Below are 221,353 nucleotides of genomic sequence, written 5' to 3'. Positions count from 1 at the left end.
CTATCCGAACCAGGGCTATCCGAATCAGGGTCAGGGCTGGCAGCAGCCGCCGCAGCAGCCCGGTTGGGGCCAGCAGAACCCGGGCGATCAGGGCTGGGGTCAGCCGCCGTACCGGGGCTGAGCCGGCTCAGTTGCAGGTGACGCCGGTGGCGTGCACCGGGCAGTAACCGTTCGGGTTCGCGTCCAGGTACTGCTGGTGGTAGTCCTCGGCGTAGAAGAACTCCGGGGCCTCGACGATCTCGGTGGTGATCTCGCTGAATCCCTTGTCGGCAAAGGCTTTGGCGTAGCGGTCCCGCACCTCGGTGGCGATCTTGGTCTGCTCCGGCGAGGTGGTGTAGATCGCCGAACGGTACTGGGTGCCGACGTCGTTGCCCTGCCGCATCCCCTGGGTCGGGTCGTGGTTCTCGAAGAACACCTTGAGCAGGTCGGCGTAGGAGACCACCTGCGGGTCGAAGACCACCCGCACGGTCTCGGCGTGCCCGGTCCGCCCGGCGAAGCAGACCTCCTCATAGCTCGGGTTCGGGGTGAACCCGCCCTGGTAACCGGCCGCGGTCACCTCGACCCCGTCGAGCTGCCAGAACAGTTTCTCCGCACCCCAGAAGCAACCCAGCGCGAAGAACGCCTCCTCGGTGCCCTCGGGCGTGGAATGCACCTCGGTGCCCAGCACCCGGTGCATCGTCGGGGTCGCCAGCACCGGCTCGGCGCGACCCGGGAAGGCGCGCTCGGGGGTGACCATGGCCTGCTTGGAAGAGAGTCCGAACATGTCTTCCATTATGCTCCCCGGCTCCCAGCGCCTCCCTCCGGGCCGGGCCGTTCGAGCGCCCGGGAGAGCTGGGTCAACAGCAACCCGAGCACCGCCAGCCCGACTCCGATCACCACCGGGGCGCGCAGCCCGAGGCCGGCCGCGATCGTGAGCCCGCCCAGCCAGGGACCGACCGCGTTGCCGAGGTTGAACGCCCCGACATTCATCCCCGAGGCGAGCGTGGGGGCGGTGCCGGCCACCTGGAAGATCCGGCCGTTGATCGCCGGTACCAGCAGACCGGTGGCCACCCCGAGCAGCACCTCGGCGACGATCACCGCGACCGGATGCCAGCTGGCGGCGAGCACCAGCAGCAGCGCGCCGGCGAGCACCAGCAGGCAGCGGCGTACCGTCACCAGCAGGCCGGCGGTGACCAGCCGGTTGCCGATCCGGATCCCGACCAGCATCCCGACGCCGTTGCCCAGCAGGACCAGAGGCACGATCGCGGCCGGTACGCCGGCCACCTCGGTGAGCAGCGGGCTGAGGTAGGAGAAGGCGCAGAACACCGCACCCTGGAAGGCCGCGGTGGTGCCCAGGGTGACCAGGGCGGCCGGTCGGGTCAGCACCCGCAACTCGCGGCGGGCCAACCGCCGCAGCGGTTCCCTCGGCACCGACGACCGGTCGCGGATCGCGACCGCCTGCAGCACGAACAGCAGCAGGCTGGCCAGCGCCACGGCGACGAAGGCCGCCTTCCAGCCGGCCCGCTGGCCGAGCCAGGTGCCGGCCGGTACCCCGACGATGTTGGCCAGCGACAACCCGGTCACCAGCGCCGCCAGCACCCGCGGTACCCGGCTCTCGTCGACGGTGCCGATCGCGATCAGCGAGGCCACCGCCCAGTAGGTCGCGCAGGCCACCGCGGCGATCCCGCGGGAGACCAGCAGGACGCCGTAGCCGCCGACCAGCACCGGCAGCAGATGCGCCGCGCCGAAGACGGCCAGTGCGGCGAGCAGGGTGAGCCGGCGCGGCAGCCGCAGGGTGAGCAGGGCCATCACCGGGGCGCCGACCAGCATCCCGATGGCGAACATGCTGATCAGCGTGCCGACCGCCGGCAGCGGTACCCGCAGGTCGGCGGCGATCAGCGGCAACAGGCCGGCGGGCAGGAACTCGGAGGTACCGACGACGAAGACGCCGGCGGCGAGCAGCGGCACCGTGCCGCGGCGGGTCTGGGAGGCGGGTCGGGTATCGGTGGTCATCTGGGGAGGACTCCTGGTCCGTGGTTGGGGTGTGCCCGGTGGGTCACACTGGATGGATGCGGATGCGACGCGATGAGTTGGCTGATTTCCTGCGGCGGCGCCGGGAGGCGCTCGACCCCCGCGATGTGGGCCTGCGCAGCCACGGGCGGCGGCGTACGCCGGGTCTGCGGCGTGAGGAGGTCGCGATGCTGGCGACGATGTCGACCGACTACTACGTGCGCCTGGAGCAGGGCCGCAGTCCGCAGCCCTCGCCGCAGCTGCTGGGTGCGCTGGGTCGGGCGCTGCGGCTGAGCTGCGACGAGCTGCACCACCTCTACCTGCTGGCCGGGCAGACACCGCCGCTCGGCCCGGATGCGGTGAGCCGGCACGTCACCCCGGCGGTGCTGCACATCATGGACCGGCTGGTCGACACCCCGGTCCAGGTGATCGACGACCTGGGCAACCTGATCACCCAGAACCCGGTGGCCGAAGCCCTGTTCGGCTGCGTCTGCACGGCTGACGGGGAGCAGCGCAACATCATCCGCCGCTGGTTCACCGACCCGCTGGTGCGGGCGCCGTTCACCGCCGACGAGGTCGCCTGCATCAGCCGGGCCCATGCGGCGGATCTGCGGGCGGCGTACACCCGGCGACTGGCGCTCGGCGCGGACGCCGAGGCGAGCGAACTGGTCGAGACGCTGATCGCGGAGAGCGCCGAGTTCGCCGAGCTGTGGGAGCAGCACGAGGTCGAGGTCCGGCTGACCGGCACCATGAAGGTCGATCACCCCGACGTCGGTCGGATCGAGCTGGACGTGCAGACCCTCACCTCGCCGGCCAGCGACGGTCAACGGATCATGATCTTCACCCCGCCGCCGTGCACCGACGCCCGCTCGTTGCTGGAGGTGCTCAGCGTGATCGGCAGCCAGCGGTTCGGGATCGCGCACGATCCGGTGCGGACCGAGCAGGTGCCGGCGCCGGTCACTCGGCCACCCACGCCCTGACACCTCGACGATCGTCTGACTGGTCATGCCTTCAGCCTGCGCGGCGCCCGATCGGGCTACCAGAGAGCGTTCAGCCGAGGATCGCCGGTCCCACCCTGCGGCCCGATCGGGCCCATCGGGCGTACGCTCACCGGATGCCAGCAACCCGTGTGCCGAACCGGCTCCCACCGGTCGCCCGGCCCCGGGCGCTGATCGTGGCGCTGATCCTTCTCGAGGTCGGGGCGATCAGCCTGCTCGCCTGGGGCGTCGCCGAGACCTACGAGGCCGTGATCCGGCACAGCGGGCTGGCCCGATTCGACCAGCCGATGCTGGACTGGATGATCGCGCACCGCACCCCGGAGCGGAACCAGCTGATCACGCTGTTCACCACCTTCGGCGGGCCGATCATCACCCCGATCGTCGCCGCCGCGGTGATGATCGTGCTGGCGTGGAAGTGGCGCTCCTGGACACCGGTGGTGATGGTGCTGGTGGCCGGCGCCGGATCGCTGGCGATGACCGTGATCGGCAAGGACTACGTCGAGCGGGTCCGCCCGCCGCACGAGCTGGCCGTGCCGCCGTACGAGTTCTCGCCGTCCTTCCCCAGCGGCCATGCGCTGAACTCGATGGCGCTCGGCGGATTGATCGCCTACCTGATCTGCCTCCATCTCACCCGCCGGCTCTCCCAGGTGCTGGTGATCGTCCTCGCCCTGGCGTACTCGCTGGCGATGGGCACCAGCCGGATCTATCTCGGCCACCACTGGCTCACCGATGTGGTCACCGGCTGGCTGCTCGGCCTGCTCTGGTTGCTGATGGTGATCGCCGGGCATCGGATCGGCCACCGGATCGTGCATCACGGTCCGGCGCCCGCCGACCCGGAATCCTCAGCTCCGCCGCAGGGCCAGCTCGACGAAGGCCGCCGCGGCGGGGGAGGGATTGAAGTCGCTCCAGGCGAGGTACTCGATCCGGGTCGGGGCCCCGGTGACCGGGAGCGTGCGTAACGCGGGATCGGCCGGGACCACTGCCGGCGGCAACATCGCGACCCCCAACCGCTGACGCACCAGCTCGAGCATCAGCTCGGTGCCGGACACCTCGAAGGCCACCTGGCGGGTGATCCCGGCGGCGGTGAAGGCGAGTTCGGACTGGGTACGCCCGGGTGAGCCGGCCGGGAAGTCGGCGAAGGTCTCCTCGGCCAACTCGGTCAGCCGGACCCGCCGGCGCCCGGCCAGCGGATGCGCCGCCGACACCACCGCAACCAGCCGTTCCCGGGCCAGCACCCGGGTGCGGACACCGGTCGGCGGGGCCGAATCGGCCAGGCCGAGCACCGCCACATCGAGCCTGCCGGCCGCGATCGCGGCGATGAACTCGTCGCTGGCGCCGCCCCGCAGCCCGACCCGGACGGCCGCGTGGGCGCGGTGGAAGGCGCCGATCGCGGCGGGGATGTCGATCGCGGTGACCGTGGGGATCACGCCGATCCGGAGCGCGCCGCGGATCTCACCCTCGGCGGCGGCCGCCTCGGCGGCGGCCCGGTCGGTCGCCGAGAGGGCCTCGCGGGCCGCGGGCAGGAAGGCCTCCCCGGCGGCGGTGAGCTGCACCCGGCGGCTGGTCCGGGCGAACAGGCGTACGCCGAGCTCGGTCTCCAGGGCCTTGATCTGGTGGCTCAGTGCCGACTGCACGACGAAACAGCGTTCGGCCGCCCGGGTGAAGCTGCGTTCCTCGGCCACCGCCAGCACATAGCGCAACTGCTGCAGTTCCATCACCCGAGTGTGCCCCAGAACGATCGATCCAACTCATTGAAGCGATGAAAAACATGTGTTGGACTCATCAGTGAATCGGTCTGACGATGGATCCATGACCACCGCCACCGCCACTCCGAACCAACCGGCGACCGCCCCGAGCGCATCCTCGGGCAGCGTCGGGCGCACCCTGATCACCGCACTCGCCCCGGCGGTCTGGGGCAGCACCTACATCGTCACCACCCAGCTGCTGCCACCCGGCCATCCCCTGTTCGCCGCCCTGCTCCGCTCCCTGCCGGCCGGGCTGATCGCGCTGCTCATCGCGCGGCAGCTGCCACGTGGTTCGTGGTGGTGGAAGAGCCTGGTGCTCGGCACCCTCAACATGGGTGCGTTCTTCCCGCTGCTCTTCGTGGCCGCCCAGCACCTGCCCGGCGGTGTCGCCGCCACCCTCGGCGCCACCCAGCCGATCATGGTCGCCTTTCTGGCCGTGGCGATCCTGCGGGAGCGGTTGTCCCGGTGGCGGGTCGGTTGGGGTGTGGTCGGGGTGCTCGGGGTCGGCCTGGTGGTCCTCGGGCCGGGTGCCGGACTGGATCTGACCGGGGTGCTCGCGGGGATCGCCGGGGCGCTGTCGATGGGGGTCGGGGTGGTGCTCACCAAGCGCTGGGGACGCCCGCCGGGGGTCGGTGCGGTCGGGCTGTGCGGCTGGCTGCTCACCGCGGCCGGTCTGGTGCTGCTGGTACCAGCGCTGCTGATCGACGGGATCCCCGCCGGTATCGACTCGTACGCCGTCGGCGGTTACCTGTGGCTGGGGCTGGCCGGCGGGCTGCTCAGCTACACGATCTGGTTCGCCGGCATCGGCAGGCTGCCGGTCACCGCGACGGCGCTGCTCGGCCTGCTCTCCCCGCTGATGGCCGCGACCCTGGGTGTCCTGCTCGCCGGCGAGGCGCTGAGCGCGCTGCAGCTCCTCGGTTTCGCCGTCGCCCTCACCGCGATGGTCGTCGGCCAGCTCTCCCCGAAACGCCGCGAACCCTGTCTCAGTTGAGATCCCAGTCGATCGGGTCGGCGCCCTGACGCTCCAGCAGGGCGTTCACCTTGGAGAACGGCCGGGAGCCGAAGAAGCCGTTGTGCGCCGACAGCGGGGAGGGGTGCGGGGACTTCACGTGCGGCATCCCGCCCAGCATCGGGATCAGCGACTGGGCGTCGCGGCCCCACAGGATCGCCACCAGCGGGCCGCGGCGCTCCACCAGCGCCTCGATGGCGCGCTGGGTCACCTTCTCCCAGCCCTTGTTGCGGTGCGAGGCCGACTTGCCGGGTTGCACGGTGAGACACCGGTTCAGCAGCAGCACCCCCTGGTCGAACCAGGGTGTCAGGTCCCCGGTCTGCGCCGGCGGTACGCCCAGATCGTCGTGCAACTCGCGATAGATGTTGACCAGCGATTTGGGCAGCGGGCGCACGTCCGGGGCCACCGAGAACGACAGCCCGACCGGATGGCCGGGGGTGGGATAGGGGTCCTGGCCGACGATCAGCACCCGGACCTCGGCCAGCGGCAGTGTGAACGCGCGCAGCACGTTCTCCCCGGCGGGCAGATAACCGCGCCCGGCGGCGATCTCGGCGCGCAGGAACTCACCCATCGCGGAGATCTCGCCGGCGACCGGGGCCAGTGCCTCCGCCCAGTCGGGTGCGATCAGTTCGGTCAGCGGTTTCGCGGTCATCGGCGTTCTCCCACATCGGATTCGGTGACTGGTTCGGCGGCCGGTACGCCCGGTGGCATCCGCAGGCTGACCGCGGCACCGGCCAGCAGCAGCACCGCGCCGGTCGCGAACGCGGCCGGCATCCCGACCTGATCGGCGATCGCGCCGGCGACGATCGGGCCCAGGATCGCGCCGATGTCGGAACACATCGAGAAGACCGCGACCGGGGTACCGCCGCGGGCACCGGCCGCGTCGCCGACCGCCGCCGGGGGAGCGGTGCCGAGCGCGGCCGCCGCCAGCCCATAGACCGCCAGCACCCCGATCAGCGCCCAGATGTTCGGCACCCAGGGCAGCGCCAGCATCCCGGCCGCGCCGATCAACCCGGCGGCGATCAGGGCGGGCCGACGCCCGACGGTGTCGACGAAGCGGCTCACCGGTCCCAGCGCCAGGGTCTGCACGACCGCGGCGACGGCGAAGGCGATCCCGGTCCAGGAGGTGTCGCGGTGCAGCACCTCGACGACCAGCACCGGGGTGAGCGCGGTCCGGGTGCCCATCGAGTTCCAGCCCTGCCCGAGGTTGGCCAGGCAGGCGGCCTGGTAGCGCGGGTCGCGCAGCACCTCGCGCATCGGGCGTACCGGGGCCGCCGTGGTCGACGCCGCGGGCGCCTCGCCGGTGTTGCGCAGCATCAGCAACCCGACGGTGCCGGCGATCGCCAGCGTCACCGCGTAGTAGAAGAAGGGTGCGGCCAGCGAGATCTGCGAGATCAGCCCGCCGATCGCCGGCCCGGTCATCCCGCCGAGCAGGAAGCCGCTCTGGAAGAACCCGGCGGCTCGACCGCGCAGCCGGGGCGGCACCGAGTCCAGCAGCAGCGTCATCGCCGAGACGGTGAACATCGCCGAGCCGACGCCGCCGAGCCCGCGCGTCACCAGCAGCCACGGATAACTCGTCGCCAATCCGGACAGCGCACTGGAGACCGCGACGATCCAGATCCCCACCGCCAGCGTGGTCCGCCCGCCGAGCACCGCGGCGATCCGGCCACAGAACGGGCTGGTCACCAGGCGTACCAATGCGAACGCCGACACCACCATGCCGACCTGCAGGTTGTTGACCCCGAACGATTTGGTGAACACCGGCAGCACCGGGATCAGCACCCCGAAGCCGACCGCCACGCAGAAGGCGATCAGGCCCAGCACGATGACATCGCGGGGGAGGTCGGTACGCCGCCGCACCCACTGCCGCAGCGCCACACCTCTACCCACCCGCGCGAGGATACTCGCCCGCCGCGCTGTGGGTACTACAGTGCTCGGAACATCGACACCACCCATCACGACGACACCAGGAGGGGCATGTTCTTCAGCAGCCGGGGTGACCGTGCTGAACGGGAGAACCGGGCGCTGCGCTCGGAACTGGCCAGGGTTCAGGGCGCACAGGATCTGGAGCGGCGAGCCGAGGTCGGCGAACAGCAGCGCCAGCGGGACTTCGACCGGATGGTGCCGCGCGGGGTGCAGATCGGTGCCGCCTGGGCGTGGCGGCTGCTGCTGCTCGCGGCGCTGGCCGGTGGCATCGGCTGGCTGATCGCCACCTTGAGTGCGGTGACCATTCCGCTGGCCATCGGCATCATGCTCACCGCCGGCCTGTCACCGATCGCGAAGCTGCTGAACAAGACCGGCATGCCCCGGGTGCTGGCCGCGCTGATCACCCTGGTCGGCGGCCTGCTGGTGGTCAGCGGTGTGCTCACCTACATCGGGATCACCATCGCCGGCCAGTCCGCGGAGTTGGGTGAGCGGGTCACCCAGGGCTGGGGGCAGCTGACCCAGTGGCTCGACCAGGGGCCCCTGCACATCAACGCCGACCAGCTGAACTCCTACTACAGCCAGGCCTTCGAATACCTGCGCCAGCAGCAGAGCCGGATCGCCACCTATGCCGCAACCGCCGGTGGTGCGGTCGGCAACTTCCTCACCGGGCTGGTGCTCGCGCTGCTGGCGATGTTCTTCATGCTCTACGACGGCCGGCGGATCTGGAACTTCCTGCTCAAGCTGGTGCCGGCCGCGGCCCGGCAGAAGACCGATGGTGCCGGCCAGGTGGGGTGGACCTCGCTGGTCGCCTACGTCCGGACCACGGTGATCGTGGCCGCGGTGGACGCGGTCGGCCCGCTGATCGCCGCGATCGTGATGGGCGTACCGATGGCGCCGGCGCTGGGTGCGCTGCTGTTCCTCTCCGCCTTCGTGCCGATCGTCGGTCTGCTGGTCTCCGGCTTCGTCGTGGTGCTGGTCACCCTGGTCACGGTGGGCTGGGTGCAGGCGCTGATCATGCTCGGCGTGATCATCCTGGTGAACCAGCTCGAGGGCAACGTGCTGCAGCCGCTGCTGATGGGCAAGGCCGTCGCCCTGCACCCGATGGCGGTGATGTTCGGCATCACCCTGGGCATCTCGGTCGCCGGCATCATCGGAGCGCTGCTGGTGGTGCCGATCATGGCGTTCGGCAAGACCTTCATCGAATACTGCGCGAGCGGGCGTACGCCCGAGGGCGTCGACGACCCGCTGGCTGGCGCCGATCAGAAGGGACAGGCCCCCGCCGGTGACGAACCGGCGAGGGCCTGAGCGGGAACGATCGACCCAGGCTCAGTCCGCGGCGTGCCGCGGGCTGGGCTCGGGGTTGCGGATGTCGACCATGTACGCCGCGGCGAGGTCGCTGCCGGCCTCGTGCAGCTTGCCGATGTCGACGGCCTGGTAGCGCTGCTCGACCGGTTCCTCGATCCGCGCCAGCACGATCGCCCGATCCTGTTCGGCGGCGAGCACGGCCAGGTCCTTGCGCAGCTCGGGGCTGAGCACGCCGCCGGGCTTCTGGGCCCGGGCGGCGACCTCGGCGGCCTGCCCCTCGGCGCGGGCCACCTCCGCCTCGTCCTCGGAGCAGAGCATCGCGGCGGTGCAGCGCAACAGCGCGATCCCACGCTCCAGATCCCCGTCGCCCAGGCCGGTCACGCCCTCGCGGAGCAGCTCCCGGCCCGGCTTGGCCGCCTCCTCGGCGAGCAGCGCGTACTGAAGGCCGAGGATCCGCTCCCGGGTCCGGCCATGGCCGCTCAGGGTCGGTACCAGCTCGTTCGGTGAGCCGCTGGTCTGGTTCATCGAGTCGAGCACCTCCCGGCCGGCCTCGGTCGGGGTGTGCACGGTGTCCCGCAGCGGTACCGCCTTGATGAACAGGGTCGCCAGCAGCGCCAGCGCACCGACCGGCAGGCCGATCAGGAAGGTGTTGTGCAGCGCATCGGCCAGCCCCTGCCGGACGGCGTCGGCGATCGCCGGCGGCAGCTGGGCGAGCACGCTCGGGTCGAGCACCGCGGAGGCGTTCATCGCGCCACCGGCCTGGGCCGCCGCACCGGCGGGCAGGTACTTACCGATCGCGGTGTGCATGGTGGTGGTCATCACCGTGCCGTAGATCGCGATCCCGACGGTGGAGCCGACGTTGCGGAAGAACTGGCTGGAGGCGGTCGAGACGCCGAGATCCTGGCGGCGGGAGTTGTTCTGGATGACCAGGGTGTAGAGCTGCATGCAGGTGCCCAGGCCGACGCCGATGACGACCATCGCCAGGGTCAGGTCGAGCTGGGTGGACCCCCAGTGCAGCCGGGACAGCAGCCAGTAGCCGATCAGCATCACGATGTTGCCGAGCAGCAGGAATTCCTTGTAGCGGCCGGTCTTGGTGACCAGCTGTCCGACGACGATGCCGAGGATGATCAGGCCGAGCATCATCGGCATCAGGATCAGCCCGGAGTTGGTGGCGTTCACCCCGATCACACCCTGGGCGTACACCGGGATGTAGATGATCGCGCCGAACATCATGATCGCCACGGCGAAGCTGGCGATGCAGCTGAGGGTGAAGATCGAGCTGCGGAACAGGCGCAGCGGCAGCACCGGATCGATGGCGCGCGTCTCGGCGAAGATGAAGATGCCGGTGAAGACCAGGCCCACGGCGTACAGGGTGATGATCTGCCAGGACGACCAGGCCCAGGTGGTGCCGCCGAAGGAGGTGGCGAGCAGCAGGCAGATCAGCGCGATCGCCATCGTGAAGATGCCGAACAGGTCGATCTTCACCTTGCGCGGTTCGTGAGCCAGGTGCAGGAAGCGGCCGATCGCGACCAGTGCGACCAGGCCGATCGGCAGGGTGACGAAGAACAGCCAGCGCCAGCCCCAGTGGTCGGTGATGAAGCCACCGGCGAGCGGGCCGGCGACCGAGGTGAGGCCGAAGACCGCACCCATCACCCCTTGGTACTTGCCGCGGAAGCGGGGCGGTACCAGGTCGCCGATGATCGTCTGGGACAGCGGCATCAGGGTGCCCATGCCCAGGCCCTGGATCGCGCGGGCGCCGACCAGCATCCAGAAGTTCTGCGCGAAGCCGGAAATCACCGAGCCGAGCATGAACACGACCAGACCGGCCAGATAGAAGGGCCGGCGACCATAGAGGTCGGAGAGCTTGCCGACGATCGGCACCGTGATCGCCGAGACCAGCATGGCCGCGGTGGCCAGCCAGGAGTAGTGCTCCATGCCGCCGAGTTCGGCGACGATCCGGGGCAGTGCGGGGCCGACGATGGTCTGGCTGATGGAGGCGACCAGCATGCCCAGCATCAGGCCGATGAAGACGCGCTTGCCGGCCGCGTCCAGGTGGAACTCCTCCTTGGCCACGGGAGCGTCGGCGGTCGGCGCGGTGGACTCAGCCACGGGTTTCCTTCCGGTGCTGCGGGTTGTCATTGTCATTCGGGGTCAGGGGATCCTTGTCTTCGGTTTCGGGGTCTTCGGTTTCGGGGTCTTCGGGTTCGGGGCACTTGGCGGGGTTGGACTGGAGCACCTCATCGGCCAGTCGGGTCATCAGGCGCTCCAGGGTGGTCACATCGTCGGTCGACCAGGTGGACAGCCGTTCGCTGAGCAGCGCCCGGCGTTCGGTGCGGGCCCGCTCCAGCAGCGCCTCGCCACCGGCGGTGAGCGTGAAGTGCTTCGCCCGCCGGTCACCCGGGTCGGGTTTGCTGGAGACCAGGTCCGAATCCTCGAGCTGGCGCAGGTGCCGGGAGACGGTGGAGGTGTCCAACTCGGCGGCCGCCGCGAGCTCGGTCAGCCGGAGCTCACCGCGCAGTTCGAGCAGATGCAGCATGAAGTAGCTGCCCTGATCGACCGCGAACCGCTGGGACCGCTTGGCGGCCCTGGCCATTCCGACCATCGCGTCGATGAGCCGGTCGGCGACATCCGCCGGTGTTTCTGATGCTTGCACCAAACAAGCATAAATCCATTACTTGCACTATGCAAATACTCCGATGCACTTTGTCAGCAGTTATGGCCGGTGTTGCGGCGCCGGACCGGCCGTTTGGCCCCAAGAGTTTGGTAGGGATGCGGGGTGCGCGCGATCGAACTTCCCCCGACGGCCGACTGGAGCATCTGCGTCCGGGACGCGAGCGATGATCGGGTGCTGTACGCCCACCATCCGGAGCGATTGCTGCGGACCGCCAGCGTCGGCAAGGTGTTCCTGCTGGCCGAGGTGTCTGCCCGGTTGGCGGCGGGGGAGCTCGATCCGGACGAGCCGTTGCGCTGGGACGATGACGAGTGGGTCGCCGACTCCGGGCTCTGGTACCAGCTGCGCAGCCGCTCCCTGCCGCTGGCCGATCTCTGCCTGCTGATCGGTGCGGTCAGCGACAACCTGGCGACCAACGTGCTGCTGCGCCGGGTCGGCATCGAGCCGGTCCGCCGGATGGCCCGGCGGCTCGGCTGCGCGGAGTCGGCACTGCTGGACCGGGTACGCGAGGGACGCCGCCCGACCGATCCACCCACCCTCTCGGTGGGTCGGGCCGACGAGTTGTCCGCGCTGCTGGGTCGGTTGCATCGCGGTGAGGTGCTCGGTCGGGAGGCCGCCGACCGGGTGCTCGGCTGGCTGGCCACCGATACCGACCTGTCGATGGTGGCCGGCGCCTTCGGGCTCGACCCGCTCGCGCACACCGGACCGGACCGCGGCGTACGGCTGGTGAACAAGACCGGCACCATCGAGACCGCCCGGATCGACATCGGCCTGGTGAGTGCCGGCGGCCGCACCCTGGCGTACGCCGCAGCGGCCAACTGGGCGGACGGGCGCCCCGAGGTGCGCGACCGGGTGCTGGCGGCGATGCGGGAGATCGGTCGCGCGGTCGCCGATGAGCTGGCTGGCTGAGTCTGGTCATCTCGACACGCTGCCCCGGCTCCGCTTCGCTGCGCCGGGGCAGCTACTCGATGACCGTGAGGGCGGCTTCGCTGCGCCGGGGCAGCTACTCGATGACCGTCGGGTCAGACGGTTTCGAGGAAGCGGCGCAGCATCTGCTGGCCGGTGACCAGGGAGGTGACCGGTACCCGCTCGTCCACGCCGTGCTGACCCTCGGAGCGTCGACCGTCGGGGTCGGGGCCGAGCGGGGTGAATCCGTAACCCGGGATCCCGATCCGGGCGAACGCCTTCGCATCGGTACCACCGCCCAGGCAGCCGGGGATCACCGTCCCGAGCGGGTCGAACTCACCGATCACCCGACGGATCGCGGCCAGCCAGGGACCGTCCAGGGGAGCGGCCACCGGTGGCTGATAGGTGCTGTGCTCCCACTCGACCGCTTCGCCCTGCCGCGGCCCGAGCAGCTCGGCCAGGGTGGCGTCGAGCTGGTCGACGAAACCGGGTGGGCAGCGGACGTCGAACTCCGCGGTCGCCGCCCCGGGGATCACGTTCACCTTGTAGCCGGCGTTCAGCATCGTCAGCGTCGCCGACGCCCGGATCGTCCACGGCAGCGGACCGGCATCATCGCCGAGGGCGGCGATCACCGCCCGCACGGCCACCTCGGCCGTCGCTTCGTCGGTGGCCGCCAGGTCGGTGACGACCTCGGCGGGCAACTCGAGAGCGCACGCCGATTCGGTCAGCTGAGCTCGTACCACCGGGGCCAGGTGCAGCGGCCAGCGGTACTCGCGCAGCCGGGTCACCGCCGCCAGCAACCGGCTGATCGCATCCGCACCGGTCGGCCGCGACCCGTGGCCGGAGGCGCCGTGGGCGGTCAGCCGCAGATGCATCGAACCCCGCTCCGCACAGGCCACCGGATAGAGGTGCACCGCCTCGCCGGTCGTGGTCCGCAGCGCCTCGCAGTGACCGCCGGATTCGCCAATGGTGCAACCGATTCCGGCGAACCGATCCGGATATCTGTCGACCAGCCACTCGGCCCCGTGGGCCCCGGTGTCCTCCTCATCGGCGACGAAGGCGAACAGCACGTCGCGGCGTGGGCGGACGCCGTCGCGGGCCCACTGCAGCAGGGTGCTCAGTGACATCGCGCAGGCGTCCTTCATGTCCTGCGCGCCCCGTCCGTAGAGGTACCCGTCGGCCACCTCGCCGGCGAACGGATCGTGTGTCCACTGCTCGGCCTCCGCCGGCACCACGTCCAGATGGCCCTGGACCAGCACCCCCGGCAGCTCGGGCTCGGAGCCCGCGACCCGGAGCAGCAGGTTGGTCCGCTCGGGTGCGTCCGGGCGGGCCAGGATCTCCGGTTGCCAGCCGGCGGTGCGCAGGGTGTCGGCGACGAACTCGGTGCAGGCGCGTTCGCCGCGGGCGCGGCCGCCGCCCCAGTTCGTGGTGTCGAAGCGGATCAGCTCACCGCACAGGCGTACGACATCGGTCTCGGTGTCACCGTCGGTCTCGGTAGGACTCACCCCTCCCACTCTGCCAAACCGTCGTCAACATTTCACGCACCTACGTTTCAGGAAGGAAACAATTGACGCATACCTCTTGACCGCGGCCTCACCGCTCCGGTTGTCTGGCGCGCAACTCGCACCAGGAGGTCGCATGTCCAGTCGTCGCACATCGTCATGGTCCAGGTTGCTGGCTGCCCTCGGGGTGCTGCTCGTCGCCCTGCTGCCCTGGGTCGGTACGCCGACCGCGCGGGCGGCCGACGCGCCGGTGCTGAAGGTGGCCGTGACCGCCGACATCGACAACTTCAACCCGTTCAAGACGGTGCTGCTGACCTCCACCCAGATCAACCGGATGCAGTATGAGCCGCTGGTGCAGTGGGGGCCGGACAACAAGCTCACCGAGGGTTTGGCGAACAAGTGGGAGGCCAGCCCGGACGCGAAGACCTGGACCTTCACCATCCCGGCCGGCCGCAGCTGGTCCGACGGCCAGCCGATCACCGCCGAGGACGCGGCCTGGACCTTCCAGCAGATGCAGCAGAAGGAGGAGCTGCAGACCGCGAACGGTTCCCTGGTGGAGAATGTGACCTCGGTGGAGGCGAAGGACCCGCAGACCGTGGTGATCACCATGAAGGAACCGCAGGCCTCCAACCCCGGCAACGAACTGCCGATCGTGCCCAAGCACATCTGGGAGAAGCTCGATGCCGCCAAGACCAACAACGACCTCTCCGACGGTCAACCGATCGTCGGCTCGGGGCCGTTCCTGATGACCAAGTACGTCAAGGGCCAGTCGATCGAGCTCACCGCCAACCCGAAGTTCTTCCGCGGTGCACCGAAGATCGGCGGAATCACCTTCGTCTACTACAAGAACCTGGACGCCGCGGTGCAGGGTCTGCGCGCCGGTGAGATCGACCTGGTCAACGGGCTCACCCCGGCCCAGTTCAACTCGCTGAAGAACCAGCAGGGCATCACCGCGAACAACGGTGAGGGCCGGCGCTACCAGGGTCTGGCGATCAACCCCGGTGCCGTCGATGCGGCTGGAAAGCCTTTGGGTGATGGGAATCCCGCCCTGCAGAACCCGCAGGTCCGCGAGGCGATCCTGACCGCGATCGATAAGAAGGTGCTGCTGGAGCGGGTGCTCGGTGGCCTGGGCAAGCCGGGCATCACCCAGGAGCCCACCGTCTATCCCGACTACTTCGGCCTCGCCGCCGGTGCCAGCGAGCGCACCTTCGACCCGGCGAAAGCCAACCAGCTGCTCGACCAGGCCGGCTACCGCAGGGGCGCCGACGGGGTCCGCGTCGACCCGTCGGGCAAGCCGCTCAAGCTGCGGCTGATGGGCCGCAGCTCCGATGCCACCCATGCCCAGCTGGCCGACTTCGTGAAGCAGTGGCTGAGCGATGTCGGGATCCCGGTCGAGACCTCGATGGTCAGCAACACCCAGGTCAACAACGACTCGACCCTCGGCAAGTACGACCTGTACTTCACCGGCTGGAGCATCGGGCCCGACCCCGACTACCAGCTGTCGATCAACCTGTGCTCCTCGCGGCCGAACGCCGACGGGTCGGGTGCGACCAGCGAGAACAACTGGTGTGACCCGAAGTTCGACCAGCTCTATGCCCAGCAGCATTCCGAGCTCGATCCGGCCAAGCGGGCCGACCTGGTCAAGCAGGCCTGGACCATCGCCTACCAGGCCAACGTGATCGACATCGTCTACTACGCCGACTACCTGGAGGCGTACCGCAGCGACCGGTTCGCGAACTTCACCAAGCAGCCGGAGAACACCGGCACGATCACCAACCAGAACGGCTACTGGGGCTACTACGGCGCCACCCCGGTGCAGGCCGGTGACACCCAGGCACAGACCGCCGGCGGCGGCAGCTCGAACACCGGGCTGTGGATCGGTGTCGGTGTCGTCGCCGTGCTGGCCCTGGCCGGTGGATTCTTCGCCATGCGTCGCCGCAAGCCCGCCGAGGATCGTGAATGAGCCTGGCGGAGACCAGCGACCCGAGCGCGCTCGAGGACGTCCCGGCACCCGCCGGACTGGGTCGCTATGTGCTCAATCGGGCGATCGGTGCCGCGATCAGCCTGATCCTCATCGTGGTGGTCGGATTCTTCGTTTTCCGAATCCTGCCTGGCGATCCGGCGATCACGATGACCCGCGGCCGCCGGGTCAGTGCCGCGGACGTGGACCGGCTGCGCGAGCAGTTCGGGCTGGACCAGCCGTTGCCGGTGCAGTTCTGGAAGTACCTGACCGGGCTGGTCACCGGTGACCTGGGCACCTCCTACACCTACGACGCCCCGGTCACCCAGCTGATCGGGGAACGGGTGGGGTCCACCCTGCTGCTCACCGGCACCGCGGCCGCGATCTCGGTGGTGCTCGGCCTGTGGCTGGGTCAGCGGGTGGCCTGGCGGCGCGGTTCCACCTTCGACAAGGCGCAGACCGGGATCGCGCTGGTGTTCTGGTCGGTGCCCACCTTCTGGCTGGGTCTGCTGCTGCTGATGCTCTTCGGCGGCACCCTGCAGTGGTTCCCGACCGGCGGCATGACCACCCCGGGCAGCACCGCCACCGGGTTGGCGTACGCCCTGGACGTGGCCAGACATCTGGTGCTGCCGGTGCTCACCATGGTGGCGGTGGTCTATGCCCAGTATCTGATGGTGATGCGCGCCTCGGTGCTGGAGGAGATGAACGCCGACTATCTGACCACCGCCCGCGCCAAGGGCCTGCGGGAGGACCTGGTCCGCACCAGGCATGCGGTCCCGAACGCCCTGCTGCCGACGGTGACGCTGATCTTCCTCACCCTCGGCCACCTGATCGGCGGTGCGATCACCGTGGAGACGGTGTTCTCCTGGCCGGGGCTGGGTTATCTCACCTTCCAGGCGCTCGACGGCCCGGATCTGCCACTGCTGCAGGGAACCTTCGTGGTCTTCTCCAGCATCGTGGTGCTGATGAACTTCGTCGCCGACCTGCTCTATCGGGTGCTGGACCCGAGATTGAAGGTCGCCTGATGAGCTCCGAACCGACGACCGGACCGGCCACCTCCGCGACCGCCATCGCCAGCCGCCGGCGGCGGCAACGGGTCGCCGCGAACTGGGCCCTCTTCGCCGCCAACCGGGCCGGCCTGGTCGGGCTGATCGGGTTGCTGTGCGTGCTGGCGCTCGCCCTGCTGGCGCCGCTGCTGGTGCCCTTCGACAGTTTCGATGTCACCCGGTTGACCGCCTCGGCCAACCAGCCACCCTCGGCGGCCCATCTGCTCGGCACCGATCCGGTGGGCCGCGATGTGCTCGGCATGCTGCTGTGGGGATCGCGGATCTCCTTGGTGGTCGGGTTCTCCGCGACCTTGATGTCGATGCTGATCGGCACCCTGATGGGGATGCTGGCCGGTCACTTCACCGGTGTGACCCAGCTCGTGCTGCTCCGCATCATCGACTTCTTCCTGGTCATCCCCAGCCTGGTGCTGGCCATCGTGCTCTCCACGATGCTGACCCGCGGCGTCCTCACCATCGTGATCGCCATCGGGTTGACCAGCTGGGCCGCGACCGCGCGGATCGTTCGCTCGCAGACCCTCACCATCGAGGCCCGGCCCTACATCGAACGGGCCCAGGCCCTCGGCGGCGGGCACGGCCATCTGCTGCTCCGGCACGTGCTGCCGGCGGTGATCCCGCTGGTGCTGGCGAACACCACGCTGATGGTCGGCTCGGCGATCATCTCGGAGTCCACGCTGTCCTTCCTCGGCCTCGGTGATCCGACGCAGATCTCCTGGGGGTCGATGCTGAAGAGCGCCCTCGACACCGGTGCGGCGACCGCCGGCTACTGGTGGTTCGTGCTGCCCCCGGGGATCGCGATCGTGATCGTCGTGCTCTGTTTCACCCTGGTCGGCCGGGCCTTGGAGGCCGTGGTCAACCCCACCCTGCGGGAGCGCCGATGACCACCCTGGAATGGCGCGGGGTGAGCGTACGCTACCGATCCCGCGCGGACGACCCGCCGGCCGTCGACGATGTCAGCCTGCGGATCGGCTCCGGTGAATCGGTGGGGCTGGCCGGTGAATCCGGCTGCGGCAAGTCCACCCTCGCCGCGACCGCGCTGCGGCTGCTGCCACGCAGCGCCGCCGTCAGCGGTGAGATCCTGGTCGACGGTGAGGACGTGACCACGATGAACTGGGGGCGGGTCCGCGCGGTCCGCTGGACCGCCGCGGCGATCGTCTTCCAGGGCGCGATGCACTCGCTCAATCCGGTCCGCCGGATCCGCTGGCAGATCGCCGAGGCGCTCAGCCTGCACGCCGACGAACGCTGGGCCGACCAGGCGGCCCGCGACCGCCGGGTGACCGAGCTGCTGGCCCGGGTCGAGTTGCCCGCCGATCGCGCGGATGCCTATCCACACGAGCTTTCCGGCGGCCAGAAGCAGCGGGTGATGATCGCGATGGCGCTCGCCTGCGACCCCGACATCATCATCGCCGACGAGCCGACGACCGCCCTCGATGTGGTGGTCCAGGCCCAGGTGCTGCAGGTGCTCTCCGAGTTGGTCAGCGAACGCGGGTTGACGCTGATCATGATCAGCCACGACCTGTCGGTGCTCGCCCAGGTCTGCCAGCGGCTGGTGGTGATGCAGTCCGGGCGGATCGTCGAACAGGGGGAGACGGCTGCGGTGGTGGCCGACCCGCAACATCCGCACACCCGGGAGCTGGCGGCCGCGTTCCCGACGATCGGTGACGAACGGTCCCGGTTGCGTGTCGGTCGCGCCGCGCGGGAGGAGGAGTTCGATCCCGACGCCGTCGCCCGGGACCGTGACCGGGAGCTCGGTGCCGAACTGCTCCAGGTGCGCGATCTGGTGGTCGACTTCCGGGCCCGGGGCAAGCGGCTGCGGGCGGTCGACCACGTCTCGCTGGGGTGCCGCCAGGGGGAGGTGGTGGCGCTGGTCGGTCAGTCCGGGTCGGGCAAGACCACCCTGGCCCGGACGGTGCTCGGGCTGCAGCGACCCACCTCCGGTGAGGTGCTGTTCGACGGCCGGCCGATGCCGCGCGGGGGAGCCGCGCTGAAGGCGTACCGGCGGAAGGTCCAGTTCGTCCTGCAGGACCCGAGTGGGGCACTCAACCCCAAGCACACCGTCCTCGACGCGGTCGCCGAGGGGCCCCGGGTGCACGGGCTGGGTGGCGACGAGGTGGAACGGGTCTCCCGGGCGCTGCGTGCCGCCGAGTTGACCCCGCCCGAGCGGTTCCTCGCCGCACTGCCGCAGGAGCTCTCCGGCGGGCAGCGGCAGCGGGTGGTGATCGCCGGGGCGCTCGCGCTGGACCCGGAATATCTGGTCGCCGACGAACCGGTCGCCTCCCTGGACGCCTCGGTGCGCGGTGAGATCCTCGGCCTGCTGCTGAATCTGCGCCGCACCCTGGGGCTCGGCGCGCTGGTGATCACCCACGATCTCGGACTGGCCTGGAACATCGCCGACCGGGTGCTGGTGATGCGCAACGGGCAGATCGTCGAGGATGGGCCCGTGGAACAGGTACTGCTGGATCCCCAGCACGACTACACCAAGACCCTGCTCGCCGCCGCGCCGCGCGGCCTGGGGGTGCCCCGGTGACCGACCCCCTGGGGCCGTTGGTGCCGGGTGACCGGGTGGCGCTGCTCGGCCCGGCCGGCCCGCCGCCGCCGGAGAAGTTGGCGGCGGCGGAGGAGCTGCTCACCGGTTGGGGGCTGGTTCCGGTACGCCTGCCCTCGGCCCGGGCGGCCCATCGGTGGGCGAGTTATCTCTCCGGTGCCGACGAGCTGCGGGCCGCGGATTTCCAGCGGGCCTGGTGCGATCCGCAGTTCCGCGGCATCATCGCGGTCCGCGGTGGCTATGGCACCGCCCGGATGCTGGACCACCTCGACCTGGCGGCGCTGCGGTCCTGCCCGCCCAAACCGGTCTACGGCAGCTCCGACATCACCGCCCTGCACGAGCTGCTGCGCGAACAGCTCGGCGTACCCAGCTGGTTCACCCCGATGCCCGCAACCGCTGACCTGCTTGACGATCCGGCAGCCACCGAGTCATTCCGGCAGGCACTGTTCGGCGATCCGGCCGAGCTCGATCACGCCGGCTCGGACGCCTTGGTCGACGGCACCGCGACCGGGACGCTGATCGGCGGCAACCTGTCGCTGCTGGCGATGACGCTGGCCGCCCGCAGCCGGCCGCCGGTCGACAACACCGGTGCCCTGGTCCTGCTCGAGGACATCAACGAGGAGACCTATCACCTGGACGGCTATCTCACCGCGCTGTTGCGGGCCGGTTGGTTCGACGGTGTCGCCGGCATCGTGCTGGGCAGCTGGCGCGGCTGCGTCGTCGACGAGGTACGCCTGCTGGTCGGCGAACTGCTCGGCGGGCTCGGGGTGCCGATCGGTGCGGGCTTCAGCTTCGGGCACGGCCCGGGTGCGGAGAGCGTGCCGCTCGGCGTACCCGCCCGGCTGCAGGTCGCCGCAGGCACGAGCACGTTGATCGTCACCCCGGGTCTTCCCCCAACCACACCCGATAGTGGAAAGTGACCCTTTAGATAGTCGCAAGTCCGTTTTACATTTGGGTCATGAGCACTCCAGACCTCACACCGATCCTCGAGGATCTTGCCGCCGGGCGGATCGATTCCGCCGAGGCCTCGCGCCGCATCGAGGCGCTCACCGGCGCTCCTGCCGGCGCCAGCGCCGGATCGAGTGCCGGGTCCACCACCGGCAGCACCGGTACCTCGGCCGGTGCCGGGGCGGACTCCTCGGCTGCGGGGGAGCGCCCCCGGCCGCGCTGGCAGCAGTACGCCCGGGACACCTTCAGCCGGGTCGTCGGCGACCAGCCCGACACCGAGGCCGACCCGCGAACCGCGCCGCCGACTGCGGAGACCCCGCGTACCGAGGGTGCCGAGCCGCCCGCCGGTGACGACGAGGTCCCCACCGCCGACCGCCGCACCGCCAACACCAAGGGCGTCGACCGGGTCTCGATCCGAGCCGTCGGCCGCCGGGTCCGGGTGGTCGGTGAACCGCGGGTGGCCACCGCCTCCGTCGACGGCGCCCATGTGCTGCGCCGCAATGGATCGGTGCTGGAGATCTCCTCCGACGGTGAGATCGGCGCCTCGATCGACGGCTTCACCCTGCTCCGCCCGCCGCGCAGTCTCGACGACGTGCGCAATCTCGGTCTGGGCAAGGAACTGTTCATCCGGGTCAACCCGAACCTGATCGTCGATGTGGAGCTGACCGCCGGGTCGCTGACCTGTGAGGACGTCCGCTACCTGGGCAAGGTCCGGGTCACCGCCGGTGGCGCCAAGCTCACCGGATTGAGCGAGGCGCACGACGTGCTGGTGCAGGCCGGTCAGGCCACCGTCAAGGGCCGGATCGCGACCGGCCGCTCCCGGATCCGCTGTGAATCCGGTTCGCTGAACGTCCAGCTGGACGACGACTCGAATGTCACCGTGCGCGCGGAATCCCAACTGGGCAAGGTGGTCTGGGCCGGTGGGCACACCGGCGCCGGTGACGAAGTGGTGATGGGCAACGGGGCCGCCCGGCTGGATGTCGGTGTGGTGATGGGCCACGCGGTGGTCCGGGTCGGTACCGAGAACGGAGGCGATCGATGAGCACGCATTCCCACGGTGAGCGGACCCTGGACGAACCGCACCGCCCGCCGAGCGACTGCCCGGTCTGCGGCGACCAGCTGCACGTCACCCGGCTCGGCTGCACCACCTGCGGATCGGAGTTGGCGGGGGTGTTCACCTCGTGCGAGTTCTGCGCACTGAACCCCGCCGAGATCGAGACCCTGCGGGTCTTCCTGGCCTCCCGCGGCAACCTGCGGGAGGTGGAGAAGCATCTCGGGGTGTCCTATCCGACCGCGCGACTGCGGCTCACCCAGCTGCTGATGAAGCTCGGCCTCTCCGGCGAGGAGGGCGAGGGCGAGCAGCCGACGAGCGCCCCGACCGAGACGACCGCCGACACCGCGGGCGGGGTGGACCGGGACACGATCCTGGCCCAGGTCGCCAGCGGTGAACTCAGCCCGGCCGAGGCCCAGCGGCTGCTGGCCGGCTGACGCCCGACGTCCGGGGCGGCGTACGCCCCGGAGACCCCGCACAACCAACGAGCCGCCCCGGATCACCCGGGGCGGCTCGTTGCTGGCGGAAATCGATGTTCAGCCGGTGAAAGCCTCCACCTTGGTGATCTTCACGGAGATGGACTTCCCGTTGGGCGTCTCGTAGGAGACGGTGTCGCCCACCTTCTTGTCCAGGATCGCCGCGCCGAGCGGGGACTGCGGGCTGTAGACGTTGACCTCGTCGGCGGCATCGTCCAGTCCGAGCAGCTCGCGGGAGCCGAGCAGGAAGGTGTCGGTGTCGTCGGGGTCGCCGTCGAAGGCGATGGTGATCTTGGTGCCCGGGACCGCCTGGTCGGTATTGGTGGGGGCATCGCCGACCTCGGCACGACGCAGCATGTCCTGCAGCTGCGCGATCCGGGCCTCCTGCTTGCCCTGCTCCTCGCGGGCGGCATGGTAGCCACCGTTCTCGCGCAGGTCCCCCTCGTCACGGGCCGCGGCGATCCGGTTGGCGATCTCGGTGCGCCCCTCACCCTCGAGGTACGCGAGCTCGTCGGCGAGCTTGTCGTAGGCCTCCTGGGTGAGCCAGATGGTGTTGGTCTCGGTGATTTCTGCCATCGCACAAGATTACCAACACCCCCGGCCCAGGCAATCGTGGCGCGCTGTTCAGCCGCCCTGGCACTTGCTGATGGTGGCGCTCACCGGCGGCCGGAAGGTGCGCAGCGAGACCTGCTCCTGGGTGACCTCGCGATCCGCGGCGGCGACGGCGTACCAGACCTCACCGACCTGCTCACCGCCCTGCGCGGTCGCCTGCACCAGACAGCGCCCGGTGACGTCGGCGGAGGAGCGGTCGATCATCAGCGTGATGTTGATGGTGTTGTTGCCGGTCACGGTGAAGCTGACCACCTGGGCGGTCACCGGCGGGTTCGACTGATCGACCGAGATCCACAACCAGACCCCCAGCAGCGGGAGCACGATGAGTGCCACCACCCACTTCAACCAGGGGCGTCGGGCGTCGGGGTATCGGGCGGCGATCCGCTCCGCGGGGGACAGGCTCACGAGAACAGGTTAGTGACCGGCGGGAATCTCTCGGGCCGATCTGGTGTTTGCTTGGGTTGGCTGACCGTTCGACACCCATGGAGTCCGACCTTGACGAGCACGACCACCACCCGCCCCCGGCGTACCGCTGACGGCGACCAGCTCCGCCTGCTGCACGTGCACGCGCACCCCGACGACGAGTCGAGCAAGGGCGCGGCGGTGACCGCGAAATACGTCGATGAGGGCGTCCGGGTGATGGTCGCGACCTGCACCGGGGGCGAGCGGGGGTCGATCCTCAACCCGGCGATGGACCGCCCCGACATCATCAACCACCTCGCCGAGGTGCGCCGCCGCGAGATGGATCGGGCGCGGGCGATCCTGGGCATCGAGCAGACCTGGCTCGGCTTCGTCGACTCCGGGCTGCCCGAGGGCGACCCGCTGCCGCCGCTGCCGGACGGCTGCTTCGCGCTGCAGGATCCGGAGCAGGCGGCCGGGGAACTGGTCCGGGTGATCCGGCAGTTCCGGCCGCAGGTGCTGACCACCTACGACGAGCTGGGTGGCTACCCGCACCCCGATCACATCCAGACCAACCGGATCAGCCTGATCGCCGTCGAACAGGCCGCCGATCCGACGAAGTGGCCGGAGCACGGCGAGCCCTGGCAGGTGAGCAAGGTCTACTACCAGCACACCTTCAACCGGCAGCGCACGATCGCCCTGCACGAGGCGATGCTGGATCGCGGCTTCGAGTCGCCGTACGCCGAGCGGCTCGCCAACTGGGACGACTCGAACCGGGTGCCGGACTCGCGGATCACCACCGCGGTCGAGTGCGCCGACTACTTCTCGGTCCGCGACCGGGCGCTGCTCGCGCATGGTACGCAGGTCGACCCGAACGGGGCCTGGTTCCACGTGCCGCTCGAGGTGCAGCGCGAGGTCTGGCCGACCGAGGAGTTCGAACTCGTCATCGACCAGACCGGCTCGGAGACGCCCGAGGAGGATCTGTTCGCCGGGATCGCGGTCCAGGCGTAGAGTCCTCCTCGTGGAGGGAGGGCTCATGCTGCCGTTGGACATCGACCCCAATTCGGTGGTCGCAGGCTGGATCCCGCTGGTGCTGATCCTGGTGCTGGGCGGCGCCTCGGCGCTGCTCTTCCGCAGCATGCGCCGGCAGATGCGCAAGATCGACATCCCCGAGGAGGGCGTCGACACCCGCCCCGACCAGGACCCGGAGCACGTCGAGCAGCGCTGAACCCACGCTCATCGCCCGGCCCGCCGTGCGCAGCCACGGCCGCCAGAAATCGAGCGATCAGTCGAACACCCCCACCCGGGCGGCTGCGATGGCCGCGTCGGCTGCCCGGTCGGCCAACTCCTCGGTGAGTGGCTCGCCGCTGGCCAGGAAGGCGTAGTAGAGCGGCGCGGACACCGCCTGGATCACCTGGCGGGCGTCGGTGCCCTCGGCCAGCTCGCCGCGCGCGACGGCGTCGGTGACGCAGGGTGCCCACTCATCGATCCGGGTCGCATAGAACCGGTGCAGCGCCTCGGCGGCCGCCTCGTCGCCGGCCCCGGCCATGATCAGCGCGCGGAACAGTCGGCCCTGGCGGGGGTCGCTCAGCGTCGTGCGGACCAGGCGCGCGTTGGCTCGCAGGTCCCCGGTCAGCGACCCGGTGTCGACCCGCGGCAGGGAGTCCTCGGCCATCGACTCCAGCAGATCGCGGATCAGTTCGGTGGCCGACCCCCAGCGTCGATAGACGGTGGTCCGCCCGACTCCGGCGCGTTCGGCGAGCTCGGTCAGATCGAGACCTGCGAACCCCCGCTCGGCGAGCAGATCCCCGGTCGCACGCAGCACCGCCTGGCGTACCCGCGCGGTCCGGCCACCCGGCCGCGTTCCCACCGACTCAGTCATAACGGGACCACAGTACCGTTAATCACGGATCCGTGCTAGCGTCCACTAACGGAACTAAAATACCGTTAGGAGTTGGATCATGGAGTATCGCAGGGTCGGGGATTCGGGGCTGATCGTGCCCGAGCTGTCGTTCGGGGCCGGGACCTTCGGCGGCAGCGGGCCGCTGTTCGGTAACTGGGGGACCACCGATGTCACGGAGGCCTCCCGACTGATCGACATCTGCCTGGACGCGGGACTCACCATGTTCGACACCGCCGATGTCTATTCCGATGGCGCCTCGGAGGAGGTGCTCGGTGCGGCACTGAAGGGCCGCCGCGACGAGGTGCTGATCTCGACCAAGGCCGGTCTGCCGATGGGGGAGGGTCCGCAGGACGCCGGCACCTCCCGGGCCCGGCTGATCCGGGTCTGCGAGGACGCCCTGCGGCGACTGCAGACCGACCATCTCGACCTGTTCCAGCTGCACGCCTTCGATGCCGGCACCCCGATCGAGGAGGTGGTCTCGACCATCGACGACCTCGTCACCGCCGGCAAGATCCGGTACGCCGGGGTGTCCAACTTCGCCGGCTGGCAGCTGATGCGATCCCTCGCCGTCGCCGATCGGCACGGCTGGAGTCGCTATGTGGCCCATCAGGTCTACTACTCCCTGGTCGGCCGGGACTACGAGCACGACCTGCTGCCGCTCGGGCTGGACCAGGGGGTCGGCGCGCTGGTCTGGAGCCCGCTCGGCTGGGGCCGGCTGACCGGGAAGATCCGCCGCGGCCAGCCGCTGCCGGCGGACAGTCGGCTGCACGCGACCGCCCAGTTCGGGCCACCGGTGCCCGACGAGCGGTTGTACGACGTGGTCGAGATGCTCACCGAGATCGCCGCGGAGACCGGCCGGAGCGTGCCGCAGGTGGCGATCAACTGGCTGCTCCGCCGACCGAGTGTCGCCTCGGTCATCATCGGCGCCCGGACCGAGGCCCAACTCCGCGACAACCTCGGTGCCGTCGGCTGGGCCCTCACCGCGGATCAGGTGAGCCGCCTCGATGCGGTCAGCGCGGTCCCAGCGCCCTACCCGCACTTCCCCTACGAACGCCAGGAGGGGTTCGCCCGGCTCAACCCGCCGGTGGTCGCGGCGGGGTCCTGATCTGGCGACTCGTTACAGTGCCTGCGTGCAGACCAGCGAGCAGCCCGACGCCGAGGCCGACGCCTCCGGGCGTACGCCTGCTCGCTGGGTCGGCCTGCGGAGCAGGGCCCGGCCCTGGCTGGTCACCGTGCTGGTGCTGGCGGTGCTGGCCACGGTGATCGGGTTGGCCGGGGGCTGGCGCCCGGCGACCGCCGACACAGGCCGGGGCCGTGCGCTGCCCGCCGGCAAGGAGATCCGGCTGGCGCGCTGGAAGATCACCGTGCTCGATGCCGAACTGAGCAACGTCGACCCCGACGGCGGTTACCAGACCCCCGACACGATCCGATTGCGGTTCGCCCTGGAGAATCGCGGCGACAAGACCAGCAACGAGTTTCCGATCACGGTGCTCGGTCAGGACCCGGGCGCGACCCCCGGCGTACTCACCATCGATCCGCAGACCCCCGAACGGCCGGACTCGGTGAGCGACGGTGGGGCCCTCGGCCAGCTCGGCGTCGACCCGCAGATCACCCAGCCGTGGACCGTCGAGATCGCTTACCAGCAAGGAATCACGGTCACCGCGCCAACCCGGATCGCGGTGGTCGTGCGCGATGAGAAGAAGACCAAGAGCCTCGCGTCGAGCTCACCGGACGACTATGAGGTCGCGGACGCGCCGGTCGGGCATCTGCTGGTACCGCTGGTCGATCGGCGGACCCGGTGAGACGCCGGGTGCCGGGCGGTGCGGTGCTCGGGCTGGCGGTCTGCCTGATCGCGGTGGTGGCGCTGATCTGGACCATGCCGAAGGACGAGGCGGACCGGCGTACCTATGCGATCGCCGAAGGTGACGCCTGGTTCACCTGGCGCGACCTGCAGGTACGCCAGGTGCGGACCCAGGTCGTCACTTCGGTCGCCGGCCGGTATGGGGATCCGGTGACGGCCGAACCCGACGCCGCCTTCGTCGTCGTCGACTACCAGGTGCGGTCGCTGCGCGAACCCGTGGCCCTGACCCATCAACTGGTGCTGGGCGACCTGCGGGTGGATGCCTTCACCCGGCTCAGTCAGCTCCCCGCCGAGCAGGCCCAACCGGGTTTCACCCAGACCGGAACGGTGGTCTATCAGGTGCCGCGCGCGAAGTTGCCCGCCCGCGCGCTGAGTGCCCTCCAGCGGCCCACTCGCGGTCTGGTCTCCTACAGCGAACTGCCCGCCCTGCGGCTGGAGTTGGGCCAGCCGGTGAACGCCCTGGCCGAGCCCGCGGAGGCGACCACCGAGGTGACCCGATGAGGCGCTGGGTCGGATTCGGGGTGGCGCTGCTGCTCGCGGTGGCGACCGCTGTCTGGGTCGGGATGGACAACCGCGCCGCCCGGCCGAGCGTGACCCGCGAGAACACCCCGATCCGCGCCGCCGGGATGGGCGAGTGGGTGCGGACCGACGGCATCGCGCTGCGCGTCGTCCGGGCCGATATCGCACCATCCTTCCCGGACGCCGACCGTCCCGAGAAACTGGTGGAGCCGACGGCCGCGGGGGCGGTGATCGTCCGGGTCGCCTACGAGGTCGATCGCGGTGCGGAACAGTCGGTGCTCTGCAGCACGGGTCTGTACGCCGGCCTCGGCGGCCCGGACCAGCGCGAGTGGAGCAAGAGTTCGCTGATCGGGCTGACCAGTTTCGACGACCCCTCGCACTGCGGCTGGAAACCCAGCGACGGGTCGCCGCGGCCGCCGGTGATCACTCTGGTCGAAGGGTTCGAGGTGCCGCCGGGGACCAGCGACCTGACCTTTCAGCTCGGCCGCGATGCCGGTACCCGGGTGCGGGTGCCGCTACCCGGCTGACGTCCGCGTACCGCAGCCCTCGACGGCTCCCGTACCCGCCGGGCGGTGAGCAGGCAGCGGTCGAACGCGGCGGCGTACAGGGCGATCGCCAGGGTGCTGAACACCAGCCCGGTGAGCAACTCGGTGAGCGGGCCGAGGAACAACATCTGCTCGGCCGGTACGGGGCCGATCACGGTGGTGGTGAGCATCTCGAAGCCACCCCGCAGCCAGCTGAGTGCGGTCGCGGCCAGCAGGTAGCAGCCGATGAACCGTGGGCCGGCGGCCGCGATCAGGCGCAGCGCGCGCCAGACCGGCAGGTACTTCTCCCGGACATCGAGGGTGGCCAGGTCGACGACCCGCCCCAGCGGCTCCCAGGTCTTCCTCAACCGACCGGTGAGGCGCCCGAGCCGGCTGCCGGCGTCGATCTCGTGCACGGTCCGCCAGCCGAAGACGACCGCGGTCAGCGCGAGCCAGACCAGCGGCAGCAGCAGATATTGACCCAGTGCGGGCAGGCCGGTGGCGGTGAGCCAGCGGCCGGTGTCGGCGACCGCCTCGGGCAGGGTCAGGTCGAACGGCAGCCTGAGGTTCGGCAGCGCTTCCAGGAATCCCCGCCAGGCCCGGCTGACCCACTGCCAGACCACCCGGCCGGTCAGCCAGTCGACGAGCTGGGTGGTCGCCCGGTAGAGGCCGAGGAAGGAGGCGAAGACGAAGACCCCGTCGGCGAGCACCGCCAGGCCGGCGAGCGCGGGTCTGCCGAAGCGCCGATGCAGGGCGCCGGCCGCCAACTTGATCAGCCAGGCGATCAGCGCCAGCAGCAGATAGCCCTGCCAGCGGCGCAGGTCGATCGACCACGCGTCGGGGTTCAGGCTGTAGCGGATCTGGTTGGCCACGAACAATTCTCGGATCCGGTCATCGACGAGCCCCCACAGGGCGTACACCGCCAGGAAGGGGCCGAGCGCGAGCGCCAGGGTCACCCCGCGCGAGGTGTCGGGGTCGAGGGTGGCGGTCTCCGGCAGCTTCGGGTCGTTGGCCGTTCGCTCGCGGAGCAGGGCCAGCCTGGTGAGTTGCGGTTCCAGTGCGCCGATCATCAGCACGGTCGCGGCGACCGAGGCCAGCACGCCGAGAATGAACAGCAGCAGCGCGAGGTACGCGTGCCCGCCGCCGACGGTGATCGCGGCCTGGAACAACCCCCGGTCGAGCACGAACCCCAGGCAGAACCACATGCCCAGCGCCGGGAAGGCGGTCAGCCACATCCGGGCGGCATCGGCCACCAGCTCGGCGAAGGTGGCGAGCGTACGCATGGGGGGAATCTAGCGGGCGACGGGTCCCCGCCCGGAGCTCGCATCCCGCGTACGGGTCCGCACCCGGTAGAGGCTGGTGGTCGCGACGATGTAGAGCGTGCGGCCGTCCTCGCCGCCGAAACAGAGGTTGCCGACCTTCTCCGGCACCGGCAGATCCAGCACCCGCTCACCGTCGGGGGTGAACACCTGCACCCCGGATTCGCTGGAGCTCCAGATGTTGCCGTCGACATCGACCCGGATCCCGTCGGGCAGACCGGGGGAGACCTCGGTGAGGATCCGCCCGTTCTTCGCGTGCCGGCCCTCGATGACGTCGTAGACGTGGATCGCGTGACCGCGCGGGCGGTCCGGTGCCGGGTTGTCGCGGTCGGCGGGTTCGATCGAGGAATTGCTGACATAGAGCAACTTCTCGTCGGGGGAGAAGGCCAACCCGTTCGGCGCCTCGATGTCGATCACCACCGGCAGCAGCGACCCGGTCGTCGGATCGAAGCGGAACACGTACCGGTCGCCGTACTCCTCGACTCCGGGATGTCCCTCCTCGGCGCGCTTGATGCCATAGGCGGGGTCGCTGAACCAGATCGCCCCGTCCGAGGCGACGACCAGGTCGTTGGGGGAGTTCAGTCGGTGCTCACCGAAGCGGTCGACGAGCACCTCGGGGGCGTACGCCTCCCCGGGACCGACGGCGGTGTCGCGTTGCACCGCCCGCCGCCCGTGCGAGCACTCCACCACCCGACCGTCGAGATCCAGGGTGCGGCCATTGGTGAACTCGACATCATCGGCGAAGACGGCGAGTTCACCGGTCTCCTCGGAGAACTCCAGGATCCGGTTGTTCGGGATGTCGCTGAAGCGCACGGCCCGCCGACGGGGCACCCAGACCGGGCCCTCGGCCCAGATCGCGCCGGTGGCGACCCTGGTCAGTTCGGCATCCTCGGCCAACAGGGGTGACTGCTGCGGTGCTGTCATCGGGTGCTCCTTCGCGGGGTGTGGGGTGGTCAGGAATGGTGCTGGGCGACCGCGACGGTTTCGGTGATCCGGGCCAGCGGGATCAATCCCAGCAGACAGACCGCGGCGAGCAGCACGTAGTGCCAGGTGAAGCCGAAGGCGTCGATGACGATGCCGGCGACCAGGGAGGCGAAGATGCCGGACACCCCGAGCGCCACGCCGATCATGATGCCCATCGCCGTGCCGGCGGCCCGCGGGACCGAGTCGATCAGCAGCGCGTACACCACCGGGAACGGGGCGTTGCGGAACAGGCCCCAGGCCAGCAGCACGATCCAGGCGCTGGTCGGCCCGGAGATGAAGATCATCGCCAGCAGCGTGCCCGCCCAGCCGAGGATCAGGAAGACGATCGCGAACTTGCGGCCGATCCGGTCCGAGGCGGTGCCCCAGACCACCTGGCCGATCCAACCGGTGATGCCGGAGGCGCCGGAGATCAGCGCGGCCTGCGCGTTCGACATGCCCAAGCCGGTGAACTGCACGGTGAGGAAGGTCACCGCCCCCGCTTCGCCCCACAGGAAGAGGAAGACCAGCACCACCGACCAGCGCACGTTGGCGTGCCGCAGTGCTTCCTTGACCGGTGCGAGCAGGCTTCCGCTGTTGCGTACCGACAGCTCCGGCAGCGGGCGGGTGAGCCGATGGTCGTCGATCCAGTCATAGACGCGTTGCTGGTTGCGGCGGGTGCCGATGATCGTCTGGGCGATGATGATCGGGATACCCAGCAGCGGGATCACCAGAAAGGCCTCCTGCCAGCCGGCCGCGCCGAGGACGACCGCGATCAGCGCACCGGTGAGGAACTGGCCGATCGGGAAGCCGGTGTGATGCACGCCGATGGCGAACCCGCGGTGCTCTTTGGGCCACCATTCGGAGACCAGGGCCACGTTGACCGGTTCGGAGCCCCCGCGGCTGAGCCCCATCGGGATGCGCAGCAGCAGGAAGGCGAGGTAGCTCCCGGCCAGGCCATAGGTCAGCGCACCACCGACGATCCCGATCAGCATCGCCACGTTCCAGGTCCAGGTGCGGCGATATCCGGTGCCGATCCGGTCGGCGACGTAGCCGAAGATCAGACCGCCCGCGACGAGGCCGGCGAAATAGACCGAGTTGATCAGACCGGCCTCGGCGTTGCCGATCCCGTACTGCTGCTGGATCGCCGGCAGCACGGCGGGCAGGATGCCGTGATCGACCGAGATCATCAGGATCGCCAGGGTGGTGATCAGCAGCGTCCACCAGGACAGGGCGGGCGCGCGGGGCAGCAATCTGGTGGTACCGGGATTGAGCTCAGTCATGTCACACCTCTCCATCGAGGGTGGGCCGCGGGACCCGGATCCGGCGATGACGGATCGCAGCCGAGTATCGCAGAATGATATGACGAATGGCGATACCCCTGCCCGCACCCTTGCGGTCAGCGGCGTTCGAGCGCTGTGCGACAGTGGAGAGATGCCGAATCGTCTTGCGGCTTCCACGAGCCCCTATCTGCTGCAGCACGCCGACAATCCGGTCGATTGGTGGCCGTGGACTGCCCAGGCGCTGGCCGAGGCGGTACGCCGGGAGGTGCCGATCTTCTTGTCGGTGGGGTACGCCGCCTGCCACTGGTGCCATGTGATGGCGCACGAGTCGTTCGAGGACCCGGCGGTCGCGGAGCTGCTCAACGGCAACTTCGTGAACATCAAGGTGGATCGCGAGGAACGCCCCGATATCGACGCGATCTACATGAACGCGACCACCGCGATGACCGGGCAGGGCGGTTGGCCGATGTCGGTTTTCCTCACCCCACAAGGAAAACCGTTCTATGCCGGCACCTACTTCCCGCCGCGCCCCGCGCACGGCCGGCCGTCGTTCACCCAGCTGGTGACCGCGATCGCCGACGCCTGGCGGGACCGACGGGAGGAGGTCACCGCCTCCGGAGACCACATCGCCGGGGAGCTCGCCCGGTTGACGAACCGGCAGCCGGCACAGACGTCGGTCGACCTGCTCGATGTGGAGGAGAAGGCGCTCGCCGACTTCGACGAGGTGCACGGCGGGTTCGGCGGAGCGCCCAAGTTCCCGCCGACGTTGCTGCTCGACGGCCTGCTCGCCCATGACATCGATGAGGCGCACGACGCCGCCATCCAGACCTTGGATGCGATGACCCGTGGTGGGATCCACGACCAGCTGGGCGGCGGATTCGCCCGCTACAGCGTGGATTCCGGCTGGGTGGTGCCGCACTTCGAGAAGATGCTCTACGACAACGCGCTGCTGCTCGGCACCCTGGCCCGGACCTGGGGGAGCGACCAGCGCCCACGCCATGCCCGCACCGTCCGCCGGTTGGTCGAGTGGCTGTTCCGCGAGATGCGTACGCCCCAGGGGGCCTTCGCCGCCTCGCTGGACGCCGACAGTCTGGACGCCAGCGGCAGGCCGACCGAGGGCGCCTTCTATGTCTGGAACCGCGACCAGCTCGTCGAGGTGCTCGGGCCCGAGGACGCCGAGGTGGCCGCTGCGGCGTACACGGTCACCGACGAGGGCACCTTCGACGAGGGATTCTCAACCCTGCAGGACATCGCGGGCGCCGACCCCGATCGGCTGGAGCCGATCCGACAGCGTCTGCTCGCCGCCCGCGACCGGCGACCGCGCCCGGCACGCGATGACAAGGTGGTGGCGGCCTGGAACGGTTGGCTGATCGATTCGCTGACCACCGCCGCGATGATCTTCGCCGAACCGGAGTGGCTGGCCGCGGCCGAGACGGCCGCCCAGCACCTCTGGGACACCCACCTGGTCGATGGCCGGCTGCGGCGTACCTCCCGCGACGGACGGGTCGGTGACGCCCCCGCGGTGCTGGAGGACCACGCCGCGCTCGCCCTCGGCTTCCTGCGGCTGGCAGCCGCCACCGGGTCGGGGGAGTGGCTGGGTCGCGGGGAATTCCTGCTGGGGTTGATCGAGGAGCACTTCACCGCCGGCGACGGTGGCTGGTACGACACCGCTGACGATGCCGAGGAGTTGTTCGCCCGGCCCCGCGAACTCACCGACAATGTCACGCCCTCCGGCACCAGCACCGCGGTCATCGCGCTGCGGGTGCTCGGCCGACTGACCGGTGAGGGGAAGTACGCCGAACGCGCCGACCGGGCGCGGGCCACCCTCGACCCGATCCTCACCGCCGCACCCCGATTCGCCGGCTGGGCGTTGCTGGATCACACCTCGCAGGAACACGGTGCGCCGGCGGAGATCGCCGTCATCGGTGACCTGCCCGAGCTGCTGCAACAGGCCTGGCAGGTCGCCCCGCCCGGTTCGGTCGTGGTCGCCGGAAACCCCGGGGACACACAGATTCCGCTGCTCGCCGACCGCTCGACCGAGGGTGCCTATGTGTGCCGCGACTTCATCTGCCAGCGGCCGGTGACGGAGTTCTCGGACCTGATGCTGGCCCTGCGGCCACCGACCCGGCGCGAGTGATCGCTACCGGAACGTCGCCAGCGCGATCGCCGCGTAATGGCACGCCGAACCCAGGATGGTGAACGAGTGGAAGATCTCGTGGAAGCCGAACCAGCGCGGTGAGGGATCGGGACGCTTGCGGCCGTAGACCAGCGCGCCCAGCGAATAGCACAACCCGCCCGCGACGATCAGGCTGAAGATCAGCGGCCCGCCGTTGGCCCAGAACTGGTTCAGCCACCCGACCGCGGCCCAGCCCATCACCAGATAGAGCACGGTGTAGAGCCAGCGCGGCGCCGAGAGCCAGAGCACCCGGAACAGCAGCCCCAGCACCCCGGCCACCCAGACCACGGTGAGCAGCAGCACCCGGGAGCGGCCCTGCAGCAGCAACAGCGCCAGCGGGGTGTAGGTGGCGGCGATGAAGACGAAGATGTTGGAGTGGTCCATCCGGCGCAGCACCGCGTTCGCGCGATCGCTCCAGGTGAAGCGGTGATAGATCGCGGAGGTGCCGAACAGCAGCAGCGATCCGGCCAGGAACACCGCGCCGCCGATCTTGCCGTTCGTCGTCGGTGCGCCGATCACCAGGATCAGGCCGCCGATCAGGGCGAGTGGCGTCCAACCGGCGTGCAGCCAGCCCCGCAGCTTGGGTTTGAGGGGGCGTACCGCGTCGGCGACCTGGTCGGGCAGTGATTCAGTCGGCATGGTGTCGACCTCCCTCCGGCAGTGATTCGAACCTACCTACGAAGCCGTAAGTTACTGCTCCGTAGGTAGCGTAGCTCATTGTCCGTACCGGCGCTCCCGCTGGGCGTACGCCCGCAGGGCCCGCATGAAGTCGACCCGCCGGAAATCCGGCCAGAGCGCCTCATGGAAATAGAACTCGCTGTGCGCGGACTGCCAGATCAAGAAGCCCGAGATGCGTTGTTCCCCGGAGGTGCGGATCACCAGATCCGGGTCGGGCTGACCGGCGGTGTAGAGGTGCCGGGCGATGTCCTCGACGTCGACGGTCTCGGCCAGTTCCGCCAGCGTGGTACCGCGCTCGGCCTCGGCCGCCAGCAATGAGCGGACCGCGTCGCGCAGCTCGTGCCGGCCGCCGTAGGAGACGGCGACGTTGACGTGCATCCCGGTCCTGTCCCGGGTCTGCTCCTCGACCTCGCGCAACCGGGCCGCGGTGGGCTCGGGCAGCAGATCGAGGGCGCCGACGGGTTTGATCGGCCAGCGGCCGGTGGCGGCGAGATCGTCCACCATCTGCTCGATCACACCGAGCAGGGGAGCCACCTCGTCACCGTCGGCGCGCTTGAAGTTGTCGGTGGAGAGCACCCACAGGGTGACCACCTCGATCCCGGCGTCATCGCACCAGCGAACGAATTCCTCCAGCTTCGCCGCACCCGCCCGATAGCCCACCACCAATGGCTGATCGGGGGCGTTCAACCGGGCCCAACGCCGGTTCCCGTCCGCCATCACCGCCACATGTTTGGGCAGTTGGTCGGGTGACAACTCCGCCATCAACCGCTGCTCATAGGACCTGTAGAGGAGCCCCGAAGGGTGCAGCCGGTCCAGCAGCTCGCGCAGCCGGTCGGTTCGTGCCATGAGAGGCAGACTATCCAGATCATCCGGTTCGCGGATCGGACCCGGGTCGCCGGTCACCACCCGGGGAACTGCCGCCCAGGTGGTATGCCGGGTGTTCGGTGAACGCGATCCGAACTCTTGATGACGCCGACACGCTCACCATCGCGCCTGCCGGGAAACGGGGTGAGCATCAACTACTTTCGAGACAACGGACGGTGGGGAAGCCGTTCGCGACCGGAGGACTCGTCCATGCATGGTCCTGCTCGATCGAGCGTGACCCGCGGGCCCGCACCAGGCCCTGAGGCCCCCCGGCCAGCCACCTGACACACGGTGGGGCCGGGCGAAGGTGACGCGCGGTCCCACGGGAAGAAGCGATCGTGCCCCAGACCGAACGCCGCACCTACGTCATCGACACCTCCGTCCTGCTCAGCGATCCGCATGCGATGCGCCGTTTCGCCGAACACGATGTGGTGCTCCCGGTCGTGGTGATCACCGAGCTCGAGGCGAAACGGCACCACCCCGAACTCGGCTACTTCGCCCGGACCGCACTGCGCCACCTCGACGATCTGCGGGTCACCCACGGCCGGCTGGACGCCCCGGTACCGGCCAATGACGAGGGCGGCACCATCCATGTCGAGCTCAACCACAGCGATCCCACCGTGCTGCCCTCGGGGTTCCGGCTCGGCGACAACGACAGCCGGATCCTCGCCGTCGCGCTGAACTTCCGCACCGAGGGGCGCGAGGTGGTGCTGGTCTCCAAGGATCTGCCGATGCGGGTCAAGGCGTCGGCGGTCGGACTGACCGCCGAGGAGTACCGCGCCGACGGGGTGATCGAGACCGGTTACACCGGGATGGTCGAGCTCGATGTCGCGCCCACCGTGCTGGACCAGCTCTACGAGTCGGGGGTGGTCGACATCGACGAGGCCCGCGACCTGCCCTGCAACACCGGGGTGGTGCTGCTGGGTGCCGGTTCGTCGGCGCTGGGTCGGGTCACCGACGGCAAGCAGGTACGCCTGGTGCGCGGCGATCGCGAGGTGTTCGGGCTGCACGGCCGATCCGCGGAGCAGCGGATCGCGCTGGATCTGCTGATGGACCAGTCGGTGGGGGTGGTTTCGCTCGGCGGCCGGGCCGGTACCGGCAAGTCCGCGCTCGCGCTCTGCGCCGGTCTCGAGGCGGTACTGGAACGCCGCCAGCACTCCAAGGTCGTCGTCTTCCGGCCTCTGTTCGCGGTCGGCGGGCAGGAGCTCGGATACCTGCCCGGCACCGAGAACGAGAAGATGATGCCGTGGGCCCAGGCCGTCTTCGACACCCTCGGCGCGGTGACCAACAAGAACGTGATCGACGAGGTGATCGACCGCGGACTGCTCGAGGTGTTGCCGCTGACCCACATCCGCGGCCGCTCCCTGCACGACGCCTTCGTCATCGTCGATGAGGCGCAATCGCTGGAACGGGGTGTCCTGTTGACAGTGCTGAGCCGGATTGGGCAGGATTCCCGCGTTGTCCTCACCCACGACGTCGCCCAGCGCGACAACCTGCGGGTCGGTCGGCACGACGGCGTCGTCGCGGTGGTTGAGAAACTCAAAGGTCACCCCCTCTTTGGTCACGTCACCCTGAACCGCTCCGAGCGGTCGCCGATCGCTGCGCTCGTGACCGAGATGCTGGAGGACCAGGCCGTCTAGGCCCCCGTGTCGTGGCGGGGAGGGGTGAAAAACATGATCCCCCTCCCCGCCGCTCTGACTCTTCTGAACTGTCGGCTCGCGCCCGCGCGACGTTCGCCGACCTGGTCGGCGCGCGCGTACAGCTCATCTCTTGGGGCCGAATGCCCAGTTGTCGCGCGAAACACTGGGCATAGTCCCTGACAAGTTTGGTTACCGGGGGTCAGTCGGTCGGTCGAGGGCGGTGCGGTGGCGGAGGGCGTTCTCGGCGTAATCGGTGGCGCCGTGGGGGAGGGCGGCGCGTTCGGCGTCGGTGAGCGGGCGGCGTGCCTTGGCCGGGACGCCGGCGACCAGCGAACCCGCCGGGATCTCGGCACCCTCCAGGACCACCGCGCCGCCGGCGACCAGGCACTCCTCGCCGATCACCGCGCCGTTCATGATCACCGCGCCCATCCCGATGACGCAGCGGTCACCGACGGTGCAGCCGTGCACCACCGCATTGTGGCCGATCGTCACCTCGGCACCGACGGTGCAGGGGTACGCCGGATCGGCGTGCATGGTGGCATTGTCCTGCAGGTTGCTGCGCCGGCCCAGGGCGATCGGGGCCCGGTCCGCGCGGATCGTCGCGCCGTACCAGACCGAGGACTCCGGTCCCAGCTCGGCCGCACCGATCACCCGGGCACCGGGCGCGACGAAGGCGCTGGGGTCGATCTGCGGGGTGTCACCGGCCAGGGTGAGGATCAGCGGTTCGTGGCTCATGGCGTCAGCATGCCAGCCGCCGAACCGCCGCCGATTTCGTGCCCTTGCCCGGCTGGGCGAGAATGGGGCGGTGGCGAACAACCAGGCACGGGCGACGGCGGGGGACATGGTCCGCTCGCTGGCGGTGATCATGATCCCGATCCTGCTGATCACCTGGCTGCTCACCTCCGAGCCCAAGGACTACGAGGTCAAGCCGGTCGACTGGAAACCCCTGCTCGCCACCGCCCGCGCCGAGGCCGGCTGGCCGGTCCTCGCCCCGAGCGGGCTCCCCGATTCCGGCGCCAACGCCTGGATCGCCAACACCGCGAGCTGGACGCGTACCGGGCAGGCCACCGACGGCGGGCCCTCACCGCGCAACCAGTGGGAACTCGGCCTGCTCAGCCCGGACAAGGTGCACTACGCGCTGACCCAGGCCGACGGTGTCACCACCGACCTGGTCGCGCAGAAGTCCCGCGACGGCAAGCAGCTGGGTGGTGACGCGACGATCAACGGACGGCCCTGGCAGCAGCTGGAATCGCCCGACGGGCGGACCCGGACGCTGGTCCAGCGTGGCGAGAAGTCCACCGCGATCGTCTCCGCGGACACCGATTTCCTCACCCTGCAACAGTTTGCGCAGACCCTCAGCGACCGCTGAGCAACTCCTCCAGCTCCGCCACATCCTCGGCGACCGGCACCCCCACGCGCTCGGCCGGGCTGCCGTAACCCCAGCCCACCAGGATCGTCGGCATCCGGTGCACCGCGGCGCCCTCCACGTCATGGCTGCGATCACCGACCAGCACCGGATGCCGGGCCGCCACACCGGCGGCCCGCAGGTCGGCCAGCGCCCGGGTGATCACCGTCGACTTCGCCGCGCTCGCGGCGTCGTCCCCAGCGCCCTGCACCGCGGTGAACAGGTCGGTCATCCCGTGCAGTTCCAGCAGCCGCTGGGCGGCCGTCCGCTGCTTGGAGGTCGCCAGCGCCAGCGGTACGCCCCGGCGGTGCAGGCGGCGGACCAGGCCGACCACCGGCTCGAACACCGGGGTCGCCGGCATCAGCTCGGCGTACCGGGCCCGATAGTCACGAACGATCGCATCGATCACCTCGGGCGACTCGCCGGTGACCTCGGCGAAGGTGAACCACAGCGGCGGCCCGACATAGGGCCGCAGCGACTCCTCGGTGCGCGGATATCCGTAATGGGCAAGGGTTTCCGCCATCGCCCGGCAGATGATCGGTGCGGAGTCGATCAGCGTGCCGTCCAGATCGAACAGCACCGCGTCATAACCCTCGCTCACTCGGTCTCCCCGGCCGCCTCGCCACCGCTGTCCCGGTCGGCGCGGGCCTGCTCGATCCGCTCCCGGGCGCCGTCCAGCCACCGCTGGCAGGTGTCCGCGAGCCGCTCCCCGCGCTCCCACAGCTGCAGTGATTCGGCCAACGAGACCCCGCCGGCCTCCAGCTTCTGCACCACCTGGACCAGTTCCTCACGGGCCGCCTCGTAACTCAGCTCGCCCTCGGACCTGCCGCCCTCGTCCGTGCCCATCTCACTCATCGCCACTCATCCGTTCCTCATTGGTCTGCACCTCGCGCACCTCGACGATCAACTGCCCATCGGCCAGATAGACCTGCAGATCGTCACCCTCGTCCACCTCGGTCGCCGAGGTGACCCCGTCGCCCGCACCGTCGGCCAGGATCGCGTACCCCCGCTCCAGGGTGCGCCGCGGGGACATCGCCACCGCCCGCTCCCGGGCGTGCTGGATCGCGGTGCGTTCCCGGCTGAGCAGCTGATCCACCGCCCGGTCCAACCGCCAGCGCTGCTGGGTCAGCTGGTCGCGCTCCCGGTCGAAGGCATAGAGCGGGTTGGCCAGCGCGGGCCGGCTGCGGTACTGATCCAGATGCCGCTGCTCCGCCTGCACCTGCGCGATCACCGCCCGCTCGATCCGCTGCCGCGCCTGGCCGATCCGGTCCAGTTCCTCACGGACATCGGGCACCACGCGCTTGGCCGCGTCGGTCGGGGTGGAGGCGCGCAGGTCGGCCACCAGGTCGAGGATCGGGGTGTCGGTCTCGTGGCCGATCGCGGAGACCACCGGGGTCCGCGCCGCGAACACCGTGCGGATCAGGTGCTCATCGGAGAACGGCAGCAGATCCTCCAGCGAACCCCCGCCGCGGGCCACGATGATCACCTGCACGTGGGCCAGGCCGTCCAGCTCGACGACCGCGGCCGCGACCTGCTCGGCGGCCCGGTCACCCTGGACCAGGGCGTGCCGGACCTCGATCACCGCCGCCGGCCAGCGATTGCGGACGTTCTCGAAGACATCCCGCTCGGCCGCCGAGTCGGCGCCGGTGACCAGCCCGATCGCGCGCGGCAGGAACGGCAACCGGGCCTTGCGGGCCGGGTCGAAGAGACCCTCGGCGGCGAGCAGCTGCTTGCGCTGCTCGAGCTGGGCCAGCAACCGGCCGGCGCCACTGGGTCGCAACTCGCGGCAGCCGAAACTCAGCGAACCGTTGCGTGGGTTGAGAAAGGGCCGCACCAGCGCGACCACGGTCATCCCCTCGCTGACCGGGCCGGCCTCGGTCAGCACGTCATCGGGGATCGCCACGGTCGCTGACATCTCGGCGAGTCGATCGCGCAGTGTCAGATAGTGCCATTTGGCACCGGTGCGCCGTTTCAGCTCGATCAACTGTCCCTCGACCCACTGCTCACCCAGTCGCTCCACCCACTGCTTGGTGGCGGCGACGATCCGGCCCAGCGGCAGCGGCTCGGTCGGGGATGAGGTCATCGGCACGCTGCCACCCTATGGGGAACCGCCGACAACACCGCGGATCTCCTCGCCCGCAACCCTCGACCGGGCTAGAGTCCCGCCGAACGGCCCGGGGTGCGAGGGGAGAGCAATGACGACCTGCCCACGATGTGGTGCGGTGAAACCGGCAGGCGTCGATGTCTGCATCTGGTGCGCGGCCGAGCTGGGTCGCAATGTGCGGCCGGGCAGCGCGTACGCCGAAGGCTTCAGCTATTCCGGGCCGGGACTGGGCCCCCGCTGGTACCCCGACGGCAGCACCGGTCCCGGTGTCCGACCCGCGGGGCCGAACGGGGAACCGCCGCTGCCGCCGCCCGCACCGGGGCGGTCCAGCGGGCCCGCACCGGGGCGGTCCGGCGGCACACCGCCGCCACCCGGGCGTACCGGTCGCACGGCGTGGCCGTGGGTGCTCGCCGCGGTGCTGGCCGTGGTCGTCACGCTCGCAGTGCTCTTCGCCTTCGGGGTCCTGCGGCTGCCCCCGCGTGCCGATCCGGGTCCCGCACCCGCACCGACCGCACCCACTGCGCCCGCCGGCACACCGACCCCGGTCGCCGATACGGCCGGTGCCGACATCAACCCCGCCGACCCGGCTTCGCTGCGGGAGGGCAGTACCCTGCGGCTGGCCGGGGTGCCGATGCCCGCCGACACCCTCGATCCCTTCGATCCAGAGGGTTATGTCGTACCCAGCACCCGCGATTTCGACCTGGTCCGCGCCACCTTCCCGGTCTTCGTGCGGTTCGACCCGCGGGGCCGACCGTCCTGGGATCCCGCCTATGTCACCGGGGCGGAGGTGCTCTCCACCGAGCCCACCCGGATCCGGCTGACCCTCAACCCGGCGGCCGTCTGGGGTGACGGGACCCCGTTGCAGGCGGCGGACGTGGCGGCTGTCTGGCGTCGCTGCAGTTCGGCGGATCGCTGCGGAGTCAGCCACGTCTGGTCGGGGGTCGCCGACGTCCGGCAGGGAGCGGACCCGCAGATCGTCGAGGTCGACTACCGGGCCGCCGACGGTGAATGGCAACGGCCCTTCGCCTACGTGTCGGCGATGCCGGAGGCGGCGATGGCGGCCGACGCCGATTGGTCGAAGCCAGCGGAGGCCTGGCAGGCCGGCCCGTATCGGGTGCAGGAGGCCGCGCTGTCCGGCAGCCGGCGCAATGTCACCCTGGTGGCCAACGACCGGTGGTGGGGGACCCCGCCCCGCTCGACCAGGATCCTGGTCACCTCTGACGACGATGCCGGTGAGGTGATGGCCACCGGACGGGCCGATGTGGCGCTGTTCGACTCCGCGTCCGGCTATCAGACCGCCCGCCGCGGCGGCGGCGAGACCCGGCTCGCGCCATCGAGCGTACGCCGTCAGCTGCTGCAGAATCCGCGGATCGAACCATCGGTACGCCGCGCCGTCCAACTCGCCCTGGATCGGCCGGCCCTGACCCGGATGGCCACCAGCGGACTGCCCGAACCGGTGCCGCTGGACAATACGGTGCTGCTCACCAACCAGCCCGGTTACCTCGCGCAGAGCCCCGCCCGCGATCTCGACGCCGCCCGCCGGATGCTGGACGAGGCCGGCTGGGTGAGTCAGGACAACAGCATTCGCCGACGCGGCACCGATCAGCTCCGATTGACGATGATCACCACCGACAGCCGTGCGCCCTTCAGCGCCGAGATGCCCGTGGAACTGAGGAAGCAGCTCCTCGAGATCGGGATCGATGTCCGGGTGGAGCGGATCCCGTTCGCCGAGACCACCAAGCGGCTGCAGACGGGCGATTACGACCTCTTCGCGCACGGCTGGTTCGACGACCAGTTCCCCGCCGCGACCGCCCAGGGCCTCTACGGCAGCACCGGCTATGACAAGACCGCCGTCGCCGACCCGTCGGTGGCCACACTGCTGGATCGGGCCCGCGCCACACCGGACGAGGCCACCCGTGCGCAGCTGCTCAACGAGGCGGACGTCCTGCTGCAGCGGGACGCGAGCATCGTGCCGCTCTATCAGGAGCAGCAGATCGTCATCGCGAAACCGGCCGTGGCCAACTACGGGGCCTTCGGGCTGGGTTCGGTCGACTGGGTCCGCGTCGGGCTGCGATCCTGACGCTCAGCTGCGGGCCGTGGTCTCCAGTTCACGGGTGAACGCGCGCCGGTCGGTGGCGGCGTAATAGGCCTCCTCGATCGCGGGATCGACCCCGCGCCGGGTCTGCCAGCGGACCACCGCGGTGACCACGAAGGGCGCCAGCAGGGCGGTTGTCACCGTGGCGGCGGCGACCTGGGCGGTGGCCACCGCCTCGATCGCCTTGTACGCCGGATCGACCAGCGCGATTGCTGCTGGGGTGGCGATCGCATTGCCTGCGGTGGTGCCTTCGGCCGCTCCGGCGACCACGTTGCGTACCGGTTTCGGACGCCGGTGCGCCAGATGCACCAGCCAGAGCACCAGCATCGCCGCCGGGCCGGAGAGCACGACGGTGGCGACGCCGAGCAGGATGCCCTGCAGGCCGCTGCTCACCAGCGAGGAGAAATCGATCCCTCGGCCGACGGCGAACCCCATGAAGGGGATCAGCAGGGTCTCACCACCCCGCAGGAATTCCCTTGCTGACTTGGAAAGATTGCCCAGGATCATGCCCAGGATGATCGGCAGCACCGAACCGAGCAGTTCCTTGGCGGGGAACTGTGCCAGACCCGCCGCGCCGAGTGCGATCATCGTGATGAACGGGCCGTCGTTGACCGAGATCACCGACACCGCACCGCGGTCGGTGTGGTTGCCGAACTGCTGGGTCAGGGCGGCGTAGAGGGCGCCGTTGGAGTTCGTCATCGCCGCGATGATGGCCAGCGGGGTGAGGCCGAGCAGGACACCGCCGGGGACCCAGAAGGCGACCAGCAGGCCGATCAGGATGCCGATCCCGGCCTTGCCGACCAGGATCGCGAACCCCTTCTCGAGGGTCGGCCCGGTGGTTCGCAGATTCAGTTGGGCACCCATGCAGAAGAACCAGAGCCCGAGCAGGGTCGCGGTGCCGTTCTTGAACAGGCCGGTGGTGAAGCCGCCCAGGTTCAAGAAGGCGGGGAACCAGGTGTTCACGATCGCGCCCAGGAACAGCGGCACGATCATCAGGGCCCCGGGGATGATGCCGATCCGGGTGATCCAGTCGCCGCGGGGCTTCTCGGTGGTCTCCATGGCCGGTCCTCTCCGCGGGCGACACTGCCCGCTGCTGGCACGACGGTCTGACCAGATCGGTCAGATCATGTGTGACCAGCGTCACCTCCCGCCCCGAGTCCGTGTCAATACCTGGATCGCGCATTTGGCACGTGACAACAAAACTCTTGACACGATCGGACCATCCGGGTTTCGCTGAGTGCGCAGCGCCACGTCGCTGTCCCAACCGAATCTGTCCCCGGTCGGTCTGACCAGAACACCTCGATGAGGAGGAGTCGCCGTGAGCCTGAGCCAACTGATGTCACGCCGAGTCGAGCGTGAGGGGCCGATCCGGGTCGGGGTGATCGGGGCCGGCAAGTTCGCCTCGATGTTCCTGGCTCAGATCCCCACCAGCCCCGGTCTGCACGTGGTGGCGATCTGCGACCTGGATGTGCCCAAAGCTCGACAGGCCCTCGAGCGGGTCGGCTGGACCGCCGAGGCGTACGCCGCGGACTCACTCGACCAGGCTCGCCGCGACGGCACCACCGTCGTCACCGACGACGTCACCCAGCTCCTCACCGGCGACGCGGTGGAGGTGATCGTGGAAGCCACCGGGCACCCGGTGGCCGGGTGCGAACACGCCATCCGCGCCATCGACGCCGGCCGGCACGTGGTGATGGTCAACGTGGAGGCCGATGTGCTCGTCGGCCCGCTGCTGCAGCGCCGCGCGGCCGCCGCCGGGGTCGTCTACACGATGGCCTACGGCGACCAGCCCGCGCTGATCGCCGAGCTGGTCGACTGGGCCCGCACCATCGGCATGGAGGTCGTGTGCGCCGGCAAGGGCACCAAATACCTCCCCGAATACCGTGCCTCCACCCCCGAGACCGTCTGGTCCCACTACGGCTTCACCGACGAGCAGCTCGCCGGCGGGGACTTCAATCCGAAGATGTTCAACTCCTTCCTGGACGGCACCAAGTCGTCGATCGAGATGGCCGCGGTCGCCAACGCCACCGGCCTGCTGCCGCCCGAGCGCGGTCTGGAGTTCCCACCGGTCGGTGCGCCGGACCTGCCGCAGGCGCTGAAACCTCGCACCGCTGGTGGCGTACTCGCCCGCAGCGGCACCGTCGAGGTGGTCTCCAGTCTGGACCGGGACGGTTCCGAGGTGCCGCAGGACCTGCGCTGGGGTGTCTACGTGACATTCCGCGCCCCCACCGAGTACGCCGCCCGCTGCTTCGCCGAATACGGGATGGTCACCGACGACACCGGTGAGTTCGCCGCCCTCTACCGGCCCTACCACCTGATCGGGCTGGAGCTCGGTGTCAGCGTCGCCCAGGCCGTGCTGCGCGGTGAGTCGACCGGGCACGTGGACCACTTCGCCGCCGATGTGGTCAGCGTCGCCAAGCGGGACCTGCGCGCCGGTGAGCTGCTCGACGGGGAGGGTGGCGCGACTGTCACCGGTGACGTGGTTCCGGCGGCCAGTTCGCTGGCCGCCCGCGCACTGCCGCTCGGCCTGTCCGGCGGATTGAAGCTGGAGCGGGATGTGGCCGCCGGGGCCGTGGTGAGCGCCGAGGACGTCCGACTCGACCCGGCCGATCCGACGGTGCGGCTGCGCCGCGAACTGGAGACCAGCTTCGGATGACCAGTTGGAGCGAGGCTGCCGACCGGTTGCGGGCCCAGATCCTCTCCGGTGAGCTGCGCGCCGGTCAGCAGCTGCCGGGGGAGCGCGAGCTCGCCGCCCGGCTGGGTTGCTCCCGCCCCAGCCTGCGGGAGGCGCTGCGGGTGCTCGAGGCACAGGGTCTGCTGCGGGTCAACGATCGGGGCTCCGGCACCCTGGTCCGCGACGAGGCGTTCAGCACCTTCGCCAGCACCCTGGAGCTGCAGACCGTGCTCGGCCACTACCGGGAGGCCGACATCGTGCGGACGCGGATCGCGATCGAGGCGTGGAGCTGCCGCGAGGCGGCCCGGGTCGCGGATGCGGAGGCGGTCGCCGCACTGGCCGAGCTGATCACCGCGATGGACGAGGCGCGCGCACACCGCGAGTTCAACGACCTGGACGCCCAGTTCCATCTGGACATCTGCCGGATGACCGACAATCCGATCGCCGCCGAACTGATGCAGGGACTGCGCGGCGCGATCACCCGGCAGATGGTGGCGATCTACAGCCGACTGCCCGACTGGCGCCGGGTCGCCGACGGGGTGCAGGTCGAACACCGTCAGATCTGGCAGGCGATCCGCGACCGGGACGGCGAGTTCGCCGAGGCCGGCGTGCGCAGCCATCTGGACCGCTTCTTCGCCGACCTGCTGCACAGTCACCCGAGTGCGGCCCCCGGTACCGGCCGGCACCTAGACTGGGCGCCATGACTGAGCAGCAGACGGACCCCACCCGCCGCGTCGTGGTGGCCGCCCCGCGGGGTTATTGCGCGGGCGTCGACCGCGCCGTGATCACCGTGGAGAAGGCGCTGGACCACTACGGGCCGCCGGTCTATGTGCGCAAGCAGATCGTGCACAACAAGCATGTCGTGGAGACGCTGACCGAGCGCGGTGCGATCTTCGTCGACGAACTCGCCGAGGTTCCCGAGGGGTCGATCACGGTCTTCTCCGCACACGGGGTCTCGCCGATGGTGCACGCGGAGGCGCGGACCCGGCACCTGCAGACCATCGACGCGACCTGCCCGCTGGTCACCAAGGTGCACCACGAGGCGAAGCGGTTCGCCCGCGACGACCTGCAGATCCTGCTGATCGGCCATGCCGGTCACGAGGAGGTCGAGGGCACCTCCGGTGAGGCACCGGAGAACATCATCCTGGTCGAGTCGCCCGAGGACGTGGACGGTGTCGAGGTCCGCGATCCCGACAAGGTCGCCTGGCTCTCCCAGACCACGCTCAGTGTCGACGAGACGATGGCGACGGTACGCCGGCTGCGGGAGAAGTTCCCCAATCTGATCGACCCGCCGAGCGATGACATCTGCTACGCCACCAGCAACCGGCAGGCGGCGGTCAAGCAGATCGCCGCGCACTCGGATCTGGTGATCGTGGTCGGCTCGGCGAACTCCTCGAATTCGGTACGTCTGGTCGAGGTCGCCCTGGAGGCCGGTGCGAAGGCCGCCCACCGGGTCGACACCGCCGCCGAGGTCGACGAGGCCTGGCTCGAGGGGGTGTCCTCGGTCGGCGTCACCTCCGGCGCCTCGGTACCGGATGTGCTGGTGCAGGGAGTGCTGGAACTGCTGGAGAGCAAGGGATTCCCGAAGGCGGAGGAGGAGCGGCTGACCGAGGAGAGCCTGGTCTTCGCCCTGCCGCCGGAACTGCGCAAGGCCGTCGGCGCGAAGTCGCGGGCCTGAGATGACCGAGCGGGTCGTCGTCGTCACCGGGGCGGGCTCCGGGATCGGGCGGACCGTCGCGGCGGACCTGCTGGGTCGGGGCCATACCGTGGTGCTGGCCGGCCGACGCGCCGAAGCGCTCAACGAGACCGTCGCCGGAGTGGAGAGCGCCGCGGAGCGCGCGCTCGCCGTGCCGACCGATGTCACCGACCCGAGCCAGGTCGCCCGGTTGTTCGCCAGCGTCGAGGAGGCCTTCGGCCGCTGCGACGTGTTGTTCAACAATGCCGGCAGCTTCGGCCCGCCCGGTGCGGTCGATGAGATCTCGGCGGCCGACTGGGACGAGATCTGGAAGGTCAACGTGTCCGGTCCGGTGTTCTGCGCGGGGGCCGCGGTACGCCTGATGCGGCGCACCGGCGGCGGCCGGATCATCAACAATGCTTCGATCTCCGCCCATGTGCCGAGGCCGCAGTCGGTGGCCTACACCACCACTAAACACGCGATCACCGGGCTCACCCGCTCGATCACGCTGGACGGGCGGGCCGACAACATCTCCGCCACTCGGCTCGACATCGGCAACGCCGCGACCGCGATGACCAGTGGCATGGTGCAGGCGCTGCAACCCGACGGCAGCCGGCGCGCCGAGCCCACCTTCGACCCCGCCCACGTCGCCACCCTGATCGCCGATCTCGTCGCCCTGCCCTTCGAGGTCGCGGTACCCGAGTTGATGGTGATGGCCAACGGCATGCCCTTCGCCGGCCGCGGCTGAGCGTTCATCGAGTAGGTCGCGCAGCGACCGGTACGCACGTTCGTCGAGTAGGTCGCGCAGCGACCGTGTCGAGATGAACCCGAAAAGATCCCCTCAAACCTCTTGAATTATTCGAACACAATGACTAATATTGGATGTAGCAGTCGAGAGGGGGTGACCAAAGATGTCCGCCGAACGAGTCCAAGTGTTCGCAGCGATCCGCGCCGAAAGCGACACCATCGCCCAGGCCGAAGCCCGCCGCCTGGTCGCGATCGCCGCCGCCTGTGACACCTACTCCGGTCTCAACACCCACACCGACGAGTTGACCGCCCGCGTCCTCCACGGGGAGCAGCTCGTGTTCCCCGGTGCGGACGGTACGCCGGGGATCACCGAGTTCTTCCATCTCGAGTTGGCGATGTCGCTGGGGTGTTCACCGGAGACTGCGCAGGTGTGGACCGCCGATGTGCTCAACCTGCGTCATCGGCATCCGATCCTGTGGCAGGCCACCTTGGACTGTGACATTCCCGTCTGGGTCGCCCGCGATGTCTCCCGGGCCGCGTTGCAGCTGTCCTTCACCCAGGCGCGCGAGTTCGACTCCCTGTGGGCGTTGCGGCTGGTGCCCCTGACGCCGAAGCGAGCGGTCGCGACGACCGAGGCTCAGGTCGCGTTGATGCTCAACGATGACAAGGAAGCCGAACGCCAGGCCGCGAAGAGGCAGCGCCGCGTGGAGTTCACACCCAATCGGAACACCCCGGGAATCACCGACCTCTACGCCAACCTCGACGCCGGTGACGCCGCACACCTGAACGGCACCCTCGACCGCCTCGCGGATGTGCTCAAGGCCGGCGGTTCCACCGCCAGTCGTGATGAGTTGCGGGTCGAAGCCCTGGGGCACCTGGCGCATCCCGAGCGTGCCCGGCAACTGCTGCAACCCTCATCGTTCGACGGCGCCACCGTCACCCCTGGCGGTGAGGTGGTCAACAAGCACGGCGAGATCGTCACCCCCACCAGTGAGCGGTGCCGGCACGGTGCCGAGCTGATCCTGCACGTCCACCAGAAAGACCTCGCCAACCGCCGTGGTGGTGAAGGCGACGCCCTCGGGCCGGTCACCCTGCAACACTTGAAAGAGCTGCTGGAGCGCTGCGGTGGGACCGTGAAGGTGCGGCCGGTGATCGACCTGGCCGCCCCGGTGATGGTGAACACCTACCGACCCAGCGACGAGCTCGCCATGCGCATCAAACTCCGCGACCGGTATGTGATGTTCCCCCGATCCAACCGCAGCGCGTTCGGCCGCGGCATCGACCTCGACCACACCATTCCCGCCCCGGAGGGACCGACCAGCTCGGACAACCTGGGGCCGCTGAACCGGCCAGCCCACCGCGCCAGAACCCACGCCGGATTCCGGGTCGAACAACCCTCCCCCGGGGTGTTCCACTGGAAAACACCCGCCGGGCAGGAAGCCTGGGTCAGCCCCCACGGCACCTGGGACCATCCCCCACCCGACCACCTGATCAACGACCCGGCCGCCTCACTCTCCCGAACCGAAAAGCTTCTCTGGGAGACCCTGTGCAACGGGCGAACCCAACTGGGGAGGGAACAGGCCGAAGCCGAACAAGCAGCCGACGAAGCTCGCGAACGCGAGCGGCTCCGCCGCGCCCGCAAAGCCCAACGCCTCCGCGACCTTTCGGAATCCCAGCCTGCCCTGATTCCCAACCCGGGCTAGGTTTCCGCACGCTCATCGAGTAGCGCGGCATGCGCAGTGAAGCGGAGCAATGCCGAGCGTGTCGAGATGAGCAGCCCGCCTCGGGCTCCTCTCGACACGCTCGCTGCGCGAGCTACTCGAGGAGCGTGAAGGAAATGCTCGCTGCGCGAGCTACTCGAGGAGCGTGAAGGAAATGCTCGCTGCGCGGGTTACTCGATGAGCGTGGCGGTCAGCGGCGCAGCCGGCGGTACTCCCGCCGCAGGGCCTCGGACCAGGCGGGCACGATCAGGCCCTCGCTGGCCATCTGGCGCCGGGTGCTGCGCCGGCTGCGATAGATGCCGATCAGGCCGACCAGATACATCGGCACCTGGACCGCCATCGCCCAGCGATAGGCGTGCAGGTCATACCCCGCGCCGCCAACGCCGCTGATCCCATCCAGGATCGCGCCGATCAGCAGCACCGCGACCAGGGCACCGAGGAAACCACCCATGATCACCACCGCCGTCGCGGTACCGAGTCGGCGCTGGTCGTTCGCGGTCCGGGCGAAGTCGAAACCGATCGAGGATCCCGGACCGCCGATCGACAACCCGGCGACCAGCAGCACCAGCAGCCAGGTCGGCGCCGGGCCGGGCCAGAGCAGCACCACGACCCACGGGACCAGACCCGCCATCGAGGCGGCCAGTACCAGATTGCTGCGGCGCAGCGGATGCGCCCGGGTGAGCTGGCCGACGACCGGTCCGGTGATGATGCTGCCGAGCACGAATGCGGTCATCAGCAACCCGGCCACGGCGGGGGAGCGGCCCTCGCCGGCGGTGAGGAACGGGAAACCCCACATCAGCGCGAAGGCCATCGGCGCGAAACCCACCGTGTAGTGGGAGAAGAAGCCGAGCCAGGTCCCCGGCTGGGAGACCACCGCCTGCAGTTGGCTGATGAAGCTCTCCGGGCTGGATTCCCGTCGGCGGACCGGGCCATGCGGGCTGTCCCGGATCAGCGACCAGCAGGAGACCGCCGAGATCAACCCGGCGATCGCGCAGGCCGCGAAACCGACCCGCCAGCCCTGGCTGCCGAGCAGCCAGACCAGCGGCACGGCGCTGAGGATCTGCCCGATCTGGCCGATCGCGCCGGTGAGCTGGGTGAGCAGCGGGATCCGGTACGCCGGGAACCAGAACGGCAGCAACCGGATCGCCGAGACGAAGGTCGCCGCATCGCCGGCCCCGACCAGGATCCGTGCGGTGAATGCCAGCGGCAGTGAGGGCGAGAAGGCCAGCAGCGACTGACCCGAAGCCATCAACAGTGCACCGAGGGTGATCATGGTCCGTGGACCGATCCGGTCCAACGCCAGCCCGACCGGGATCTGGCTGCCGGCGTACACCGCGATCTGCAGCACCACGAAGGTTGACAGCAATCCGGCCTGGATGCCGAAGTGCTCCGCCGCCTGCGGGGCGGCGACCCCGAGCGAGGTGCGGTGCAGCACGGCGATGCTGTACGAGAACAGCGCCGCCGACCAGATCACCCACGCCCGCTTCGACCCCATGTCGGGCCTGATCCTTTCAGCTCAGTCTGGCGTTCTCCAACACCGGCAGGCTCCGGCGGGCCTCGGCGACCCTGTCGAGATCGAGGTCGACGACCAGCAGCTCCGAGCCGGCACCGGCCTCGGCGAGCACCTCACCGAACGGCGAGATGACCTGCGAGTGCCCCACCCCGGTCGGCGCACCCGGCCTGGCGTCCACCCCGCTGGCCTTCGGATCGGCCTGGGCGCTGGCCACCACGAAGGCGGTGGCGTCCACTCCGCGGGCCTGGGTGACCAGCTTCCACTGCTCCAGCTTGCCCGGCCCGGCGCCCCAGGAGGCACTGACCACGACGACCTGGGCGCCGGCCCGGGCGTGGTCGATGTAGAGCTGCGGGAAGCGGACGTCGTAACAGATCGACAACCCGACCGTGGCGTCACCGATCGGGATCCGGACCGCCTCGCTGCCGGCGTCCACCGTGTCGGACTCGGCGAAACCGAAGGCATCGTAGAGGTGGATCTTGTCGTAGCCGATCCGTTCCCCGTCGGGGCCGGCGACCAGCAGGGTGTTGCGCACCTTCCCCTCCGAACCCGGGGTGAACATCCCAACCACCACGGTGATTCCGGCCTCCTGGGCGATCCGGGAGACCTCCTGTCCGAAGGGGCCGTCGATCGGTTCGGCGATCTCGGTGAGGTTGTTCCCGAAGGCCCGCATGGTCGCCTCGGGGAAGACCACGAGCTCGGCGCCCCGGTCGGCGGCCGCGGTCGTCTGTTCGGCGACCAGGCGCAGGTTGTCGGCGACCTCGCGGCCGGAGCTGATCTGGGCGATTGCGACCTTCATGATCCGTCCTTGTCCTCTGCGTCCACTGTGGGGTGTGGTGTTAACTCTGAACCATGGAAACACCCGAGGCCGCACCGACCACCGGTCGGCTGCGGGCGTACGAATATCTCCGCGACAACATCCTCACCGATCCCGACCGGCACGGCACCTTTCTCAACGAACAGGAGCTCGCCAGCGAGATCGGGGTGTCGCGGACGCCGGTGCGGGAGGCGCTGCTGCTGCTGGTCGCCGACGACCTGGTGGAGCTGATCCCGCAGCGCGGGGCGTACATCCCCAAGGTCGGGCCGCGTGAGGTGAGTGACCTGTTCGAGGTCCGCCGGGTGGTGGAGAAGCACGCGGCCAGCATCACCATCGACGAGAGCACCGTCCCGGGTCGGGCGATGGGAGACCTGCTCGGGCGTCAGCAGGAGCTGGAGGTCGACGACCAGGCGTCGTTCAAGGAGTTCATCACCCTGGACCGGGACTTCCACCAGGCCCTGGTCGATGCGGCCGGCAACCGGCTTTTCGCCTCCCTGTACGCCAAACTGCGGGCCCGGCAGATGCTGGTCGGCATCGAGGCGGTGCTCTGGCATCCGAACCGGATGGCGTCGGTGTGTGCCGAGCACCAGGCGATTCTGGACGCGCTGATCGACGGCGACCTGCCCGCTGCGCACCGGGCGATCGATGATCATCTGAGCACCACCCGCGGGCTGGTCCGCGAGCGCGCCGCCCGCCACCCGTTCAGCGGACATTCTCGGTGACCAGGGCGTCGTCGGCGTCGTCGACGACGGCCCGGCCCATCGCGAGTCCGATGATGGTGATCACGCAGGCCACCGCGATGTAGACCGCGATCAGCCAGGAATTGTTGTACTGCTTCATGAAGAAGGCGAACGCCGTCGGTGCCAGCCCGCCGGCGAAGATGCCGGCGAAGGTGTAGGCCAGCGAGGAACCGGTGTAGCGCAACCGGGCATGGAACTGCTCGGCGATGTGGGCCGCCTGCGGGGCGTACATGAACGAGTGGCAGAGCAACCCGACGACCACGCCGAACAGGGCCAGCGGGAAGCTGCGGGTGGTCTGCATGGCGATGAAGACGAAGGCCCAGATGCCGCCGAGCACCGCGGCCACGCCGTAGAGCACGCGGCGGTCGATCCGGTCGGAAAGCCAACCGGCGAAGGGCATCGTGACGATCTGCAGGGCGCCGGCGGTCATCGTGCAGGTGAGCGCCTGGGTGTTGGTGAGCCGGTTCGGGCCGGTCTGCAACCAGGTGATCACATAGACCGCGAAGAAGGCGTAGAGCACGTCCGGGCCGAAGCGGGTGAAGATCGCACCGAGCAGTGCCCGGGTCTGGGTGGTGAGCACCTCGGTGACCGGCGCCTTGGGCGGTTCGCCCTGTTCGACGAGCTTCTGGAAGACCGGGGTCTCCTCGAGCTTGTGCCGGATCCACAGCCCGAAACCGACCAGCACCAGCGACAGGCAGAACGCCACCCGCCAACCCCAGCTGAGGAAGGCCTGCGGTGACATCGAAGCGGTCATGATGATCAGCAGCAGGTTGGCGGCCACCGAACCGATCGGTACGCCGGTCTGGGCGGCCGAGGCCCACAGCCCGCGGGTGCCGGGTCGGGCGAACTCGCTGGACAGCAGCACCGCGCCGCCCCACTCGCCACCCACGCCGACACCCTGCAGGAAGCGCATCAGCACCAGCAGGATCGGCGCCCAGATGCCCACCTGGGCATAGGTCGGCAGGATGCCGATCGCGAAGGTGGCGACGCCGATCAGCAGCAGTGTCCAGACCAGCACCTTCTTGCGGCCGATCACATCACCGAGCCGGCCGAAGAAGATGCCGCCGATCGGGCGAGCGACGTACCCGGCGCCATAGGTGAGGAAGGCCTTGATGGTGTCCATCGCCGGATCCGAGCCCTCGAAGAAGAGCCGGCTGAACACGGTGCCGGTGACGGCGCCGAAGAGCGCGAAGTCGTACCACTCCAGGGAGGTGCCGGAGAGGCTGGCGGCGAATGCCTTGCGCAGATTCCGCCGTTCCTCGGCGGTCTGCGGTGGCAGCGCGGTGCTGCTTTCGGCCATGGGGACTCCCTCGTCTCGATACTAGCTGTATACATTAGGCATACCTAGTGGGGATTGAACAGCCTTGCATCGGTCCGTAGCCAACTCGTCACCTCGGAGGTACGCCCGCATGACCACCCTCAGCTTCACGCTCCCGGATGGATCGACCCGCCGGGTCGAGGTCCGGCGTACCCTCAACGCCGGCTATGCCGGCCGGGACACCGCAGCGGTGCAGGCACACATCGACGAACTGGCCGAACTCGGCGTACCCGGACCCTCGACGGTGCCGACCCTCTATCCGATCTCGCCCTATCTCGCCCAGCAGGTCGACCTGGTCGAGGTGCAGCACGCCCGCACCTCGGGGGAGGCCGAGTGGGCGCTGGTGATCGCCGACGACGGGGAGGTGCTGCTCACCGCCGCCTGCGACCACACCGACCGGGCACTCGAGGTGCACGGTGTCGCCTGGTCGAAGAACGCCAGCCCCGACGTGCTGGCCGACCGGGCCTGGTCCCTGCGGGACGTGCGGGACCACCTGGACCAGATCAGTCTGCGCGCCTGGGTGACCCATGGCGAGGGCTCGGAGGAGCTGATCTCCGACGGCAGCTGCGCGGACCTGCTGACCCCCGACCACTGGCTCGGGGTGCTCGCCGAGCGGGGCCTGGCCGAACCGGGCACGGTGCTGATGTCGGGCACCGTGCTGATGATCGAGGGAGTGGACCAGTTCGCCGACCGCTGGCGGGTCGAGCTCGCCGACCCGGTCACCGGTGGGACCATCGAGGTGGCCTACGCCATCCGGGTGCTGCCGGAGCCGATCGAGTGAGGCTCAGGCCGCGGCCGTCCGCCGCCGCGCATCGCTGAGCGCGATGGCGGCGAGCAGCACCACCAGCAGCACCGAGAATCCGATCATCACCGTGCTGGCAGGGAATTCGACGGCGGCCAGCCCGATGCCCAGGGCGGGTACGATCAGGCCGAGATAGCCGATCAGGAAGAGCCCGGCCAGCGCCTCGCCGCGGCGTTCGGGGGTCGACATCGCGATCACCTTGCCGACGGCGTCCTTGAACAGCACGCCCGCCCCGGCGCCGCTGAGGACGCCCCCGATCAGGAAGAACGCCAGGCTGGCCAGCAGCATCCCGGTCACCAGGGCCGCCAGCCCGACCAGTTGCAGCAGCAGGCCGAGTGGGCGGCGCGCGGTCTCGCGGAGCCGGCCGGTGCCGGTCTGCGCGATCGCCGCGGCGCCGAAGACCGCGAAGACGATCACCCCGGCCAGCGCCCGGGACGGACGGTGCAGGTCACCGGCGACGAAACCCGGCGCGACCGAGGTGAACAGGCCGAACACCGAGAAGGCCGCGATCGCCGCGGCGGCGGCCGCCAGGTATCCGGCCCGGTCCCCGTGGTCGATGCTGACCCGCTGCGGGCGATAGCGGCGCTGCAGCTGCACCGACACGGTTTCCGGGGTGAGTGCGATGCCGACGATCGAGACCAGCAGCAGCGCGGCGAAGACCAGATACTGGGTGCGCAGCGGGACCGGCAGCCACTGCGCGAGGATGCCGGCGACCAGAGTGCCCGCGCCGAGACCGCCGATGTTCGCCGCGGTCGAGACGATCTGGAACCGCTGGGGAGAGGCGTGCGGGCGGTGTGCGGAGTGCAGTTCGTGCAGGTGGGCGGTCGCCGTGGCGGTCAGCATGCCGACCCCGAGGCCGGTGATGATCCGGGCGACGATGAGCGCCGGAAGTGCTGTGCTGGTGAGAAAGATCAGTGCGGCGATGAGTTCCAGCCCGAGCGCCGGGACCAGGATCCGCTTGCGGCCCACCCAGTCCGAGACGTGGCCGGCCAGCAGCAGACTGATCACCACACCCACCGCATAGACAGCGAAGACCACGGTCACCATGAAGGTGGAGAAGCCGTCGGCCTGCATGTAGAGCGGATAGAGCGGCGTCGGCACGGTCGAGAACGCCATCCCGACCAGGAAGGCGAAGGTGACGAACCAGAAGCCCCGGCCGTGCCGGGCGGAATCGGTTCGACTGCTGGCGATCTGATCAAGGGTGCTGGCGGACAACGGGGTGACCTTTCGGGCGCGCGTACTGCTTCAGGAACCACTCTGCGGCATGCAACTCAGCAAATCCAACGAACAAATCTGCTAGAAATGATCACTGATTCAGATAGGTGGTGGCAGGTGGAGCTGCGGCAGCTGGAGCACTTCCTGGCAGTGGCGGAGGAACTGAGCTTCACCCGGGCCGCGCAGCGGTTGCATGTGGTGCAGTCCGGGGTCTCCGCCTCGATCAAGAACCTGGAACGCGACCTGGGGGTCCTGCTGCTCGACCGCAGCGCCCGGCAGGTGCGGTTGACCGAGGCCGGGACGCGGTTCATGGCCGAGGCGTACGCCGTCCTCGATGCCGCCCAGCAGGCCCGCGAGGCGGCCGCCGGGGACGAGGGCGAGCTGACCGGGACCCTGCGGCTGGGCACGATGACCGCGATCCGGTTGATCGATGTGCCCGCGATCCTGGGGGAGTACCACCGTCGCCATCCGCAGGTGCAGGTGCTGATGAGCGCCGCCGCCTCCGGTTCACAGGGGTTGCTGACCGCGCTGCACGAGCGACGCATCGATCTGGCCTTCCTGTCCACCCGCGGCGCGCCACCGGGGATCCGGCGGATCAAGGTGGCCGAGTCGGTGCTCCGGTTGGTGGTGCCGGCCGGTGACGAGTTGGCCGGCCGCGACCGGATCGAGCTGGGGGAGCTCGCCGGCCGCGACTTCATCGACGGACCCGAGGGGTACGGCACCCGCGCGGTCACCGATGCCGCATTCGCCGAGGCCGGCGTGCAGCGTCGGGTGACCCTCGAGATCGCCGATCTGTCCACCGGCCTGGACTATGTGCGGCACGGGCTCGGGATCGCGCTGCTGCCGGACTATCTGCTCTCCGGTGATCTACCGGCCGGGGTCGTCGTGGTGCCGGTGGGCGGACAGGCCGATCTCGACTGGCCGGTGTTCCTGGCGGTGCGCGAGGACCGTACGCCGAGCGCGGCGGCCCGGGCGCTGGTCGAGTTGGTCGGCCAGTGGCGTGACCGACGCGAGTGATGCGGTGTGCTCCCGTCCGGGGGCGATAGCGTGGCCGATGTGTCGAACGAGTGCGTGGAACGGGGTCGGCTGCGACTGCGCACCCCGGTGCTGACCGACCTGGATCGGTTCCACGAGATCTATGCCGATCGCCCGCTCGATGCGGACACGATCACCGCGGCCCTGCACTAGGGGTGCGAGGTCTGGAAGTAGTGCTCGACCCCGGTCCGCAGAGCCTCGACGAGCTTCGGCAGCAGCGGGTTGGTGTTGGAGCGGCGCCAGACCACCCCCACCCGACGCGACGGCAGCGGCGTACGCGTCGCGACGATGACCACATCACGTTCGGGCAGCAGCCCCAGCGCCGGCACCACCGCCACCCCCAGACCGGCACCGACCAGGGCCCGCATCACATCGAAATCGTCGGTACGGTGGGCGATCCGCGGCTCGAAACCGTGCGCGGAGCACAACCGCTGCAGCACCGGTGACTGCTGGCTGGCCACCCAGGTCTCCTCGGCCAGCTCCTCGATCCCCACCGCGTCCCGTCCCGCGAACCGATGGGTGGCCGGCACCAGCAAGGAGCGGGTCTCGGTCATCAACTTCAACCGGTCCAGGCTTTCCGGGACCTCCGGGGTGCCCAGATCGTTCTCGAACACCACCCCCAGGTCCAGCACTCCCTCGGTGACCATCGTCAGGATCTCCTCCAGGCTGCCCTGATCGAAGGAGACGATCGCATCCGGATGCTCGGCTGTGAAGCGCGCCAGTGCGACCGGGATGAGTTGGCGGCTCGCGGTCGGGAATCCGCCGAGCCGGATCTCGCCACGGTCTCCGGCGGCGATCGAGATCGCGTCCCGCTCGACCGCCATCAAGGTGGCGAGCGCATTCGCGGTGGAGTCGTGCAGATAGCGCGCCGACCACGTCGGCTGGATGCCCCGTGGCAGCCGTTCGAACAGTGCCAATCCGGTGGACTTCTCCAGTGCCGCGATGTGCTGCGAAACCGCCTGGGTGGTGTAACCCAGCGACTGGGCGGCAGCGGAGAACGTGCCGTGTTCGAGCACGGCGGCGAGCGTCCGCAGGTGGATCGGGTTCAGCATCGAGCCCTCGGTGATTCCTCGGTGTCCATCAGCAAATGATTGACAGTTTATGAACAGATCGCTGAGACCCGGAGCATGGCCAAGCGACGGGGGTGTTGGCCACCATTGGCCGAAACGCTCGACGAGGAGGGCACCATGATCTGTCAATCCACGCGGTCTCGTTGGTCAAGGGCGACGGCACCCAGGGCGGTGGCCGTCGCCGCCGCCCTCAGCCTGGTCGCGCTGAGTGCCTGCACCGAGGGCCCGGCGCCGAGCTCGGGCGGTGACACGGGAGCCCAGCCGGGCGGTGCCAACACCACCGGGGTCGATCTGAACACGCTCACCGTCGACCAGGCCGCGGCGGACAAACTGCCGGAGCGGGTGAAGCAGGCCAAGAAGGTCACCGTGGTGATGAACGTGTCCAGTGCACCGACCAAGTTCCGCGCCGAGGACAACACCACCATCGTCGGGTTGAACCCGGACATCGCCCAGGCCCTGGGCAAGCTGCTCGGTGTCGAGGTGACGATCTCCGATGTCCAGTTCGACGGCATCATCCCGGGCCTGCAGTCGAAGCGGTACGACATGGCGGTCTCCTCGATGGCCCCGAGTGCCGAACGCATCAAGGTGCTCGACATGGTCCGCTACGGCGCCTGGGGGACGTCGCTGGCGGTCCAGCAGGGCAACGCGAAGGCGCTCACCACCAAGAACCTGTGCGGCGCCTCGGTCGCCGTCCAGCAGGGATCGATCCAGCACACCCAGCGGCTGCCCGAACTGTCCGACGGATGCACCAAGGAGGGCAAGCCGGCGATCAACCAGGTGGTGCTGCCGGACCAGACCGCGGCGATCCTGCAGCTGACCACCGGACGTATCGACGCGGTGCTCGCCGATTCACCGATCCTCGCCTGGGCAGCGAAACAGCGGCCCGGCACCATCGAACTGGTCGATGAGATGAACAAGGGTGCGGTCGACATCGCACTGCCCAAGGACTCCGATCTGACACCGGCCGTTCAGGCGGCGATGCAGACCCTGATCCAGCGTCCCGAATACCAGCAGATCTACGCCAAGTGGGGGATGGACAACGCGGTGGTGACCGAGGCGGTCAAGGAAACGGGCAGCGCGTGATGTCCACCGTGGAATCGGCCACCCGGTCCGCGACCCCGGAGGAGGAACTGCAGATCGTCCCGCGGCGCAGCACCGGCACCATCATCGGTGCGGTCGTGGTGGCGCTGCTGGGCGCCTGGCTGCTGTGGATCCTGGCCACCAACCCACGCTTCGAGTGGGGTGTGGTCCGGCACTACTTCACCCACAAGGCGATCGCCCGGGGTGCGCTGCTCACGCTCGAACTGACGGTCATCTCGATGGTGCTCGGCGTGCTGCTCGGCGTCGTCCTGGCGGTGATGCGGATGACCCGGAATCCGCTGGTCTCCGGGGCGGCCGGTCTCTACATCTGGTTCTTCCGCGGTACGCCGCTGCTGATCCAGTTGATCTTCTGGTTCAACCTGGCCGCCCTGTTCCCGGTGATCACCATCGGGATCCCGTTCGGTCCGACGTTCTACAGCGGCAGCGCGAATGCGTTCATCACCCCGCTCAGCGCCGCCCTGCTGGGGCTGACGCTGAACGAGGCGGCGTACATGGCCGAGATCGTCCGCGGCGGTCTGCTCGGCGTCGACCGCGGGCAGACCGAGGCGGCCCAGGCGCTCGGGCTGGGCCGTGGTCGGATCCTGGGGCGGATCGTGCTGCCGCAGGCGATGCGGGTGATCATCCCGCCGACCGGCAACCAGGCGATCTCGATGCTGAAGAACACCTCGCTGGTCTCGGTGCTCGGCGTCGGGGATCTGTTGCACAGCGCGCAGATCGTCTACTCCCGCACCTATCAGACGATCCCGCTGCTGATCGTGGCCTCGCTGTGGTACCTGGTCTTCACCACCGTGCTCGGCATCGGCCAGCACTACATCGAACGACACTTCGGCCGCGGCAGCACCACCCTGGTCGCCCGGACCCGGAAACGCAGGAATCGAAGCGTGGAAGGAAAGGCGCGATGACCCCGCTGGTGACGGTCCGTGGCGTGCACAAATCGTTCGGGCCGCTGGAGGTGCTCAAGGGCATCGACTTCGAGGTGTCCGCCGGCCAGGTGTGCTGCCTGATCGGTCCGAGCGGATCCGGCAAGTCGACGATCCTGCGCTGCATCAACCACCTGGAGAAGATCGACGCCGGCCGGATCACCGTCAATGGCGAGGTGGTCGGCTATCGCCGGCGCGGTGACAAGCTGTACGAGATGACCGAATCCGACGCCGCCCGGCAGCGTACCGAGATCGGCATGGTGTTCCAGCGGTTCAACCTGTTCCCGCACATGACGGTCGGGGAGAACGTGGCCTATGCGCCGACCGTGCTCGGCCGGGAGACCCGCCGCAGCGGTGCGGCGCTGACGACCGAGCTGCTGGAGCGGGTCGGGCTGGCGGACAAGGCCGATTCCTATCCTGCTTCGCTTTCCGGCGGACAACAGCAGCGGGTGGCGATCGCGCGGGCGCTGGCGATGAAGCCCAAGGTGATGCTCTTCGATGAGCCGACCTCGGCGCTCGATCCGGAGCTGGTCGGGGAGGTGCTCGATGTGATGCGTGGCCTCGCCGAGGCCGGGATGACGATGATCGTGGTCACCCACGAGATGGGTTTCGCCCGCGAGGTCGGCGACTCGCTGCTGTTCATGGACGAGGGGATGGTCGTCGAACAGGGGCACCCGCGTGAGGTGCTCACCGCCCCGCAGCACGAACGCACCCGTTCTTTCCTGGCCAAGGTGCTCTGATGGGTTTCGACGCCGAGGTCGCGGTGATCGGCTGCGGCACGGTCGGCAGCATGACGCTGTGGCAGCTGGCGGACCGCGGGATCGACGTGGTCGGGTTCGAGGCGTACGCCCCCGGCCACGATCGCGGTGCGGCCGGCGGGGAGACCCGGCTCTTCCGGATGGCGTACGCCGAGGGGAGCGCGTTCGCCGGTCTGCTCAGCGAGGCCCGGGAACTGTGGCGTGAGCTGGAGCGGGTGTCCGGGGCATCGCTGCTGCAGCAGATCGGCGGGCTGTCGATCGGCGACCCGGCCGGGGCCTACCTGCGGGGGCTGCTGGATTCGGCCCGGGCCTCCCGGATCGAGGTCGAATCGGTCGGCGCCGACGAGGCGCAACGGCGCTGGCCGCAGCATGCCCTGCTGCCCGGTGAGATCGTCGTGCACGATCCGTCGGCGGGATTCGTCCGCTCGGATCTGGCGGTCGTGGTCGCCACCGACCGGGCCAGACAGCAGGGGGCGCGGGTGCAGCGGTACGCACCGGTGCAGGACTTCACCGCCGACGAGCAGGGGGTGAGCATCCGCACCCGGGACGGTGTCTGGCGGGTGCGTACCGCGGTGATCACCGCTGGCTCCTGGAGCGCGCATTTCCTGCCCGGGTTGGAGCTCGCGCCCCGCCGGGTGCCACTGTCCTGGTTCTCGCCGCTGGACCCGGGTCTGTGGGGGCCGGACCGGTTCCCGGTCTTCATCCGGGAGAGCGAGGGGGTGCATCTCTATGGCGCCCCGGCCGTGGACGGGGGCGCGGTGAAGGTGGCGGGCGCGGTCCGAGCCCGCGACATCACCGATCCGGACGCGGTGCAACGGCGCCACGACACCTGGGAGACCGAGGTGATGGTCGATGCGGTCACCCGGTTCCTGCCCGGGCTGCGCCCGGACCCGATCCGTGCCGACGCCTACACCGACCTCTACACCCCCGATGCGATGCCGGTGGTCGGCCCGGTACCGGGGTTGCCGGGGGTGTTCTGCGCGACCGGTTTCTCGGGCAAGGGGTTCAAGATGGCACCGGCCATCGGGAACGCGGTCGCCGAGCTGGTCACCGGCGGCCGGGCGAGGCTTCCGGAGTCGTTCGCTCCGACTTCCCGGCACCGCCGCGGGGCATCAGCAGCACCGCCCCGATAGCGATCGCGGCCGCGACAGTGGTGCCGAGGAACACGGTCCGGGCCGCGGTGCTGATCTGTTCGGGGGTGAACATGCCCGGCTGGATGCCGGTCGATCCCACCGGGACCGCCAGGGCCGCATTGGCCAGCGCGCCGGCCATCGCCGCCCCGAGGGCGCTGCCCAGGGACCGGGCGAACATGTTGGCGCCGGTGGCCACCCCGCGGCGTTCCCAGGGGACCGCGGACTGCAGGGCGACCATCGTCGAGGGGGCCAGCAGACCCAGGCCGATACCGGTGACGAAGCAGGATGCCGCGACCTGCCAGATCGAGCTGGTGGCGGTCAGCAGCAGCAGCGACGCCGACCCGGCGGTCACCACGAGCGCGCCGACCAGGGCGGTGGCCCGGAAACCGATCCGCAGATAGAGCCGGCCGGCGTTGGCGGCCGCCACCGGCCAGCCCATGGTGAGCGCGGCCAGCGCCAGCCCGGCGACCAGGGCCGAGGTGCGCAGTGCGGACTGGCCGTAGAGAGGGATGTAGGTGGTCAGCGAGATCAGCACCACCCCGACCAGCAGCGCGGCCAGATTGGCTGGGCCCTGGGTGCGTTCGCCGAGCACCCACCCCGGCAGGATCGGTTCCGCCGCGCGTCGTTCCACGATGACCGCCGCCAGCAGGGCGACGGCCGCGCCGCCCAGCACCAGGCCGCTCTCCCAGGAGACCCAGCTCCACCGCGTACCACCCTCCAGCAGCGCCAGCACCAGCAGCGCGCTGCCGATCGCCAGCAACCCCGCGCCGGCGTAGTCGATCCGGTGCCGGGTCGGGGTGACGTTCTCGTGGAATCGCCGGATCAGCACGATCGCGGCCGCGGCGCCCAGCGGGATGTTGATCCAGAAGATCCAGCGCCAGCCCGCGTAGTCGGCGAAGAAGCCGCCGAGCGTCGGCCCGATCACCGACGCGGCCGCCCACACCCCGGCCAGATAACCCTGCACCTTGGCCCGTTCGGCGACGGTGTAGATGTCGCCGATGATCGTCATCCCGATCGGCTGCACGGCCCCGGCACCCAGCCCCTGGATCGCGCGGAAGGCGATCAGCGCCGTCATGTTCCAGGCCGAACCGCACAGGATCGAACCGAGGACGAACATGCCGACGCCGAAGAGCATCACCTTCTTGCGCCCGACCAGGTCGGCGATCTTGCCGTAGATCGGCACCGCGACCGCCTGCCCGAGCAGATAGACCGAGAACAGCCACGGGAACTGGGTGAACCCACCCAGGTCGCCGACGATCGCGTTCACCGCGGTCGCCAGGATGGTGGCGTCGATGGCGACCAGGCCGGTGCTGAGCATCACCGCCAGCAGGACCGGTCCGCGTTCGGAGCGCAGACCGACGCCGGCTCGGGTCACCGCTTCATCTGTCACCGCTGATCATCTCGCACCGCCTCATCTTGGCAGAGGACGGTGACCGGGCACCGTACGGGCGAGCAGTGGGATCGACAGCACCGCCAGCGCGATGGCGAGTGCGGGAACCAGCAGGCCCCGCCCGATCAGCAGACCGCCGACCCAGGTGCCGAGTGCGATCCCGGCCTGGTAGGCGACCACGTATGCCGAGGAGGTGAGGTCACCGCCCGGTCCGGCGACCCGGATCACCGCGGCCTGCAGCACCACCGGAGCCGCGGCGATGCTGCCCGCCCAGAGCACGGCCGTGACCGCGACCACCGCGGGAGCCTCGGCGAGCAGGCCGGGTTGCAGGACACCGACCAGGAGCAGGGTGAGCACGCTGGTTCGCCACGGTCGTTCGTCGATCCACCGGCCGGCGAGCCAGACCGCGGCCAGGCTGCCGATACCGCAGCCGGTGAGCAATGCCGCGTACCCTGCCCGCTCGATATCCACTCGGGCGGCGAAGACGCTCAGGTAGGGGTAGCTCAGATACAGCGCGGTGACCACCAACAGGGTCCCGCCGGTGATCGCGACGGTGCCCTGCGTTCCCGCCCGGTCCGCCCGATTGGCCGGCGGTGGGTCGGCGGGGCCCCGCTCCGCGCGACCCGGTGGTAGTTGGCGCCAGAGTGTTGCGGCCAGCACCACCGCCGCGATCGCCACCGCCCCAGTCACCGGACGCCAACCGAGCTGCTGACTGGCCAAGGTCGCGATCGGTACGCCGGCCAGCAGGGCAAGGCTGGTGCCGAGGAAGACCCGGGACGATGCCCACGCCTGCCGGCCCGGCTCGACCAACTCGGCCGCCACCAGCGGCGCCAGTCCCCAGACCGGCACGTGCACCAGCGCGATCCCGGCCCGAGCCGCCGCGGCGACGGCCAGGGTCGGGGCGGCGGCGAGCACCAGCTGACCGGCTGCCAACCAGACCAGCGCGGCGCAGAGCACGGTGCGCCGGGGCAGTCGGCGGGTCAGCAGGGTGAGGGGGATGCCGAAGACCCCGGCGACCAGTGCGTAACCGGAGATCAGCGCACCCACCTGGGCCGGGGTGGCGTCCAGATCGGCCTGCAGCTGGGGCAGCTGCCCGACCGGCAGCAGTTCGGCCACCAGGAAGACGAAGACGACCCCGGCCAGGGCGGCGAGTGCCCGGCCGGGCGTACCGTCTCTCTCCGAGGTCACAACCGGTGCTTCGCCAGGAACGCGCTGATCTGCGCGGCCCAGGTCGGCGTCTCCGCGGGGGTGAAGATGTGCCCCGCCTCCGGCAGCTCGACGTATTCGGCGCCGGGGATCAGCTCGGCCAGTCGCCGGGTGGAGCTCGGCAGCACGGTCCGGTCCTGGCCGGCGCCGATGACCAACGTCGGTACGCCGATCGCTGCGGCCTCCTGGCGCACGTCGACGGTGCGGACGAGCTCCATCTGCGGGATCAGGGCCGACCCACCGACCTGCAGATCTGCCACGGTGGCAGCGATCGCGCGCGCCGCGGCGTCCGCATCGAGGGTCGCGAGTTGGGCGGGGGTGCCGACGCTGAGCAGCATCACCCGGGCCAGGTCGTGCCAGCGTTCGGCCCGGGCGAGGTCGGCGAACAAGGTGGCGAAGTTCGCACCCTGGACGTCGATCTCGGCCATCCCGACGGTCAGGATCAACCCGCTGACCCGCTCCGGATGCCGGGCTGCCGCGGTGATGGCGACCGTGGTGCCGAGTGAGAGGCCGAGGATCGGGAAGCGGTCGTTGCCGGCCCGGAGCTGGGCCTCGACCAACTCGTCGGCCAACCCGGCCAGCGTCAACGGGGTGGCCGCGGGCGGTCGGGATCCGCTGCCGGGATAGTCGCGACCGGTCAGCGTACGCCCCGGCAGGTGCGCCGCGAGTTCGGCGAAGTTGGCCTCGATGCCGCCGCCCGCACCGTGGGCGAGCGCGAGGACCGGGCCGGAACCGAAGCTGTGCAAGGAATAATCACTCATGGCGTCGACGCTAGGCATTGACATGGGTGACAAGGTCAAGGCCGATGTGAGCAACGCCACGGCAACGATGACGATCGGTCGACTCGCCGAGGCGACCGGAGCCTCGGCCCGATCGCTGCGCCACTACGAGGCCAACGGGTTGATCAGCGCGGAGCGGGACAGCAGTGACTACCGCCGCTATCGGACCGGGACCATCGAACGGGTGCAGCGGATCCGGCGGCTGCTGGGCGCCGGTTTCAATCTCGCCGAGGTCGCGATCCTGCTGCCCTGCATGGACGAGGACCCGGCGCGGATCGACATCTGCCCGCAGGTCGCCGGCGTGGTGCACGAGAAGCTTGACGCCTTGCTCAGCCAGTCCCGCGAGATCGCCCAGCAGCGCGACCAGATCCGTGCACTGATCGCCTAACTCACCTAGACCAGGAAGCGGTAGAACGGGCTCGTCGGGTCGACCTGTTCGACGGTCATCGGGGAGCGTTCCATCCGCTCCAGCAGGCCGTCCAGATCATCCGGGTTGCCGAGCTCGATGCCGACCAGCGCCGGCCCGGTCTCCCGGTTGGAGCGCTTCACGTACTCGAACAGCGCGATGTCGTCGTCCGGGCCGAGCACCTCGTCGAGGAAGCGGCGCAGCGCGCCGGGCTCCTGCGGGAAGTTCACCAGGAAGTAGTGCTTGCGGCCTTCCCAGACCAGCGACCGCTCGACGATCTCCGAATAGCGGGAGACGTCGTTGTTGCCACCGGAGAGGATCGCCACCACGCTCTGCCCGTCGCCGATGGTGAGCTGGCGGCCCAGGCTGGCTGCGGCGAGTGCGCCGGCTGGCTCGGCGATGATGCCGTCGGTCTGGTAGAGCTCCAGCATCTCCGAACAGATCTGGCCCTCCGGCACCGCGACCGGCTCCGGCTGGTGAGCCAGTGCGAGTGCGGTGGTCAGATCCCCGGCCCGGCGCACCGCTGCGCCGTCGACGAAGGTCTCGATGTGGTCCAGGGTGACCGGGGCGCCGTGCGCCATCGCCGCCGCCAGATTGGCCGCGCCGGCCGGTTCGACCGCGACGATCCGGGTGTCGGGGTGGTGTTCGGCGAACCAGACCAGACAGCCGCCGAGCATCCCGCCGCCACCGACCGGCACCACCAGCACGTCCGGTGCGTGGCCGAGTTGATCGACCACCTCGGCGGCCAGCGTGCCCTGGCCGGCGACGGTGCGCGGGTCGTCGAAGGCCGGCACCATCGTCGCGCCGGACTCCCAGACCTCGGTGTACGCCCCCTGCGCGGCCTCGTCGTAGGTGTCACCGGTCACCACCAGTTCGACATGGGCCCCGCCCAGTTGCCGCATCCGGTCCCGCTTCTGCCGCGGGGTGGTGGAGGGGACGAAGATCCGGGCCCTGATGCCGAGCCGGGCGCAGGCGTACGCCACCCCCTGGCCGTGGTTGCCGGCGGAGGCGCAGACCACCCCGGCCTGCCGCTCGGCCGTCGAGAGCTGGGAGATCAGGTTGTAGGCGCCGCGGATCTTGTAGGAGCGGACCGGTTGCAGGTCCTCCCGCTTCAGCCAGACGTTGGCGCCGGTGCGCAGCGACAGCCGCAGATTGCGCTGCAGCGGGGTCTCGGTGATCACGCCGCGCAGCCGGGTGCAGGCGTCGGAGATATCGGCCGCGGTGACGTCGTTCTGCTTCATTCGGGTCATTGTGCCGTCGTCGGACGACCTCAGGGCTGCTGTGCCACCAGATAGAACCGGTCGGTCTCCGGTTCCATGCCGGCCAGCGGGCCGCGCAGATACCACTCCTCGATCTCCAGGCCGGCCTGTTCGGCGGCCCGCTTGATCTCCTCGGGGTCGTGCAGCACGAAATCGAGCGAGACGGCCCGGTCGAGATACTCCTCGGTGTGCCGGACCTCGGCCCCGGCATGCAGCGCGACCGCGATCCGGCCACCGCGGGCCAGGATCCGGGCCAGGGCGGCGAACCAGGGCGCCAGCTCGGAGCCGGACAGGTGCACCGCGGCGTACCAGGCGACGATCGTGCCCCAGGCCGCCGCGTTCGGCGGTCGGAGCAGCCGGTTGAAGTCGGCGACCTCGAACCGCAGGTCGGGATGGTTCTCGCGGGCGACCCGGATCATCTCGGGGGAGAGGTCGAACCCGGTGACCTCGGCGCCGGCGTCGGCGAGCACGCGGGTGGTCTGGCCCGGGCCGGTGCCGATGTCGGCGATCGGGCCGGTGGACTCGGCAGCCAGCCGGGTGAGCAGCCAGCGGTCGAACGGTTTGCCGGCGAGTTCGTCGCCGAAGCGTTCCGCGTACGCCTCGGCGAGCGCGTCGTAGCTTTCGCGGACCCGTTCGTCGCGGGCCTGGGAGCCGTCGGCGAGGACCTGATCCCGGTCCACCGCCGCGGCGGCCGGAGTGGGTTCCGCGATGCCCTCGACCGGGCCCAACAGATGCACCCAACGCGGGTCGCGGTGACCGGGGAGCCGCTCCAGCTCGCGGGTCAGCGGGGTGTCCCGCTCGGCCAGCCGGCGCAGCACCTGGTCGGCGGATTCCTTGTCCGGGAACGGAAAGAGCCGGTCGGTGCGCGTCTTGAGTTCGCCGGCGGACTGCGGGCCGCGGAGCAGCAGCACGGTGATCAGCGCGCGCTCGTCGTCGGCGAGTTCGAGCTGCTCGTCGAGCCGTTGGTGGTACTTCAGCGCGCGGGACCCCTTGCCGGCCCAGACGAAGCGGACCAGCTCGCGGTCCTTGAGACCACGCAGGCAGATGTCGAGCTGCTGGTCGTCGTAGTCGCTGACCGGCTCCCTGCTGGAGGTCTGATTGCAGGCGGTGCGCAGCGCGTTCAGCGACAGCGGATAGCTCGCGGGAACCGTCTTCTGCTTCTCCAGCAGGGACCCCAGCACCCGTTGTTCGATCGCATCCAGCTCGATCTCGGCCACGACGCTCAGCGTACTGTCTGTTGTCGGCCCGCGCCCGCGCCCGCGCGCCCGATCGCGATCCAGCGAACCCAAAGTGCATTCAGCGAGCCCTCTAGGGCTAGGGATATGTACTTAAGATTCGCTGGATCGCGGGGGCTGTGTTGTGGCCGACCCGCTTCAGTCCGTGCCGGTACCGCGGCGGCGTTCGGTCGGCGGGTCGGCCCAGCCGAGCAGATCGGGCTGCTCGCGGGCGAGCTCGTCGCGTTCGGGCAGGGCCTTGCGGCGCTTCGCGCCGCGGCCGATCATCGGCTCGACCCGCGCGGCGTCCTCCACCAGCTCAGGGGCGGCGATGTCGCGGGTGGACTCGTCGACGCTCTGCGGTGCGGTCAGCTCGGCGTCGGTGACCTTGAGGTCACGGAAGCGGCGGGCGGTGACCAGCACCCGGGCCTCCAGCGAACCGACGGTCGAGTTGTACGCCCCCACCGCGGCCTTCAGCGAGCGGCCCACCTTGTCCAAGTGGCCCCCCATCGCCGCCAGCCGGTCGTGCAGTTCCCGGCCCAGGGTGAACACCTCGGCGGCCGACTCGGCCAGCGCAGCCTGCTTCCAGCCATAGGCGACCGCGCGCAGCATCGCGATCAGCGTGTTCGGCGTCGCCACCACCACATCGCGCGCCGCGGCGTACTCGTGCAGGTCGGGCAGCTGCTCGAGCGCGGAGAACAGGAACTGCTCATTCGGCAGGAACATCACCACGAACTCGGGCGTACCGGTGTCGGCCTTCCAGTATTCCTTGCGGGACAGCTGATCCACGTGGGTCTTCACGTTGCGGCCGAACAGCGTGAGCTTCTCGGCGCGCAGCCGCTCGTCCTCGGTCTCGTGCGCCTCCAGGAAGGCGCTCAGCGGCACCTTGGCGTCGACATAGAGGAACTTGCCGTCGGACAGGTTGACGCGCATGTCGGGGCGGATCGCCCGGTCGGCGGAGGTGGTGGTGCTGGCCTGCTCGTCGAAATCGCAGCGCTCGACCATCCCGGCGTACTCCGCGACCCGACGCAGCTGTAGCTCACCCCAGGCGCCACGCACCTGCGGCTTGCGCAGCGCGGTCGCCAGCGCATGGGTCTCCCGGCGCAGGTGCTCACCGGTCGCCTGCACCGCGGTCACCTGGTTGCGCAGATCGGTGGCCATCGCCACCCGATCCTTCTCCACCGCGTTGAGTCGCTCGGCGAACTTCGTCATCAGCTCGGTCAGCGGGTCGATGATGGCCCGGGTCTTCTCGTCGGTGGCCTTGCCCTGCCGCTCCAGGGTCTCCCCGGAGAGCACCTTGAACTGGTTGGCCAGCGCCTCCCGGTCCTCGGCGAGCCGTTGGGCGCGTTCCCGGGCGGCATCCCGCTCGGCGCGGGCCGCGGCCAGCTGGGAGGACACCTCGGCGGCCTCCGACTGGGCCTGGGCGGTCTCGGCGCGGGCCTCGGCGACCTGACCGCGCACCTCCGCGGCGTTCGCCTCCAGTCGGTGCAGCTGGGCCCGCAGGGTGGCGGTCTCGGTGCGCGCATCAGCGGCCTGGGCGCGGGCATCGGCGGCCTCGGCCCGGGAGGTGGCGGCGATCGTGCGGTCCTCGGCGGCGGCCGCGGAGGCGCGGGCGCGCAGCGCGAACCAGGCCCCGGCGGCGCCGAGCGCGAGGCCGATGACCAGCATCAGGACGGCGGTGATCTCCATGTCTTCGATCCTGCACGAGGGGTCTGACAGTTTCCGCCAGGCGCTCCGTCGGGTCCCGGATCGCCACCGGATCGCCGGGCGATCGGGCGTACTGACGCCACACGCCGGTCGATGGTTTGATGACACCATGCCGCACGCCGACTCCCAGAAACACGTCGCCGACCTGGCCGCCTTCGTGGTGGCCTCCCCGAGTTCGTTCCACGCCGCCGCCGAACTGGCCCGGGCGCTCCGCGAGGCCGGTTTCACCGAGCAGCTCGAGACCGAGGACTGGGACGCCTCCCCGGGCGGCCATTTCCTGGTCCGCGACGGCGCGCTGGTCGCCTGGTGGGTGCCGCAGATCGCTGGGCCGCGCTCGGGATTCCGGATCGTCGGTTCGCACACCGATTCGCCGACCTTCAAGCTCAAGCCTGACCCCACCTACGGTGCCGCGGGCTGGCAGCAGGTCGGTGTCGAGGTCTATGGCGGCCCGCTGATCGCCTCCTGGACCGACCGGGAGCTCGGCATCGCCGGCCGGATCGTCACCCCGCGCGGGGAGCGGGTACTGGTCAAGACCGATGCGGTGATGCGGATCCCGCAGCTCGCCATCCATCTCAACCGCGGGGTGAACGACGAGGGGCTGAAGCTGGACAAGCAGTTCCAGACCCAGCCGGTGTTCAGCGTCCGGCGCCCGGATCTGCAGGTGCTCGACCTGGTCACCGACTTCGCCGACGACGTCCGTTTCCCCGACGGCCTCACTTCCGATGACGTCGCCGGTCATGACCTGGTCGCCTTCGACACCGCGAAGCCCAAGCTCTTCGGCGCCGACGACTCGTTCCTGGCCTGCGGGCGGTTGGACAACCTGTCCAGCGTGCACGCCTCGCTGATCGCCATGCTGAACACCGACGACACCGGCGGCGACATCGCGGTGCTGGCGGCCTTCGACCACGAGGAGGTCGGTTCGGGAACCCGGTCCGGTGCCTGCGGACCGCTGCTGGAGGACGTGCTGGTGCGCACCGCGACCGCGCTCGGCGCGACCCCCGATGAGTATCGGCAGATGCTGCAACGCTCCTCCTGCGTATCCGCCGATGCCGGGCACGCGGTGCATCCGAACTATGTCGGCCATCACGACCCGGTGCATCGGCCGCTGCTGAACGAGGGTCCGCTGCTGAAGATCAACGCCAACCAGCGGTACGCCTCCGATGCGGTGGGGGAGACGCTGTGGCGGCGGGCCTGCGCGGTGGCCGGGGTGCCGGTGCAGCAGTTCGTGTCCAACAACCAGGTGCCGTGCGGGTCGACGATCGGCCCGCTGACCGCGACCCGGCTCGGGATCACCACCGTCGATGTCGGGGTACCGCTGCTCAGCATGCACTCGGTCCGCGAGATGGCCGGCGTCGATGACCTCTACTTCCTCACCCGTGCCCTGCAGGCCTACTGGGCGGGCGCCTGACCCGGCCGGTGCGAGAGCTGGTCGGGCAGAAAATCGATTGGCGGCGACCCGGCCGGCTGACAGGCTGACCGGGTGAGTGATGTGCAGATCGTTCGAGCCCCCGACGCGCCGACCCCTGGCTGGACCACCGGGCTGAAGGAGTTCGTCGCGCTCTCCGACCGGTCGCACCAGACGCGGCTCGGGTCTGTGGATTATCAGTTCCGGGCCTCGGAATGGGCGGCGATGTGGGTCGCCCGGGAGCAGACCGACCAGTTGCTCTGGCTGGCCGTGGCGGACGGCCGCGTGGTCGCGGCGATGCAGTTCGGCCTGCCCCTGCAGGACAATCTGCGGTTGGCCGACGGCTGGCTGATCCTCGACCCGGAGTACGCGGAGCGGGCGTCGGAGTTGTTCGATGCGCTCTGGGATCAGGCCCGGGAGGAGCTGGTACGCCGGGGGCGCGGCCTGGTCTGGTTCTGGCACATCACCGCGATTCCCGACGCGGGTGAGGCGCAACTGGAGCCGCGTACCGGCTCGGGCGCGGTGATCGCCGACGAGACCGCCGATTGGCTTGCGGGCACGGGGTTCGGGCTGGAACAGGTCGAGGTGCTGGCCCGCCTGGAGGTTGACGATTCCCTTGTGGGGAAGGATTTCGCGGCGCTGACCGCGGACGCGGAGGCGGCCTCTGAGGCGTACCAGGTGAAGGGGTGGGTCGGGCCGACACCGGCCGAACTCATTCCCGCGATGACCGAACTGCGGGCCCGGATGAGCACCGATGTGCCGGCCGGTGACCTGGCGATGGAGGAGGAGAGCTGGGATGCGGACCGGATCCGGTACGCCGACGCGCTGCAGGAGCTGATGGGTCGCCGCACGTTGTGGATGGTCGCCCGGCACCGCGACTCGGGTGAGCTGGCGGCGTACACCCAGTTGTCCGTGGTCGACGAGGTCCCCGAACTCGCCTGGCAGAACGACACCCTGGTCGCCGCCGCGCACCGCGGGCACCGGCTCGGGATGCGGATCAAGCTGGCGAACCTGGCGCAGTTGCGCGAGCAGGCACCCGGGGTGCGCCGGATCCTCACCGGCAATGCCGACGAGAACGCCCACATGCGTTCCATCAACACCGCCCTCGGCTTCCGGCCGGCTGTCGTCGGCGGGGTCTGGCAGCTGGAGCTGGGAGCGGAATGACGGTGGCCGTCACCGAGATCGCCCCGCCGCTGACTGACGGCGCCCCGAACCCCGAGCTGGCCGAGGTGATCGAGCTGTGGCGGCGTTGGGGTGAGGATCGCTTCGGGCACGACGACTTCCAGCACGGGCCGACCGGGCTGGCGCATCGTCTGACCGGCACGTCGCGGGTGGCACGGCGGATGTGGGTGGTACGCGAGGGGGAGCGGGTGGTCGGCTCGCTGCAGCTCGATCTGCCGTTGGGTGAGAACGAGCATCTGGCCGATCTGGAGCCGTGCGTGGATCCGTCCGCCGATCCGGTGGCTGTGCTCGGGGCGTTGTGGGAGACGGTACGCCCGGTGCTGCGGTCCGAGCGGCGGACCGCGGTCTCGCTGTGGGTGTCGGACCCGATCATGGCTCCGGGTGCGGAGGTTGAGACGGTCGTGCCGTCCACCGGGTCCGGTGCTGTTCGGTTGGACGAGACCGCGCGCTGGCTGCTGCGGACCGGGTTCCTGCTGGACCAGGTCGAGCGCAGCGGGCTGCTGCGGATCCCCGACGGGCTCGGTGATCTGGATGCGCTGCAGGCGCAGGCCGAGCAGGCGAGCGGGGATTACGAGCTGGTGCAGTGGAGCGGGCCGACGCCGCCGGAGCTGCGTGCGGGGTTGGCGGTGCTGCGTGGCCGGATGTCGACCGACGTACCGACCGGTGACCTGCCGCGGGACGCCGAGAGCTGGGACGCCGACCGGGTCCGCGAACTCGACGATCTGCATCGCCGCGAGCGGCTCGACGACCTGTGGGCGGTCGCGGTGCACCGGGGGAGCGGTGAACCGGTCGCGCACACCTTCCTGTCGGTACCGCAGGAGAAACCGGGCCTGGCCTGGCAGGAGGACACCCTGGTCCGCCCCGATCACCGCGGCCATCGGCTCGGGTTGCTGGTGAAGACGGCAAACCTGCGCCGGCTGCGGGCCGAGCATCCGGGCGTACGCCGGGTGCGGACCTGGAATGCCGACGAGAACGCACACATGCTCGCCATCAACGACGTCCTCGGCTTCCGCCCCGACGCCATCGAGGGCCTCTGGCTGCTGACCCTCGACGCTGGCTGAGCGAGCGCCAGCGAGTCGAAGCCACCAACTCCTACGCTCATCGAGTAGGCAGCCATGCGGAGCGCAGCGGAGCAATGGCTGCCGTGTCGAGATGCGCGTAACCGGACGTGCAGTAGCCGTCGCGGTCCATGATCAAACCCAGTGGGACTGGGTTTCGGGAGGGGTGTTCTCGGGGTACTGCACGTCCGGCTACGCGCACTTCCAAGCTCGGCTAAAGTGGTCCGGCGTGGCACTCACCATCGGAATCGTCGGCCTCCCGAACGCCGGCAAGTCGACCCTGTTCAACGCGCTGACCCGCAACGACGTGCTCGCCGCGAACTATCCGTTCGCGACCATCGAGCCCAACGTCGGCGTGGTCGGCGTACCCGAACCGCGGCTGGCGAAGCTCGCCGAGATCTACTCCTCCAAGGAGATCATCCCGGCGACGGTGTCGTTCGTGGACATCGCCGGCATCGTCAAGGGCGCCTCCCAGGGCGAGGGGATGGGCAACGCGTTCCTCGCCAACATCCGCGAGGCCGACGCGATCTGCCAGGTGACCCGGGTGTTCGCCGACGCCGATGTGACCCATGTCGACGGTTCGGTCGATCCCGGCAAGGACATCGACACGATCACCACCGAGCTGATCCTGGCCGACATCCAGACCCTGGAGAAGGCGCTGCCGCGGCTGGAGAAGGAAGCCCGGATCAAGAAGGAGTCTCAGCCCAAGCTCGCCGCCTGGCAGGAGGCGCTCGAGGTGCTCAACTCCGGCAAGGGTGTGTACGCCGCAGGGCTGGACCGCGAACCGCTGAAGGAGCTGTTCCTGCTCACCGCGAAGCCGTTCCTCTACGTGTTCAACTGCGACCAGGACGAGCTCGCCAACGAGGAACTGAAGCAGCGGATGCGTGACCTGGTCGCCCCCGCCGAGGCGATCTTCCTGGACGCCAAGATCGAGGCCGAGCTCGCCGAGATGGAACCCGACGAGGCTCGGGAATTCCTTGCCGAGATGGGAATCGACGAACCCGGACTCGATGTGCTGGCCCGGGTGGGTTACGAGACGCTGGGTCTGCAGAGCTACCTCACCGCCGGCCCCAAGGAGGCCCGCGCCTGGACGATCCGCAAGGGCGCGACCGCCCCCGAGGCCGCCGGCGTGATCCACACCGATTTCCAGAAGGGCTTCATCAAGGCCGAGATCGTGCACTTCGACGACCTCGTCGCCGCTGGCTCCGAACAGGCCGCCAAGGCCGCCGGCAAGATGCGCCTGGAGGGCAAGGACTATGTGATGTCCGACGGTGACGTGGTCGAATTCAGATTTTCAAACTGACATCTGGCGGCGAGGGCACGCTCTCCGCGGTGCGTGCTGTCTTGAACTCATCCCGCTCCGAGCGGTCGACGCGGCACTGCGGCGGGTGACGTGCTGCCTCTGGGGCGCAGACGCTTCCCGTGTCGGAAATCGGCGGAGTTTCGCTTAGGAAAGCCGTCTACTTCACGCTGAGCCAGCGGGACCGACCATCAGAAACGGACCGTCCGGTGTCGGCCTCATCTGGCATCCTCTGAGGCGTGTCAACTCCGGAACAAGTGGCAGGGGAGCGCCTGTCCAAGACGGCGCTGCGGGACTTCGACCAGCCGATACCGCAGGAGGAGCGCGACTACGGCCAGTCGTCCTACCGGGTGACGCTGCTGCCGGGCGAGGCGCCGGTCCCGGTGTTGATGCGGCACGCCCTGACCCTCATCGGGATACGCCACAACGGACCCGGTGAGAAGGTGGCGTGGTGGGTATCGTTCACGTACAAGGGATACCCCTGCGAACTCGCCCACCAGAAGTTCGGCCTCCAGCTGCGCATCGGCGGCGACCTCACCAAAGAGCAGGCGGGCGAACTGCTGGGGGAGATGCGGAAGAAGTTGGTGTCGGCCGTCAAGACGGTGGAGTGTCTGCTGGCCGCGACGGCAGGTGACATCCTCAACGCCGGGAAGGTGACGGTCGTGAACCAGCACCGACAGTTGCGCAGGGCGTACGACTACTTCCGAGAGCGGGCAACCAATCCCGACGTGGTCGAGGACGTGCACGAGACCGGTGTGAGCGAGACCGGTGAGTGGTCCACGTTCTTGCTCGGCTCGAACATCATGGCGTTGAACGCGTCCCACGACCTCGTGGCTGCGATCTCGGCCTTCCTGAGTTCGCTGGAGCACGACCTCGTCCTGGCGCTGCCCTTCCTCGACTTCGACCCGAGCACGGACGACCTGACCAAGATCATCGGCGACCGCTGGGGCGAGAAGTGGCGGCGCGTGGTTGGCCACTCTGACCCGGAGGCGGCGCGCCTCCGTGGGCGCCTGGCCGAGGTAGTCGAGCGGTGGCGCAACCCCTACTCGCATGGCGGTTTCGAGAAGGGACACAGCGCCACCATCTATCTGCACACGCCCGGTCTGGGCGCTCTGCCGGTCGGCCTGACGAGCATCCGCGACAGTCCACTGTTCTCGTTCCACTCGGTGTTCGAGACGGACGTCGCAGGCATCTTCGCGCTGTTCGACGAGATCGACGCCTACCTGGCCAAGACGTTTCCCCACGCGATGGAGTGGATCGACTCCTGCCTCGACGTCCAATTTGACGCGGAGTTCAGGGCGCAGGTGGACGGCCGTCTCGCGTCCGACGGCAGCCTGAAGGGGTTGATCGACGCGCACTCCTACCGGCAGATGATGATCGACAACATGGACTATTGATAGGTGGCCCCAACCCGTGACGGTTCAGTTTGAGCGGAGATGACTTTCCGTGTCGGAACTCGGTCGAATGGAGATTCGCGCTTTAACGTCTGGGTGTTCGTAGCGGTCCGTAATCGGCGCCGTCAGCGCCGGCTTGATGACGGCGCACACCTCGCCCGTTGAAGTGCGCGCGAAGCGGCCGCTCACCGCGTACGGACGCGATTGCACCGCCTAACGGAAGACTGACGCGGATGGGGTGGACTCGTTCGTCCATCCGCATCGTGGTGCCGGAGGAGCCACTGCGGGAAGATGTGCTCCTTCGACCTCGTCCCCGCCGTGCGGTCGCTGAACCAGCAGAAGGGGACGGGTTCGATGACGAGGCGCGGCGAGCCGGCCGCCGTTCTCGATGATTATGGTCGAACTTCCGTCGCTCGGCGTCCGGCACGGCCGGCTCCTGTCCCTCGGTCATCGCTGCTCCTCCGTGACGGGCGTGACCGGCGGCCGCGCCTGCGATACCGCGGACAGCTGCCCGTTGAGCTCGGTGATCGCAGTGTCGAACCACTCGTCGTCGATCCAGAATCGCTTGCCCGTGGTCTTCTGGTCCCGCACCTCGGCCCGGTTCAGGCGCTGACCCTGATCGGGGTGCGTGGCCGGCCGGGCGTGCAGGACGTCGCTGCGGAGGTCGGCCGCGACGAAGAGGGCGCGGTACACGGCGACTAGGTAGTCCTTCATGGGGCCTTCGGTCATCTCCTTCGACGCGCTCCTCACCGCCGATGCGATCTGCGAGGTCATCATCGGCTCCAGTCGGCTGAGGACGAGGTCGTCCGGCAGCTGCTCCTCGAGTCGATGCAGGTCGCCGAGGATCGTCCATTCGAAGGACGAGACGGTGTAGGCGATCTCTCCGATTCGGGCGAGGTAGTCCTGCTCGGGGAGCGCGACGCATGATCGTGGCATGTTTCAGTCCTCGGCCGCGCGGCGGTTGGCCGGGTGGACGCGGGCCTCGGCGACCCGCACGAGCTCATCCTGGCTCAGCAAGTAGTCGAGGCGGCTGAAGCCCCGCTTGCGGCCATCCATGATCCGCCGATACTCCGCGAGCATGCGCAGGTAAGTGTCGAGCATCAGCGAGTGCGAGTTCCCGCCGTCGTTGCTCTCGACCTGGGGCTGCAGCTCGGTCCACCTTTCGCCGCCGCGCATGAGGAACTCCACGTAGCTCGCCATGTGGCCCTCCAGGGCATCGTTGTGGTCGAAGCCCATGAACTGGAGCTCGTAGGCGAGTTGGTCGTCGAGCTCGACGCCCTCCTTGCGGAGGTGATCGATGCTGTAGGTGCAGATGCGGAACATGTCCAGGATGTCCTTGACCCGCCCGCAGTCCCGCTTCGACAGCTCGGTGCTGAACCCTGCGGTCTCGTACCAGTACTCACCGGTGTAGCCCTCCTCGAGGATCTTGGCGAGCATGAGCTGGTAGTCGAGGTCGCCGTCGACGTCGTTGGAGTCCACCGGCAGCACACGCGCCAGGATCCGGTGCAGCAGCGAGAGCATCTGGCGGTCGGCGATGCGCATGCTCTCGGCCGGCGGCTCGTCGCCGTGCTTCACTCCCTGCTCGTAGACAGGGACGACCGCCTCCATGAGCAGGTCGCGGACGTACTCGCTCAGCGAGACGCCCTGATCGTCGGCCAACTCCTTCAGCTGGTCGCGGACGCGGTCGTCGACTCTGATGTTCAGCACGGCCATGTTGATACCCCTTCGTAGTGGTGTATGACAGCCAGTGTAGCAGTGTCATACACCAGGGCTGTGTTCGCGAGGCGAATGTTGCGGTACCGAGTGCTAGCATCGATGCAATCAGGGTGGAGGTGATTGACGTGTCGTCCATTGTCGTTCGTGGCCTCGACGAGTCTGTCAAGGCAAGGCTTGCCGCTCAGGCGAAAGAGCACGGTCGATCCATGGAGGCCGAAGTCAGGGACATCCTGACCAAGGCCGCGACCCGCCCCAACATTGGGCTTGCGCTTCTGGAGGCCGGGCAGTCCGCGGGCGGCGTCGACGAGTTGCCAGTGCCGGACCGTGCCGACACCGCTCGGGCGGCTGACTTCTCGTGATCATCCTCGACACCAACGTCGTGTCCGAAGTGCTTAGACCCCAGCCCGACGCACGTGTAGTTGCGTGGCTGGAGTCTGTGACCGACGACGTGGCGATCACCGCGGTCACTCTCGCGGAGCTGCTGGCGGGACTCCGACGCCTGCCTGGTGGCAACCGCAAGGGAGATCTCACCGCTCGGGTGGAGGCCGCGATTCTGCCCTATCGCGAGGCTGGGGGGATTATCGCGTTCGATGCGGCGGCTGCGCCTCGGTATGCCGACATCCTTGCGGCGCGGGAGAGCGCGGGCCTTCCGATCGCGACGGGTGACGCCCAGATCGCGGCGATCTGCCGAGCGCACGACGCGACGTGCGCGACGCGCAACACGAAGGACTTCGTGCGCACGGGCATCGCGCTGATCGACCCGTGGACGGGTAAAGCGCAGCCGTCGACCGTGTGATGGCTCTATCCATCGGAACGTGGTGGAGTTCCGACACCATTACACGTCAAAGTAGGGGCCATGCTTGAGATCGAGCCGGGCGCAAAGGTAGTCGAAGCGACTTGCGAGCACTGCGGCGAGCCTATGACCCGCGTGACGGGGTTCATTTACCGGGACGGTGACGCCTACGCGATCTACTTCGCCTCCTGTTACCACCATGACGGCCACGAGGTCTGGATCGACGCGGTGTTCTCGCCGACATGGGCTGACGACGTAGACGACCGCTTCACCTTCGGCTGTCGCGTCGGTGCGGTTGCTGGGCAGAGGGAGCCAGCAGCCTCCCTCGTGACGGCGGCTGGCGCGTTCAACGACTCCGCCACATTCGGTCACAAGTTGACCCGAGAAGAAGCGCTGGCGCACCCCATGACCGGTGAGTTCTGGGCATTGGTGGACCACGTGCTCACGAAAGACGCGGTCGTCTCCACCCACCTGTACGGACCCGACGCGCAGTTCGAGTGACCGGACTCCCGGGCGGACGGCCCGGGGTGGCATACACGATCCAAGGCCGCCGCGCAGCGGCCAGCAGCCGACGACCGAGCCGTAGACAGCCGGAGCCGAGCAGCAGCGACAGAGAGGTGGCTGTGCTCACCAAAGTGCCAAGTTCAAGACCAGATCGGACTGGACAGAGTGCGCGCCAGAGTGACCACCAGGACACCCTGAAATCCGGAATCCCCGGATACTCCATCAGGGCGCAGCGGAATTCAGGTTCAATGTGTAGTCGCGGGGCGGTCTGACGTCAGATCCGGAGGCGCGCGAAACTCAATTGCCGCACAGTGGGGCAGCGCCTATCGTCACGGGCCATGGACGTCTCGATCGAAGCCGAGCAGGCATCCGATCACGCTGCCGTCGCCGAAGTCATACGCCGCGCGTTCGTCGACGAGCCGCACCTGGTCGACATGTTTCGTCGATCAGACAGTCGCCCCGCTACCGGAGCGGGCTCGCCCTCGTTGCTCGTTACGGGGGTCAGATCGTGGGCTTCGTGATGTGCAGCGGTACGGACCTCGTTGCCGACGACGGGACGAACCGGGATGCTCTTACGCTGACTCCCTTGGCGGTGGCGCCTGAGTTCCAGCGCCGTGGCATCGGTGCGGCGCTGGTGCGTACTGTGATCGCGGAGGCGGATGGCCGCCACGAGCCCCTCGTTGTTCTGGAGGGGAGTCCGCGTTACTACGGCCGACTCGGGTTCAGGTTCGCAGCCGACATCGGCATCCACATCGAACTGCCCGAGTGGGCGCCCCGCGAGGCTGCGCAGATTTACCCATTGTTGAAGTACGACGGGCACGTTCGCGGACGGGTCGTCTACCCGCCCGCGATTGCCGCGGTGGCTGATTGAGGTCGCCACCGGGGTTGGGTGCGGTTGGCGCGGTCATATAGGTGGGATCCGCGGAGCCCATCGAGGACCTCCGCATCCCGCCCGGCAACCGGCTCGAAGCTCTCAAGGGCGATCGGGTCGGGCAGCACAGCATCAGGATCAACGACCAGTGGCGGATCTGTTTCGTATGGACAGACGCCGGACCGGAGGAGGTGGCGATCGTTGACTACCACTGACAGGATCGAACCGATTCATCCCGGAGAGGTCCTCATGGAGGACTTCATCGAGGGCTTCGGGATCACGCAGAACAAGCTCGCCGTGTCGATCGGAGTGCCGCCTCGGCGTATCAACGAGATCGTCCATGGCAAGCGTGGAATCACGGCGGACACCGCGTTCCGCTTGGCGAAGTACTTCGGCACGTCTGCGGAGTTCTGGATCAACCTGCAAAGTCACTATGAGCTGGACCGCGCGGAGGACATCGCAGGCGAGCAGATCGCTGCGATCACCCCGTTGAAGATCGCGAGACCGGACATCTCATCGTGATCTCCGGTCTTCCCGGTGTCGGAAAGTCCAGCGTTGCTGAGATCTTGGCAGCGCGCACGGGTTGGCTGCGCCTGTCCATCGACTCAGTCGTGGAGTCGATCCTCGCCTGGGAATTGCCGTTCCGCGTTTCGGTCGTCGAGCGGGCCGGCGATCAGCCGCACGAAGTCAGGCGCCCCTGCTCGGCTTGACGGCGCGGATCAGTGCGGCGTGCATTCCCGGCGCCGCCTCGTGGGTGAACGTCACCTCGGCCTCGGCGAATCCGACGGACGCGAGCCCCGCCAGGTACTCGCCGCGGGAGAGCGCGCCCGCGATGCAACCGACGTGGGAGCCCAGCTCGGCGCGATCGGCCGGGGTCAGGTGGTCCTCGGCCACGACGTCGGAGATGCCGATCCGGCCACCCGGGATCAGGACCCGGTACATCTCGGCCAGCACCGAGGGCTTGTCGGTGGACAGATTGATGACGCAGTTGGAGATCACCACGTCCACCGCGGCATCGGGTAGCGGGACGGCCTCGATGGTGCCCTTGAGGAACTCGACATTCGTGGCGCCCGCCCTTGCCTTGTTGGAGTTCGCGAGCTCGAGCATCTCGTCGGTCATGTCCACGCCGTAGGCGAATCCGGTCGGGCCGACGCGCCGCGCCGAGAGCAGCACGTCGATGCCGCCGCCGGAACCCAGATCGAGCACCTTCTCACCCTCGTGCAGTTCGGCGACCAGCATCGGGTTCCCGCAGCCCAGCGATGCGGCGACCGCCTCGGCGGGCAGTTCGCCCTGCTCGTCCGAGGAATAGCGTGCCGATCCGAAGGCGTCGTCCACCTCGCCGCCTCCGCTGCAGCAGGACTGGTCCGCGTCGACGACCGACAAGACGTCCCGCGCGCCCCTCGCGACGGCAGATGCAGCGGCGGCATAACGCGCGCGGACCTGTTCGCGGGTCTCGTTGCTGCTTTCGGTCACGGCGACCTCCTATTGACGACCATCGATGCGAACATCATCGGGCCATCCATCGACGTACGTCAATATGATGCGTACCATGAGTGTCATGAGCGCCGTGTCCAAGCTGCCGACCCCGCCGACGGGCATCGAGGCGTGCTGCTCATCCCTGACCGGGGGCGTCCTCGATCAGGAATCCGCGCAGCAGCTGGCGCGGGTGTTCAAGGCGCTCGGTGATCCCACCAGGGTTCGGCTCGTCTCCTTGATCGCCGCCGCCGAGGGGGCCGAGGCCTGCATCTGTGACCTGACCGAGCCGGTGGGTCTGAGCCAGCCGACGGTCTCGCACCACATGAAGGTGCTCGCGGAGGCCGGTCTGGTCACGCGGGAACAGCGCGGCAAGTGGGCCCACTACCGGCTCGTCGCCGAGGCCTTCGAGGCACTCCGCACCGCCGTCCGGTGAGGTTGCGATGTCCCTGCCCACGCCGACCCTGAGCACCGAGCGGCTGCGGTTGCGGCCGTTCACTGATGCCGACGGCGATGACCTGTTCGCGCTGCAGAGTGATCGATTTGCCTTGCGCTATTGGGATTCCCCGCCCTGGACCGATCGGTCCGACGTGGCGCGCTTCCTGGCGGGCTGCCGGCGATTCGCGGAGGAGGGGAGCGGTACCCGGGTGGCGATCGAGCGCTCCGACGACCGGTCTTTCGTCGGCTGGATCACCTTCAACAGTTGGAATCCGGACTTCCGCAGCGCCTCCCTGGGCTACTGTCTCACCCCGTCCTCGTGGGGGAAGGGGTACGCCACAGAGGCGGCGCGCGCGCTGCTCGGCTGGGCGTACGCCACCCTCGACCTGAATCGGGTCCAGGCCGAGACCGACACGCGCAATCTGGCCTCCGCCCGGGTGCTGGAGAAGCTCGGTTTCGTCCGCGAGGGGACGCTGCGCGAGGACTGCATCGTCGATGGCGAGGTCTCGGATTCCTGGCTGTACGGGCTGTTGCGCCGTGACTGGTTCGACGCCACCGGCCCGGGTCAGAGATGAGCCGCTCGGCTGGCACCCTTTCCGGGTGACTTCCTCCCTCCGGACCACCGCCGCGACCGCAGTCCTGGCCTTCGGCGTACTGCTGGCCGGCTGTTCCTCCAAGCCGAGCACGCCGCCGGTCACAATCGGCACACTGCCTGCCGACGTCGGCCCGGTGATCCCGCTGAACGGTGAACTCGATCCCTATGGCTCGTTCCGTGACTGGCCATCGGCCTGCGAGCTGGTGACCGACCAGACCCTCAGATCGTTGCTGCCCCAGATCGGCAACATCACCCGGGAGCCGGAGGCGCGGAGGTACGAGATCACCGCACCGGACATGACCAAGGTGCCCGGTGAGATCAACGTGCCCGAGGCGCGCTGCACCACCAGGTTCTACATCCCCGTGGGAATGCTCGCCAACAACGCAGGCACCGTGCACACCGACATCATGCTCGCCGGATCCCCGGATTTCGTGCAGCGCAACAAGCGCAAGGGCACCGGGCCGACGACGGGCGACATCAAGGGCGGAACCTGCGAACCGGTGGACACCGATATCCAGTGCGTGGACGACTCCGGACGGATCCAGTTCCGACTCAACTTCCAGCTGCCGCACCACGGTCCGAATCTGAAGGATCCGAGCCGCTACGACCGCAATGGCGAGATCGTCTCGTTCACCACCGGCAACCAGGACACCCAACCCCGGAACGACTACATCGACGCCAATCTGACCAAGCCGATTGTCGAATCGATCCTCAGCAGATTCGGTGATTCCTAGCCCTCATACGATTTCCTCGGCCAGGCCGATCAGCACACCCTCCGGCCCACGGATGTAACAGAGCCGGTACACGTCCTCGAACCGGACGACCTCGGTGCTGACCAGTTCCGTACCGAACCTGCTCAACCGGTCCAGTGTCGCGTCGAGATCGTCCACCTCGAACATCACCCGCAGATAGCCCAACGCGTTGACCGGGGCGGTGCGGTGATCAGCGACCACCGCGGGTTCGACGAAGCGGGAGAGTTCCAGTTTTCCTGGTCCAGCTGGCGTACGCAGCATCGCGATCTCCACGCGCTGACCGATGAGCCCGGTGACCCTCCCGGCCCACTCGCCCTCGACCATCCCACGGCCTTCGAGCTCCAGGCCGAGAACGGTGAAGAACTCGATCGCGGAATCGAGATCCTCGACGACGATGCCCATGTTGTCCATCCGGATGGTCATCAGGGCACGCGTACATCCGAGCCGAGCTGCTGACCGAGCGCGACCACTTGTTCGGCCCGGTCCACCGGGACCGCGACCAACGGGAACGCGTCCGAGTCCTCATCCAGCACGACGATCACCACTCCGGCCGGCCGCAACAGTTCGTTCGCCTGAGCCGCCACCTGCTCCACGGAATCCTCGGAGTCGGTCAACGGCGCGAGATCGACACCGGACTGCGCGACCCGCGGCAATCCCGCGAGTTTCCCGACGACCTCGTCGGCCGGTTCCTCCCAATCGAGGTACGCCAGTTCTCCGGCGTCCTGGAGGGCCTCGACGACCGGGATGACGCCTTCCAGTTCCTCGGCATCCTCGATCCCGCGGCCGCCCGCGAGCTCGTCCTCGTGCTCGGTGAAATAACCCTGCGGATCATCGACCGACTGCCTGACCGCCGAGCGCGCCCCGGCGTTGTCGGTGACGAGTTCGGTCCAGGTGCACCAGGATTCTTCGTCGGCCATGACGACATCTTAAGTCGCCGCCGCTCACTGCGGCGGCCGGCCGGGTGCATACTGCCCGGTGATCCACCGGCAGATGGCCTCCACCACATAGTCCTGCTCGGCCGCATCCAGCGGTCGGCCGGCGGGAATCCCGTGCCAGCGGGACAGGCAGGTGCGGCAGCAGGTGGCGGTCGCATGCTGGGCGACGAAGACCGGGTGGCCACGGTAGGGCGTCTGCCGGCCGTCGTTGCGGGGTTCGGCCGGGGCCAACCGGTCGGCGATCAACTGGTGCGCGTGCTTGCGCACCGTGTCGATGCCGCGCAGTTCGACCACCGCCCGATCCCGGCCGCGCAGCGCGAAACGGGCACGGAAATGATGCCGCCCGATCCGTTCCAGGCGCGCGTCCAACTCGTCCATGGACCCAGCATCTCAAGCAGGGGCGACAGCCGGCCCATCCTTTGGCAGGATCGCATCATGCAGCAGGATCAGCCGAGGGTTCCGCCGCCGGTCTTCGCTGCGGCTGCGGCGGCCCTGCAGACGCTGCTGGCATGCGGATCGCAGGGTACGCAGGGCTCCCGGATCGTCGCCGGATTGCTCACGGGTGCCTCGGCAGGCCTGATGGGCGCCTCGGTGCTGAGCTTCCGGCGCGCGGACACCACGCTGAATCCGCACGAACCCGATCAGGCCACCACGCTGGTGCAGACCGGGGTTTTCGGCCTCACGCGCAATCCGATCTATCTCGGGATGGCCGGCCTGCTGCTCGCCCACGCCGTCGGCCGCCGGTCCTGGGCGGCGGGCGTACCCCTCGCCGGGTTCCTGCTGGTCATCGACCGCATCCAGATCCCCGCCGAGGAGCGCGCCCTCGGACAGAAGTTCGGCTCCGAGTTCGAGGGGTACGCCCGGCGCGTGCCCCGGTGGCTGCCGTCGCTTCGGAAAGCCAACTGATGCAGCGGATCTCGGTGGTCGGCACCTCCGGTTCGGGCAAGTCGACCGTCTCCCGGCGGCTCGCGGACGCCCTCGGCATGCCGCACGTCGAACTGGACGCGTTGCACTGGGGCCCGGACTGGGTGGCCGCCACGGCCGAGGACCTGCAGCAGCTGGTCGCCGAGGCCACTCGCGGTGACGGCTGGGTCGTGGACGGCAACTACGAGAGCAAGCTCGGCAGGCTGGTCTGGGACCGCGCCGACACCGTCATCTGGGTCGACCCGCCCCGCTGGCTGGTGATGTGGCGATCCTTCACGCGAGTGCTGGGCCGGATCCTCACCCGGGAGGAACTGTGGGGCAGCAACCGGGAGAGCTGGCGCGCGCTGATGTTCTGGCGTGGTGAGGAATCCATCCTGTGGTGGGCCTGGACGACCTACCCGCAGAACCGGCGCCGCTACCTCGCCGCGATGGACGACCCGGCGAACGCGGACCTCGCCTTCCACCGACTGCGGACGACCGCGGATGTGGAACGCTTCCTGGCCGGTGTCGACCGCGACACCACCGGGCGGCGGTCCGAGCGGTGAGCGGAGCCGTGTTCGTCGGCGTGGATCTGGCGGCCGATCCGGTGCGCACCGGATTGGCGGCCCTGCGTGAGTCCGCCGCCGGGGTGGTCGTCGAGCGGGTGGTGGTTGGGGTCGAGGATGACGCGATCATCGACGCGGTCGCTGATGCCGACCGGGTCGGGGTGGACGTGCCGATCGGCTGGCCGGATTCCTTTGTGGAGTTGGTACGCCGCCACGCGGCCGGTGAGTTGGCGGCACCCGAATCCACCGGCCCGGACTGGCGGCGTGAGCACGTGCTGCGCGCGACGGACCGGTGGGTGCACGAGCAGTTCGGGCTGACACCGTTGAGCGTGGCCGCCGACCGGATCGCCCACCCCGCCCTGCGCTGGGCCGGGATCGAGGCGCGGTTGCGTGAGCACGGATCGGACCTGACCCGCGACGGCACGGGCGTGGTCGTCGAGGCATACCCGGCGGGTGTCCTCGCCAGCTGGGGACTGGCTCATCGTGGCTACAAGGCCGCCAAGAACCTGGCTCGGCGTACCGAACTCGTCGGCGCCCTGACCGAGCTGCTGCCCTGGTTGGACTGGAACGGTCACCGCGAGCTGTGCGTGGCCGATGACAACGCGCTGGATGCCGTGCTCGCGGCGCTGATCGCCCGCGAGGTGGCTCGCGGCAACTATCACCGGGCGCCGGAATCCCTGCAGGACAAGGCATCCCGCGAAGGGTGGATCTGCATTCCGGTCGGTGTGCCGACCGCCCGTTGACCGCTGGATCGGCTCAACCGCGATACCGCAGTCGCACGTGATGCTGACCCTGCTGATCGACCTCGAGCTCGACGACCCCGGTGATCCCGGACAGCTCGGCGGTGCCGGAGCCCGGCACGATCTCGTAACGCAGCTCGCTGTTGCCGTCGGACATCTTCCCGAACTGTTGGAACGCGATGGATCCCTCGCGACCATCGATGCTGCCCTCGAAGATCTCCAGGCAGACGTATCCCGCCTCACCGGCTCCGGGATCACCACCGGAGATCATCACCCCGCGGCCGGTGCCGACCATCCCACTGGTCCAGGTCTTGGTGAAATCGAGGCGCCCGGTGGTGGTCAGCAGCGGATCACCGGGCGTCATCTCGATGTCGAACTCGGCCGTGGCCTCGCGCTCGGTGTCTGGATCCTCGGCCATTGCTCGCTCCCTGCAGGTCGACGCTTCTCCTCACCGTAGGATGCCGCCATGGCCGAGAACAAGCCCCAGACGGTCGACGAATACGTCGAATCGGTGCCGGCGGCGTCCCGGGAGCATTTCGACGAGCTGCGGCGACTGGCCCGGGAGTCCCTACCGGCCGCGACCGAGGTGCTCAGCTACGGGATCCTCGGCTACCAGGAGCCGGGTCGCAAGGGCCGGGCGTACATCTCCGGCTGGCGGGACCACGTCGCGATCTACCCGATTCCCGGTGATGACGAGTTGGCCGCCGAACTGGCGCCTTTTCAACGGGGCAAGGGAACGCTCTGGTTCACGCTGACCGAACCGCTGCCGGCCGAACTGATCCGGCGGACGCTGCGCGCACTCCTCGGCTGACTGGGTTCGCTCAGCCGGCGGAGGGGGTGCGCTCATGCACCACATCCACCACATCGGCGATCGAGTCGGCGACCCGGGTCGCGCGATAGGGGAACTTCTCGATGTCGGCGGGGGAGGTGGAACCGGTGAGCACCAGGATCGTCCGCAACCCGGCCTCCAGCCCGCTGACGATATCGGTGTCCATGCGATCGCCGATCATCACCGTGTGCTCGGAGTGCGCCTCGATCCGATTGAGCGCGGTGCGCATCATCAACGGGTTCGGCTTTCCCACGTAGTAAGGCTTTCGGCCGGTCGCCGCAGTGATCAGCGCGGCCACCGAACCGGTCGCCGGCAGCGTGCCCTCGGCCGACGGCCCGGACACGTCAGGGTTGGTCGCGATGAAGCGGGCACCGTTCTCGATCAACCGGATCGCCCGGGTGATCGCCTCGAAGGAGTAGGTCCGGGTCTCACCCAGCACCACGTAATCGGGGTCGCGTACCGACATCGTGTAACCGGCCTCGTAGAGCGCGGTCGTCAACCCCGCTTCGCCGATCACGTACGCCGTGCCGCCCGGCCGCTGCTCGGCCAGGAAGCTCGCGGTCGCCAGTGCCGAGGTCCAGATGTGGTCCTCCGGGACGTCGATCCCGCTGCCCAGCAACCGCGCCCGCAGATCCCGCGGGGTGTAGATCGAGTTGTTCGTGAGCACCTGGAACTTCAACCCGTTGCTCTGCAGCGCCTCGATGAACTCCGCCGCGCCACCGATCGCATGCTCCTCGCGCACCAGGACGCCGTCCATATCGGTCAGCCACGAATCGACGTGCGGCGCGTTCGCCGGAGGAGGTGTGATGGCCATGGGATGAGTCTAGGGCCCGATCGGCCGGCGGAGGAGAACCGACGACCCGCTCACCAGCACCAGTGCACCGGCCATCAGCAGAAACGGTGCGTCGGGATCACCGGACAGCACCCGCGCGATGTTCGCCGTCGCCAACCCGAGCGCCCCGCCGAACTGCTTCGCGGTGTTCAACAACCCGGACGCGGCACCCGCCTCGTCGCTCGGGACCCCGGAGCTGATGACGGTGGCCAGCGGGGTGTTCAACAACCCACCCCCGGCGCCGACCACGAGCGAGGGCAGCACCAGCCCCACCCAGACTCCGCCCTCGGGTGCGTACGCCAACCACAGCACGCCGGCCGCGGCCAGCAGGGCGCCCGTTCCGATCAGCAACCGCGGACCGAAGCACCCCAGCAGTCGCGGCACCAGCAACAGATTGACCGCCAGTACTGCCCCGGTCAGCGGGAGGAACGCCAGCCCGGTCCGGATCGGCGAGTAACCCCACCCGTCCTGCAGGCGGAAGGTGAGGAAGTACCAGATCCCCACCTGGAAACAGAATGCGGTCAACAGGGTTGCGAGCGTGGCGAGCGCGATGTTCGTTCGCCGCCACAACCGTTGCGGTATCAGCGGCACGTGGCTGCGGTGATCCAGCCGCCGCCAGACCGCACCGGCCGCCACCGCGATGAACAGAGCGCCACCCGTGCTCGCGCTGGGGCCATCCTCGGACAGCAGCGAGAGTCCCTGGACCAGGGCGCCCATCGCCACCAGGGATGCGAGCACCGTGCGCCAGTCGGGCCGCCCGTGAGTCGGGTGCTCCGTCGGCCGTCCCCTCACCAATCGGTACGCCCCAGCGGTCACCACGAGCCCGATAGGCAGGTTGATCAACAGCACCGCACGCCAGGAGACGAGCTCGGTCAGCACCCCACTGAGGATGTTGCCGATGCCGCCACCCGCCACACCGACGGCGGTCCAGATCGCGATCGCGCGCGAGCGCTCCAGACCCTCGGCGAAGGTGACGGTGAGCAAGGTGAAGGTGGCCGGTGAGATCGCGGCCGCGGACAACCCCTGCCCGACCCGGGCGGCCACCAGCAGCCACCCGCTGGTCGCCAACCCGCCGATCACACTGGAGATGGTGAATCCGAGGACGCTGACCAGCAGCACCCGGGCCGCGCCGAAGGAATCCGCCAGCCGTGCGGCGGCCAGCAGGGCTCCGGCGAAGGCGATGCTGTAACCCATCGCGACCCAGGAGGTGCCGATCGGGCCGAGGCCCAGATCCCGCCGGATCGCCGGCAGCGCGACGTTCATCACCGAGACGTCGAGCACCACCACCAGCTGAGCCACCGAAGCCACCCACAACGTCAACCGCTCCGACACCACGCCTCCTTGATACGTGCGTATAACTGATACAAACGTATCAAGCTGATCAGGAGGCGTACCCATGGCCGCGGAGGACCGAACCAGCCAGATCCTGGACGCCGTCGAGGCGCTGCTCGGTGAGGGTGGCCTCGATGCCGTGACGATGCGCGCCGTGGCCGCGCGCGCCGGGGTCTCGCTGCGGCTGGTGCAGTACTACGGGAACAGCAAGGACGAACTCCTGCACGCCGCGCTGACCCGACTCTCCACCCGTGGCATCGCGCGCTGGCGAGCCGCCTCCGACGCCATCGACGATCCGACCCGGGCGCTGGAGAGTTTCCTGCTCGCGGCATTGCCGACCGACGAGGCGAGCAGTTCCCTGCATCGAGTGGGGGTCTCCCTCGAGCTGCTCGCCATCACCACCAACTCACCCGCCGCGGAGGCGTACCGGGCCCATCTCGCAGAGCTGGCCGGTCAGCTGACCGAACTCTGGCGGCGCACCGACCCGATACTCACCGAGGACGAGGCGGCCGGGCTGGCACGCGAATCGATGGCCCTGGTGCACGGCCTCGGCTCGCTGGTGCTCGCCGGTCACACGACCGCTGTATGTGCAGCAGAATCCCTCTCCGAATTCCTCGACCGATCGGCGAGAATGTCAAGATGAGCAACCAGGAGAGCACCTCCCCGGGCACCCTGCATCGCTTGCGGCCACTGGTCCCGCGTGACCCGAACGAGAAGGGCCGCAGTTCCTCACCGCTGGAGCTGCTGTTCGACCTCACCTTCGCCGCCGCCTTCTCCGTCGCCGGCACCCAGTTCGCCGAACTGCTCGCCAAGGGTGAACTCAGGCCGGCGCTGCTCGGGATGACCTTCGCCTGTTTCTGCATCATCTGGGCCTGGATCAACTACTCCTGGTTCGCCAGCGCCTATGACAACGACGACTGGGGTTCGCGATTGCAGGCGATGATCGTGATGGTCGGCGTGGTGATCTTCGCGCTCGGCATCCCCCCGATGTTCAAGTCGGTGGAGGAGGGTGACCACCTCAACAACCGCACCATCGTGCTCGGTTATGTGGTGATGCGGCTGGCCCTGCTGGTCGGTTGGCTGCGGGCGCGCAGGAACGATCCCGAGCGGCGCTCGCAGATCAACGCCTACCTGACCAACCTGGTGATCGCGCAGGCCGGCTGGATCGTGGTCGCGCTGGTCCCGTTCAGCCTGCCGGTCGGCCTCGGGATCAGCGTGGTGCTGGTCGTTCTGGAACTCATCGGACCGGTCTTCGCCGAGCGCGGACGGGTGGGCACCCCCTGGCATCCCGAGCACATCGCCGAACGCTACGGGTTGCTGGCGATCGTCACCCTCGGCGAGGGCGTCATCGGCACGGTGGCCAGCCTGAGCGCGGTGGTCGGCAACGACAACTGGTCCTTCGAGGCCGTGCTGGTCGTGATCGCTGGTATCGGCCTCACCTTCGCCATGTGGTGGGTCTACTACGCGGCCAACTCGGCGACCATCCTGGAGTACTACCGGGAACGTGTGCTGAGTTTCGCCTATCTGCATTTCCCCGTCTTCATCAGCATCGCCGCGGTGGGCGCCGGCCTGCACGTCTCGTCCTACTGGATCACCAGAGAGGCGACCATCTCCGAGTTCCAGGTGGTCGGGGCGGTCGCGATTCCGGTGCTGCTCTTCGTGCTGTCGGTGAACGCCTTCTACTACGCGGTCTATCGCGGTGCACACGGCGGCCATCAGGGGTTCCACGGAATGCTGGTGATCGTCACCTGTGCGGTGATCGCGGTCGCGATGCTGATGGCCAGCCGGGGTGTCTCGATCGGCTGGTGCCTGATCGTGGTGATGCTGGCGCCGTGGGTGTCGGTGGTCGGTTATGAGACAGTGGGCCACAGGCACATCGCCCGCGACGAGGCCACGTTGCTGGCCGCGAAGAAACAGGGGTGAGGATGGCGCTGCCACAGGAACTGCCGATACTGGAACGGCGCCCGGTCCGGCTGCGCCCCTGGCGTGACGACGATGTGCCCATCGTCCGCGAGGTGGCCGACGATCCGCTGATCCCGCTGATCACCACCGTCCCCACGAGCGGCCGCCACGACGACGCGATGGAGTGGATCGCCCGCCAGCACGAGCGGATGGTGACCGGTTACGGGTACGCCTTCGCGATCGCCGATCTGGAGACCGACGCCCCGGTCGGGCACATCATCCTGCGCACCCATGAGGTCCAGCACGGCCGTGCGGGTGTCGGTTACTGGATCGCGAAACGCTATCGCCGCAAGGGGTACGCCGCCGCGGCGCTCCGGCTGATCACCGACTGGGCCGACACGATCGATGAGATCGGTCGCGTCGAGTTGCACGTCGAACCGCAGAACGAGGGTTCCTGGCGCGCCGCGGAGGACGCCGGTTACCAGCGCGAGGGACTGCTGCGGGCCTACCAGCGGATCGGGGCCGAGCGCTATTCGATGTGGGTCTATTCGCACGTCCCGGACCGGGACTGGGAGGTCGAGCAGGAAGAAGTCCCCGAGGACTGACCCTCAGCGGGTCGTGCGGGTCGCGCCGAGCCGATCGGCGAAGCCGTACGCCACCGCGCGGGCCGCGGCGGACACCTCGGTGTCGACCGCGGTCAGCGCGGCCCGATCGCCGGCGGCATCACCGCCGGTCAGTTCGGCCCAGCGGGCCACCTGCTCCGGTGACGCCTCGGGATGGAACTGCACGCCGACCGCGGAGCCGGCGCGGAACACCTGGTGGGTGAAGCGGTCGGTGCGGGCCAGCTCGATCGCACCCGGGGGCAGCCTGGTGACCACGTCCCGGTGGGACATCGCGACCGGGCAGGATCCCTGGGTGGCAAGGGATCCCAGCATCGGGTCGGAGCCGGCGGTGGGGGACCAGTGCAGCTCCTGGGGTCCTTCCTCGCGGCCGTCGGGATGGTCGACGGTGACGGCGCCGCCGAGCGCCTCGGCGAGGATCTGGTGCCCCAGGCAGATGCCCAGGGTCGGCGTACCGTTCTCGACCGCGGAGGCGACCAGTCGGCGTACACCGGGCAGCCAGGGGTGCTCGGCCTCGGCGTGGCAGTTCATCCGACCGCCCAGGATCAGCAGCCCGTCGGCGATCTGCGGGAGCTCCGCGTTCCACAGCGGTACCAGCTCGAGCTGCATCCCGGCTTCGCTGAGCCAGGGCTCGAAGCGGCCCAGCGGGACCTCGGGATCGGGTTGCAGCACGGTGATCGTCGGCACGAGTCGGATGCTAGCGCCCCCAGCCCGTTCCGTTCCCTGAGCGAGCGGGGCATCTCGACACGCAACCCCGGCTCCGCTTCGCGGTGCCGGGGTTGCTGCTCGATGAGCGTCGGGGGTTGAGGTCAGCGAAGCTGGTCGATGATCTCGTTGAGGGTCTGCGAGGGCCGCATCACCGCGATCGTCTTGTCCTCATCGGGGCGGTAGTAGCCGCCGATGTCGGCGGGCTTGCCCTGGACCCCGATCAGCTCGGCGTCGATGGCATCGGTCTGGGCGACCAGCTGCTCGGCGACCGGCTGGAACTTCTTCGCCAGCTCGGGATCCTCGGTCTGCTTGGCCAACTCCTCGGCCCAGTAGCGGGCCAGCCAGAAGTGGCTGCCGCGGTTGTCGATCTGGCCGAGCTTGCGGGCGGGGGACTTGTTCTCGTTCAGCAGCGTCTCGGTCGCCTTGTCCAGCGCATCGCCGAGCACCCGGGCGCCGGCGTTGTCGTAGGTGCCGGCCAGGTGCCGCAGGCTCTCCGCCAGCGCCAGGAACTCGCCGAGCGAATCCCAGCGCAGGTAGTCCTCGGCGATCAACTGCTGCACGTGCTTGGGTGCCGAACCGCCGGCCCCGGTCTCGAACAGGCCACCGCCGGCCATCAGCGGCACCACCGACAGCATCTTGGCCGAGGTGCCGAGCTCCAGGATCGGGAACAGGTCGGTGTTGTAGTCACGCAGCACGTTGCCGGTCACCGAGATGGTGTCCTTGCCCTCGCGGATCCGCTCCACCGAGAAGCGGGCGGCATCGATCGGGGACATGATCTGGATGTCCAGACCGTCGGTGTCCAGCTCGGCCAGGTACTTCTGCACCAGGGTGATCAGGTTCTGGTCGTGGCTGCGGGTCTCGTCCAGCCAGAACACCGCCGGGGTCTCGGAGGCGCGGGCCCGGTCGACGGCCAGCTTCACCCAGTCCCGGATCGGGGCGTCCTTGGTCTGGCAGGCACGCCAGATGTCGCCGGCCTCGACCTGGTGCTCGGTGAGCACCTCACCGGTGGAGTTGACGATCTGCACGCGGCCGGCGGCCGGGATCTCGAAGGTCTTGTCGTGCGAGCCGTATTCCTCGGCCTTCTGGGCCATCAGCCCGACGTTGGGGACCGAGCCCATGGTGGTCGGGTCGTACGCCCCGTGCTTGCGGCAGTCGTCGATCACGGCCTGGTAGATGCCGGCGTAGGAGCTGTCCGGGATCACCGCCAGGGTGTCGGCCTGGTTGCCGTCCGGGCCCCACATCTGGCCCGAGGTGCGGATCATCGCCGGCATCGAGGCGTCCACGATCACATCGCTGGGCACGTGCAGGTTGGTGATCCCCTTGTCGGAGTTCACCATCGCCAGCCGTGGCCCGTCGGCGATCGCCTGATCGAAGGCGGCCCGGATCTCGGCACCGTTGGGCAGCTTCTCCAGGCCGGCGAAGATCGCGGCCAGACCGTCGTTGGGGCTGAGCCCGGCGGCGGCGAGATCGTCGCCGTACTTGGCGAAGACCTCGTCGAAGAAGATCTTGATCACGTGGCCGAAGATGATCGGGTCGGAGACCTTCATCATCGTCGCCTTCAGGTGCACCGAGAACAGCAGGTCCTGCTCCTTGGCGCGGCGGATCTGCTCGGCCAGGAACTCATCGAGTTCACCGGCGCTCAGGAAGGTGGCGTCGATGACCTCGCCCTCGAGCACCGGGATGCTCTCCTTGAGCACGGTGGTGCTGCCGTCGTTGGCCTCCAGCCGGATCTGCAGGGTGTCGGCGGCCGGGATGATCACCGAATCCTCGTTGTGCCGGAAGTCGTGATCGCTCATTGTGGCGACCTCGGTCTTCGACTCCGGGGTCCACGCACCCATCGAGTGCGGGTGCTTGCGGGCATAGTTCTTGACCGCCGCGGGGGCGCGGCGATCGGAGTTGCCCTCGCGCAGCACCGGGTTCACCGCAGAACCCTTGACCGCATCGTAGCGGGCCCGGATCTCCTTGTCTGCTTCGGATTGCGGCGATTCCGGGTAGTCCGGCAGGTCGAATCCCTGGGCCTTGAGCTCGGCGACCGCAGCCTTCAGCTGGGGGACCGAGGCGGAGATGTTGGGGAGCTTGATGATGTTCGCGTCCGGGGTCTTCGCCAGCTCGCCGAGCTCGGCCAGCGCGTCGGCGACCCGCTGATCGCTGGGCAGTCGGTCGGCGAATGCGGCCAGGATCCGGCCGGCCAGCGAGATGTCCCGGGCCTCCACCTCGACGCCTGCCGCGGCGGCGAACGCGTCCACGATCGGCTTGAACGAGAAGGTCGCCAGCATCGGCGCTTCATCGGTCAGGGTGTAGATGATTTTTGGCATCGGTGTGGTGTCTCCCTCGGCTGCCGATTACAGGTCTTGTCCACTGGGCAGCGTATCGGATCGACACCAGTCGGCCGGCCGGTCTTGGGGGTACGGGGCTTCGACTCGCTGCGCTCGCTCAGCCGCCGTGTGTGGGGGTGCTTGCACTCGCTCAACCGCCGTCGGGGAGGGTCAGCGGCCCTCGCCGTCGCAGCTCTGCCCGGTGCCCACCGGGCCACCGAACTCCCGGCCGCCGAAAATGTTGGTCTTCACGAACTCGTAGTAGGCGCGCTGCTTGGTGGTGGCGTACGGGTTGTCCGCGGCGCAACGGGCGACGTAGTAGCCGACCGCGTCGGCGAACCCCTCGGTCTGGTTGCTGCCGTAGTCGGTGACCGGCCCGTTGGCCGACCAGACGCGCTGATAGCGCTGCCAGTACGCCGGCTCCTCGCCACGGTCGGCGTTCAGCGAGTGGGCCATCTCGTGGATGATCAACCGGACCAACCGGCCCCGGTCGCCATCGGCGTACCCCTGCTTGAACTTGGTCAGGTCGAGGGTGACCACACCGGCGCGGGAGAGTCCGTAGTCACCCCAGGCCCAGGAGTTCGTGGAGCGCGAGTTGATCTCCAGGCTGCCGCCGTTGCCGGCCTTGACGCGGTTCAGATAGTCGGTGCAGTCGACCGAGTCCAGGGTCTCGGCGAACAGCTTGACCACCGGGCGGTAGCTGTTGTCGCGCCACTGCGGGCCGGTGAGGGTGAACCCCCACTGGCGTTCTGCCCGGTCGGCGATCGTCGCGGCGCTCATCGAATCGGTGATCGGCAGGTCGATCGAACACGGGTTGGGTATGCCTGCCACCTCCGGCTTCGGGGGCGGGGGCGGCGGGGGAGCCGGCTTGCTGGTCTGCGGGGGTGCGACCGGGGCCGGTGGCGCGGTGGTGGGCACCGGTGCCGGCGAGGGCGCGATCGGCAGCTCCGGGCGGACCAGGTCGCGATCCGGTCGCTCGGCGCGCTGCTCGGCCGGCGCGATCGGCAGTTCCGGGGCGACGCCCGGGACGACCGCGGGCGCCAGGTCGACCCGGGCGGCGACCGGAGCCGGGGTCTCGCTCAGCCGGCCGGCCATCAGGTCGGGGGTGACGGCGACCGCAGCCACCGCGATCATCGTCAGACTGGCGCTCAGCAGGCCGACGCGCAGCGCCCGGGGGCGCAGGCTGCCGGAGGCGGAGGCGGACCGAGCGGCGCGGGCCGGCTGGGCCTGGGCGCGGCGGGGTCGGCCGTCACCGGGGTCGGCTGCGGGAAGGGGGCCTGCCGCACGTCGGGCCGGTCGGGACACCAGTCACTCCTGAGAAACACCTGAGAGAAATCATTGCCACTGTAGAGGGTGCCGACAAGCGAGCGCCAGCGGGGCGGCCGTGAGGTTGCTCACCGGCGTTCACCGGGCCGGGCCGGTACGGAATACTGCGGCGGGGGCGTACGGTTGCCGACCCGGGAATCGAACGCTCAACCACCAAGGACGAGGAGACCCATGAACCTGAAGATCGCCATCATCATCGGCAGCACCCGGCCCGGCCGGCTGGGCGAATCCGTGGCCAACTGGGTGGCCGCGCAGGCCGCCAACCGGGCGGGTGCCGACTACGAGTTGGTCGACCTCGCCGACTTCAACCTCACCCTGCTCGCGGAGCCGACGGTGCCCGGTGCGGCGAACAAGCAGTACGAGAACCCGCAGACCCGGGAGTGGAGCAAGGTGGTCGACTCCTACGACGGCTATGTCTTCGTCACCCCGGAGTACAACCACGGCGTTCCGGCCGCGCTGAAGAACGCCTTCGATCTGCTCGGTTCGGAGTGGAGCGACAAGGCGCTCGGGTTGGTCGGCTACGGCGCCGCCGGCGGCGTACGCGCGATCGAGCAGTGGCGCGTGATCGCCGCCAACCTGCGGCTGATCGCGGTCCGCGACCAGGTGTCGCTGTCGCTGTTCAACGACTTCGGGCCGAACGGATTCGACCCCGATGCCCGGCACGCCGCGGACCTGGCCGGCGAGCTTGATCAACTCGAGCAGCTCTCCCGGGCGCTGCACACGGTACGAACCGGCGAATAATCGCCTCCGGGGCGCGATAGGTTGACCCCACCTGTCGCGCCCTGCCGGGCGAACGTCGCGCCCGCCCGGGCGGGAACGAGGAGCCACCGTGACCAGCACTCCGCAAGACACCACCAGCCTGACCCGCTCCGAGCGGCTGGACCGGTTGCCGTTCACCCGCGCACACGGCCGGCTGCTCGGCGGTTCCGGGATCGGCTGGGCGCTCGATGCGATGGATGTCGGGCTGATCTCGTTCGTGATGGCCGCCCTGGCCAAGGAATGGGGACTCGGCGCCACCACCCTCGGTTGGATCGGCTCCATCGGCTTCGTCGGGATGGCCGTCGGGGCCACCCTCGGCGGGCTGCTCGCCGACCGTTTCGGCCGGCGTCAGGTGTTCGCGCTGACCCTGCTGGTCTACGGGTTGGCGACCGGGGCGTCGGCGCTCGCCGGCTCGGTCGCGGTGCTGATCGCGCTGCGCTTCCTGGTCGGGCTCGGCCTCGGGGCGGAGCTGCCGGTCGCCTCCACCCTGGTCAGCGAGTACGCCCCCCGCCACATCCGCGGTCGGATCGTGGTGGCGCTGGAGGCGTTCTGGGCCGTCGGCTGGATCCTCGCGGCACTGCTCGGTTACCTCCTCATCCCGAATGTGCCGGACGGCTGGCGATGGGCGCTGGCCGTCGGTCTGGTCCCCACCGTGTACGCCGCAGTGGTGCGCTTCGGATTGCCGGAATCGGTGCGCTATCTGGAAAAGCGGGGACGGATCGACGAGGCCGAGCGGGCGGTCCGCACCTTCGAGGAGTCGGCCGGGGTGGCACCGGTGCCGTCACCGCCGGCGGCCGAGGAGCCCCCGGCGAACCCGATGTCGATCTGGTCCCCGCGGCTGCGGGGGCGTACCGCGGCGCTCTGGATCGTCTGGTTCTGCATCAACCTCAGCTACTACGGCGCGTTCATCTGGCTGCCGACGCTGCTGGTGAATCAGGGCTTCGGGCTGCTCAAATCCTTCGAGTACACGCTGATCATCACGCTGGCCCAGCTGCCCGGGTACGCCGCCGCGGCCTACCTGATCGAACGCTGGGGGAGGCGCCCGACGCTGGCCACCTTCCTGATCGGTTCGGCGGTCGCCGCGGGGCTGTTCGGCCTGGCTGGTACGCCGGCGACGCTGATCGCCACCGGGTGCGCGCTCTCCTTCTTCAACCTGGGCGCCTGGGGTGCGCTGTACGCGATCGGCCCCGAGCTCTATCCGACCGCGGTACGCGGCTCGGCGACCGGTGCCGCCGCCGGGTTCGGCCGGATCGCCTCGATCGTCGCCCCACTGCTGGTACCGGTGCTGGTCAAGGCCGCCGGTGGTTCCAACTGGCTGGTCTTCGCCACCTTCGCCGCCGCCTTCGCGATCGGCGCGCTCGCCGCTCTCACGATGCCCGAGCAGAAGGACCGTGCGCTCGCCGAGTGAGGGGTGCGAACCCGCGCGCATGAGCTGGTGATGAGGGCGTGCCCGGTCGGGCACGCGTGACGGCGGCTCGGATTTCTTGTGGATAACCGCTTCCGGGGAACCCCACGGGTGCGTCGGGTGCGCTGGACTGGGTTCCATGTTGATCCGCACCGCAGAGCTGCTCGACGAGGGCCTGTGCACCCATGAGATCCGGGCGCTCGTGCGGAAGGGGGAGCTGACCCGGGTACGCAATGGCGTCTACTGGCGTGCCGGGTTCGGTGAACCAGACGAACTGGACCGCTGCGCCGAACATCTCCGCCGGATCGAAGCGACGCTGCCGCGGGTGAGGCCCGGCGGGGTGCTGAGCCATCTCTCCGCCGCGATCGTCCATGAACTCCCGGTGCCGGAGCGCCGGCTCGGGCCGGTGCACATCACCCGCCCCGGACACGGTGGCAAGGTCCGCGCCGGGATGCACCTGCATCGCGCTCTGGTCCCCGCGGAACATCAGCGGCAGACCGAGTCAGGTGTGGTCACCTCGCTGGAGTGGACCGCCGCGGACCTGGCGCGCTCGCTGCCCGCGGTGCACGCCGTGGCCGCGCTCGATGTGGCGCTGGCCAAGGGAGCAGATCGGGATGAGATCCTGGCGATCCTGGCTCGTCCGCACCTGACCGGCAGCATCCAGGCGCGGCGGCTCGTCCGGTTCGCGAATCCCGCCAGCGAATCGGTCGGGGAGTCCCATTCCCGCTGGCTGATCCATGAGCTCGGGCTCCCAGAACCCGAACTGCAGAAGGAGTTCTTCACCCCCGACGGGGAGTTCGTTGCCCGCTGTGACTTCTACTGGGAGCGGTACAACCTGGTCGGTGAATTCGACGGCCTGGTGAAGTATGGGCGCAAGCTGAAGCCCGGGCAGTCGGTGCAGGACGTCGTGCTGTTCGAGAAGCACCGCGAGGAGGCGATCCGGCGCCAGGGGCCGTGGATGAGCCGGTGGATCTGGAAGGACCTGGACGATCGGCAGGCGTTCGGGCGGCTGCTGACCCGGGCGTTCGAGCTGGCCGATCGGGCCGCGTGAACCGGCGTACCCGTCCGGGCACCTGAGAGTGACACCGGGCACCCGATCCAGTCAGGCCGGATCGGGTGCCCGGTCGCACAATTGGGTGCCCGGTGCGAGCAGGGCTCATCTCGACACGCTGGCCGGGCGTCAGTCCTGGAGGGCGGGGATGACCTCGCGGGCGAAGAGCTCCATGCCGGAGGTGTCGTAGGCGGCCTCGGGGAAGTAGGTGATGGCGTAACCGAGGCCCTTGGCCTTGAGGCCCCGCAGGTTCTCCACGATCTGCTCCGGCGTACCGACCCCGGGCATCCCGTCGTAGGCACGCAACTGGCCGGCCAGCTGCTCCTCGCTCAGATAGCCCTTGACCCGGTCGATGTAGGCGGCCCGCCGCTCGGCGACCTCGTCCTCGTCGCGGCCGATGAACACGTTGTAGTTCGCGGAGCGGGTGATCGCGTCGAAATCGGTGCCGACCTCGCGGCAATGCTCGGCCAGCACCTGCGACTTGTGCTCGAAGTCGTCCGGGGTGCCGGCGAAGTTGGTGTAGTCGGCGTACTTCGCGGCGATCTTCAGCGTCACCTTCTCACCGCCACCGGCGATCCACAGCGGGATCCGCGGCGACTGCACCGGCCGCGGTTCGACGATCGCGCCGTCCACCTGGTAGTACTTCCCGTCCAGCGTCGCGGTCCCGGTTTCCCAGGCCTGCTTGAAGATCTGGACACCCTCGTCGAGCATCCCGAGCCGTACGCCGGCGCGCGGGAAGCCGTAACCGTAGGCCTTCCACTCGTGCTCGTACCAGCCGCCGCCGATGCCCATCTCGATCCGGCCGCCGGAGATGTGGTCACAGGTGGCCGCGACCTTCGCCAGATACGCCGGATTGCGATAACCCATGCAGGTGCACATCTGGCCGAGCCGCACCCGGTCGGTGACCGCACCCAGCCCGGCCATCAGCGTCCACGCCTCGTGGGTGGCCTGATCGCTCGGCTGCGGGGTGGTGTGGAAGTGGTCGTAGACCCAGACGCTCTCCCAACCCGGTTCGGCATCGACCTGCTGGGCCAGCGACTTCATCACCGACCACTGGGAGTCCGGTTCGATGCCGACCAGGTCGAAGCGCCAGCCCTGCGGAATGAATACGCCGAATCTCATGCCCCAACCCTAGAGAACTCAGAAGTGGTCGCGGACGTCGGGGCGGCGCTCACCGGTCAGCGCGTCCAGCACCGGGTCCTGTCCGGGGTCGCCCCCGGACAGCAGACCGAGGCGGCGCAGCGTCGCACACGAATGCGCGGCGGCGTACCAGCAGGCGAGGCCACCGGGGGTGAAGGTGGGCAGGTCGGGGTCGGCCGCGGCAACCACCGCACAGTCGAGTACGCCCCCCCGCGGCGGTCAGCCGGTAGCTTCCGTCGGTCATCCCCAACGGATCCCCGATGCAGCGAAACTCCACTGTGGCGTCGATTCCGGCCGCCACGCCCCGACCCGTCCATGCCGCCGGCACGTCGAGGACGCGCAGCATGTAGTCCTCCCGATCGACCACCCGCGTCGCGACCGAACGCAGCAGCAACCGCCACGGATCGCGCTCGCCGATGCGCAGTTCCACCCGCTGCGCCACCGAGGAGAAGCTGCCGAGCAGGGCCAGCAGTGAGGTGGCCGCCCCGCGATCCAACGCGACCAGTTCCAGCGCGGAGAGCGCGGAGCCGTCGCGCGGCCCCGGCCCGCCACCACGGCGCCAGGTGAGCTGTCCGATCAGCTCCCCGTCGGCATACGCGCCGGAGCACTGGGCGCCGTGGTCGAGCTCCACGTCCAGACCGCCGGCACCGTGGCTGCGCTCCAGGACGCAGTTCTGCTCCCGCGCCCAGCGATCCTGCAACTCGTTCAGCACCGGCAGGTCCACCCCGCTGAGCCGCCGCAACTCCAGCCCATCGACCGGACGGATCGCCGCCAGCTCACCGGTCTCCACCGGCACGGTCAGTCGGGCGGTGACGAGCTCATAGCCCAGTCCGCGATAGATCCCCGGCGCGGTCGGGAACAGCCCCGACACTGCCGCACCGCGCTCGCGCGCGTCGCGCAACAGCTGGCTCAGCAGCGGGCGCAGCAGACCCCGGCCGCGAGCCTCGGCAGCCACGGTGACCCCGCCGATCCCAGCCTGCGGCACCGGCCGGCCACCGAACCAGGCCCGGTGGTCCAGCAGGTTCGCCAGCGCCAGCGGCCGGCCGCCGTCGTCGGCGGCGTACCGGGTCACCCCCGCAGGCGCCGGCACCGAGCGCCGGGCCTCTTCGACGGGCATGCCGAAGGCTTCGTGGCGCAGCCGGGCGATGGCATCGGCGCGCGGTGCGAACGCGTCGTCGGTGAGTCGGAGGATGTCCACGGATCGACCCTTGCAGACCGGGGCCGGCGCGTCCATCGAATCGGTATAGCGTGCCCACCATGCCGCCACTGACGCGCATCGAGGCCGAGGCCCGAGCCACGCTGCTGACCGTGCACCGGGCCAGCGTCGAGGTGGACCTGCGCGAACCCGGCGCCGACACCTTCACCAGCAGCACCCGGATCGACTTCGGCTGCGCCGAACCCGGGGCGGGCAGCTTCGTCGACATCGCCCCGGAACGGCTGCTCCGGGCCACCCTCAACGGCACCGACCTGCCGCCGGAATCCCTGTCCGAGCAGCGATTGCAGCTGCCCGGGCTGCTGGCCGAGAACACCCTCGAGGTGGTCGGCGAGATGGCCTATTCCAACGACGGCGAGGGGCTGCATCGACATCTCGACCCCGCCGACGATCAGCCCTATCTCTATGCGATGAGCTTCCTGGACGCCGGCCCGCGCTGGTTCGCCAGCTTCGACCAACCCGACCTGAAATGCCCCTACCTGATGCGGGTGCACACCCCACCGGACTGGACCGTGCTCGGCAACGGCCGCTTCACCGAGGCCGAACCGGGTGACTGGCGGCTCACCGAGGAGACCCCGCCACTGGCCTCCTATTTCGTCACCCTGGTCGCCGGGCCCTACGTCTCGGTGCACGCCGAGCACGACGGCATCCGGCTCGGTGTGCACACCCGGGCCTCGCTCGCCCCCGAGCTGGCCGCCGAGTCCGAGGACATCCTGCGGGTCACCGGGCAGGCCTTCGATGCTTACCACGAGCTTTTCCAACGACGGTACGCATTCGGCGACTACCACCAGGTGTTCGTGCCCGACTTCAACGCCGGTGCGATGGAGAACCCGGGCTGTGTGACCCTGCGCGACCAGTACCTGTTCCGCGGTTCGGTGACCGACGCGGAGCGGGGCCACCGGGCGGGCACCCTGGTGCACGAGCTGGCGCACCAGTGGTTCGGCGATCTGGTCACGATGAGCTGGTGGGACGACCTGTGGCTGAACGAGTCCTTCGCCGAGCTGATGGCGCACTGGGTGTGCAGCGACTTCACCGACTATCCGCTCTGGGTCGAGTTCGGCATCCAGCGCAAGGACTGGGGTGCGATCGCGGATCAGGGGCCGGCCAGCCACCCGGTCGCCGGCAACGGCGCCGCCGACGCCCAGCAGGCGCTGGCCCAGTTCGACGGCATCTCCTATGCCAAGGGCGCCGGGGTGCTCAAACAGCTGGTCGCCACGATCACCCCCGAGGTCTTCCTGGCCGGTCTGCGGGACTACTTCGACCGGTACGCGCACGGCAATGCCCGCTTCGTCGACCTGCTGGCGTGCTGGCAACGGGCCGGTGCCAGCGAACTGCCCGCGTGGGCGGACGCCTGGCTGAACACCAGCGGCATGGACCTGCTGCGGGCGGAGCAGCGCGCCGGTCGCTCCGGTGTGCTGCACCGGCACGCCGGAGCGGCGGGGGAGCGTACCCACACCGTGCAGCTCGTCAGCCTGGCCGCGGACGCCGCCGAGCAGGATCGGGTCGAGGTGACCGCGACCAGCGAGGAGACCCCGCTCGAGCTGCCGGACGGCTTCTGGGTGCCGGACGCCGGCGACGAGACCTGGGCCCGGATCCGGCCATCCGCACCGGTCGAACAGTGGCCGCCGCTGGCCGCGGTGACCGACCCGATGCTGCGGGTGGTGCTCTGGAACAGCCTGCGGGATCAGGTGCGCGCCGCCGAGGTCGATCCGGCCGTGGCGCTGGACGTGGTGACCGGCCAGCTCGCCGACGAACCCGACGATGTGGTGGTCACCGCGATCCTGGCCTGGGCGCACGGCGTGCTCGCCGGGCCGTACGCAGCCCCGGCGGACCGTGCGCCCCGGTTGCATCGGCTGGCCGAGTTGGCACAGCGACTGCTGGACGGCGCCGCACCCGGTTCGGACCGTCAGCTGGTCGCCTGGCGCGGCCTGCTGCGCTGCACCGATGACGTCGCCCAGCTCGCGGCCTGGCTGGACGGGGCGCCGCCGCCACCGGGACTCGAGCTGGACGCGGAGCTGCGCTGGGCGGCGGTCTGGCGGCTGGCGACGCTGGCGGCGGGGGAGCCGGCGCTGGACCGGGCGCGCGCGGCGATCGCCGAGGCGTACCGGCTGGATCGCTCGGCCTCGGGCCGGGTGCACCGCGCCCGGGCGCTGGCGAGCCTGCCCGATCCGGAGGCCAAGGAGGAGGCGTTCTGGCAGCTGATGCGGCCCTCGCAGCTCTCGGCCTACGAGTTGTACGCCACCGCGGAGGGCTTCTTCGCCCCCGAGCAGGCCGAGCTCACCGAGCCGTATGTGCAGCGGTTCTTCGCCGGCATCAACTCCACCGCCGCGTTCCGGCGCGGCTGGTCGCTGTCCCGGCTCGCGCTGCAGGCCTTCCCGGCCTCGGCGAGCCGGCGTACCACCCTCGAACTGGCCGAGCAGACCCTGGCCACCGAGGACCTCGATCCCCGGTTGCGTCGGCCGCTGCTGGAGGCGACCGATCAGCTCCGTCGCGCGGTCACCTCGCTGGAGAAGTACGCACCGAGCGCCGCGACCCGCTGAGAGGCATCGACGATAGTTCGATCAGGTCGGTTGATGAGCGAGACGCGTTGCTTGTGAACACGAGCGCAACCGATTGGTCAACCTGCCTACTCGGAGGTCACAAAAGCGTTGCGCTTTGTGCAGTCGCTTGTTCAGACATGCTCGGATGCCATAGAAAAGTCCGCAAGTTCAGTGCCGAGCACGACATCCGTGCATGGCACGTCGCGGCGTCCGTATCGCGGGCGCCCCCCGATCTAGGAGGACATGTTCATGCGAGGACGCTCTCGCCTGATGGTCGCCGCAGCCTCGGCCAGCATTGTTGCGCTGGCCTTCAGTGCCTGCGGTGGCGGCGGCAACTCTGGTAGCACCAGCAACAACACCGGCGGCGAGATCTCGATGCGTGGTTGCACCCCGCAGAACCCGCTGATCCCGGCTGCCACCAACGAGGTGTGCGGTGGCAACGTGCTCGACGCGGTGACCGCGAAGCTCGTGCGCTACAACGCCGACACCGCGAAGCCGGAGAACGACCTCGCCGAGTCGATCGAGACGACCGACAACCAGACCTTCACCGTGAAGCTGAAGCCGGACATGAAGTTCTCCGACGGCACCCCGGTGCTGGCCAAGAACTTCGTCGACGCCTGGAACTTCTCCGCCAACGCCAAGCAGGGCTACGTGTCCGGCTACTTCATGGAGCCGATCGAGGGTTACGCCGACGTCGCCCCCGAGGAGGGCGACCCGAAGTCGGACAAGATGAGCGGCCTGAACGTCGTCGACGACCGGACCTTCACCATCAAGACCACCTCGCCGGTCTCCAACCTGCCGCAGCGACTCGGCTACACCGCCTTCGCCGCGCTGCCGGATTCCTTCTTCGCCGATCCTGAGGCCTACGGCAAGATGCCGGTCGGTTCGGGCCCCTACAAGGTGACCCAGAACAACGAGCAGGCGATCGTCCTGGAGAAGAACGCCGACTACAAGGGCATCGATCCCGGCAAGGTCGACAAGATCAACTACAAGATCTACAACGACGCCAACGCCGCCTACAACGACGTCGTCGCCAACAACCTGGACTTCACCGACATCATCCCGCCCGACCAGCTGGTGGGCGATGCCTGGAAGGCCACCCTGAACGGCCGCAACGGGCAGAAGGAATCCGGCGTCATCCAGTCGCTGGCCTTCTCGCCGAACGATGAGCAGCTCAAGGACGTCCGCAAGCGCCAGGCGCTGTCCATGTCGCTGAACCGCGACCTGGTCACCAAGCAGATCTTCAACGGCTCCCGGGTGCCGGCCACCGGCTGGGTCTCCCCGGTCGTCGACGGCGCCAAGCCGGGTCAGTGTGGCGAGGCCTGCACCTACGACGAGGCCAAGGCCAAGCAGCTCTGGCAGGAGGCCGGCGGTTACAACGGCCCGATGACCCTGGCGGTGAACGGTGACGGTGGCCACAAGCAGTGGGCCGACGCGGCCTGCAACAACTGGCGCACCGTGCTCGGGATCGACTGCCGCGTGCAGATCACCCCGGACTTCAAGACGCTCCGCAACCAGATCAAGGCGGGCGAACTGAAGGGTCTGTTCCGCTCCGGCTGGCAGATGGACTACCCGTCGATCGAGAACTTCCTGACCCCGATCTACAAGACCGGTGCCTCCTCGAACGACTTCAAGTACTCCAACCCGGAGTTCGACGCCAAGCTCGTCCAGGCCGATGCGGCCAAGTCCTCCGACGAGGCGAACAAGCTCTACCAGGAGGCCGAGGCGATGCTCGCCAAGGACCTGCCGACCGTCCCGAAGTGGTACTCCACCACGCCTTACGGCTACTCCACCAAGGTGGACAACGTGAAGGTGACCCCCTTCGGCACCCTGGACGTGTCGTCCATCACCCTGAAGTGATTCGCTCCTGACCGAGCCTCGGCCCGCCGGCCCTCCAGCCGGCGGGCCGAGGCCGCGTCCGGACGACCCCACTCACCCGCCCTGGCCGTCTGCAGTGATGCTGCGGCCGTGGAAAGGAGGACGGCATGGCCACCTACATCCTGCGCCGGCTGCTCCAGATGATTCCGGTGCTGCTCGGCTCGACCTTCCTGATCTTCATGCTGGTGTACGCCCTGCCCGGCGAGCCCTGGGAGGGCCGCTGCGGCGAGCGCCCGTGCGATGCGGCGTACATCGCGAAGTTCAAGGCCGACTACAACCTCGACAAGCCGCTGCTGGTGCAGTACGCGCTCTTCCTGGGCCGGCTGCTGCGCGGCGACCTCGGCATCAACTTCTACAACAAGCCGGTCAGCCAGGAGCTGATCGAGCGGCTCCCGACGACCTTCACCCTGGCGATCATGGCGATCATCCTGGAGATCGTCATCGGCATCACCCTCGGTGTGATCGCCGGCATCACCAAGGGCAAGCTGCCCGACGTGCTGATCACCATCCTGACCCTGCTGCTGATCTCGATGCCGGTCTTCGTGATCGGCGGTCTCTACCAGATGATCTTCGGCATCAAGCTGCAGTGGTTCCCGGTGACAGCACAGAACGGGCCGATAACACCAGAGTTGATATACAGCCTGGTGCTCCCGGCGATGGTGCTGGCCAGCCTGCAGATCGCCTACATCACCCGGCTCACCCGGACCTCGCTGGTGGAGAACCTGCGCGCCGACTATGTGCGCACCGCCAAGGCGAAGGGCCTCTCCCGCAACCGCACCGTCGGCGTACACACGCTGCGCAACTCGCTGGTTCCGGTGATCACCCAGATCGGTATCGACCTGGGTGCGCTGATGGGCGGGGCGATCGTCACCGAGCGGATCTTCAACGTCAACGGCATCGGTTTCTTCATCTTCCGCTCGATCACCCAGCAGGACGGGGTGTCGGTGGTCGGTGCGGTGACCGTGCTGGTGCTCGTCTATCTGCTCGCCAACCTGATCGTGGACGTGCTCTACGGATTCCTGGACCCGAGGATCAGCCATGGCTGACACACAACTGACCACCGACACCACGCCGACGCCCGAGCCCTCGCCGTCGCCGAAGCAGGAGAAGACCCGCTCGCTGTGGGGCGATGCCTGGCTCGAGCTGCGCCGCAGCCCGATGTTCTGGATCGCCGCGGTGCTGATCGTGTTCATCGTCGCGATGGCGATCGCGCCGCAGCTGTTCACCAAGGCCGACCCCTACTTCTGCGACCTGAACAACTCGCTGAAGAAGCCGGGTGCCAACGGCACCCTGTTCGGCTACACCCTGCAGGGCTGCGATGTGTACGCCCGCACCGTCTACGGTGCCCGGTCCTCGATCCTGGTGGGCCTGCTGGCCTCGCTGGGCACGTTGCTGCTGGGTTCGCTGATCGGTGTCGTCGCCGGCTACTTCGGCGGTTGGGTGGACATCATCCTGTCCCGGCTGGGCGATGTCTTCTTCGCCATCCCGCTGCTGCTCGGCGGCATCATCATCCTCTACACCTTCCCGAACAAGCTGAACACCCCCTACATGGTGGTGGTGCTGAAGGTGGTGGCCGCCATCGTCGTGCTCGGTTGGCCGACGATCGCGCGATTGATGCGATCCTCGGTGCTGCAGGTGATCCCGACCGATTACGTGCAGGCCGGCCGGGCGCTCGGCGCCGGGTCCAGCCGGTTGATCTTCAGCCACGTGCTGCCGAACGCGTTCGCACCGGCCGTCGTGGTCGCCACCATCAACCTGGGCGCCTACATCGCCACCGAGGCGACGCTGTCGTTCCTCGGGATCGGCCTGCAGGCCCCGGTGATCTCCTGGGGCGTGGACATCTCCGAGGCCTCCGGTATCGGCTACATCGCGGCCGCGCCGCACATGCTGCTGGTGCCCTCGGCGTTCCTGTCCATCACCGTGCTCGCGTTCATCCTGCTGGGTGAGGCGATCCGGGACGCCCTCGATCCGAAGCTGCGCTGAGAGGAGCCCCATGGCCAGCAACAGCGAAACCCTGGACTCCACCCACAAGGTGGAGCGCATCGACGAGCGCAGCCAGCGATGGCAGCCGATCAACGGCCGACTGCTCGAGGTGGAGGACCTGCACGTCGAGTTCCGGACCCGCGACGGGGTCGCCAAGGCGATCAACGGCGTGAACTTCAGCCTCGACGAGGGGGAGACCCTCGCCATCCTGGGCGAGTCCGGTTCCGGCAAGTCGGTCACCGCGCAGGCGGTGATGGGCATCCTGGACACCCCGCCGGGTTACGTCACCGGCGGGCAGGTCCGCTACTGCGGTACCGATCTGCTGAAGCTCAAGGAGAAGGACATGCAGCAGGTCCGCGGCCCCGAGATCTCGATGATCTTCCAGGACGCGCTGTCCTCGCTGAACCCGGTCTTCCCGGTGGGCTGGCAGATCGCGGAGATGTTCCGCCAGCACCGCGGCACCAACAAGTCGGATGCCTGGAAACAGGCCGTCCGGTTGATGGAGCAGGTGAACATCCCGGCCGCCCGGGAGCGGGTGCGGGCCTACCCGCACCAGTTCTCCGGCGGCATGCGGCAGCGGATCATGATCGCGATGGCGATCGCGCTCGACCCGGCGGTGCTGATCGCCGACGAGCCGACCACCGCGCTCGATGTCACCGTGCAGGCGCAGATCATGTCGCTGCTCAAGGAACTGCAGGTCGAGCGGAAGATGGGTCTGATCCTGATCACCCACGACCTCGGTGTGGTCGCCGACGTCGCCGACCGGATCGCGGTGATGTACGCCGGCCGGTTGGTCGAGACCGCCGATGTCTTCGATCTGTACGCCCGGCCGGGACACCCTTACACCAAGGGATTGCTGGAATCGATCCCGCGGCTGGACCAGAAGGGGCAGACGCTGTCCGCGATCGGTGGCCTGCCGCCGAACCTGCTGCGGATCCCCGACGGCTGCGCGTTCAACCCGCGTTGCCGGTTCGCCACCGACATCTGCCGCACCGGTGCCCCGCCGCAACTGGTGGAGCTCGGCCACAACCGGGCCAGTGCCTGCCACTACGCCCACCAGGTCGTCGAGGGTGCCGAACCCGAACAGATCAAGGAGTTGCGATGACCGAGACCCAGCCGTCCTCCGGTGGCTCGACCGCGGTGGCGCCGACCCGTGAGGTGATCCTCTCCGCCGAGGGGCTGAAGAAGCACTACCCGATCAAGAAGGGGGTGCTGCAGCGCACCGTCGGTCACGTCAAGGCGGTCGACGGTGTCTCCCTGGATCTCTACAAGGGTGAGACTCTCGGCATCGTGGGGGAGTCCGGGTGTGGCAAGTCCACCCTCGGCCGGTTGCTGATGCGACTGGAGGATCCGACCGAGGGCAAGACCTATTTCGAGGGCGTCGACATGTACGCCCAGTCCGGTGCCGCGATGCGCCGACTGCGGCGCGACATCCAGATCGTCTTCCAGGACCCCTACACCTCGCTGAACCCGCGCAAGACCGTCGGCGACATCATCGGGGAGGCCTATGACATCCACCCCGACGCGGTGCCCAAGGGTGGCCGGCGCAAGCGGGTGCAGGAGCTGCTGGAGATGGTCGGGCTGAATCCCGAGCACATCAACCGCTACCCGCACCAGTTCTCCGGCGGCCAGCGGCAGCGCGTCGGGATCGCCCGCGGCATCGCGCTGAACCCGAAGGTGCTGATCTGCGACGAGCCGGTCTCGGCGCTGGACGTGTCGGTGCAGGCGCAGGTGGTCAACCTGATGGAGAAGCTGCAGGACGAGCTGGGGCTGGCCTACATCTTCATCGCTCACGATCTGTCGGTGGTCCGCCACATCTCCGACCGGGTCGGGGTGATGTATCTGGGCAAGCTTGTCGAGATCGGTGATGAGGACCAGATCTACTCCCATCCCACGCACCCCTACACCCAGGCGCTGCTGTCCGCGGTGCCGGTGCCGGATCCGACGCTGCGCGAGGCCAAGAACCAGATCGTGCTCACCGGTGACGTGCCGAGCCCGGCCAATCCGCCGACCGGCTGCCGCTTCCACACCCGCTGCTGGAAGGCGCAGGAGCGCTGCACGGTGGAGGAGCCGATCCTCGAGCTGCGTCCCGACGGGGCCAGCGAGCACGCCTCGGCGTGCCACTTCGCCCAGCCGCGGGATGTACTGGCCCAGGAGAAGGAGCTGCGCTGATCTCCGCGCTCATCGAGTAGCGAGCCATGCCGAGCGAAGCGGAGCAATGGGTCGGGTGTCGAGATGAGGCGCGGTGGCCCCTCGACACGCCGGGCATTGCTCCGCTTCGCTGCGCATGCCCGGTTACTCGGGGATCGTTCGGGCTTCGCGTTCCCGAATCGGGGATCGTTGGGCTTCTCCGCTAGCATCGACCCGCGAACGGAGGAGGGTGATGGTTCGGCTGCTGCTCGGCGTACTGGCGGGTGTACTGCTGCTGGTGGGTTGTACGCCGGAGCCGGCTCCGCCGGCGGATCCGCAGGCGCCCGCGAGCGCCGCGGCGGGCGGTGGCGGCGCCAGGGTGAGCGGCGACATCACGATCCGCGGCTGCACCCCCGCGCAACCCCTGCTCCCCGCGAACACCCTGGACAGCTGCGGGCTGCGGATCATGGATCCGCTGACCTCCCGGCTCTATCGCGCGAACAGCGACACCGGGGCGATCGAACCCGACCTGGCGGAATCGGTGGACACCACCGACTCGCAGACCTTCACCGTGCGACTGGCCAGGGGCCGGCTCTTCCACGACGGCACCGAGGTCAAGGCCCGCAACGTCGTCTCCGCCTGGAACTGGGCGGCGTACGGCCCGAACAAGATGGCGGGGCAGAGCTTCTTCGCCCCGATCGAGGGCGCCGATCAGCTCGCCTGCGTACCGGGCGCCGCCTGCTCCAAGGACGGCCGGCCGACCGCGATGAGCGGGTTGAAGGTGCTCGATGACTACACCTTCACCGTGCGCACCACCAAGCCGCTGACCGACTTCGCGGCCCGGGTCAGCCACCCGGTGTTCGCGCCGCTGCCGGACGCCTTCTTCGCCGAGGACGACGGCAAGGACTCCTTCGGCAAGCTGCCGGTGGGTGCCGGTCCGTTCAAGATCGCCAGCAACACCACCAGCGAGATCGCGCTGGAGCGCTTCGACGGCTACACCGGCCGCTACCCGGCCCAGATCCGCAAGGTCACCGTGCGGATGTACGACGACACCGCCAAGGACTACAACCTGTCCAAGGCGTACAACGACGTGGTCGCCAACCGGCTCGACTTCACCGACGTGATCCCCACCGATCAGTTGATCGACGACCAGTGGCAGAAGGACCTGGAGAACCGCTTCGCGCTGCGCGACACCCGCGCGGTGCAGCAGCTCAGCTTCGCCGCGGGTGATCGGCAGCTGGCCGATCCGCGGCTGCGGCGGGCGATCTCGATGGGCATCGACCGGCAGGCGCTGGCCGGGCAGGTGTTCAACAACACCCGGGCGCCGGCGACCAGTTGGGTCTCCCCGGTGGTGCCCGGTTATCGCACCGACGCCTGCGCCGACATGTGTGCCTATGATCCGGTCGCCGCGCGCGATCTCTATGCCGCGGCCGGTGGTTACTCCGGTGAGTTCGTGATCACCGTGAGCGCGGCCGGCGGCAACAAGCAGTGGGCCGACGCGCTGTGCAACCAGCTCACCAACTCCCTCGATCTGGACTGCCAGGTGCGGCTGCTGCCGAACCAGGCGGCGGTCCTCGGCGCCGCGGGCAGCGGCCGGGCCACCGGCATGGTCGGGGTCGACGACCTGTCCGGCTACCTGACCCCCGAGCCCTACCTGAGCCGCTACCGCTCCGATGCCTGGCACAACGTCGGCCGATACAGCAACGGCAGCTACGACCAGCTGGTCACCCAGGCGGCCGGTGCCACCTCGCAGGCAGCGGCCAATGAGGCGTACCGCAGGGCCGAGCAGCTGCTCGCCCAGGATCCGCCCTCGGTGCCGCTGTGGTACGCCAGCACCCCGGTCGGCTGGTCGAACCGGGTCACCGATGTGAAGGTGACCCTGTTCGGCACCCTCGATCTGAGCAGCATCCGGGTCAAGTGAGACGTACCCCGCAGCGCCCGGTTGACTTCAAGGTAACTTGAAGTTCTAGCTTCGCAGCATGCGAGCAATCACCGTGCAGCAGTTCGGCGGACCCCAGGTCCTCACCCCGACCGAGATCGAAGACGTCGCACCCCGACCGGGGGAGGTGCTGATCCGCACCCGGTATGCCGACGTCATGTACCTCGACACCCAGCTGCGGGCCGGCTGGGGTCAGGACTTCTTCGACCTGACCCTGCCCTACGTTCCCGGTGGCGCCGTCGGCGGTGAGATCGTGGCTGTGGGGGCCGGGGTCGACCCCGCCCGTATCGGGGAGATGGTCATCGCCCGGACCGCTGCCAGTGGCATCGGCTCCGGCCAGCCGATCGGCGGGTACGCCGAACTCGCCCGCGCCCGGGACGAGACGGCCCGGGTGCTCCCGCCCGGGGTCGACCTGGTCACCGCGACCGCGATCGTGCACGACGGGCAGACCGCGCAGGCCCTGCTGCGCAGTGCCGCCGTGCGACCCGGGGAAACGGTGCTGGTCACCGCGGCCGGCGGCGGTGTGGGGGTGCTGCTCGTGCAGTTGCTGCGGGCCGCCGGTGCCACCGTGTTCACCGCGGCCTCGCAACGCAAGCAGGAGCTGCTCACCCGGCTCGGCCCGGACGTCTCGGTCGACTACACCGAGCCGGAATGGACCGCGGCCCTGCCCACCCGCCCGGAGGTCGTCATCGACGGCGCCGGCGGCCGCTACGGTGCCGCGGCCCTGGCGGCCGTCGCACCCGGCGGGCGGTACCTCGGCTTCGGCGCCGCCGACGGGGCATTCGCGCAGGACTCCGGCCCCCAGCGGGGCGACATCACCAGCACCTCGCTGCTGGAGATCACCGGCGATCCACGGCTCGACTGGGACCAACTGAACGCCGCGGCCCTGCACGCGGTCGCCGACGGTACCGCCGTGCCCTGCGTCGGACAGACCTTCGCCCTGGACCAGGCCACGGCGGCGCACGCCGCGATCGCCGCCCGGGAGACCATCGGCCGGACCCTGCTGTGGATCTGATCGATAGGGTGGGGGCCGTGCTGGCACCCGAAACCGCGACCACCGAGGACACCGCGACCACCGAGCGCCCCGAACCGCACCGGCTGCTGCTCGTCCACGCCCATCCCGACGACGAGGTCACCACGACCGGCGTCACGATGGCCCGGGCGGTCGCCGACGGCGCCCAGGTGACGCTGGTCACCTGCACCCTCGGCGAGGAGGGCGAGATCGTCGTCGACGACCTCAAACATCTGGGCGCCGACCGGGACGGTGGCCTGGGGGAATACCGGATCGGTGAGCTGAACGCCGCCCTCGGCGCCCTCGGGGTCACCGACAGCCTGCGGCTGGGCCACGACGGCAAATACCGCGACTCCGGGATGGCGACCGACGACCAGGGTCGGGTGGTGCCGGTGGATCTGGTGCACGACGAGGCCTTCTGGCGCGCCGATCTGCGCGAGGCGGCGACCGATCTGGTGCCGGTGATCCGGGACCGCCGGCCCGAGGTGCTGATCACCTACGACGACTACGGCAACTATGGTCACCCCGACCACATCCAGGCCCATCGGGTGGCCATGTACGCCGCCCAGCTCGCCGCGATCCCGGCGTACCGTCCCGACCTCGGTGAGGCATGGCAGGTGCGCCGCATCCTGTGGACCACGATGAGCGAGTCCTGGATGCGCGAGGGGCTGCGCCAGATGCGGGCCGCCGGGGACACCGAGTCCTGGGGCGGGATGGATCCCGAGGGGCCGATGCCGCCGATGGTCCGTCCCGACGACCAGATCGCGCTCACCGTGTCCGCACCCGAGCTGGTCGACCGCAAGCTGGATGCGTTCCGTGCCCACCGCACCCAGATCTCCTTCGACAGCCCGTTCTTCCAGATGGCCGAGACCTACCCGCAGGCCTGGGCCAACGAGTGGTTCGTGCACGCCGGCGGGGAGGCGTTGCCGGCCGGGGCGACCGACATCTTCGCCGGGCTCCGCGATGAGTGAGCCGGCCGAACCGCGCGACGACCTGGTCGCCGGCGTACCAGCGGCAGAGCACCTGCGCCGCGGGATGGCCACCTTCGCCACCGGGGTGACGGTGATCACTGCGTACGCGGGGGAGATCCAGTACGCGATGACCGCGAACTCGTTCACCTCGCTCTCCCTCGACCCGCCGCTGGTGATGGTCTCGGTGGCCCGGGGCGGGCGGTTCCATCGGCCGGTGCTGGACGCCGGCGCCTGGGCGGTGTCGGTGCTCGGCGCCGACCAGCTGGAACTGGCCCGGCACTTCTCCGACGCGCACCGGGACCGGCTGCGCCAGTTCGAGACCGTGCCGCACCGGATCTCGACCATCACCGGGTCGCCGCTGCTGCTCGGGTCCCTGGCCTGGTTCGAATGCGTCACCGACCGGGTCGTCGAGGCGGGCGATCACAGCCTGCTGATCGGCGCCGTCCACAGCTGCTGGGTCACCGAACGGCCCGGGCGTCCGCTGACCTATTTTCGGGGGGTTTTCCTGCCCGGACCCGGTTGAGAATTCAGCCCGGGACTTCGGTTGTCGTACTATCGGACGCGTTCGTCTCCCGTCAGAAGGTAGAAACTTGACCACCCAAGTGAGTACACCCGCGCCCAGAACGCGCTCCCGCAAGGGCAGGATCATCCTTCTGGTGCTGATCGGGTTGCTGCTGGTGCTCGGTGGCATCTACTTCGCCGGATATGCGATGGCCGGGGACAAGCTGCCCAAGAACACCTCGATGGCCGGCATCCAGATCGGCGGGCTGACCGCCGACGAGGCGGTCAGCAAGCTGCAGACCGAATACGCCGGCCAGGCGGACAAGCCGTTCGTCATCAACGCCGAGGGCCGACGGCTGGAGCTGAAGCCCTCGGACGCGGGGATGAGCGTCGACTACCCGCAGACCGTCGACCAGGCGGGTGCCGGCAAGAGCCTGGCGCCCACCCACATCTGGCGGGTGCTCACCGGTGGCGGCGCGATCGAGCCGGTGACCCGGGTCGACCAGAACAAGCTCACCGGCGCGGTCGGCCAGTTGGCCGGTCAGGTGAACAAGGAGCCCAAGGACGCCACGGTCGCCTTCGCCGGCGCGGAGCTGAAGCGTACCCCCGGTGAGGACGCGATCGAGCTGCGCCAGACCGAGCTGACCAACACGCTCAAGTCGGCGTACCTGAACCAGACCGATGTCGAGGCGAAGATCAAGCGCACCCCGCCGACGATCACCGATGCGAAGGTCGAGGAGGTCGTCAACAGCTATGCCGGGCCGGCGGTCTCCGGGCCGATCAAGGTGGACACCGGCAAGGGGGTCGTCGAGGTCACCCCGACGATGATCGGCAACTCGAGCACGATCAAGGTCGAGGGCGACAAGTTGCAGGGCAGCACCGACGGCGAGAAGCTGTTCAAGGAGGCCCAGTCGGCGATCAAGAAGCTGGATCTGAAGGAACCGAAGGACGCCCAGTTCAAGTTCGAGGGCGGCCGACCGACGGTGGTGCCCTCGGTCGATGGTGCCCAGCTCGGCAAGGACAACTTCCTCAAGGCCGTGCTGCCCGCGGTGCCGACGACCGACAAGCGCGAGGTGAAGGCCGAGCTGACCCCGGCGCCGGCGAAGTTCACCACCGAGCAGGCCAACCAGCAGCTGCCCAAGGAAGTGATCGGGGAGTTCACCACCTACTACCCGCACGCCGACTACCGCAACACCAACCTCGGCCTGGCCGCCCAGCGGATCAGCGGCAACACCGTGCCCAAGGGTGAGGTGTTCTCGCTGGACAAGGCGCTCGGCAGCCGCAGCTCCGGTTACGTCGACGGATATGTGATCGACGGCGGCAAGCTGAAGAAGGAGAACGCCGGCGGCATCTCCCAGTCCGCCACCACCGTGTTCAACGCGGCCTGGTTCGCCGGCCTGGAAGACGTCCAGCATCAGCCGCACACCCTCTACTTCGACCGCTACCCGGCGGGCCGGGAGTCGACGATCTATTCCGGTGTGATCGATGTGAAGTTCCGCAACACCACCGACAACGCCATCTATCTGGAGTCGTCGGTCAACCGGTCCTCCCCGGGCGGCAAGGGTTCGATCACGGTCAAGATCTGGGGCACCAAGAAGTGGGACATCGAGTCCCCGGAGCCGACGAAGTCGAACTTCTACAACGGCAAGACGATCACCGACAACTCGCCGACCTGCGAGCCGCAGTCGGCCTCGCCCGGTTTCACCGCGAGCTACTACCGGCTGTTCAAGGTCAACGGGCAGGTCGTCAAGCGCGAGGACCAGAGCTGGAAGTACTCCGCGACCGACGAGATCAAGTGCACCAAACCCTGAGCGGGAGCCACGATGGTTGAGCGAGCGCGGGAGGCCCACGATGGCTGAGCGAGCGCCAGCGAGTCGAAGCCACGTCGTCCGGCTGGATCGCTACCCGGTCAAGGGTTTCGGTCCGCAGACCCTCGATCGGTTGACGGTACTCGAGAGTCGGGTCGTCGGGGACCGGGTGCTGGGATTCCGGTACGCCGATGCGGAGGAGACCGGCGACGGCTGGGGCACCAAGCGCCAGATGGTGGTGCTGATGAACACCCCGTCGATCGCCCGGTTGACGGTGCACACCGACGGTGACCGGATCCGGCTGCTGCGCGGCGACGAGCTGATCGCCGACGAGCCCCTCGACGCCGCCGGCCGGCAGCGGGTCGCGGCCCTGCTCGCCGACCAGCCCGAGGTGGACCTGCCGGCGGATTCACCGCATCGGCCGCTGCGTGTGGTCGGCGACGGCCGCACCCCGCAGCTGCAGGATCGCGAGCCGGGGTACGTCACCCTGCACAGCCGGGCCAGCATCGAGGCGTTCGCCGAGGCGACCGGCGGCGAGGTGGACCAGGTCAGGTTCCGCTCCAACGTGATCATCGACGGGGTCGAACCGCTGGCCGAACTCGGCTGGGCCGGCCGCCAGATCGCCATCGGCGGGATGCGGTTCCGGGTGCACCAGCCGCTGGTGCGCTGCCTGGCCACCCACGCCAACCCCAGCACCGGGGAACGTGACCTGAACGTGCTGCGTACCCTGACCCGCGGCCTCGACCTCCCCGAGCCGATCTTCGGGGTCTCACTGGTCGCCCTCGCCGACGGCGAACTCACCCTCGGCGACGACGTCACGCTCATCGACTAGTCACGTTCATCTCGATACGCGCCGCCGGCTCCGCTTCGCTGCGCCGGCGGCGCTACTCGATGAACGTCAGGGGAGCCGGAGCAGCGCCTGGACGGGGGTGTGGTCGCTCGGCCAGCGGCCGCGCCGGGTCCAGGTGTTGATGGCCGCCTCAAGGACCTGGATTCCCCTGGTGGCGAGGATCCAGTCGATCCGCACTCCCGCCGGATCGGGCGTCTTGTAGTTCGGGAAGGTGCCGACGCGCGGGGTGAGCTGCCTGGCGGCGGTCAGCCAGGTGTCCTGCAGGCCACCGTTGGTGACCAGCACGTCGTAGGGCACCGACTGCTCGGCGGCGGCGTTGGTGTCGGCGGTGAAGATCACCGGCAGACCGCTGGCGGCGATCTGGTCGCGTACCGTCTCCGCGCTGCGCACCTGGGCGTTCTGCGACTGGTGGTCGAAATGGGAGTTGATGTGCAGGAACTCCTTGCCGGTCTCCCGATCGGTGAAGCGCACCCAGGTGACGATCCGGGTGACCCGGTTGCCCCAGGTCGCCGAGCCGATCACGTCGGGGGTGTCGGAGAGCCAGTACTGGTCCCACTCCCGCGCCTCCAGCCGCCGGTCGTCATAGAAGATCGCCGAATACTCACCCGACGACCCGCCCGCGCGACCGTAACCGAGCATCCGGTGGTCCTTGCCCAGGCCCGCCTCGATCGCCGGCAGCTGGTTCCACTCGGCCTCCTGGACGCCGAGCAGCGTCGGCTGCTCCCGCTTCAGGAACTCGGTCACCAGCGGTGCCCGCTCGGGCCAGTAATCCGGCTCCCCGGGCTTGGTGATCCCCTCCCGGTCGTAGCGGATGTTGAAGCTCATCGCGTGCAGATCCGGCTTCTTCGCGCGGCCGATCAGCGCGGGACCGGCGCCGTTGTCCGCCGGCGCGGCGGTCGCTTTCGACGACGATCCGAAGGTGGCGGCCAGGGTGCCGGCAGCGGCGACACCGGCCGCCTGACCGAGTACGCCGCGGCGGGTGAACTGTGTTGCTCCCATGGTTCTCCTCAGCTGGGGGTGGTTGATGGGATGTCCGGAACGCTACTGGATGGCGGTCAGGCCGAGCCCGGCGAGGGTGGTCGCGGGGAGGTCGCTGGTGAGGACCAGGTTGCGGGCGCCGCGGCGGGCGGCCCAGGCGGCCAGCGGTTCCAGCGCGGCGGCGTCGGCGAGTCGCACGGCGACCCACTCGCCGTTCACCAGTGCCCGCGATTCACCGCGGTGCACCCGGTCGCCGGCCTCCGCGGTGACCCCGCTGTCGTCCAGGTGATCGACCAGATCGACGAGCCGGGCCACCCAGCAGTCACCGGTGCCGGCGAGCCAGCCGTCGTGGGCCAGGGCGCTCAGGCCACCGGTCTCGAACGCCAGCGGGTTCCGGCCGCGCGGCACCGTCGGGATCCGGCGGGCGAACAGGATCTCACCCCGGGACACCGTGTGCCGCACCCCGCGGCGGTCCTCGATGTGCAGTTCCAGATCGTCCAACGACAGCAGCAATCCGATCAGATCGGTGACCTGGCCCCCGGTCCCCAGCCGGAGCGAGAGCCGCATGCCGGGGCGTACCCCCTCGAGCCGATCGAGTGGGTCATGTCTCACCATCGGAGGGTCCTTTGCGAGGCGGGGGAGCGGGACGCGATACTAGGTTGGACAGCAGCGCCGAAGGGGCGCGGGACGAGGAGTGGAACGTTGACCTACATCATTGCTCAACCATGCGTGGACCTTAAGGACCGTGCCTGTGTCGAGGAGTGTCCCGTCGACTGCATCTATGAGGGTGCACGCATGCTCTACATCCAGCCCGACGAGTGCGTTGACTGCGGTGCGTGCGAACCGGTCTGCCCGGTCGAGGCGATCTACTACGAGGACGACGTTCCGAGCGAGTGGGCCAACTACTACGACGTGAACGTGCAGTTCTTCGACAAGTACGGTTCGCCCGGTGGTGCGTCCAAGATGGGCGTCGTCGACGACGATCACCAGTTCGTCAAGGATCTGCCCCCGCAGGAACACGACGAGTGATCGAGCCGCGCGGCGGACGCGTCAGGCAACCCCTCGCGGCGGCGCTCCCGGATTTTCCCTGGGACACCATCGCCGGCGCGAAGCAGCGGGCCGCCGCGCATCCCGACGGGATCATCAACCTGTCGGTCGGTACGCCGGTCGACCCGGTTCCCGAGGTGGTGCAGCGGGCGCTCGTCGAGGCGGTGGATTCCCCGGGTTATCCGGTCACCATCGGTACGCCGCGGCTGCGGCAGGCGATGGCCGACTTCCTGGTCCGGCGCTGCGGGGTCCAGGGTCTCGGTGAGCTGGCCGGGGTGCCCGCGATCGGGACCAAGGAGATCGTCGCGAATCTGCCGTCCCAGCTCGGGCTCGGCAGCGACGACACCCTGATCGTGCCGAGCGTCGCCTACCCGACCTACGCCGTCGGCGGGGGGTTGAGCCGCAGCCGGGTGGTCGTCACCGACGATCCGGACACCGCACCCGCGGCGACGATGGCCTGGATCAACTCGCCGTCCAATCCGACCGGTGCGGTCAGCGATCCCGGGCTGCTGCGCGGCTGGGTGAACTGGGCCCGCGAGCATGACGCGATCCTGGCCTCCGACGAGTGCTATCTGGAGTTCGGCTGGGAGGTCGATCCGGTCTCGGTCATGCACCCCGACATCTGCGGCGACAGCCACGCCAATCTGCTGGTCGCGCACTCGCTGTCCAAGCGTTCCAACCTGGCCGGTTACCGGGCCGGGTTCGTCGCCGGTGACCCGGCACTGCTGGCCGAGCTGCTGGAGGTGCGCAAGCACGCCGGGTTCATCATGCCCGAGCCGGTGCAGGCCGCGATGGCGGCCGCGCTGGATGACGAGCAGCACGTCGCACAGCAGCGGGAACGCTATCGGCGCCGGCGCGCGGTGCTGCGGCCGGCGCTGGAGGCGGTCGGGTTCACCATCGAGCACTCGGAGGCGGGGCTCTATCTGTGGGTGACCCGCGGGGAGTCCGGTCGTGCATCGCTGGATTTCCTTGCCGAGCAGGGAATCCTGGCCGCGCCGGGGGACTTCTATGGCAACGACTCGGCCGACCATCTGCGGGTCGCGCTGACCGCCACCGATGAGCGCATCGACGCCGCAGCCCAGCGGCTGGCCGCCGTCGCCGGCTGAACCCCGTCCGGATCGGCGGGCGACAACAGCGTTCATTTGGACGGCTTCGGTCGCTTGGCCGCCGGGTTCGTGCAGTTCACCGGTTGTCCACGGCGTGCATCTCGACACCTTCGATCAGCGTCGGGTCAGCGGAAGGTGACGATGACCGTCCGTTCGCCGCTGCTGCCGGCGCTGATCCACTTCGGCATCGAGTTGCCGTCGGGTTCCCAGGTGCGGGCATTGGTCTCCACCCGGGCGATGCCCTGCAGGCCGGCGTTCGCGGTGGCGTAATGCGCGATCGACCAGGCCTGCTGGGGATTGCGGGCGGTGATCGTCAGTGTCTTGCCGGAGGTGCGGGTGCTGAGCTTGCCGTGGGTGAGTGCCAGCTGGGTGCCGAACGCGTCGGGCTGACCCGCGTTGCTGCGCTCGTCGAAGCAGGACAACCCGCCGGGTGCCTGACCGGTGAACACCTTGCTCAGCACCACCGCGTTCTGCTCGTGCTTGCGGTACGCGTCCGGGAAGCCGGACTTCTGCACGGCCTGGGCGGTGTCGTTGACGTCACCGTTCTGCCAGTTCGGGATCTTCACCAGCGCGTTGTAGAAGGCATTGCTGGCATACCAGGGATCCATGATCTGCTGCTGGGTGCCCCAGTCCTGCGAGGGGCGCTGCTGGAACAACCCGATCGAGTCCCGGTCGCCATAGGTGAGGTTGCGGATCCCGCTCTCCTGATAGGCGGTCGCCATCGCGATCGTGGCCGCCTGCGGATCGAGCTGGCGCTGCACCGAGACGCCGACGATGATCGCGGTGAGGTACGCCTGCTCACGGGTCAGTGTCACCGAGCGGCCGTCGGCGGTCGCCACGCAGCGCTGCTCGAACTGCGTCGGCGGCAACTGCTGCCGGTCCCGGAGGAAGGCGAGCCCGAGCACGCCCACCGCGATCACGATCAGGATCACCACCGCGAAACAGCCGACGGTCCGCCCGGCTCGGCCGGTTCGCCCGGTGCTGGTCGCGCGTGCCATCGAGCTCAGTTGGCGTGCAGGATGTCGTTGAGCGCGACGGTGCGCCCGGTGCGATCGCGCACCTCGACGGCGCCGGTCTGGGAGTTGCGCAGGAACAGCAGGCCGTCCTTGCCGGACAAGGTGGCGGCCTTGACGACCTCACCGCCCACATCCACCTTGGTGCCGGCGGTGACATAGAGCCCCGCCTCGACCACGCAGTCGTCGCCGAGGGCGATGCCGATGCCGGATTCCGCGCCCAGCAGGCAGCGCTCACCGATCGAGACCCGCTCGGTGCCGCCACCGGAGAGCGTGCCCATCGTGGAGGCGCCGCCGCCGATGTCGGACCCGTCGCCGACCACCACGCCCTGGGAGATCCGGCCCTCGACCATCGAGGTGCCCAGGGTGCCGGCGTTGAAGTTGACGAAGCCCTCGTGCATCACAGTGGTGCCGGGGGACAGGTGGGCGCCGAGGCGTACCCGGTCGGCGTCGCCGATCCGCACCCCGGTGGGGATCACGTAGTCGACCAGTCGCGGGAATTTGTCCACCCCGAAGACGGTGACGTGGCCGCGGGCGGCGCGCAGCCGGGCCCGGGTGCTCTCGAAGCCCTCCACCGCGCAGGGGCCGGCGGAGGTCCAGACGACATTGGTCAGGACGCCGAACAGGCCGTCCAGGTTGATCGTGTTCGGCTGCACCAGGGTGTGGCTGAGCAGATGCAGCCGCAGGTAGGCATCCGGCATGTCGGCCGGCTTGGTGTCCAGATCGATGGTGACCAGCTCGACCGCGGTGCTCACCTGGCGCACGTCGTCCCGGCCGGCCGCGGCGGCCAGCTCCTCGGGCGCCTCGGACCCGTCGTGGGTGCCGAGGGCGGGTGCGGGGAACCAGGTGTCGAGGACCTGTCCGGAGTCGTGCCGGGACACCAGTCCCCACCCCCAGGCCATGCGCGCGTTCTGCTGCTCAGTCATGGCGGCAACCCTACCCAACCGGACCCACTGCTCTTGCCCCTCTTATCGAGAAACATTAATATCGAAAAACGATAAGGCTGATGAGGAGAGATGGGATGATGACGAACGATCAGGAGCGCGTGCTCGGGATGCGATTCGACCGGTCGGACTGGTTCGTGCTGCGGGTGCTGCCGTGGTTGGTTGCCGGTCTGCTGGCCGGCGGCGGGCCGTTCGCACAGGTGGCGGCCCTGTTGACCGGCCGCTACCCACTCGAGGTGCCGGTCCTCACCGGGCCAGCGGTCGAGGCCGGGCAGGCGCCGGGGGTGTCGGTGCACTGGTCGCAGCAGACCTGGCTGATCGATCCCGAGCCGGGCCTGCTGGCGGTCCTGCTGATCGAACCGGTGCTGACCCTGGTGGCGCTCGCCGTCGGGGTGTTGCTGCTGGATCGGCTGGTCCGGCAGTTGCGGGCCGAGCCGTTCGCGCCGCGCAGCGCCCGGTTGCTCGGGCTGCTCGGGCTGCTGCTGATGGTCTGGGGAGCCGCCGCGCCGATGCTGCGCTTCGGCGGTTCACTGTTCGCGCAACTGCAGTCGCGGACCGACCAGGTCGCCGAGTTCAGCGTCGCACCGTTCTCGCTGGGCGGTTATCTGGCACCGCTGGTGCTCGGCCTGTTGCTGGTGGCCATCGCGTACGCCTTCCGGCGCGGGCAGCGACTGGCCGACGACGTGGCCGGGCTGGTCTGATGCCGGTCGAGGAACCGCACCGGGTGGTCTGCCATCTCGACCGGCTGCTGGCCGAGCGCGGACTGACCCTGACCGCACTGAGCGAACGCGTCGGGGTCAGCCTGGTGAATCTGTCGGTGCTGAAAAACGATCGCGCCAAGGCGATCCGCTTCTCCACCCTGACCGCGCTGTGTGACGCGCTCGACTGCACGCCGGGGGAGTTGTTCGAGGTGCGCCAACCCTCGGATGGCTAGGGTGGGGGCCATGAGTGACCTCGACTTGTCCGGTGACGTCGTCGACCTCTTCCAGACACTGGTCGACATCGAATCCGTCTCTGGCAATGAGGGGCCGATCACCGACGCCATCGAGGCGGCCCTGCAGAACCAGCCCCACCTGAAGACCGACCGGATCGGGAACACCCTGATCGCCCGCACCGAGCTCGGCCGCGACAACCGGGTGCTGGTCGCCGGGCACACCGACACCGTCCCGCTGACCACCCCCGAGCCGAACCTGCCCTCCCGCTTCGAGGGCAGCGGCGCCGACCGGATCCTGATCGGCCGCGGCACCTGTGACATGAAGGGCGGGGTCGCGGTGGCGCTCAACCTGGCTGCCGAGCTCACCGAACCGGTCCATGACGTGACCTGGGTCTGCTACGACAACGAAGAGGTCGAGGCCGCCAAGAACGGGTTGAACAAGGTGGCCGCCGAGCGCCCCGAACTGCTCGCCGCCGACTTCGCCGTGCTCGGTGAGCCGACCGGCGCCCGGGTCGAGGGCGGCTGCCAGGGCACGATGCGGGCGGTGGTCACCTTCACGGGCACCGCGGCGCACTCGGCCCGCGCCTGGATGGGCCACAACGCGATCAACGACGCCGCCGAGCTGCTGAACCGGCTGACCGCCTACGAGCCGGAGAAACCGGTCGTCGACGGGCTCGAATACCACGAGGGCCTGAACGCGGTCCGGATCACCGGCGGCATCGCCGGCAACGTGATCCCGGATCGCTGCGAGATCGAGCTGAACTACCGGTTCGCACCCGACAAGGACCTGGCGGCTGCCGAGGCGTACCTCACCGATTTCCTGCAGGGCTTGGATTTCCGGATCACCGACAAGGCCGCCGGTGCCCGGCCGGGGCTCGACCTGCCGGTCGCCCAGGGCTTCCTGGCGGCCGTCGGCGGCGAGCCGCGTGCCAAGTACGGCTGGACCGACGTGTCGCGATTCGCCGCTCTCGGCGTACCCGCGGTGAACTTCGGGCCGGCGGACCCGATCAAGGCACACACCGACGACGAGTACTGCCCGATCGACCAGCTCCATCGCTGCCGCGAGGTGCTCGGCGGCTGGCTCTCGGGGGGTGCACGATGACCCCGCAGTTGCCGCCGCAGCGCGGGCTGGACGACCACGAGCGTCGCCAGCAGGGGCCGGTGTTCCGCTCCCGCGACATGGTGCAGCCGACCACCACCGACCAGCGGCTGCTGGAATCCCGCGGCCCCTCGGACTGGGTGCACACCGACCCCTGGCGGGTGCTGCGGATCCAGTCGGAGTTCGTCGAGGGTTTCGGCACGCTCGCCGAACTGGGCACCGCCATCAGCGTCTTCGGCTCGGCACGGACCCCGCGGGACCATCCGATGTACGCCGCCGCGCAGGATCTGGGTGCCAAGCTGGTTCGCGCCGGATTCGGGGTGATCACCGGTGGCGGCCCCGGCATCATGGAGGCCGCCAACCGCGGTGCCTGCGACGAGGGCGGGGTCTCGGTCGGACTGGGCATCGAGCTGCCGTTCGAGACCGGGCTGAACGAATACGTGACCCTCGGCATCAACTTCCGCTACTTCTTCGCCCGCAAGACGATGTTCGTGAAGTATTCACAGGGGTTCGTGGTGATGCCCGGCGGCTTCGGCACCTTCGACGAGCTGTTCGAGGCGTTGACCCTGGTGCAGACCCGCAAGGTCACCGACTTCCCGGTGGTGCTGTTCGGCTCGGACTACTGGGGCGGGCTGAAGCAGTGGCTCGTCGACAAGGCCCTGGGCGAGGGATACATCTCACCCAAGGATGTCGATCTGCTGCCGATCGTCGATGATGTGGACGAGGCGGTGGCCATCATGGTGGAACGCAACACCCCGGCCGAGGAGGGCCCCTGATGGAAATGGTGATCGTCATCGTGGCGGTTGTCGTGCTCGGACTGGCCGCCATGGTCGCCGCCGGCAAGCTGGGGGAGATGAAGGCCGAACCGGTCCGCGATGTCTACGAACCGCCGCTGCCGGCCGACGGCGAGCTGCACGGTGACGACCTCGAGGGGGTCCGGTTCGGGGTGCAGGCTCGTGGCTACGACATGGCCGAGGTCGACGACCTGATGGCCCGGATGGCGCGGGAACTGGACGAGCGGGACCGCCGGATCAGCGAGTTGGGCGAGGGCCGGGTGCCCGGCCGGGCCAGCGTGACGAAGGAACCGGGGGATCGGGTCGAGTGGCTCGAAGACCGCGCCGAGGCGGAGGACGAGGACCCCGAGCCGGATCCGGAGACCCGGCAGAAGGCGGACCGGTGGCGCGGCAAGAACGAGGACGAGTCGGACTGGGCGCAGTACCGGCCGGGCTCCGGATCCGGCGGCAGCACCCGCACCGACGCCCCCTGAGTGCACCCCCCGAGCTGTGGCGGGGCAGCATCACACGCCCAGCAGGGGTCAATCAACCGCAACGGGCCCGAATGCGGAATAATGGGTGCCGAGTCACCCTGGGGACCCGAGCATGAGGTCCACTGACGAGAGATGAGGATGCGCGATGGCAGCTATGAAGCCGCGAACCGGAGACGGCCCGATGGAAGTCACCAAGGAGGGTCGCGGGATCGTCATGCGGGTCCCCCTCGAAGGTGGCGGGCGCCTGGTGGTGGAGATGAACGCGCAGGAGGCGGAGGAGCTCGCCGCAGCTCTCAAGGGAGTCGTCGGCTGACCCACCCTCGCCAGCCATGTGATCGGGCCCCGGGATCGTTTCCCGGGGTCCGTTTTTCATGCATCGCGGTCCCGGCAGCGAATGATCATGGAATATTCGTACCTGCATACGTATGTTTGCAGATGAAGGGCCGAATATTCCATGATCATTCGGAGTCAGCGCGTGCGGGCGGCATGCGCCTCGATCGCTGCGGCGTACACATCCATCGTCTGTTGCGCGATCTTCTCCCAGGAGAACTCGTCGATGCAGCGCTGCCGGCCGGCGCGGCCCATCTCCGCGGCCCGGGCGGGGTCGCGGGTCAACTCGTTCACCTTCGCCGCGAAGTCGGCCTCGAAGCCCGCGACGAACTCCGGATCGTCGGCCCGCGCCGGGTCGTAGTCGACCAGCAACCCGGTCTGCTGATCGGCGACCACCTCGGGAATGCCGCCGACCGCCGAGGCGACCACCGCGGTCTCACAGGCCATCGCCTCCAGGTTCACGATGCCCAACGGTTCGTAGATCGAGGGGCAGGCGAACACCGTCGAATGCGACAGCACCTGGCGTACGCTCGCCCGCGGCAGCATCTCCTGCACCCAGATCACCCCACCGGAGCGGGCGTGCTTGAGGTGGGCGAAGGCGTCGTTGAACTCGGCCGCGATCTCGGGGGTGTCCGGGGCACCGGCGAGCAGCAGCAGCTGGGTGTCCGGGTCGAACTGCTCGGCCGCTCGGACCAGATGCACCAGCCCCTTCTGCCGGGTGATCCGGCCGACGAAGGTGACCACCGGCCGGTCCAGATCGACCCCCAGTCCGGTGAGCACCGAGGTGTCCGGATCGGGCTTGAACTCCTCGGGGTCGATCCCGTTCTTCACCACATGGATCCTGTCGGGATCGACATCGGGATAGGCATTCAGGATCGCCGGGCGCATCGCCTCGCTGACCGCGATCACCGCGTCGGCACCCTCGTACGCCGTCCGCTCGGCCCAGGAGCTGAGCCGATAACCGCCACCCAGCTGCTCCGCCTTCCAGGGCCGGTCCGGCTCCAGGGAGTGCGAGGTGACCACATGCGGAATGTTCTGGAAGAGCCCGGTCAGATGGCCACCCAGATTGGCGTACCAGGTATGGGAATGCACCACATCGACCTCGGGCACCGCGGCCGTCATCGCCAGGTCGGCACCGAAGACCCGCAGCGCCGGATTCGCGCCCGCGGGGAAGTTCTCCGGGTGCGCGGTGGCACCCTCGCGGGGCTCACCCATGCACTGCACGTCGACCTCGGCGAGCCGACGCAACTGCGGTACCAGCTGGGCGACGTGCACGCCCGCGCCGCCGTAGATCGAAGGGGGATATTCCCGCGTGAAGACGGCGATGCGCATGGTCATGGCATTGATCGTGGCACAGCAGGTGCCCGGTCCGCAGGAATCATCGGAAAGTGAATTCTCACCCCGGGAAAGGAAAGTTCGTCCCATGGGCTCACTGGGCTTGTCTGGCGGGACCACCGGCCCATAGGTTCGTGTCATGACAGGAGGGCGTCCCCGGGTGTTGTCCATCGTCCTCGCCGGCGGCGAGGGCAAGCGCCTGATGCCGTTGACGGCCGACCGGGCGAAGCCGGCCGTCCCGTTCGGCGGGACCTACCGGTTGATCGACTTCGTGCTCTCCAACCTGGTGAACAGTGATCTGCGCCAGATCTGCGTGCTCACCCAGTACAAGTCGCATTCCCTCGACCGGCACATCTCGCTGACCTGGCGGATGTCAACCATGCTGGGGAATTACGTCACCCCGGTGCCGGCCCAGCAGCGGCTCGGCCCGCGCTGGTACCAGGGCAGCGCCGATGCGATCTTCCAGTCGATGAACCTGATCAACGACGACGATCCCGACTATGTGGTGGTCTTCGGTGCGGACAACATCTATCGGATGGATGTCTCGCAGATGCTCAACCAGCACATCGAATCCGGGCTGGGCTGCACGGTCGCCGGGATCCGGGTGCCGCGGCGGGAGGCGAGCGCCTTCGGCATCATCGACGCCGGCACGGACAACAAGATCAAAGAATTCCTGGAGAAGCCCGCCGATCCACCCGGCCTGCCGGATTCGCCGGAGGAATCGTTCGCCTCGATGGGCAACTACATCTTCACCCGCGATGCGCTGGTGGAGGCGTTGGAGGCCGACGCGGCCGACACCAACGCCCGCCACGACATGGGCGGCGACATCATCCCGCGGTTCGTCGAGCGGGGGCAGGCCCAGGTGCACGACTTCACCACCAACAGCGTGCCCGGTGCGACCGCGAAGGACCAGAACTACTGGCGCGACGTCGGCACCATCGACGCCTACCACGAGGCGCACATGGATCTGGTGTCGGTGAACCCGAACTTCTCGGTCTACAACGACGAATGGCCGATCTGGACCTATCAGCCGCAGCGCCCGGGGGCGAAGTTCGTGCTCCGCGGCAACGCCGAGGACTCGATCGTCTCGGCCGGGTGCATCATCTCCGGTGGCGATGTCGACGCCTCGGTGCTCTCGCCGAACGTGCGCGTCGACAAGTGGGCCAACGTGGAGCACTCGGTGATCATGGACAACGTGCGGATCGGCCGCAATGCCGTGGTACGCAAGGCGATCCTGGACAAGAACGTGGTCGTGGACGAGGGCTGCGAGGTCGGCGTCGATGCCGAGAAGGACCGCGCCCGCGGTTTCACCATCTCGCCCAACGGGGTGACCGTCGTGGGCAAGGGTGTGCACGTCACCCGCGACTGACCGCCCACCGGGGGCGGGCTCGGCTTCGATCGCTCAGCCGGCGTACGCCTCGGCGGGACCGGGGGACCAGTCCGGGTTCAGTGCCTGGTAGAGGACGTGGTCCTGCCAGCGGCCGGCGATCCGGACGTAATCCGGCGCGAACCCGTAGCGGGTGAAACCGTTGCGTTCCAGCACCCGCTGGGAGGCCAGGTTGTCCGGCAGCGTGCCCGCCTCCAGGCGGTGCAGATTCAAGCCGGCGAAGGCGGTACGCCGCAGCTCGGCGACCGCAGCGGTGGCGATGCCGCGGCCGGTGACCGATTCGGCCACCCAGTAGCCGACGCTCGCGTACTGTCCGGCGCCACGGACGATCGAGTTGAGGTTGGCCCGCCCGACGATCCGGTCGGCCAGCTCGATCACCATCGGATAGCTGCTGCCCTGGGCGTGCCGCAGCAGCGCATCGGTGAGGGCGGTCAGCTGGCCGGCCTCGGTGAACCAGCCCGGGTCGCGCAACGGCTCCCACGGCGCCAGGAATTCCCGATTCGAGGTCAGCAGCGCCGCCAGTTCGGCGGCATCGTCCTCACGGACCAGCCGCAGGACGGGGTCGCTCACGCCTTGACGGCCACCAGCAGGCCGTCGCCGACCGGCACCAGGGACACGGTCAGATCCTCATCGGTCTGGATGCCGGTGAGCGCCTCGCGGATCACGATCGTCTCGTCCTCGGTGTTGTTGGGATCGGCGACCTTGTTGCCCCACAGGGCGTTGTGCAGCACCAGCAGACCGCCGTGCCGCAGCAACCGCATCGCCTCGGCGACGAACTCGCCGTACTCCAGCTTGTCGCCGTTGATCCAGACCAGGTCGTACGCCCCATCGCTCAGCTTGGGCAGCACGTCCAGCGGCTGACCGGCGATCAACCGGAAGCGGCGGTTCGCGATCCCGGCGGAGGTGAACGCGTTCCGGGCCGCGGTCTGGTGGTCGTGCTCCGGGTCGACGCTGGTCAGGATGCCCTGCTCGCCCATGCCGGCGAAGAAGGCCAGCCCGGACACGCCACCGCCGGTGCCGATCTCGACGACCGCACGGGCGCCGATCGACTTCGCCAGCACCGTCAGCAGGCTGGCCGCACCGCGGGAGACCGGGGTGACCCCGAGCTCGCCGGCCTCCACCCGGGCATCGGCCGCGCCGTCGGGCTCGGCCGCGAAGTCCTCGGCGAACGACCAGGACGCGGCGCGCGGTGCCGCCTGGTTGCCGGACCGGCCGCGATTGCTCGCGGTACGAGAACTGCTGTTGCCGCCTGGGTTCGCATTCACACAGGTCAGCCTAGCGTCGGCACACGGGTGGGTAGTACCCACGCCCGACCGATGCCGACGAGTAACATCGCCTCCATGCCAACCGCCAATCTGCCCTTCGGCCGCCTGCTGACCGCGATGGTCACACCCTTCGATGCGCAGGGTGCGGTGGACCACGAGAAGGCGGCCGAGCTGGCGGCGTACCTGGTCGATGAGATGGCCAACGATGCGCTGGTCATCTCCGGCACCACCGGTGAGTCGCCGACCACCACCGATGCGGAGAAGGCCGACCTGCTGCGCACCGTGGTCGCCGCGGTCGGGGACCGGGCCCAGGTGCTGGCCGGGGTCGGCACGTTCAGCACCCGGCACACCGTCGAGCTGGCCGAGCAGGCCGCGGCCGCCGGCGCCGACGGTCTGCTGGTGGTGACCCCTTATTACTCCAAGCCGCCGCAGCCGGCGCTGGTACAGCACTTCAGCACCGTCGCCGAGGCGACCGAGCTGCCGATCATGCTCTATGACATCCCGCACCGCTCCGGTGCCGAGATCGCCACCGACACCCTGAAGCGGCTCGCCGAGCACCCGCGGATCGTGGCGGTGAAGGACGCCAAGGGCAACCTGACCGAATCCGGTCGGGTGATGGCCGCGACCGACCTGGCCTTCTATTCCGGTGACGATGCCGCCACCCTGCCGCTGCTATCCATCGGCGGCGTCGGACTGGTCGGCACCTCGACGCACTTCACCGGGGCGCTGGCCAAGCAGATGATCGAACGGTTCGTGGCCGGCGAGGTCGCCGAGGCGCTGGAGCTGCACCGCCGGCTGGAACCCACCTTCACCGGGGTCTTCGCCACCCAGGGCTGCATCATGGTGAAGGCCGGCCTCGAGCTGCAGGGCCGCGGGGTCGGTGGACTGCGGCCGCCGATGATCGAGGCCACCGACGAGCAGCGGCGTACCTTCGCCGACGTCCTGACCTCCTCCGGTCTGCTCTAGGGGTCCCCACAGCCGCTCACAGGTGACGCACAGGTTCATCCGCCATGATGAGGACCCGATGACGTCGAGAGGGGGATCGATGCCGCTGACCGGACGCTGGCGCGCTCAGTCGACCACGGTTGAGCAGGATCCCGAGACCACCAACGCCAGGCGACGCCAGAAGCCCGACCCCGCGGCCGATCCCGACTGGGTGCCGCCCACCTGGGAGGAGCTGGTCCGCGACCATTCCGCCCGGGTCTACCGGTTGGCGTACCGACTGACCGGCAATCCGCACGATGCCGAGGACCTCACGCAGGACGCGTTCATCCGCGTCTTCCGCTCGCTGCACCGGTTCCAGCCCGGCACCCTGGAGGGCTGGCTGCACCGGATCACCACCAACCTCTTCCTCGATCAGGCCCGCCGCGGGCGCCGGATCCGCTTCGACGGGCTCGGCGACAACCCCGAGGAGCGGCTCGGCGGGGACGCCCGGCAACCGCAGGACGCGGTCGCCGACGCCGATCTCGATCATGATGTGGCCCGCGCCCTGGCCGGCCTGTCGCCGGAGTTCCGGGCCTGCGTCGTGCTCTGCGACATCGAGGGGCTCAGCTACGAGGAGATCGCCGAGGTGCTCGATCTGAAGCTGGGCACCGTGCGAAGCCGGATCCACCGCGGCCGGGCGCAACTGCGTTCCGCCCTCGCCCATCGGGAACCCACCGGCGCCCGCCGTCGTTACCTGGGCGTGGAGGCAGAACAGGGGTGACCGCTTCGGGCGGGCACCGGCGGGGCGGTGGTTGCCCCGACCGGCACGATGCGCTGTCGGCATTCGTCGACGGCGCGCTCGGCGACCCCGATCGGCAACGCCTGCTCGCCCATCTCAGTGACTGCCCCGGCTGCCGCGAGGAGCTCGATGAGCTGCGCCGGCTCCAGGACCGGGTACGCTCCAGCGCCCCCGACCCCGCGGCGCCACGCGATCTCGCCGACCGGTTGACCGCGATCGCCGGGGACGGCCACGCCACCCCGCTCTATGCCCGCCCCTTCGACGCCGGCCGGTCCCGCGCGCCGCGCGGTGGCACCCGGTTGCCGAGCCGACGCCGCCGGGTCCGGGTGCTGGCCCTGGGCACGGTCGCCGGTAGTTGTCTGGGACTGGTCGGGGCAGTCGGTGTCGGCTGGGTCGCCGCGCCGCCCACCCACACCCCCGCCATCGACCCGACCTCGACCGCGCGCCGGGAGTTCGCTGCCGTGCTCGCCGACGACGGGATCGGCAACCGGGCGGTGGCCGCGGTGCGGGGCACCGATCGCGGCGGCCCCCGGGTGGAGAGCGCCGTGGCGCCCCCGGTGCCGACCGTGCTGGTCCCCGGCCCCGAGGCGAGGCAGTGGTTGCAGCGCGCCGACAGCGCCGGCACCGCGACCCCGATCTCCGGCACCCAGCAGGTCCAGGTGCGGCACCTCAACGGCTACTGGGTCGCCAGCGCGCAGGTGGTCACCGACCCGGCCACCGGGACCCGGGTGCTGGCGGCCGGTTCCGACAAGCAGACCGCGCAGAGCTGGTGGCCCGCCCCCGGTGCGACCCCCGGGGCCACGGCCGCCGAACTGGCCGCCGCCCACCACGAGCTGGCGACCGCGCCCGGACCGGTGATCGCCGGCCATGACAGTCAGGTGGTCGAGGCCCGCAACGAGAGCGGCCGGGTCGTCGCCCGCTGGTGGCTGGACCGGCAGACCGCGGTGGTGCTGTGGCAGCAGACCTTCGACGAGCGGGGGCAGACCGTGCTCTCCGCCGGTTTCAGCCGGGTACGGATCGGTGCCGGGGCGGCCTCCGGTGGCGTCCAGGCCCTGGCTGCCCAGGACACCCTCACCCTCTCCGGGACCGGCCCGGCCCAGGCACGGGTGCTGACCCAGCAGGGCTGGAGCTGCTCGGACCGGTTGGCCGGACTGGATCTGGTGCAGGTTCGCCGCGGTGAGATCGACAACGCTGCCGGCGGTGGTGAGGAGACCCTGCACACGGTCTATGGCGACGGGGTGACCACGCTGAGTGTGATCCAGCAGCGTGGCGCGCTCGGCGGTGCGCCCGAGGGCTTCGTCTGGGATCCGCAGCTGCGTGCGTACCGGAGTCTGGGGATCACCACCACACTCCTCTGGCAGAGCGGCGACACCGTGATCACCGTGGTCACCGACGGGTCGGAGGAGGTGGCGGCCACCGCCGTCGCGTCGTTGCCGCACGACCCGCCGGTGCTGCGGACCCGGACCCAGCGGGTGGTCGACGGCTGGCAGCGGATCCTGGGCGGTGGCTGATGTCCGGGAGTCGACAGTGAGCCAGTGGCCCGGCGGTGATCACGGGGGAGATCAGCAGCCGTCGTTCCAGCGCCCGTCCTGGGGACCCGAACCCTGGCAGCACGTCACCCCGCCGCCCCCATCGCAGCCGCAGTACCAGCCGGTGCCACCCGGCCCGACCGCTCCGCTGCAACCGACCGCTCCGCTGCCGCCGCCCGCTCGGCAGTCGCCGCCGCGGCCCCGGCTCGCCACGGTGGTCGCGGTCTCCGCGGTGACCGCGCTGCTCGTCGGTGGCGGCGCCGGTTATGGCGGGATGTGGTTGGCGCGCTCGACCGGCCCCGGTGCGCCGGTGGCGACCGGTGGCGCGCCGACCGCGCTGCCGGCACCGGCCGGGGCGAGCAGCACCCGGCCGACGCCCGCCCGGGCACCCGGTGGACCGGCCGGTGCCCCGAGCGATGTCAGCCAGGTCGCCGAGGCGGTGCTGCCGAGCACGGTCACCATCGCCTTCCGCAACGCCGGCCGCACCGGTACCGGGTCGGGGTTCGTGATCGATGGGCCCGGTGGCCTGCTGATCACCAACAACCACGTCGTCGAACCGGCCTCCGGCGGCGGCGAGCTGCAGGTCCAGCTGCCCAGCGGGGAACGGGTGCCGGCGGAGATCGTCGGCCGCAGCCCCAGCTACGACCTGGCGGTGATCCGGGTCGCGCAGCGCGATCAGCTGGTACCGGTCCAGCTCGGCGATTCCGATTCGGTACGCCCCGGCCAGCCGGTCGTCGCGGTGGGCGCCCCGCTCGGCCTCGGCGGCACCGTGACCTCGGGGATCGTCTCCGCCGTCGAGCGGCCCCTCAGCGTCGGTGGCGGGCAGAGCGCCGACGACGCGGTGGCGTACATCAACGGGATCCAGACCGACGCCTCCATCAACCCGGGCAACTCGGGCGGGCCGCTGGCCGACGCACAGGGCCGGATCGTCGGGGTGAACTCGGCGATCCTCACCCTGGGTGGCAGCTCGTCCGCAGACCGCGGCGGCAACATCGGTCTGGGCTTCGCGATCCCGATCAACCAGGTGCGGGAGATCTCCGATCAACTGGTTCGCGAGGGCCGGGCCACCTATCCGGTGATCGGTGCCTCGGTGAGCGCCGACGCAGACGGGGTGGTGCGGCTCGCCTCGGTGCAGGCGGGTGGGCCGAGCGCCGCCGCCGGGCTGCGCAGCGGTGACATCGTGGAGTCGGTGGACGGCAAGGCGGTGAACACCGCCACGGAGCTGATCGTGCGGGTCCGCAGCCACCGGCCGACCGAGCAGGTGAAGCTGTCGATCCGTGGCCGGGGTGAGGTCGCGGTCACCCTGGGATCGAGGGTCGGCTGAGCGGCTAGGCTGGCCCCCATGTTCGATGTCGGCCCCGGGGAATTCGTGCTGCTGGTGGTGCTGGCAGTCATCCTCTTCGGCCCCGAGAAGCTGCCGGAGTTCGCGAAGAAGGCGGCGCGGGTGCTGCACTACCTGCGCGGGGTCGCCAACAATGCGCAGTCCACGCTGTCCCGCGAGCTCGGTACCGATGTGGACATCCGCGACCTGAACCCCCGCGCCTTCGTGCAGAAGCATCTCCTCGATGAGGTGCAGCCGGTCATCGACGATGTGAAGCGCGACCTGCAGCAGGCCGACGCCGACGTCCGGGCCGAGGTCGCCCAGGTCCGCAGCAACCTCAGCGACGCCCGCGATGAGAAGGTCGGCTCCGGCCTCGGCATGGCCCCCTTCGACCCCGAGGCGACATAGTTCTGTCGGCTCGCGCGGCGGCGCTGTAGCCCCGCTCTTCGGCCCAGTCGTCGAAATCCTCGCGTCGGTTTCTGGTGTGGACGGGTTGGCTGACGCGGGATTTCTCCTTGGTGGGCCTGCATCGCGGGGCGCGCCGCCTCGACGCTCGCCTCCGGTTTCTGTCGGCTCGCGCGGCGGCGCTGTAGCCCCCTCGACGCTCGCCTCCGATTTTCCCGCTCATCGAGTAGCGAGCCATGCGCAGCGAAGCGGAGCAATGGGTCGCGTGTCGAGATGAGCCTGCACCGCCCGCGTCAACTGTCGGCGGCGAATTCGCTGCGGAGGGCGCGGGCCGCGTACTCGGCGGCAGTCCGGCCGCCGAAGGAGCCATGGAAGTCGGGCTCGCTCTCGTAGAGGTCGGTCAGGCCGCAGATCATCTTCCGTGAGCGCTCCGCGTCACCGCTGTGGGTCGGTGTGCCCGGAATCGCTGCCAGCCAGTCGAGGTGGGCGCGGGTCTGTTCGCGGACCGGTTCGGAGTCCACCGCGTGTCCGGCCTCGCACAGCTCTCCCCAGTGGGAGAGCAGTGCCTCCGCCTCGCGCTGCCACCGGCGTCGCTGATCGATGTTCTTGTCATGCCACCAGCGGTCGGCGGCATCGAATGCCTCCCGCCCCCAGCGGGAGACAACCTCATCCTCGTAGCGGTCATTGAAGCCATCGAGCATCACCTCCATCCGCGGTTCCCGGCCGGCGCGCCGCATGGCCAGGGTGTGTTCGACGGCACGCGTCCGGCGATCGATCACCGCCCGCTCGTGTGCGAGCCGACCCAGATGCATTTCGAGGGCGGCCACCTCGGCCTCGGTCGAATCGGCAGCGTCCACCACCGAGGCGATGTCGGCCAGGGACATGCCGGTATCCCGCAGCAGCAGGATCCGTTGCAGGCGAGCAACGGCGACCGGCCCGTAGAAGCGGTACCCGTTGCTGCCGATCCGATCCGGCTCCAGCAACCCGATCCGGTGGTAGTGCCGCAGCGTGCGACCGCTGATCCCGGCCCGCGCGGCCAACTCGTGCACCGTCCACTCCATGCCGAGATCGTCTCAGAGCAGACGGTTCCGGGCGACGTCGAGGATCTCGGCGGCCGGCGTACGCACGGCACTCGCGGCCGTACCCTCGATGGCGTCGAGGTACGCCCGAACGAACCGGGCACCGGCCGCGTACCCGGCACCGGTCGGCAGCCCCAACGGTTCGGTGCCGAACAATCGCGCACTGGCGTCGCCGTGGATCCAGGCGGTGAAGTTCGCCATCCCCGTCACCTCCAGACCGCTCGCGACCTTCGCGAGCACGGTGTCGTCGGTCCGGGTCGCGGACGCCACGAAATGTGAGTAACCGAGGTCGCCGTACAGCTCGGCGGCGAACACGTCTGCCAACCCTTCGGCGACCACCTGTTCACCGACCGCCACGGTCGCCGGATCCCAACGCACGCCGCCGGGGGAGTAGCGCACATTGTGATGCAGCTCATGCGCCGCGACCGCTTCCAATCGCTCCAGCACCGTCTCCGTGGGCCACAGGGTGAGCGAGATGTATCCGCTGATGCCACCGAATGCCGACAGCCCCTGCACCTCGTCGATGAAGTGCGGGTTGTCTGGGTCGCCGACGATCAGCAGCACGGTCAGATCGGGGATCCCCGCCTCGGGATCGGCCCTGCGCAACGTCTCGACGCCGCGCTCCAGCCCTGCCCGGATCCGGCGCCATGCGTCGGCGTCGGCGAGGGCCCGCACGGCCTGCCGCACCTCGTCGGCGTCGTCACCCCAGTCGAAACCGAAGCTCTGCCGATGCGCCTCGGCGAGATCGATCTCACCGGGTGCGAACCGGTACATGCCAGCCATCGGAGCCCACATCCGCCGCACCAACTCCGGTCGCTCCGTGGCGGGGGCGTCGAGGATGCCGGTCATCAGGGCCGCCGAATCAATCACCGAGATGGTCATGGCGCATGACGCTAGACATTGCCGCTGCGGCAAGGTCAACCCAGCAGCAACCGCGCCGGCAGCGCCAGTTCCTCCTTCACCGAATCCAGCACGAACATCGTGTCGTAGCGGCGGATGTTGTCGTCGGATTTGAACAGCTCGTTACCCAGGTCGCGCAGCTCGGGGATCGAGGCGGCTGACACCAGGACCGCATAGTCGTAGCGGCCCGACAGCAGGAAGCACTGCTGCACCGCCGGATGTGCGCGCAGGGTGTCCGCCAGCCGCCGGTGGTGTTCCACCGATTCGTCGGCCAGCGAGAGCAGAACCAGCGCGCGGGTGACCTGAGGAGCCTGGTCCGGTGCGATCCGGGCGACCGTGCGGATGAGCCCGCTGTTCTTGTACCGCTGGATCCGTCGCTGCACCGCACTGGGCGACAGGCCGACCAGCTCACCGAGTTCGCGCAGTGTGCGATCGGCGTCGGCCTGCAGTTCGTCGAGCAGACGGAGGTCGATCTCGTCGAGTTGCAGACGGATTCCGGGCACGCAAAATTGTTGCGTCATGGCGCAAACTTTGCAAGCGGTACCCGGGCGATGATCCCTAGGTTTGGCGGCATGGACTTTGATGATTCGTCAATCAGGCAAGCGATTCCCGCGGTGTTCCTCGACAGCCCGCAGTTCGAGGACCCCCTGCTCTCCGCCGCGCTCGGTGTTCGGGTCACGCTCAAGGTGGAGACGCTGAATCCGCTGCGCTCCTTCAAGGGCCGCGGGGTCAGCTTCGCGCTGCGCGACCTGACCCCGGGCGAGACGGTGGTCTGCGCCTCCAGCGGAAACTTCGGCCAGGCCGTGGCGTACGCCGCAGCGGCGCGCGGTGCGGCCGCGCGGGTGTACGCGCACACGGAGTTGAACCCGGTGAAACGGGAACGGATGGCGGCCTTCGGCGCGACGGTGATCGAGGTGGCCGAGGGGTTCGATGCCGCCCGCGAACGCGCCGCCGCCGAGGCGGAGGGAGACGGCGTACGCCTCATCGTCGACGGTGTCGACCCGGCCATCGCCGAAGGTGCGGCGACGATCGCCCACGAGCTCGCCGCTGCCGAGTTCGACACCCTGGTCGCACCGATCGGGGACGGCAGCCTGGTCACCGGTCTGGCGCTCGGGCTGCGGGCGTACGCCCCGAACGTCCGGATCGTCGGCGTCAACCCGGCCACCGCGCCGACCATGCGCGAGAGCTGGCGGGCCGGGCGGCCGATCGCGGTGCGCCCGACCTCGGCGCTGGCCGAGGGCATCACGATCCCACGCCCGCACCCCGAGGCGCTCACCCGCGTCACCGATGCCGTGGACGACATCGTGCTGGTCAGCGATGCCGAGCTGCGGACCGGGATGGCGCTCATCGAACGGCACCTGGCTCTGCGCGCCGAACCGGCCGGTGCCGCCGGCATCGCCGCGATCGCCGCCGGCCGCACCGGTGGGGAACGGATCGCAACGATCATCACCGGCGCCAACCGGAATCCGGCAATGGGTGAGATCTGATGCAAATCGGCATCATCGGTGTCGGTGCCATCGCCGAGGCGATCGTCGACGGCCTGGCCACTACCGAACAACCCCCGGGCATCTCTCTTTCGCCACGGGGAGCGCGGACCGCGGGCGCGCTCGCCGCTCGCTACGGCACGGTACGGGTTGAACTCAGCAATCAGGCGGTGGTGGATCGGTGCGAACTGGTGCTGCTGACGGTCCCACCGGGGGCGATCACCGCCGTGCTCGAAGGACTGTACGTCCCGGCCGACCGCGTGCTCGTCAGCGCGGCAGCCGGTGTTTCATTGGCCAACTTGAAGCGGCTGCTGCCGAATCAGCCGCAGGTGATGCGAGTGATCCCGCTTCCCGCGGTGCGGGCGCACCGCGGGGTCACGGTCATCTTTCCGGATCATCGAACGAGCAAGGAGGTGTTCGCATCCCTGGGCGAGGTGCTGGTGCCGGTCGACGAGGACCGGTTCGAAGCCCTGTCGGCGGCCACTGCGACGCTCTCCAGCCAGCTCGGCCTGTTGGCGGCCATTGCCGACTGGCTGTCCGGCCGCGGGCTGGAACCGGCCGTTGCCGAGGGATTCGTCCGCGGGATGGCGCTGGGGTTGGGTGAGTCGCTCGCCGATCCGGGGCGATCGCTGGCCGTCCTGGTCGGCGATCACGAGACGCCGGGCGGGATCAATGAACTGGTTCGACACGCCTGGCTGGGTCCGGTAGACCGGGCACGACTGGCGGCCGCCCTCGACCAGGTGGTGGCCCGATCCCGTGGTGTTCCTCACAATTCCTTGGGTTGACGGTGAACCGCGGGTACGGTTTGGACTTTGTCACCCTCTCCGCGGAGCCTCATGACTGTCGAAACGCGCCCAGAGTCCGACGCCCGACCCAGTGCACCGCGGCGATCCCCATTCGCCCTGCTGATCAACTGGCTGCGCGGCATCGTCATCGGCATGGCCGAGCTGGTACCCGGGGTCTCCGGCGGCACCGTCGCTCTGGTCGTCGGCTGCTACGACGACCTGATCGGATCGGCCTCCCGTGTGGTCCGCGGTTTCGTCGCGCTGATCCGCCCGCCGGAGGGAAAGACGCGGGCGCAGGCATTCCGCGAGCAGATCGGAGCGGTGCGCTGGTCCCTGGTGATTCCGGTGGTGATCGGCATGGGCACCGCCATCGTCGCGCTGTCCAGCGTGATGCACGGCTTCGTCGAGGGCAGCCCGGAGCTGTCGCGGGCGCTCTTCGCCGGGATGGTGCTGGCCAGCCTGCTGGTACCGATCTCGATGCTGGGCGCCCAGACCCGCGCGCCCGGCGGGGCCGGCAACCGGGTCCTCGAACTCGCCGTCGTCGTGATCGTCGCGGCCGGGCTGTTCCTGCTGCTCGGCCTGCGGGATCCGGGCGCGGCCGCGACCGATCCCTCCCCGGTCTTCGTCTTCGTCGCCGCCGCCCTGGCGATCTGCGCGCTGGTCGTGCCCGGTGTCTCCGGGTCCTTCCTGCTGCTGACGATGGGCCTGTACGCCCCGACGCTGGCCGCGGTCAGCGGGCGCGACTTCGGCTACCTCGCGGTGTTCGCACTGGGCGCGATCGTCGGGCTCGGCACCTTCGTGCAGGTGCTCAACTGGCTGCTCCGCTCGCACCGCCGCTGGACGCTGCTGGTGATGCTCGGCCTGATGGCCGGTTCGCTGCGAGCGCTCTGGCCCTGGCAGGCCGCCGACGGTTCGCTGCTCGCCGTGCCCGCCGCGCCGTGGTCGGCGATCGGGCTCTTCGTGGTCGGTGTCGCCGTCGTGCTCGCCATGTGGGGGATCGAGCGGGTCCTGATGCGCCGCCGGGAGGCCGTCGAGGCCCCGGCCCCGATCGCCTGACTCGACCGAGCCACCCCTCCGCGCGAGACACCAGAAACTGACACGAGGCCCCAGTTGCAACTGGGGCCTCGTGTCAGCTTTTGGTGTCTCGCCCGCGCGTCAGCGACCCACCGGGCTGAGCCCCAACTGCATGCCGACCACCGACTTCTTCTTGGCGCCGATGCCGGCGGCCAGCTCGGTCAGCGCGACCGCGGCCGGGTGCTCGGGCGCGGACTCGACGACCGGCGTACCCTCATCGCCACCGGCACGCAGTGACTCGTCCAGCGGGACCTGGCCGAGCAGCGCCACCGGATAGCCGAGCCGGGTGCTCAGCGTCTGCGCCACCTGCTCGCCGCCACCGGAGCCGAACAACTCGATCCGATAGTTCGCACCGGTGTCGGGGGCGGTGAAGTCGAGGTAGGCCATGTTCTCCACCACCCCGATCACCCGCTGGTTCATCATCGAGGCCATCGTGCCGGCCCGCTCGGCGACCTCGGCGGCCGCCGCCTGCGGGGTGGTCACCACGATCACCTCGGCGTTCGGCAGCTTCTGGCCCATCGAGATCTGCACATCACCGGTACCCGGCGGCATGTCGACCAGCAGGAAATCCAGATCGCCCCAGTGCACATCGGCCAGCATCTGGGTCAGCGCCCGGTCCAGGATCGGGCCGCGCCAGGCGACCACCTGGGAGCGCTCCGGCTTCAGCATGCCGATCGACATCACCTGCAGGCCGTTGGTCGGCACCGGCAGGATCATCGACTCGTTCTCATCGCCGATCGAGGTCGGCCGGGCGTCGGCGATCCCAAGCATGGCAGGGATCGAGTGGCCATAGATGTCGGCATCGAGTACGCCGACCTTCTTGCCCTGGGCGGTCAGCGCGAGCGCCAGGTTGGTGGTCACCGAGGACTTGCCGACCCCGCCCTTGCCGGAGGCGACGCAGATCACCCGGGTCAGCGAATCGGGGCGGGCGAACGGGATCTCCCGCGGCGCCCGGCCACCGTTGAGGGTCTTGCGCAGTTCGGCGCGCTGCTCCTCGGTCATCACGCCCAGCTGGACGCGTACCCCCGACACCCCGGCGATCCGGGACACCGCATTGGTCACGTCGCGCTCGATCGGGCCCTTCAACGGGCAGCCGGCCGTGGTCAGCAGGATGCCGACGAACACCTCACCGGCCGCGTCGATGTCCACCCGCTCGACCATCCCCAGATCGGTGATCGGGCGTTTGATCTCGGGGTCGTTGACCGTCGCCAGGGCGGTCGTCACCCGCGGTACGAGGGGGTGATCCGGATCGGCGTACTGGATGGTCGGCGCTTCGGACATGAGTGCCAGCCTATCTCGGGATCAACCCCCGACCGAACCGCGTTCGGGACCAGCTGCGGGCTCGTCGTGCTCGGCCAGCAGCTCGCGCAGTTCCTTGCGCAGCTCGGAACGGATGTAGTCGCGGGTGGCCAGCTCACCGACGTTCATCCGGACGCTGGCGATCTCGCGGGCCAGGAAGTCCATGTCGGCCCGGCTCTGTGCGGCCTGCCGGCGATCGTCCTCGACCGAGATCCGATCCCGCGCCTCCTGCCGGTTCTGCGCCAACAGGATCAGCGGGGCGGCGTAGGACGCCTGCAGGGACAGCACCAGGGTCAAGAAGATGAACGGGAACGGGTCGAAGCGCACCGACTCGGGCGCCAGGGTGTTCCAGGCGATCCAGAGGATGATGATGATCGTCATCCACATCAGGAAGCCGGCGGTGCCCATGAACCGTGCGAAGGCCTCGGCGAACTCGCCGAAGGTGTCGCCGTCCATCCGGATCCGGGGGAATCGACTGCTCTCCCGTCCCGGTGTGTTCAGCCGGTCGCGGTCGCCCTTGTCCCGATCCCGCTTCTCGGGCCGGTCTCGCTTCTCGGTGCGTTCGCGGGCCATCAGTCACCTCCCTCCATGTGCTGACCGCGCCAGTCGGCGGGCAGCATGTGGTCCAACACGTCATCGACGGTGACCGCACCGACCAGGTGCTGGTCGGCATCCACCACCGCCGCGTTCACCAGGTTGTAGGTGGCGAAGTGGCGGCTCACCGCGGTCAGCGGTGCATCGGCCGGCAGCGGTTCCAGGTCGTCGTCGATCAGCTGGGAGATCAGCGTCGACGGGGGTTCGCGGAGCAGGCGTTGGATGTGTACGCCGCCGACGTAGCGTCCGGTCGGGGTCTCCAGCGGGCTGCGGCAGACGTGCACCATGCAGGCCAGGGCCGGGGTCAGCTCGGCGATCCGGACCTTCGCCAGCGCATCGGCGACGGTGGCGTCGGGCGGCATGATCACCGGTTCCGGCGTCATCAGGCCACCGGCGGTGGACTCCTCATAGACCAGCAGGCGGCGGACGTCGGAGGCGTCCTCGGGCTGCATCCGGCCGAGCAACTCCTCGGCCTTCTCCTCCCCGAGCCCCGCGATCAGGTCGGCCGCGTCGTCGGGGTCCATCTCCTCGAGGATGTCGGCGGCGCGCTCGACCTCCATGCTGGAGATCACCTCGATCTGCTCGCTCTCCGGCAGCTCCTCCAGGGCATCGGCCAACCGGGCGTCGTCGAGCGCCTCGACCACCTGGGCACGGCGTTCGGGATCCATGTCGTGCAGCTCGCGGGCGACATCGGCGGCGTGCATGTCCTCCAGCTCCGCCAGCACCTGGTCGTGCTCCCGGCTCTGCGGGGAGGGACGCAGCACATCGACATCGGACCAGTCGACGATCGTGACGTGCGGCTTGCGCCGGAATCCGCGGCCGGCGACCTCGGCCACCGCGACCTCGGCCAGCTCCCACTCCCGGCCCCGGACCTGCTGCATCGAGATGTCGTAGACCGTCACCGGTTCGGTGTGGTTGCGCCGGTGCACCCGGCGGTCGAAGAGGTCGTCGATCACCAGCGTCTCGGCCTCGTGGCGGGTGAACCGGCGGGTGTTGATGGTGCCGGAGATGACCACCTGCTGTGCGTCGATGGAGTGCACCCGGGCCATGTTCACGAAGATCCGTTGCCGGGCGAACAGCTCCACCACCAGGCCCTTCGCCCGCGGCGCCCGGCCCTCGGTACGGACCTGGATGACCACGTCGCGGACCTTGCCGATCTGGTCACCGCCGGCGTCCACGACATTCATGCCGCGGATCCGGGAGATGAAGATGGAGGTCGAGGAAGTCACCCGGGAAGGTTACTGCCTACCGACCAGCGGATGTGTCCGGTCTAGGGTCGTGGCATGGACGCTGAACAGGTACGCCGCACGGTGCTGGCGGTGCCCGGGTCGTCGGACCGTTTCCTCGCCAAGGCCCGCGGGCTGAGCGTCGATGCGGTCTTCCTCGACCTGGAGGACGCGGTGGCGCCGACCGCCAAGGTGGAGGCGCGGCAGCGGATCGTGGCCGCGCTCCAGCAGGACTGGGCGGCGCCGCTGCTGACGGTGCGGGTCAACGACTGGAGCACCGAGTGGACCTATGCCGATGTGATCGAGGTGGTCACCGGCGCCGGCGCGCGGATCGATGCGCTGGTGCTGCCGAAGGTGCAGTCCGCCGACCAGGTCGTCGCCCTGGATCTGCTGCTCACCCAGCTCGAACGGGGGCAGGGTCTCGAGGTGGGCCGGATCGGGATCGAGGCCCAGATCGAGGACGCCCGCGGGCTGCTCGCGGTCGAGGCGATCGCCGGTGCCAGCCCGCGGATGCGGTCGCTGGTCTTCGGGCCGGGGGATTTCATGGCCTCGGTCGGGATGGCCTCCACCAATGTGGGGGAGCAGCCGGCCGGTTACGACGCCGACGCCTTCCACCACGTGCTGTTCACCATCCTGGTCGCCGCCCGGGCGTACGGGTTGGCCGCGATCGACGGGCCGTTCGTCGCGATCCGCGATCTGGAGGGGTTCCGCCGCTCGGCCCGGCGCAGCGCCGCCCTCGGCTATGACGGCAAATGGGTGCTGCACCCCGACCAGGTCGCGGCCGGCAACGAGATCTTCACCCCCAGCCGGTCCGATTTCGAACGCTCGCAACGAATGATCGAGGCGTACGCCGCAGCGACCGCGTCCGCCGGTGGCGCGGTCGGGGCGATCGTGGTGGACGACGAGATGGTCGACGAGGCCGGGATGAAGATCGCCCAGCGGATCGTCGCCAAGGGCCGCGCGGCCGGGCTGGACGACGGTGCCCGGGATGCCGGCACCGACATCTACGACGGGGAGTGAAGATGGCGCGCTTCAAGGATCTGGCTCTGGACACCGACGACCAGGCGACCTCGGTGGAGTTCTGGGCGGCGGTGCTCGGCCTGGACGCCGACCTGCGCGATCCGGGGGAGCCGCAGCCGCTGCGCGGGAGTGTCGCGGAGGAGACCGTCTGGGTGAACGTGGTGCCCGAACCGAAGACGCAGAAGGCCCGAGCCCACCTGGATGTGCATGCGGCCTCGGTGGAGGAGGTCACCTCACTCGGTGCCGAGGTGATCGCCGAACATCCCGATTGGACGGTGCTGCGCGCACCCGACGGGCTCGAGCTCTGCGTGTTCGTGCGGGAGACGGTGCCGACGTACCGGTTGTACGAACTGGTACTGGACTGTGCCGATCCGGCCGCCCAGGCCCGCTGGTGGGGTGAGCGGTTCGGCGTACCCGCCGACACCGAACCGGATGTCGACTGGTGGTGGATCACCGGTGCCGGGCTGCCGTTCGAGAGCATGGTGTTCGTCGGCGTACCGGAACCCAGGCAGGGGAAGAACCGGTTGCACTGGGATGTCTGGGGCAGCGTCGAGGAGTTCACCGACGCCGGTGCGAGGATCGTGTCGCCGCGCGCCGACGACCGGCCCTGGGACGTGCTCGCCGACCCGGAGGGCAACGAGTTCTGCGTGTTCGCCGAGGACTGATCGGTCTCGGTAGACTGGGCCCCACGCCGAACCCGGGAGGAAACCATGTCCGTACCATTCCAGGGGCTGAGCTTCGAACTCGAGTTCCCGCAGTCGGTCGGGGTCTACGAGAAGTATGAAGACGCCCAGCGAGCCGTGGATTTCCTTGCCGACAACCGATTCCCGGTGCAGAACCTGGCGATCGTCGGCACCGACCTGAAGCTCATCGAGCGGGTCACCGGCCGCAAGAGCTGGGCCACGGTGATCCGGTCCTCGGCGCTGTCGGGGATCAGCACCGGTCTGCTCGTCGGCATCCTGCTGTCGCTGTTCACCCAGGGCAACAACTTCCTGGTGATGCTGCTCGTCGCGATCCTGGTCGCGGTGGTGATCAGCATCATCTTCGGTGGCCTCGCCTATTCGATGACCGGTGGCAAGCGCGACTTCAACTCGGTCCGCACCACCGTCCCCTCGAAATACGAGATCCTCTGCGAGCACAAGGTCGCCGCCCAGGCCCGTGAGGAGCTGGCCAAGCTGCCCGGCGCCCGCGCCGCCGACTTCCAGTGAGTCGTCCGTGGCCGATCTGCTGCTGCTCGCCGTCGACGACCGTCGGTGGCTGATCCGGCAACTGTTCGGTCACGATGGGCCGCCGCAGGCGGGGGAGCAACCGTTCGTCACCGAGGCCATCCGGTTGGTGCTCGACGGGTTGGTGCCGGCCGCCGGTGGTCGGCGGGGGACCGGTCTGGTCATCGACCATCGGCTGGAACCGGGAATCGGTGAGCGCGCACGGGCCCACCGGCTCCAGCTCGCGTTGCCGATCGCGCTCGACGCGGCCGGGGATGACGACCCCGGCCCGGAGGAGCTCCCGGACCTGCTGCGGCGCTACCGGCCCGACCACGTGAAAGTGTTGCTCCGTCACGATTCCGGCGATCGTGCGGCCCCGGAGACGATGCGGCGGCGACTCGCCGAGACCTGCCGGGCCGCCCATGCCGCCGACGCCAACGTGCTGGTGGAACTGCGGGTCGCCGGCGCCGACACCGACGACCCGGAGCTGGCGGAATCGACGGCGGCCGCGATGCGCGCCCTGGGTGGGGCTGTTGAGGTGGACTTCTGGGCCGTGCCCCCGCAGGCGGGCGCTGCGGCGTACCGGATGCTGCGGGAGATCGCCGACGAGCAGGGCGCGGAGTGCCTGCTGGTCACCGGCACCGGCCGCGGCATCGCCGTGCTGGAGGAGCGGATCGCGCAGGCCGCCGGCGAAGGGTTCTCCGGTTTCGCGGTGGGCCAGGCGGTCTGGTGGCATGCGCTGCAGGAACTGCACCGCGACGCCACCACCCGGTCGACGGGCCTGGCCGAGATCACCGAACGATTCGCGGCCTGCGTCCGCTCCTATCGTTCCGCGGGCCGCTGAGCCCGCGGATCGGCCACCACGCTGTCGCGCAGCTCCCGGTTGAACCAGCTGCGGAACCGTAACGTGGCCCGGTCGGTCGGGACCGAGGTCTCCACCGCGCCGCGCGGCACCACGACCGGATCCGAGGACTCCACCACCGCCCGGTCCTGGTGCAGCACCAGGGTGTTGAACCGGTTGAACGCCAGCGAGGCGGCGGGATTGCGGGCGAAGTTGCGGGTGGTGATCAGCAGCATCCGGACCCGGTCGGTCTCGGCCGGGATGCAGTAGACCTGGATCCGCATCATCCGCGGCGCCGGCAGGGTGTCCAGCACCATCGAGTTCGGGGCGTACCACTTCAGCGTCGCCCCGGGGTCGTTCTCGTCCAGCCAGGGGACCAGGTCGTAACCGAAACCGGTGTCCCGGATCTCCTGGTGCAGTTGGGAATCCGGCGTCTGCTTGGCCCGCACGAACCGGCCGATGGTGTTGCGGTGCACATAGGGCAGATGGGGATAGTCGAGCATGTTCTCCATCGCCCGGGTCCAGTGCGCATCCCAGGTCTCGGTATGGGTGAAGCGGATCAGCGACTCGTCCAGCAGGGTCTCGGGCAGCTGCGGTTCGGTGTCCGGATCGAACCCGGTGAACACCCACAGCAGCCCACCCAGTTCGCGGTGCGGCAGCGCCGTCGCACCGCGCCGGTCCCGGCCGTGACCGGCCGTCAGATCCGGGTTGAACGGGATCCGCGTGCAGCTGCCCGAAGCGTCGAAACGCCAACCGTGGAAGGCGCACTGGATGTCACCGTCGGTGGTCCGACTGCCCAGCGCCAGGGAGACGCTGCGGTGCGGACAGCGATCCAGCAGCACCCCGACCCGGTGCGCAGCGACCCGCCAGACGACGAGCTGTTCACCCGCCACCGCCACTCGCTGCGGCCGGGAGCCGATCCGGCGCAGCGGCAGCACCGGCGTCCACTGGCGGGCGAACCCCTCGAACATGTTCGGCCTCCTAGAGCCAGCGGTTGCGGCGGAAGCCGAAGTAGAGGGAGAGCATCACGATCGCGATCAACCCGAGGACCAGGAAGTAGCCATACTTCCAACTCAGCTCCGGCATGTTCTCGAAGTTCATCCCATAGATGCCGGCGATCATCGTCGGAACCGCCACGATCGCAACCCAGGCAGAGATCTTGCGCATGTCCTGGTTGTCCTCGACGCTGGCCCGCGCCAGCGCCGCCGACAGGATCGTGGACAGCACCTCGTCGAAGGACTGCACCGCTTCCCGGGCTTCCAGATGATGGTCGCTCAGTTCGCGGAAGTACGCCCGGGCGTCCTCGGGGATGGTGACGATCGGCCGCGATGCCAGCGCCTGCAGCGGGGCGCCGAGCGGCACCACCGAGCGCTTGAACTCGATCAGCTCGCGTTTGAGGTTGTAGACCCGGTTGATCTCGTGCGCCCCCTGCCGGGAGAACACCAGCCCCTCGATCTCGTCGATGTCCTTCTCGAACTCCGCGACCACCCCCATGTAGTCGTCGATGATCTTGTCCATCACCGAATAGAGCACCTCGGCCGGGCCGCGCATCAGCCGCCCCGGATCGGCCTCCAGCCGGGATCGCAGCGTCCGCAGCTGGGCATGCTCACCGCGGCGTACCGTCATCACGAAGTTGCTGCCGACGAAGATCATCACCTGGCCGGTGGAGACGATCTCGGAGGAATCGGTGAGCTCGGTGTGATCGACATAGGCGACCGTCGAGATCACCGCGAACAGGGTGTCGCCGAACTGCTCCAGCTTGGAGCGGGTGTGGCCCTCGACCGCGTCCTCGATCGCCAGCGGGTGCAGGTTGAACTGCTTGGCGAAGCCGGACATGTCCTCATCGGAGGGATCCTTCAACCCCAGCCAGACGAACCCCTCACCACGCAGGGCGCGCTCGGTGGCCACCTCCAGCTCGGTGCAGTCGTCCCGCACCCCGTCCACGTAGTGCGCCCAGGCCACCACCGAGCTCGGCGGTGCCGAACCCTCCGGTTGCAGCATCCGGGGTTTCGGTCTGCTCAGTCCGCGGAGCGGGGAGGGGTAGCGGGGACGCGTCGGCTGAGTCGCCGGCCGGCGCGGGCCTTGGTCTGCCATGGTGACCTCCTTCGGACTGCACTCGATGCTCCTTCACGACGGTGGCCCGGTGATCGACCCCTCGGCTGTCCCTCAGCCCCGGTCGGCGTCGAGCAGTGGAGCCATCCACGACTCCACCTCGGCCGCGCTGCGCGGCAGCATCGCCGACAGATTCTCGTTGCCGTCCTCGGTGATCAGGATGTCATCCTCGATCCGTACGCCGATCCCGCGGAACCGCTCGGGTACCAGCAGATCGTTCTCGCGGAAGTAGATACCCGGTTCGACGGTGATCACCATGCCGGGGAGCAGCGTACCCTCGCGGTACATCTCCCGGCGAGCCTGGGCGCAGTCGTGCACGTCGATGCCCAGATGGTGCGAGGTGCCGTGCACCATCCAGCGGCGGTGCTGGCCGCCGGTCTCCGGGTCGAGGGTCCCGGCGACCTCGACCGGCAGGATTCCCCACTGGTGCAGGTGTTTCGCGATCACCGCGATCGCCGCATTGTGCACGTCCAGGAACTTCGCACCCGCCCGAGCGGCCTCGATCCCGGCCTGCTGGGCCTCCAGCACCGCCTCGTAGACCTCGCGCTGGGCGTCGGTGAACCGGCCACCGACCGGCAGGGTCCGGGTGATGTCGGCGGTGTAGAGGGTGTCCAGCTCCACCCCGGCGTCCATCAGCAGCAGCTCGTCGCCTCGGATGTCGCCGTCGTTGCGGATCCAGTGCAGGGTGCAGGCATGGTTGCCGGCGGCGGCGATGGTGTCGTAACCGACGGCATTGCCGGCGTGCCGGGCGTGCAGCCCGAAGACGCCCTCCACCCAGCGCTCACCGCGGCCCCGACGGACCGCCTCGGGCAGATCCCGGACGACCGCCTCGAACGCCTTGGCCGACTCGGCGCAGGCCTGCCGCAGCTGCTCCACCTCGAACTCGTCCTTGACCAACCGCAGCTCGCTGAGTGCGGTCGCCAGCTGCTGGTCGGCCTCCTCGGCCTCGGTCACCGCGGCCTCGGTCTCCTTGCTGCGCAGCGAATCCAGCCGTTCGGTGAGCCCCGGATCGGCGTCCCGGACGATCCGCACCCGGGTGCTGCCGAGGTTCTTCGCCAGCGCGTCCTCCAGATCGGCGATATCGGCGACCGACACCCCGGTGAGCGCTTCCATCTCGGCCAGCGACTCGCGCTGGCCGACCCACATCTCGCCATAGCGGGCGTCGGCGTAGAACTCCTCGGCCTCCCGCGGTGCCCGCGGCTTGAAATACAGGGTCGCCTCGTGGCCGTCGTCGGTCGGCTCCAGCACCAGCACCGCGTCCGGTTCCCGGTCGCTGCCCAACCCGCTCAGGTGTGCGAACGCCGAGTGTGGGCGGTAGCGGTAGTCGGTGTCGTTGGAGCGCACCTTGAGCCCACCGGCGGGGATCACCAGCCGGTCACCGGGGAACTGCTCGCTGACCTTGTTCCGGCGCGCCGGGGTCCACGCGGCGGTGGCCAGCGGCTCGGGCAGTTCGGTGGCGTAGGGCGCCCATCCGGTCGGGATGAACTCCTTGAACGCCTCGGAGAACGGCACTCCGCGGGCGGGCTGTTTCGGCTGCTGCTCACTCATATTGGGCATCATAGGCCGGGTGGACGTACGCCTCCGTCTCCGCGAGGAGCACCTCGACCCCCGCCTGCCGCTGCTCGGATTCCACGACGACGACCTCTTCGATCTGCTGACCCGGATCCCGGCCATCGGCGCTGACCCCGCCGCGGTGGCCCGGCTGAACGAGCTCGCCGCCGGCCTGGTGGCGCACCTGGACGACCCCGGCGCCGAGCTCTACACCGACGACGACGCCGACCACCCGCTGGGCGCCGGGCTGCTGCCGATGCTGGCGATGATCGCCACCGCCGACGATGTGGTGCAGCGGCTGCGGGAACGCGAGATCCCCGACGAGCTGGGTTGGCGTTCGCTGTCCGATCTGGGTCAGCAGGTCTGGGTGCACCGGCAGACCTTCGGGGAGTTCGGGTTGCACACCCATCGCTGGTTGCGGATCGCCTGGGCCGGTCGACTGTTCTGGCTGGGCCGGTTGCAGTACGAACTGGCCGCACTCGACGGCGGCGGGTGGGAGGCGTCCATCCACATCCCGCAGACCGGTTCGCTGACCCCGGCCGCGGTCGACGAATCGCTCGCCCTCGCCGAGGAGTTCTTCGCCCGCCACTTCCCGGACCGGCTGCCGGTGCGCTACCGCTGCACCAGCTGGCTGCTCGACCCGGAACTGGGCGCCGGACTGCCGGGCAGCAACATCGCGAGCTTCGCCGAGCGGTTCGCGCTGACCGAGCAGGGCACCAGCCCCGGGGACGCCGACGCGATCTTCTTCACCTACCGGCGCCGGGGAACCACCGATCCGGCCGCGCTGCCGCGGCGTACCAGCCTGGAACGGTTGGTCGCCGACCGGTTGGCCGCGGGGCAGCACTGGCAGGTCCGGACCGGGATACTCTCTGCACATGGCTGACCAAACCGAGCTCTATCTGGTCCGGCACGGGCAGACCGAGTGGAGCCAGTCGGGCCGGCACACCGGGCGCACCGATCTGGATCTGACCGCGGTCGGCGCCATGCAGGCGAGCGCGCTGGAACCGCTGCTGCGCGGCCGCGACTTCGGCCTGGTGCTGAGCAGCCCGCGGCTGCGGGCCCGGCACACCGCCGACCTGGCCGGTTTCGGCGGGCGCTACGAGGTCACCGAGGACCTGGCCGAGTGGGACTACGGCGACTACGAGGGGCTCACCTCGGCGCAGATCCGCGAGCAGGTGCCGGACTGGCGGATCTGGACCGGTGCGGTCCCCGGCGGGGAGACGGCCGAGGAGATGCTGCAGCGGCTGGGTCGGGTCGTCGACCGGGTACGCCGCAGCGGAGTCGACCGCGCCATCTGCTTCGGCCACGGGCACTCACTGCGGGTGTTGACGCTGGCCTGGCTGGGCCTGGGCATCGAACACGGGGCGAGCTTCCCGCTGGAGACCGCCTCGATCTCGGTGCTCGGCTGGGAGAAGGAATCGCCGGCGATCCGGCGCTGGAACCTGACCACCGAACGCTGAACGCCCCGGTTCCCGCGCGCTAGGATCGCGGGGCACGAGTCCTATGTTCCAGTCCACAGGGGAGCCGACATCAAAGCCGAACCAGCAGCCCAGCAGCAACTGCTCACCCTGCAGGGTGTGGACACCGAGATCGCGCAGTTGCAGCACCAGCGCGGCGCCCTGCCCGAACATCAGCAGATCGCCGGGATGCTGGCCGACCGCAAGCAGCTGCTCGGCGACTACACCGAGGCCGAGACCCGGGTCAGCGACCTGCAGCGCGACCAGGCGAAGGCCGAGGCCGACCTGGAGCCGGTCCGGGCCCGCAAGGTCCGCGACCAGGAGCGGATCGACTCCGGTGCGATCACCGACCCGAAGGCGCTGCGCGGCCTGATCGACGAGGTCGAGCACCTCACCCGGCGGATCTCGGATCTGGAGGACGCCGAGCTCGAGGTGATGGAGGAACTCGAGCAGGCGACCAGCCGGTTCGGCGAGCTGCAGCAGCGGCGCGGCACCCTGGAGGATGAGATCCGGGCGCTGATGCGGACCCGGGACGGTCAGGTCGGCGAACTGGACACCAAGATCGAACACGCCGGTACCGAGCGGGCGACCATCGCCGCCAAGATCCCCGAGGCCCTGCTGGCGGCGTACGAGAAGACCCGCGCCAGCAAGGGCGGGGTCGGCGCGGCTGAACTGGTGCACGGCCGCTGCAGCGGATGCCGGCTCGACCTGAACGCCGCCGACCTGCGGGCGTACGCCGCCGCACCCGCCGATGAGGTGCTGCGCTGCGAGGAGTGCGGCCGGATCCTGGTGCGCACCGCGAACTCGGGCCTGTAGTTTCGCCCCGGTACTCCGCCCCGAACACCGAGCCTGACGAAGGAGAGCAACGATGCCCATCCGTCCTGCGCCGATTCTCCAGACCGTGCCGCCGGAACTGGCCGAGGGACTGGAGCGACTCCGGACCGAGCTGGGCGTCCCCGACGGTTTCCCACCGGAGGTGACCGCCGCGGCCGAGCGGGCCGCCGCCGCGCCGCGGCTGCCGCAGACCGATCGGACCGATCTGGAGTTCGTCACCATCGACCCGCCCGGTTCGATGGATCTGGATCAGGCGCTGTTCATCGAGCGCGACGGCAGCGGTTACCTGGTCTGGTATGCGATCGCGGACGTCGCCGCCTTCGTCGAGCCCGGCGGCCCGATCGATGCGGAGGCGCACCGCCGCGGGCAGACCTTCTATGCCCCGCACCAGCGCACCGCGCTGCATCCGCCGGAGCTGTCGGAGGATGCCGCCAGTCTGCTGGAGGACCAGGTGCGCCCGGCGCAGCTGTGGCGGTTGCCGGTCGACGAGCGCGGCCAGTGCACCGAACCGAGTGTGCAGCGGGCGCTGGTCCGCAGCCGGGCCCGGCTGACCTACGAGCAGGTGCAGGCCCAGCTCGACGACGGCACCGCCGGGGAATCGTTGCAGCTGCTCAAGGAGGTCGGGCTGTTGCGCGAACAGGTGGAGCGCGAACGCGGCGGGGTCAGCCTGAACATTCCCGAACAGGAGGTGCACGTCGCCGACGACGGCTCCTGGGTGCTGGCGTTCCGCTCCACGCTGCCGGTGGAGGGCTGGAACGCACAGATCTCGCTGCTCACCGGGATGGCGGCCGCGCAGCTGATGCTGGCCGCCAAGATCGGCATCGTCCGCACCCTGCCGCCGGCCGATGAGGGCTCGCTGCGCAAGCTCCGCACCACCGCCCGTGCGCTCGGCATCGACTGGCCGGCCGAGATGGACTATCCGGAGTTCGTGCGCAGCCTGGATCCCAGCAGGAGCAGGGATGCGGCGATGATGTACGCCTGCACGACACTGTTCCGCGGGGCCGGTTACGCGGCCTTCAACGGCACGGTGCCTGAGCAGGCGCAGCACGCCGCGCTGGCGATCGAGTACGCCCACTGCACCGCGCCGCTGCGCCGGCTGATCGACCGCTACACCGGGGAGATCTGTGTCGCGATCAGCGCGGGGGAGCCGGTACCGGAGTGGGTGACCAGCGAACTCGACGGGTTGCCCGAGACGATGGCCGCCTCGGACCGGCGGGCCAAGCAGTACGAACGCGGCATCGTCGACCTGACCGAGGCGCTGGTGCTCTCGACCCGGGTCGGGGAACAGTTCACCGGCACCGTGGTCAGCATCGACGAGGACGGGTCCAAGGGCCGCCTGGTCGTCGCCGACCCCGCCGTCGAGGCGAACGTGACGGGGAAGAAGCTGCCGCTGGGTGAGCAGGTCACCGCGACCCTGGTCAAGGCGGACGTGGCCAAGGGTGAGGTCCGCTTCGAGGTGGGCCCGGGGCAGGCTCCTCAGTCCGCCTGAGTCCCGGCGGGGGTGAAGAGTGCTGCGGTCATCCGCCGCACCCAGGTCTCGGGGTCCTCGGCGGTGTACCGCGGATCGAGTGCCCCGTTCAGCCAGAGCGTCGCAAAACCATGCACCACGGAGAATCCGACGAGCCGCACGGTGTCGATCCGCTGCTCGTCGGCGACCTGGGCGGCGCCTGAGTCGAGCCGTGCCCGGGCTGCTGCCATGGCGGCGACCAGCGCGGGATCGTCGGTGTGCACCAGGGCGGCGTCGAACATCACCGGATAGTGACCGGGGTGATCGAGGGCGAACCGGACGTAGCGAACCGCCTGCCCCGCAAAATCCTGCACACTCTCGCCGAGTGCGTCCGCCAACCGCTCGAAGCCCTGAGCGGCCAGGGCGGTGAACAGCCCGCGCCGGTCGCCGAAGTGGTGCGCCGGAGCGGCATGGGACACCCCGGCAGCGGTGGCCAGTCGGCGCAGCGTCACCCGATCCGGGCCCACCTCGGCAACCATGGCTGCGGCGTGGTCCAGCAGCTCGGCCCGCAGATTGCCATGGTGATAGCTCGTTCCCGATGGCGTCATGGCGGCAACCTAGATCGGAAACTTGACACTGGCAAGTTCGGTCGCCGACACTCAATCTAGTCAATGTCTAGATTCGGGGAGTCCGATCATGGCGCCGTTGCTCATCCTGCTCGTGACGACCGGTCTCGCCCGGTTGGTCGGCTGGCTCTGGTACGCGCCGCTGGACGGCTGGAGCGCGGCCGTGGCCCTCGGGCTGGCGGCCATGTTCCTGGTCACCGGGTCCGCCCACTTCACTCCGGCCAAGCGCCGGGGAATGGTGATGATGGTCCCGCCGGTGCTTCCGCGGCCGGAGCTGTTGGTGACCATCACCGGCATTCTCGAACTCGCCGGTGCGGTCGGCCTGCTGGTCCCGCTCACCCGCGGTCTCGCTGCGGGCTGCCTGGCGCTGCTGCTGGTGGTGATGTTCCCGGCGAACTGGCGCGCCCAGACGAAGTTCGGGCAGAGCCCGATGGTCTCGATGCCGCTGTGGGCGCGGACGCTGACCCAGGTGGTCTTCCTGGCCGCCTGTCTCGTGGTCGTCGTCGGTTGACAGTGTGGATTGGTCGCGCGGTCGGGGCCGCCCTAGAATCGTGCGGAGACGAGGCAGCCAGGCGATCGCGGCACCGATGGTGTCGAGGAAAGTCCGGACTCCACAGAGCAGGGTGGTGGGTAACGCCCACCCGGGGTGACCCGCGGGCCAGTGCCACAGAAAACAGACCGCCCCGGCGTTCGCGCCGGGGTAAGGGTGAAAAGGCGGTGTAAGAGACCACCGGCACCCCGGGTGACCGGGGTGGCCTGGTAAACCCCACCCGGAGCAAGACCAGACAGGCAGCGTTCGAGGGTTGCTCGCCCGAGCTGCCGGGTAGGTCGCACCAGGCCGTTGGTGACAACGGTCGCAGATGGATGATCGCCCTCGACAGAATCCGGCTTACCGGCTGCCTCGTCCTCCAGCTCAGGGCAGGGTGAGGATCTCCGCACCGTCGGGGTTGATCACCACGGTGTGCTCCCACTGGGCGACCCGGGAGCGGTCGGTGGTGAGCACGGTCCAGCCGTCGTCCCACATCTCCCAGTCGATGCCGCCCAGGGTGATCATCGGCTCGATGGTGAAAGTCATCCCGACCTCGATCACATCGTCGAACTGTGGCGCGTCGTAGTGCGGGATCACCAGCCCGGAATGGAATGCGGTGTGCACCCCGTGCCCGGTGTAGTCACGCACCACGCCATAGCCGAAGCGCTTGGCGTACGCCTCGATCACCCGGCCGATCACGTTCACCTGGCGGCCCGGCCTGGCCGCGCGGATGCCGCGCATCATCGCCTCGTGGGTGCGCTCCGAGAGCAGTCTCGATTCCTCGGAAACCTCACCACAGAAGAAAGTGGCGCAGTTGTCGCCGTGCACGCCGTCGAGGTGGGCGGTGAGGTCGATCTTGACCAGATCGCCGTCCTCGAGGGGCCGCTGGTCGGGGATCCCGTGGCAGATCACCTCGTTGATCGAGGTGCAGATCGCCTTCGGGAAACCGCGGTAGCCGACCGTCGAGGGATAGGCGCCGTGATCGCAGATGAACTCGTGCGCGATCGCGTCCAGCTCGTCGGTGGTCACCCCAGGGGCGACATGCCTGCCGGTCTCGGCCAGTGCCTGTGCCGCCAGCTTCCCGGCCACCCGCATCTTCTCGATGACCTCCGCCGACTGCACGTTCGGCCCGGTGTAGGGCTCCGGCCGGTCCTTGCCGACATACGGCGGACGCGGAATGCGCGCCGGGACGGGGCGGACGGGGCTCACCGGATACTGTTGCACTACGGTCACGGCAGCGATGATATGCCGTTCCACCAGCCGGCCAGCGGTCGGCGAACAGGGCCGATGAGAAGGAGCAGGATGAGCGAGCGCGAAGACCTCTGGTACTACAACCTCAAGACCCGTCAGGTCGAACACGGCGACGGCGGCCGGGCCGAGGATCGCCTTGGTCCGTACCCGACCAAGGAGGCCGCACAGAACGCGCTGGAGACGGTCCAGGAGCGCAATGAGGCCTGGGATGACGACCCGAAGTGGAACGACAAGGACGAGTGAGGCGGGGGCCCACGGCGGCTCATCTCGACACGCAGTCCCGGCTCCGCTTCGCTGCGCCGGGACTGCTACTCGATGAGCGTCACTGACCGGCGCGGAGTTGATCGATCGCCACGGCGGCGGCCTGGGCGCCGTCCGGGGCGCCGGTCGCGACGGTGACCAGCAGGCCCAGCGATTCCGGCTGCCCGGCATCGACGACGATGATGCTGACCCGCCCGGGCGTACTGCCGGTGAGCTCGTAGTCTCGACGCTGGGCCGCCCGCGCTCCCGCCACCTGGGTCGGATAGGCCTTGCCGGCCGGGGTGAGCATCCCGCTGGTCAGCGGATTCCGGGCCCGCAGGCAGGTCTCCACCGCCGGTACCGCCTCCTCGGGCGATTCGAAGACATCGTCGAGGCGCAGCGCGGCCACCACGATGGTGGCCTCGGTGGTCTCGCCGACCACGACATCGCTGGCGAACGGCACCCGCGACACCTCGCCGGGGCGCCACGCACCGGGAGTCCGGGTGGTCAGCCCGCCGCCGTGCAGCCAGCCGTTCTCCGGGTAGGTGGCCCGATGGGTGGGTTCGCCACCGGTGCAGTACGCCGGCGCTTCGATCAACCCGACCGGCTGCGCCTTCGGCGCGCCACCCCCGGCGGCCTCGGTGAACGGGGCCTCTCGGCTCAGCACGATGCCGGACACCCCGGCCACCGTGAGCACCACGACCGCTGCGGCACCGACCAGCAACCGCCCGCGACGCGGCCGCGGCGTACCCACCGGGCGGACCTGGGTGGTCCAGCCCTCACCGTCCCAGAGCCGCTGCAGGCCGGAATTGCCCGCCGGGTCCGGGTACCAGCCGGGTGCCGCCATGGCACGCTCCTCTCCGGGGCTTCGGCTCGCTCGCTCAGCCGCCGTCATCTGAGATCGTAGGCCGCAGACCCGCGCGGGGGCAGCAATTCGGCCCGGTCGGCATCAGGTCGTGACCTGTAACGCGGTTGAAACACATCAGCAGGCAGACTTGGTCCCATGGACAAGCAGACCGAGTATGTGTTGCGGGCCATCGAGGAGCGGGACATCCGCTTCATCCGGCTCTGGTTCACTGACGTCCTCGGTTTTCTGAAATCGGTGGCGATCGCGCCGGCCGAGCTGGAGGGTGCCTTCGAGGAGGGCATCGGCTTCGACGGATCGGCGATCGAGGGGTTCGCGCGGATCTACGAGTCCGACATGGTCGCCCACCCCGATCCGGCCACCTTCCAGGTGCTGCCCTGGCGCAGTCACGACGCGGGCGGTGGCACGGCGCGGATGTTCTGCGACATCACCCTGCCCGACGGCTCGCCCTCCTACGCCGACCCGCGCTATGTGCTCAAGCGGTCGCTGCAGAAGGCCGCCGACCTCGGGTTCACCGTCTACACCCATCCCGAGATCGAGTTCTTCCTGCTGGAGAAGGGAACCACGCCCAACGGCGAGCCGATCCCGGTGGACAGCTCCGGCTACTTCGACCATGTGGTCTCCAGCACCGGCAGCGATTTCCGCCGGCAGGCGATCACCACGCTGGAGCAGATGGGCATCTCGGTGGAGTTCTCCCACCACGAGACCGCGCCCGGGCAGCAGGAGATCGATCTGCGCTACGCCGATGCGCTGTCGATGGCCGACAACATCATGACCTTCCGGGTGGTGGTCAAGGAGGTCGCCGAGCAGGCCGGCATCCGGGCCTCCTTCATGCCCAAGCCGTTCAGCGACTACGCCGGTTCGGGGATGCACACCCACATGTCGCTGTTCACCGGTGACACCAACGCCTTCTACGACGCCGGTGAGGACTACCGGCTCTCCAAGACCGCCGAGCACTTCATCGCCGGCGTGCTGCGGCACTCCGAGGAGATCACCGCGGTCACCAACCAGTGGGTGAACTCCTACAAGCGGCTGGCGTTCATGGGCGGTGAGGCGCCCAGCTACGTCTGCTGGGGCCGCAACAACCGTTCCGCGCTGATCCGGGTGCCGCTCTACAAGCCCAACAAGGGTTCCTCGGCACGCTTCGAGCTGCGCTCCATCGACCCGGCCTGCAATCCCTACCTGGCGTACGCGCTGATCATCAACGCCGGACTGGCCGGGGTCGAGGGTGAATACGAACTGCCGGAGGAGGCCGAGGACGACGTCTGGTCGCTGACCGAACGGGAGCGCCAGGCGCTCGGCATCCGGCCGCTGCCGCGGAACCTGGACGAGGCGATCCGGGCGATGGAGAACTCCGAGCTCGCCATCGACACCCTGGGCGAGCACGTGCACGAGTTCTTCCTGCGCAACAAGCGCGCCGAGTTCAACGAGTACCGCGCCCAGGTCACCCCGATGGAGCTGTCGCGGTACCTGCCCCTGCTCTGACCCGACGGCACCGCTCAGAACAGCGGCAGCCAGTCCGACAGATCGGAGCGGCTGCCCGAGGCCCGCACCCTGCCGGTGCGCACCGCCTCGGCGAACTCGATCCGGCCCACGCAGAGCCGGACCAGGGTGAGCGGATCGCACTCGACGACATTGGGCGGGGTGCCGCGGGTGTGCTTCGGATCGTCCTCCCCGGTGCCGCACTGCACGGCGGCGAACGGTGGGATACGCAGCTCCACCGACTGGCCCGGGTGGCGGGTCGCGATCACATCGGCGAGGGTACGCACGGCCTCGGCGCGGCAGGCCCGCGACCAGCGCAGCGGCCCCCGGTCCGGCAGTGATTCGACCAGGTCGTCGCAGTGGGTGACCAGTTGCACGCAGAGCAGCCGCACCAGATCCAGGGTGCGCATCGGATGCTGGTCGGTCTGCACCGCGGCCGGTGCCAGGTCGTCACCCAGTCGGGCCGCCAGTTCGGTGGCATCCTGCCGGAAGCGGGTGGCCAGGCTCTCCGCCGTACCGTGCTGGGCCAACTCGACCGCCAGATCCTGCTGCCGGCGCAACCACGGGCGCAACCCGGTGAAGTAGTCGTTCAACCCCGCCGGTCGGGCCGTGGTGGGCCGGTCCAGGGCGCTCAGCGCCGCCGCCTGCATCACCACCGGATAGGCCACCAGGACACCGACGTCCCAGCCCGGGCGTACCGTCGGCCGGCCCAGGTCGTCCGGCCGGATCAGGGACAGGAAGTCCGCGAGATATCCGGCCTGTTCGACCATGCCGGCGACAGTCCGGCGCTGGTGCTGCGCTCGTGCGATGACTGCCACCCCCTCAACGTAGTCAGGCCATGTTGCCACTCGGTTGCGAACGGGCGAACTTCGAGCGTCACGGACGCCACCCCGCCGCCGCGTCGGCGCCCAGTAGCATGCCGTGGGTGAGAGTCAGTTCGCTGACCGGAGTGTTGGCCCGCCGCGGTTTCCACGATGCCGCCGCGGCCGCCGAGCGGTTGCCGCAGTGGGGATTGGCGACCGCCGATCAGGATCTGCTGGTCGATCTGGCGGCGGTCTCGGCCGATCCGGATCTGGCCGTGGAGGGTCTGGACAAGCTGCAGCGGGCCCGCCCCGGTGTGCTCGCCGAGCTCGCCGCGGAACGCGCCTGGGCCCAGCAGGTGACCGCGGTGCTGGCGGCCAGCGCCGCGCTGCAGCAGCATCTGGTCGCCCACCCCGACCAGCTGGAGGTGCTGCGTCCCCGGGCGGTACGCCGCAGCGCCGCCGACCTGCGTGCGGCGCTGCTGCGCGCGGTCGGCGCCGACCCGGAGGCCGCCGCCCCGGTCGCCGCCGACCCGGATCCCGAGTGCGCCGACCCCGGTGACCCGCTGCGGCTGGCGTACCGGGCCGAACTGCTGCGGATCACCGCCCGCGACCTACTCGCCGCCGACGGTTACGAGGCGATGGAGGACGTCGCCGCCGAACTCGCGGATCTGGCCGATGCCACCATCGAGGCGGCGCTGGCGCTGGCCCGCCAGCAGGTCGGCCCGGACGCGGAGCGGGTCCGGCTCGGCATCGTCGCGCTCGGCAAGACCGGTGCCCAGGAACTCAACTACGTCTCCGATGTGGACGTGCTCTACGTCGCCGAACCTGCCGCCGTCCCCGCTGCCGGGACCGAGGAGGGGGCGGGGGAGGAGCTGTCCGGCGACCGGGCGATCGAGGTGGCCACCCGGCTCGCCTCGGCGCTCACCCGGATCTGCTCGGCGCACACCTCGGCCGGCACCATCTGGCAGGTGGACGCGGCGCTGCGCCCCGAGGGCAAGGCCGGGCCGCTGGTGCGTACCCTCGCCAGCCACACCCAGTACTACGCGAAATGGGCGAAGAACTGGGAGTTCCAGGCGATGCTCAAGGCGCGGCCGATGGCCGGGGATCTGGAGCTGGCCGGCGAGTTCGTGGAGATGGTGCAGCCGAAGGTGTGGCGGGTCGCCGAGGCCGACAATTTCGTCGCCGAGACCCAGGCGATGCGTCGCCGGGTGATCGCCAACATCCCCAAGAGCCAGACCGACCGCGAACTCAAACTCGGCCAGGGCGGGCTGCGCGATGTGGAGTTCACCGTGCAGCTGCTGCAACTGGTGCACGGCCGCACCGACGAACGGCTGCGCACCCGCTCCACCCTGGCCGGGCTGCGGGCGCTGGTGGATCACGGCTACGTCGGCCGCTCCGATGGTGCCGAGATGGCCGAGGCGTACCGCTTCATCCGCTATCTGGAGCACCGCAGCCAGCTCTTCCGGTTGCGCCGGACCCATCTGCTGCCGACCGCCGAGGACGATCTGCGCCGCATCGGCCGACCGATCGGGCTGGCCCCCGACCAGGTCACCGAGGGCTGGCGGCGGCGGTCCCGGCGGGTGCTGACCCTGCATCGGCGGCTGTTCTACTCCCCGCTGCTGGAGGCGGTCGCCAAGATCCCCTCCGGCGAGGTGCGGCTCACCACCGACGCGGCCCGGGACCGGCTCGCCGCGCTCGGGTATGCCGATCCGCGCTCCGCGCTGGGGCACATCCAGGCACTCAGCCGCGGGATGAGCCGGCAGGCCGAGATCCAACGGCAGCTGCTGCCGGCGATGCTCGGTTGGTTCGCCGAGGGCCCCAACCCCGATCACGGGCTGCTCGCCTTCCGGCAGGTGTCCGAGGCCCTCGGCGCCACCCCCTGGTACCTGCGCGGGCTGCGCGACGAGGGTGCGATGGCCGAACGGCTGGCGCGGATCCTGTCCTCCAGCCGCTACCTGGTCGATCTGCTGACCCGCAACCCGGAGATCCTGCAGATGCTGGCCGACGAGGCCGAGCTGACCCCGCGGCCGCTGCCGGTGCTGGAGCGGGAGATGCGGCTGGTCGCCGGCCGGCGCACCGACCCGAAGGAGGCCATCGACGCCGTCCGGGGCGTACGCCGCCGCGAACTCTTCCGGATCGGGGTCGGCGATGTGCTCGGGGTGACCGAGCTGGCCGAGGTCGGGCAGGGGCTCAGCGATCTGGCCTCGGCCACCATCTCCGCGGCGCTGCGGATCGCCGGCCGGAACCGGCCGGAGCTGACCATGTCGGTGATCGCGATGGGCCGGTGGGGTGGCCACGAGCTGTCCTACTCCTCCGATGCGGATGCGATGTTCGTGGTGTCCGACGATTCGGAGGAGGCCCGGAAGACCGCCGCCGAGATCGTCACCGACCTCCGTGCACTGCTCGCCCGCCCGGGCCCCGAACCCAAGCTGGAACTGGATGTCGACCTGCGCCCCGAGGGCAAGGGCGGGCCGATGGTGCGTTCGTTGAAGTCGTACGCCGGCTACTACGGGCGCTGGTCCTCGACCTGGGAATCGCAGGCCCTGGTGCGGGCCGACCGGGGCGCGGGCAGCGACGACCTGGCCGACGAGTTGCTCACCCTGGTGGACCCGCTGCGCTGGCCCGAGGGCGGGCTGAGCCGGGAGCAGCTGTCCGAGATCCGCCGGCTGAAGGCCCGGATGGAGGGGGAGCGGCTGCCGCGCGGCGCCGATCCGAAGCGGCACCTGAAGCTCGGCCCCGGTGGCCTGTCCGATGTCGAGTGGACCGTGCAGGTGCTGCAGCTCCAGCACGCCGCCGCCCATCCGGAGCTGCGCACCACCCGGACCCTGACCGCGTTGGGTGCGGCCCGCGAGCTCGGGCTGCTGGCGGCCGAGGACGCCGACACCCTGGCCGAGGCCTGGACGATGGCCAGCCGGATCCGGGACCGGATCATGCTGGTCCGCGCCAAGGCCTCCGACTCGCTGCCCAATGACTCCCGGGAGCTGGCCGCGGTGGCCGAGCTGATGGGTTACGAGGCGGGGGAGGCCTCGCACCTGGTGGCCGACTGGATGCGCGTCGCCCGGCATGCCCGCTCGGTGGTCGACCGGGTGTTCTGGGGCGAGTAGGGCTCCCACTAGGCTCGCGAGCCATGAAGAAGACCCCCGGACCCGGCGCCGCCACCGAGGACAGCGGGGTGGTGATCCCCGCCGACGCCGAGGGGCGACGCTCCTCCAGCCGGCTCGGCCGGGAGGTGACGGCGGCGGCCCTGGATCCGGTCGATCCGGTGGGTGCCGCGGCGGCGCTGCGGGAGGTCGACTGGCGCAACGGCTATCCGGTGCACGCCCGCCGGTTGGTGGAGGCCGGGCTGGGGCGTACCCGGGATGAACTGGCGATCGCCGAGGCGGGTCTGACCGCCGTCCGGGACCGGCTGCGGATCACCACCGACTCCGGCGAGGCGCCGCTGGCCGAGGCGCTGGAGCGGCCCGCGGCCCGGCCGCTGCACACCCGCACCGTGCACGGCACCCAGGCGCCGGCCGAGGAGTTCAGTCTGCCGCACGCCGGCCGCCGGCTGACCGGGGACAAGCTGCTGGAGCGGCTGGCCGCCTGGGAGCGGTCCGGGATCCTCGAACCGTCGGCGGCCGACGCGGTCCGCGAGGTCGCCGCCCACCCGGAGTGGCTGGCGCTGCGCGGACGGCGGGTGGTGGTCCTGGGTGCCTCGGCCGAGATGGGACCGCTGCGCGCGCTGCTGTCCTGGGGTGCCGAGGTGGTGGCGGTGGACCTGCCGCGCCCGGAGTTGTGGCAGCGGCTGGAGAAGCTGGCGCGCTCCTCGGCCGGGGTGCTGATGCTGCCCGAGCAGCAGGACGGCCCCGGTGCCGACCTGCTGCAGGATCTGCCCGCGGTCGCCGACTGGCTGGGCGGGCTGGACGGGCCGCTGGTGCTCGGCAATTACGTGTACGCCGACGGGGCGGTGAACCTGCGGCTGTCCGCGGCCACCGACCTGCTCGCCACCCGGTTGACCGGGGCCCGCGACGATGTGGCACTGGCCTGGCTGGCGACCCCGACCGATGTCTTCGCGGTACCGCCCGAGGTGGTCGAGGCGTCCGCCGAGGCGTACGACCATCGCGGCCTGCGCGCGTTCCGCCCGCTGATCAAGGGGGTCAGTGGTGGCAGGTTGCTGAAGCGGAACCATCGCCCGGGTACCAGCCCGGGCATCGCGGACGCGATGATCCCGCAGCAGGGCCCCAACTACATCCTGGCGAAACGGCTGCACCGCTGGCGGGCCGCGGTGGCCCGCCGCGACGGGGTGGAGGTGTCGCTGCGGGTCGCGCCGCCGACCAAGACCCGCTCGGTGACCCGCAACCGGGCGCTCGCCGCGGCGTACGCCGGTGCGCACCATTTCGGAATCGAGGTCTTCGACCCGGCCACCTCGAACACGCTGATGGCCGCGCTCCTGGTGCACGATCTGAACACCGGCGGCTCCGCGCTGCCGGTCACCGCGGCGCCCTGGCAGCACGAGGCCGAGAAGGCGGTGCACGGGGGACTGTGGCGCGGGGCCTATGACCCGCGCAGCGCGCTGGGACTGGCGCTGGTGCTGGGCTGGGGCGCGGTACGCGGTTGAACCCGATGCCCCTGTGACTGGTGAGCTTGTTGGGACATAAGGGGTGCTGGAGGTTCAAGTTCCGGTTGAGGTTCAGGTTACTTAGGGGATGGTCGGGGATTCCCCTGATGGCCCGCAGAGCGCCGCCCGGTGCGGAACGACACCGGTGTAACTCCTAGTCAGGGCCGATTTCTTGGATTTCTTTCAGGTGCATCAGGGCTCGCCGCGCGCCTAGCCTCGCAGCGTCCGCTTCCCCCAGCAGAGAGTTCGAGATGAAGTTTCTAGCCGGCCTGAGCAAGAGCGCCGTCGTCACGATGAGCGCCGTTGTGATCGGTTCGACCGCTGCCGTCACCGGAGCGGTGCTGTCCGGGCCCGCCGGGGCCGTGGACAACTCCAGCCGATCCGCCTACATCAAATCCGTCGCCCCCCTGGCCCAGGCGAACCAGAGCAAGTACCGCGTACCCGCCTCGGTGGCGATCGCCCAGTCGATCATGGAGAGTGACTGGGGCAAGTCCGGTCTGACCACCAAGGGCAATGCCTACTTCGGCATCAAGTGCTCCTCCAACATGGGGCCGTATGCCACCGGGTGCCTCTACATGAAGACCACCGAGTACGACAACGGCAAGTACACGACCACCTCGGGCTTCCGCACCTACAAGAACGCGCAGGACTCGTTCTACGACCACGGCTGGTTCCTGAGCAACAACAGCCGTTACGGCAACGCGTTCCGCTATCCGACCGATGCGAAGCGGTTCATCGCCGAGGTGGCCAGGGCCGGGTACGCGACCGACCCGAAGTACACCTCGCTGGTCGTCGGACTGATGGACGACTACAACCTCTACCAGTACGACAACAAGGGTTCGAACCCGACGACGAAGCCGACCACCACGAAGCCGGCGCCGACCACGGCGAAGCCGACCACCACGAAGCCGGCGACGACCCGGTCGGCGACACCGACCCGGTCCGCGACCCCGACGAAGACGGCGACCCCGACCAAGTCGGCGACCCCGACCCGGACGGCCACCCCGACCCGGACCGCGACGCCGACGAAGACGGCCACGCCGACCGCGACCCCGAGCCGGACGGCGACCCCGACCCCGTCGGCGACCGCGACCCCGGTGAAGTCCGCCTCGCCGCGGGTGACGGCCACTCCGTCGAAGACCGCGACCGCGACCCCGTCGCCGTCCCTCGACCCGGCCAAGGTCCGGGCCCAGGAGCCGCAGGATCCGGCCAAGGCCGGTGCGCTGTCCCAGATGCCGAAGGTGAAGCCGGCCGCGGTGGTTGCCGCCAAGGTCTCACCGACCACGCCGGCCGCCCAGCCGTCGAAGGCGAGCGTCGGCGGTCTCGCCAGCACGGGCGTCTGAGTCCGCGAGTCAACCCCTGATGCCGATGCCGGCCCGGATCACCGGGCCGGCATCGCGCTGTCTCCGGTTGGGCGGGAATCCTTGCTCAGGCAGGGAATTCCTGGTGCAGTTCGTCGAACAACCACCGGTTCAGTTCGAAGCCGCGCGCCGCGGCGGCCAGCGTTTCGGCGCGCTGTGCGGCGGTCAGCGGCAGGGTGTCCAGGGTGGTGCGATAGCGGTCCTTGTAGGTCTTCGGCTTCTCGATGTCGAAGGCATAGAAGGTGAGGACGGCCGGGTCGGTGCCGTAGTGCCGCTGGGTCAACCGCGCGATGATCTGGCCACCGGACAGGTCACCGAGATAGCGCACGTAGTGATGAGCGAGCAGGCCGGCCGGTCCGAGCGTCGCGAGCTCTGCGGCGTACGCCTCGGCCGCCGGCAGCACCGTGTCGAAGCGGCACCCGGCGGCCGCCTGGGCGGCCAGATCGGCGCGCAGGGCCGGCGTACGCTCCAGTCGCGGATCGAGCAGCGGGGCCAGCACCGGATCGTCGGCGTGGACGCGACAGGCATCCTCCAGTGCGGCATAGATCGGCAGTGACTGGGCGAGCAGGGCGACCAGCGCCTCGGTGCCGAGCCGGCCCGCGAGCAGGTCGGCCATGAACGGCGACTCCTCGGCGCGGGCATGGGCGTCCGCGGTGTGCTCGCGCAGGGCGGTGGACAGTGGCACGGTCTCGAGATCGGTCGGGGACTGGGACATCGGGCTCCTTCGGGCTTACTGTCTTCGAGGCTATGCCGACCGGGGTGCGCGCGGATCAACCTTCTGATTGATCTGTGCCGCCGGAGCGGTAGCGTGCATCTGGGATGCGGGTGGTCCCGTCAGTTCTGAGCGATCGCTAAGGAGCGAGGATGATCGAGGAGGAAGGCTGGGCGTCGGTCCCGCTGGCGCTGGCGACCGACCTGGATCACGGCGGCCGCTGGTGGGCGCTCACCGCCGGTCAGCGCGAGTGGCTGTGGACCAATCCGGATGGGGCGATCGCGGCGGAACGACTCGAGGTGCGGCCCGGTGACGCATTCGTCGACGCGGGTGGTGCGGAGGAGTGTTTTCCCTGTATCCGTGGCAATCCCGACCATGGCGACGCCTGGACCCGGGTCTGGGACGGTGCCCGGGTGACGGCCCGTGCCGAGACCGATTTCGGGGTGCTCAGCCGGACCATCTCCGACCGCGACGGTACCGTGCGACTGGACTACCTGATCGAGCCGAACGAGGCCGCCTGGACCCGCGACGACGGCAGCCCGACGGCGCCGGTGACCGGGGCGGTGCACCTGTTGCTGCAGTTGTCCGAGGCCGCCGAGTTGGTGCTGCCCGGTGCCGGGTCGATGCTGGTGCTCGATCAGCCCCGCCCGGGCCAGGCGACCGAAGCGGCCTGGCCGATGTTCGGCGAGACCGATCTGTCCCAGTTCGGCCCCGACGACGGCACCGCGCGCTGTGCCATCCTGCGCGGTCTGGCCGGACCGGGTACGCCGGCCGAGGCGTACGTCCTCGACGGGGAGGCGTTGCTGCACCTGCGCTGGCAGGCCGAGGATCCGGCCGCGGTGGGGCTGATGCTGTGGCGCAACCTCGGCGGCTGGCCGGCGGGGCACCCCTATCGCTCGATCGGGGTCGAGCCGCTGGTCGAGGCACCGGGCGCGTGGTGGCTGGAGATCACCGCGTACACCAGGTCCTGAGTCTCAGCCCGCCGGGGACGGCGCCCATTTCGTCCGCAGGCAGGTGAGCAGTTCCTCGACCAGCCGACTGGGTGGCCGTCCGGCCGGCCAGACGGCGACCAGCGGATTGCTCGGCTCCTCGTGGGCGAGGGGCAGCCACAGCAACGGCGCGTCCGCGGGCCGCGGCAGACCCGGTTCGAGCAGCAGGGAATAGGCGATGCCGCGCTCGACCAGCTCATAGATGCTCGCCACATCGGTCAGCTTCCAGCGCACATCGGGGACCTCGCCGTTGCGGGCGAACTCGGCCAGGGCCCGTTCCAGGGCGGGTTCCAGATCGAGCAGCGCGCCGGCATGCTGGGCGAGATCGCGATAGCTGACCCGGGGCAGCGCGGCCAGCGGATGCTCGGTGCTGACCACCACCCGGCGGTAGCGATCGACCAGTGGCTCGAAGTCCAGTCCGGGCATCCGCTGCACATGGGAGACCAGGCAGACGTGCACGTGTCCGGCCAGTGCCGACTGCTGGAGCTGGGTGGCGGTTCCTTCGACGATTTCCAACCGCACTTGGGGATGCCGGCGATGGAACCACTCGATCAGGTCCGGTGCGATGTAGGTGATGTTGGCCCGGAAGATGCCCACCACCAGGCGCCCGGTGAGCTCCTCGCTGGTCCGGCCCAGCGTCGGCAGCTCGGCCACGTCGTCGCAGATCCGGCGGGCCTGCTGCCCGATCGCCCGCCCCTCCTCGGTGAGCGCGATGCCGTGGCCGGGGCGGCGGACCACCAGGGCGGTGTCGAGGGCGCGCTCCAACTGCGCGACGGCCAGGCTGACCGCGGCCTGGCTGACCCCGCACTCCCGGGCCGCCGCGCTCACCGACTCGCTGGCGGCGACCGCCGCGAAGTACTCCAGTTGGCGCAGCGTGGGCTCACCCATAAGTTTCTCCTAAGTGCAGCCTCAGAGGATTTAGTTTGTCAAATGAGTGGGTGGGCCACAACCTGTTGGGACACGACTTTCCCGGCTGGCAAAGGAGCCAACCATGACGTCCCAGCAATCGTCTGTCCTGTCCGACTCGGCCTCCTCGGGTGCGGACGAAACCGTCGCGGTGCCCCGGGTGATCACCCTCGGGACCGCCGGCGGCCCCCGCTGGTGGCGGGATCAGATCGGCCGGCCGCGGTTCGGTATCGCCACCGCGATCGTGCTCGGTGAGGACTGGTACCTGGTCGACTGCGGTACCGGAGCCTTCTTCCAGGCGGCCGCCGCCGGGCTCGATCTGGCGCGGCTGCGAGGGGTGTTCCTCACCCACCTGCACTCCGATCATGTGGTCGACCTGGCATCGCTGCTGCTCTTCGCGCCGATTCATTTCCGCGGCCGGGAGGTGCCACCGGTGCCGATCATCGGACCGGGGGACCGGGGCAAGCTGCCGCCGGTCGCGAGCAGCGCCGCCAGCACGCCCCAGCCGGTCGCTCCGGACAATCCGACACCGGGCACCCGGGGCCTGGTCGACGGTCTGGTGCGGGCGTACGCGACCGACCTGAACGACCGGATCTTCGACTCCCTGGTGCCGACCCCCGATGCGCTGCTCCAGGTGGTGGAGATCGCCATCCCCGCCGAGGTGGGCTTCGACCCCAACGATGCCGTCGCACCGCCGATGGAGCCGTTGGTGGTCTTCTCCGATGAGCAGGTCGTGGTCAGCGCGACCCTGGTCTCGCACCACCCGACCGCCCCGGCGTACGCCTTCCGCTTCGATCTCGCCGGGGTGTCGGTGACGATCTCCGGTGACACCGCGCCGTGTGACAACCTCGTCCGGCTCGCCCGGGGCACCGATCTGCTGCTGCACGAGGCGATCGCGATCGAGCAGATGGAGCGGACCCACGACTCCTCACCGGCGCAGCGGGCCGCGATGGCGCACCACCGGCGGGCGCACACCACCCCGGCCGAAGCGGGCGAGATCGCCGAGCGGGCCGGCGCCCGTCGGCTCGCGCTGCACCACCTGGTACCCGCCTGGGCACCCGAGGAGGCCTGGCAGCAGGCCCGGTCGACCTACTCCGGGGAGCTGCTGGTTCCCGACGACGGCGAGACCGTTGAGCTCGCCGTCCGTGGCGCCGGGGAGGTCCGGCGATGACTCAGAGCGCTGCGACCACGCCCACCTCGGATCGGCAGATGCGCCGGATCCTGTTCTCCAGCTTCATGGGCACCACGATCGAGTACTACGACTTCATCCTGTACGCCACCGCGGCGGGCCTGGTCTTCAACCACGTCTTCTTCGCCGGGCTCGGGCCGACGGTCGCCCTGCTGGTCTCCTTCGGCACCCTGGCGGTCGGCTATCTCGCCCGGCCCCTGGGCGGGGTGATCTTCGGCCACATCGGGGACCGGGTCGGGCGCAAGAAGGTGCTCATCATCACCGTGTTGATGATGGGCATCTCCTCCACCCTGATCGGACTGCTGCCGACGACGGCGATGATCGGAGTGGCGGCACCGCTGCTGCTGGTCACCCTGCGGATACTGCAGGGGATCGCGGTCGGTGGTGAGTGGGGTGGTGCGACCCTGCTGGCCTTCGAGAGCGCGAAGAAGCAGAGCCGCGGTTTCGCGGCCGCGTTCGCCTACATCGGGGCACCGGCCGGCACCCTGGCCGGCACGTTGATCCTCAGCTGGATGTCGATGATGCCGCGCCAGGACTTCCTGGCCTGGGGCTGGCGGGTGCCGTTCGTGTTCTCGCTGGTGCTGATGGGGATCGGCCTGTTCATCCGCGCCAAGGTCAGCGATGCGCCAGTTTTCCAAGCCCTGTTGGAAAAGGCGGAGGAGCAGCCACGCGTTCCGGTTGCCGAACTGTTCACCCGGCACCCGCGGGCCCTGCTCACCGGCATCGCTGCCGCGCTGTCGGGCCAGATGACCCAGGGGATCATGGGGATCTGGGCGCTCACCTACGCGATCCAGCAGGCCGCGATCTCGCAGAGCGGGGTGCTGAACGCCAAGGCGCTGGGGACGATCGGCACGCTGACGATGGTGCTGATCGGCGCGCGCCTCTCGGACCGGTTCGGCCGGCGCCGGGTGCTGATCCTGGGCAACCTGCTCGCGATCGCGCTGGTCGTCCCGGTCCTGCTGCTGCTCCAGGCGGGCACGATGCTCGCGTTCATGGCCGCGATCCTGCTCGGCCTGAGCACCATCCAGGGATTCGTCTCCGGGCCCTACGGGGCGTACGCGAGCGAGCTTTTCCCGACCCGGGTCCGCTACACCGGCGCCTCGATCAGCTATCAGACCGCCTCCACGCTGGCCGGCTTCGCACCGCTGATCGCGACCGCACTGGTCGCCGGTGCGGGCGGGTCGCTGTGGTCCCTCGGTGTCGTCTGGGGTGGGGTGATCCTGATCAGCCTGATCGCGCTGGTGCTCGCGCCGGATCGCTCCCGGATCGAGCTGACCGAGTTGGACGCGCGGGTGGACGGTACGGGGTCGGCGGCGGTGGCCGCGGCGGATTCACGTCCGGATACGCAACGGGCCTGAGCCGGCGATCGTCGTCTGCCGCCTTGCACCACTTTGGTCAACAAAGTGGTGCAAGGTTCGTTCATGCACCATGCGTCTGGTTGGCCGGTGAGGTCATCGACGCCCTGGACGTCTTCGCGGAGCGAGCCGGGCGTCGAGGCTGACTGCTCCTGCAACCTCAAGGGCAACACGTCATCGCTCCAGCGTGCTGAACGAACGAACCGGCTCCCACCAGATGGTGGGAGCCGGCTCCATGCTTCAGGTTCTTGCGGACCTGTCTGCGGACCAGGCGAAGTGCAGATGACTCCGACCAGCCAGGTCACTCACATGTCGTAGTACATCTCGAACTCGTGCGGGTGCGGACGCAGCCGGATGGCGTCGATGTCGGCGCGCTTCAGGTCGATCCAGCTCTCGATCAGGTCGCTGGTGAAGACGTCGCCGGCGAGCAGGAACTCGTGGTCGGTCTCCAGCTTGTCGAGGACGGCGTCGAGCGAGGCGGGCACGGTGTTGATGTCGGCGTGCTCGTCCGGGGGCAGCTCGTAGAGGTCCTTGTCGACCGGCTCGGCCGGCTCGATCCGGTTCTCGATGCCGTCCAGGCCGGCGAGCAGCATCGCCGAGAACGCCAGGTAGGGGTTGGACGACGGGTCCGGGCAGCGGAACTCGACGCGCTTGGCCTTCGGGTTGGAGCCGGTGATCGGGATCCGGATGCAGGCCGAGCGGTTGCGCTGGCTGTAGACCAGGTTGACCGGCGCCTCGAAGCCCGGCACCAGGCGGTGGTAGGAGTTCACCGTCGGGTTGGTGAACGCCAGCAGGCTCGGGGCGTGCTTGAGCAGGCCGCCGATGTACCAGCGCGCTAGATCGGACAGACCGGCGTACCCGCCCTCGTCATAGAACAGCGGTTCGCCACCGTTCCAGATCGAGGAGTGCACGTGCATGCCGGAGCCGTTGTCGCCGAAGATCGGCTTCGGCATGAAGGTGGCGGTCTTGCCGTTGGCCCAGGCGGTGTTCTTGACGATGTACTTGAACTTCATCACATCGTCGGCGGCCTTGAGCAGGGTGTCGAAGCGCCAGTTGATCTCGGCCTGGCCGGCGGTACCCACCTCGTGGTGCGCCCGCTCCACCTCGAGACCCAGGTTTTCCATGTGCAGAACGATTTCGTCGCGCAGGTCACCGAAGTGGTCGGTCGGCGCGACGGGGAAGTAGCCGCCCTTGTACTTGACCTTGTAACCGCGGTTGCCGCCGTCCTCCTCGCGGCCGGTGTTCCAGGCACCCGCCTCGGAGTCGATGTAGTAGAAACCGGCGTTCTGCTTGGTCTCGAAGCGCACGTCGTCGAAGACGTAGAACTCGGCCTCCGGGGCGAAGTAGGCGGTGTCACCGATGCCGGTGGACTGCAGGTACGCCTGCGCCTTGCGCGCGATGTTGCGCGGGTCGCGGCTGTAGGGCTCCTTGGTCAGCGGATCGTGCACGAAGAAGTTCACGCACAACGTCTTCGCCTGCCGGAACGGATCGACGTACGCCGTCGTGGGGTCGGGGAGCAGCGACATGTCCGACTCGTGGATCTTCTGGAAACCACGCACCGAGGAACCGTCGAAGTTCAGCCCCTCGGAGAACACGGAGTCGTCGAAGGCCTTGGCTGGGACAGTGAAGTGCTGCATGACGCCGGGCAGGTCGCAGAAGCGGATGTCGACCATCTCGACATCTTCGTCCTTCAGATACTTCTGAAGGTCTTCGGCACCTTGGAACATGGTTTCCTCCATCGGAACGATTGCTGACTGCCCTCAACCTAGGGCGGTGGCGTTTCCGGTGCTTTGCGCAAATGTTTCAGCCGTGTAACAACCAACGGGGGCTCCGCCCGCGCGCTGCAGCTGGGGGCTGCGCCGCCGGGGGCGTGCGCCAGGACATGCAGTAGTCGCAGGTTTCCATGATCAAACCCAGTGGGACTGGGTTTGTCGGGGCCTCGAGATCGACTACTGCATGTCCCAGCGTTCGCGGTTGCGGTCAGCCCTCGCGGATCGTCATCTTCTTCAGCTTGTCGCCGGCGACCTGGAAGGTGAACCGGCTGCGGCCGTTGGCGTAGTTGCTGCGCCAGTCGCCGATCACCACGAGGTCCTCGCCGTCGGTGGAGACCTCCTCGGGGGAGAGGGTGCCCTCGGAGCCGATGAACTCCTTGTCGCTCCAGCCCTTGATCTGCTGGCGGCCGGTGAAGGTCCGGCCCCAGTCGTCGACGGCGCCGTCGTCGGTGAAGGCGTCCAGGAACGCGCTCTCGTCGTGCCGGTTCACCGCCTCGATGAACGAGGCCACGGGCTCGGGAATGGTGGGTTCGGTCATGTCAGTCTCCTGTGGTTCGGATCTGGTGATCAGCGGGTGGTGTAGCCGCCGTTGGCGAAGACCGTCTGGCCGGTGATCCACCAGCCCGGACCGGCCAGGAAGAGCACCAGCGGGGCGATGTCCTCGATCTTGGTGAGCTGGCCGCCGAGCGCCTGCGACTTGTGGAACTCGACCCGCTCCGGGGTCTCCTGGCCGTAGAAGAACGGGGTGTCCATCGGGCCCGGGGCGACCGAGTTCACCGAGATGCCGCGCTCGGCGAATTCCTTGGAGGCGGCCCGGGTGAAGTGCTCGACCGGGCTCTTCCCGCCGGCATAGGTGGAGTAGCCGTCGGTGAAGGCGGCCAGCAGGGCGGTGACGATCGTGATGACCTTGCCGTTGTCGGCCAGCTGCTTGCCGGCCTCCTTGATGAAGAAGTACGCCGCCTTGGAGTTGATGTCGAACATCGAGTCGTATTCCTCCTCGGTGGTCTCGACGATCGGCTTGCGCAGCACCTTGCCGACGGTGTTCACCGCGACATCGATCTGCCCCAGTGCCTCGGTCGCATCGGTGAACAGCTTCTCGACGTTCGCAGGCCTGGTCAGATCACCGGAGAGCACCACGCCGCGGACGCCGGCCTGCTCGATCTCGGTCAGGGTCTTCTCGGCCTCCGGCCTGCTGGATTCGGAGTTGTAGTGGATCGCGACGTTCGCACCGGCCCGGGCGGCCTCCCGGGCGATCAGTCCGCCGAGGTTCTTCGCGCCACCGGCGATCAGCACGTTCTTGCCCTTGAGAGTGTGTTCGGCCATCTTGGTCTCCCTCGTATAGCTGTGTGATGCAACGCTGTATCAGCGCTACAGACGCTAATGTAGCACCATGACAGAGGATGTCCGAAGCGATACACGAAGCCGGTTGTTGAATGCCGCGGCCGACCTGATCGCCGCGTCCCCCGGTGAAGAGGTGTCGCTGCGGGCGGTCTGCGACGCGGCCGGGGTCAAGATGCCCACGCTCTACCACTTCTTCGGCAGCAAACAGGGCCTGATCGACGCCGTCATCGAGCGCGGTTTCGACATGTATCTGGGGGCCAAGGCCGCCGCCGAATCCTCCGGTGACCCGATCCAGGACCTCCGCGCCGGCTGGGACTCCCATGTCGCCTTCGGGCTCGCGAACCCCGGCTTCTACACCCTGATGTACGGCAAGGTGCGGCCCGGATACTCTCCCGCGGCCCAGGCCCGGGCCAGCGACATGCTGCGGGCGATCACCCGGCAGGCGGCGGACCAGGGCCGGCTGGTGGTCTCCGCCGAGCAGGCGGCCGCCCACGTGCTGGTCACCAACATCGGGGTGACGCTGCGCCAGATCGTGCTGGCCCGCGCCGATCGGAAGCTGTCGGTCGGCGTACGCGAGGGAGCGATCGCCGCCATCACCGGCAGTGCCCGGTCCGAGGATCCGCAGGTCGCCACCCGCTCGCTGATCGAACGGGCGGCCGCGAACCCCGAGGTGCTGGGCCCGGCGGAGACCCGCCTGTTCATCGAATGGGCGCAGCGCCTGGACCGCGCCTGATCCGCGCACCGGGGGCGGGTGCGGGCGCCCCGGTAGACTCGCCCCGTGAGCGCGCCGACCGAATCCGTGGAAGCCTGGCCCGGAGAAGAACTCGGGCTGCCCGAGGCCGGCCGCGGCTCGTTGGCCAGCTGGCGCGCCCGGATCACCGCGATCGTCCTCGACTGGGCGATCTGCTCGGTGGCCGCCTGGGCGATATTCGGGCCGCTGGCGATGCGTGGCGGCAGCTGGCGCTCCTTCACCACTCTCGGCCTGTTCTTCGTGATGTCGACCCTGCTCACCACCTTCATCGGCGGCACCGTCGGCCAGCTGATCACCCGGATCGCGGTCGTCCGGCTGGACCACCAGCCGCTGGGCTTCCTGCGTGCCCTCGCGCGGGCGGTGCTGGTCTGCCTGGCGCTGCCGGCGATGGTGATCGGTGCGCACCGCCGGGGGTTGCACGATCTCGCCGTCGGCACCGTCGTGGTCAACCGCCGCTGAGCGAACTCTCACCCACCGATCCGCTGGAACCGCGCCACACCGGGCGTACCGACCCCTCCTTTGACAGACTGGTCAGGTGACCGGACTCCGACTGCCGCTGGCCCTGGCTGGGGTGGCGTTGCTGCTCACCGGCTGCGCCGGTCAACCCGGTCAGGTCTCCCGCTCGGCCTCCGATGCCGGCGGTCGCAGCGTCGTCGGGATGGCCCGGCGCAGCGACGGTTCGCTGGTGATGGTCACCGCCTGGTGTCTGGGGGAGCGCACCGAGGAACCGCGGATCGCCACCTGGGACGGGCGCGTCGGCGAGGAGTTGTACGCCGCCAGTGGACCCAGCAGCGACCCGGTGACCGTGCACGAGGTGGGGCGGCCGGCGCCGGGTTTCACGCTGCGCAGCAACCGGCCGCTGCCGACCGGGCGGACCCTGGTCGCGCACAACGCGGGGGAGCGGCAGGAGCTGTTCCGGCAACGCGCCTATCCCTCGACGGTGGCGGTGTTCAATCTCGGTGACCTGCCCACCAGCGACGACCCGGTACCCGAACAGCTGATCACCGGGGAGCGGCAGCGGACCACCGCGGAGTTGCTGATCGCCGGCAAGTGCGCGAACGGCTGAGCGTCCCGGTCAGTCCCGGCTGGCCAGCTGGAGGTGCTGGGCCATCACATAGTGGTGGTGCAGCACCGCGATCCGGCCGGCCTCCTCGTCGCGATTGCGGACCGCGTCCAGGATCGGGGTGTGCAGCGCCACGATGCCGTTGATCGCGGCGGGTTGCAGCCACTTCGGCACGGTCCCGTCGCTGATCCAGGACCGGTATTCATAGTTGATCAGCGTCTCGTGGATGCTCTCGTAGATCGAGGACAGATAGGGATTGTGCCCGGCTCGCACCAGGGTGGCGTGGAAATGGGTGTCCGCGCTCATCCAGGCGGCGGTGTCCCCGGCATTCGCGATCATCTCCTCCAGCGCGCGCTCACCGGCCGCCACCTCGTCCTCGCTGCCGACCTCGATGGCCCGGGTGATGCCGACCGTCTCCAGCCAGAGCCGCAGATCGGCCAGCTGCCCGACCGACTGCTGGTTGAGATTGAGCATCAGGTCCACCGAGGCGGCCAGACTGAACTCGGGCTTGCGGCGCACGTACGCCCCGGAGCCGCGGCGGGACTCCACCAGCCCCTTGACCACCAGGATCCGGATCGCCTGGCTCACCGTGGGTCGGCTGGTCCCGGTCAACTGCACCAGGTCCCGCTCCGAGGGGAGCCTGGTGCCCTCGGTCAGGCAGGCGGTGACGATCAACTGCTCGATGTGACCGGCGATCTCGTCGGCGGAGACCGGTTCGCCCTCGGGTCGCTCGGTGAGGCGACGCAACGGCTCCCAGATCTCCGCCCCGTCGACGTTCTTCACCCGGACCATCGGCTCAGCCTATCGCCACCAGGGCAACGATTGCGGGCATCGTCACCCGACCAGCTCGGTGAACGCGGGGGCGGCATGGGTGATCCGCCCGCCGACCATGGTCAGCTCGCTGCGCAGCTCCCGCAGCTCCTCGATCGAACAGCTGAACGGGTCCATGGTCGGTACGCAGAGGTCGGCGTCGAAACCCGGTGCGAGCCGGCCCCGGGTGTCCTCCTCGCCGCTGAACCAGGCGCTGTCGCGGGTGTACGCCGCGATCGCGTCGAAGCGGGAGAGCCGGTCGTGCTCCGCGCGCCGGGTCCGTCGGTCGATCGACTCACCGGACACCAGCCAGGCGATCGAGGTCCACGGATACCAGGAGTTGGCGCGGGTCCCGTCGGTGCCCGCGCCGATCTGGATCCCGAGCCGCTTCATCGCCCCGATCGGCGGGGCGGCGTCGGCGCCGTCCTGACCCCACAGATCCACATAGTCGGCGCCCTGCAGCACCATCCGGTTCTGCACCTGGATCCCGGCCCCGAGCGCGGCGATCCGGCGCAGGTTCTCCTCCGAGGCCTCGTCGGCGTGCACGATCGACCAGCGCAGCTCGCTGACCCGGCCGCCGCTCTCCCGGTCGACGAGTTCCCAGGCGTCGAGAATCCGGCTCAGGGAGTTGTTCAGCACCGCATGCACCGACAACCGCCAACCGTGCTCGACCGCCATCCGGCAGATCTCGACCAGTTCGGAATGGGCGTCGTCGGCGATCGTGAAGGCGGGGTCGAAACCCTCGAAGTCGTGGCAGGCCATGTGAGGCATCTCGCCGAGCCCGGCGATCTTGAGCATGCCGTCGCCGAAGTCCGGTTGGGAGAGCAGGGTGAGCTGCTCATAGTCGTGCACCTCGTCCCCGCGGCTCCAGGCGCAGATGTAGAGCCGGAAGCGGACCCCGAGCCCGCCACGGCGCCACAGTTCATAGAGCGCGTCGTAGTCGTGCGGGGTGACCTGGAAGCCGCCGGCGTCGACGACCCCGGTCAGGCCGTGCGCGGCGAACTCGCTGGTCATCGCCGCCGTCGCCTGCACCGCCGTCTCCAGCGGGAGGTCCAGGGTGAGCGCATTCGGCCGGGCGTACGCCGCCGGGCCGCGTACCTCACCGGTGAGCCGGCCGTCGTCGTCGCGCAGGAACTCGGCCCCCGGTGGGGGCTGGGTGTCATCGTCCCAGCCGACCGCGGCGAGTGCGGCCGAGTTCAGCACCGCCCGGCCATAGAGCTCCTGCAGATAGACCGGATGCACCGGTGCGATCTCGTCAAGTTGTTCCCTGGTTGGCATTCCGGCGTCGCTGAACTGTCGCTCGTGCCAACCACCGATCACGCTGATCCACTCCCCGGGGGCACGCGCGGCGACCGCGTCCCGCACACTGGCCAGGGCTTCCGCCTGGCTGCGGATGCCCTCCCACTGCAGGCAGGTGTCCCACCCGACCCCGCCGCGCACGGCGTGGATGTGGGAATCGTTCAGCCCCGGCAGGACCGAGCGGCCGCCGAGATCGATCGTCCGGGCCGCGGTCTCGGCGAGCGCTGCGAGCTCCTCGTCGGAACCGATCGCCAGGACCCTGCCGTCCCGGATCGCGATCGACTCGGCTGTGGGCACCTCGCTGTCGAAGGTGGTGATCCGGGCGTTGCGGAGAACCAGGTCCGCGTTGACTTCTTGGTTCATGGTTGGCCCCTTGAACTGCCTTGCTGGGTGTGCCGACTAGTTGTCGAAGTTGTTCTTCCGGCCTTCGCGCACGTAGTCGTTGGAGTTGCTGATGTGGTCGCGGCCGTGGTGGCTGCCGGCGCCGGCGACGTGGCCGAACATCTGGATGCCGAAACCGCCGTCCAGGTCGTTGACGATGCGCTGCTTCCAGGGCCGGCGGACGATCTGGGTGGTCAGCCGGCGCAGGGTGCGCGGCTGGGTCATGATGTGGTCCGCGATCGTGTACCCGCGGGCGATCAGGTCCTCCCGCGGCACCACCTCGTTGACCATCCCGTAGTCGAGTGCCTTGTCGGCGTCGATCGCCTCACCGGTGAGCAGGGCGTACGCCCCGCGCTTGGTGCCGAGCACTTCCAGGAAGGCGCTGTGGATGCCGTCACCGGGAACCGAACCGATGTTGTAGTGCAGGTCGAAGAAGACCGCACCCTTGGCGGCCAGGGTGATGTCGCACATCAGCACGATCTCGCTGTGGAAACCGGATCCGTTGAACAGGCCGATGGTCGGGATCTCCAGATCGTTGACCAGCGAGCTGACGTTGATCCGACCGTCCTTGTAGGCGTATTCGTAGGCCCAGTGGGGCAGGTCGTCCTGCTCCAGCTGGAAACCCTCCGGATCGGAGTCCATCATGAACTCCTCGCCCGAGCCGGTGAGGATCAGCACCTCGTTCTTCGGATCGGCGCCGACGACCTTGAGCATCTGGCCGAGTGCCCGGTGGTTCTGCACGCTGAGCTGCACCGGGCCGCCCTGGGTGTGCATCTCCACCAGCAGGACGCCGTCGTCGCGGCGGGTCATCTTGAAGAAGTCCTTGAAGAACTCGCTGTACTCGTCGAACTCCGGGGTCGGGAGAAACTCCTGCAGAGACATGCGATTTTCCTTTCAGGACTGGGATTCGTCGGACTCGGCGGTCTGCGGTTCGAGCGTCAGTCCCGAGGAGGCGGCCTCGACCGCGAAGAGGGACAGGAAGTCGTCATCGCGGTAGCCGCGGCCGATCGCGGCCTGCAGCAGCTGGAAGACGCTGCCGGCCAGCGGCATCGTCACCTCGTGCTCGCGCGCGGCGGCCAGGCCGAGATCGAAGTCCTTGCGCAACAGCTCGGTGGTGAAGGTCGGGGTGAGATCCAGCGACAGCATGTCGGGGGTGCGCCGGCGCACCCATTCGGTGCCCAGCACGGTGTTGTTCAGGAACTCCAGGAACGCCGCGCGCGGCACCCCGGCCTTCTCCGCCAGCGTGGTGACCTCGGAGACCGACTGGACGATCAGGCCGAGGTAGAGGTTGTGGCAGAGCTTGACCAACCGGGACTGCTCGTCCTCACCGGCGTGCACCGACGCCTTGCCGATCGCCTCGAGGTAGGGGCGTACCTTCTCGTAGGTCTCCTCGGGTCCGGAGGCGACCATCACCGAGGTGCCCTCGTCGACCATGTGCGGGTTGCCGCTGATCGGGGCGGCGAGGAACTCCGAACCGGCCGCGACCACGGCGTCGCGGATCTTCTTGGAGGTCTCGGTGTTCACCGTGGAGCAGTCCACGATCACCTGGGGCTTGTTGGATCCGCTCAGCAGGCCGTTCTCACCGAGCACGACCTCCTCCAGGTCCTTCGGGGTGGACACCATCACGAAGACGACATCCTGATCGGCCAGCTCGCCTATCGTGTCGGCCACGGTGGCGCCGTCGGCCTGCAGGGCCTCGGCCTTGGACCTGGTGCGGTTCCAGACGGCCACCTTGTGCTCGGCGGCGAGCAACCGCCGCGCCATCGCCGATCCCATCCGGCCGGTGCCGAGCCAGCCAAGCGTGTGTGCAGTCACGGTGTGCCTCTTCCTCAAACATCGTTGTAGTGGACTAGCCACAATGGTAGAGGCCGCACACGGCTAGTCAAGAGCAGCGTGGAACTGACCGTCTGGGAATTGGCTTATCCCGCAGGATTTTGTGCCCGCGATACCAATGGGGGCGCGGGATATGTGCTCGGTCTCGGCGTCGAGAGACGCCTAAAATGGATAAGCCACTCAGGACTCGACCAGCTCGGCCACGGCCAGCCAGTCCTCCTCGAGCTGGTCATGCTCGGCCTGCAACCGGTCCGCCTCGGCCTGCAGTTCGGCGAGCCGCTGGTAGTCGCTCGCCGCCTCCGCCATCTGGCCGTGCAGGGCGTCGATCCGCCCCGACAGCCTGGCCAACTGCTGTTCCAACCGGGCCAGGTCCTTCTTCGCCTGGCGCAGTGCGGCCGCCGACGGCCCGGCCGGCGCCGACGGTTGCGCGGCCGCCGAGCGCTCGGTGCGCTGGGGACCCGATTGCGGACGACTGCGGCGATGATCCAGATACTGCTCGACCCCACCGGGCAGCAGCACGCAGCTGCCGTCACCCATCAGCGCATAGGTCACATCGGTGACCCGCTCCAGGAAATAGCGGTCGTGGGAGACCACGATCAGCGTGCCCGGCCAGGAATCGAGATAGTCCTCGACGACGGTCAGGGTGTCGATGTCCAGGTCGTTGGTCGGCTCGTCGAGCAGCAGCACATTGGGCTCGCTCATCAGCAGCCGCAGCAGCTGCAGCCGGCGCCGCTCACCGCCGGAGAGGTCACCGATCCTGGTGGTCAGCCGGTTGCCGGTGAAGCCGAACTCCTCCAGCAGCTGGGAGGCGCTGGCCTCCCGCCCGGTGGCCAGCTTGGTCTCGGCCTTCAACCGGTTGACGTTGTCCAGCACCCGGTCGCTGTCGTCCAGTTCGCGGACCGCCTGGGTGAGGTGGCCCAGCCGCAGCGTCTTGCCCTGTTTGACCCGGCCGGAGCCGGGGGAGAGCTCACCGGACAGCAGTTTGAGCAGGGTGGTCTTGCCGGCGCCGTTCACCCCGACCAGCCCGATCCGATCCCCGGGGCCGATCGACCAGTTCAGGTGGTCGAACAGCACCCGGCCGTCGGACCCGGGCGCATCGGGCAGGGCATAGCTCATCTCGGTCAGGTCGAAGACATCCTTGCCGAGCCGGGTGACCGCGAACCGTTCCAGGGCGAGCTTGTCCCGCGGCGGCGGGACGTCTTCGATCAGCCGGTTCGCCTCCTCGATCCGGAACTTCGGCTTGGAGGTGCGCGCGGGGGCACCGCGCCGCAGCCAGGCCAGTTCCTTGCGGACCAGATTCTGTCGGCGGGCCTCGTTGGCGACGGCCTGCCGGGAGCGTTCCGCGCGGGCCAGGGTGTACGCCGCATAGCCGCCCTCGTAGGCGTCCACGACGCCGTCGTGCACCTCCCAGATCCGGGTGCAGATCGCGTCCAGGAACCAGCGGTCGTGGCTGACCACCAGCATCGCCACATCGCGCTGCTGCAGGGTACGCAGGTGTTCGGCCAGCCAGGCGACGGCCTCCACGTCCAGGTGGTTGGTCGGCTCGTCGAGGACCAGCAGGTCGTGCTGGCCGAGCATCACCGCGACCAGCGCGGTACGCCGGCGTTCACCGCCGGAGAGCCGGCCGAGCTCGGCGTCCAGGTCGATGTCGGCGAGCAGGTGCTGGACCACGCCGCGGCGGTAGCTGTCGGCGGCCCAGACGTGGTCGGGCTGGCCGTCCACGATCACCTCGCGGACGGTGGCGCTGGGGGCGTACGAATCGACCTGGTCGAGGCTGCCGATCGACACGCTGCCGGTGCGGGTGACCCGCCCGGAGTCCGGCTCGATCCGGCCGGTCAGCGCACCCAGCAGGGTGGACTTGCCGTCGCCGTTGCGGCCGACGACACCGATCACATCACCGCGGCCCAGCCCGACCGAGACCTCATCGAGGATGGTCCGGGTGCCATAGACCTTGCTGATCTTCTCGGCGTTGACGAGGTTGGCTGCTGGCACGAGGAACCAGTCTAGCCGGGGTCAGCGGCCCCGCATGCCCTTGCGGGCGCCCTTCATGTTGGTCGGCATCGGGCCGCGGGGGACCGGCACCTTCGGGCGGACCGCGTCGATCGCGCGGAGCCGGTTGCGGACGTCGGTGACCTGATGCGCCTGCAGCGTCTTCGGCAGCTTCTTCACCGCGTTGGCCAGCTTGTCGTTCGACACCTGGCCGGGCTTGTCGCCCATCTGGAAGGTGGAGATGACCACCCCGGAGATGAACTTCTCGTGCTTGCGCTCCTCGCTGGCCAGCAGCTGCTTGGCCCGGTTCGGGTCGCCCTCGGAGACCAGCACGATCCCGCCCGGGCCGATCGCCCGGTGCACCACATCCTGGTGCTTGGTGGCCGCGATCACCGGATCGTGCACCCACTTGTTGCCGAGCATCTGCAGCGCCACCTCGGCCGAGCCGACCTGGCCGGCGTACCGCTTGAAGGTCGCCTTCTTGGTGCGGTTGGTGAGCAGCAGCAGCGCCAGCAGGATGCCGAGCATGATGCCGGTGAGCACGAACATGATCCAGGAGAAGACCGAGCCTCCTGCGAACAGCAGCGCGATCACCACGGCCAGCACGATCGGCACCGCGAAGGCCCCGAGCAGCAGCCAGGGCAGCGGTTTGTCGTACTCGTGGGTCAGCTGGTACGCCCGGTAGATCTGCCGGAACCGGCCCATCTCGTTGGGGTCGGTGGTCGTGCGGCGGCGTTCCTTCGCCGCCCGGCGCGCGGCCCTGGCGTCGGCCTTCGCCTGTGCCTGGGCCTGCTTCGCGCTCTGCTTGTCGGCCATGGTCTCTCTCTGGTCGTGGTTCCTAGGCGGTACGCCGGGTGTCCCGAGCGCTCAGGGCCTCACGATAGAGCCGACCGGCCCGGTAGGACGAACGCACCAGCGGCCCGCTCATCACGCCCGCATAGCCGATCGCCCGCGCCTCGTCGGCCAGCTCGGTGAACTCGTCGGGGGTGACCCAGCGCTCGATCGGGTGGTGCAGCTGGCTCGGGCGCAGGTACTGGGTGATGGTGATGATCTCGCAACCGGCGTCGTAGAGGTCCTGCAGCGCCTGGCTGACCTCCTCGCGGGTCTCGCCCATGCCGAGGATCAGATTGGACTTGGTGACCAGGCCGGCAGCGCGGGACTGGGTGAGCACGTCGAGCGAGCGCTCGTAGCGGAAGCCGGGGCGGATCCGCTTGAAGATCCTCGGCACGGTCTCCACGTTGTGGGCGAACACCTCCGGCTGCTGCTCGAACAGCTGCTGCAGCAGCTCGGGGCGGCCGTTGAAGTCCGGCGCCAGCATCTCCACGCCGACGCCCGGGTTGAGCTCGTGCACCTGCCGGATCGTCTCGGCGTACAACCAGGCCCCGAGATCGGGCTGGTCGTCGCGGCAGACGCCGGTGATGGTGGCGTACTTCAGGCCCATCGTCTGCACGTTCTCGGCCACCCGCAGCGGCTCACCGGTGTCGTAGGCCTCGGGCTTCTTCGACTCGATCTGGCAGAAGTCGCAACGCCGGGTGCAGGAGTCGCCACCGATCAGGAAGGTGGCCTCGCGGTCCTCCCAGCACTCGAAGATGTTGGGACAACCGGCCTCCTGGCAGACCGTGTGCAGGCTCTCGTCCTTCACGAGTTTCTGCAGTTCGCGGTACTGCGGCCCCATCTTCGCGGTGGTCTTGATCCACTTCGGCTTCTTCTCGATCGGGGTCTGCGCATTGCGCACCTCGAGCCGGAGCAGCTTGCGTCCTTCGGGCGTTACAGTCACCCCGCCATGGTACGCCGAGTGTCCCGGTGGTACGCCGGGCGTTCAGTTGACATCGCGACGGGCGAACACGAGGCCGCCGACCGCGACGACGGCGGCCATGATCAGCAGCCAGCCGAAACCGGCCAGTGCGATCGGGGAATAGTCGAAGTAGAGATCGACCCGCGGTGCGCTGCCCGGCATGTGCGGCAGACCGTCGACCGGGGCACGGGTGAGAAGGAACTGCCCGAGCACCCGCTCCGGGCCGAACCAGTCATCATGATCGGTGTTCATGGAGTTGATCAACCAGGCCTGCGTCATCATCAGCACGAGGTAACCCAGCAGGATGCCGAGCGCGCTGAGGGTGCTCCGCCCGATGATGGCGGCCACCAGGCCGAGGATCGCGAAGCTCGCCGCCGTGACCGCGATCCGCACCGCGAGTCCGACCAGTTCCTGCAGCGTGCTGCCGGATCCTGGTGTCCGCAGGTGCTGCAGGCCGAGCAGAACCAGGGCGAACAGCAGTGCGAAGCCGAAGGACGGTAGGGCCACCGTCACCACCTTCGCCAGATAGACCGGGACCCGCCGTGGCGTGAACGTCAGCCAGGTGCCGAGCACCCCGCTGGAGAGTTCGGAACCGGCGTAGGAGGCCGCGGTCCAGTAGGCCAGCGCCGAGGCGAACAGGGCGACCACCATGAGCGTGTTCACCCCATCATTCATGTTCATCGCCGGGCGCGGGACCTGGTCGTAGAACCGATTCGGGGTGCCGGTGGCCCACCCGATCAGGACGATCAGGACCGACGCGGTGAGCGCACCGATCCAGGTGACCGGGCGGGTCAGGAAGCGTTCCAACTCCGGGCGCAGCAGGGTGCTCATACAGACCTCCAGGGACCGGTGACGAAGGGTTCGGGGGTGCTGGTCAGCTCGAGGAAGCGTTCCTCCAGCGAGGTGCGGATCGGGTGCAGCTCCTCCACCCACAGGTCGTGCGCGGCCAACTGCCGGGTGATGGCGACCGGCGGCAGGTCACCGGTCACCTCCAGGCCGCGGGGGCGTACCGCGACGGCCCACCCGTGCTTTCGCAGCACCGCCGCCGCGCGGTCCGGGTCGGTCACCCGCACCCAGCTGCCGCTCAGCCTGCCGCCGAGCACCTCGGCCAGCGGGCCCTGGGCGACCGCCCGGCCGGCGCGGATCACGGTGACCGAGTCGACGACCTGCTCCAGTTCGCCGATCAGGTGGCTGGAGACCAGGACCGCCCGGCCCTGATCGGCGAGCGCGCGCATCGTCTGCCGCATCTCCCGGATGCCGGAGGGGTCGAGGCCGTTGGTCGGCTCGTCGAAGATCAGCACCTGCGGATCCTTGAGCAGGGTGGCGGCGACCGCGAGTCGCTGCTTCATGCCGAGCGAGTAGTGGGCGTACCGGTCCCGGGCGCGTTCGGTGAGCCCGACGTGCTCGAGCACCGCATCGACGCGATGAGCGGGCTGACCGATCGAGGCGGCCAGCAGCCGCAGGTTCTTGCGGCCGTCGAACTCGTTGAAGAACCGGGGCCGCTCGACGATCGCGCCGACCTGACCGATGATCTCCGGCAGCTGCTGCGGCACCGGGCGACCCAGGATCCGCATCGTGCCGGCGTTCGCCCGGACCAGACCGACCAGGGCGCGGATGGTGGTCGATTTGCCGGCCCCGTTCGGGCCCAGGAAGCCGTGCACACCGCGGTGCGGGACGCGCATGGTCAGTCCGTCGAGGGCCAGCCGGTCGCCCTGCCGCCCACCGAAGCTCTTGACCAGCCCATCCACCTCGATGGCCCACTGGCCGGTGCCGCTCTCGCTCATGGTCACACCACGCATTGTGCGCGCCGAAAGGTTCTGTCCGTCGGTCGATTGGTTCCACCCACCGGGTGGCCCGCTAGGCTGGTGCCCCATGTGCGGCCTGGCTGGAGAGATCGCGTTCCACCGAGCAGCCGACGTGTCCGCGGTTGCCGCGATGACACGACGGTTGGCCCCTCGCGGCCCCGATGGACAAGGGGTCTGGTCGCAGAACCAGGTCGCCCTCGGTCATCGTCGGCTGTCGATCATCGACCTCAGTCCCTCCGGCACCCAGCCGATCCACGACGCCGAGCTCGGGTTGACGATCGCGTTCAACGGCTGCATCTACAACTACCGGGAACTGCGTGCCGACCTGGCCGGGCGCGGCCATCGGTTCGCCTCGCACTCCGACACCGAGGTGGTGCTCAAGGGGTACGCCGAGTGGGGCCCGGCGGTGGTCGACCGGTTGCAGGGGATGTTCGCGTTCGCGATCGCCGAACGCGATTCCGGGCGGGTGCTGCTGGTCCGTGACCGGCTCGGCATCAAGCCGCTCTACTGGGCCGAGGTCGATGGCGCGATCCGCTTCGCCTCCACCCTGCCCGCGCTGCTCGAGGGCGGCGGGATCGATGACACGGTGGACCCGGTGGCGCTGCAGCACTATCTGAGTTTCCACTCGGTGGTGCCCTCGCCGCGGACGATCCTGGCCGGGGTGCACCGGTTGCCGCCGGCGACCATCATGACCATCGAACCCGACGGTCGGCGGCAGGAGCAGACCTACTGGGAGGCCGATTTCAGCCGCGACGACGCCCGCAGCGACTGGAGCGAACGCGACTGGGAGGACGCGGTGCTCGCATCGCTGCGCACCGCGGTCGAACGCCGGCTGGTCGCCGATGTCCCGGTCGGCTGCCTGCTCTCCGGCGGGTTGGACTCCTCGCTGATCGTCGGGCTGCTGGCCGAGGCCGGCCAGCACGGCCTGAAGACCTTCTCGATCGGCTTCGAATCCGCGGGTGGCCAGGAGGGTGACGAGTTCCGCTACAGCGACATCATCGCCCGCGAGTACGACACCGATCACCACCAGATAAGGATTTCCGCCGATCGGATGCTGCCGGCGCTGGATGGTGCGATCGAGTCGATGAGCGAGCCGATGGTGAGCCATGACGTGGTCGCCTTCTATCTGCTCAGCCAGGAGGTCAGCAAGCACGTCAAGGTGGTGCAGTCCGGGCAGGGCGCCGATGAGATCTTCGCCGGCTACCACTGGTATCCGCCGATGGCGGCGGCCGCCGACGGGGATGTCGACGACGCCCTGCGCCGCTACCAGAAAGCCTTCTTCGACAGGGATCGCGCCGGTCTGGATGCACTGATCGCACCGGACTGGCAGATCGGGGCGTACGCCGCCGAGGATTTCGTCCGGGACCACTTCGCCGCACCGGGGGCCGCGACCGCGACCGACCGGGCACTGCGGCTGGACACCCGGGTGATGCTCGTCGACGATCCGGTGAAGCGGGTCGACAACATGACGATGGCCTGGGGGTTGGAGGGCCGGGTGCCGTTCCTGGACCACGAGCTGGTCGAGCTCGCCGCCACCTGCCCGCCGGAGCTGAAGACCGCCCACGACGGCAAGGGGGTGCTCAAGCAGGCGGCCCGCCGGGTGATCCCGGCCGGGGTGATCGACCGGCCGAAGGGCTATTTCCCGGTACCGGCGCTGACCCATCTGTCGGGGCGGCCGCTGGAGCTGGTCCGCGATGCGCTGCACGCGCCGGCGGCCAAGGAGCGTGGGTTGTTCCGGCCGGAGGCGATCGACGCGCTGCTCGCCGCACCCAACGAGCGGCTGACACCGCTGCGCGGGAATCCGCTGTGGCAGATCGGCCTGCTGGAGCTGTGGCTGCAGCGGCACGTGGACCGAGCCGGTGAGGGTGCGGCCAACCCGGACGGAATCGGCGCGTGAGCAGCGCTCCCGTGGAGACCGGACGCGATGTGGTGCTGGATCTAGGCTGGGGGCGGCTCGTCTTCGGCAACACCTTCGCCAGTCACGACCAGCTCGGCGATCTGCTCCGCGACGAGGCCACCGGACGCCGCGACTGCTGTGTCTATCTGCCCGATGCGCACGTGTTCATCGCGCAGCATCCGCAGGAGTTCTTCATCGACCCGAGCCTGACCCATCGGCTCACCTTCGGAGCGGAACAGCGGGACCCGGGGTACGCGGAATTGCCTGCCCTGCTGGAGATCCGGCCGGCCCGGGACCGGGACGACCTGGCCGCGATGAACGCCATCTACGGCCGTTGCCAGATGGTGACCGCCGATATCGACGGGATGGCGCGGCAGCTGGACACCGAGCAGGTGCTCTATCTGAACGCGGTGGACAGCACCAGCGGCCAGATCATCGGCACGGTCACCGGGGTCGACCACGCGGCGCTGTGGGGGGACCCGGAGCGCGGTTCCAGCCTGTGGTGCCTGGCGGTCGATCCGCAGGCCACCGTCCCCGGGGTCGGGGCGGCGTTGACCCGGGCCCTGGTCGCGGCCTTCGCCGAGCGGGGGCTGCGGCGGATGGACCTGTCGGTGCTGCACGACAACACCGCCGCGATCGGCCTCTACGAGCGGATGGGCTTCGCCAAGGTGCCCGAGTTGGTGGTGAAGCGCAAGAACGCGATCAACGAGCGGCTGTTCGCCGGCGGGCCACCGGAGGATCTGGACGCACTCAACCCCTATGCCCGGATCATCGCCGACGAGGCGCTGCGGCGCGGCATCCGGGTGATCGTGCTGGACGCCGGGACCGGTTATCTGCAACTCGAATACGGCGGGCGGACGGTGATCACCCGCGAGTCGCTGTCGCAGTACACCACCGCAGTGGCGATGAGCCGCTGCGACGACAAACGGGTCTCCCGCCGGGTCGTCGAGGAGGCCGGAATCCGCGTACCGCAAGGAAAAGTGGCGACCTTCGACGAGGCGGACCACGAGTTCCTCGCCGAGGTCGGCACGGTCGTGATCAAGCCGGTACGCGGTGAGCAGGGGGTCGGGATCACCGTCCGGGTGACCACCGACGAGCAGTTGGACACCGCGCTCGGTCGCGCCGGTGGTCCCGGCACCGAGGTGCTGATCGAGGAGCATGTCGAGGGTGAGGATCTGCGTCTGGTGGTCATCGACGGGCAGGTCGCGGCAGCCGCGGTCCGCCGGCCCGCCGAGGTCGTCGGGACGGGGGAGCGGACCGTCCGCGAGCTGATCGAGGTGCACTCGCGCCGCCGCTCCCGTGCCTCCGGTGGAGAATCCCGGATTCCCCTTGATGAGTTGACGATCGCCACCGTCCGCGAGGAGGGCTGGGAACTCGACGACGTGCCCCCGGCCGGGGAGCGGATCCTGGTCCGCCGGACCGCGAACCTGCACACCGGCGGCACCATCCACGATGTCACCGACCAGGTGGCACCGGAGCTCAAGGAGGCCGCGGTGACCGCGGCCCGGGCCATCGGCATCCCGGTGTCGGGGGTCGATCTGCTGGTCCCCGATGTGCGCGGCGGTGACTACGTCTTCATCGAGGCCAACGAACGCCCCGGCCTGGCGAACCACGAGCCGCAGCCGGTGGTGCAGCGCTTCCTGGACTATCTGTTCCCGGCCAGCGTGGCCCGCTGACATCGTCGTTCGCTCTGCCGGAGTGCCCCGTGAACCCTTGACAGCGTGAACCGGGTGCGCCGAAGATGGGGCCCGCAGGGACCAGACGCCAAGACATCCTGCGCGGTCTTGGTGTGCCTGTCAGCAGGTCGCGCGCTCGGCCGCTCAGCCCGCTGACAGAGAGGTCAGAGCATGTCCTTGGCAGCCACACCGGCGCCCCCGACGACGATCCGGGGCGTGCACGACGTCATCCAGTTCACCAACTCCCGGCCACGGATCAGCGGTCGGGCCGGAGTCATCTGGTGGCTGGCGCTCGCAGGTCTGTTCCTCGACGCCTTCTCCAATTCCGCACTGAGCGCCGGTCTGGCGCCGATGACCAGGGACCTCCAGCTCTCCGCCGCGCAGGTCGCGCTGCTCACCTCGATGGCCTCCTGGATCTCGATCTTCTTCAATCCGATCGGTGGCTGGCTGGCCGACAGGTTCGGCCGGGTGATCCCGATCGTGGCCGCCAAGGTGCTCTACGTGGTCGGTGCGGCGCTGGCCACCTTCGCACCCAGCTTCGAACTGGTCGTCGCCGGACGGTTCTTCGTCGGTGCCGCCTACGGCATGGACTTCGCGATCGCGATGGCGCTGCTCGGCGAACTGACACCGAAGAAGTTCAGCTCCCGGATCAACACCTGGCAGGGAATCTGGTACACCGCGGTGACCAGCAACCTGCTGCTGGCGCTGGCCTTCTACAACCTGGACGTCGGTGACGCGATCTGGCGCTATGCGATCGGTGCCACCGGGGTCGTCGCGATCCTCCTCTTCGTGCTGCAGTTGACCTTTCTGGTGGAGAGCCCGGCCTGGCTGGCCCGGCACGGGAATCTGGAGCGAGCCGCCGAGTCGATGACCAAGATGTATGGTCAGCCGTTCGTCGCCGCACCCGAGGGCGAACGACTGCCGATCATCAATCTGGCCAACAAGGGCATCCGCAACGTGCTGCTGATCTTCCGCGGCATCTATCTGCCCCGGACCGTGTTGGCCACCACGGTGCAGCTCGGCCAGTCCATCCAGTACTTCGCGGTCGGCTGGTACCTGCCGGTGATCAGCCTGGCGATGTTCGGCAACGACTTCGTCTCCGCCACCACCGGCACGATCGTGTTCAACCTCTTCGGCATCATCGGCGGTTTCGCATCCCCATGGATCGGGAAGAAGCTCGGCCTGCGGCGGGCCTCGGCGATCGGTTTCACCGTGGTGTTCGTGCTGCTGGTGATCCTCGGCCTCGGATTCCAGAAGATGCCGCTGTGGTTGGCCTTCCTTGTCCCGTCGCTGTTCATCCTGTTCCACTCCGGCGGCCCGGGTGCCAACGGCAAGTCGATCTCGACCCTGTCCTTCCGCAGCGAACTCCGTGCCGGTGCCAACGGGCTGATCGGAGCGATGGGCGGCCTCGGCGCAGCCCTCGGTCTCACCGTCTTCCCGATCTTCCGGGAGAACTACGGACTCGGCAACACGTTCCTGATCCTCGCCGTCGTGCCACTGATCGCCGCCATCATCTGCTGGGTGGTGCGCTGGGAACCGACCCGCGCCGCGGTCGACGTCGATGAAGAGGCGGACGCGCCCGGCTTCAGCGACGAGCCGACCAGGACGAAGGTGATGTGAATGCCGGAGGCGATCCTCTCCATCGACGAAGGAACCAGCGGCACCCGCGCGGCGATCGTGGACGCCGACGGCCGGACCCACAACGAGCACTACCAGCGGCTGACCACCGACAGCCCAGCACCCGGTCTCGTCGAACAGGACGCGGCCCGGATCCTGAGCGCCACCCGCGACGTGCTCACCGCCACCTGGTCAGAGCACGACCCGACCCGGCACCAGGTGGTCGGGGTGGCGGTCAGCACGCAGCGGGCCACCGCCGTGCTCTGGGACACCGTCACCGGCGAACCGCTCACCCCCGCGGTGGTCTGGCAGGACACCCGCTATGCCACCGAGCTGGCCGAGGCGTACGCCGACAGCTGGGACGAACGGCTGCGCGCCCGCACCGGTCGACCCACCGGGGTGCGCTCGCCCTACCTGTGGGCCGCGCACCAGCTGCGGGAGAACCCGCGCGTCTGTCAGGCGTACGCCGACGGCCGGCTCGGATTCGGGACCATCGACACCTGGCTGATCTGGAACCTCTCGGCCGAACGGGCGCTGGTCACCTCGGCCACCAACGCGACCGCCGGGGGAGCGCTCGACCTGCGCGAGTTCTGCTATCTCGAGGATTGGCTCACCACACTGGGATTTCCGCCCGAACTCGCCCCCCGCCTGATCGACGACGCCGCGCCCGTCGGCACACTCGATGCCGAGCTCGTCGGCCGGCCGCTGCCGATCCTGGCGGCCGTCGGCGACCAGCACGCGGCGCTGGTCGGGCTGGGTTGCACCCACAGCGGCGATGCGATGGTGGTGCACGGCACCGGCAGCTTCGTCGACCTGTGCACCGGTGATGACTGGCCGGCAGCGGAGTCGGCACCCGACGGCACGCTGGTGCTGACCGGGTGGCGGGCGGCCGGCCGATCCAGCTACACCCTGGAGACGTTCGCGGCCGCCACCGGGTCGGCCCTCAGCTGGGCCTGCGACCGGCTCGGCTGGTTCGACTCGCCCGAACAGATGACCGAGATCGCTGCCAGCGTTGCCGATTCCGGCGGGGTCACCTTCCTGCCCAGCATCACCGGGATGCGCAGCCCGGTGATGGCACCGCACGCCCGTGGCGCGTTGCGCGGGTTGAGCACCGCCACCACCGCGGCGCACGTCGCCCGGGCGATGGTGGAGGGGGTGGCGCACTTCGTCACCCAGGCCAATGAGGACAACGTCTCCACCGCCGCGGTGCGCCCGACGCGGATCAACGTCGGCGGCGGGCTCGCGGCCAGCGACCTGCTGCTGCAGGTGCAGGCCGACCTGATGGGGATCCCGGTGCATCGAGTGCGCGGCGCGGCCAGCGCCAGCCTCCGCGGGGCGGCGTACCTGGCGGGCAGCCAGCTGCCCGGCTGGCCGGCCCTGGGCGATCTGCCCGACAACACGCTGCGGGTCTTCGAACCCAGCATCTCGACGGCCGCCCGGCAGCGGGCCCGGTCCGCCTGGCGGGCCGTCGTCGACCAGGAAGTCCAACTCGGACGAGAGGAATCATGAAAAGGATCAGTCTTCCCGGGCGCCGGGAGAGCCGGCAGGCGAGAGAACTCGTGCTGGATCGCCCGGTGCCGTTCGACCGCAGCACCAACCTGGACCGGTTGGCCGCCGAGAGCTTCGACGTGGTCGTCGTCGGCGGCGGGATCACCGGTGCCTACACCGCACTGGACTGTGCACTGCGTGGCCTGCGGGTGGCGCTGGTGGAGAAGGACGACTTCGCCAGCGGCACCTCCTCCAAGTCCTCCAAGATGGTGCACGGCGGGCTGCGCTACATCGAACAGGGCAACCTTCCGCTGGTCCGGCATTCGCTGCTGGAGCGGCAACGGTTGCGCGACAACGCCCCGCATCTGGTGCAGCGGCTGCCGTTCATGTTCCCGGTGCTGGCCCGCGGTGGTGCCCTGGACCCCCGGCTGGCCAGCGGGTTCGAGGCGTTGCTGTGGTCCTATGACGCGGCCGGTGGCTGGCGCGAGGGCCGCCTGCACCAGCGGTTGTCCCGCAATGAGGTGCTCGCCCGCTGCCCGACGCTGCGGGCCGAGGAACTGCGCTACGGATTGCTCTATTTCGACGCCCGCACCGACGACGCCCGGCTCACGCTCACCGTCGCCCGGACCGCCGCCCTGCACGGTGCCTGCGTGGTCAACCATGCCCGCCTCAGCGAGGTCTGCCGCAGCGGGGGACGGATCAGCGGGGTCGAGGTGCAGGCCGAGGATCGCACGATCACCGTGCCCACCCGGTGCGTGGTGATGGCGACCGGGGTGTGGTTGCGGGACTTCTCCGCGGCCGGACCCGAGGCCGAGGTGCCACCGATCCGGCCCGCCAAGGGCGTCCATGTGGTGCTCCCGTGGCGGTTGATCCGCAATGACTGCACGGTCACCGTGCCGGTACCGGGACGGACCCGGCGGGCCACGATCACCCGCTGGGGGGACTACAGCGTGCTCGGCACCACCGATGAGGACTACCAGGGCGACCTGGACTCGGTGCACTGCACCAGCGAGGAGCGGGATTTCCTTCTGGAGGGGGCGAATTCTGCCCTCCGGGTCGATCTGAAACCCGAGGACATCACCGGTTCGATCGCCGGCTGCCGGCCACTGATCGCCCCACCCGGCGGCAAGACCCTGGAGGTCAGCCGGAACCACGAGATCCGGACCGATCCCGATGGTCTGGTCACCGTCGTCGGTGGCAAGCTGACCACCTCCCGGCACATGGCCGAACAGACCGTCGACGCGGTCAGCGCGGTCCTGGATCGCCGGACCCGCTGCCGCACGCAGAAGGCGCCGCTGGTCGGCGGCGTCGGTTTCGACCCGCAGGCGTCCCAGGTCACCGGTGGGCTCGCCGCCCATCTGGGGGAACGCTATGGCACCGAGAGCCACTTCGTCAGCGAGCTGCTCACCGAACCGGGCGCCGATGACCCGCTGGTGGCCGGATTGCCCTACATCCGCGCCGAGGCGGTCCATGCGGTGCGCCACGAGATGGCTCGCACGATCGATGACGTGCTGTCGCGCCGGACCCGGGCGCGGCTCTATCGCCGGGACGCCTCGGCCGAAGCCGCCGGCGCGGTGGCCGCGATCCTGGGTAGCGAACTCGGGTTGGACCAGGCCGCGCTGGAAGCGCAACTCGGGGCGTACCGGAACTCGACCGAACTCGAACGCAACATCCTGATGGGAGTCCACGAATGATCAGCGCAGAAGCGATTCGCCGCGGTTACAACCACGGTCGATACACCGTCGGTGGACCGACCACTCCCGGTTGGGCGGTGCCGGACAGCGCGGCGGGGGAGCACTCGCTGCAGACCGATCCGGTGGTCGTCCCCGACGAGGTGCTGGACGAACTGCGGGCCACGGGGGCCACCGTCGCGACCACCGAACGTGAACTGATCGACGGCACCCGGGACTGGTGGGCCCGTTCGATGATCGCCGAGACCTCGGGGAATCCCGCGACACCGGTCGGTGCGATCGTGCGGGTCGAGACCGAGCAGCAGGTCGTCGAGGTGCTCCGGATCGCCAGCAGCACGGGGATTCCGGTCACCGCCTCGGCCGGCCGATCCAATGTCACCGGTGCCGCGCTGCCGCTGCGGGGCGGGATCGTGCTGGACCTCTGCGCGCTCAACGAGATCACCGACCTGGACCGCACCAGCCAGATCGTCGAAGTCCAGGCGGGGATGTTCGGGGACGTCTTCGAGGAGCAGTTGCAGCAACAGGGATTCACCACCGGCCACTGGCCGTCGTCGTTCGGGTTGAGCACCGTCGGCGGATGGGTCGCCTGCCGCGGGGCCGGACAGTTGTCGACCCGCTACGGCAAGATCGAGGACATGGTGGTCGGGCTCGACGTCGTGCTGCCCGACGGCACCGAGCTGTCCCTGGGACACAGCGCCCGCGCGGCCGTGGGGCCGGATCTGCGGGCCCTGTTCATCGGGTCCGAGGGCACCCTGGGGGTGATCACCCGGGTACGCCTCCAGGTGCACCGGTTGCCCAGCTATGCGCGGGCCTTCGCGTACGGCTTCGCCAGTTTCGCCGACGGACTGGAGGCCTGCCGGGAGATCATGCAGCGCGGTGCGACCCCGGCGGCGCTGCGGCTCTATGACGAGTTGGAGAGTGGCCTGCAGTTCGATCTGCCGGACACCAACGTGCTGCTGGTCGCCGACGAGGGGCCACAACCCCTGGTGGATGCCGGCCTGCAGATCGCCGAGGAGGTCTGTGCCGAGACCGGCACCCGGCTGGACGGGGACGCGATCTTCGAACGCTGGTTGGAAACCCGGATGGTGACCGGCAAGAGTGCCGAGGGGTTCAAGGCCGACCCGGGCTTCGTGTCCGACACCCTGGAGATGACCGGCCGCTGGCGGGATCTGCCGGCGATCTATGACGAGGTGATCGAGGCGCTGACGTCGGTGCCGGGTACGCTCGCCGGCTCGGCGCACCAGTCCCACGCCTACGTCACCGACGGCTGTCTCTATTTCTCGCTGCGCGGCAAGGTCGAACCCGAGCGGCGGGCCGACTGGTACCGGGCGGCGTGGGATGCGGCCAATGAGGTGGTGCTGCGGCACGGGGCCACGCTGAGCCACCACCACGGGGTGGGCCTGCTGCGCGCGCCCTACATGCGGGAGTCGCTGGGCGAATCCTTCGCGCTGCTGGAGACCATCAAGCGGGTCGTCGACCTGGACAATCTGCTCAACCCGGGCAAACTGGGGCTGTGAGCGGACTCGCGCAACTGCAGCAAGCGGTCCGGCAGCATCCGGTGATCGGTGTGCTCTACGGGGTGGACAGCCTGCCCGCACTGCTCGGCTCGGACTGCCGGGCGGTCGTGGTGGCGAACATCGATCTGCTGCTGTTGCCCAAGGCGCTGGAAGTGCTGACCCAGCAGGGAATCCTCAGCATCGTCAACATCGACTCGATCCCGGGGCTGGCCCAGGATCGTGGCGGGGTGGACTATCTGCAGGCGCTCGGTGCCGTCGGTGTGGTGTCGACGCGGGGCTCGCTGATGCAGCGCATCCAGCACGCCAAGCTGTTGGCGATGCAGAAGGTGTTCGTGACCGACCGTTCGAACCTGCCGCGTGCCCTGGACTCGGTCCGCACCTCCCACCCCGATCTGGTCCAGGTGATGCCGGGGCCGGTGGTGCCGCGGATCGATCCGGAGGACCTGCGGGTGTTCGAACCGTTCATCGTCTCCGGTTTCGTCACCGACGAGAACGACGTGCGGGCCGCCCTGACCGCCGGTGCGATCGGAGTGACCAGTCACAGCACGGAATTGTGGGCGGCTACCCGATCGCCGTAGCGGTCTGTGGTGTCCGTTCAGAACGGTGCCTTTCTGCCTACCGGGTGTATGCAGAATGGCATCGTTCTGCAGGCCTACCTGGAAGCGGTGGCGAGCCGATCGACGGACAACACCTGCCCGGGATGGACAACACCGAATGCTGGCGCGGGCCGGGCCGGAGGGCGGCACGGGCGGCGTGGTACGCGCAGCGACGAGTCGAAGGGTCAGACGGTGAGGCCGTACTGCACCTGGTCGGTGGGGGTGGCGCGGGCGATGTCGGGGGTGCGCTCGAAATCCTGCCAGGACAGCAGTTCGGCGAGGAACGGGGTGATCCCGTCGGCGGCGCGGCGGACGCCTTCGATACCGGACCAGCCGTCGCCGAGTTCGCGGGCCATCGAGGTGACGCCGGCATCGGTGATCCCGCAGGGCACGATCCGGTCGAACCAGGTCATGTCCGGGTCCACGTTCAGGGCGAAGCCGTGCATCGAGGTCTTGTGCGCCACGCGTACCCCGATCTGGCCGATCTTGCGTTCCTCACCGCGCTCGTCGGCGGCCAACCAGACACCGGCCCGCCCGGCGACCCGGCCGGTCTCGATGCCGACCGAGGCCAGGTAGCGGATCAGCGCCTCCTCGACCCGGCGGATGTAGTCGACCACACCGATGTCCTCCGGCAGCTTCACGATCGGGTACCCCACCAGCTGACCGGGCCCGTGCCAGGTGATCAACCCACCGCGGTCCACGTCGACGACCGGGGTGCCGTCGACCGGCCGGTGCTCGGGTTGGGTGCGCCGCCCGGCGGTGTAGACCGGCGGATGTTCCAGCAGCAGCGCCACATCGCCGCGCTCACCCGCGGAGACCTGGGCGTGCAGCGTGCGCTGCAGGTCCCACGCCTCGGTGTAGTCGATGTGTCCCAACCACTGGAAATCGAGCATGTCTGCGAGTGTACGCCCGCGGCGGATGGGGGTTGTGCTGCGCCGGATGGACCGGAATAGTTGCACGTGCATCGACTTGTCGAGAGGAGCCCAGCGATGGCCAAGACCGAGATGGAGCCGGTACGCGATCAGGCCAGCGATCACCTGCTGACGCCCGAGAACTGCGTGCTCACGCTGATCGACTACCAGCCCGAGCAGTACCACACGATCACCTCGACCTCCCGGGAGCGGATCGACCTCAACGTGGTGGCCCTCTGCCGACTGGCGACCTCCTACGGCGTACCGGTGGTGCTCTCCACCGTCGGCGTCGACCTCGGAGTCAACGAGGGCACCGCGCAACTGATCCGCGACGAGCTGCCCGGCGTACCCGAGATCGACCGCACCGGGGTGAACTCCTGGGAGGACGCCGACTTCCGGGCCGCCATCGAGCAGACCGGCCGCAAGAAGGTGGTGATCGCCGGCTTGTGGACCGAGGTCTGCATGACCTTCCCGACCCTCGACATGCTCGCCGAGGGTTACGAGGTCTACCCGGTCATCGACGCGATCGGCGGGATCAGCACCGTCTCCCACAACCGGGCCATCGAGCGCGTGGTCGCCGCCGGCGCCCAGCCGGTGACCGCGATCTCCTTCGGCTCGGAGCTGATGCGCAACTGGGCCCGCGAGGAGTCGGACAACCTGCGCAAGGTGATGAACTGGTACTTCCCGCGCAAACAGCAGCTCGACAAGGCCGAGGGCGTCCAATTCGACAACAGCTGATGCAGGCCGAGCTGACCCGCCGCAGCGCCGCCGTACCGGTCTGGCGGGCGCTGCTCGAGGTGTACGCCGACCTGCTCGGTGAGCTGGGCCGCCGATTGCAGGCCCGGCACGGGCTCTCGGTCACCGAGTTCGATGTGCTGATCAACCTGGGCCCGACCGAGACCTGCCGGCATCGCGAACTGGCCGGCCGGGTGCTGCTCAGCGGCAGTGCGCTGACCCGGTTGGTGGATCGGCTGAGCGCGCGTGGGTATCTGACCCGCACGCGTGCCCACGACGACGATCGCGGGGTGTTGATCGCGCTCACCGATACCGGCCGGGTGCTGCGTCGCGAGGCGGCCCGCACCAACAATGCCACCATCCGCCGGGCCTTCGCCGGGCTGACCGACGACGACCTGGTCACGCTGACCGCCCTGCTCGGACGGATCGGCGTACCCACCGAGGAGGAGGAACTCCGATGACCGAATCGACGAGCCAGACCACCGTCCAGGTGCTCCGCGGGCGCGAAGTGCCGCTCGGCGGCGTCCGGGCACTGGAGGTCCGGCGTACCCTGCCGCACCGGGACCGCTCGTTCATCGGCGCCTGGTGCTTCGTCGACCACTACGGCCCCACCCGGGTCGTCGATGCCAGCCGCGACGGGATGGACGTGCCACCGCATCCGCACACCGGGCTGCAGACGGTGTCCTGGCTGTTCGCCGGGGAGATCGAGCACCGCGACTCCAACGGCGTGCATGCGATGGTCCGCCCCGGCGAGGTCAACCTGATGACCAGCGGCCGCGGGATCGCGCACTCGGAGGTGTCCACCCCGGCGACCAGCACCCTGCACGGGCTGCAGCTGTGGGTCGCGCTGCCGGAGGTGGACCGCGAGATGGCCCGGGACTTCCAGCACCATGTGCCGACCGAGACCGAACTGGCCGACGGGGCCGGGACCGCGCTGGTGTTCATCGGCGAGCTGCCCGGGGTGGCGGCCTCCCCGGTCCGCACCCAGACCCCGCTGCTCGGCGCGGAACTGAGGCTGGCGCCGGGTGCGGAGTTCGAGCTGACCCTGGACCCGGGTTTCGAGCACGCCTTCCTGGTCGACAGCGGCACGCTCACCGTCGCCGGGCAGCAGCTCGGTCCGGCCGATCTGGGCTGCATCGATCCCGGGCCGGATTCGGTACGCCTGCAGGTCGGCTCCGAGCCGGCACGGGTCGCGCTGTTGGGCGGTACGCCCTTCACCGAGGAGATCGTGATGTGGTGGAACCTGATCGGCCGCACCCACGAGGAGGTCGTCGCGGCCCGCGAGGAATACGAACGGCACTCGGAACGCTTCGGCGAGGTGCCCGGATACGAGGGCCCGGAATCCCGGATCCCGGCACCCCCGCTGCCCACCGTCCGGCTCCGCCCCCGCAACCGCCGCGGCCGCGTCGGCGGCTGACCCCCATATTTTCAACCCACACAGCAGAAGGAGCCCCAGATGGCCGATGTCGAAGTCCGCAACAACCCCGAGAAGAAGCGCTACGAAGCAACCCTGGACGGTGAGCTCGCCGGCTTCGCCGAATACCAGCTGACCGACGAACTGGTGGTGTTCACCCACACCGAGGTGGAGCCGAAGTTCGAGGGCCGGGGTGTCGGTTCGGCGCTGGCCCGGTTCGCCCTCGACGACGTGCGCGCCGAGGGCACCCGCAAGGTGCTGCCGATCTGCCCGTTCATCAAGGGCTGGATCGCCCGGCACGAGGCCTACGTCGACCTGATCTACGGCATCAAGAAGAGCACCGCCACCGACTGAGTCCACGCCGGCAGTCGAAGCCAACGCCTCAACTGCTCAGCTCGGCCAGTGCTTCCCGCGCGAGGATCGCGAAGATCTCGTTGACCCGCTCGGTGTCGGGGCGCGGTGAGCTGGTCAGCACCGCGAGCTGGTAGGCGTTGCCGGCCGGGTCGAAGGCGATGCCGACGTCGTTGGCGGTGGCATCGATCCCGGAACCGGTCTTGTCGGCAAGCGTCCAGCCCGCCGGCAGACCGGCCCGGAACCGCTGGTCGCTGGTCTGGTTCCCGAGCATCCAGTCGGTGAGGCGACGCCGGGCCGGCGTACGCAGCGCACGGCCGACGATCATCGCGGCGAACAGCGCACCGATCGCCCGCGGGCTGGTGGTGTTGCGGTCACCATCGGGTGTGTTCAACTCCGGTTCCCATTCGGTGAGCTGGGTGACGGGATCGCCGTTGTCGCGGGCGAACCGGGTGATCGAGTCGGGCCCGCCGGTCAGCGACATCAGGGCGTTCGCGGCGGTCGAATCGCTGAGCTGGATCGCCGCCCGGCAGACCTCGGTCACCGAGGGCGCACGGCGGGCCGCGATCTGCTCGGCGAACCATGCCGGGCCCTCGCAGATGGCCTCCGGCGGCAGGAACACCGGCCGGTCGAGGACCTTCGGATCGGGGGTGATCAACCGGCCGTCCAGCACCGCTGCGGCGGCGATCGCCTTGAACACCGACAGCATCAGGAAGCGCTCGTCGGCGCGGTGGTCCAGGCGACGGCCGCGGTACGGGCCGGTCAACGCGGCCGCGGACAGGCCGATCCGGACGTCATGGCGTCGTTCCAGGTCCGCGATCAGCGCGGCGATCCGGCCGGCGTCCCTTGCGGTGCCCGGCGCAGCTGCTGCGGGCCGGATGCCGGTGATACCGGAGGCGGCCGCAGCAGCGCCGAGACCGATGCCGGCGAGGACCCGGCGACGGGTCACCGCAGTCGTGGTGGGATGCGAATCGGAGGCAGTGTTCTGGGTTGAGGAATCCATGGCGCCAGCGTGCGACATCCGCAACGGGCAGCACCAAGACCTTGCCCGGCCCGACCGATAACCGCTGCGCTATCGGAACGGACGAAGGGCCGGTACGCCTCGGCGTACCGGCCCTTCTCTGTCTGGTTTTTCTTGTCTGGGTTGAAACTCAGAGACCGAACTCGGCCCCGAAGTCACCCTCCTCCAGCCGCTCCTTGACCGTCGACAGGTAACGGGCGGCGTCCGCGCCGTCGACCAGTCGGTGGTCGTAGGTGAGCGAGAGGTACATCATGTCGCGCACCGCGATCGTCTCACCCAGGTTCTTGTCGGTCATCACCATCGGCCGCTTCACCAGCGCACCGGTGCCCAGGATCGCGACCTGCGGCTGGTTGATGATCGGGGTGTCGAACAGGGTGCCCGCCGACCCGTAGTTGGTGATCGTGAAGGTGCCACCGGTCAGGTCGTCGGGGGTCACCTTGCCGGTCCGGGTGCGGTTGGCCAGATCGGCGATCTTCTTGGCCAGCCCGCCGATGTTGAGATCACCCGCATCGGCGATCACCGGCACCATCAGCCCGCGCTCGGTGTCCACCGCGATGCCGATGTTCTCGACATCGGAGTAGGTGACCGTGCCGGCCTCGGTGTCGATGGTCGCGTTCACCTTCGGGTGCTGGCGGAGCGCCTCCACCGCGGCCTTGGTGATGAACGGCAGGTAGGACAGCGAAGCGCCGTTGCGCTTCTTGAAGTCGTCCTTGACCTGGGCCCGGATCCGGGAGATCAGGGTCAGGTCGACCTCCACGGTCGCGGTCAGCTGGGCCGAGACCTGCAGCGACTCCACCATCCGCTTGGCGATGGTCTGCCGCATCCGGGACAGCTTCTCGGTGGTACCGCGCTTGGCGTCGGCCTCGGCGGAGGTCTGCCCGCTCGGTGCGGCGGCGGCCGCGGGAGCCTCGGCCTCGGCCGGAGCGGCGGCGGCCTTCTTGGCCTCCTCGGCGGCGGCCAGCACGTCCTGCTTGCGGATCCGGCCACCGACCCCGGTGCCCTTCAGGCTGGACAGGTCCACATCGTGCTCGGCGGCCAGCTTGCGGACCAGCGGCGTCACGTACGCCGAGTCGTCCCCCTGGCTGCGCGGGGCGGCCTTCGGTGCGGCGGTCTCCTGCTGCTTCGGCTCCGGCTTGGATTCCTGCTTCGGCTCGGGCTTGGACTCCTGCTTCGGCTCGTCGTCGGTCTCCGGTGCCGGGATCGGCTCCTGACCACCCTCGTCACCGGCCTCGGTCTGGTCCTCGATGCCGGAGACGCTCTGCGCGTCGTGATCGTCCGCCTGGGTGTCGGTGGCGTCCTCGGCGGCACCCTCGCCGGCCGGCGCGCTGGCCGACGAGGCGGGCTTGCCCGCATCCGACTCGCCCGCATCGGACTCGCCCGCATCGGACCCACCGTCGGCGCCCTCGTCGCCGATGATCGCGAGCACGGCACCGACCTCGACGGTCTCGTCCTCACCGGCCTTGATCGACAGCAGGGTGCCGGCGACCGGGGAGGGGATCTCGGTGTCGACCTTGTCGGTGGAGATCTCCACCAGTGCCTCGTCGACCTCGACCTGGTCACCCTCCTGTTTGAGCCAGCGGGAGATGGTGCCCTCGGTGACCGACTCGCCCAGCGCGGGCAGCGTCACCTCGGTGCCGGAGTCGGACTTGTTGGTACCACCGGTCGGCTTCGGCTGCTCGGCCGCGGTCGCCTGGTCGTCGGACTCGGCCTCCTTGCGGGCCTGCTCTCCGGTCTCCGCGGCCTCGTCGGCGGTCGGGTCATTGTCCTCATCGGCGGCGCGCTGCGGCTCGGACTCCGGCTCCTCATCGGCGGAGTCGTCGTCGGCGGACTGGTCGTCGGAACCGGAATCGGAGCCGGCCGACTCGCCCTCCTCACCGATCACCGCGAGCACGGCACCGACCTCGACGGTCTCGTCCTCGTCCACCTTGATCTCGAGCAGCACACCGCTGGTCGGGCTGGGGATCTCGGTGTCCACCTTGTCGGTGGAGATCTCGAGCAGGGCCTCGTCGGTCTCCACCTGATCGCCGACCTGCTTGAGCCAGCGGGAGACGGTGCCTTCGGTGACGCTTTCGCCCAGTGCGGGAAGGGTTACATCGGTCGACATGATGAGTACGAGGCTCCTTGGTCAAAGTTCAGTTGCAGTGGTCAGCCTAGCCCCGACCCCACGCCGGCGTCAGGCGAGCCCACCCGCCAGAAGTCAGGCGTGTGCATGGAGGGGTTTGCCGGCGAGCGCCAGGTGCGCCTCGCCGATGGCTTCGTTCTGGGTCGGGTGGGCGTGGATCAGTTCCGCGACCTCCTCGGGGTACGCCCCCCAGGCGGTGATCAGCTGGGCCTCGCCGACGAGCTCGCCGACCCGGGCGCCGATCATGGTGATTCCCACCACTTCCGCACCGGGACGCCGGATCACCTTCACGAAACCGGCCGTCTTGAGGATCTGCGAGCGGCCGTTGCCGCCCAGGTTGTAGCTGTAGCTCTGCACCTCGCCGAAGGCCTCCCGAGCCGATTCCTCGGTGTGCCCGACCGAGGCGATCTCCGGATCGCAGTAGGTGACCTTCGGAATCTGCAGATCCTGCACCGGGACCGGGGCACGATCCAGCTTGCCCTCGGCGTACCCGATGTCCTCGGCGACGAAGATGCCGTGTGCGAACCCACGGTGCGCCAGTTGGAGACCCGCGACCAGATCACCGACGGCATAGGTGTTCTCCCGGCTGGTCCGCAGCCGCTCGTCGGTGGTCACGAAGTCCCGCTCCAGGCGTACCCCGGACTCCGCATAGCCCAGTCCGCCCGAGTTCGGCCCGCGGCCGACGGCGACCAGCAGCACCTCGGCCTGGTGGGTCTCCCTGTTCTCCAGGGTCAGTCGTACGCCACCGTCAACGACCTCGGCGGAGGCCATCGGGGTTCCGGTGACAGCGGTGATGCCGCGCTTGCGGAACGCCCGGGCCAGGGTCTTGGAGACCTCCGGGTCCTCGGCCGGTACCAACCGGTCCAGCGCCTCGACGACGGTCACCTCGACCCCGAGGGAGCGCCAGGCGGAGGCGAACTCGACACCGATCACGCCGCCGCCGAGCACGATCGCCGACTTCGGCAGCTCGTCGAGGCGCAGCGCGTGCTCGCTGGTCAGGATTCGTTCCCCGTCCACCGGCAGTCCCAGGGTGCGGGAATAGGAGCCGCTGGCGAGGACGGTGTAGCGGCCGCTCAGCAGCTGCTCACCGACCTGCACGCCGTCCGGAGTGAGCACCCCGTCGCCGACCACGACATCGATCGCGGGCTGGTCGAGCAGGCCGGTGAGGCCCTTGAACAAGCGGTCGACCACACCGTCGGAGTAACGTCGGACACCGGCGGCATCGACCCCGTCCAGGCTGGCCCGGATCCCGAACTGTTCGCTCTCCCGGGTCTGGTCGGCGAGTTCGGCGGCGTGCAGCCAGGCTTTCGTCGGGATGCAGCCCCGGTGCAGGCAGGTGCCACCCAGTTTGTCCTTCTCGACCAGGGCGACCGAGAGGCCGAGCTGGGCGGCGCGCAGCGCGGTGGCGTACCCGCCGCTGCCGGCACCCAGCACCACGACGTCATAGTTGGAAGTCATGGGCCGCATCATCGCAGGCCCCGCCGAATGACCGCCGGGTGGTCGCGAACTGAAGCTCGGTAGGACTTCCGGCACAATGGCCCCGGGGTGAATGGAGGTTCAGGTGTCACCAGGCTCGCATGCGCGCGCCGTTCTGCGGTTCCAGAGGGTCTCCCGGCGTTGGCCGGCGGCCCTGAAGACAGCACTCGCGGTGGCCGGCCCGGTTTTCGTGGCCGCCCTGCTGGGGCGTACCGAAATCGGACTGGTGATGAGCCTGGGGGCCTTCGCGGTGCTCTACGGGCCGCAGACGCCCGGCCGGTTCCGGTTCCGGCTGATGTCCTTCGCGGCGATCGGGTTGGTGCTCTCCGCGCTGCTGGGGGGTGTGACCGCCGGCCATCCGGTGGCCCTGTTGGTGGTGATGGTGCCGTTGGCCGCGTTGGCCGCGGTGGCCTGTGCGCTGCTCAAGGTGCCGCCGCCGGGCTCGTATTTCTTCGTGCTGGTCTGCGGGGTGTCGGGTTATCTGGCCTCCAGCGGGGTCCCGCTCGGTCAGCTCGTCGGGCTGACCGCGGCCGGCGGTGCGGCCGCGGTGCTGATCGGGATGATCGACCTGATCTGGTATCCGCATCGCCCCGAGCGGCAGGCGGTGGCGGCCGCCGAGGAGGCGGTGACCCGGTTCGAAGCGGCTGAACCCGAGGAGATCCGCCAGGTCCGCCCGGCCGCCTCCCGGGCGCTGCACCACGCCTGGACCACCTTCCGGGACAGCGTGGGGGAGCGGCCGCTGTCCCCGGCCGCCGAGGAGGTGTTCGAACGGATCGGCATCCTGCAGACCCGCTACACCCGGCGCAGCGCGGCACTGGTCGACCCTGCCCTGGGCGGGAGCGAGGCCCAGCCCTGGGGCAGCGTGGAGGGCGAGGAGTCCTCGGCCGAGGCCGCGGTCTTCGAGCCCGACTTCGAATCCGAGCAGCTGCGCGATTCCTCGCTGGGGCGCCCGGACCCGACCTATCTGGTGCGGACCGGTGGCCGTGGGCCCTCCGAGGTCTGGCTGATCGGTGCGCGGGTCGGGGTGGCGACCCTGCTCGCCGGGGTGCTGGCGATGCTCGTCGGTGCTTCCCATCCCTATTGGGCGGTGGCGTTCGCGACCCTGGTGCTGCACCAGGGCGGTACCCGGCATGCGCAGACGGTCCGTGGGCTGCAGCGGCTGCTCGGCACCGTGCTCGGGCTGGGCCTGTTCGGGCTGGTGCTGTGGTGGCAGCCGGGCGGGGTGTGGCTGGCACTGCTGCTGTTCTGCCTGCAGGTCGTGGTGGAGCTGCTGATCCTGCGCAACTATGCGGCGGCGGTGGTGTTCATCACCCCGTTGGCGCTGACCATCGCGGCCGCCGGTGGTGGCTGGGCCGGTGGGGTCTCGGCGATGAGCGAACGGGGGCTGGACACCGTGCTCGCGGTGGCGGTCGCGCTGCTGGTGCTCTGGCTGGTCGGCCGCGGGACGGCGCTGCTGTTCGCCCGGGCGCATGCCCGGCGCTGCATCCTGGCCACCGAGTCGGTGATGCGGGATCTGGCGGAGAGCCGGTACGCGAGCGCAGCGGCCCGGATGAACCGGCGGCACCTCTACTACGAGCTGCTCGAGCTGGAGCAGCAGGTGAACCAGTCGCTCGCCGACGAACCGAAGCGGGTGCGGCCCTATCTGGAGATGTTCCAGGCCGTCGCCACCCTCGGTTATCTGGTGCTCGGCGCCTGCTGGCATCCGCAGGTACGCCGGGCGCGCGAGGCCTTCGGCCGGGCCACCGAACCGTTGCAGGCGATCAAGGCCCACCCGGTCACCCAGCCCCGCTCACCCGAGGACATCCACGCCGACGTGCTCGCCGTGCAGAACGTCATCACCGACTGGCGCTAGTCACATCACGTACCTCGAGTAGGCCGCCTGCGGCCGTGTCGAGAGGTGGAGTCGGGTTAGTGGCAGTGACCCCAAGAATCGGTCAGAGCAGCACGATGAGCCCGGCCGCGACGTTGGCCACGGTGTGCACGATCGCACCGGGGACGAAGCTGCCGGTCCTGTTCCGCAGCCAGCCGAGCAGCCAGCCGGTGGCGAACTGGACCGGCAGGATCGGCCAGGTCCGGGCGTCGATCAGCAGCAACGGCAGGTGCGGCAGGAAGAAGATGATCGCCTGCACCGTGTTGCCCAGGGTGAAACCGAGCCGTCGGATGAGTACGCCGCCGAGCAGCCCGCGGAAGAAGACCTCCTCACCGACGGCGCGGAGAATGACCCCGATCACCGCGGTGACCGAGGTCAGTCGGGCGATCGTCACCCCCGGTGTCTGCAGCACCTCGGCGGGGATCAGCACGATCGCCAGCCAGGCGGTGAGTAGGAGCGGCGGCAGTATCGTCAACGCCCATCCGTAGCCCGATGCCGGGCCCCAGGTCCCACCGGCACGGCCGAATGCCGAGCGGGCCGTCTCATCCGGCTTCCGCGACACCACCAGCACGTAGATGAGCGTCGGGATGCAGAACAGGACGAACTCGAGCATGGTTCAACCTACCGAGGACTGGTTCAGCTCGACGGTTCTCGGTCGTCGCCACCGGACGGTCTGGTGCGGAGGCGGTGCCGCAGATGGCGGCGGGGCCGGCGGTTTCGGTCCAATGCCCGTGGTGGCAGGAACTCCGGAAGCCGATCACCCGGATCGAGGCGGACCTCCCACCGGTTCTCATTGTGCAGTCGTTGCCGCGCTGGTTCGACCAGAGCGTGATGGTGTGGGCAGAGCAGCACGCCGTTGTCCAGACGCGTCGGTCCGTGCAGCCACCAGGGCCGGATGTGGTGCGCCTCGCAGCGGCGGGCGGGCTGGTCGCAGCCCGGGAAGATGCAGCCACCGTCGCGGGCGACCAGCGCGGCGCGGAGTTCGCCTTCGAAGAACCGGTGCAGTTGGCCGACATCCAAGGGGATGCCGAAGCCGTTGAGGACGATGGGGATGATCTCGGCGTCGCAGGCCAGCAGACGGAGCTGCTGTGCGGACATCGGACCTGCCGTGGTGTCGGTGCAGCCGATGCCCCGGACCAGAGCGTCGAGGTCGACGGTCACATTCACCCGCGCGCGGTCGTTGCCGCGCGACGGTGCGTGCCGAGAATCGGCATACGCCTGCGCGAGTTCGATCAGTGCGTCGGCGCGCCGCATCGCACGCGAGGGTCGACCGCCGCAGAGCCCGCAGGAGGGGCCGGTGCACGATGAGCCACACAATGGTGGCTCGTCATCGCGATGTCGGTCGGCCAGCGAATCCAGCAGGGCGGTGAGGTTCTCGCCGTCAGCGCACGGCAACTGGCCCTTGATCCGGGTGGTGCCGTGGCCGTCGTGATGCAGGTGGAGGCCCCGGTTGCGACGGGCGGCCTGTTCTTCTTGCTCGAGGCGGCGTTCCAGCAGGGCGTCGGCGTGATCGGGGTCGACGACCTCAACGGGACGATTGCCCAGTTCCCGCAGTTCGGTCGGATCCCACCGTTGGGCCTGGTCGATCATCGTCTGCTGCGCTGCGATCTCCTGCTGCGGTGCGAGGTCCGGTGGCAGGTGTTGCAGCGACTCCAGGATCGCCGTGGCCTGCCGGGACGAGATGGTCGCCCTGGCCAGTGCCTGCCACACGATCGGTGCGTTGCTGGTGCGGATGGCTTCTCGCAGCGCCCCGGCGGCCTGATTTGCCGCGTATCCATGGCGTTCCCGCATCCAGGTGGTGGTCCGGACCCCATGCACGTGCCGGGTCGCCTCATGGGCGTCGATGCTGGCCAGGGTACGGGTGGAGTGCGCATGGAGGCGGGCGGCGATCCGCTCGTTGACCTCGGCGACGTGCAGTCGTTGTTCGTCCGTGAGCAGCCGGTCATCACTTTCGTCGAGGAGTCGGCGCAGCAGTTCGTCGACCGTCTCCACGGTCTCGACGAAGGTAGCCGCACTGCCATCCATACCCGCCATTCAACAGATCGGGTCTGACAGTTCTGGGTCGGATTCGCGGTTCAGGAAGGGAATTCCGAAATCTGTGGATAACTTCTTTGCCGGGTGGCTTCGTTCGCTCGCTCAGCCGACGTTCCCGAGCGACGCGAGCTCGGCGCTGAGGTTCCAGCGGGCCGCCGCGCTCCAGAGCTGGGCGCCGGCCTCGGTGCGGTAGAGCGGGTCGAGGGCGAGCAGATGCTCCAGCACCTGTGCCCGGCCCTTCCGGAAGTCGGGGAGCGGGAGGTCGGCGTACTCCCGGCGGACGTCGCGGCGATAGGTCTCGTACCGCTCCGCCTCGGCGCCCAGGATCGCCAGATCCGCATCACACAACAGTTCCCCGCGTTCATCACCGGCGGCGGGGGAGTGGCCGGCGGTGAGGCGTACCAACCGCGCCACCTCCGCGATCTCGGCCGCCGGGAGTACCCCGGCCAGCCGGGTCTCGGCGAGGACGGCCGACTCCTCCTCGTCCTGGCCGGCGCGGCCGGCGTACACCGCGTCGTGGAACCAGACTGCCGCCTCGACCACCGGTCCGGCACCACCGGGACCCGCCACCAGGGCCAGCGAATCCAAGCAGTGTTCGAGATGCCGCAGATCGTGGTAATAGCGCCCGCGCGCCGACCAGCGATCCAGCAGCTCGACCGCCACCTCAGAGGCACCCTCCAGCGGCCAGCGATCGAGCAGCATTTCCTTTCGAGCAACGGTTTCCGCGCGTACCACCGCCTTGGTACGCCGCAGCCCGCTCGCCCGCAACGCGGTCACCAGCTCCCGGGCCGACACCGCCACCGCACCCGCCGCGAGACAGTCGGCGTACTTCCACTCCGGCACGTCGTAGTGGTCCCGATCGAACGCCCGCGGTGGCAACCCGGCGGCCTCGGCCACCTCGTGCAACTCTGCCAACGAGGTGTCCGAGACCAGATGCGAGAACACCGTCTGGTGCGCCGGCCACAACGGCGGATCGATCAGGACGGTCACGGCAGTCGAATCAGGACTGCATCGAGCGGGCCAGCTCGACCAGGGTGCGCACGCCCACCCCGGTGCCACCGGCGGGCACCTCGCCGCTCGGCGCGCCCTCGTTGAAACCGACGCCGGCGATGTCCAGGTGGCCCCAGTCGGTGCCCTCGTCGACGAAGCGACGCAGGAAGGAGGCCGCCACCGAGGCGCCACCCATCCGCTGCCCACCCGAGCGCAGATCGGCGACCTTCGACTCCAGCGGTTCGGCCGACCATTCGCCCATCGGCAGCCGCCAGGCGTCCTCACCGGCGGTCTCGGCGGCACCGAGCAGCCGGTCGGCGACCTCGTCGGAGTCGGAGAAGACGCCGTAGATCTTGCCGCCCAGGGCGACCATCGCGGCACCGGTCAGGGTGGCCACGTCGACCACCAGATCCGGGTTGTCCTCGTTGCTGCGCGCCAGCCCGTCGGCCATCACCAGCCGGCCCTCGGCGTCGGTGTTGTAGTTCTCCACCGTGGTGCCGCCGTAGATGGTGAGCACGTCCGAGGGCCGGTAGGCGGTGTCCGACGGCAGGTTCTCGGCCAGGCAGCCGTAGGCGGTGACCTTCACCTTCAGCCCGAGATCGGCGATCGCGCGGACCGCGGCGAACACCGCGGCGGCGCCGCCCATGTCGCACTTCATCGTGTACATCGAGTCGCCGGGCTTGAGGTTCAGACCGCCCGAGTCGAAGGTGATGCCCTTGCCGACCAGCGCCAGATGCGCGGTGGCGCCGCGCGGGGCATAGCTCAGCCGGACCAGCCGCGGGGTGTGCGAGGACCCGCCGCCGACCGCGGTCAGCCCGCCGTAACCCTTGGCGGCCAACTGCTTGTCATCGAGCACCTCGACCGAGACCTTGCTGCCGGCGAACAGCTCCTTGGCCTCGGCGGCGAAGGTCTCCGGATAGAGCAGATTCGCCGGCAGGTTCACCCAGTCCCGGGCGACGAGCTGCGCCCAGGTGATGGCGCCGACCGCGGTCAGCGCGTCCTTGGTGGCCTTGTCGGCGCGCGGGGTGAGCAGGGTGATCCGCGGCGCGGTGCGCTCCTCGGCCTTCGCCGAGATCGGCGCCCAGGCGTACTGACCGAGCACACTGCCCTCGGCGACCGCCTTCAGCTGTTCCGGCTCCTCGGTGGGCAGTGCCACTGCCACGCGTACGCCCTCGCCCAGGCCGACCGCCGCGCGGGCCGCCGCACCGGCGGCGCGGCGCAGCACGCCCGGGGTCGCCTCGCCGTCCTGGCCCAGGCCGACCGCGACCACGCGCAGCCCGGCCCCCAGCGGTACGACGGTGGTGCTGCCCACCTTGGTGCTCGCCTTCAGCTCGACCAGCGTGGTCGCCAGCTCCGCACCGAACCGCTTCGCATACGCCTTGCCGACCTCGACCGGCAGCCCGACCAGCCGCGGGGTGTCCCCGTCACCGGTCAACCCGATCACCAGCACCTGGGTGTCGGCGGGCATCGCCTTCGCGGCATTGAGCTGGGGCAGGACAGGGTTGACCACGGTTACTCCTCGAACGAACTCGATCATCGGTTGCCGGGTCAGGTTATCGGTCGGCTCGCGCCCGCGCGCCCAATCCCCACTAGGGTCAGGTTCATGAACGACGCCCTGAAGCACTCCCCGCTGCACCAGCAGCACGTCGACGCCGGTGCCAAGTTCGCCGAGTTCGGCGGCTGGTCGATGCCGTTGCAGTACGCCGGTGGTGGCGTGGTCGCCGAGCACCATGCGGTCCGGCAGGCCGTCGGCATCTTCGACGTCTCCCACCTGGGCAAGGCGACCGTCCGCGGACCGGGCGCGGCGGCGTACCTGAACACCCAGCTGAGCAACGACCTGGACCGGATCGGCGCCGGCAAGGCCCAGTACACGCTGCTCTGCACCCCCACCGGTGGGGTCGTCGACGACCTGATCGCCTACCGCTTCGCCGACGATCATGTCTTCCTGATCCCGAACGCCGCCAACACCGCCGAGGTGGTCCGGGTGCTCGCCGAGGGTGCGCCCGACGGTGTCGAGATCACCGACCAGCACGACGACTACGCCGTGCTCGCGGTCCAGGGCCCGAAGTCCGATGAGCTGCTCGAACTGCTCGGCCTGCCCACCGGGCACGACTACATGTCCTTCGCCACCGCCGAACTGGACGGTGCGGCACTGACCGTCTGCCGCACCGGCTACACTGGCGAACGCGGTTACGAACTGGTCTGTGCGGCCGCCGACGCGCCCGCGCTCTGGCAGCGGCTGATGCAGGCCGGTGCCGATCTCGGGGTACGCCCCTGCGGGCTCGGCGCGCGGGACACGTTGCGCACCGAGATGGGTTACCCGCTGCACGGTCAGGACATCTCGCCCGAGATCTCGCCGGTGCAGGCCCGGTCGGGTTGGGCGATCGGTTGGAAGAAGCCGTCCTTCCGCGGGCACGAGGCGCTGCGGGCGGAGAAGGAGGCCGGGCCGACACGCCGGCTGTGGGGGATCAGGGCGGTGGGCCGGGCGATCCCGCGGCCGCACATGTCGGTGCTGGACGCCGAGGGTGCCGAGGTCGGTGAGGTCACCTCCGGCACCCACTCGCCGACCCTGGGTACCGGTATCGGACTGGCCCTGATCGATGCGAAACTTTCCGCGGGCGATCCGGTCCGGGTGCAGGTGCGCAATCGCACCGAGGACTTCGAGATCGTGAAGCCGCCGTTCGTCACCCCCGGCGTACGCGGCGACTGACCGAGAGGGCGGATGGGTGGGGGACGCGGTGCAGGAGCCGGGCGATGAGGCCGTCGGATGGGTGCTGGCGGCGCTGCAGCGGCACGGCCGCCGCTATCGGATCGAGCGGGACCAGTATCTGGTGCTCGATTCGGGACTGGCGCAGCGACTGGCCGATCTGGCCTACGCCGCCCGGCAGGCGTTGAGCATCTCCGGTCCGCCGGAGGCCGCGGCCGATCGGGTGCTGGCGGATCTGTTCGCCCGCGAGCAGCGGCTGCTCGCCGGTGAGGTGCCGCCGATCGGGCAGGTGCGGTTGCGGATCACCCATCCCGACCTGCTGCCCCGGGACGGTACGCTGCCGGGCCCGGCCGAGTTGATCGTCTATCCGGTGCACGACACCGCCGACTCGGCGACCCGGCTGACCAGCAGCCAGGTGTCGGTGCTCGGCGACCGGCTGGCGGCCGAGGGGGTGCCCGGCGGCAACGATCTGGAACGGATCGGGGTGGCGGCCCTGCCGGCGACGCTGGCCGAACCGGTCTCGGTGCAACCGGAACGCTGGGGCCCGCATCTGGCGGTGCTGGTGTCCGGTGATCTCTACACCGCGTCCCGGCTGCTGGATGTGCCCGGACTGCTACGCGGCGTCGGGCTGGCGGAGAACGCCGACGTATTCATCGGCGTACCGAGCTCGCGGGAGCTGTGGCTGCTGCCGATCGCCCCGCAGGCGGTCGCCGAGCAGGCGCGCGAACTGGACGGCCGGGTGGCCGAGGCCTACCGTGCCAGCCGCGGCCAGATCGCGTCACGGGCGTACCTGTGGAGCGCGGGCCGGTTGCGGGTCCGCTGACCCGCCGGGGCGTACGCCTCAGGCCGGCTCGAGCGACATCGGCCCGTAGACCTCCCGGTCGCCCTCGCACAGGGTGACGCAGAGGATGCCCTCATCGAGCAGGTCCTCGTAGTGCGCGGTCAGCCACTCCTCGGCCGCGGCCTGATCGGCGAAGTCCTGGTTGATCTCGCCACCGTCGCTCTTCCAGTGCCACATGGATCCGACTGTAGCTCTCCGGCGGTCTGGACCCATCCGAACGGCCGGTGGGGACGAAGATGGAGTATGGACACGACCATGGAACGGCTCGATACGCGGCGCGAGATCAGGCCGTCGGCCTGGGTACGCGCTCTGGCGGGGATCGCCAGCGCCGCCGCCGGTCTCGGGGTGGGGCACGGGATCGCCGCCCTCACCGGGTCGGCCTCCTCCCCGCTGGTCGCGGTCGGCGGTGCCGCGATCGATCTGGCGCCCACGCCGGTGAAGGAGTTCGCGGTCGCCACCTTCGGGACCGCGGACAAGGCGGTGCTGATCGGCGGGATGATCGTCGTGATCGCGATCCTGGCGGCGGTCATCGGCCTGATCGCCTGGACCCGGCGCGGCCTGGCGCTGGCCGGGATCGCGCTGCTCGGCGTCCTCGGGCTGGCCGCGGCGGCCGGTCGTCCCGGTGGGGTGGAGCGCTTCCTGCCCGGGGTGGCCACCATCGTGGTCGGGATGCTGGCGCTGCATCTGCTGACCCGTCCTCGTGGTGCCGCCGATGACGCCGCGGATCCCGAACCGACCGGCCCGGCCGGGTCGATCGACCGGGCGGAACCCGAGGCGCCCTCGGCGCTGGTGCGGGCCGACCGGCGGACCCTGCTCGGCGTGGCCGGACTGGGTGCGCTGGCGGTGGCCGGCGGTCTGGTCGGCGGGCGGACGAGTACGCCGCGGACGCCGGTCTCGCTGCCGGCCCCGACCTCGCCCGCCCCGCCGATCCCGGCCGGCGCCCAGGTGCCGGTGCTGCCGCCGTTCGTCACCCCGATCCCGGACTTCTACCGCGTCGACATCGCCCTGGTCACCCCGCGGATCGACCCGGGCGACTGGGAGCTGGTGATCGACGGCATGGTGCGCAACCCGTTGCGGCTCAGCTATCCGCAGTTGCTGGAACTGCCGATGATCGAGCGCACGATCACGCTCGCCTGCGTCTCCAACGAGGTCGGCGGGCCGTACGTCGGCAACGCCCGCTGGCTCGGCGTACCGTTCTCCCACCTGATCGAGCTGGCCGGTGTCGATCCCGCCACCCAGCAGGTGTTCAGCCACAGCCGCGACGGCGGGTACACCTGCTCGACCCCGTACGCCGCTGTCAGCGACGGCCGCGACGCGATGGTCGCGGTCGGGATGAACGGTGAGGTGCTGCCGGAGAAGAACGGTTTCCCGGCGCGGATGGTGGTACCGGGGCTGTTCGGCTACGTCTCGGCGACCAAATGGCTGGCCCGACTGGAGTTCACCACCTGGGGAAAGCCGGCGTACTGGACCGAACGCGGCTGGGACGAGCAGGCCGCGGTGCTCACCCAGTCCCGGATCGACGTGCCGCAGTCGCTGGGCACGATCGGCGGGGACAAGCGGCTGCTCGCCGGGGTGGCCTGGGCGCAGCATCGCGGCATCGCCAAGGTCGAGGTGCAGATCGACGACGGTCCCTGGCAGGAGGCCCGACTGGCCGACGACGCGGGCATCGACCAGTGGCGGCAGTGGTGGTTCCCTTATCACGGGGCCCCGGGCCGGCACAGCGCCAGCGTCCGGGCCACCGACGGCACCGGTGCCACCCAACCCAGCCAGCGCCGCCGGGTCTTCCCCGGTGGGGCCACCGGCTGGCACACCATCCAGTTCACCGCGCAGTAGTTCCTCGGCCGGGCGGGCAGAGATCCGAAAGATTTTCTGCCAGCACGGCAATCCGAACCGGCCACGGCGTCGAACCAGCTGTGACACGACGTCAACGACCCGAGAGGAACGACACCATGTCGAAGCACCTGCGCAGCATCAGCCGCACCGCCCTCATCCGCCGGGCCGCCGTGGCCGGCGGCGCGCTCACCCTGACCGTCGGCCTGGCGGCCTGCAGCGGCGGGATGAGCGGCAGCAGCTCCACCCCCGCGGCCGGCGGTGGCGCCAGCTCCCAGCCGGCGGCGAGCTCGGCGCCCGCCTCCACCGCGTCCTCGGCCAGCTCGTCCGCCGCGTCGTCGGCGAGCGCGAGCGCGTCCGGCGGTGGCGCCGCGACCGCGGCCTTCGGCTCGGCCTGCTCGGCGGTACCGAAGGACGGTAAGGGATCCTTCGACGGGATGAGCAAGGATCCGGTGGCCACCGCGGCCAGCAACAACCCGGTGCTGTCGACGCTGGTCTCCGCAGTCGGTCAGGCGGGCCTGGTCGACACCTTGAACAACGCCAAGGACATCACCGTCTTCGCGCCGGCCAACGACGCCTTCAAGGCGATGGACCAGGCCACCCTGCAGAAGGCGATGGGCGACAAGAAGCTGCTCACCGATGTGCTCACGATGCACGTGGTGCAAGGGAAACTTGCCCCGAACCAGCTCGCCGGTGAGCACCAGACCCTGAACTCCAGCCAGAAGGTCAAGGTGACCGGATCGGGCACCAACTTCAAGGTGAACGACAAGGCCACGGTCATCTGTGGCAACGTGCAGACCGCGAACGCGACGGTCTACATCATTGACCAGGTGCTGCTGCCCAGCTGATCGGGGACACTGTGAGTGTGCAGCATCCGGAACCGGGACGGGGCGTACTGCGCCCCGTCCCGGGCTCACTCGACCGACCCGCCGAACTGCTCGGGCGGTGCGCCCGCGGTGACGACGGGGCCTTCGCCGAGTTCTACGACCTGACCTCGGCGCGGGTGTACGGGCTGGTGCTCCGGGTCGTCCGGGCGCCGGACCTGGCCGCCGAGGTGACCCAGGAGATCTATCTGGAGGTCTGGCAGACCTCGGCGCGGTACCGGCCCGAGCGCGGCAGCGTGTGGGCCTGGCTGACCACCCTGGCGCACCGGCGGGCGGTGGACCGGGTCCGTTCGGTGGAGCGGGAGCGGCAGCGCGACACCCGCTGGGCCGGTGATGAGCTGGAGACCGAGCGTGACCAGACCTGGCAGCAGGCGGAGTCCTCGCTGGAGGCCGAGCGGGTCCGCCGGGGGATGGACGAGTTGACCGGATTGCAACGCGAGGCCCTGCAGCTGGCCTACTACGGCGGTTACACGCAGCAGCAGGTGGCCAGCCTGCTCGAGGTACCACTGGGCACCGTGAAGTCCCGGATGCGCGATGGCCTGACCCGCCTGCGCGATGTGTTGAGGGGGGACCATGACTGACGAACGCATCCCGGCCGATCTGCACGGCCTGCTCGGGGGATACCTGCTGGATGCGCTGACCGATGTCGAACGCCAGCAGTTCGAACGGCACCTGGCGTCCTGCCCGGACTGCCGGGCCGAGGTGGGTGAACTGCGGGAGAGCCTGGCCGAGGTGTCCCGGCTGACCGCCACCGCTCCGCCGCCGGCGCTGCGCGAGCAGGTGCTCGCCCGGGCCCGGGAGATCCGTCCGCTGCCGCCCAACGAACCGGTGCGCGTCACCGCACGCCGCTCCCCCTGGGGCTGGCGGGTGGTCGCCGCGGCGGCCGCGCTGGTCGCGGTGATCGCCGGCGGCTGGGCGATCAATCAGCAGCTCGATGCCCGGCAGCAGGCCGGTGTCCGCGCGGTCGAGGCGCAGCGGGAGGCGGATCTGTTGACCGCGCCCGATGCGGTGGTCCGCCCGGTGCAGCTGCCCGATGGCGGCCGGGGCAGTGTGGTGGTGTCCCGCTCCCGCGGTCAGGCGATGTTCCTGGCCGGGTCGATGTCCGCCCCGCCGACGGGGCGGGCGTACCAGCTCTGGCTGATGAAGGACGGGACGCCGGTGCCGGATGCCACCTTCGACGCCGACGGCCGGATCTGGCTGCGGGGCGACCCCAACGGGGCCGCGGCGGTGGCGATCACCATGGAGCCGGCCGGTGGCTCGCAGACCCCGACGATGCCGGTGCTGGCCGCGATACCGCTCTGATCGGGCGTACGCCCTCAGTGCAGGTGGCTCAGCGCAGGCCGCCGAACTCCTCGGGGCGTACCAGCCGCCCGGTCGCGACCTCCCACCCGCGCCCGTCGAAGCGCTCGAAGCTGAGCCGCGCCCCGTCGGGGGAGGAGTAGTCGTGATAGTCGACGGTGCCCGAGGGATTGGTGTCGGTATCGCCCTGGGCGGTGTAGCTGGCGGTACCCGACTCCTCGAGGCGGAACGTGCCGTCGTCGGCGGTCACCGAGCGGGCGCCCGGGGTGAGCGAGGCGGCCAGGTCGGGACGCTGGGTCCAGCGGGTCACCTCGTCATCCTCCACGGTGAACCAGATCGGCTGCGGGCCACCGGTCGCCTTGTGCTCGGTCCAGGTGTCGCCGTCCTCGTTCAGCCAGACGGTGCCGGCCACCGTGTAGGGGTTGCCCTGGTAGGAGAACTGGGCACCCGGATGCAGATACGGGATCGCCATGACTAGAACTTCTCGCCGCGCTTGATGGTCGGCTTCGGCATCCGCAGCCGGCGCATCTGGATGGAGCGGTTGAAGCCGTACATCATCAGGCCCTTGCCCTTCGGGCTGACACCCGGATGCCGTTCGGCGAGGATCTTCTTGAACCGGCGCCAGAGCAGGAAGAGGTCGAGCAGCACGATCGCCAGGAAGCCATACATCGCGACCAGCGCGATCGTCGACATCGACCGGTAGACCTCCTGCATGAAGCTCAGCGCGAGCATCAGCACCATCGCCGGCAGCAGGAACTCGCCGAGATTCCAGCGGGAGTCGACCATGTCGCGCATCAGCTGCTTCTCCGGGGTGGAGTCACGGGCCTCCATGGCGGCCATCCGGCGTTCCCGGTTGGCGGCCGCGGCCTTGCGCTTGGCCTCCTTGCGGGAGACCTGCGGATTGACCCGCGCCATCCGCGCGGCCTCGGCCTGCCTGCGGGTGGGGGTGGGGGCGTCCTTCTTCCGGGGGCCGCGCGGGCGCGGCTCGTTGACGACCGGCTCGGGGTCGCTGACAGCCGACTCCGACTTCGCGGTCTTCCGGGAGGAAGAGAACAGACCCATGGACAACCTCGCGCACCTCGACCCCGGCCACCGTGACTCGGGGTGGACCCCGATTCTCTCACCGGTCGCCCCCGGATTTCGAATCCAACGCGTGCCCGGGCTGCCGTGGTTACCTGCGAGCGCCTAGGCTGGAGCGCAGTACGCGTTCGGAATCGGAAGGACCGGGCCCCAGATGAGCGGATTTTTCCAGCGGATGTCCACCGTGTTCCGTGCCAAGGCAGACAAGGCACTGGACAAGGTTGAGGACCCCCGCGAGACCCTTGACTACTCCTATCAGCGTCAGCTCGAGCTGTTGCAGAAGGTACGCCGGGGCGTGGCCGATGTGGCGACCAGCCGCAAGCGCGTCGAGCTGCAGGCCAACCAGTTGAACACCCAGATCGACAAGCTGAACGGCCAGGCGCAGAAGGCGCTCGGTGTCGGCCGCGAGGATCTGGCACGCGAGGCGCTGACCCGCAAGTCCGGGCTGCAGTCGCAGCTCGGTGACCTGCAGACCCAGCACGCCCAGCTGCAGGGCGAGGAGGAGAAGCTGGTCAAGGCCTCGCAGCGGCTGCAGGCCAAGGTGGATGCCTTCCGGACCCGCAAGGAGACCATCAAGGCGACCTACTCGGCGGCCGAGGCGCAGACCCGGATCAACGAGGCGTTCTCCGGCATCGGCGAGGAGATGGGCGACGTCGGCCTGGCGATCCAGCGGGCCGAGGACAAGACCGCGCAGATGCAGGCCCGCGCCGGCGCGATGGACGAGCTGCTGGCCTCCGGCGTACTCGACGACGCCACCGGTTCCACCCAGGACGACCTCACCCGCGAGCTCGAGGCGCTGTCCTCGACCTCGGATGTGGAGAGCGAGCTGGAGCAGATGAAGGCCCAGCTCGGCAGCGGCGGTGCCGAGCAGCGGCAGGCGATCGGCCAGGGCCCGGGTCAGCAGGCCCAGCAGGGTCAGCCGACCCAGCAGGGGCAGGCGATTCCGCAGGGTCAGGGGCAGCAGCAGGCCCCGCAGGAGCCCTTCCAGGCGTACCCGACCCAGGGGCAGGGTCAGGGTCAGCAGGGCTGGGAGGGGCAGCGGTGATCATCCGGGTGCTGAACGAGGGCCAGTTCCGGCTCACCGATGATCATCTGCCCGAGTTGAACGCCTGTGACGACAAGGTCGAGCAGGCCGTCGACGCCGAGGACCAGGCGGCGCTCACCGCGGCGCTGAACTCGCTGATCGAGACCATTCGCCGGCTCGGTCAGGAGCTCCCGGACGACTCCCTGGAGGATTCGGACCTGATCGTCCCCGATGAGGAGGCCACCCTCGACGACGTCAAGGGTTGGCTGGAGGACAGCGGCAGTTCCGAGGGCCTGATCCCCGGACGCGCCGACGCCTGAGCGGATCTGAGTGGCACTGAAGCTGAAACGGCTCGGTACCGGTTGGCTGGTGCTGTCGGCGATCTGCGCCCTGATCGGGCTGTTCGGGGTCGGCAACACCGTGACCTGGTTCCTGTCGATGATCGGGGCGCCGGACACCGCACCGCTGGCGATTCCCGCCGCCGGTGCGGTGCTGGCGACTCTGTTGCTGATGATCGCCGTTCCGTTGTTCAAGAGCTGGACGCCGCCGCGCTGGGTGCGGATCGTGCTGCCGGTGCTCGCCGGGATCTTCGGGATCGCGGCCGGCGCGGCCACCTTCGCGCTGACCAGCCTGGTGATCTGCGACTACCAGTGCCGGCCGGTGGACACCTGGAAGATGTTGCCGGTGCTGATCGCCTGCGGGGTGATGGCTGCCCTCGGCCCGGGCGTATGGGCGCTCACCGACCGGCGGGACCGTGGTGAGCTGACCTGGCCGATCACGGTGGCGTTCATCGTCATCGGGTTCGCCGTCGGGCTGTACCAGTTCGTGGAGAACGGCATCTACTGAGGGTCGACCGATCTCAGGCGACGCAGAACTCGTTGCCCTCGGGGTCGGCGAGCACGTAGTGGTCGAGCCCGCGCGGACCCATCGCCTCGGTGAGGACCGTCGCGCCGAGTGCGAGCAGTTGCTCGGTCTTGGCCCGGATCGCCTGCTCGCGTTCGGCCTGATCGAGGTGCCGGCCGCCGGAGACCTGCAGGTCGATATGGATCCGGTTCTTCGCCGTCTTCGGCTCGGGCACCTTGAGGAACGAGATCGCCGGGCGTACCCCCTCGGGATCGCGGAGCCAGGCGCCGTCGTTCCATTCGGTCTCGGAGATGTAGTTGTCACGCAGCCAGTCGTCCCAATTCGTCCAGCCCTCCGGCGGGGGCGCTTCCTCGTAGTCCAGCGCGGTGGCCCAGAAGCGGGCCTGGGCGCGGGCGTCGGCGCAATCGAAGGTCATCGAGATCCGCATGGTTCGATCATCTCCCGTGTCACTGACGGTTTCTCCCGTGTCACTGACAGGGCCGGGCAATAGACTCCCCGGGTGCGAATTCTCGTGGCCACCGACCGGATCGGAACGCTGAGTGCCGCCGAGGCCGGGGTGGCGATCGCGGCGGGCTGGCAGCGTACCCAGCCGGCCGCCGAGTTGGCCGTCGCCCCGCTCGGCGAGGCCGGCGGGGAGTTCCTGTCCGCGGCGGCTGCCACGATCGGCCGCGAGGTCGAGCTGAGCGGCGAGGCCGATGGCGGAGTCGGCCTGCTGGCCCGCGGCGATCGAACCCGGGTGGTCGGGCTGGAGCCGTTGGGACCGGCCGGTGGCGAGCGGGGAATTCCGGTCGACGGGTCGTCGGTGGGGATCGGGTACGCCGCAGCGCAGGCCCTGCAGCCCGATCGGCCGGATCGGCTGCTGATCGATCTGGCGACCCTGCGCTGTCACGACGGCGGTGCCGGGTTGCTGTCCGCGCTCGGCGCGACCGCGGACCGGCCGCTGGATCGGGGCGTGGCGGCCATGGAGGGGATCGCGCATCTCGATCTGCATCCAGTCCGGGAGCGGCTGGCGGGGATCGAGCTGGTCGCCGTGGTACCGGACGATGAGCTGACCCAGCCGCTGCTCGGGCTGCGCGGGATCACCTCGCTGCGGGGCCGGGAGACGAACACCGATGCCGCCGAGATGCTGGCGATCGATGCGACCCTGGAGCGATTCGCGGCGCTCGCCGATCCGGAGGCGTCCGGGCTGCCGGGGGCCGGGGCCTGCGGCGGTGCGGCCTATGCTGTGGCGGCGCTGGGCGGACGGATCCTGAGTGGTCCGCAGGCCTGCGCGGAACTGGTCGGGTTGGTCGAGGCCGGTGCACCGAACGGGTTCACCGAGACGATGCTGCTGGCCGATCTGGTGGTGACCGGGTCGTCGCGGTTCGACTTCGCCTCCCGCGGCGGGGGAGTGATGCGGTACGTCGCCGAGCAGGCCGAGTTGGCCGGAACGCCGTGCATCGCGCTGGCCGGGGAGATGGTGATCGGTTCGCGCGAAATGCGCACCATGGGCATCGAGTCCGCGTACGCCGTCCGCGAGGCACGCGCCACCCTGGTCGACGATCCGAGTGTGGCCGACATCGGCGCCGACGAGCTCACCGAACTGGCCGCCCGGGTCGCGCACACCTGGCAGTGGTGAGGTACGCCGGCTTCATGGTCCTCGAGTAGGTCGCGCAGCGACCGCGTCTCTCACGTTCCTCGAGTAGCCACTGTGCCCCTGGCGGGGCGCCCGTTCCGGGCTGAGAATGGGGTGGGGGTGGTCGGCTGGGTGCTGAAACCGTTCGATCTATGGTCCGTTCGA

At 69.4% G+C, this 221,353-nt stretch carries 224 protein-coding genes and 1 other RNA gene (1 of these 225 cut by a window edge); 133 read left to right on the top strand and 92 right to left on the bottom strand.

What is annotated here, in order from left to right; all coding sequences use genetic code 11:
* Positions 1-121: the 3' portion of a DUF7847 domain-containing protein gene (locus C8D81_RS18690; RefSeq protein ID WP_166646893.1), read on the top strand. 1,061 nt of this gene lie to the left of the window's left edge; the window shows 121 of its 1,182 coding nt (coding positions 1,062-1,182); the start codon falls outside the window, past its left edge; it ends in the stop codon at positions 119-121.
* A gap of 6 nt (positions 122-127) precedes the next feature.
* Here C8D81_RS18690 and msrA read toward each other — a convergent pair whose 3' ends face one another.
* A complete protein-coding gene (gene msrA / locus C8D81_RS18685; protein ID WP_133626586.1) occupies positions 128-763 on the bottom strand; it encodes a peptide-methionine (S)-S-oxide reductase MsrA in 636 nt (211 codons plus the stop codon).
* Between the two features lie 8 nt (positions 764-771).
* A complete protein-coding gene (locus C8D81_RS18680; protein ID WP_133626585.1) occupies positions 772-1,992 on the bottom strand; it encodes an MFS transporter in 1,221 nt (406 codons plus the stop codon).
* A 56-nt stretch (positions 1,993-2,048) separates the two neighbouring features.
* Between C8D81_RS18680 and C8D81_RS18675 the strand changes: the two genes are divergently transcribed.
* On the top strand, positions 2,049-2,969 hold the full coding sequence (locus C8D81_RS18675; protein ID WP_133626584.1) for a helix-turn-helix transcriptional regulator: 921 nt from the start codon (positions 2,049-2,051) through the stop codon (positions 2,967-2,969).
* Between the two features lie 134 nt (positions 2,970-3,103).
* A complete protein-coding gene (locus tag C8D81_RS18670; RefSeq protein WP_133626583.1) occupies positions 3,104-3,946 on the top strand; it encodes a phosphatase PAP2 family protein in 843 nt (280 codons plus the stop codon).
* Here the strand turns inward: C8D81_RS18670 and C8D81_RS18665 are convergent.
* Complete coding sequence (locus C8D81_RS18665) at positions 3,830-4,702, bottom strand: LysR family transcriptional regulator (protein ID WP_133626582.1); 873 nt, start codon at positions 4,700-4,702, stop codon at positions 3,830-3,832. The two genes, C8D81_RS18670 and C8D81_RS18665, sit on opposite strands and share 117 nt — an antisense overlap.
* Before the next feature lie 94 nt (positions 4,703-4,796).
* On the opposite strand from C8D81_RS18665, the gene C8D81_RS18660 reads away from it, so the two are divergent.
* Positions 4,797-5,723, top strand: a complete 927-nt coding sequence (locus tag C8D81_RS18660) for an EamA family transporter (RefSeq protein ID WP_133626581.1) — start codon at positions 4,797-4,799, stop codon at positions 5,721-5,723.
* On the opposite strand, the gene C8D81_RS18655 is transcribed toward C8D81_RS18660, so the two are convergent.
* Together C8D81_RS18655 and C8D81_RS18650 are read right to left on the bottom strand one after the other, a co-directional pair.
* Positions 5,716-6,393 (bottom strand): uracil-DNA glycosylase, encoded by a 678-nt coding sequence (locus C8D81_RS18655; RefSeq protein WP_094356023.1) that lies wholly within the window; start codon positions 6,391-6,393, stop codon positions 5,716-5,718. The two genes, C8D81_RS18660 and C8D81_RS18655, sit on opposite strands and share 8 nt — an antisense overlap.
* Positions 6,390-7,631 carry an MFS transporter gene (locus C8D81_RS18650; protein WP_229237985.1) on the bottom strand — a complete coding sequence of 414 codons (1,242 nt, stop codon included), beginning with the start codon at positions 7,629-7,631 and terminating at the stop codon, positions 6,390-6,392. Before C8D81_RS18650 ends, C8D81_RS18655 begins: the two co-directional genes overlap by 4 nt.
* An 87-nt stretch (positions 7,632-7,718) precedes the next feature.
* Here C8D81_RS18650 and C8D81_RS18645 point away from each other — a divergent pair, with 87 nt between their 5' ends.
* Complete coding sequence (locus C8D81_RS18645) at positions 7,719-8,972, top strand: AI-2E family transporter (protein WP_133626579.1); 1,254 nt, start codon at positions 7,719-7,721, stop codon at positions 8,970-8,972.
* A 21-nt stretch (positions 8,973-8,993) separates the two neighbouring features.
* Here the strand turns inward: C8D81_RS18645 and C8D81_RS18640 are convergent, their stop codons facing one another.
* Positions 8,994-11,081: an MDR family MFS transporter gene (locus C8D81_RS18640; RefSeq protein WP_208109390.1), complete on the bottom strand. Its 2,088-nt coding sequence runs from the start codon at positions 11,079-11,081 to the stop codon at positions 8,994-8,996.
* Positions 11,074-11,625: a MarR family winged helix-turn-helix transcriptional regulator gene (locus tag C8D81_RS18635; protein WP_094427987.1), complete on the bottom strand. Its 552-nt coding sequence runs from the start codon at positions 11,623-11,625 to the stop codon at positions 11,074-11,076. The genes C8D81_RS18640 and C8D81_RS18635 overlap by 8 nt, the downstream gene beginning before the upstream one ends.
* Before the next feature lie 123 nt (positions 11,626-11,748).
* Between C8D81_RS18635 and C8D81_RS18630 the strand changes: the two genes are divergently transcribed.
* Positions 11,749-12,552, top strand: a complete 804-nt coding sequence (locus tag C8D81_RS18630; RefSeq protein WP_094432640.1) for a serine hydrolase — start codon at positions 11,749-11,751, stop codon at positions 12,550-12,552.
* Between the two features lie 113 nt (positions 12,553-12,665).
* Here the strand turns inward: C8D81_RS18630 and C8D81_RS18625 are convergent, their stop codons facing one another.
* Positions 12,666-14,054, bottom strand: a complete 1,389-nt coding sequence (locus C8D81_RS18625; protein ID WP_094432643.1) for a M20/M25/M40 family metallo-hydrolase — start codon at positions 14,052-14,054, stop codon at positions 12,666-12,668.
* 133 nt (positions 14,055-14,187) lie between these two features.
* Between C8D81_RS18625 and C8D81_RS18620 the strand changes: the two genes are divergently transcribed.
* From C8D81_RS18620 to C8D81_RS18590, 7 genes are read left to right on the top strand one after another with little or no spacing between them, the layout of a single operon-like run.
* Positions 14,188-16,014: an ABC transporter substrate-binding protein gene (locus C8D81_RS18620; RefSeq protein WP_094405687.1), complete on the top strand. Its 1,827-nt coding sequence runs from the start codon at positions 14,188-14,190 to the stop codon at positions 16,012-16,014.
* On the top strand, positions 16,011-17,036 hold the full coding sequence (locus C8D81_RS18615; RefSeq protein WP_094400183.1) for an ABC transporter permease: 1,026 nt from the start codon (positions 16,011-16,013) through the stop codon (positions 17,034-17,036). Before C8D81_RS18620 ends, C8D81_RS18615 begins: the two co-directional genes overlap by 4 nt.
* A complete protein-coding gene (locus tag C8D81_RS18610; RefSeq protein ID WP_094405688.1) occupies positions 17,036-17,956 on the top strand; it encodes an ABC transporter permease in 921 nt (306 codons plus the stop codon). The genes C8D81_RS18615 and C8D81_RS18610 overlap by 1 nt, the downstream gene beginning before the upstream one ends.
* Positions 17,953-19,602, top strand: a complete 1,650-nt coding sequence (locus C8D81_RS18605) for an ABC transporter ATP-binding protein (protein ID WP_094405689.1) — start codon at positions 17,953-17,955, stop codon at positions 19,600-19,602. Before C8D81_RS18610 ends, C8D81_RS18605 begins: the two co-directional genes overlap by 4 nt.
* Complete coding sequence (locus tag C8D81_RS18600; protein WP_094405690.1) at positions 19,599-20,540, top strand: S66 peptidase family protein; 942 nt, start codon at positions 19,599-19,601, stop codon at positions 20,538-20,540. The genes C8D81_RS18605 and C8D81_RS18600 overlap by 4 nt, the downstream gene beginning before the upstream one ends.
* 38 nt (positions 20,541-20,578) lie before the next feature.
* The gene (locus tag C8D81_RS18595; RefSeq protein ID WP_094405691.1) at positions 20,579-21,610 is read left to right on the top strand and encodes a hypothetical protein; all 1,032 of its coding nucleotides are present in this window, start codon (positions 20,579-20,581) and stop codon (positions 21,608-21,610) included.
* Positions 21,607-22,056 (top strand): DUF2089 domain-containing protein, encoded by a 450-nt coding sequence (locus C8D81_RS18590; protein ID WP_094400190.1) that lies wholly within the window; start codon positions 21,607-21,609, stop codon positions 22,054-22,056. The genes C8D81_RS18595 and C8D81_RS18590 overlap by 4 nt, the downstream gene beginning before the upstream one ends.
* 99 nt (positions 22,057-22,155) lie before the next feature.
* On the opposite strand, the gene greA is transcribed toward C8D81_RS18590, so the two are convergent.
* Both greA and C8D81_RS18580 read right to left on the bottom strand, forming a co-directional pair.
* Positions 22,156-22,671 carry a transcription elongation factor GreA gene (gene greA, locus C8D81_RS18585; RefSeq protein ID WP_094356037.1) on the bottom strand — a complete coding sequence of 172 codons (516 nt, stop codon included), beginning with the start codon at positions 22,669-22,671 and terminating at the stop codon, positions 22,156-22,158.
* A 48-nt stretch (positions 22,672-22,719) separates the two neighbouring features.
* Positions 22,720-23,112, bottom strand: a complete 393-nt coding sequence (locus C8D81_RS18580; RefSeq protein WP_094356038.1) for a DUF4307 domain-containing protein — start codon at positions 23,110-23,112, stop codon at positions 22,720-22,722.
* A gap of 90 nt (positions 23,113-23,202) precedes the next feature.
* Between C8D81_RS18580 and mca the strand changes: the two genes are divergently transcribed.
* Both mca and C8D81_RS18570 read left to right on the top strand, forming a co-directional pair.
* Positions 23,203-24,117, top strand: coding sequence for a mycothiol conjugate amidase Mca (mca, locus tag C8D81_RS18575; protein WP_094356039.1), 915 nt, complete (start codon positions 23,203-23,205; stop codon positions 24,115-24,117).
* Positions 24,118-24,127: 10 nt separating this feature from the next.
* Positions 24,128-24,334: a hypothetical protein gene (locus tag C8D81_RS18570; protein ID WP_133626578.1), complete on the top strand. Its 207-nt coding sequence runs from the start codon at positions 24,128-24,130 to the stop codon at positions 24,332-24,334.
* 57 nt (positions 24,335-24,391) lie between these two features.
* Here the strand turns inward: C8D81_RS18570 and C8D81_RS18565 are convergent, their stop codons facing one another.
* Positions 24,392-24,988, bottom strand: coding sequence for a TetR/AcrR family transcriptional regulator (locus tag C8D81_RS18565; RefSeq protein ID WP_094432645.1), 597 nt, complete (start codon positions 24,986-24,988; stop codon positions 24,392-24,394).
* 79 nt (positions 24,989-25,067) lie between these two features.
* Between C8D81_RS18565 and C8D81_RS18560 the strand changes: the two genes are divergently transcribed.
* From C8D81_RS18560 to C8D81_RS18545, 4 genes are read left to right on the top strand one after another with little or no spacing between them, the layout of a single operon-like run.
* Positions 25,068-26,114: an aldo/keto reductase gene (locus C8D81_RS18560; RefSeq protein ID WP_094405693.1), complete on the top strand. Its 1,047-nt coding sequence runs from the start codon at positions 25,068-25,070 to the stop codon at positions 26,112-26,114.
* 25 nt (positions 26,115-26,139) lie between these two features.
* Positions 26,140-26,811, top strand: a complete 672-nt coding sequence (locus C8D81_RS18555; protein ID WP_094432647.1) for a hypothetical protein — start codon at positions 26,140-26,142, stop codon at positions 26,809-26,811.
* Complete coding sequence (locus tag C8D81_RS18550) at positions 26,808-27,371, top strand: hypothetical protein (protein ID WP_133626577.1); 564 nt, start codon at positions 26,808-26,810, stop codon at positions 27,369-27,371. Before C8D81_RS18555 ends, C8D81_RS18550 begins: the two co-directional genes overlap by 4 nt.
* Entirely contained in the window at positions 27,368-27,916 is a 549-nt protein-coding gene (locus C8D81_RS18545) for a hypothetical protein (RefSeq protein ID WP_094405696.1), read from the top strand. The genes C8D81_RS18550 and C8D81_RS18545 overlap by 4 nt, the downstream gene beginning before the upstream one ends.
* Here C8D81_RS18545 and C8D81_RS18540 read toward each other — a convergent pair.
* Genes C8D81_RS18540 through C8D81_RS18530 form a run of 3 tightly spaced genes read right to left on the bottom strand, consistent with a single transcriptional unit; the run spans position 27,865 to position 31,475 of the window.
* A complete protein-coding gene (locus tag C8D81_RS18540; protein WP_094405697.1) occupies positions 27,865-29,196 on the bottom strand; it encodes a hypothetical protein in 1,332 nt (443 codons plus the stop codon). The two genes, C8D81_RS18545 and C8D81_RS18540, sit on opposite strands and share 52 nt — an antisense overlap.
* 9 nt (positions 29,197-29,205) lie before the next feature.
* The gene (locus C8D81_RS18535) at positions 29,206-30,156 is read right to left on the bottom strand and encodes an SMP-30/gluconolactonase/LRE family protein (RefSeq protein ID WP_133626576.1); all 951 of its coding nucleotides are present in this window, start codon (positions 30,154-30,156) and stop codon (positions 29,206-29,208) included.
* A gap of 29 nt (positions 30,157-30,185) precedes the next feature.
* Positions 30,186-31,475 carry an MFS transporter gene (locus C8D81_RS18530; protein WP_166646892.1) on the bottom strand — a complete coding sequence of 430 codons (1,290 nt, stop codon included), beginning with the start codon at positions 31,473-31,475 and terminating at the stop codon, positions 30,186-30,188.
* Between the two features lie 151 nt (positions 31,476-31,626).
* Here C8D81_RS18530 and C8D81_RS18525 point away from each other — a divergent pair, with 151 nt between their 5' ends.
* Positions 31,627-33,612 (top strand): thioredoxin domain-containing protein, encoded by a 1,986-nt coding sequence (locus C8D81_RS18525; protein WP_094432654.1) that lies wholly within the window; start codon positions 31,627-31,629, stop codon positions 33,610-33,612.
* 3 nt (positions 33,613-33,615) lie between these two features.
* Here C8D81_RS18525 and trhA read toward each other — a convergent pair whose 3' ends face one another.
* Positions 33,616-34,290, bottom strand: coding sequence for a PAQR family membrane homeostasis protein TrhA (trhA, locus tag C8D81_RS18520; RefSeq protein ID WP_094405700.1), 675 nt, complete (start codon positions 34,288-34,290; stop codon positions 33,616-33,618).
* 75 nt (positions 34,291-34,365) lie between these two features.
* Positions 34,366-35,175: an isoprenyl transferase gene (locus tag C8D81_RS18515; RefSeq protein WP_094356051.1), complete on the bottom strand. Its 810-nt coding sequence runs from the start codon at positions 35,173-35,175 to the stop codon at positions 34,366-34,368.
* Positions 35,176-35,531: 356 nt separating this feature from the next.
* Between C8D81_RS18515 and C8D81_RS18510 the strand changes: the two genes are divergently transcribed.
* Positions 35,532-36,833, top strand: a complete 1,302-nt coding sequence (locus C8D81_RS18510) for a PhoH family protein (RefSeq protein ID WP_324252398.1) — start codon at positions 35,532-35,534, stop codon at positions 36,831-36,833.
* Between the two features lie 189 nt (positions 36,834-37,022).
* Here the strand turns inward: C8D81_RS18510 and C8D81_RS18505 are convergent, their stop codons facing one another.
* Positions 37,023-37,568 carry a gamma carbonic anhydrase family protein gene (locus tag C8D81_RS18505; RefSeq protein WP_133626575.1) on the bottom strand — a complete coding sequence of 182 codons (546 nt, stop codon included), beginning with the start codon at positions 37,566-37,568 and terminating at the stop codon, positions 37,023-37,025.
* A 70-nt stretch (positions 37,569-37,638) separates the two neighbouring features.
* Here C8D81_RS18505 and C8D81_RS18500 point away from each other — a divergent pair, with 70 nt between their 5' ends.
* Positions 37,639-38,202 (top strand): DUF4245 domain-containing protein, encoded by a 564-nt coding sequence (locus C8D81_RS18500; RefSeq protein WP_166646891.1) that lies wholly within the window; start codon positions 37,639-37,641, stop codon positions 38,200-38,202.
* On the opposite strand, the gene C8D81_RS18495 is transcribed toward C8D81_RS18500, so the two are convergent.
* The 3 genes from C8D81_RS18495 to xseA are packed head-to-tail and all read right to left on the bottom strand — an operon-like array spanning position 38,189 to position 40,321.
* The gene (locus tag C8D81_RS18495) at positions 38,189-38,839 is read right to left on the bottom strand and encodes an HAD family hydrolase (protein ID WP_166646890.1); all 651 of its coding nucleotides are present in this window, start codon (positions 38,837-38,839) and stop codon (positions 38,189-38,191) included. The two genes, C8D81_RS18500 and C8D81_RS18495, sit on opposite strands and share 14 nt — an antisense overlap.
* Complete coding sequence (locus tag C8D81_RS18490) at positions 38,836-39,084, bottom strand: exodeoxyribonuclease VII small subunit (RefSeq protein ID WP_094400341.1); 249 nt, start codon at positions 39,082-39,084, stop codon at positions 38,836-38,838. Before C8D81_RS18490 ends, C8D81_RS18495 begins: the two co-directional genes overlap by 4 nt.
* 1 nt (position 39,085) lies before the next feature.
* Positions 39,086-40,321, bottom strand: a complete 1,236-nt coding sequence (gene xseA, locus C8D81_RS18485) for an exodeoxyribonuclease VII large subunit (RefSeq protein ID WP_094356057.1) — start codon at positions 40,319-40,321, stop codon at positions 39,086-39,088.
* A 139-nt stretch (positions 40,322-40,460) separates the two neighbouring features.
* Between xseA and C8D81_RS18480 the strand changes: the two genes are divergently transcribed.
* A complete protein-coding gene (locus C8D81_RS18480) occupies positions 40,461-42,422 on the top strand; it encodes an ABC transporter substrate-binding protein (protein WP_133626573.1) in 1,962 nt (653 codons plus the stop codon).
* Positions 42,423-42,425: 3 nt separating this feature from the next.
* On the opposite strand, the gene C8D81_RS18475 is transcribed toward C8D81_RS18480, so the two are convergent.
* The gene (locus C8D81_RS18475) at positions 42,426-43,496 is read right to left on the bottom strand and encodes a 2-keto-3-deoxygluconate permease (RefSeq protein WP_094356059.1); all 1,071 of its coding nucleotides are present in this window, start codon (positions 43,494-43,496) and stop codon (positions 42,426-42,428) included.
* A 259-nt stretch (positions 43,497-43,755) separates the two neighbouring features.
* Between C8D81_RS18475 and C8D81_RS18470 the strand changes: the two genes are divergently transcribed.
* From C8D81_RS18470 to C8D81_RS18450, 5 genes are all read left to right on the top strand, one after another.
* Positions 43,756-45,093, top strand: a complete 1,338-nt coding sequence (locus C8D81_RS18470; RefSeq protein WP_094356060.1) for an NAD(P)H-dependent oxidoreductase — start codon at positions 43,756-43,758, stop codon at positions 45,091-45,093.
* Positions 45,090-45,815 carry a FadR/GntR family transcriptional regulator gene (locus tag C8D81_RS18465; RefSeq protein ID WP_094356061.1) on the top strand — a complete coding sequence of 242 codons (726 nt, stop codon included), beginning with the start codon at positions 45,090-45,092 and terminating at the stop codon, positions 45,813-45,815. The genes C8D81_RS18470 and C8D81_RS18465 overlap by 4 nt, the downstream gene beginning before the upstream one ends.
* Positions 45,812-46,789, top strand: a complete 978-nt coding sequence (locus C8D81_RS18460) for a 4-hydroxy-3-methylbut-2-enyl diphosphate reductase (protein ID WP_094356062.1) — start codon at positions 45,812-45,814, stop codon at positions 46,787-46,789. Before C8D81_RS18465 ends, C8D81_RS18460 begins: the two co-directional genes overlap by 4 nt.
* A gap of 1 nt (position 46,790) precedes the next feature.
* Complete coding sequence (locus C8D81_RS18455) at positions 46,791-47,534, top strand: SDR family oxidoreductase (RefSeq protein WP_094356063.1); 744 nt, start codon at positions 46,791-46,793, stop codon at positions 47,532-47,534.
* 163 nt (positions 47,535-47,697) lie between these two features.
* Complete coding sequence (locus C8D81_RS18450; protein ID WP_133626572.1) at positions 47,698-49,236, top strand: hypothetical protein; 1,539 nt, start codon at positions 47,698-47,700, stop codon at positions 49,234-49,236.
* 208 nt (positions 49,237-49,444) lie between these two features.
* Here C8D81_RS18450 and C8D81_RS18445 read toward each other — a convergent pair whose 3' ends face one another.
* Positions 49,445-50,749: an MFS transporter gene (locus C8D81_RS18445; protein ID WP_133626571.1), complete on the bottom strand. Its 1,305-nt coding sequence runs from the start codon at positions 50,747-50,749 to the stop codon at positions 49,445-49,447.
* 16 nt (positions 50,750-50,765) lie between these two features.
* The gene (locus C8D81_RS18440; protein ID WP_094405707.1) at positions 50,766-51,563 is read right to left on the bottom strand and encodes a carbon-nitrogen hydrolase family protein; all 798 of its coding nucleotides are present in this window, start codon (positions 51,561-51,563) and stop codon (positions 50,766-50,768) included.
* Between the two features lie 53 nt (positions 51,564-51,616).
* Between C8D81_RS18440 and C8D81_RS18435 the strand changes: the two genes are divergently transcribed.
* Complete coding sequence (locus C8D81_RS18435) at positions 51,617-52,303, top strand: GntR family transcriptional regulator (protein WP_094405708.1); 687 nt, start codon at positions 51,617-51,619, stop codon at positions 52,301-52,303.
* Here C8D81_RS18435 and C8D81_RS18430 read toward each other — a convergent pair.
* Positions 52,284-53,621, bottom strand: coding sequence for an MFS transporter (locus C8D81_RS18430; protein ID WP_094405709.1), 1,338 nt, complete (start codon positions 53,619-53,621; stop codon positions 52,284-52,286). The two genes, C8D81_RS18435 and C8D81_RS18430, sit on opposite strands and share 20 nt — an antisense overlap.
* Positions 53,622-53,730: 109 nt before the next feature.
* On the opposite strand from C8D81_RS18430, the gene C8D81_RS18425 reads away from it, so the two are divergent.
* On the top strand, positions 53,731-54,420 hold the full coding sequence (locus C8D81_RS18425; RefSeq protein WP_094405710.1) for a DUF2848 domain-containing protein: 690 nt from the start codon (positions 53,731-53,733) through the stop codon (positions 54,418-54,420).
* A gap of 3 nt (positions 54,421-54,423) precedes the next feature.
* Here C8D81_RS18425 and C8D81_RS18420 read toward each other — a convergent pair whose 3' ends face one another.
* On the bottom strand, positions 54,424-55,656 hold the full coding sequence (locus tag C8D81_RS18420) for an MFS transporter (RefSeq protein WP_094405711.1): 1,233 nt from the start codon (positions 55,654-55,656) through the stop codon (positions 54,424-54,426).
* Positions 55,657-55,773: 117 nt separating this feature from the next.
* Here C8D81_RS18420 and C8D81_RS18415 point away from each other — a divergent pair, with 117 nt between their 5' ends.
* Entirely contained in the window at positions 55,774-56,673 is a 900-nt protein-coding gene (locus C8D81_RS18415; RefSeq protein WP_094429938.1) for a LysR family transcriptional regulator, read from the top strand.
* Positions 56,674-56,712: 39 nt separating this feature from the next.
* Complete coding sequence (locus C8D81_RS21805; RefSeq protein WP_267489859.1) at positions 56,713-56,844, top strand: hypothetical protein; 132 nt, start codon at positions 56,713-56,715, stop codon at positions 56,842-56,844.
* On the opposite strand, the gene C8D81_RS18410 is transcribed toward C8D81_RS21805, so the two are convergent.
* On the bottom strand, positions 56,841-57,743 hold the full coding sequence (locus tag C8D81_RS18410) for a LysR family transcriptional regulator (protein WP_094405713.1): 903 nt from the start codon (positions 57,741-57,743) through the stop codon (positions 56,841-56,843). The genes C8D81_RS21805 and C8D81_RS18410 overlap by 4 nt on opposite strands.
* A 189-nt stretch (positions 57,744-57,932) precedes the next feature.
* Between C8D81_RS18410 and C8D81_RS18405 the strand changes: the two genes are divergently transcribed.
* Genes C8D81_RS18405 through solA form a run of 4 tightly spaced genes read left to right on the top strand, consistent with a single transcriptional unit; the run spans position 57,933 to position 61,673 of the window.
* Positions 57,933-58,844, top strand: a complete 912-nt coding sequence (locus C8D81_RS18405; RefSeq protein ID WP_166646889.1) for an ABC transporter substrate-binding protein — start codon at positions 57,933-57,935, stop codon at positions 58,842-58,844.
* Positions 58,844-59,764 carry an amino acid ABC transporter permease gene (locus C8D81_RS18400; protein ID WP_094356073.1) on the top strand — a complete coding sequence of 307 codons (921 nt, stop codon included), beginning with the start codon at positions 58,844-58,846 and terminating at the stop codon, positions 59,762-59,764. The genes C8D81_RS18405 and C8D81_RS18400 overlap by 1 nt, the downstream gene beginning before the upstream one ends.
* Positions 59,761-60,522: an amino acid ABC transporter ATP-binding protein gene (locus C8D81_RS18395; RefSeq protein WP_133626569.1), complete on the top strand. Its 762-nt coding sequence runs from the start codon at positions 59,761-59,763 to the stop codon at positions 60,520-60,522. The genes C8D81_RS18400 and C8D81_RS18395 overlap by 4 nt, the downstream gene beginning before the upstream one ends.
* Positions 60,522-61,673, top strand: coding sequence for an N-methyl-L-tryptophan oxidase (gene solA, locus C8D81_RS18390; protein ID WP_094400234.1), 1,152 nt, complete (start codon positions 60,522-60,524; stop codon positions 61,671-61,673). The genes C8D81_RS18395 and solA overlap by 1 nt, the downstream gene beginning before the upstream one ends.
* Here solA and C8D81_RS18385 read toward each other — a convergent pair.
* The 3 genes from C8D81_RS18385 to C8D81_RS18375 are packed head-to-tail and all read right to left on the bottom strand — an operon-like array spanning position 61,588 to position 65,030.
* Positions 61,588-63,063, bottom strand: coding sequence for an MDR family MFS transporter (locus tag C8D81_RS18385; RefSeq protein WP_229237984.1), 1,476 nt, complete (start codon positions 63,061-63,063; stop codon positions 61,588-61,590). The two genes, solA and C8D81_RS18385, sit on opposite strands and share 86 nt — an antisense overlap.
* Positions 63,064-63,084: 21 nt before the next feature.
* Positions 63,085-64,251: an MFS transporter gene (locus C8D81_RS18380; RefSeq protein WP_166646888.1), complete on the bottom strand. Its 1,167-nt coding sequence runs from the start codon at positions 64,249-64,251 to the stop codon at positions 63,085-63,087.
* On the bottom strand, positions 64,248-65,030 hold the full coding sequence (locus tag C8D81_RS18375; protein WP_208109389.1) for an alpha/beta fold hydrolase: 783 nt from the start codon (positions 65,028-65,030) through the stop codon (positions 64,248-64,250). The genes C8D81_RS18380 and C8D81_RS18375 overlap by 4 nt, the downstream gene beginning before the upstream one ends.
* Positions 65,031-65,052: 22 nt before the next feature.
* Here C8D81_RS18375 and C8D81_RS18370 point away from each other — a divergent pair, with 22 nt between their 5' ends.
* Positions 65,053-65,436 (top strand): MerR family transcriptional regulator, encoded by a 384-nt coding sequence (locus tag C8D81_RS18370; protein WP_166646887.1) that lies wholly within the window; start codon positions 65,053-65,055, stop codon positions 65,434-65,436.
* A 5-nt stretch (positions 65,437-65,441) separates the two neighbouring features.
* Here the strand turns inward: C8D81_RS18370 and ilvA are convergent, their stop codons facing one another.
* From ilvA to rmuC, 3 genes are all read right to left on the bottom strand, one after another.
* Entirely contained in the window at positions 65,442-66,695 is a 1,254-nt protein-coding gene (ilvA, locus tag C8D81_RS18365; protein WP_208109388.1) for a threonine ammonia-lyase IlvA, read from the bottom strand.
* 29 nt (positions 66,696-66,724) lie between these two features.
* Complete coding sequence (locus C8D81_RS18360) at positions 66,725-67,930, bottom strand: DUF480 domain-containing protein (protein ID WP_208109387.1); 1,206 nt, start codon at positions 67,928-67,930, stop codon at positions 66,725-66,727.
* 156 nt (positions 67,931-68,086) lie between these two features.
* Positions 68,087-69,616 carry a DNA recombination protein RmuC gene (gene rmuC, locus C8D81_RS18355; RefSeq protein WP_133626567.1) on the bottom strand — a complete coding sequence of 510 codons (1,530 nt, stop codon included), beginning with the start codon at positions 69,614-69,616 and terminating at the stop codon, positions 68,087-68,089.
* 127 nt (positions 69,617-69,743) lie between these two features.
* Between rmuC and C8D81_RS18350 the strand changes: the two genes are divergently transcribed.
* From C8D81_RS18350 to C8D81_RS18330, 5 genes are all read left to right on the top strand, one after another.
* On the top strand, positions 69,744-71,042 hold the full coding sequence (locus C8D81_RS18350; protein ID WP_094356080.1) for a M18 family aminopeptidase: 1,299 nt from the start codon (positions 69,744-69,746) through the stop codon (positions 71,040-71,042).
* Positions 71,043-71,114: 72 nt separating this feature from the next.
* Positions 71,115-72,203: a GNAT family N-acetyltransferase gene (locus tag C8D81_RS18345; RefSeq protein WP_133626566.1), complete on the top strand. Its 1,089-nt coding sequence runs from the start codon at positions 71,115-71,117 to the stop codon at positions 72,201-72,203.
* Positions 72,200-73,282, top strand: coding sequence for a GNAT family N-acetyltransferase (locus tag C8D81_RS18340; RefSeq protein ID WP_133626565.1), 1,083 nt, complete (start codon positions 72,200-72,202; stop codon positions 73,280-73,282). Before C8D81_RS18345 ends, C8D81_RS18340 begins: the two co-directional genes overlap by 4 nt.
* A gap of 226 nt (positions 73,283-73,508) precedes the next feature.
* On the top strand, positions 73,509-74,582 hold the full coding sequence (gene ychF / locus C8D81_RS18335) for a redox-regulated ATPase YchF (RefSeq protein ID WP_133626564.1): 1,074 nt from the start codon (positions 73,509-73,511) through the stop codon (positions 74,580-74,582).
* A gap of 236 nt (positions 74,583-74,818) precedes the next feature.
* Positions 74,819-75,976: a hypothetical protein gene (locus C8D81_RS18330; RefSeq protein WP_133626563.1), complete on the top strand. Its 1,158-nt coding sequence runs from the start codon at positions 74,819-74,821 to the stop codon at positions 75,974-75,976.
* 444 nt (positions 75,977-76,420) lie between these two features.
* Here the strand turns inward: C8D81_RS18330 and C8D81_RS18325 are convergent, their stop codons facing one another.
* Together C8D81_RS18325 and C8D81_RS18320 are read right to left on the bottom strand one after the other, a co-directional pair.
* The gene (locus C8D81_RS18325) at positions 76,421-76,909 is read right to left on the bottom strand and encodes a hypothetical protein (RefSeq protein WP_094459395.1); all 489 of its coding nucleotides are present in this window, start codon (positions 76,907-76,909) and stop codon (positions 76,421-76,423) included.
* 3 nt (positions 76,910-76,912) lie between these two features.
* Entirely contained in the window at positions 76,913-77,686 is a 774-nt protein-coding gene (locus C8D81_RS18320; RefSeq protein ID WP_094459396.1) for a YfbU family protein, read from the bottom strand.
* A 113-nt stretch (positions 77,687-77,799) separates the two neighbouring features.
* On the opposite strand from C8D81_RS18320, the gene C8D81_RS18315 reads away from it, so the two are divergent.
* The 6 genes from C8D81_RS18315 to C8D81_RS18290 all read left to right on the top strand — a co-directional run bounded on the left by C8D81_RS18315 (position 77,800) and on the right by C8D81_RS18290 (position 80,379).
* The gene (locus C8D81_RS18315; RefSeq protein ID WP_229119063.1) at positions 77,800-78,048 is read left to right on the top strand and encodes a FitA-like ribbon-helix-helix domain-containing protein; all 249 of its coding nucleotides are present in this window, start codon (positions 77,800-77,802) and stop codon (positions 78,046-78,048) included.
* The gene (locus C8D81_RS18310; RefSeq protein WP_094459397.1) at positions 78,045-78,485 is read left to right on the top strand and encodes a type II toxin-antitoxin system VapC family toxin; all 441 of its coding nucleotides are present in this window, start codon (positions 78,045-78,047) and stop codon (positions 78,483-78,485) included. Before C8D81_RS18315 ends, C8D81_RS18310 begins: the two co-directional genes overlap by 4 nt.
* Positions 78,486-78,545: 60 nt before the next feature.
* A complete protein-coding gene (locus tag C8D81_RS18305; protein ID WP_094459398.1) occupies positions 78,546-78,983 on the top strand; it encodes a hypothetical protein in 438 nt (145 codons plus the stop codon).
* A gap of 304 nt (positions 78,984-79,287) precedes the next feature.
* On the top strand, positions 79,288-79,857 hold the full coding sequence (locus C8D81_RS21800; protein WP_166646886.1) for a GNAT family N-acetyltransferase: 570 nt from the start codon (positions 79,288-79,290) through the stop codon (positions 79,855-79,857).
* 41 nt (positions 79,858-79,898) lie between these two features.
* Positions 79,899-80,072, top strand: a complete 174-nt coding sequence (locus tag C8D81_RS21705) for a type II toxin-antitoxin system RelE/ParE family toxin (RefSeq protein ID WP_094459400.1) — start codon at positions 79,899-79,901, stop codon at positions 80,070-80,072.
* Positions 80,059-80,379 (top strand): HigA family addiction module antitoxin, encoded by a 321-nt coding sequence (locus tag C8D81_RS18290; protein WP_133626561.1) that lies wholly within the window; start codon positions 80,059-80,061, stop codon positions 80,377-80,379. Before C8D81_RS21705 ends, C8D81_RS18290 begins: the two co-directional genes overlap by 14 nt.
* 165 nt (positions 80,380-80,544) lie before the next feature.
* Here C8D81_RS18290 and arsM read toward each other — a convergent pair whose 3' ends face one another.
* Positions 80,545-81,330: an arsenite methyltransferase gene (arsM, locus tag C8D81_RS18285; protein WP_133626560.1), complete on the bottom strand. Its 786-nt coding sequence runs from the start codon at positions 81,328-81,330 to the stop codon at positions 80,545-80,547.
* Positions 81,331-81,415: 85 nt separating this feature from the next.
* Between arsM and C8D81_RS18280 the strand changes: the two genes are divergently transcribed.
* The 3 genes from C8D81_RS18280 to C8D81_RS18270 are packed head-to-tail and all read left to right on the top strand — an operon-like array spanning position 81,416 to position 83,097.
* Complete coding sequence (locus tag C8D81_RS18280) at positions 81,416-81,766, top strand: ArsR/SmtB family transcription factor (protein ID WP_094356088.1); 351 nt, start codon at positions 81,416-81,418, stop codon at positions 81,764-81,766.
* A 7-nt stretch (positions 81,767-81,773) separates the two neighbouring features.
* The gene (locus C8D81_RS18275) at positions 81,774-82,343 is read left to right on the top strand and encodes a GNAT family N-acetyltransferase (RefSeq protein ID WP_133626559.1); all 570 of its coding nucleotides are present in this window, start codon (positions 81,774-81,776) and stop codon (positions 82,341-82,343) included.
* Positions 82,344-82,368: 25 nt separating this feature from the next.
* On the top strand, positions 82,369-83,097 hold the full coding sequence (locus C8D81_RS18270) for a hypothetical protein (RefSeq protein WP_133626558.1): 729 nt from the start codon (positions 82,369-82,371) through the stop codon (positions 83,095-83,097).
* Between the two features lie 3 nt (positions 83,098-83,100).
* On the opposite strand, the gene C8D81_RS18265 is transcribed toward C8D81_RS18270, so the two are convergent.
* From C8D81_RS18265 to C8D81_RS18255, 3 genes are read right to left on the bottom strand one after another with little or no spacing between them, the layout of a single operon-like run.
* Complete coding sequence (locus C8D81_RS18265) at positions 83,101-83,538, bottom strand: VOC family protein (RefSeq protein WP_208109386.1); 438 nt, start codon at positions 83,536-83,538, stop codon at positions 83,101-83,103.
* Positions 83,538-84,032, bottom strand: a complete 495-nt coding sequence (locus C8D81_RS18260) for a DUF6630 family protein (RefSeq protein ID WP_133626557.1) — start codon at positions 84,030-84,032, stop codon at positions 83,538-83,540. Before C8D81_RS18260 ends, C8D81_RS18265 begins: the two co-directional genes overlap by 1 nt.
* A 24-nt stretch (positions 84,033-84,056) precedes the next feature.
* Positions 84,057-84,428, bottom strand: coding sequence for a DUF4186 domain-containing protein (locus C8D81_RS18255; RefSeq protein ID WP_133626556.1), 372 nt, complete (start codon positions 84,426-84,428; stop codon positions 84,057-84,059).
* Between the two features lie 57 nt (positions 84,429-84,485).
* Here C8D81_RS18255 and C8D81_RS18250 point away from each other — a divergent pair, with 57 nt between their 5' ends.
* Genes C8D81_RS18250 through C8D81_RS18240 form a run of 3 tightly spaced genes read left to right on the top strand, consistent with a single transcriptional unit; the run spans position 84,486 to position 86,262 of the window.
* Complete coding sequence (locus C8D81_RS18250; protein ID WP_166646885.1) at positions 84,486-84,956, top strand: methyltransferase family protein; 471 nt, start codon at positions 84,486-84,488, stop codon at positions 84,954-84,956.
* Positions 84,956-85,519, top strand: coding sequence for an AAA family ATPase (locus C8D81_RS18245; protein ID WP_133626554.1), 564 nt, complete (start codon positions 84,956-84,958; stop codon positions 85,517-85,519). Before C8D81_RS18250 ends, C8D81_RS18245 begins: the two co-directional genes overlap by 1 nt.
* Positions 85,516-86,262 (top strand): DUF429 domain-containing protein, encoded by a 747-nt coding sequence (locus C8D81_RS18240; RefSeq protein ID WP_133626553.1) that lies wholly within the window; start codon positions 85,516-85,518, stop codon positions 86,260-86,262. The genes C8D81_RS18245 and C8D81_RS18240 overlap by 4 nt, the downstream gene beginning before the upstream one ends.
* A 13-nt stretch (positions 86,263-86,275) precedes the next feature.
* Here the strand turns inward: C8D81_RS18240 and C8D81_RS18235 are convergent, their stop codons facing one another.
* Positions 86,276-86,677: a DUF3224 domain-containing protein gene (locus C8D81_RS18235; RefSeq protein ID WP_133626552.1), complete on the bottom strand. Its 402-nt coding sequence runs from the start codon at positions 86,675-86,677 to the stop codon at positions 86,276-86,278.
* Positions 86,678-86,725: 48 nt separating this feature from the next.
* Here C8D81_RS18235 and C8D81_RS18230 point away from each other — a divergent pair, with 48 nt between their 5' ends.
* Positions 86,726-87,070, top strand: a complete 345-nt coding sequence (locus C8D81_RS18230; protein ID WP_133626551.1) for an iron chaperone — start codon at positions 86,726-86,728, stop codon at positions 87,068-87,070.
* A 10-nt stretch (positions 87,071-87,080) separates the two neighbouring features.
* On the opposite strand, the gene C8D81_RS18225 is transcribed toward C8D81_RS18230, so the two are convergent.
* Complete coding sequence (locus C8D81_RS18225; protein WP_094356101.1) at positions 87,081-87,902, bottom strand: HAD-IIA family hydrolase; 822 nt, start codon at positions 87,900-87,902, stop codon at positions 87,081-87,083.
* Between the two features lie 9 nt (positions 87,903-87,911).
* Complete coding sequence (locus tag C8D81_RS18220) at positions 87,912-89,252, bottom strand: MFS transporter (protein WP_166646884.1); 1,341 nt, start codon at positions 89,250-89,252, stop codon at positions 87,912-87,914.
* A 64-nt stretch (positions 89,253-89,316) separates the two neighbouring features.
* Between C8D81_RS18220 and C8D81_RS18215 the strand changes: the two genes are divergently transcribed.
* The 3 genes from C8D81_RS18215 to C8D81_RS18205 are packed head-to-tail and all read left to right on the top strand — an operon-like array spanning position 89,317 to position 91,759.
* Positions 89,317-89,895, top strand: a complete 579-nt coding sequence (locus C8D81_RS18215) for a TetR/AcrR family transcriptional regulator (protein WP_094356103.1) — start codon at positions 89,317-89,319, stop codon at positions 89,893-89,895.
* The gene (locus C8D81_RS18210) at positions 89,892-91,175 is read left to right on the top strand and encodes a low temperature requirement protein A (protein ID WP_094356104.1); all 1,284 of its coding nucleotides are present in this window, start codon (positions 89,892-89,894) and stop codon (positions 91,173-91,175) included. The genes C8D81_RS18215 and C8D81_RS18210 overlap by 4 nt, the downstream gene beginning before the upstream one ends.
* A 2-nt stretch (positions 91,176-91,177) precedes the next feature.
* Positions 91,178-91,759, top strand: a complete 582-nt coding sequence (locus C8D81_RS18205) for a GNAT family N-acetyltransferase (RefSeq protein ID WP_094356105.1) — start codon at positions 91,178-91,180, stop codon at positions 91,757-91,759.
* Between the two features lie 3 nt (positions 91,760-91,762).
* Here C8D81_RS18205 and C8D81_RS18200 read toward each other — a convergent pair whose 3' ends face one another.
* From C8D81_RS18200 to C8D81_RS21075, 3 genes are all read right to left on the bottom strand, one after another.
* Complete coding sequence (locus C8D81_RS18200) at positions 91,763-92,461, bottom strand: type 1 glutamine amidotransferase (protein WP_133626549.1); 699 nt, start codon at positions 92,459-92,461, stop codon at positions 91,763-91,765.
* A gap of 122 nt (positions 92,462-92,583) precedes the next feature.
* Positions 92,584-94,797, bottom strand: a complete 2,214-nt coding sequence (locus tag C8D81_RS18195; protein ID WP_133626548.1) for an NADP-dependent isocitrate dehydrogenase — start codon at positions 94,795-94,797, stop codon at positions 92,584-92,586.
* A 171-nt stretch (positions 94,798-94,968) separates the two neighbouring features.
* Positions 94,969-96,102, bottom strand: a complete 1,134-nt coding sequence (locus tag C8D81_RS21075; RefSeq protein WP_166646883.1) for a hypothetical protein — start codon at positions 96,100-96,102, stop codon at positions 94,969-94,971.
* A 192-nt stretch (positions 96,103-96,294) separates the two neighbouring features.
* Between C8D81_RS21075 and C8D81_RS18180 the strand changes: the two genes are divergently transcribed.
* From C8D81_RS18180 to C8D81_RS18170, 3 genes are all read left to right on the top strand, one after another.
* The gene (locus C8D81_RS18180; RefSeq protein WP_208109385.1) at positions 96,295-96,864 is read left to right on the top strand and encodes an NADPH-dependent FMN reductase; all 570 of its coding nucleotides are present in this window, start codon (positions 96,295-96,297) and stop codon (positions 96,862-96,864) included.
* An 88-nt stretch (positions 96,865-96,952) separates the two neighbouring features.
* On the top strand, positions 96,953-98,290 hold the full coding sequence (locus C8D81_RS18175) for an MFS transporter (RefSeq protein WP_208109384.1): 1,338 nt from the start codon (positions 96,953-96,955) through the stop codon (positions 98,288-98,290).
* 136 nt (positions 98,291-98,426) lie between these two features.
* Positions 98,427-99,338: a type IV toxin-antitoxin system AbiEi family antitoxin domain-containing protein gene (locus tag C8D81_RS18170; RefSeq protein WP_133626547.1), complete on the top strand. Its 912-nt coding sequence runs from the start codon at positions 98,427-98,429 to the stop codon at positions 99,336-99,338.
* 129 nt (positions 99,339-99,467) lie between these two features.
* On the opposite strand, the gene C8D81_RS18165 is transcribed toward C8D81_RS18170, so the two are convergent.
* Positions 99,468-100,460: an LLM class F420-dependent oxidoreductase gene (locus tag C8D81_RS18165; protein WP_133626546.1), complete on the bottom strand. Its 993-nt coding sequence runs from the start codon at positions 100,458-100,460 to the stop codon at positions 99,468-99,470.
* Positions 100,461-100,509: 49 nt separating this feature from the next.
* On the bottom strand, positions 100,510-101,676 hold the full coding sequence (locus tag C8D81_RS18160) for a GNAT family N-acetyltransferase (RefSeq protein ID WP_166646882.1): 1,167 nt from the start codon (positions 101,674-101,676) through the stop codon (positions 100,510-100,512).
* A gap of 59 nt (positions 101,677-101,735) precedes the next feature.
* On the opposite strand from C8D81_RS18160, the gene pepN reads away from it, so the two are divergent.
* The 12 genes from pepN to C8D81_RS18100 all read left to right on the top strand — a co-directional run bounded on the left by pepN (position 101,736) and on the right by C8D81_RS18100 (position 117,285).
* A complete protein-coding gene (gene pepN / locus C8D81_RS18155; protein WP_133626544.1) occupies positions 101,736-104,231 on the top strand; it encodes an aminopeptidase N in 2,496 nt (831 codons plus the stop codon).
* Between the two features lie 249 nt (positions 104,232-104,480).
* Entirely contained in the window at positions 104,481-106,091 is a 1,611-nt protein-coding gene (locus C8D81_RS18150; RefSeq protein WP_133626543.1) for a peptide ABC transporter substrate-binding protein, read from the top strand.
* A 125-nt stretch (positions 106,092-106,216) separates the two neighbouring features.
* Entirely contained in the window at positions 106,217-107,155 is a 939-nt protein-coding gene (locus tag C8D81_RS18145; RefSeq protein ID WP_094359205.1) for an ABC transporter permease, read from the top strand.
* Positions 107,148-108,092 (top strand): ABC transporter permease, encoded by a 945-nt coding sequence (locus tag C8D81_RS18140; protein ID WP_094359207.1) that lies wholly within the window; start codon positions 107,148-107,150, stop codon positions 108,090-108,092. The genes C8D81_RS18145 and C8D81_RS18140 overlap by 8 nt, the downstream gene beginning before the upstream one ends.
* Before the next feature lie 10 nt (positions 108,093-108,102).
* On the top strand, positions 108,103-109,197 hold the full coding sequence (locus C8D81_RS18135; protein WP_094359209.1) for an ABC transporter ATP-binding protein: 1,095 nt from the start codon (positions 108,103-108,105) through the stop codon (positions 109,195-109,197).
* Entirely contained in the window at positions 109,194-110,264 is a 1,071-nt protein-coding gene (locus C8D81_RS18130) for an ABC transporter ATP-binding protein (protein WP_094359211.1), read from the top strand. Before C8D81_RS18135 ends, C8D81_RS18130 begins: the two co-directional genes overlap by 4 nt.
* Positions 110,265-110,475: 211 nt before the next feature.
* Positions 110,476-112,143, top strand: coding sequence for a peptide ABC transporter substrate-binding protein (locus tag C8D81_RS18125; protein ID WP_144009078.1), 1,668 nt, complete (start codon positions 110,476-110,478; stop codon positions 112,141-112,143).
* 58 nt (positions 112,144-112,201) lie between these two features.
* Complete coding sequence (locus tag C8D81_RS18120) at positions 112,202-113,176, top strand: zinc-binding dehydrogenase (protein ID WP_133626542.1); 975 nt, start codon at positions 112,202-112,204, stop codon at positions 113,174-113,176.
* A 17-nt stretch (positions 113,177-113,193) separates the two neighbouring features.
* Positions 113,194-114,144 (top strand): N-acetyl-1-D-myo-inositol-2-amino-2-deoxy-alpha-D-glucopyranoside deacetylase, encoded by a 951-nt coding sequence (mshB, locus tag C8D81_RS18115; protein ID WP_229119465.1) that lies wholly within the window; start codon positions 113,194-113,196, stop codon positions 114,142-114,144.
* Complete coding sequence (locus C8D81_RS18110; RefSeq protein ID WP_133626541.1) at positions 114,137-114,667, top strand: flavin reductase family protein; 531 nt, start codon at positions 114,137-114,139, stop codon at positions 114,665-114,667. Before mshB ends, C8D81_RS18110 begins: the two co-directional genes overlap by 8 nt.
* A gap of 133 nt (positions 114,668-114,800) precedes the next feature.
* Entirely contained in the window at positions 114,801-116,456 is a 1,656-nt protein-coding gene (locus C8D81_RS18105) for a VanW family protein (protein WP_094429902.1), read from the top strand.
* A 40-nt stretch (positions 116,457-116,496) separates the two neighbouring features.
* The gene (locus tag C8D81_RS18100) at positions 116,497-117,285 is read left to right on the top strand and encodes an MOSC domain-containing protein (RefSeq protein WP_094429901.1); all 789 of its coding nucleotides are present in this window, start codon (positions 116,497-116,499) and stop codon (positions 117,283-117,285) included.
* A 66-nt stretch (positions 117,286-117,351) separates the two neighbouring features.
* Here the strand turns inward: C8D81_RS18100 and C8D81_RS18095 are convergent, their stop codons facing one another.
* Positions 117,352-118,302 (bottom strand): endonuclease/exonuclease/phosphatase family protein, encoded by a 951-nt coding sequence (locus C8D81_RS18095; protein ID WP_133626540.1) that lies wholly within the window; start codon positions 118,300-118,302, stop codon positions 117,352-117,354.
* Between the two features lie 42 nt (positions 118,303-118,344).
* Complete coding sequence (locus tag C8D81_RS21070) at positions 118,345-118,896, bottom strand: hypothetical protein (RefSeq protein WP_166646881.1); 552 nt, start codon at positions 118,894-118,896, stop codon at positions 118,345-118,347.
* Between the two features lie 87 nt (positions 118,897-118,983).
* Between C8D81_RS21070 and fdxA the strand changes: the two genes are divergently transcribed.
* Both fdxA and dapC read left to right on the top strand, forming a co-directional pair.
* On the top strand, positions 118,984-119,310 hold the full coding sequence (fdxA, locus tag C8D81_RS21370; protein ID WP_208109383.1) for a ferredoxin: 327 nt from the start codon (positions 118,984-118,986) through the stop codon (positions 119,308-119,310).
* Positions 119,307-120,434, top strand: coding sequence for a succinyldiaminopimelate transaminase (gene dapC / locus C8D81_RS18085; RefSeq protein ID WP_324614832.1), 1,128 nt, complete (start codon positions 119,307-119,309; stop codon positions 120,432-120,434). The genes fdxA and dapC overlap by 4 nt, the downstream gene beginning before the upstream one ends.
* Positions 120,435-120,559: 125 nt before the next feature.
* Here the strand turns inward: dapC and C8D81_RS18080 are convergent, their stop codons facing one another.
* Positions 120,560-121,432 carry a hypothetical protein gene (locus C8D81_RS18080; RefSeq protein WP_094359228.1) on the bottom strand — a complete coding sequence of 291 codons (873 nt, stop codon included), beginning with the start codon at positions 121,430-121,432 and terminating at the stop codon, positions 120,560-120,562.
* A gap of 5 nt (positions 121,433-121,437) precedes the next feature.
* Entirely contained in the window at positions 121,438-122,373 is a 936-nt protein-coding gene (dapD, locus tag C8D81_RS18075; protein WP_094359230.1) for a 2,3,4,5-tetrahydropyridine-2,6-dicarboxylate N-succinyltransferase, read from the bottom strand.
* A gap of 95 nt (positions 122,374-122,468) precedes the next feature.
* Here dapD and C8D81_RS18070 point away from each other — a divergent pair, with 95 nt between their 5' ends.
* From C8D81_RS18070 to C8D81_RS18045, 6 genes are all read left to right on the top strand, one after another.
* Positions 122,469-123,092 carry a hypothetical protein gene (locus tag C8D81_RS18070; protein ID WP_094359231.1) on the top strand — a complete coding sequence of 208 codons (624 nt, stop codon included), beginning with the start codon at positions 122,469-122,471 and terminating at the stop codon, positions 123,090-123,092.
* Complete coding sequence (locus C8D81_RS18065; RefSeq protein ID WP_094359233.1) at positions 123,092-123,325, top strand: helix-turn-helix domain-containing protein; 234 nt, start codon at positions 123,092-123,094, stop codon at positions 123,323-123,325. The genes C8D81_RS18070 and C8D81_RS18065 overlap by 1 nt, the downstream gene beginning before the upstream one ends.
* Before the next feature lie 10 nt (positions 123,326-123,335).
* Positions 123,336-124,427, top strand: a complete 1,092-nt coding sequence (gene dapE, locus C8D81_RS18060; protein WP_133626537.1) for a succinyl-diaminopimelate desuccinylase — start codon at positions 123,336-123,338, stop codon at positions 124,425-124,427.
* The gene (locus C8D81_RS18055) at positions 124,424-125,200 is read left to right on the top strand and encodes an LOG family protein (RefSeq protein WP_094359234.1); all 777 of its coding nucleotides are present in this window, start codon (positions 124,424-124,426) and stop codon (positions 125,198-125,200) included. Before dapE ends, C8D81_RS18055 begins: the two co-directional genes overlap by 4 nt.
* A complete protein-coding gene (locus C8D81_RS21365) occupies positions 125,200-125,691 on the top strand; it encodes a DivIVA domain-containing protein (protein ID WP_179258053.1) in 492 nt (163 codons plus the stop codon). Before C8D81_RS18055 ends, C8D81_RS21365 begins: the two co-directional genes overlap by 1 nt.
* Positions 125,692-125,836: 145 nt before the next feature.
* Positions 125,837-126,004 carry a DUF3117 domain-containing protein gene (locus C8D81_RS18045; RefSeq protein WP_094359238.1) on the top strand — a complete coding sequence of 56 codons (168 nt, stop codon included), beginning with the start codon at positions 125,837-125,839 and terminating at the stop codon, positions 126,002-126,004.
* 155 nt (positions 126,005-126,159) lie between these two features.
* Here C8D81_RS18045 and glgA read toward each other — a convergent pair whose 3' ends face one another.
* A complete protein-coding gene (gene glgA, locus C8D81_RS18040) occupies positions 126,160-127,353 on the bottom strand; it encodes a glycogen synthase (protein WP_094359262.1) in 1,194 nt (397 codons plus the stop codon).
* A 142-nt stretch (positions 127,354-127,495) separates the two neighbouring features.
* Between glgA and glgC the strand changes: the two genes are divergently transcribed.
* Positions 127,496-128,725 carry a glucose-1-phosphate adenylyltransferase gene (gene glgC, locus C8D81_RS18035; protein WP_094359240.1) on the top strand — a complete coding sequence of 410 codons (1,230 nt, stop codon included), beginning with the start codon at positions 127,496-127,498 and terminating at the stop codon, positions 128,723-128,725.
* Between the two features lie 33 nt (positions 128,726-128,758).
* Here glgC and C8D81_RS18030 read toward each other — a convergent pair whose 3' ends face one another.
* Positions 128,759-129,313 (bottom strand): GNAT family N-acetyltransferase, encoded by a 555-nt coding sequence (locus tag C8D81_RS18030; protein WP_133626536.1) that lies wholly within the window; start codon positions 129,311-129,313, stop codon positions 128,759-128,761.
* Complete coding sequence (locus tag C8D81_RS18025; RefSeq protein WP_094359244.1) at positions 129,310-130,008, bottom strand: O-methyltransferase; 699 nt, start codon at positions 130,006-130,008, stop codon at positions 129,310-129,312. The genes C8D81_RS18030 and C8D81_RS18025 overlap by 4 nt, the downstream gene beginning before the upstream one ends.
* A gap of 75 nt (positions 130,009-130,083) precedes the next feature.
* Between C8D81_RS18025 and dapA the strand changes: the two genes are divergently transcribed.
* From dapA to C8D81_RS18000, 5 genes are all read left to right on the top strand, one after another.
* A complete protein-coding gene (gene dapA, locus C8D81_RS18020) occupies positions 130,084-130,974 on the top strand; it encodes a 4-hydroxy-tetrahydrodipicolinate synthase (protein ID WP_208109382.1) in 891 nt (296 codons plus the stop codon).
* Positions 130,975-131,053: 79 nt separating this feature from the next.
* Entirely contained in the window at positions 131,054-131,713 is a 660-nt protein-coding gene (gene sigE / locus C8D81_RS18015; RefSeq protein WP_133626535.1) for an RNA polymerase sigma factor SigE, read from the top strand.
* Positions 131,710-133,242 carry a zf-HC2 domain-containing protein gene (locus C8D81_RS18010; RefSeq protein ID WP_094403345.1) on the top strand — a complete coding sequence of 511 codons (1,533 nt, stop codon included), beginning with the start codon at positions 131,710-131,712 and terminating at the stop codon, positions 133,240-133,242. The genes sigE and C8D81_RS18010 overlap by 4 nt, the downstream gene beginning before the upstream one ends.
* 16 nt (positions 133,243-133,258) lie before the next feature.
* Positions 133,259-134,584, top strand: coding sequence for a S1C family serine protease (locus C8D81_RS18005; RefSeq protein WP_094403346.1), 1,326 nt, complete (start codon positions 133,259-133,261; stop codon positions 134,582-134,584).
* Positions 134,585-134,602: 18 nt separating this feature from the next.
* A complete protein-coding gene (locus C8D81_RS18000) occupies positions 134,603-134,989 on the top strand; it encodes a sec-independent translocase (protein WP_094356403.1) in 387 nt (128 codons plus the stop codon).
* A gap of 290 nt (positions 134,990-135,279) precedes the next feature.
* Here the strand turns inward: C8D81_RS18000 and C8D81_RS17995 are convergent, their stop codons facing one another.
* Genes C8D81_RS17995 through C8D81_RS17985 form a run of 3 tightly spaced genes read right to left on the bottom strand, consistent with a single transcriptional unit; the run spans position 135,280 to position 137,486 of the window.
* A complete protein-coding gene (locus C8D81_RS17995; RefSeq protein ID WP_133626534.1) occupies positions 135,280-136,047 on the bottom strand; it encodes a MerR family transcriptional regulator in 768 nt (255 codons plus the stop codon).
* A 12-nt stretch (positions 136,048-136,059) separates the two neighbouring features.
* Positions 136,060-136,947, bottom strand: a complete 888-nt coding sequence (locus C8D81_RS17990) for a DUF2268 domain-containing protein (protein WP_133626533.1) — start codon at positions 136,945-136,947, stop codon at positions 136,060-136,062.
* Positions 136,948-136,982: 35 nt separating this feature from the next.
* The gene (locus tag C8D81_RS17985; protein WP_133626532.1) at positions 136,983-137,486 is read right to left on the bottom strand and encodes an Lrp/AsnC family transcriptional regulator; all 504 of its coding nucleotides are present in this window, start codon (positions 137,484-137,486) and stop codon (positions 136,983-136,985) included.
* A 93-nt stretch (positions 137,487-137,579) separates the two neighbouring features.
* On the opposite strand from C8D81_RS17985, the gene C8D81_RS17980 reads away from it, so the two are divergent.
* From C8D81_RS17980 to C8D81_RS17970, 3 genes are read left to right on the top strand one after another with little or no spacing between them, the layout of a single operon-like run.
* Positions 137,580-138,452 carry a pyridoxal-phosphate dependent enzyme gene (locus C8D81_RS17980; RefSeq protein WP_208109381.1) on the top strand — a complete coding sequence of 291 codons (873 nt, stop codon included), beginning with the start codon at positions 137,580-137,582 and terminating at the stop codon, positions 138,450-138,452.
* Positions 138,452-139,234, top strand: coding sequence for an NAD(P)-binding domain-containing protein (locus C8D81_RS17975; RefSeq protein WP_133626531.1), 783 nt, complete (start codon positions 138,452-138,454; stop codon positions 139,232-139,234). The genes C8D81_RS17980 and C8D81_RS17975 overlap by 1 nt, the downstream gene beginning before the upstream one ends.
* Before the next feature lie 51 nt (positions 139,235-139,285).
* Positions 139,286-140,290: a DUF368 domain-containing protein gene (locus tag C8D81_RS17970; RefSeq protein WP_133626530.1), complete on the top strand. Its 1,005-nt coding sequence runs from the start codon at positions 139,286-139,288 to the stop codon at positions 140,288-140,290.
* Between the two features lie 99 nt (positions 140,291-140,389).
* On the opposite strand, the gene C8D81_RS17965 is transcribed toward C8D81_RS17970, so the two are convergent.
* From C8D81_RS17965 to C8D81_RS17955, 3 genes are read right to left on the bottom strand one after another with little or no spacing between them, the layout of a single operon-like run.
* Positions 140,390-141,589 carry an Mrp/NBP35 family ATP-binding protein gene (locus C8D81_RS17965; RefSeq protein ID WP_094356408.1) on the bottom strand — a complete coding sequence of 400 codons (1,200 nt, stop codon included), beginning with the start codon at positions 141,587-141,589 and terminating at the stop codon, positions 140,390-140,392.
* 21 nt (positions 141,590-141,610) lie between these two features.
* Complete coding sequence (locus tag C8D81_RS17960; RefSeq protein ID WP_094356409.1) at positions 141,611-142,180, bottom strand: DUF1003 domain-containing protein; 570 nt, start codon at positions 142,178-142,180, stop codon at positions 141,611-141,613.
* Positions 142,180-143,430, bottom strand: a complete 1,251-nt coding sequence (locus C8D81_RS17955; protein ID WP_094356410.1) for a magnesium transporter MgtE N-terminal domain-containing protein — start codon at positions 143,428-143,430, stop codon at positions 142,180-142,182. The genes C8D81_RS17960 and C8D81_RS17955 overlap by 1 nt, the downstream gene beginning before the upstream one ends.
* Before the next feature lie 54 nt (positions 143,431-143,484).
* Here C8D81_RS17955 and C8D81_RS17950 point away from each other — a divergent pair, with 54 nt between their 5' ends.
* Genes C8D81_RS17950 through C8D81_RS17935 form a run of 4 tightly spaced genes read left to right on the top strand, consistent with a single transcriptional unit; the run spans position 143,485 to position 146,496 of the window.
* On the top strand, positions 143,485-144,447 hold the full coding sequence (locus C8D81_RS17950) for an HpcH/HpaI aldolase/citrate lyase family protein (RefSeq protein ID WP_133626529.1): 963 nt from the start codon (positions 143,485-143,487) through the stop codon (positions 144,445-144,447).
* Positions 144,448-144,449: 2 nt separating this feature from the next.
* Positions 144,450-145,112 (top strand): VOC family protein, encoded by a 663-nt coding sequence (locus tag C8D81_RS17945; protein ID WP_133626528.1) that lies wholly within the window; start codon positions 144,450-144,452, stop codon positions 145,110-145,112.
* 45 nt (positions 145,113-145,157) lie between these two features.
* Positions 145,158-145,655 carry a general stress protein gene (locus C8D81_RS17940; protein WP_094356413.1) on the top strand — a complete coding sequence of 166 codons (498 nt, stop codon included), beginning with the start codon at positions 145,158-145,160 and terminating at the stop codon, positions 145,653-145,655.
* 7 nt (positions 145,656-145,662) lie between these two features.
* Positions 145,663-146,496, top strand: a complete 834-nt coding sequence (locus tag C8D81_RS17935; protein WP_166646880.1) for a 2-deoxy-5-keto-D-gluconate 6-phosphate aldolase domain-containing protein — start codon at positions 145,663-145,665, stop codon at positions 146,494-146,496.
* Here the strand turns inward: C8D81_RS17935 and C8D81_RS17930 are convergent.
* The 3 genes from C8D81_RS17930 to C8D81_RS17920 form a co-directional block, all read right to left on the bottom strand.
* Positions 146,475-147,464, bottom strand: a complete 990-nt coding sequence (locus C8D81_RS17930; protein WP_094403356.1) for an aromatic ring-hydroxylating oxygenase subunit alpha — start codon at positions 147,462-147,464, stop codon at positions 146,475-146,477. The genes C8D81_RS17935 and C8D81_RS17930 overlap by 22 nt on opposite strands.
* Before the next feature lie 10 nt (positions 147,465-147,474).
* Positions 147,475-148,587: a magnesium/cobalt transporter CorA gene (gene corA / locus C8D81_RS17925; RefSeq protein ID WP_094356416.1), complete on the bottom strand. Its 1,113-nt coding sequence runs from the start codon at positions 148,585-148,587 to the stop codon at positions 147,475-147,477.
* Between the two features lie 72 nt (positions 148,588-148,659).
* On the bottom strand, positions 148,660-150,153 hold the full coding sequence (locus C8D81_RS17920) for an aminopeptidase P family protein (RefSeq protein WP_133626526.1): 1,494 nt from the start codon (positions 150,151-150,153) through the stop codon (positions 148,660-148,662).
* Between the two features lie 19 nt (positions 150,154-150,172).
* Here C8D81_RS17920 and C8D81_RS17915 point away from each other — a divergent pair, with 19 nt between their 5' ends.
* The 4 genes from C8D81_RS17915 to C8D81_RS17900 all read left to right on the top strand — a co-directional run bounded on the left by C8D81_RS17915 (position 150,173) and on the right by C8D81_RS17900 (position 153,936).
* A complete protein-coding gene (locus tag C8D81_RS17915; protein ID WP_133626525.1) occupies positions 150,173-151,039 on the top strand; it encodes an acyltransferase domain-containing protein in 867 nt (288 codons plus the stop codon).
* A complete protein-coding gene (locus C8D81_RS17910; protein ID WP_133626524.1) occupies positions 151,032-151,616 on the top strand; it encodes a histidine phosphatase family protein in 585 nt (194 codons plus the stop codon). Before C8D81_RS17915 ends, C8D81_RS17910 begins: the two co-directional genes overlap by 8 nt.
* A 117-nt stretch (positions 151,617-151,733) precedes the next feature.
* Positions 151,734-152,429, top strand: a complete 696-nt coding sequence (locus C8D81_RS17905; protein ID WP_094429888.1) for a zinc ribbon domain-containing protein — start codon at positions 151,734-151,736, stop codon at positions 152,427-152,429.
* A 52-nt stretch (positions 152,430-152,481) separates the two neighbouring features.
* Complete coding sequence (locus tag C8D81_RS17900; RefSeq protein ID WP_133626523.1) at positions 152,482-153,936, top strand: RNB domain-containing ribonuclease; 1,455 nt, start codon at positions 152,482-152,484, stop codon at positions 153,934-153,936.
* Here C8D81_RS17900 and C8D81_RS17895 read toward each other — a convergent pair.
* Complete coding sequence (locus C8D81_RS17895) at positions 153,924-154,502, bottom strand: TetR/AcrR family transcriptional regulator (protein ID WP_094428185.1); 579 nt, start codon at positions 154,500-154,502, stop codon at positions 153,924-153,926. The genes C8D81_RS17900 and C8D81_RS17895 overlap by 13 nt on opposite strands.
* Before the next feature lie 88 nt (positions 154,503-154,590).
* Here C8D81_RS17895 and C8D81_RS17890 point away from each other — a divergent pair, with 88 nt between their 5' ends.
* Together C8D81_RS17890 and rnpB are read left to right on the top strand one after the other, a co-directional pair.
* A complete protein-coding gene (locus tag C8D81_RS17890) occupies positions 154,591-155,031 on the top strand; it encodes a DoxX family protein (protein ID WP_133626522.1) in 441 nt (146 codons plus the stop codon).
* Positions 155,032-155,080: 49 nt separating this feature from the next.
* Positions 155,081-155,428: RNase P RNA component class A (rnpB, locus tag C8D81_RS17885), an RNA gene on the top strand.
* Between the two features lie 5 nt (positions 155,429-155,433).
* Here the strand turns inward: rnpB and map are convergent.
* A complete protein-coding gene (map, locus tag C8D81_RS17880) occupies positions 155,434-156,282 on the bottom strand; it encodes a type I methionyl aminopeptidase (RefSeq protein ID WP_208109380.1) in 849 nt (282 codons plus the stop codon).
* A gap of 69 nt (positions 156,283-156,351) precedes the next feature.
* Between map and C8D81_RS21360 the strand changes: the two genes are divergently transcribed.
* Positions 156,352-156,543: a hypothetical protein gene (locus C8D81_RS21360; protein ID WP_208109379.1), complete on the top strand. Its 192-nt coding sequence runs from the start codon at positions 156,352-156,354 to the stop codon at positions 156,541-156,543.
* Positions 156,544-156,622: 79 nt separating this feature from the next.
* Here the strand turns inward: C8D81_RS21360 and C8D81_RS17875 are convergent, their stop codons facing one another.
* A complete protein-coding gene (locus tag C8D81_RS17875; RefSeq protein WP_133626520.1) occupies positions 156,623-157,387 on the bottom strand; it encodes a DUF2510 domain-containing protein in 765 nt (254 codons plus the stop codon).
* 156 nt (positions 157,388-157,543) lie between these two features.
* Here C8D81_RS17875 and glnA (C8D81_RS17870) point away from each other — a divergent pair, with 156 nt between their 5' ends.
* Complete coding sequence (gene glnA / locus C8D81_RS17870) at positions 157,544-158,890, top strand: type I glutamate--ammonia ligase (RefSeq protein WP_094356425.1); 1,347 nt, start codon at positions 157,544-157,546, stop codon at positions 158,888-158,890.
* A 14-nt stretch (positions 158,891-158,904) separates the two neighbouring features.
* Here the strand turns inward: glnA (C8D81_RS17870) and C8D81_RS21700 are convergent, their stop codons facing one another.
* Positions 158,905-159,705: a sterol carrier family protein gene (locus C8D81_RS21700; protein ID WP_133626519.1), complete on the bottom strand. Its 801-nt coding sequence runs from the start codon at positions 159,703-159,705 to the stop codon at positions 158,905-158,907.
* A gap of 98 nt (positions 159,706-159,803) precedes the next feature.
* On the opposite strand from C8D81_RS21700, the gene C8D81_RS17860 reads away from it, so the two are divergent.
* The 3 genes from C8D81_RS17860 to C8D81_RS17850 all read left to right on the top strand — a co-directional run bounded on the left by C8D81_RS17860 (position 159,804) and on the right by C8D81_RS17850 (position 165,630).
* Positions 159,804-162,794, top strand: a complete 2,991-nt coding sequence (locus C8D81_RS17860; protein ID WP_133626518.1) for a bifunctional [glutamine synthetase] adenylyltransferase/[glutamine synthetase]-adenylyl-L-tyrosine phosphorylase — start codon at positions 159,804-159,806, stop codon at positions 162,792-162,794.
* A gap of 23 nt (positions 162,795-162,817) precedes the next feature.
* On the top strand, positions 162,818-164,287 hold the full coding sequence (locus tag C8D81_RS17855) for a hypothetical protein (protein ID WP_133626517.1): 1,470 nt from the start codon (positions 162,818-162,820) through the stop codon (positions 164,285-164,287).
* Between the two features lie 251 nt (positions 164,288-164,538).
* Positions 164,539-165,630, top strand: a complete 1,092-nt coding sequence (locus C8D81_RS17850; RefSeq protein WP_133626516.1) for a glucosaminidase domain-containing protein — start codon at positions 164,539-164,541, stop codon at positions 165,628-165,630.
* A gap of 85 nt (positions 165,631-165,715) precedes the next feature.
* On the opposite strand, the gene C8D81_RS17845 is transcribed toward C8D81_RS17850, so the two are convergent.
* Positions 165,716-166,363 carry a biliverdin-producing heme oxygenase gene (locus C8D81_RS17845; RefSeq protein ID WP_133626515.1) on the bottom strand — a complete coding sequence of 216 codons (648 nt, stop codon included), beginning with the start codon at positions 166,361-166,363 and terminating at the stop codon, positions 165,716-165,718.
* A 149-nt stretch (positions 166,364-166,512) separates the two neighbouring features.
* Here C8D81_RS17845 and C8D81_RS17840 point away from each other — a divergent pair, with 149 nt between their 5' ends.
* A complete protein-coding gene (locus C8D81_RS17840) occupies positions 166,513-167,331 on the top strand; it encodes a hypothetical protein (RefSeq protein WP_133626514.1) in 819 nt (272 codons plus the stop codon).
* A gap of 3 nt (positions 167,332-167,334) precedes the next feature.
* Here C8D81_RS17840 and C8D81_RS17835 read toward each other — a convergent pair whose 3' ends face one another.
* Positions 167,335-168,237, bottom strand: coding sequence for a LysR family transcriptional regulator (locus tag C8D81_RS17835; RefSeq protein WP_094403376.1), 903 nt, complete (start codon positions 168,235-168,237; stop codon positions 167,335-167,337).
* 103 nt (positions 168,238-168,340) lie between these two features.
* Between C8D81_RS17835 and C8D81_RS17830 the strand changes: the two genes are divergently transcribed.
* Both C8D81_RS17830 and C8D81_RS17825 read left to right on the top strand, forming a co-directional pair.
* Positions 168,341-169,426, top strand: coding sequence for an MBL fold metallo-hydrolase (locus tag C8D81_RS17830; RefSeq protein ID WP_133626513.1), 1,086 nt, complete (start codon positions 168,341-168,343; stop codon positions 169,424-169,426).
* Complete coding sequence (locus C8D81_RS17825; protein WP_094403378.1) at positions 169,423-170,802, top strand: MFS transporter; 1,380 nt, start codon at positions 169,423-169,425, stop codon at positions 170,800-170,802. The genes C8D81_RS17830 and C8D81_RS17825 overlap by 4 nt, the downstream gene beginning before the upstream one ends.
* Positions 170,803-171,104: 302 nt before the next feature.
* Here C8D81_RS17825 and glnA (C8D81_RS17820) read toward each other — a convergent pair whose 3' ends face one another.
* The 3 genes from glnA (C8D81_RS17820) to C8D81_RS17810 form a co-directional block, all read right to left on the bottom strand.
* Positions 171,105-172,526 (bottom strand): type I glutamate--ammonia ligase, encoded by a 1,422-nt coding sequence (glnA, locus tag C8D81_RS17820; RefSeq protein WP_094356437.1) that lies wholly within the window; start codon positions 172,524-172,526, stop codon positions 171,105-171,107.
* A 253-nt stretch (positions 172,527-172,779) separates the two neighbouring features.
* Positions 172,780-173,109 carry a nuclear transport factor 2 family protein gene (locus tag C8D81_RS17815; protein WP_094356438.1) on the bottom strand — a complete coding sequence of 110 codons (330 nt, stop codon included), beginning with the start codon at positions 173,107-173,109 and terminating at the stop codon, positions 172,780-172,782.
* 29 nt (positions 173,110-173,138) lie between these two features.
* Entirely contained in the window at positions 173,139-173,894 is a 756-nt protein-coding gene (locus C8D81_RS17810; RefSeq protein WP_094459437.1) for an SDR family oxidoreductase, read from the bottom strand.
* 67 nt (positions 173,895-173,961) lie between these two features.
* On the opposite strand from C8D81_RS17810, the gene C8D81_RS17805 reads away from it, so the two are divergent.
* The 3 genes from C8D81_RS17805 (at position 173,962) to C8D81_RS17795 (ending at position 175,729) form a co-directional block, all read left to right on the top strand.
* On the top strand, positions 173,962-174,645 hold the full coding sequence (locus C8D81_RS17805) for a TetR/AcrR family transcriptional regulator (RefSeq protein ID WP_094356440.1): 684 nt from the start codon (positions 173,962-173,964) through the stop codon (positions 174,643-174,645).
* 45 nt (positions 174,646-174,690) lie between these two features.
* Positions 174,691-175,122: an RDD family protein gene (locus C8D81_RS17800; protein WP_229117924.1), complete on the top strand. Its 432-nt coding sequence runs from the start codon at positions 174,691-174,693 to the stop codon at positions 175,120-175,122.
* A gap of 76 nt (positions 175,123-175,198) precedes the next feature.
* On the top strand, positions 175,199-175,729 hold the full coding sequence (locus C8D81_RS17795) for a hypothetical protein (protein WP_094403380.1): 531 nt from the start codon (positions 175,199-175,201) through the stop codon (positions 175,727-175,729).
* A 9-nt stretch (positions 175,730-175,738) separates the two neighbouring features.
* Here C8D81_RS17795 and C8D81_RS17790 read toward each other — a convergent pair whose 3' ends face one another.
* The 9 genes from C8D81_RS17790 to C8D81_RS17750 all read right to left on the bottom strand — a co-directional run bounded on the left by C8D81_RS17790 (position 175,739) and on the right by C8D81_RS17750 (position 185,617).
* Positions 175,739-176,518 carry a FadR/GntR family transcriptional regulator gene (locus tag C8D81_RS17790; RefSeq protein ID WP_094428205.1) on the bottom strand — a complete coding sequence of 260 codons (780 nt, stop codon included), beginning with the start codon at positions 176,516-176,518 and terminating at the stop codon, positions 175,739-175,741.
* A gap of 42 nt (positions 176,519-176,560) precedes the next feature.
* Entirely contained in the window at positions 176,561-178,198 is a 1,638-nt protein-coding gene (locus C8D81_RS17785) for an amidohydrolase (RefSeq protein WP_133626512.1), read from the bottom strand.
* A 36-nt stretch (positions 178,199-178,234) separates the two neighbouring features.
* Positions 178,235-179,098, bottom strand: coding sequence for an enoyl-CoA hydratase/isomerase family protein (locus C8D81_RS17780; RefSeq protein ID WP_133626511.1), 864 nt, complete (start codon positions 179,096-179,098; stop codon positions 178,235-178,237).
* Between the two features lie 12 nt (positions 179,099-179,110).
* Positions 179,111-180,031, bottom strand: a complete 921-nt coding sequence (locus C8D81_RS17775) for an NAD(P)-dependent oxidoreductase (protein WP_094356445.1) — start codon at positions 180,029-180,031, stop codon at positions 179,111-179,113.
* Positions 180,032-180,229: 198 nt separating this feature from the next.
* On the bottom strand, positions 180,230-182,041 hold the full coding sequence (locus tag C8D81_RS17770; RefSeq protein WP_133626510.1) for an ABC-F family ATP-binding cassette domain-containing protein: 1,812 nt from the start codon (positions 182,039-182,041) through the stop codon (positions 180,230-180,232).
* Between the two features lie 21 nt (positions 182,042-182,062).
* Positions 182,063-182,854 carry a DUF4191 domain-containing protein gene (locus C8D81_RS17765; RefSeq protein ID WP_094356447.1) on the bottom strand — a complete coding sequence of 264 codons (792 nt, stop codon included), beginning with the start codon at positions 182,852-182,854 and terminating at the stop codon, positions 182,063-182,065.
* Positions 182,855-182,876: 22 nt separating this feature from the next.
* Positions 182,877-183,815, bottom strand: coding sequence for a lipoyl synthase (lipA, locus tag C8D81_RS17760; RefSeq protein ID WP_094356448.1), 939 nt, complete (start codon positions 183,813-183,815; stop codon positions 182,877-182,879).
* A 42-nt stretch (positions 183,816-183,857) separates the two neighbouring features.
* Entirely contained in the window at positions 183,858-184,664 is an 807-nt protein-coding gene (locus tag C8D81_RS17755) for a hypothetical protein (protein WP_094428211.1), read from the bottom strand.
* On the bottom strand, positions 184,661-185,617 hold the full coding sequence (locus C8D81_RS17750; RefSeq protein WP_208109393.1) for an ABC transporter ATP-binding protein: 957 nt from the start codon (positions 185,615-185,617) through the stop codon (positions 184,661-184,663). Before C8D81_RS17750 ends, C8D81_RS17755 begins: the two co-directional genes overlap by 4 nt.
* Here C8D81_RS17750 and C8D81_RS17745 point away from each other — a divergent pair.
* The 7 genes from C8D81_RS17745 to C8D81_RS17715 all read left to right on the top strand — a co-directional run bounded on the left by C8D81_RS17745 (position 185,514) and on the right by C8D81_RS17715 (position 196,102).
* The gene (locus tag C8D81_RS17745; protein ID WP_324614830.1) at positions 185,514-187,535 is read left to right on the top strand and encodes an N-acetylglutaminylglutamine amidotransferase; all 2,022 of its coding nucleotides are present in this window, start codon (positions 185,514-185,516) and stop codon (positions 187,533-187,535) included. The genes C8D81_RS17750 and C8D81_RS17745 overlap by 104 nt on opposite strands.
* Positions 187,532-189,211 (top strand): N-acetylglutaminylglutamine synthetase, encoded by a 1,680-nt coding sequence (gene ngg, locus C8D81_RS17740; protein WP_133626508.1) that lies wholly within the window; start codon positions 187,532-187,534, stop codon positions 189,209-189,211. Before C8D81_RS17745 ends, ngg begins: the two co-directional genes overlap by 4 nt.
* A 171-nt stretch (positions 189,212-189,382) precedes the next feature.
* A complete protein-coding gene (locus tag C8D81_RS17735) occupies positions 189,383-190,831 on the top strand; it encodes an MFS transporter (protein WP_133626507.1) in 1,449 nt (482 codons plus the stop codon).
* Positions 190,832-192,337 carry an FGGY family carbohydrate kinase gene (locus C8D81_RS17730; protein ID WP_094403390.1) on the top strand — a complete coding sequence of 502 codons (1,506 nt, stop codon included), beginning with the start codon at positions 190,832-190,834 and terminating at the stop codon, positions 192,335-192,337.
* Positions 192,334-194,010: a glycerol-3-phosphate dehydrogenase/oxidase gene (locus C8D81_RS17725; RefSeq protein ID WP_133626506.1), complete on the top strand. Its 1,677-nt coding sequence runs from the start codon at positions 192,334-192,336 to the stop codon at positions 194,008-194,010. The genes C8D81_RS17730 and C8D81_RS17725 overlap by 4 nt, the downstream gene beginning before the upstream one ends.
* Positions 194,007-195,524, top strand: coding sequence for an FAD-binding oxidoreductase (locus C8D81_RS17720; protein ID WP_133626505.1), 1,518 nt, complete (start codon positions 194,007-194,009; stop codon positions 195,522-195,524). Before C8D81_RS17725 ends, C8D81_RS17720 begins: the two co-directional genes overlap by 4 nt.
* The gene (locus C8D81_RS17715; protein WP_166646878.1) at positions 195,521-196,102 is read left to right on the top strand and encodes a glycerol-3-phosphate responsive antiterminator; all 582 of its coding nucleotides are present in this window, start codon (positions 195,521-195,523) and stop codon (positions 196,100-196,102) included. Before C8D81_RS17720 ends, C8D81_RS17715 begins: the two co-directional genes overlap by 4 nt.
* A 203-nt stretch (positions 196,103-196,305) precedes the next feature.
* On the opposite strand, the gene lipB is transcribed toward C8D81_RS17715, so the two are convergent.
* Positions 196,306-197,013 carry a lipoyl(octanoyl) transferase LipB gene (lipB, locus tag C8D81_RS17710; protein ID WP_208109378.1) on the bottom strand — a complete coding sequence of 236 codons (708 nt, stop codon included), beginning with the start codon at positions 197,011-197,013 and terminating at the stop codon, positions 196,306-196,308.
* Between the two features lie 96 nt (positions 197,014-197,109).
* Between lipB and C8D81_RS17705 the strand changes: the two genes are divergently transcribed.
* Genes C8D81_RS17705 through C8D81_RS17690 form a run of 4 tightly spaced genes read left to right on the top strand, consistent with a single transcriptional unit; the run spans position 197,110 to position 199,534 of the window.
* Positions 197,110-197,769 carry an isochorismatase family protein gene (locus C8D81_RS17705; protein WP_094403394.1) on the top strand — a complete coding sequence of 220 codons (660 nt, stop codon included), beginning with the start codon at positions 197,110-197,112 and terminating at the stop codon, positions 197,767-197,769.
* Entirely contained in the window at positions 197,769-198,227 is a 459-nt protein-coding gene (locus tag C8D81_RS17700) for a MarR family winged helix-turn-helix transcriptional regulator (protein WP_094428222.1), read from the top strand. The genes C8D81_RS17705 and C8D81_RS17700 overlap by 1 nt, the downstream gene beginning before the upstream one ends.
* Entirely contained in the window at positions 198,224-199,183 is a 960-nt protein-coding gene (locus C8D81_RS17695; RefSeq protein WP_094356461.1) for a pirin family protein, read from the top strand. The genes C8D81_RS17700 and C8D81_RS17695 overlap by 4 nt, the downstream gene beginning before the upstream one ends.
* 39 nt (positions 199,184-199,222) lie before the next feature.
* Complete coding sequence (locus tag C8D81_RS17690; RefSeq protein ID WP_133626502.1) at positions 199,223-199,534, top strand: GNAT family N-acetyltransferase; 312 nt, start codon at positions 199,223-199,225, stop codon at positions 199,532-199,534.
* A gap of 28 nt (positions 199,535-199,562) precedes the next feature.
* On the opposite strand, the gene bla is transcribed toward C8D81_RS17690, so the two are convergent.
* From bla to lpdA, 3 genes are all read right to left on the bottom strand, one after another.
* Positions 199,563-200,534, bottom strand: a complete 972-nt coding sequence (bla, locus tag C8D81_RS17685; RefSeq protein WP_166646877.1) for a class A beta-lactamase — start codon at positions 200,532-200,534, stop codon at positions 199,563-199,565.
* A gap of 148 nt (positions 200,535-200,682) precedes the next feature.
* The gene (gene sucB, locus C8D81_RS17680; RefSeq protein WP_133626501.1) at positions 200,683-202,656 is read right to left on the bottom strand and encodes a 2-oxoglutarate dehydrogenase, E2 component, dihydrolipoamide succinyltransferase; all 1,974 of its coding nucleotides are present in this window, start codon (positions 202,654-202,656) and stop codon (positions 200,683-200,685) included.
* 93 nt (positions 202,657-202,749) lie between these two features.
* On the bottom strand, positions 202,750-204,132 hold the full coding sequence (lpdA, locus tag C8D81_RS17675) for a dihydrolipoyl dehydrogenase (protein ID WP_133626500.1): 1,383 nt from the start codon (positions 204,130-204,132) through the stop codon (positions 202,750-202,752).
* A 190-nt stretch (positions 204,133-204,322) separates the two neighbouring features.
* On the opposite strand from lpdA, the gene C8D81_RS17670 reads away from it, so the two are divergent.
* Positions 204,323-206,002, top strand: coding sequence for an FUSC family protein (locus C8D81_RS17670; RefSeq protein WP_133626499.1), 1,680 nt, complete (start codon positions 204,323-204,325; stop codon positions 206,000-206,002).
* A gap of 82 nt (positions 206,003-206,084) precedes the next feature.
* Here C8D81_RS17670 and C8D81_RS17665 read toward each other — a convergent pair whose 3' ends face one another.
* The 4 genes from C8D81_RS17665 to C8D81_RS17650 form a co-directional block, all read right to left on the bottom strand.
* Positions 206,085-206,633: a CPBP family intramembrane glutamic endopeptidase gene (locus tag C8D81_RS17665; protein WP_094428238.1), complete on the bottom strand. Its 549-nt coding sequence runs from the start codon at positions 206,631-206,633 to the stop codon at positions 206,085-206,087.
* Positions 206,634-206,656: 23 nt separating this feature from the next.
* Positions 206,657-208,045 (bottom strand): HNH endonuclease signature motif containing protein, encoded by a 1,389-nt coding sequence (locus tag C8D81_RS17660; protein WP_166646876.1) that lies wholly within the window; start codon positions 208,043-208,045, stop codon positions 206,657-206,659.
* Between the two features lie 111 nt (positions 208,046-208,156).
* Entirely contained in the window at positions 208,157-209,044 is an 888-nt protein-coding gene (locus C8D81_RS17655) for a DUF4031 domain-containing protein (protein WP_133626497.1), read from the bottom strand.
* A 10-nt stretch (positions 209,045-209,054) separates the two neighbouring features.
* Positions 209,055-210,581 carry a leucyl aminopeptidase gene (locus C8D81_RS17650; protein WP_133626496.1) on the bottom strand — a complete coding sequence of 509 codons (1,527 nt, stop codon included), beginning with the start codon at positions 210,579-210,581 and terminating at the stop codon, positions 209,055-209,057.
* 66 nt (positions 210,582-210,647) lie between these two features.
* On the opposite strand from C8D81_RS17650, the gene gcvT reads away from it, so the two are divergent.
* Positions 210,648-211,754 (top strand): glycine cleavage system aminomethyltransferase GcvT, encoded by a 1,107-nt coding sequence (gcvT, locus tag C8D81_RS17645; RefSeq protein WP_094428246.1) that lies wholly within the window; start codon positions 210,648-210,650, stop codon positions 211,752-211,754.
* A gap of 16 nt (positions 211,755-211,770) precedes the next feature.
* A complete protein-coding gene (locus C8D81_RS17640; protein WP_094428248.1) occupies positions 211,771-212,574 on the top strand; it encodes a hypothetical protein in 804 nt (267 codons plus the stop codon).
* Between the two features lie 18 nt (positions 212,575-212,592).
* On the opposite strand, the gene C8D81_RS21065 is transcribed toward C8D81_RS17640, so the two are convergent.
* A complete protein-coding gene (locus tag C8D81_RS21065; RefSeq protein ID WP_166646875.1) occupies positions 212,593-212,769 on the bottom strand; it encodes a hypothetical protein in 177 nt (58 codons plus the stop codon).
* Between the two features lie 66 nt (positions 212,770-212,835).
* On the opposite strand from C8D81_RS21065, the gene C8D81_RS17635 reads away from it, so the two are divergent.
* The 4 genes from C8D81_RS17635 to C8D81_RS17620 all read left to right on the top strand — a co-directional run bounded on the left by C8D81_RS17635 (position 212,836) and on the right by C8D81_RS17620 (position 216,608).
* Positions 212,836-214,425: a molybdopterin-dependent oxidoreductase gene (locus tag C8D81_RS17635; protein WP_094428250.1), complete on the top strand. Its 1,590-nt coding sequence runs from the start codon at positions 212,836-212,838 to the stop codon at positions 214,423-214,425.
* Between the two features lie 116 nt (positions 214,426-214,541).
* The gene (locus tag C8D81_RS17630) at positions 214,542-215,270 is read left to right on the top strand and encodes a fasciclin domain-containing protein (protein WP_094356471.1); all 729 of its coding nucleotides are present in this window, start codon (positions 214,542-214,544) and stop codon (positions 215,268-215,270) included.
* A gap of 17 nt (positions 215,271-215,287) precedes the next feature.
* Positions 215,288-215,887, top strand: a complete 600-nt coding sequence (sigK, locus tag C8D81_RS17625) for an ECF RNA polymerase sigma factor SigK (protein ID WP_229119078.1) — start codon at positions 215,288-215,290, stop codon at positions 215,885-215,887.
* Complete coding sequence (locus C8D81_RS17620) at positions 215,880-216,608, top strand: anti-sigma factor (RefSeq protein WP_133626495.1); 729 nt, start codon at positions 215,880-215,882, stop codon at positions 216,606-216,608. The genes sigK and C8D81_RS17620 overlap by 8 nt, the downstream gene beginning before the upstream one ends.
* Positions 216,609-216,636: 28 nt before the next feature.
* Here the strand turns inward: C8D81_RS17620 and C8D81_RS17615 are convergent, their stop codons facing one another.
* Positions 216,637-217,077, bottom strand: a complete 441-nt coding sequence (locus C8D81_RS17615; RefSeq protein WP_133626494.1) for a DUF4178 domain-containing protein — start codon at positions 217,075-217,077, stop codon at positions 216,637-216,639.
* A gap of 2 nt (positions 217,078-217,079) precedes the next feature.
* Entirely contained in the window at positions 217,080-217,667 is a 588-nt protein-coding gene (locus C8D81_RS17610) for a DUF3043 domain-containing protein (RefSeq protein WP_094356475.1), read from the bottom strand.
* 172 nt (positions 217,668-217,839) lie between these two features.
* Here C8D81_RS17610 and C8D81_RS17605 point away from each other — a divergent pair, with 172 nt between their 5' ends.
* The 3 genes from C8D81_RS17605 to C8D81_RS17595 are packed head-to-tail and all read left to right on the top strand — an operon-like array spanning position 217,840 to position 219,555.
* Complete coding sequence (locus tag C8D81_RS17605) at positions 217,840-218,730, top strand: PspA/IM30 family protein (protein ID WP_094403406.1); 891 nt, start codon at positions 217,840-217,842, stop codon at positions 218,728-218,730.
* On the top strand, positions 218,727-219,029 hold the full coding sequence (gene pspAA / locus C8D81_RS17600; RefSeq protein WP_094356477.1) for a PspA-associated protein PspAA: 303 nt from the start codon (positions 218,727-218,729) through the stop codon (positions 219,027-219,029). The genes C8D81_RS17605 and pspAA overlap by 4 nt, the downstream gene beginning before the upstream one ends.
* A gap of 10 nt (positions 219,030-219,039) precedes the next feature.
* Entirely contained in the window at positions 219,040-219,555 is a 516-nt protein-coding gene (locus tag C8D81_RS17595) for a hypothetical protein (RefSeq protein WP_133626493.1), read from the top strand.
* A gap of 13 nt (positions 219,556-219,568) precedes the next feature.
* On the opposite strand, the gene C8D81_RS17590 is transcribed toward C8D81_RS17595, so the two are convergent.
* On the bottom strand, positions 219,569-220,000 hold the full coding sequence (locus C8D81_RS17590) for a VOC family protein (RefSeq protein WP_208109377.1): 432 nt from the start codon (positions 219,998-220,000) through the stop codon (positions 219,569-219,571).
* Between the two features lie 72 nt (positions 220,001-220,072).
* Here C8D81_RS17590 and C8D81_RS17585 point away from each other — a divergent pair, with 72 nt between their 5' ends.
* Positions 220,073-221,191, top strand: a complete 1,119-nt coding sequence (locus C8D81_RS17585; RefSeq protein ID WP_094459456.1) for a glycerate kinase — start codon at positions 220,073-220,075, stop codon at positions 221,189-221,191.
* Positions 221,192-221,353: the final 162 nt, after the last annotated feature.

Origin of the sequence: Enemella evansiae (genome assembly GCF_004362375.1) — a bacterium.
GTDB classification, from domain to species: domain Bacteria; phylum Actinomycetota; class Actinomycetes; order Propionibacteriales; family Propionibacteriaceae; genus Enemella; species Enemella evansiae.
This window is presented reverse-complemented; position numbering and strand designations above follow the sequence as displayed.

What these genes read in the sequence shown, in the direction of transcription:
- msrA (WP_133626586.1), bottom strand. Translation starts at nt 763, where the DNA reads ATGTTCGGACTCTCTTCCAAGCAGGCCATGGTCACCCCCGAGCGCGCC.
- C8D81_RS18680 (WP_133626585.1), bottom strand. Translation starts at nt 1,992, where the DNA reads ATGACCACCGATACCCGACCCGCCTCCCAGACCCGCCGCGGCACGGTG.
- C8D81_RS18675 (WP_133626584.1), top strand. Translation starts at nt 2,049, where the DNA reads ATGCGGATGCGACGCGATGAGTTGGCTGATTTCCTGCGGCGGCGCCGG.
- C8D81_RS18670 (WP_133626583.1), top strand. Translation starts at nt 3,104, where the DNA reads ATGCCAGCAACCCGTGTGCCGAACCGGCTCCCACCGGTCGCCCGGCCC.
- C8D81_RS18665 (WP_133626582.1), bottom strand. Translation starts at nt 4,702, where the DNA reads ATGGAACTGCAGCAGTTGCGCTATGTGCTGGCGGTGGCCGAGGAACGC.
- C8D81_RS18660 (WP_133626581.1), top strand. Translation starts at nt 4,797, where the DNA reads ATGACCACCGCCACCGCCACTCCGAACCAACCGGCGACCGCCCCGAGC.
- C8D81_RS18655 (WP_094356023.1), bottom strand. Translation starts at nt 6,393, where the DNA reads ATGACCGCGAAACCGCTGACCGAACTGATCGCACCCGACTGGGCGGAG.
- C8D81_RS18645 (WP_133626579.1), top strand. Translation starts at nt 7,719, where the DNA reads ATGTTCTTCAGCAGCCGGGGTGACCGTGCTGAACGGGAGAACCGGGCG.
- C8D81_RS18620 (WP_094405687.1), top strand. Translation starts at nt 14,188, where the DNA reads ATGTCCAGTCGTCGCACATCGTCATGGTCCAGGTTGCTGGCTGCCCTC.
- C8D81_RS18615 (WP_094400183.1), top strand. Translation starts at nt 16,011, where the DNA reads ATGAGCCTGGCGGAGACCAGCGACCCGAGCGCGCTCGAGGACGTCCCG.
- C8D81_RS18610 (WP_094405688.1), top strand. Translation starts at nt 17,036, where the DNA reads ATGAGCTCCGAACCGACGACCGGACCGGCCACCTCCGCGACCGCCATC.
- C8D81_RS18605 (WP_094405689.1), top strand. Translation starts at nt 17,953, where the DNA reads ATGACCACCCTGGAATGGCGCGGGGTGAGCGTACGCTACCGATCCCGC.
- C8D81_RS18595 (WP_094405691.1), top strand. Translation starts at nt 20,579, where the DNA reads ATGAGCACTCCAGACCTCACACCGATCCTCGAGGATCTTGCCGCCGGG.
- C8D81_RS18590 (WP_094400190.1), top strand. Translation starts at nt 21,607, where the DNA reads ATGAGCACGCATTCCCACGGTGAGCGGACCCTGGACGAACCGCACCGC.
- greA (WP_094356037.1), bottom strand. Translation starts at nt 22,671, where the DNA reads ATGGCAGAAATCACCGAGACCAACACCATCTGGCTCACCCAGGAGGCC.
- C8D81_RS18565 (WP_094432645.1), bottom strand. Translation starts at nt 24,988, where the DNA reads ATGACTGAGTCGGTGGGAACGCGGCCGGGTGGCCGGACCGCGCGGGTA.
- C8D81_RS18560 (WP_094405693.1), top strand. Translation starts at nt 25,068, where the DNA reads ATGGAGTATCGCAGGGTCGGGGATTCGGGGCTGATCGTGCCCGAGCTG.
- C8D81_RS18545 (WP_094405696.1), top strand. Translation starts at nt 27,368, where the DNA reads ATGAGGCGCTGGGTCGGATTCGGGGTGGCGCTGCTGCTCGCGGTGGCG.
- C8D81_RS18540 (WP_094405697.1), bottom strand. Translation starts at nt 29,196, where the DNA reads ATGCGTACGCTCGCCACCTTCGCCGAGCTGGTGGCCGATGCCGCCCGG.
- C8D81_RS18535 (WP_133626576.1), bottom strand. Translation starts at nt 30,156, where the DNA reads ATGACAGCACCGCAGCAGTCACCCCTGTTGGCCGAGGATGCCGAACTG.
- C8D81_RS18530 (WP_166646892.1), bottom strand. Translation starts at nt 31,475, where the DNA reads ATGACTGAGCTCAATCCCGGTACCACCAGATTGCTGCCCCGCGCGCCC.
- C8D81_RS18525 (WP_094432654.1), top strand. Translation starts at nt 31,627, where the DNA reads ATGCCGAATCGTCTTGCGGCTTCCACGAGCCCCTATCTGCTGCAGCAC.
- trhA (WP_094405700.1), bottom strand. Translation starts at nt 34,290, where the DNA reads ATGCCGACTGAATCACTGCCCGACCAGGTCGCCGACGCGGTACGCCCC.
- C8D81_RS18515 (WP_094356051.1), bottom strand. Translation starts at nt 35,175, where the DNA reads ATGGCACGAACCGACCGGCTGCGCGAGCTGCTGGACCGGCTGCACCCT.
- C8D81_RS18505 (WP_133626575.1), bottom strand. Translation starts at nt 37,568, where the DNA reads ATGAGCCACGAACCGCTGATCCTCACCCTGGCCGGTGACACCCCGCAG.
- C8D81_RS18490 (WP_094400341.1), bottom strand. Translation starts at nt 39,084, where the DNA reads ATGGGCACGGACGAGGGCGGCAGGTCCGAGGGCGAGCTGAGTTACGAG.
- xseA (WP_094356057.1), bottom strand. Translation starts at nt 40,321, where the DNA reads ATGACCTCATCCCCGACCGAGCCGCTGCCGCTGGGCCGGATCGTCGCC.
- C8D81_RS18475 (WP_094356059.1), bottom strand. Translation starts at nt 43,496, where the DNA reads ATGGAGACCACCGAGAAGCCCCGCGGCGACTGGATCACCCGGATCGGC.
- C8D81_RS18465 (WP_094356061.1), top strand. Translation starts at nt 45,090, where the DNA reads ATGACCAGTTGGAGCGAGGCTGCCGACCGGTTGCGGGCCCAGATCCTC.
- C8D81_RS18460 (WP_094356062.1), top strand. Translation starts at nt 45,812, where the DNA reads ATGACTGAGCAGCAGACGGACCCCACCCGCCGCGTCGTGGTGGCCGCC.
- C8D81_RS18455 (WP_094356063.1), top strand. Translation starts at nt 46,791, where the DNA reads ATGACCGAGCGGGTCGTCGTCGTCACCGGGGCGGGCTCCGGGATCGGG.
- C8D81_RS18450 (WP_133626572.1), top strand. Translation starts at nt 47,698, where the DNA reads ATGTCCGCCGAACGAGTCCAAGTGTTCGCAGCGATCCGCGCCGAAAGC.
- C8D81_RS18445 (WP_133626571.1), bottom strand. Translation starts at nt 50,749, where the DNA reads ATGGGGTCGAAGCGGGCGTGGGTGATCTGGTCGGCGGCGCTGTTCTCG.
- C8D81_RS18440 (WP_094405707.1), bottom strand. Translation starts at nt 51,563, where the DNA reads ATGAAGGTCGCAATCGCCCAGATCAGCTCCGGCCGCGAGGTCGCCGAC.
- C8D81_RS18435 (WP_094405708.1), top strand. Translation starts at nt 51,617, where the DNA reads ATGGAAACACCCGAGGCCGCACCGACCACCGGTCGGCTGCGGGCGTAC.
- C8D81_RS18430 (WP_094405709.1), bottom strand. Translation starts at nt 53,621, where the DNA reads ATGGCCGAAAGCAGCACCGCGCTGCCACCGCAGACCGCCGAGGAACGG.
- C8D81_RS18425 (WP_094405710.1), top strand. Translation starts at nt 53,731, where the DNA reads ATGACCACCCTCAGCTTCACGCTCCCGGATGGATCGACCCGCCGGGTC.
- C8D81_RS18410 (WP_094405713.1), bottom strand. Translation starts at nt 57,743, where the DNA reads ATGCTGAACCCGATCCACCTGCGGACGCTCGCCGCCGTGCTCGAACAC.
- C8D81_RS18400 (WP_094356073.1), top strand. Translation starts at nt 58,844, where the DNA reads ATGTCCACCGTGGAATCGGCCACCCGGTCCGCGACCCCGGAGGAGGAA.
- C8D81_RS18395 (WP_133626569.1), top strand. Translation starts at nt 59,761, where the DNA reads ATGACCCCGCTGGTGACGGTCCGTGGCGTGCACAAATCGTTCGGGCCG.
- solA (WP_094400234.1), top strand. Translation starts at nt 60,522, where the DNA reads ATGGGTTTCGACGCCGAGGTCGCGGTGATCGGCTGCGGCACGGTCGGC.
- C8D81_RS18375 (WP_208109389.1), bottom strand. Translation starts at nt 65,030, where the DNA reads ATGAGTGATTATTCCTTGCACAGCTTCGGTTCCGGCCCGGTCCTCGCG.
- C8D81_RS18370 (WP_166646887.1), top strand. Translation starts at nt 65,053, where the DNA reads ATGGGTGACAAGGTCAAGGCCGATGTGAGCAACGCCACGGCAACGATG.
- ilvA (WP_208109388.1), bottom strand. Translation starts at nt 66,695, where the DNA reads ATGAAGCAGAACGACGTCACCGCGGCCGATATCTCCGACGCCTGCACC.
- rmuC (WP_133626567.1), bottom strand. Translation starts at nt 69,616, where the DNA reads ATGGAGATCACCGCCGTCCTGATGCTGGTCATCGGCCTCGCGCTCGGC.
- C8D81_RS18350 (WP_094356080.1), top strand. Translation starts at nt 69,744, where the DNA reads ATGCCGCACGCCGACTCCCAGAAACACGTCGCCGACCTGGCCGCCTTC.
- C8D81_RS18340 (WP_133626565.1), top strand. Translation starts at nt 72,200, where the DNA reads ATGACGGTGGCCGTCACCGAGATCGCCCCGCCGCTGACTGACGGCGCC.
- C8D81_RS18325 (WP_094459395.1), bottom strand. Translation starts at nt 76,909, where the DNA reads ATGCCACGATCATGCGTCGCGCTCCCCGAGCAGGACTACCTCGCCCGA.
- C8D81_RS18320 (WP_094459396.1), bottom strand. Translation starts at nt 77,686, where the DNA reads ATGGCCGTGCTGAACATCAGAGTCGACGACCGCGTCCGCGACCAGCTG.
- C8D81_RS18305 (WP_094459398.1), top strand. Translation starts at nt 78,546, where the DNA reads ATGCTTGAGATCGAGCCGGGCGCAAAGGTAGTCGAAGCGACTTGCGAG.
- C8D81_RS18280 (WP_094356088.1), top strand. Translation starts at nt 81,416, where the DNA reads ATGAGCGCCGTGTCCAAGCTGCCGACCCCGCCGACGGGCATCGAGGCG.
- C8D81_RS18275 (WP_133626559.1), top strand. Translation starts at nt 81,774, where the DNA reads ATGTCCCTGCCCACGCCGACCCTGAGCACCGAGCGGCTGCGGTTGCGG.
- C8D81_RS18265 (WP_208109386.1), bottom strand. Translation starts at nt 83,538, where the DNA reads ATGACCATCCGGATGGACAACATGGGCATCGTCGTCGAGGATCTCGAT.
- C8D81_RS18260 (WP_133626557.1), bottom strand. Translation starts at nt 84,032, where the DNA reads ATGGCCGACGAAGAATCCTGGTGCACCTGGACCGAACTCGTCACCGAC.
- C8D81_RS18255 (WP_133626556.1), bottom strand. Translation starts at nt 84,428, where the DNA reads ATGGACGAGTTGGACGCGCGCCTGGAACGGATCGGGCGGCATCATTTC.
- C8D81_RS18250 (WP_166646885.1), top strand. Translation starts at nt 84,486, where the DNA reads ATGCAGCAGGATCAGCCGAGGGTTCCGCCGCCGGTCTTCGCTGCGGCT.
- C8D81_RS18245 (WP_133626554.1), top strand. Translation starts at nt 84,956, where the DNA reads ATGCAGCGGATCTCGGTGGTCGGCACCTCCGGTTCGGGCAAGTCGACC.
- C8D81_RS18235 (WP_133626552.1), bottom strand. Translation starts at nt 86,677, where the DNA reads ATGGCCGAGGATCCAGACACCGAGCGCGAGGCCACGGCCGAGTTCGAC.
- C8D81_RS18230 (WP_133626551.1), top strand. Translation starts at nt 86,726, where the DNA reads ATGGCCGAGAACAAGCCCCAGACGGTCGACGAATACGTCGAATCGGTG.
- C8D81_RS18225 (WP_094356101.1), bottom strand. Translation starts at nt 87,902, where the DNA reads ATGGCCATCACACCTCCTCCGGCGAACGCGCCGCACGTCGATTCGTGG.
- C8D81_RS18215 (WP_094356103.1), top strand. Translation starts at nt 89,317, where the DNA reads ATGGCCGCGGAGGACCGAACCAGCCAGATCCTGGACGCCGTCGAGGCG.
- C8D81_RS18210 (WP_094356104.1), top strand. Translation starts at nt 89,892, where the DNA reads ATGAGCAACCAGGAGAGCACCTCCCCGGGCACCCTGCATCGCTTGCGG.
- C8D81_RS18205 (WP_094356105.1), top strand. Translation starts at nt 91,178, where the DNA reads ATGGCGCTGCCACAGGAACTGCCGATACTGGAACGGCGCCCGGTCCGG.
- C8D81_RS18195 (WP_133626548.1), bottom strand. Translation starts at nt 94,797, where the DNA reads ATGCCAAAAATCATCTACACCCTGACCGATGAAGCGCCGATGCTGGCG.
- C8D81_RS18180 (WP_208109385.1), top strand. Translation starts at nt 96,295, where the DNA reads ATGAACCTGAAGATCGCCATCATCATCGGCAGCACCCGGCCCGGCCGG.
- C8D81_RS18170 (WP_133626547.1), top strand. Translation starts at nt 98,427, where the DNA reads ATGTTGATCCGCACCGCAGAGCTGCTCGACGAGGGCCTGTGCACCCAT.
- C8D81_RS18165 (WP_133626546.1), bottom strand. Translation starts at nt 100,460, where the DNA reads ATGAGATTCGGCGTATTCATTCCGCAGGGCTGGCGCTTCGACCTGGTC.
- pepN (WP_133626544.1), top strand. Translation starts at nt 101,736, where the DNA reads ATGCCGCCACTGACGCGCATCGAGGCCGAGGCCCGAGCCACGCTGCTG.
- C8D81_RS18150 (WP_133626543.1), top strand. Translation starts at nt 104,481, where the DNA reads ATGCGAGGACGCTCTCGCCTGATGGTCGCCGCAGCCTCGGCCAGCATT.
- C8D81_RS18145 (WP_094359205.1), top strand. Translation starts at nt 106,217, where the DNA reads ATGGCCACCTACATCCTGCGCCGGCTGCTCCAGATGATTCCGGTGCTG.
- C8D81_RS18140 (WP_094359207.1), top strand. Translation starts at nt 107,148, where the DNA reads ATGGCTGACACACAACTGACCACCGACACCACGCCGACGCCCGAGCCC.
- C8D81_RS18135 (WP_094359209.1), top strand. Translation starts at nt 108,103, where the DNA reads ATGGCCAGCAACAGCGAAACCCTGGACTCCACCCACAAGGTGGAGCGC.
- C8D81_RS18130 (WP_094359211.1), top strand. Translation starts at nt 109,194, where the DNA reads ATGACCGAGACCCAGCCGTCCTCCGGTGGCTCGACCGCGGTGGCGCCG.
- C8D81_RS18125 (WP_144009078.1), top strand. Translation starts at nt 110,476, where the DNA reads ATGGTTCGGCTGCTGCTCGGCGTACTGGCGGGTGTACTGCTGCTGGTG.
- C8D81_RS18120 (WP_133626542.1), top strand. Translation starts at nt 112,202, where the DNA reads ATGCGAGCAATCACCGTGCAGCAGTTCGGCGGACCCCAGGTCCTCACC.
- C8D81_RS18110 (WP_133626541.1), top strand. Translation starts at nt 114,137, where the DNA reads ATGAGTGAGCCGGCCGAACCGCGCGACGACCTGGTCGCCGGCGTACCA.
- C8D81_RS18100 (WP_094429901.1), top strand. Translation starts at nt 116,497, where the DNA reads ATGGCTGAGCGAGCGCCAGCGAGTCGAAGCCACGTCGTCCGGCTGGAT.
- C8D81_RS18095 (WP_133626540.1), bottom strand. Translation starts at nt 118,302, where the DNA reads ATGGGAGCAACACAGTTCACCCGCCGCGGCGTACTCGGTCAGGCGGCC.
- C8D81_RS21070 (WP_166646881.1), bottom strand. Translation starts at nt 118,896, where the DNA reads ATGGTGAGACATGACCCACTCGATCGGCTCGAGGGGGTACGCCCCGGC.
- C8D81_RS18080 (WP_094359228.1), bottom strand. Translation starts at nt 121,432, where the DNA reads ATGGCACGCGCGACCAGCACCGGGCGAACCGGCCGAGCCGGGCGGACC.
- dapD (WP_094359230.1), bottom strand. Translation starts at nt 122,373, where the DNA reads ATGACTGAGCAGCAGAACGCGCGCATGGCCTGGGGGTGGGGACTGGTG.
- C8D81_RS18070 (WP_094359231.1), top strand. Translation starts at nt 122,469, where the DNA reads ATGATGACGAACGATCAGGAGCGCGTGCTCGGGATGCGATTCGACCGG.
- C8D81_RS18065 (WP_094359233.1), top strand. Translation starts at nt 123,092, where the DNA reads ATGCCGGTCGAGGAACCGCACCGGGTGGTCTGCCATCTCGACCGGCTG.
- dapE (WP_133626537.1), top strand. Translation starts at nt 123,336, where the DNA reads ATGAGTGACCTCGACTTGTCCGGTGACGTCGTCGACCTCTTCCAGACA.
- C8D81_RS18055 (WP_094359234.1), top strand. Translation starts at nt 124,424, where the DNA reads ATGACCCCGCAGTTGCCGCCGCAGCGCGGGCTGGACGACCACGAGCGT.
- C8D81_RS21365 (WP_179258053.1), top strand. Translation starts at nt 125,200, where the DNA reads ATGGAAATGGTGATCGTCATCGTGGCGGTTGTCGTGCTCGGACTGGCC.
- C8D81_RS18045 (WP_094359238.1), top strand. Translation starts at nt 125,837, where the DNA reads ATGGCAGCTATGAAGCCGCGAACCGGAGACGGCCCGATGGAAGTCACC.
- glgA (WP_094359262.1), bottom strand. Translation starts at nt 127,353, where the DNA reads ATGCGCATCGCCGTCTTCACGCGGGAATATCCCCCTTCGATCTACGGC.
- glgC (WP_094359240.1), top strand. Translation starts at nt 127,496, where the DNA reads ATGACAGGAGGGCGTCCCCGGGTGTTGTCCATCGTCCTCGCCGGCGGC.
- dapA (WP_208109382.1), top strand. Translation starts at nt 130,084, where the DNA reads ATGCCAACCGCCAATCTGCCCTTCGGCCGCCTGCTGACCGCGATGGTC.
- sigE (WP_133626535.1), top strand. Translation starts at nt 131,054, where the DNA reads ATGCCGCTGACCGGACGCTGGCGCGCTCAGTCGACCACGGTTGAGCAG.
- C8D81_RS18000 (WP_094356403.1), top strand. Translation starts at nt 134,603, where the DNA reads ATGTTCGATGTCGGCCCCGGGGAATTCGTGCTGCTGGTGGTGCTGGCA.
- C8D81_RS17995 (WP_133626534.1), bottom strand. Translation starts at nt 136,047, where the DNA reads ATGGAGTGGACGGTGCACGAGTTGGCCGCGCGGGCCGGGATCAGCGGT.
- C8D81_RS17990 (WP_133626533.1), bottom strand. Translation starts at nt 136,947, where the DNA reads ATGACCATCTCGGTGATTGATTCGGCGGCCCTGATGACCGGCATCCTC.
- C8D81_RS17985 (WP_133626532.1), bottom strand. Translation starts at nt 137,486, where the DNA reads ATGACGCAACAATTTTGCGTGCCCGGAATCCGTCTGCAACTCGACGAG.
- C8D81_RS17975 (WP_133626531.1), top strand. Translation starts at nt 138,452, where the DNA reads ATGCAAATCGGCATCATCGGTGTCGGTGCCATCGCCGAGGCGATCGTC.
- C8D81_RS17970 (WP_133626530.1), top strand. Translation starts at nt 139,286, where the DNA reads ATGACTGTCGAAACGCGCCCAGAGTCCGACGCCCGACCCAGTGCACCG.
- C8D81_RS17965 (WP_094356408.1), bottom strand. Translation starts at nt 141,589, where the DNA reads ATGTCCGAAGCGCCGACCATCCAGTACGCCGATCCGGATCACCCCCTC.
- C8D81_RS17960 (WP_094356409.1), bottom strand. Translation starts at nt 142,180, where the DNA reads ATGGCCCGCGAACGCACCGAGAAGCGAGACCGGCCCGAGAAGCGGGAT.
- C8D81_RS17950 (WP_133626529.1), top strand. Translation starts at nt 143,485, where the DNA reads ATGGACGCTGAACAGGTACGCCGCACGGTGCTGGCGGTGCCCGGGTCG.
- C8D81_RS17945 (WP_133626528.1), top strand. Translation starts at nt 144,450, where the DNA reads ATGGCGCGCTTCAAGGATCTGGCTCTGGACACCGACGACCAGGCGACC.
- C8D81_RS17940 (WP_094356413.1), top strand. Translation starts at nt 145,158, where the DNA reads ATGTCCGTACCATTCCAGGGGCTGAGCTTCGAACTCGAGTTCCCGCAG.
- C8D81_RS17930 (WP_094403356.1), bottom strand. Translation starts at nt 147,464, where the DNA reads ATGTTCGAGGGGTTCGCCCGCCAGTGGACGCCGGTGCTGCCGCTGCGC.
- corA (WP_094356416.1), bottom strand. Translation starts at nt 148,587, where the DNA reads ATGGCAGACCAAGGCCCGCGCCGGCCGGCGACTCAGCCGACGCGTCCC.
- C8D81_RS17920 (WP_133626526.1), bottom strand. Translation starts at nt 150,153, where the DNA reads ATGAGTGAGCAGCAGCCGAAACAGCCCGCCCGCGGAGTGCCGTTCTCC.
- C8D81_RS17910 (WP_133626524.1), top strand. Translation starts at nt 151,032, where the DNA reads ATGGCTGACCAAACCGAGCTCTATCTGGTCCGGCACGGGCAGACCGAG.
- C8D81_RS17900 (WP_133626523.1), top strand. Translation starts at nt 152,482, where the DNA reads ATGCCCATCCGTCCTGCGCCGATTCTCCAGACCGTGCCGCCGGAACTG.
- C8D81_RS17895 (WP_094428185.1), bottom strand. Translation starts at nt 154,502, where the DNA reads ATGACGCCATCGGGAACGAGCTATCACCATGGCAATCTGCGGGCCGAG.
- C8D81_RS17890 (WP_133626522.1), top strand. Translation starts at nt 154,591, where the DNA reads ATGGCGCCGTTGCTCATCCTGCTCGTGACGACCGGTCTCGCCCGGTTG.
- C8D81_RS21360 (WP_208109379.1), top strand. Translation starts at nt 156,352, where the DNA reads ATGAGCGAGCGCGAAGACCTCTGGTACTACAACCTCAAGACCCGTCAG.
- C8D81_RS17875 (WP_133626520.1), bottom strand. Translation starts at nt 157,387, where the DNA reads ATGGCGGCACCCGGCTGGTACCCGGACCCGGCGGGCAATTCCGGCCTG.
- glnA (WP_094356425.1), top strand. Translation starts at nt 157,544, where the DNA reads ATGGACAAGCAGACCGAGTATGTGTTGCGGGCCATCGAGGAGCGGGAC.
- C8D81_RS17860 (WP_133626518.1), top strand. Translation starts at nt 159,804, where the DNA reads ATGCCGTGGGTGAGAGTCAGTTCGCTGACCGGAGTGTTGGCCCGCCGC.
- C8D81_RS17855 (WP_133626517.1), top strand. Translation starts at nt 162,818, where the DNA reads ATGAAGAAGACCCCCGGACCCGGCGCCGCCACCGAGGACAGCGGGGTG.
- C8D81_RS17850 (WP_133626516.1), top strand. Translation starts at nt 164,539, where the DNA reads ATGAAGTTTCTAGCCGGCCTGAGCAAGAGCGCCGTCGTCACGATGAGC.
- C8D81_RS17845 (WP_133626515.1), bottom strand. Translation starts at nt 166,363, where the DNA reads ATGTCCCAGTCCCCGACCGATCTCGAGACCGTGCCACTGTCCACCGCC.
- C8D81_RS17840 (WP_133626514.1), top strand. Translation starts at nt 166,513, where the DNA reads ATGATCGAGGAGGAAGGCTGGGCGTCGGTCCCGCTGGCGCTGGCGACC.
- C8D81_RS17835 (WP_094403376.1), bottom strand. Translation starts at nt 168,237, where the DNA reads ATGGGTGAGCCCACGCTGCGCCAACTGGAGTACTTCGCGGCGGTCGCC.
- C8D81_RS17830 (WP_133626513.1), top strand. Translation starts at nt 168,341, where the DNA reads ATGACGTCCCAGCAATCGTCTGTCCTGTCCGACTCGGCCTCCTCGGGT.
- C8D81_RS17825 (WP_094403378.1), top strand. Translation starts at nt 169,423, where the DNA reads ATGACTCAGAGCGCTGCGACCACGCCCACCTCGGATCGGCAGATGCGC.
- glnA (WP_094356437.1), bottom strand. Translation starts at nt 172,526, where the DNA reads ATGTTCCAAGGTGCCGAAGACCTTCAGAAGTATCTGAAGGACGAAGAT.
- C8D81_RS17815 (WP_094356438.1), bottom strand. Translation starts at nt 173,109, where the DNA reads ATGACCGAACCCACCATTCCCGAGCCCGTGGCCTCGTTCATCGAGGCG.
- C8D81_RS17810 (WP_094459437.1), bottom strand. Translation starts at nt 173,894, where the DNA reads ATGGCCGAACACACTCTCAAGGGCAAGAACGTGCTGATCGCCGGTGGC.
- C8D81_RS17805 (WP_094356440.1), top strand. Translation starts at nt 173,962, where the DNA reads ATGACAGAGGATGTCCGAAGCGATACACGAAGCCGGTTGTTGAATGCC.
- C8D81_RS17790 (WP_094428205.1), bottom strand. Translation starts at nt 176,518, where the DNA reads ATGGTCCGGGTGAAGAACGTCGACGGGGCGGAGATCTGGGAGCCGTTG.
- C8D81_RS17785 (WP_133626512.1), bottom strand. Translation starts at nt 178,198, where the DNA reads ATGAACCAAGAAGTCAACGCGGACCTGGTTCTCCGCAACGCCCGGATC.
- C8D81_RS17780 (WP_133626511.1), bottom strand. Translation starts at nt 179,098, where the DNA reads ATGTCTCTGCAGGAGTTTCTCCCGACCCCGGAGTTCGACGAGTACAGC.
- C8D81_RS17765 (WP_094356447.1), bottom strand. Translation starts at nt 182,854, where the DNA reads ATGGCCGACAAGCAGAGCGCGAAGCAGGCCCAGGCACAGGCGAAGGCC.
- C8D81_RS17755 (WP_094428211.1), bottom strand. Translation starts at nt 184,664, where the DNA reads ATGAGCACCCTGCTGCGCCCGGAGTTGGAACGCTTCCTGACCCGCCCG.
- C8D81_RS17745 (WP_324614830.1), top strand. Translation starts at nt 185,514, where the DNA reads ATGGTCAGTCCGTCGAGGGCCAGCCGGTCGCCCTGCCGCCCACCGAAG.
- C8D81_RS17750 (WP_208109393.1), bottom strand. Translation starts at nt 185,617, where the DNA reads ATGAGCGAGAGCGGCACCGGCCAGTGGGCCATCGAGGTGGATGGGCTG.
- C8D81_RS17735 (WP_133626507.1), top strand. Translation starts at nt 189,383, where the DNA reads ATGTCCTTGGCAGCCACACCGGCGCCCCCGACGACGATCCGGGGCGTG.
- C8D81_RS17730 (WP_094403390.1), top strand. Translation starts at nt 190,832, where the DNA reads ATGCCGGAGGCGATCCTCTCCATCGACGAAGGAACCAGCGGCACCCGC.
- C8D81_RS17725 (WP_133626506.1), top strand. Translation starts at nt 192,334, where the DNA reads ATGAAAAGGATCAGTCTTCCCGGGCGCCGGGAGAGCCGGCAGGCGAGA.
- C8D81_RS17720 (WP_133626505.1), top strand. Translation starts at nt 194,007, where the DNA reads ATGATCAGCGCAGAAGCGATTCGCCGCGGTTACAACCACGGTCGATAC.
- lipB (WP_208109378.1), bottom strand. Translation starts at nt 197,013, where the DNA reads ATGCTCGATTTCCAGTGGTTGGGACACATCGACTACACCGAGGCGTGG.
- C8D81_RS17705 (WP_094403394.1), top strand. Translation starts at nt 197,110, where the DNA reads ATGGCCAAGACCGAGATGGAGCCGGTACGCGATCAGGCCAGCGATCAC.
- C8D81_RS17700 (WP_094428222.1), top strand. Translation starts at nt 197,769, where the DNA reads ATGCAGGCCGAGCTGACCCGCCGCAGCGCCGCCGTACCGGTCTGGCGG.
- C8D81_RS17695 (WP_094356461.1), top strand. Translation starts at nt 198,224, where the DNA reads ATGACCGAATCGACGAGCCAGACCACCGTCCAGGTGCTCCGCGGGCGC.
- C8D81_RS17690 (WP_133626502.1), top strand. Translation starts at nt 199,223, where the DNA reads ATGGCCGATGTCGAAGTCCGCAACAACCCCGAGAAGAAGCGCTACGAA.
- bla (WP_166646877.1), bottom strand. Translation starts at nt 200,534, where the DNA reads ATGGATTCCTCAACCCAGAACACTGCCTCCGATTCGCATCCCACCACG.
- sucB (WP_133626501.1), bottom strand. Translation starts at nt 202,656, where the DNA reads ATGTCGACCGATGTAACCCTTCCCGCACTGGGCGAAAGCGTCACCGAA.
- lpdA (WP_133626500.1), bottom strand. Translation starts at nt 204,132, where the DNA reads ATGACTTCCAACTATGACGTCGTGGTGCTGGGTGCCGGCAGCGGCGGG.
- C8D81_RS17665 (WP_094428238.1), bottom strand. Translation starts at nt 206,633, where the DNA reads ATGCTCGAGTTCGTCCTGTTCTGCATCCCGACGCTCATCTACGTGCTG.
- C8D81_RS17660 (WP_166646876.1), bottom strand. Translation starts at nt 208,045, where the DNA reads ATGGATGGCAGTGCGGCTACCTTCGTCGAGACCGTGGAGACGGTCGAC.
- C8D81_RS17650 (WP_133626496.1), bottom strand. Translation starts at nt 210,581, where the DNA reads ATGATCGAGTTCGTTCGAGGAGTAACCGTGGTCAACCCTGTCCTGCCC.
- gcvT (WP_094428246.1), top strand. Translation starts at nt 210,648, where the DNA reads ATGAACGACGCCCTGAAGCACTCCCCGCTGCACCAGCAGCACGTCGAC.
- C8D81_RS21065 (WP_166646875.1), bottom strand. Translation starts at nt 212,769, where the DNA reads ATGTGGCACTGGAAGAGCGACGGTGGCGAGATCAACCAGGACTTCGCC.
- C8D81_RS17635 (WP_094428250.1), top strand. Translation starts at nt 212,836, where the DNA reads ATGGACACGACCATGGAACGGCTCGATACGCGGCGCGAGATCAGGCCG.
- C8D81_RS17630 (WP_094356471.1), top strand. Translation starts at nt 214,542, where the DNA reads ATGTCGAAGCACCTGCGCAGCATCAGCCGCACCGCCCTCATCCGCCGG.
- C8D81_RS17620 (WP_133626495.1), top strand. Translation starts at nt 215,880, where the DNA reads ATGACTGACGAACGCATCCCGGCCGATCTGCACGGCCTGCTCGGGGGA.
- C8D81_RS17615 (WP_133626494.1), bottom strand. Translation starts at nt 217,077, where the DNA reads ATGGCGATCCCGTATCTGCATCCGGGTGCCCAGTTCTCCTACCAGGGC.
- C8D81_RS17610 (WP_094356475.1), bottom strand. Translation starts at nt 217,667, where the DNA reads ATGGGTCTGTTCTCTTCCTCCCGGAAGACCGCGAAGTCGGAGTCGGCT.
- C8D81_RS17605 (WP_094403406.1), top strand. Translation starts at nt 217,840, where the DNA reads ATGAGCGGATTTTTCCAGCGGATGTCCACCGTGTTCCGTGCCAAGGCA.
- C8D81_RS17590 (WP_208109377.1), bottom strand. Translation starts at nt 220,000, where the DNA reads ATGCGGATCTCGATGACCTTCGATTGCGCCGACGCCCGCGCCCAGGCC.